Origin of the sequence: Acidovorax sp. sif0632 (genome assembly GCF_019218805.1) — a bacterium.
Taxonomy (GTDB): Bacteria; Pseudomonadota; Gammaproteobacteria; order Burkholderiales; family Burkholderiaceae_C; genus Acidovorax; species Acidovorax facilis.
Genome location: NZ_JAHUWW010000003.1, coordinates 569,906 through 796,699 on the forward strand (window position 1 = coordinate 569,906; position 226,794 = coordinate 796,699).

The 226,794-nt window shown below is 64.3% G+C and carries 207 protein-coding genes, 2 tRNA genes, 1 other RNA gene and 1 riboswitch (2 of these 211 only partly in view); of the genes, 84 read left to right on the plus strand and 126 right to left on the minus strand.

Annotated elements, in window-relative coordinates:
* The 12 genes from KW832_RS12615 to KW832_RS12670 form a co-directional block, all read right to left on the minus strand.
* Positions 1–95: the start of an enoyl-CoA hydratase/isomerase family protein gene (locus tag KW832_RS12615; protein WP_218300144.1), read on the minus strand. Its footprint begins 1,000 nt before the window's first position; 95 of the gene's 1,095 nt are visible here — the first part of the coding sequence; it begins with the start codon at positions 93–95; its stop codon lies beyond the left edge, outside the window.
* Positions 92–1,021 (minus strand): DMT family transporter, encoded by a 930-nt coding sequence (locus KW832_RS12620; RefSeq protein ID WP_255577745.1) that lies wholly within the window; start codon positions 1,019–1,021, stop codon positions 92–94. Before KW832_RS12620 ends, KW832_RS12615 begins: the two co-directional genes overlap by 4 nt.
* A 91-nt stretch (positions 1,022–1,112) precedes the next feature.
* Complete coding sequence (typA, locus tag KW832_RS12625; protein WP_055398157.1) at positions 1,113–2,939, minus strand: translational GTPase TypA; 1,827 nt, start codon at positions 2,937–2,939, stop codon at positions 1,113–1,115.
* A complete protein-coding gene (gene truB, locus KW832_RS12630; RefSeq protein WP_218300145.1) occupies positions 2,936–3,928 on the minus strand; it encodes a tRNA pseudouridine(55) synthase TruB in 993 nt (330 codons plus the stop codon). Before truB ends, typA begins: the two co-directional genes overlap by 4 nt.
* Before the next feature lie 3 nt (positions 3,929–3,931).
* Positions 3,932–4,303, minus strand: coding sequence for a 30S ribosome-binding factor RbfA (rbfA, locus tag KW832_RS12635; protein WP_010458038.1), 372 nt, complete (start codon positions 4,301–4,303; stop codon positions 3,932–3,934).
* A gap of 18 nt (positions 4,304–4,321) precedes the next feature.
* Positions 4,322–7,195: a translation initiation factor IF-2 gene (gene infB / locus KW832_RS12640; protein WP_121506026.1), complete on the minus strand. Its 2,874-nt coding sequence runs from the start codon at positions 7,193–7,195 to the stop codon at positions 4,322–4,324.
* Between the two features lie 24 nt (positions 7,196–7,219).
* Positions 7,220–8,704, minus strand: coding sequence for a transcription termination factor NusA (gene nusA, locus KW832_RS12645; protein WP_121420486.1), 1,485 nt, complete (start codon positions 8,702–8,704; stop codon positions 7,220–7,222).
* Positions 8,705–8,783: 79 nt separating this feature from the next.
* A complete protein-coding gene (gene rimP / locus KW832_RS12650; RefSeq protein WP_218300146.1) occupies positions 8,784–9,380 on the minus strand; it encodes a ribosome maturation factor RimP in 597 nt (198 codons plus the stop codon).
* Between the two features lie 276 nt (positions 9,381–9,656).
* A complete protein-coding gene (locus tag KW832_RS12655; RefSeq protein ID WP_218300147.1) occupies positions 9,657–13,028 on the minus strand; it encodes a DEAD/DEAH box helicase in 3,372 nt (1,123 codons plus the stop codon).
* Between the two features lie 160 nt (positions 13,029–13,188).
* Positions 13,189–13,593: a thioredoxin family protein gene (locus KW832_RS12660; protein WP_218300148.1), complete on the minus strand. Its 405-nt coding sequence runs from the start codon at positions 13,591–13,593 to the stop codon at positions 13,189–13,191.
* A gap of 57 nt (positions 13,594–13,650) precedes the next feature.
* The gene (locus KW832_RS12665; protein ID WP_218300149.1) at positions 13,651–14,931 is read right to left on the minus strand and encodes a cytochrome c; all 1,281 of its coding nucleotides are present in this window, start codon (positions 14,929–14,931) and stop codon (positions 13,651–13,653) included.
* A gap of 14 nt (positions 14,932–14,945) precedes the next feature.
* Complete coding sequence (locus tag KW832_RS12670) at positions 14,946–15,740, minus strand: c-type cytochrome (RefSeq protein ID WP_121506020.1); 795 nt, start codon at positions 15,738–15,740, stop codon at positions 14,946–14,948.
* A gap of 166 nt (positions 15,741–15,906) precedes the next feature.
* Here KW832_RS12670 and KW832_RS12675 point away from each other — a divergent pair, with 166 nt between their 5' ends.
* Complete coding sequence (locus KW832_RS12675) at positions 15,907–17,394, plus strand: PLP-dependent aminotransferase family protein (protein ID WP_218300150.1); 1,488 nt, start codon at positions 15,907–15,909, stop codon at positions 17,392–17,394.
* Between the two features lie 189 nt (positions 17,395–17,583).
* Here KW832_RS12675 and KW832_RS12680 read toward each other — a convergent pair whose 3' ends face one another.
* Complete coding sequence (locus KW832_RS12680) at positions 17,584–19,383, minus strand: methyl-accepting chemotaxis protein (RefSeq protein ID WP_218300151.1); 1,800 nt, start codon at positions 19,381–19,383, stop codon at positions 17,584–17,586.
* A gap of 334 nt (positions 19,384–19,717) precedes the next feature.
* Between KW832_RS12680 and KW832_RS12685 the strand changes: the two genes are divergently transcribed.
* Complete coding sequence (locus KW832_RS12685; RefSeq protein WP_218300152.1) at positions 19,718–20,524, plus strand: triacylglycerol lipase; 807 nt, start codon at positions 19,718–19,720, stop codon at positions 20,522–20,524.
* Between the two features lie 187 nt (positions 20,525–20,711).
* On the opposite strand, the gene KW832_RS12690 is transcribed toward KW832_RS12685, so the two are convergent.
* The gene (locus KW832_RS12690; protein WP_218300153.1) at positions 20,712–22,547 is read right to left on the minus strand and encodes a methyl-accepting chemotaxis protein; all 1,836 of its coding nucleotides are present in this window, start codon (positions 22,545–22,547) and stop codon (positions 20,712–20,714) included.
* A 274-nt stretch (positions 22,548–22,821) separates the two neighbouring features.
* Positions 22,822–23,358 carry an inorganic diphosphatase gene (gene ppa, locus KW832_RS12695; protein ID WP_055398170.1) on the minus strand — a complete coding sequence of 179 codons (537 nt, stop codon included), beginning with the start codon at positions 23,356–23,358 and terminating at the stop codon, positions 22,822–22,824.
* 259 nt (positions 23,359–23,617) lie between these two features.
* On the opposite strand from ppa, the gene KW832_RS12700 reads away from it, so the two are divergent.
* Both KW832_RS12700 and KW832_RS12705 read left to right on the plus strand, forming a co-directional pair.
* The gene (locus tag KW832_RS12700) at positions 23,618–25,699 is read left to right on the plus strand and encodes a sodium-translocating pyrophosphatase (protein WP_121420493.1); all 2,082 of its coding nucleotides are present in this window, start codon (positions 23,618–23,620) and stop codon (positions 25,697–25,699) included.
* 105 nt (positions 25,700–25,804) lie between these two features.
* A complete protein-coding gene (locus tag KW832_RS12705; RefSeq protein WP_218300154.1) occupies positions 25,805–28,186 on the plus strand; it encodes a DUF1631 family protein in 2,382 nt (793 codons plus the stop codon).
* A 279-nt stretch (positions 28,187–28,465) separates the two neighbouring features.
* On the opposite strand, the gene KW832_RS12710 is transcribed toward KW832_RS12705, so the two are convergent.
* From KW832_RS12710 to KW832_RS12720, 3 genes are all read right to left on the minus strand, one after another.
* Positions 28,466–29,893, minus strand: coding sequence for a sensor histidine kinase (locus KW832_RS12710; protein WP_218300155.1), 1,428 nt, complete (start codon positions 29,891–29,893; stop codon positions 28,466–28,468).
* Positions 29,890–30,564, minus strand: coding sequence for a response regulator transcription factor (locus KW832_RS12715; protein WP_218300156.1), 675 nt, complete (start codon positions 30,562–30,564; stop codon positions 29,890–29,892). The genes KW832_RS12710 and KW832_RS12715 overlap by 4 nt, the downstream gene beginning before the upstream one ends.
* Positions 30,565–30,689: 125 nt before the next feature.
* On the minus strand, positions 30,690–31,067 hold the full coding sequence (locus KW832_RS12720; RefSeq protein ID WP_218300157.1) for a PepSY domain-containing protein: 378 nt from the start codon (positions 31,065–31,067) through the stop codon (positions 30,690–30,692).
* Between the two features lie 117 nt (positions 31,068–31,184).
* Between KW832_RS12720 and KW832_RS12725 the strand changes: the two genes are divergently transcribed.
* The 6 genes from KW832_RS12725 (at position 31,185) to KW832_RS12750 (ending at position 36,180) form a co-directional block, all read left to right on the plus strand.
* On the plus strand, positions 31,185–31,598 hold the full coding sequence (locus tag KW832_RS12725) for a DUF1924 domain-containing protein (protein ID WP_218300158.1): 414 nt from the start codon (positions 31,185–31,187) through the stop codon (positions 31,596–31,598).
* A gap of 11 nt (positions 31,599–31,609) precedes the next feature.
* The gene (locus KW832_RS12730; protein ID WP_218300159.1) at positions 31,610–32,134 is read left to right on the plus strand and encodes a diheme cytochrome c; all 525 of its coding nucleotides are present in this window, start codon (positions 31,610–31,612) and stop codon (positions 32,132–32,134) included.
* A gap of 40 nt (positions 32,135–32,174) precedes the next feature.
* Complete coding sequence (locus KW832_RS12735; protein ID WP_218300160.1) at positions 32,175–32,939, plus strand: cytochrome b/b6 domain-containing protein; 765 nt, start codon at positions 32,175–32,177, stop codon at positions 32,937–32,939.
* A 31-nt stretch (positions 32,940–32,970) separates the two neighbouring features.
* Positions 32,971–33,135: a rubredoxin gene (locus tag KW832_RS12740; protein WP_055398177.1), complete on the plus strand. Its 165-nt coding sequence runs from the start codon at positions 32,971–32,973 to the stop codon at positions 33,133–33,135.
* A 100-nt stretch (positions 33,136–33,235) separates the two neighbouring features.
* The gene (locus tag KW832_RS12745; RefSeq protein WP_218300162.1) at positions 33,236–35,776 is read left to right on the plus strand and encodes a cation-translocating P-type ATPase; all 2,541 of its coding nucleotides are present in this window, start codon (positions 33,236–33,238) and stop codon (positions 35,774–35,776) included.
* Positions 35,777–35,793: 17 nt separating this feature from the next.
* Complete coding sequence (locus KW832_RS12750; RefSeq protein WP_121420501.1) at positions 35,794–36,180, plus strand: VOC family protein; 387 nt, start codon at positions 35,794–35,796, stop codon at positions 36,178–36,180.
* Between the two features lie 4 nt (positions 36,181–36,184).
* Here KW832_RS12750 and KW832_RS12755 read toward each other — a convergent pair whose 3' ends face one another.
* The gene (locus tag KW832_RS12755; RefSeq protein ID WP_218300163.1) at positions 36,185–36,802 is read right to left on the minus strand and encodes a TetR/AcrR family transcriptional regulator; all 618 of its coding nucleotides are present in this window, start codon (positions 36,800–36,802) and stop codon (positions 36,185–36,187) included.
* 136 nt (positions 36,803–36,938) lie between these two features.
* Between KW832_RS12755 and KW832_RS12760 the strand changes: the two genes are divergently transcribed.
* Positions 36,939–37,760, plus strand: a complete 822-nt coding sequence (locus KW832_RS12760) for a metal-dependent hydrolase (protein WP_218300164.1) — start codon at positions 36,939–36,941, stop codon at positions 37,758–37,760.
* Positions 37,761–37,782: 22 nt separating this feature from the next.
* Here the strand turns inward: KW832_RS12760 and KW832_RS12765 are convergent, their stop codons facing one another.
* Both KW832_RS12765 and KW832_RS12770 read right to left on the minus strand, forming a co-directional pair.
* Positions 37,783–38,664, minus strand: coding sequence for a bile acid:sodium symporter family protein (locus KW832_RS12765; RefSeq protein ID WP_121506008.1), 882 nt, complete (start codon positions 38,662–38,664; stop codon positions 37,783–37,785).
* A gap of 16 nt (positions 38,665–38,680) precedes the next feature.
* A complete protein-coding gene (locus KW832_RS12770) occupies positions 38,681–39,205 on the minus strand; it encodes a DUF962 domain-containing protein (protein WP_121420505.1) in 525 nt (174 codons plus the stop codon).
* 133 nt (positions 39,206–39,338) lie between these two features.
* Here KW832_RS12770 and KW832_RS12775 point away from each other — a divergent pair, with 133 nt between their 5' ends.
* The 7 genes from KW832_RS12775 (at position 39,339) to KW832_RS12800 (ending at position 45,160) form a co-directional block, all read left to right on the plus strand.
* Positions 39,339–40,043: a Crp/Fnr family transcriptional regulator gene (locus KW832_RS12775; protein WP_218300165.1), complete on the plus strand. Its 705-nt coding sequence runs from the start codon at positions 39,339–39,341 to the stop codon at positions 40,041–40,043.
* A gap of 104 nt (positions 40,044–40,147) precedes the next feature.
* On the plus strand, positions 40,148–41,581 hold the full coding sequence (locus KW832_RS12780) for an aldehyde dehydrogenase family protein (RefSeq protein ID WP_218300166.1): 1,434 nt from the start codon (positions 40,148–40,150) through the stop codon (positions 41,579–41,581).
* A 132-nt stretch (positions 41,582–41,713) separates the two neighbouring features.
* Positions 41,714–42,331, plus strand: coding sequence for a DUF2889 domain-containing protein (locus KW832_RS12785; protein WP_218300167.1), 618 nt, complete (start codon positions 41,714–41,716; stop codon positions 42,329–42,331).
* A 56-nt stretch (positions 42,332–42,387) separates the two neighbouring features.
* Positions 42,388–43,149, plus strand: coding sequence for an SDR family oxidoreductase (locus tag KW832_RS12790; protein WP_218300168.1), 762 nt, complete (start codon positions 42,388–42,390; stop codon positions 43,147–43,149).
* Positions 43,150–43,265: 116 nt separating this feature from the next.
* A complete protein-coding gene (locus tag KW832_RS25690) occupies positions 43,266–43,391 on the plus strand; it encodes a hypothetical protein (protein WP_255424236.1) in 126 nt (41 codons plus the stop codon).
* A gap of 117 nt (positions 43,392–43,508) precedes the next feature.
* On the plus strand, positions 43,509–44,483 hold the full coding sequence (locus tag KW832_RS12795) for a hypothetical protein (RefSeq protein WP_218300169.1): 975 nt from the start codon (positions 43,509–43,511) through the stop codon (positions 44,481–44,483).
* On the plus strand, positions 44,480–45,160 hold the full coding sequence (locus KW832_RS12800; RefSeq protein ID WP_255577707.1) for a hypothetical protein: 681 nt from the start codon (positions 44,480–44,482) through the stop codon (positions 45,158–45,160). Before KW832_RS12795 ends, KW832_RS12800 begins: the two co-directional genes overlap by 4 nt.
* Positions 45,161–45,188: 28 nt before the next feature.
* Here the strand turns inward: KW832_RS12800 and KW832_RS12805 are convergent, their stop codons facing one another.
* Complete coding sequence (locus KW832_RS12805) at positions 45,189–46,040, minus strand: type IV pili methyl-accepting chemotaxis transducer N-terminal domain-containing protein (RefSeq protein WP_218300170.1); 852 nt, start codon at positions 46,038–46,040, stop codon at positions 45,189–45,191.
* A 169-nt stretch (positions 46,041–46,209) separates the two neighbouring features.
* Here KW832_RS12805 and moaA point away from each other — a divergent pair, with 169 nt between their 5' ends.
* The 6 genes from moaA (at position 46,210) to KW832_RS12835 (ending at position 50,906) form a co-directional block, all read left to right on the plus strand.
* Positions 46,210–47,346, plus strand: coding sequence for a GTP 3',8-cyclase MoaA (moaA, locus tag KW832_RS12810; RefSeq protein ID WP_218300171.1), 1,137 nt, complete (start codon positions 46,210–46,212; stop codon positions 47,344–47,346).
* A 66-nt stretch (positions 47,347–47,412) separates the two neighbouring features.
* Positions 47,413–47,796, plus strand: a complete 384-nt coding sequence (locus KW832_RS12815; RefSeq protein ID WP_218300172.1) for a DUF6713 family protein — start codon at positions 47,413–47,415, stop codon at positions 47,794–47,796.
* Between the two features lie 30 nt (positions 47,797–47,826).
* Positions 47,827–48,471 (plus strand): molybdenum cofactor guanylyltransferase MobA, encoded by a 645-nt coding sequence (mobA, locus tag KW832_RS12820; protein ID WP_121505999.1) that lies wholly within the window; start codon positions 47,827–47,829, stop codon positions 48,469–48,471.
* 14 nt (positions 48,472–48,485) lie between these two features.
* The gene (locus tag KW832_RS12825; RefSeq protein ID WP_218300173.1) at positions 48,486–49,031 is read left to right on the plus strand and encodes a GNAT family N-acetyltransferase; all 546 of its coding nucleotides are present in this window, start codon (positions 48,486–48,488) and stop codon (positions 49,029–49,031) included.
* A 19-nt stretch (positions 49,032–49,050) separates the two neighbouring features.
* Positions 49,051–50,409 carry a molybdopterin molybdotransferase MoeA gene (locus KW832_RS12830; RefSeq protein WP_218300174.1) on the plus strand — a complete coding sequence of 453 codons (1,359 nt, stop codon included), beginning with the start codon at positions 49,051–49,053 and terminating at the stop codon, positions 50,407–50,409.
* A 164-nt stretch (positions 50,410–50,573) separates the two neighbouring features.
* Complete coding sequence (locus KW832_RS12835) at positions 50,574–50,906, plus strand: thioredoxin family protein (protein WP_218300177.1); 333 nt, start codon at positions 50,574–50,576, stop codon at positions 50,904–50,906.
* 85 nt (positions 50,907–50,991) lie between these two features.
* Here the strand turns inward: KW832_RS12835 and KW832_RS12840 are convergent, their stop codons facing one another.
* The 4 genes from KW832_RS12840 to KW832_RS12855 form a co-directional block, all read right to left on the minus strand.
* Positions 50,992–54,150: an efflux RND transporter permease subunit gene (locus KW832_RS12840; protein WP_218300179.1), complete on the minus strand. Its 3,159-nt coding sequence runs from the start codon at positions 54,148–54,150 to the stop codon at positions 50,992–50,994.
* Positions 54,151–54,172: 22 nt separating this feature from the next.
* Positions 54,173–55,627, minus strand: a complete 1,455-nt coding sequence (locus tag KW832_RS12845) for an efflux RND transporter periplasmic adaptor subunit (protein ID WP_218300181.1) — start codon at positions 55,625–55,627, stop codon at positions 54,173–54,175.
* Between the two features lie 203 nt (positions 55,628–55,830).
* Positions 55,831–56,280 carry a ribonuclease HI gene (gene rnhA / locus KW832_RS12850; protein WP_055398194.1) on the minus strand — a complete coding sequence of 150 codons (450 nt, stop codon included), beginning with the start codon at positions 56,278–56,280 and terminating at the stop codon, positions 55,831–55,833.
* Positions 56,277–57,140: a class I SAM-dependent methyltransferase gene (locus KW832_RS12855; protein ID WP_255577708.1), complete on the minus strand. Its 864-nt coding sequence runs from the start codon at positions 57,138–57,140 to the stop codon at positions 56,277–56,279. The genes rnhA and KW832_RS12855 overlap by 4 nt, the downstream gene beginning before the upstream one ends.
* Positions 57,141–57,303: 163 nt before the next feature.
* Here KW832_RS12855 and KW832_RS12860 point away from each other — a divergent pair, with 163 nt between their 5' ends.
* From KW832_RS12860 to KW832_RS12885, 6 genes are all read left to right on the plus strand, one after another.
* Positions 57,304–58,344 carry a site-specific integrase gene (locus KW832_RS12860; RefSeq protein WP_218300184.1) on the plus strand — a complete coding sequence of 347 codons (1,041 nt, stop codon included), beginning with the start codon at positions 57,304–57,306 and terminating at the stop codon, positions 58,342–58,344.
* A 43-nt stretch (positions 58,345–58,387) separates the two neighbouring features.
* A complete protein-coding gene (locus KW832_RS12865) occupies positions 58,388–58,711 on the plus strand; it encodes a hypothetical protein (RefSeq protein WP_255577709.1) in 324 nt (107 codons plus the stop codon).
* A 6-nt stretch (positions 58,712–58,717) separates the two neighbouring features.
* Complete coding sequence (locus KW832_RS12870; RefSeq protein WP_255577710.1) at positions 58,718–59,200, plus strand: thermonuclease family protein; 483 nt, start codon at positions 58,718–58,720, stop codon at positions 59,198–59,200.
* A 22-nt stretch (positions 59,201–59,222) separates the two neighbouring features.
* Positions 59,223–59,540 (plus strand): DUF4258 domain-containing protein, encoded by a 318-nt coding sequence (locus KW832_RS12875; RefSeq protein ID WP_218300186.1) that lies wholly within the window; start codon positions 59,223–59,225, stop codon positions 59,538–59,540.
* A 10-nt stretch (positions 59,541–59,550) separates the two neighbouring features.
* Complete coding sequence (locus KW832_RS12880) at positions 59,551–60,021, plus strand: transcriptional regulator (RefSeq protein ID WP_218300187.1); 471 nt, start codon at positions 59,551–59,553, stop codon at positions 60,019–60,021.
* Between the two features lie 113 nt (positions 60,022–60,134).
* Positions 60,135–60,434 (plus strand): hypothetical protein, encoded by a 300-nt coding sequence (locus tag KW832_RS12885; protein ID WP_218300188.1) that lies wholly within the window; start codon positions 60,135–60,137, stop codon positions 60,432–60,434.
* A gap of 77 nt (positions 60,435–60,511) precedes the next feature.
* On the opposite strand, the gene KW832_RS12890 is transcribed toward KW832_RS12885, so the two are convergent.
* Entirely contained in the window at positions 60,512–60,766 is a 255-nt protein-coding gene (locus KW832_RS12890) for a DUF4224 domain-containing protein (protein ID WP_218300191.1), read from the minus strand.
* Between the two features lie 24 nt (positions 60,767–60,790).
* Positions 60,791–61,024 carry a hypothetical protein gene (locus KW832_RS12895; RefSeq protein ID WP_218300193.1) on the minus strand — a complete coding sequence of 78 codons (234 nt, stop codon included), beginning with the start codon at positions 61,022–61,024 and terminating at the stop codon, positions 60,791–60,793.
* Between the two features lie 301 nt (positions 61,025–61,325).
* On the opposite strand from KW832_RS12895, the gene KW832_RS12900 reads away from it, so the two are divergent.
* Positions 61,326–62,165, plus strand: a complete 840-nt coding sequence (locus KW832_RS12900) for a hypothetical protein (RefSeq protein ID WP_218300194.1) — start codon at positions 61,326–61,328, stop codon at positions 62,163–62,165.
* 36 nt (positions 62,166–62,201) lie between these two features.
* Here KW832_RS12900 and KW832_RS12905 read toward each other — a convergent pair whose 3' ends face one another.
* Complete coding sequence (locus KW832_RS12905; protein WP_218300195.1) at positions 62,202–68,249, minus strand: PLxRFG domain-containing protein; 6,048 nt, start codon at positions 68,247–68,249, stop codon at positions 62,202–62,204.
* A gap of 101 nt (positions 68,250–68,350) precedes the next feature.
* Between KW832_RS12905 and KW832_RS12910 the strand changes: the two genes are divergently transcribed.
* Positions 68,351–69,130 carry a hypothetical protein gene (locus KW832_RS12910; RefSeq protein ID WP_218300198.1) on the plus strand — a complete coding sequence of 260 codons (780 nt, stop codon included), beginning with the start codon at positions 68,351–68,353 and terminating at the stop codon, positions 69,128–69,130.
* A gap of 82 nt (positions 69,131–69,212) precedes the next feature.
* Here KW832_RS12910 and KW832_RS12915 read toward each other — a convergent pair whose 3' ends face one another.
* Positions 69,213–69,824, minus strand: coding sequence for a DUF4760 domain-containing protein (locus KW832_RS12915; RefSeq protein WP_218300200.1), 612 nt, complete (start codon positions 69,822–69,824; stop codon positions 69,213–69,215).
* A 268-nt stretch (positions 69,825–70,092) separates the two neighbouring features.
* Between KW832_RS12915 and KW832_RS12920 the strand changes: the two genes are divergently transcribed.
* A complete protein-coding gene (locus tag KW832_RS12920; protein ID WP_218300202.1) occupies positions 70,093–70,467 on the plus strand; it encodes a hypothetical protein in 375 nt (124 codons plus the stop codon).
* A 9-nt stretch (positions 70,468–70,476) separates the two neighbouring features.
* On the opposite strand, the gene KW832_RS12925 is transcribed toward KW832_RS12920, so the two are convergent.
* The 9 genes from KW832_RS12925 to KW832_RS12965 all read right to left on the minus strand — a co-directional run bounded on the left by KW832_RS12925 (position 70,477) and on the right by KW832_RS12965 (position 80,959).
* Positions 70,477–72,609 (minus strand): hypothetical protein, encoded by a 2,133-nt coding sequence (locus KW832_RS12925; RefSeq protein WP_218300203.1) that lies wholly within the window; start codon positions 72,607–72,609, stop codon positions 70,477–70,479.
* A 73-nt stretch (positions 72,610–72,682) separates the two neighbouring features.
* Positions 72,683–73,354: a hypothetical protein gene (locus KW832_RS12930; RefSeq protein WP_218300205.1), complete on the minus strand. Its 672-nt coding sequence runs from the start codon at positions 73,352–73,354 to the stop codon at positions 72,683–72,685.
* Positions 73,355–73,357: 3 nt separating this feature from the next.
* Positions 73,358–73,702 (minus strand): hypothetical protein, encoded by a 345-nt coding sequence (locus tag KW832_RS12935; RefSeq protein WP_218300209.1) that lies wholly within the window; start codon positions 73,700–73,702, stop codon positions 73,358–73,360.
* A gap of 80 nt (positions 73,703–73,782) precedes the next feature.
* Positions 73,783–74,184, minus strand: coding sequence for a hypothetical protein (locus tag KW832_RS12940; protein ID WP_218300210.1), 402 nt, complete (start codon positions 74,182–74,184; stop codon positions 73,783–73,785).
* Positions 74,185–74,255: 71 nt separating this feature from the next.
* Positions 74,256–75,359 (minus strand): N4-gp56 family major capsid protein, encoded by a 1,104-nt coding sequence (locus KW832_RS12945; protein ID WP_218300212.1) that lies wholly within the window; start codon positions 75,357–75,359, stop codon positions 74,256–74,258.
* Between the two features lie 167 nt (positions 75,360–75,526).
* A complete protein-coding gene (locus KW832_RS12950) occupies positions 75,527–76,435 on the minus strand; it encodes a hypothetical protein (protein ID WP_218300214.1) in 909 nt (302 codons plus the stop codon).
* 20 nt (positions 76,436–76,455) lie between these two features.
* On the minus strand, positions 76,456–78,543 hold the full coding sequence (locus KW832_RS12955) for a genomic island protein (RefSeq protein ID WP_255577711.1): 2,088 nt from the start codon (positions 78,541–78,543) through the stop codon (positions 76,456–76,458).
* A gap of 2 nt (positions 78,544–78,545) precedes the next feature.
* Positions 78,546–80,117: a terminase gene (locus tag KW832_RS12960; protein WP_218300217.1), complete on the minus strand. Its 1,572-nt coding sequence runs from the start codon at positions 80,115–80,117 to the stop codon at positions 78,546–78,548.
* Positions 80,114–80,959 (minus strand): terminase small subunit, encoded by an 846-nt coding sequence (locus tag KW832_RS12965; protein WP_218300218.1) that lies wholly within the window; start codon positions 80,957–80,959, stop codon positions 80,114–80,116. Before KW832_RS12965 ends, KW832_RS12960 begins: the two co-directional genes overlap by 4 nt.
* A 221-nt stretch (positions 80,960–81,180) precedes the next feature.
* Between KW832_RS12965 and KW832_RS12970 the strand changes: the two genes are divergently transcribed.
* Positions 81,181–81,567: a hypothetical protein gene (locus tag KW832_RS12970; protein WP_218300220.1), complete on the plus strand. Its 387-nt coding sequence runs from the start codon at positions 81,181–81,183 to the stop codon at positions 81,565–81,567.
* Between the two features lie 1,099 nt (positions 81,568–82,666).
* Here KW832_RS12970 and KW832_RS12975 read toward each other — a convergent pair.
* The 7 genes from KW832_RS12975 to KW832_RS13005 form a co-directional block, all read right to left on the minus strand.
* A complete protein-coding gene (locus tag KW832_RS12975; RefSeq protein ID WP_218300221.1) occupies positions 82,667–83,161 on the minus strand; it encodes a hypothetical protein in 495 nt (164 codons plus the stop codon).
* 83 nt (positions 83,162–83,244) lie between these two features.
* Positions 83,245–83,487 carry a hypothetical protein gene (locus KW832_RS12980; RefSeq protein WP_218300222.1) on the minus strand — a complete coding sequence of 81 codons (243 nt, stop codon included), beginning with the start codon at positions 83,485–83,487 and terminating at the stop codon, positions 83,245–83,247.
* A 46-nt stretch (positions 83,488–83,533) separates the two neighbouring features.
* Positions 83,534–84,400, minus strand: coding sequence for an ATP-binding protein (locus KW832_RS12985; RefSeq protein ID WP_218300224.1), 867 nt, complete (start codon positions 84,398–84,400; stop codon positions 83,534–83,536).
* Complete coding sequence (locus KW832_RS12990; protein WP_218300225.1) at positions 84,381–85,388, minus strand: helix-turn-helix domain-containing protein; 1,008 nt, start codon at positions 85,386–85,388, stop codon at positions 84,381–84,383. Before KW832_RS12990 ends, KW832_RS12985 begins: the two co-directional genes overlap by 20 nt.
* Positions 85,385–86,056, minus strand: a complete 672-nt coding sequence (locus KW832_RS12995; protein ID WP_218300226.1) for a hypothetical protein — start codon at positions 86,054–86,056, stop codon at positions 85,385–85,387. The genes KW832_RS12990 and KW832_RS12995 overlap by 4 nt, the downstream gene beginning before the upstream one ends.
* A complete protein-coding gene (locus KW832_RS13000; RefSeq protein WP_218300227.1) occupies positions 86,053–86,346 on the minus strand; it encodes a hypothetical protein in 294 nt (97 codons plus the stop codon). Before KW832_RS13000 ends, KW832_RS12995 begins: the two co-directional genes overlap by 4 nt.
* Positions 86,343–86,732 (minus strand): hypothetical protein, encoded by a 390-nt coding sequence (locus tag KW832_RS13005; RefSeq protein WP_218300229.1) that lies wholly within the window; start codon positions 86,730–86,732, stop codon positions 86,343–86,345. The genes KW832_RS13000 and KW832_RS13005 overlap by 4 nt, the downstream gene beginning before the upstream one ends.
* A gap of 95 nt (positions 86,733–86,827) precedes the next feature.
* Here KW832_RS13005 and KW832_RS13010 point away from each other — a divergent pair, with 95 nt between their 5' ends.
* Together KW832_RS13010 and KW832_RS13015 are read left to right on the plus strand one after the other, a co-directional pair.
* Positions 86,828–87,079 (plus strand): hypothetical protein, encoded by a 252-nt coding sequence (locus KW832_RS13010; RefSeq protein ID WP_218300231.1) that lies wholly within the window; start codon positions 86,828–86,830, stop codon positions 87,077–87,079.
* Positions 87,080–87,151: 72 nt separating this feature from the next.
* Positions 87,152–87,397 carry a hypothetical protein gene (locus KW832_RS13015; RefSeq protein ID WP_218300233.1) on the plus strand — a complete coding sequence of 82 codons (246 nt, stop codon included), beginning with the start codon at positions 87,152–87,154 and terminating at the stop codon, positions 87,395–87,397.
* A 53-nt stretch (positions 87,398–87,450) separates the two neighbouring features.
* Here KW832_RS13015 and KW832_RS13020 read toward each other — a convergent pair whose 3' ends face one another.
* Positions 87,451–87,696 (minus strand): helix-turn-helix transcriptional regulator, encoded by a 246-nt coding sequence (locus KW832_RS13020; RefSeq protein WP_218300234.1) that lies wholly within the window; start codon positions 87,694–87,696, stop codon positions 87,451–87,453.
* An 81-nt stretch (positions 87,697–87,777) separates the two neighbouring features.
* Here KW832_RS13020 and KW832_RS13025 point away from each other — a divergent pair, with 81 nt between their 5' ends.
* From KW832_RS13025 to KW832_RS13050, 6 genes are all read left to right on the plus strand, one after another.
* Entirely contained in the window at positions 87,778–88,212 is a 435-nt protein-coding gene (locus KW832_RS13025; protein ID WP_218300240.1) for a helix-turn-helix transcriptional regulator, read from the plus strand.
* A gap of 98 nt (positions 88,213–88,310) precedes the next feature.
* Entirely contained in the window at positions 88,311–88,718 is a 408-nt protein-coding gene (locus KW832_RS13030; protein ID WP_218300242.1) for a hypothetical protein, read from the plus strand.
* Entirely contained in the window at positions 88,715–88,969 is a 255-nt protein-coding gene (locus KW832_RS13035) for a hypothetical protein (protein ID WP_218300243.1), read from the plus strand. Before KW832_RS13030 ends, KW832_RS13035 begins: the two co-directional genes overlap by 4 nt.
* Complete coding sequence (locus KW832_RS13040) at positions 88,966–90,963, plus strand: hypothetical protein (protein ID WP_218300245.1); 1,998 nt, start codon at positions 88,966–88,968, stop codon at positions 90,961–90,963. Before KW832_RS13035 ends, KW832_RS13040 begins: the two co-directional genes overlap by 4 nt.
* Entirely contained in the window at positions 90,960–91,202 is a 243-nt protein-coding gene (locus KW832_RS13045; protein ID WP_218300246.1) for a hypothetical protein, read from the plus strand. Before KW832_RS13040 ends, KW832_RS13045 begins: the two co-directional genes overlap by 4 nt.
* Positions 91,199–91,516, plus strand: coding sequence for a hypothetical protein (locus KW832_RS13050; RefSeq protein WP_218300247.1), 318 nt, complete (start codon positions 91,199–91,201; stop codon positions 91,514–91,516). Before KW832_RS13045 ends, KW832_RS13050 begins: the two co-directional genes overlap by 4 nt.
* Positions 91,517–91,594: 78 nt before the next feature.
* Here the strand turns inward: KW832_RS13050 and KW832_RS13055 are convergent, their stop codons facing one another.
* Positions 91,595–92,221 carry a toxin-antitoxin system HicB family antitoxin gene (locus KW832_RS13055; RefSeq protein WP_218300249.1) on the minus strand — a complete coding sequence of 209 codons (627 nt, stop codon included), beginning with the start codon at positions 92,219–92,221 and terminating at the stop codon, positions 91,595–91,597.
* Positions 92,222–92,325: 104 nt separating this feature from the next.
* Here KW832_RS13055 and KW832_RS13060 point away from each other — a divergent pair, with 104 nt between their 5' ends.
* From KW832_RS13060 to KW832_RS13095, 8 genes are all read left to right on the plus strand, one after another.
* A complete protein-coding gene (locus KW832_RS13060) occupies positions 92,326–92,499 on the plus strand; it encodes a YlcI/YnfO family protein (RefSeq protein ID WP_218300251.1) in 174 nt (57 codons plus the stop codon).
* 78 nt (positions 92,500–92,577) lie between these two features.
* The gene (locus KW832_RS13065) at positions 92,578–93,348 is read left to right on the plus strand and encodes a hypothetical protein (RefSeq protein ID WP_218300259.1); all 771 of its coding nucleotides are present in this window, start codon (positions 92,578–92,580) and stop codon (positions 93,346–93,348) included.
* Positions 93,345–94,229, plus strand: coding sequence for a hypothetical protein (locus tag KW832_RS13070; RefSeq protein WP_218300261.1), 885 nt, complete (start codon positions 93,345–93,347; stop codon positions 94,227–94,229). The genes KW832_RS13065 and KW832_RS13070 overlap by 4 nt, the downstream gene beginning before the upstream one ends.
* A complete protein-coding gene (locus KW832_RS13075; RefSeq protein ID WP_218300262.1) occupies positions 94,222–94,620 on the plus strand; it encodes a hypothetical protein in 399 nt (132 codons plus the stop codon). The genes KW832_RS13070 and KW832_RS13075 overlap by 8 nt, the downstream gene beginning before the upstream one ends.
* Complete coding sequence (locus KW832_RS13080; protein WP_218300263.1) at positions 94,617–95,045, plus strand: hypothetical protein; 429 nt, start codon at positions 94,617–94,619, stop codon at positions 95,043–95,045. The genes KW832_RS13075 and KW832_RS13080 overlap by 4 nt, the downstream gene beginning before the upstream one ends.
* Positions 95,042–95,290 (plus strand): pyocin activator PrtN family protein, encoded by a 249-nt coding sequence (locus KW832_RS13085; protein ID WP_218300264.1) that lies wholly within the window; start codon positions 95,042–95,044, stop codon positions 95,288–95,290. The genes KW832_RS13080 and KW832_RS13085 overlap by 4 nt, the downstream gene beginning before the upstream one ends.
* An 84-nt stretch (positions 95,291–95,374) precedes the next feature.
* Complete coding sequence (gloB, locus tag KW832_RS13090; RefSeq protein WP_218300265.1) at positions 95,375–96,151, plus strand: hydroxyacylglutathione hydrolase; 777 nt, start codon at positions 95,375–95,377, stop codon at positions 96,149–96,151.
* Complete coding sequence (locus KW832_RS13095; protein WP_218300266.1) at positions 96,148–97,668, plus strand: transglycosylase SLT domain-containing protein; 1,521 nt, start codon at positions 96,148–96,150, stop codon at positions 97,666–97,668. Before gloB ends, KW832_RS13095 begins: the two co-directional genes overlap by 4 nt.
* Before the next feature lie 51 nt (positions 97,669–97,719).
* On the opposite strand, the gene KW832_RS13100 is transcribed toward KW832_RS13095, so the two are convergent.
* From KW832_RS13100 to dnaX, 6 genes are all read right to left on the minus strand, one after another.
* A complete protein-coding gene (locus tag KW832_RS13100) occupies positions 97,720–97,872 on the minus strand; it encodes a DUF3096 domain-containing protein (protein ID WP_082437438.1) in 153 nt (50 codons plus the stop codon).
* Positions 97,873–98,073: 201 nt separating this feature from the next.
* Positions 98,074–99,129, minus strand: a complete 1,056-nt coding sequence (locus KW832_RS13105) for an ABC transporter substrate-binding protein (RefSeq protein ID WP_121505991.1) — start codon at positions 99,127–99,129, stop codon at positions 98,074–98,076.
* Between the two features lie 188 nt (positions 99,130–99,317).
* Positions 99,318–99,743 (minus strand): MAPEG family protein, encoded by a 426-nt coding sequence (locus KW832_RS13110; protein ID WP_121420522.1) that lies wholly within the window; start codon positions 99,741–99,743, stop codon positions 99,318–99,320.
* A gap of 102 nt (positions 99,744–99,845) precedes the next feature.
* Positions 99,846–100,436 carry a recombination mediator RecR gene (gene recR / locus KW832_RS13115; RefSeq protein ID WP_121505989.1) on the minus strand — a complete coding sequence of 197 codons (591 nt, stop codon included), beginning with the start codon at positions 100,434–100,436 and terminating at the stop codon, positions 99,846–99,848.
* A gap of 249 nt (positions 100,437–100,685) precedes the next feature.
* Entirely contained in the window at positions 100,686–101,018 is a 333-nt protein-coding gene (locus tag KW832_RS13120; RefSeq protein ID WP_055398201.1) for a YbaB/EbfC family nucleoid-associated protein, read from the minus strand.
* Between the two features lie 230 nt (positions 101,019–101,248).
* Positions 101,249–103,252, minus strand: a complete 2,004-nt coding sequence (dnaX, locus tag KW832_RS13125; protein WP_218300270.1) for a DNA polymerase III subunit gamma/tau — start codon at positions 103,250–103,252, stop codon at positions 101,249–101,251.
* Positions 103,253–103,350: 98 nt separating this feature from the next.
* Between dnaX and ffs the strand changes: the two genes are divergently transcribed.
* Positions 103,351–103,447, plus strand: an RNA gene (ffs, locus tag KW832_RS13130) — signal recognition particle sRNA small type.
* Between the two features lie 117 nt (positions 103,448–103,564).
* On the opposite strand, the gene KW832_RS13135 is transcribed toward ffs, so the two are convergent.
* From KW832_RS13135 to KW832_RS13145, 3 genes are all read right to left on the minus strand, one after another.
* On the minus strand, positions 103,565–104,890 hold the full coding sequence (locus KW832_RS13135) for a TIGR03862 family flavoprotein (RefSeq protein ID WP_218300395.1): 1,326 nt from the start codon (positions 104,888–104,890) through the stop codon (positions 103,565–103,567).
* Positions 104,891–104,997: 107 nt separating this feature from the next.
* Entirely contained in the window at positions 104,998–108,477 is a 3,480-nt protein-coding gene (locus KW832_RS13140) for an exodeoxyribonuclease V subunit beta (RefSeq protein ID WP_218300272.1), read from the minus strand.
* Positions 108,474–111,080 carry a PD-(D/E)XK nuclease family protein gene (locus tag KW832_RS13145; RefSeq protein ID WP_218300282.1) on the minus strand — a complete coding sequence of 869 codons (2,607 nt, stop codon included), beginning with the start codon at positions 111,078–111,080 and terminating at the stop codon, positions 108,474–108,476. Before KW832_RS13145 ends, KW832_RS13140 begins: the two co-directional genes overlap by 4 nt.
* 109 nt (positions 111,081–111,189) lie before the next feature.
* Here KW832_RS13145 and trxA point away from each other — a divergent pair, with 109 nt between their 5' ends.
* The 5 genes from trxA to KW832_RS13170 all read left to right on the plus strand — a co-directional run bounded on the left by trxA (position 111,190) and on the right by KW832_RS13170 (position 116,770).
* Positions 111,190–111,522, plus strand: a complete 333-nt coding sequence (trxA, locus tag KW832_RS13150; RefSeq protein ID WP_008906761.1) for a thioredoxin TrxA — start codon at positions 111,190–111,192, stop codon at positions 111,520–111,522.
* 261 nt (positions 111,523–111,783) lie between these two features.
* Entirely contained in the window at positions 111,784–113,046 is a 1,263-nt protein-coding gene (gene rho, locus KW832_RS13155; protein ID WP_055398205.1) for a transcription termination factor Rho, read from the plus strand.
* 273 nt (positions 113,047–113,319) lie between these two features.
* A complete protein-coding gene (locus KW832_RS13160; RefSeq protein WP_008906759.1) occupies positions 113,320–113,574 on the plus strand; it encodes a type B 50S ribosomal protein L31 in 255 nt (84 codons plus the stop codon).
* A gap of 106 nt (positions 113,575–113,680) precedes the next feature.
* Positions 113,681–115,381, plus strand: coding sequence for a hypothetical protein (locus KW832_RS13165; protein WP_218300283.1), 1,701 nt, complete (start codon positions 113,681–113,683; stop codon positions 115,379–115,381).
* 21 nt (positions 115,382–115,402) lie between these two features.
* Entirely contained in the window at positions 115,403–116,770 is a 1,368-nt protein-coding gene (locus KW832_RS13170; protein WP_218300284.1) for an MATE family efflux transporter, read from the plus strand.
* Here the strand turns inward: KW832_RS13170 and phoR are convergent.
* The 7 genes from phoR to pstS form a co-directional block, all read right to left on the minus strand.
* A complete protein-coding gene (phoR, locus tag KW832_RS13175; protein WP_218300288.1) occupies positions 116,724–118,067 on the minus strand; it encodes a phosphate regulon sensor histidine kinase PhoR in 1,344 nt (447 codons plus the stop codon). The genes KW832_RS13170 and phoR overlap by 47 nt on opposite strands.
* A 117-nt stretch (positions 118,068–118,184) precedes the next feature.
* Positions 118,185–118,892 carry a phosphate regulon transcriptional regulator PhoB gene (gene phoB / locus KW832_RS13180; protein ID WP_029412769.1) on the minus strand — a complete coding sequence of 236 codons (708 nt, stop codon included), beginning with the start codon at positions 118,890–118,892 and terminating at the stop codon, positions 118,185–118,187.
* A 21-nt stretch (positions 118,893–118,913) separates the two neighbouring features.
* Entirely contained in the window at positions 118,914–119,615 is a 702-nt protein-coding gene (gene phoU / locus KW832_RS13185) for a phosphate signaling complex protein PhoU (protein WP_055398209.1), read from the minus strand.
* Positions 119,616–119,626: 11 nt separating this feature from the next.
* A complete protein-coding gene (gene pstB / locus KW832_RS13190; protein ID WP_055398210.1) occupies positions 119,627–120,409 on the minus strand; it encodes a phosphate ABC transporter ATP-binding protein PstB in 783 nt (260 codons plus the stop codon).
* Between the two features lie 57 nt (positions 120,410–120,466).
* Positions 120,467–121,321: a phosphate ABC transporter permease PstA gene (gene pstA / locus KW832_RS13195; RefSeq protein WP_055398211.1), complete on the minus strand. Its 855-nt coding sequence runs from the start codon at positions 121,319–121,321 to the stop codon at positions 120,467–120,469.
* 42 nt (positions 121,322–121,363) lie between these two features.
* Positions 121,364–122,353, minus strand: a complete 990-nt coding sequence (gene pstC / locus KW832_RS13200; protein WP_228897760.1) for a phosphate ABC transporter permease subunit PstC — start codon at positions 122,351–122,353, stop codon at positions 121,364–121,366.
* Positions 122,354–122,464: 111 nt separating this feature from the next.
* Entirely contained in the window at positions 122,465–123,487 is a 1,023-nt protein-coding gene (pstS, locus tag KW832_RS13205) for a phosphate ABC transporter substrate-binding protein PstS (RefSeq protein WP_055398213.1), read from the minus strand.
* 285 nt (positions 123,488–123,772) lie between these two features.
* On the opposite strand from pstS, the gene KW832_RS13210 reads away from it, so the two are divergent.
* Together KW832_RS13210 and KW832_RS13215 are read left to right on the plus strand one after the other, a co-directional pair.
* Entirely contained in the window at positions 123,773–125,251 is a 1,479-nt protein-coding gene (locus KW832_RS13210) for a Ppx/GppA phosphatase family protein (protein ID WP_218300290.1), read from the plus strand.
* A gap of 58 nt (positions 125,252–125,309) precedes the next feature.
* Positions 125,310–125,843 (plus strand): hypothetical protein, encoded by a 534-nt coding sequence (locus tag KW832_RS13215; RefSeq protein ID WP_218300292.1) that lies wholly within the window; start codon positions 125,310–125,312, stop codon positions 125,841–125,843.
* Between the two features lie 39 nt (positions 125,844–125,882).
* Here the strand turns inward: KW832_RS13215 and KW832_RS13220 are convergent, their stop codons facing one another.
* Genes KW832_RS13220 through KW832_RS13240 form a run of 5 tightly spaced genes read right to left on the minus strand, consistent with a single transcriptional unit; the run spans position 125,883 to position 131,342 of the window.
* The gene (locus tag KW832_RS13220) at positions 125,883–126,347 is read right to left on the minus strand and encodes a histidine phosphatase family protein (RefSeq protein ID WP_055398215.1); all 465 of its coding nucleotides are present in this window, start codon (positions 126,345–126,347) and stop codon (positions 125,883–125,885) included.
* Positions 126,344–128,512, minus strand: coding sequence for a polyphosphate kinase 1 (gene ppk1, locus KW832_RS13225; RefSeq protein WP_255577712.1), 2,169 nt, complete (start codon positions 128,510–128,512; stop codon positions 126,344–126,346). Before ppk1 ends, KW832_RS13220 begins: the two co-directional genes overlap by 4 nt.
* Positions 128,513–128,551: 39 nt before the next feature.
* On the minus strand, positions 128,552–129,640 hold the full coding sequence (locus KW832_RS13230; RefSeq protein WP_218300294.1) for a glycosyltransferase family 1 protein: 1,089 nt from the start codon (positions 129,638–129,640) through the stop codon (positions 128,552–128,554).
* Positions 129,637–130,461, minus strand: coding sequence for a UDP-2,3-diacylglucosamine diphosphatase (locus KW832_RS13235; RefSeq protein ID WP_255577713.1), 825 nt, complete (start codon positions 130,459–130,461; stop codon positions 129,637–129,639). The genes KW832_RS13230 and KW832_RS13235 overlap by 4 nt, the downstream gene beginning before the upstream one ends.
* Before the next feature lie 44 nt (positions 130,462–130,505).
* On the minus strand, positions 130,506–131,342 hold the full coding sequence (locus KW832_RS13240) for a GNAT family N-acetyltransferase (RefSeq protein WP_121420534.1): 837 nt from the start codon (positions 131,340–131,342) through the stop codon (positions 130,506–130,508).
* Between the two features lie 289 nt (positions 131,343–131,631).
* Between KW832_RS13240 and KW832_RS13245 the strand changes: the two genes are divergently transcribed.
* Together KW832_RS13245 and KW832_RS13250 are read left to right on the plus strand one after the other, a co-directional pair.
* The gene (locus KW832_RS13245) at positions 131,632–134,514 is read left to right on the plus strand and encodes an EAL domain-containing protein (protein WP_255577749.1); all 2,883 of its coding nucleotides are present in this window, start codon (positions 131,632–131,634) and stop codon (positions 134,512–134,514) included.
* A gap of 135 nt (positions 134,515–134,649) precedes the next feature.
* The gene (locus KW832_RS13250; protein ID WP_218300299.1) at positions 134,650–136,875 is read left to right on the plus strand and encodes a bifunctional diguanylate cyclase/phosphodiesterase; all 2,226 of its coding nucleotides are present in this window, start codon (positions 134,650–134,652) and stop codon (positions 136,873–136,875) included.
* A 256-nt stretch (positions 136,876–137,131) separates the two neighbouring features.
* On the opposite strand, the gene KW832_RS13255 is transcribed toward KW832_RS13250, so the two are convergent.
* The 6 genes from KW832_RS13255 to KW832_RS13280 all read right to left on the minus strand — a co-directional run bounded on the left by KW832_RS13255 (position 137,132) and on the right by KW832_RS13280 (position 143,982).
* Positions 137,132–138,169, minus strand: a complete 1,038-nt coding sequence (locus tag KW832_RS13255) for an amino acid ABC transporter substrate-binding protein (RefSeq protein ID WP_218300300.1) — start codon at positions 138,167–138,169, stop codon at positions 137,132–137,134.
* Between the two features lie 25 nt (positions 138,170–138,194).
* Positions 138,195–138,737 carry a GNAT family N-acetyltransferase gene (locus tag KW832_RS13260; protein ID WP_218300304.1) on the minus strand — a complete coding sequence of 181 codons (543 nt, stop codon included), beginning with the start codon at positions 138,735–138,737 and terminating at the stop codon, positions 138,195–138,197.
* 107 nt (positions 138,738–138,844) lie between these two features.
* Positions 138,845–140,179 carry a phosphoglucosamine mutase gene (gene glmM / locus KW832_RS13265; protein WP_218300305.1) on the minus strand — a complete coding sequence of 445 codons (1,335 nt, stop codon included), beginning with the start codon at positions 140,177–140,179 and terminating at the stop codon, positions 138,845–138,847.
* Between the two features lie 101 nt (positions 140,180–140,280).
* Positions 140,281–141,108 carry a dihydropteroate synthase gene (gene folP, locus KW832_RS13270; protein WP_218300306.1) on the minus strand — a complete coding sequence of 276 codons (828 nt, stop codon included), beginning with the start codon at positions 141,106–141,108 and terminating at the stop codon, positions 140,281–140,283.
* A gap of 116 nt (positions 141,109–141,224) precedes the next feature.
* Positions 141,225–143,144, minus strand: a complete 1,920-nt coding sequence (ftsH, locus tag KW832_RS13275; RefSeq protein WP_055398225.1) for an ATP-dependent zinc metalloprotease FtsH — start codon at positions 143,142–143,144, stop codon at positions 141,225–141,227.
* 175 nt (positions 143,145–143,319) lie between these two features.
* Entirely contained in the window at positions 143,320–143,982 is a 663-nt protein-coding gene (locus KW832_RS13280) for an RlmE family RNA methyltransferase (protein ID WP_055398226.1), read from the minus strand.
* A 47-nt stretch (positions 143,983–144,029) separates the two neighbouring features.
* Between KW832_RS13280 and KW832_RS13285 the strand changes: the two genes are divergently transcribed.
* Together KW832_RS13285 and KW832_RS13290 are read left to right on the plus strand one after the other, a co-directional pair.
* Positions 144,030–144,503 carry a YhbY family RNA-binding protein gene (locus KW832_RS13285; RefSeq protein ID WP_055398227.1) on the plus strand — a complete coding sequence of 158 codons (474 nt, stop codon included), beginning with the start codon at positions 144,030–144,032 and terminating at the stop codon, positions 144,501–144,503.
* A complete protein-coding gene (locus KW832_RS13290) occupies positions 144,503–145,288 on the plus strand; it encodes a hypothetical protein (protein WP_055398228.1) in 786 nt (261 codons plus the stop codon). Before KW832_RS13285 ends, KW832_RS13290 begins: the two co-directional genes overlap by 1 nt.
* A 39-nt stretch (positions 145,289–145,327) precedes the next feature.
* Here KW832_RS13290 and KW832_RS13295 read toward each other — a convergent pair whose 3' ends face one another.
* The 5 genes from KW832_RS13295 to carA form a co-directional block, all read right to left on the minus strand.
* Positions 145,328–145,786, minus strand: coding sequence for a DUF4149 domain-containing protein (locus KW832_RS13295; RefSeq protein WP_055398229.1), 459 nt, complete (start codon positions 145,784–145,786; stop codon positions 145,328–145,330).
* Between the two features lie 11 nt (positions 145,787–145,797).
* Positions 145,798–146,274, minus strand: a complete 477-nt coding sequence (gene greA, locus KW832_RS13300) for a transcription elongation factor GreA (protein WP_055398230.1) — start codon at positions 146,272–146,274, stop codon at positions 145,798–145,800.
* A gap of 180 nt (positions 146,275–146,454) precedes the next feature.
* On the minus strand, positions 146,455–149,721 hold the full coding sequence (gene carB / locus KW832_RS13305) for a carbamoyl-phosphate synthase large subunit (RefSeq protein WP_121420540.1): 3,267 nt from the start codon (positions 149,719–149,721) through the stop codon (positions 146,455–146,457).
* Between the two features lie 10 nt (positions 149,722–149,731).
* On the minus strand, positions 149,732–150,157 hold the full coding sequence (locus tag KW832_RS13310) for a hypothetical protein (RefSeq protein WP_055398232.1): 426 nt from the start codon (positions 150,155–150,157) through the stop codon (positions 149,732–149,734).
* A 20-nt stretch (positions 150,158–150,177) separates the two neighbouring features.
* On the minus strand, positions 150,178–151,350 hold the full coding sequence (gene carA, locus KW832_RS13315; protein ID WP_218300308.1) for a glutamine-hydrolyzing carbamoyl-phosphate synthase small subunit: 1,173 nt from the start codon (positions 151,348–151,350) through the stop codon (positions 150,178–150,180).
* Positions 151,351–151,638: 288 nt separating this feature from the next.
* Between carA and KW832_RS13320 the strand changes: the two genes are divergently transcribed.
* Positions 151,639–152,454: a hypothetical protein gene (locus KW832_RS13320; protein WP_218300309.1), complete on the plus strand. Its 816-nt coding sequence runs from the start codon at positions 151,639–151,641 to the stop codon at positions 152,452–152,454.
* Between the two features lie 60 nt (positions 152,455–152,514).
* Here the strand turns inward: KW832_RS13320 and KW832_RS13325 are convergent, their stop codons facing one another.
* From KW832_RS13325 to rpsB, 16 genes are all read right to left on the minus strand, one after another.
* Complete coding sequence (locus tag KW832_RS13325) at positions 152,515–153,288, minus strand: RNA methyltransferase (protein WP_218300311.1); 774 nt, start codon at positions 153,286–153,288, stop codon at positions 152,515–152,517.
* A 12-nt stretch (positions 153,289–153,300) separates the two neighbouring features.
* The gene (gene rnhB, locus KW832_RS13330; protein WP_055398236.1) at positions 153,301–153,927 is read right to left on the minus strand and encodes a ribonuclease HII; all 627 of its coding nucleotides are present in this window, start codon (positions 153,925–153,927) and stop codon (positions 153,301–153,303) included.
* Positions 153,893–155,056, minus strand: coding sequence for a lipid-A-disaccharide synthase (gene lpxB, locus KW832_RS13335; RefSeq protein WP_218300312.1), 1,164 nt, complete (start codon positions 155,054–155,056; stop codon positions 153,893–153,895). The genes rnhB and lpxB overlap by 35 nt, the downstream gene beginning before the upstream one ends.
* A 10-nt stretch (positions 155,057–155,066) precedes the next feature.
* The gene (lpxA, locus tag KW832_RS13340) at positions 155,067–155,855 is read right to left on the minus strand and encodes an acyl-ACP--UDP-N-acetylglucosamine O-acyltransferase (protein ID WP_218300313.1); all 789 of its coding nucleotides are present in this window, start codon (positions 155,853–155,855) and stop codon (positions 155,067–155,069) included.
* A gap of 21 nt (positions 155,856–155,876) precedes the next feature.
* Positions 155,877–156,317, minus strand: coding sequence for a 3-hydroxyacyl-ACP dehydratase FabZ (gene fabZ / locus KW832_RS13345; protein ID WP_010457855.1), 441 nt, complete (start codon positions 156,315–156,317; stop codon positions 155,877–155,879).
* Between the two features lie 16 nt (positions 156,318–156,333).
* Positions 156,334–157,317 carry a UDP-3-O-(3-hydroxymyristoyl)glucosamine N-acyltransferase gene (gene lpxD, locus KW832_RS13350; protein WP_218300314.1) on the minus strand — a complete coding sequence of 328 codons (984 nt, stop codon included), beginning with the start codon at positions 157,315–157,317 and terminating at the stop codon, positions 156,334–156,336.
* Between the two features lie 24 nt (positions 157,318–157,341).
* On the minus strand, positions 157,342–157,863 hold the full coding sequence (locus KW832_RS13355; protein WP_121505967.1) for an OmpH family outer membrane protein: 522 nt from the start codon (positions 157,861–157,863) through the stop codon (positions 157,342–157,344).
* The gene (gene bamA / locus KW832_RS13360; protein WP_121420548.1) at positions 157,863–160,160 is read right to left on the minus strand and encodes an outer membrane protein assembly factor BamA; all 2,298 of its coding nucleotides are present in this window, start codon (positions 160,158–160,160) and stop codon (positions 157,863–157,865) included. Before bamA ends, KW832_RS13355 begins: the two co-directional genes overlap by 1 nt.
* Before the next feature lie 45 nt (positions 160,161–160,205).
* Complete coding sequence (gene rseP, locus KW832_RS13365; RefSeq protein ID WP_218300315.1) at positions 160,206–161,570, minus strand: RIP metalloprotease RseP; 1,365 nt, start codon at positions 161,568–161,570, stop codon at positions 160,206–160,208.
* A 26-nt stretch (positions 161,571–161,596) separates the two neighbouring features.
* Entirely contained in the window at positions 161,597–162,778 is a 1,182-nt protein-coding gene (gene ispC / locus KW832_RS13370; RefSeq protein ID WP_218300316.1) for a 1-deoxy-D-xylulose-5-phosphate reductoisomerase, read from the minus strand.
* Complete coding sequence (locus KW832_RS13375) at positions 162,775–163,629, minus strand: phosphatidate cytidylyltransferase (protein ID WP_218300317.1); 855 nt, start codon at positions 163,627–163,629, stop codon at positions 162,775–162,777. The genes ispC and KW832_RS13375 overlap by 4 nt, the downstream gene beginning before the upstream one ends.
* Positions 163,630–163,656: 27 nt before the next feature.
* Positions 163,657–164,388, minus strand: a complete 732-nt coding sequence (gene uppS / locus KW832_RS13380) for a polyprenyl diphosphate synthase (protein ID WP_121420552.1) — start codon at positions 164,386–164,388, stop codon at positions 163,657–163,659.
* A 289-nt stretch (positions 164,389–164,677) separates the two neighbouring features.
* Positions 164,678–165,238 carry a ribosome recycling factor gene (gene frr / locus KW832_RS13385; RefSeq protein ID WP_055398246.1) on the minus strand — a complete coding sequence of 187 codons (561 nt, stop codon included), beginning with the start codon at positions 165,236–165,238 and terminating at the stop codon, positions 164,678–164,680.
* Between the two features lie 51 nt (positions 165,239–165,289).
* Positions 165,290–166,012 carry a UMP kinase gene (gene pyrH, locus KW832_RS13390; RefSeq protein WP_010457839.1) on the minus strand — a complete coding sequence of 241 codons (723 nt, stop codon included), beginning with the start codon at positions 166,010–166,012 and terminating at the stop codon, positions 165,290–165,292.
* Positions 166,013–166,068: 56 nt separating this feature from the next.
* Positions 166,069–166,995 carry a translation elongation factor Ts gene (tsf, locus tag KW832_RS13395; RefSeq protein WP_121505962.1) on the minus strand — a complete coding sequence of 309 codons (927 nt, stop codon included), beginning with the start codon at positions 166,993–166,995 and terminating at the stop codon, positions 166,069–166,071.
* Between the two features lie 115 nt (positions 166,996–167,110).
* Complete coding sequence (rpsB, locus tag KW832_RS13400; protein ID WP_055398248.1) at positions 167,111–167,863, minus strand: 30S ribosomal protein S2; 753 nt, start codon at positions 167,861–167,863, stop codon at positions 167,111–167,113.
* 187 nt (positions 167,864–168,050) lie between these two features.
* Between rpsB and KW832_RS13405 the strand changes: the two genes are divergently transcribed.
* The 3 genes from KW832_RS13405 (at position 168,051) to KW832_RS13415 (ending at position 172,319) form a co-directional block, all read left to right on the plus strand.
* Entirely contained in the window at positions 168,051–169,406 is a 1,356-nt protein-coding gene (locus KW832_RS13405; protein ID WP_218300318.1) for an amidase, read from the plus strand.
* Between the two features lie 52 nt (positions 169,407–169,458).
* Positions 169,459–170,691 carry an FAD-dependent oxidoreductase gene (locus KW832_RS13410; protein WP_218300319.1) on the plus strand — a complete coding sequence of 411 codons (1,233 nt, stop codon included), beginning with the start codon at positions 169,459–169,461 and terminating at the stop codon, positions 170,689–170,691.
* A gap of 86 nt (positions 170,692–170,777) precedes the next feature.
* The gene (locus KW832_RS13415; protein ID WP_218300320.1) at positions 170,778–172,319 is read left to right on the plus strand and encodes an NAD(P)H-hydrate dehydratase; all 1,542 of its coding nucleotides are present in this window, start codon (positions 170,778–170,780) and stop codon (positions 172,317–172,319) included.
* Positions 172,320–172,322: 3 nt separating this feature from the next.
* On the opposite strand, the gene KW832_RS13420 is transcribed toward KW832_RS13415, so the two are convergent.
* Positions 172,323–173,063, minus strand: coding sequence for an AraC family transcriptional regulator (locus KW832_RS13420; protein ID WP_218300322.1), 741 nt, complete (start codon positions 173,061–173,063; stop codon positions 172,323–172,325).
* Positions 173,064–173,193: 130 nt separating this feature from the next.
* Here KW832_RS13420 and KW832_RS13425 point away from each other — a divergent pair, with 130 nt between their 5' ends.
* Entirely contained in the window at positions 173,194–174,186 is a 993-nt protein-coding gene (locus KW832_RS13425) for an alpha/beta fold hydrolase (RefSeq protein WP_218300323.1), read from the plus strand.
* Positions 174,187–174,279: 93 nt separating this feature from the next.
* Here the strand turns inward: KW832_RS13425 and rnr are convergent, their stop codons facing one another.
* Entirely contained in the window at positions 174,280–176,607 is a 2,328-nt protein-coding gene (gene rnr / locus KW832_RS13430; RefSeq protein ID WP_055394778.1) for a ribonuclease R, read from the minus strand.
* A gap of 19 nt (positions 176,608–176,626) precedes the next feature.
* Here rnr and KW832_RS13435 point away from each other — a divergent pair.
* A tRNA-Leu gene (locus tag KW832_RS13435) sits at positions 176,627–176,711 on the plus strand.
* 186 nt (positions 176,712–176,897) lie between these two features.
* Positions 176,898–176,982, plus strand: a tRNA-Leu gene (locus KW832_RS13440).
* A 151-nt stretch (positions 176,983–177,133) separates the two neighbouring features.
* Here the strand turns inward: KW832_RS13440 and KW832_RS13445 are convergent.
* Entirely contained in the window at positions 177,134–179,890 is a 2,757-nt protein-coding gene (locus KW832_RS13445; RefSeq protein ID WP_218300327.1) for a DUF349 domain-containing protein, read from the minus strand.
* 922 nt (positions 179,891–180,812) lie between these two features.
* Between KW832_RS13445 and KW832_RS13450 the strand changes: the two genes are divergently transcribed.
* The 3 genes from KW832_RS13450 to nrdR all read left to right on the plus strand — a co-directional run bounded on the left by KW832_RS13450 (position 180,813) and on the right by nrdR (position 183,647).
* Complete coding sequence (locus tag KW832_RS13450; RefSeq protein ID WP_055394774.1) at positions 180,813–181,652, plus strand: lytic transglycosylase domain-containing protein; 840 nt, start codon at positions 180,813–180,815, stop codon at positions 181,650–181,652.
* A gap of 93 nt (positions 181,653–181,745) precedes the next feature.
* Positions 181,746–181,900, plus strand: a riboswitch (ZMP/ZTP riboswitch).
* A gap of 35 nt (positions 181,901–181,935) precedes the next feature.
* Positions 181,936–183,180, plus strand: a complete 1,245-nt coding sequence (glyA, locus tag KW832_RS13455; protein ID WP_121420559.1) for a serine hydroxymethyltransferase — start codon at positions 181,936–181,938, stop codon at positions 183,178–183,180.
* A 17-nt stretch (positions 183,181–183,197) separates the two neighbouring features.
* Entirely contained in the window at positions 183,198–183,647 is a 450-nt protein-coding gene (gene nrdR, locus KW832_RS13460) for a transcriptional regulator NrdR (protein ID WP_055394770.1), read from the plus strand.
* Positions 183,648–183,718: 71 nt separating this feature from the next.
* On the opposite strand, the gene KW832_RS13465 is transcribed toward nrdR, so the two are convergent.
* Complete coding sequence (locus KW832_RS13465) at positions 183,719–184,687, minus strand: IS1595 family transposase (protein ID WP_218300328.1); 969 nt, start codon at positions 184,685–184,687, stop codon at positions 183,719–183,721.
* 330 nt (positions 184,688–185,017) lie between these two features.
* Here KW832_RS13465 and KW832_RS13470 point away from each other — a divergent pair, with 330 nt between their 5' ends.
* A complete protein-coding gene (locus KW832_RS13470; protein WP_176886414.1) occupies positions 185,018–185,920 on the plus strand; it encodes a DMT family transporter in 903 nt (300 codons plus the stop codon).
* 15 nt (positions 185,921–185,935) lie between these two features.
* Here KW832_RS13470 and KW832_RS13475 read toward each other — a convergent pair whose 3' ends face one another.
* Positions 185,936–187,753, minus strand: a complete 1,818-nt coding sequence (locus KW832_RS13475; RefSeq protein ID WP_255577714.1) for a bifunctional UDP-sugar hydrolase/5'-nucleotidase — start codon at positions 187,751–187,753, stop codon at positions 185,936–185,938.
* A gap of 103 nt (positions 187,754–187,856) precedes the next feature.
* The gene (gene aroC, locus KW832_RS13480) at positions 187,857–188,954 is read right to left on the minus strand and encodes a chorismate synthase (protein WP_218300329.1); all 1,098 of its coding nucleotides are present in this window, start codon (positions 188,952–188,954) and stop codon (positions 187,857–187,859) included.
* Between the two features lie 173 nt (positions 188,955–189,127).
* Here aroC and KW832_RS13485 point away from each other — a divergent pair, with 173 nt between their 5' ends.
* Complete coding sequence (locus tag KW832_RS13485) at positions 189,128–191,362, plus strand: EAL domain-containing protein (protein ID WP_255577715.1); 2,235 nt, start codon at positions 189,128–189,130, stop codon at positions 191,360–191,362.
* A 33-nt stretch (positions 191,363–191,395) separates the two neighbouring features.
* Here KW832_RS13485 and KW832_RS13490 read toward each other — a convergent pair whose 3' ends face one another.
* Positions 191,396–191,848 carry a CBS domain-containing protein gene (locus KW832_RS13490; RefSeq protein WP_055394762.1) on the minus strand — a complete coding sequence of 151 codons (453 nt, stop codon included), beginning with the start codon at positions 191,846–191,848 and terminating at the stop codon, positions 191,396–191,398.
* 147 nt (positions 191,849–191,995) lie between these two features.
* Between KW832_RS13490 and KW832_RS13495 the strand changes: the two genes are divergently transcribed.
* On the plus strand, positions 191,996–193,306 hold the full coding sequence (locus KW832_RS13495; protein ID WP_218300330.1) for an O-acetylhomoserine aminocarboxypropyltransferase: 1,311 nt from the start codon (positions 191,996–191,998) through the stop codon (positions 193,304–193,306).
* A 2-nt stretch (positions 193,307–193,308) separates the two neighbouring features.
* Positions 193,309–194,127, plus strand: a complete 819-nt coding sequence (locus KW832_RS13500) for an alpha/beta fold hydrolase (RefSeq protein WP_218300331.1) — start codon at positions 193,309–193,311, stop codon at positions 194,125–194,127.
* A gap of 30 nt (positions 194,128–194,157) precedes the next feature.
* Here the strand turns inward: KW832_RS13500 and KW832_RS13505 are convergent, their stop codons facing one another.
* Positions 194,158–195,396, minus strand: coding sequence for a DUF418 domain-containing protein (locus KW832_RS13505; RefSeq protein WP_255577716.1), 1,239 nt, complete (start codon positions 195,394–195,396; stop codon positions 194,158–194,160).
* A gap of 131 nt (positions 195,397–195,527) precedes the next feature.
* On the opposite strand from KW832_RS13505, the gene KW832_RS13510 reads away from it, so the two are divergent.
* Positions 195,528–195,866 carry an Mpo1-like protein gene (locus KW832_RS13510; RefSeq protein ID WP_218300333.1) on the plus strand — a complete coding sequence of 113 codons (339 nt, stop codon included), beginning with the start codon at positions 195,528–195,530 and terminating at the stop codon, positions 195,864–195,866.
* 96 nt (positions 195,867–195,962) lie between these two features.
* Here the strand turns inward: KW832_RS13510 and KW832_RS13515 are convergent, their stop codons facing one another.
* Positions 195,963–197,258 (minus strand): YihY family inner membrane protein, encoded by a 1,296-nt coding sequence (locus KW832_RS13515; RefSeq protein ID WP_218300341.1) that lies wholly within the window; start codon positions 197,256–197,258, stop codon positions 195,963–195,965.
* Between the two features lie 21 nt (positions 197,259–197,279).
* Between KW832_RS13515 and KW832_RS13520 the strand changes: the two genes are divergently transcribed.
* Positions 197,280–197,702, plus strand: a complete 423-nt coding sequence (locus tag KW832_RS13520; protein WP_176886420.1) for a DUF2069 domain-containing protein — start codon at positions 197,280–197,282, stop codon at positions 197,700–197,702.
* Between the two features lie 46 nt (positions 197,703–197,748).
* A complete protein-coding gene (locus KW832_RS13525; protein ID WP_218300342.1) occupies positions 197,749–199,167 on the plus strand; it encodes an FAD-binding oxidoreductase in 1,419 nt (472 codons plus the stop codon).
* Here KW832_RS13525 and KW832_RS13530 read toward each other — a convergent pair.
* Positions 199,164–200,258: a hypothetical protein gene (locus tag KW832_RS13530; RefSeq protein WP_218300343.1), complete on the minus strand. Its 1,095-nt coding sequence runs from the start codon at positions 200,256–200,258 to the stop codon at positions 199,164–199,166. The genes KW832_RS13525 and KW832_RS13530 overlap by 4 nt on opposite strands.
* Before the next feature lie 227 nt (positions 200,259–200,485).
* Here KW832_RS13530 and KW832_RS13535 point away from each other — a divergent pair, with 227 nt between their 5' ends.
* Positions 200,486–200,953 (plus strand): GNAT family N-acetyltransferase, encoded by a 468-nt coding sequence (locus KW832_RS13535; RefSeq protein WP_218300344.1) that lies wholly within the window; start codon positions 200,486–200,488, stop codon positions 200,951–200,953.
* A gap of 185 nt (positions 200,954–201,138) precedes the next feature.
* Here KW832_RS13535 and KW832_RS13540 read toward each other — a convergent pair whose 3' ends face one another.
* From KW832_RS13540 to KW832_RS13610, 15 genes are all read right to left on the minus strand, one after another.
* Positions 201,139–201,609 carry a GNAT family N-acetyltransferase gene (locus KW832_RS13540; RefSeq protein WP_233573441.1) on the minus strand — a complete coding sequence of 157 codons (471 nt, stop codon included), beginning with the start codon at positions 201,607–201,609 and terminating at the stop codon, positions 201,139–201,141.
* Between the two features lie 14 nt (positions 201,610–201,623).
* Positions 201,624–201,899 (minus strand): hypothetical protein, encoded by a 276-nt coding sequence (locus tag KW832_RS13545; protein WP_055402739.1) that lies wholly within the window; start codon positions 201,897–201,899, stop codon positions 201,624–201,626.
* Positions 201,900–201,974: 75 nt separating this feature from the next.
* Positions 201,975–203,009, minus strand: coding sequence for a PfkB family carbohydrate kinase (locus tag KW832_RS13550; protein ID WP_218300345.1), 1,035 nt, complete (start codon positions 203,007–203,009; stop codon positions 201,975–201,977).
* A 28-nt stretch (positions 203,010–203,037) separates the two neighbouring features.
* Positions 203,038–204,522, minus strand: a complete 1,485-nt coding sequence (gene xylB, locus KW832_RS13555; RefSeq protein WP_218300348.1) for a xylulokinase — start codon at positions 204,520–204,522, stop codon at positions 203,038–203,040.
* 124 nt (positions 204,523–204,646) lie between these two features.
* Positions 204,647–205,582 (minus strand): AraC family transcriptional regulator, encoded by a 936-nt coding sequence (locus KW832_RS13560; protein ID WP_055402746.1) that lies wholly within the window; start codon positions 205,580–205,582, stop codon positions 204,647–204,649.
* Positions 205,583–205,611: 29 nt separating this feature from the next.
* The gene (gene dalD, locus KW832_RS13565) at positions 205,612–207,015 is read right to left on the minus strand and encodes a D-arabinitol 4-dehydrogenase (RefSeq protein ID WP_218300350.1); all 1,404 of its coding nucleotides are present in this window, start codon (positions 207,013–207,015) and stop codon (positions 205,612–205,614) included.
* A gap of 19 nt (positions 207,016–207,034) precedes the next feature.
* Positions 207,035–207,778, minus strand: coding sequence for an SDR family oxidoreductase (locus KW832_RS13570; RefSeq protein ID WP_218300352.1), 744 nt, complete (start codon positions 207,776–207,778; stop codon positions 207,035–207,037).
* Positions 207,775–208,818, minus strand: coding sequence for an ABC transporter ATP-binding protein (locus tag KW832_RS13575; RefSeq protein WP_218300354.1), 1,044 nt, complete (start codon positions 208,816–208,818; stop codon positions 207,775–207,777). The genes KW832_RS13570 and KW832_RS13575 overlap by 4 nt, the downstream gene beginning before the upstream one ends.
* A gap of 46 nt (positions 208,819–208,864) precedes the next feature.
* On the minus strand, positions 208,865–209,710 hold the full coding sequence (locus KW832_RS13580) for a carbohydrate ABC transporter permease (protein WP_056067136.1): 846 nt from the start codon (positions 209,708–209,710) through the stop codon (positions 208,865–208,867).
* A 15-nt stretch (positions 209,711–209,725) separates the two neighbouring features.
* On the minus strand, positions 209,726–210,589 hold the full coding sequence (locus KW832_RS13585) for a carbohydrate ABC transporter permease (RefSeq protein ID WP_218300355.1): 864 nt from the start codon (positions 210,587–210,589) through the stop codon (positions 209,726–209,728).
* Between the two features lie 146 nt (positions 210,590–210,735).
* Positions 210,736–212,067: a sugar ABC transporter substrate-binding protein gene (locus tag KW832_RS13590; protein ID WP_218300356.1), complete on the minus strand. Its 1,332-nt coding sequence runs from the start codon at positions 212,065–212,067 to the stop codon at positions 210,736–210,738.
* Between the two features lie 389 nt (positions 212,068–212,456).
* Positions 212,457–214,940 (minus strand): TonB-dependent receptor, encoded by a 2,484-nt coding sequence (locus KW832_RS13595; RefSeq protein ID WP_218300357.1) that lies wholly within the window; start codon positions 214,938–214,940, stop codon positions 212,457–212,459.
* A gap of 317 nt (positions 214,941–215,257) precedes the next feature.
* Positions 215,258–216,322: a FecR domain-containing protein gene (locus KW832_RS13600; RefSeq protein WP_218300358.1), complete on the minus strand. Its 1,065-nt coding sequence runs from the start codon at positions 216,320–216,322 to the stop codon at positions 215,258–215,260.
* 17 nt (positions 216,323–216,339) lie between these two features.
* The gene (locus KW832_RS13605) at positions 216,340–216,852 is read right to left on the minus strand and encodes a sigma-70 family RNA polymerase sigma factor (protein WP_121420580.1); all 513 of its coding nucleotides are present in this window, start codon (positions 216,850–216,852) and stop codon (positions 216,340–216,342) included.
* Between the two features lie 96 nt (positions 216,853–216,948).
* Positions 216,949–217,470, minus strand: a complete 522-nt coding sequence (locus tag KW832_RS13610; protein ID WP_218300359.1) for a hypothetical protein — start codon at positions 217,468–217,470, stop codon at positions 216,949–216,951.
* 111 nt (positions 217,471–217,581) lie between these two features.
* On the opposite strand from KW832_RS13610, the gene KW832_RS13615 reads away from it, so the two are divergent.
* The 4 genes from KW832_RS13615 (at position 217,582) to xth (ending at position 220,478) form a co-directional block, all read left to right on the plus strand.
* Positions 217,582–218,421: a thymidylate synthase gene (locus KW832_RS13615; protein WP_055400413.1), complete on the plus strand. Its 840-nt coding sequence runs from the start codon at positions 217,582–217,584 to the stop codon at positions 218,419–218,421.
* 100 nt (positions 218,422–218,521) lie between these two features.
* Positions 218,522–219,121 carry a DUF4337 domain-containing protein gene (locus KW832_RS13620; RefSeq protein WP_218300360.1) on the plus strand — a complete coding sequence of 200 codons (600 nt, stop codon included), beginning with the start codon at positions 218,522–218,524 and terminating at the stop codon, positions 219,119–219,121.
* 17 nt (positions 219,122–219,138) lie between these two features.
* Positions 219,139–219,627 (plus strand): dihydrofolate reductase, encoded by a 489-nt coding sequence (locus tag KW832_RS13625; protein ID WP_055400409.1) that lies wholly within the window; start codon positions 219,139–219,141, stop codon positions 219,625–219,627.
* Between the two features lie 74 nt (positions 219,628–219,701).
* Positions 219,702–220,478, plus strand: a complete 777-nt coding sequence (gene xth / locus KW832_RS13630; RefSeq protein ID WP_218300361.1) for an exodeoxyribonuclease III — start codon at positions 219,702–219,704, stop codon at positions 220,476–220,478.
* A gap of 205 nt (positions 220,479–220,683) precedes the next feature.
* Here xth and KW832_RS13635 read toward each other — a convergent pair whose 3' ends face one another.
* The 5 genes from KW832_RS13635 to glnA form a co-directional block, all read right to left on the minus strand.
* Complete coding sequence (locus KW832_RS13635) at positions 220,684–221,622, minus strand: PA2169 family four-helix-bundle protein (protein ID WP_055397175.1); 939 nt, start codon at positions 221,620–221,622, stop codon at positions 220,684–220,686.
* Positions 221,623–221,815: 193 nt separating this feature from the next.
* Positions 221,816–223,486 (minus strand): nitrogen regulation protein NR(I), encoded by a 1,671-nt coding sequence (gene ntrC, locus KW832_RS13640; RefSeq protein WP_218300362.1) that lies wholly within the window; start codon positions 223,484–223,486, stop codon positions 221,816–221,818.
* 50 nt (positions 223,487–223,536) lie between these two features.
* Positions 223,537–224,559, minus strand: coding sequence for a nitrogen regulation protein NR(II) (gene glnL / locus KW832_RS13645; protein WP_010457747.1), 1,023 nt, complete (start codon positions 224,557–224,559; stop codon positions 223,537–223,539).
* Positions 224,560–224,651: 92 nt separating this feature from the next.
* Positions 224,652–225,170, minus strand: coding sequence for a hypothetical protein (locus KW832_RS13650; RefSeq protein ID WP_218300363.1), 519 nt, complete (start codon positions 225,168–225,170; stop codon positions 224,652–224,654).
* A gap of 212 nt (positions 225,171–225,382) precedes the next feature.
* Positions 225,383–226,794: the 3' portion of a type I glutamate--ammonia ligase gene (glnA, locus tag KW832_RS13655; RefSeq protein WP_121420585.1), read on the minus strand. It continues 4 nt past the right edge of the window; the window shows 1,412 of its 1,416 coding nt (coding positions 5–1,416); the start codon falls outside the window, past its right edge — the gene reads right to left on this strand; it ends in the stop codon at positions 225,383–225,385.

The following is a 226,794-nucleotide window of genomic DNA, read 5'->3' on the forward strand; positions in this document are numbered from 1 at the left end:
GAGAGGGCATTGAGCGCACGCGGGCGGTTCAACGTGATGAAGCCCACCTGGCCTCGCACTTCACTCAACACATCAGACAATACCGTCTCCGTCATTTTTGTTCCTTCCAACCCAACAGTTCATTAAAAACCAGCGCACCGATCACGAGCACGCCTCCCGTCAGCACCGCCGGAGCAGGCTTTTCGCCTGCGCCCAGCCAGGCCAGCAAAATTCCAAAGATGACTTCGAGCAAGCCGAGCAACGCCATCTCTGGCGCCTTGAGCACACGGCCGCAGCGCACGGCCAGCACACAAGGGATGGCCAATTGCACCACGCCCAACAGCGCCAGCAGGGCCAGGTCATGCCCTGAAGCCTGAAAAGGCAGCGCCAGCGGCAACGTAGCCACCACCGAGATCACCGCGCCGACCAGCACCGCAGGCACCAGGTCCACCGCATGGCCGTGGCGCTGCGAATGCTGCACCAGCACCGCAGGCACCAGGTCCACCGCATGGCCGTGGCGCTGCGAATGCTGCACCACCGTCCAGTTGATGGCGGCTGCCACCGGCACACACAGCGCCACCAGCGTACCTGCCAGAGGCAGGCCCGCCATCTGCGAACCATACATCCACCCAATGCCCAGCCCCGCCACGGCAATCGCGGCCCAGGTGCGCGGGGCGATGTGGTGGCCAATGAAAACCCTTGCAAACAGCGCGGTGAGCAGCGGCCCCACAGCCATCGTGACCAGCACGTTGGCCACCGGCATGAGCACCAGCGCCACCATGAATGCCGTGAACATCACGCTCCAGCACACGCCAGAGATCCACAGCGCACGGCCGCTGTGGCGCATGGAGGCGAACACCGCCCTGCCCTGAAGCGCAGGCAGGATGACCAGCAGCGACAGCAGCGTGAAGAAGCTGCGCCAGAAGGTCACCTCAAAGCTCGCCGCATGCTCCAGGTGGCGCGTGACCACACCGGCAATGGACCACATGAGGGTCACGGCCACCATCAGCGCCACGGCACGGGAATGTGTCAATTTCAACAGAGGCTCCAGGATTCAGACGGCAAAAAGGCCACTGCGTCGCAGTGGCCCCTTTTTGAACGTGCTCTGAGCGCTTCTCTGAACGCTCCGCCGATCAGGACCGTGCAGCGCGCTTGCGCTCGTTCTCGGTCAGGTGGCGCTTGCGCAGGCGCACAGACTTGGGCGTGATCTCGACCAGTTCATCGTCCTCAATGAATTCCACGCCGTATTCCAGCGTCAGGTCGATCGGGGGCGTGATCTTGATCGCGTCTTCCTTGCCAGAGACACGGAAGTTGGTCAGCTGCTTGGTGCGCGTGGCGTTCACGATCAGGTCGTTGTCGCGGCTGTGGATGCCCACGATCATGCCTTCGTACACGGGGTCGTTCGCCTTCACGAACATGCGGCCACGGTCGTCCAGCTTGCCCAGGGCGTAGGTGAAGATTTCACCATCGTCCATGGAGATCAGCACACCGTTCTTGCGGCCGCCGATGTCGCCCTTGTGCGGCTCGTAGCTGTCGAAGATGTTGGAGATCAGGCCGGAACCACGTGTCAGGTTCAGGAATTCGTTGGTGAAACCGATCAGGCCACGTGCGGGGATGCGGTATTCGAGGCGTACGCGGCCACGGCCGTCGGACTCCATGTTCACCAGCTCGCCCTTGCGCTCGCCCAGGGCCTGCATCACGCCGCCCTGGTGGCCTTCTTCGATGTCCACCGTCACCAGCTCGATAGGCTCGTGCTTCACGCCGTCGATGTCCTTGAACACCACGCGGGGCTTGGACACGGCCAGCTCGTAGCCTTCACGGCGCATGTTTTCCAAGAGGATGGTCAGGTGCAGTTCACCCCGGCCCATCACTTCGAAGATACCTTCTTCATCGGTCTCAGACACGCGCAGGGCCACGTTGTGCTGCAGCTCCTTTTGCAGACGGTCCCAGATCTGGCGGCTGGTCACGAACTTGCCTTCGCGGCCGGCCAGGGGCGAGGTGTTCACGCAGAAGTTCATGGTCAGCGTGGGCTCGTCCACCTTCAGCATGGGCAGCGGTGACGGGTTGGCGGGGTCGGTCACGGTCACGCCGATGCCGATGTCTTCGATGCCGTTGATCAGCACGATGTCGCCAGGGCCCGCCAGCGGCGTCTGCATGCGATCAAGGCCCTGGAAGGTCAGCACCTGGTTGACACGGCCCTTGACGGACTTGCCATCGGGGCCTTCCATGACGAGCACATCCTGGCCGGGCTTGATGGTGCCCTGGCTGATGCGGCCCACGCCGATGCGGCCCACAAAGGTGGAGAAGTCCAGCGCCGAAATCTGCAGTTGCAGCGGAGCGGCTGGGTCACCCGTATTCGGTGGAACGTGCGAGAGGATCGTGTCGAACAGGGCCGACATGTCGGGACCCCACTGCTCGCCCGGCGCGCCTTCTTCCAGCGACGACCAGCCGTTGATGCCCGAGGCGTACACCACGGGGAAGTCGAGTTGTTCGTCGGTGGCACCGAGCTTGTCGAACAGGTCGAAAGCGGCATTCACCACCTTGTCGGGGTTGGCACCGGGCTTGTCCACCTTGTTCACCACCAGGATGGGGCGCAGGCCCAGAGCCAGGGCCTTCTTGGTCACGAAACGCGTCTGGGGCATGGGGCCTTCTTGCGCGTCGATCAGCAGCACCACGCTGTCCACCATGGACAGCGCACGCTCCACTTCACCGCCGAAGTCCGCGTGGCCGGGGGTGTCCACGATGTTGATGTGCGTGCCCTTCCAGCTCACGGCGCAGTTCTTGGCCAGGATGGTAATGCCACGCTCTTTTTCAATCGCGTTGTTGTCCATCACGGTGTCAACGACCTTTTCGTGGTCGGCGAAGGTGCCGGACTGGCGCAGCAGCTGGTCGACCATGGTGGTTTTGCCGTGGTCAACGTGGGCAATGATCGCGATATTGCGGATTTGTTTCGTCGTCATAGTTTTTCCAATGTGCCGCTGGCTTGAGGGTGCGGCATGCCTTCCAAAATTTGTTGAATTTCCAGCGGACTCAGGAGCCTGTCCGGCACCAGCTCCCCGCCCACGATGTGGCCCACCCCCAGCAGTGCCGGAGGATTCTCGCCGAACACCGCCACGGCACTGGCATCGGGCCAGGTGCCACGGCGACGCACGCCCGACAGGAATCGGGCTGCATTCTCGCCGTCCAGCGTGACACGCACGTGTTGTGCCAGCAGCGACTCGGGCGCCTCCAGGCTGGCCAGGCGCTCCGCCTCCGGCATGGCTTCCAGCTGGGCCAGCGTGACGCAGCGCTCCACACCGATTCCACCCGTGTCGATGCGGCGCAAGAAGGTCAGGTGCGCGCCGCAACCCAGCGCCGCCCCGATGTCTTCACCCAGCGTGCGGATGTAGGTGCCTTTGCTGCAAGTTACTATTATTTTGATAGCTACTTGCGCTTTATCTGTCTGCGTCAGGGTCAGTTTTAATGCATGAATGACGACATCGCGCGCTTCACGCTCTACCGTGACACCTGCTCGCGCGTACTCGTACAGCGCCTTGCCGTCTTTCTTGAGCGCACTGTGCATCGGCGGCACCTGGCGAATAGGGCCGGTGAACTGCTCTTGCACGGCCGCAAGACGCTCAGGGGTCAGCTGTGCCAAGTCCACATCACAGCGTTGCACCACATCGCCTTCGGCGTCGCCAGTGGTGGTGGTGGTGCCCAGCAGTGCAACGGCTTCGTAGGTCTTGGGCGCATCCAGCTGCAGCTGGCTGAACTTGGTGGCCGCGCCAAAACACAGCGGCAACACGCCGGTGGCCAAGGGGTCCAGCGTGCCGGTATGGCCCGCCTTTTCGGCGCGCAAGAGCCATTTCGCCTTTTGCAAGGCATCGTTGCTCGAAAGGCCGAGCGGTTTGTCGAGCAGCAACACCCCATGCACAGGGCGCCGCTGCACCCTGGTGCGAGGCGCGTGCATGGACTACTCCTCTTTTGCGCGGGAAGAAACTGCCTTGGCGATCAAGGCATTCATGTCGGCCGCACGCTCGGAGGTGCGGTCGAACACGAAGTGCAGCGTGGGCACCGTGTGGATGTGCAGGCGCTTGAACAAGCCGTTGCGCAGGAAACCCGCAGCCTGGTTGAGCGCCGCCTGTGTCTCCACAGGGTCGCCCGTCAACAGGCTGAAGAACACCTTGGCATGTGCATAGTCTGGAGTCACCTCCACACCCTGCAGCGTCACCATGCCCACACGCGGATCTTTCAACTCGCGCGCGATCAGCTCCGTCAGATCGCGCTGGATCTGATCGGCGACCTTGAAGGCGCGGTTGGGGGTGGAAGATTTCTTCGCAGCCATGTCGTCGTCACCGATGCCTTACAGCGTCCGCGCGATTTCCTTGATGTCAAAGAATTCGAGGTGATCGCCTTCCTTGATGTCGTTGTAGTTCTTGAGCTTGATACCGCACTCAAAGCCTTCCTTGACATCCTTGACATCGTCCTTGAGGCGCTTGATCGAATCGACTTCGCCGGTGTAGACCACCACGTTGTCGCGCAGCAGGCGGAAGCGTGCGTTGCGATGGACCATGCCGGAAGTGATGTACGAACCGGCAATCGTGCCGATCTTGGTCGCAACGAACACCGTGCGGATCTCGGCGGTACCGATGATCTCTTCGCGCTGCTCGGGGGCCAGCATGCCGGACATCGCCACACGCAGCTCGTCCACAGCGTCGTAAATGATGCTGTAGTAGTGCAGATCGACGCCATTGCCTTCGGCCAGCTTGCGCGCACCGGCATCGGCCCGCACGTTGAAGCCGATCACGATGGCCTTGGAGGCGATCGCCAGGTTGATGTCGGACTCGCTGATGGCGCCCACGGCGGCGTACACCAGCTGCACCTTGACTTCGTCGGTCGAGAGCTTGAGCAGCGACTGCGCCAGCGCTTCCTGCGAACCCTGTACATCGGCCTTGACGATGATGGGCAACATCTTCACTTCGCCCGCCGTCATGTCAGCAAACATGTTTTCCAGCTTGGCGGCCTGTTGCTTGGCCAGCTTGGTGTTGCGGAACTTGCCGGCACGGTAGGTCGCGATTTCGCGGGCACGGCGTTCGTCCGTGAGCACCATGAATTCGTCGCCGGCCTGCGGCACTTCCGTCAGACCCTGGATTTCCACCGGGATCGACGGGCCTGCCGTCTTGGCGACCTTGCCGTTTTCGTCCAGCATGGCGCGCACGCGGCCATAGGTCTGGCCAGCCAGCACAATATCGCCCACCTTGAGCGTGCCGGACTGCACCAGCACCGTGGCCACAGGGCCGCGGCCCTTGTCGAGCTGGGCTTCGATAACCAGACCCTTGGCCAATGAATCGACCGGTGCCTTGAGTTCCAGCACTTCGGCCTGCAGCAGCACTTGCTCCAGCAGCGTGTCGATGCCCATGCCGGTCTTGGAAGACACCGGCACGAAAGGCGAATCGCCACCGTACTCTTCAGGCACCACCTCTTCGACCACCAGCTCCTGCTTGACGCGGTCGGGGTTGGCATCGGGCTTGTCGGCCTTGGTGATCGCCACCACGATAGGAACACCAGCCGCCTTGGCGTGCTTGATGGCTTCCTTGGTCTGGGGCATGACACCGTCGTCGGCCGCCACCACCAGGATCACGATGTCCGTGGCCTGGGCACCACGGGCACGCATGGCCGTGAAGGCCTCGTGGCCCGGGGTGTCAAGGAACGACACCATGCCGCGTGGTGTTTCCACGTGGTAGGCACCGATGTGCTGCGTGATGCCACCGGCTTCACCCGCAGCCACCTTGGCGCGGCGAATGTAATCGAGCAGCGAGGTCTTACCATGGTCCACGTGGCCCATGACGGTCACCACAGGAGCACGTGGCAACAATTCCACGTTCTGCTGGGTCGTATCGTCGTCGGTAAAGGCTTCTGGATCGTCCAGCGCTGCCACCACCGCCTTGTGGCCCAGTTCTTCCACCACGATCATGGCGGTGTCCTGGTCCAGCGGCTGGTTGATGGTGACCATCTGTCCCATCTTCATCAGCGCCTTGATCACTTCAGACGCCTTGATCGACATCTTGTGTGCCAGCTCTGCCACCGTGATGGTTTCGGGCACATGCACTTCAATGATGCGCGCCTCGACCGGTGCAGACTGCTGGTGATCGTCGCGATGGTCGCGGCTGTCGCCACGGCGGCCACGCGGGCCACCACGCCAGTTGTTGCGACCGACACCGCCGCTGCTGTCGCCACGGGTCTTGATTTCTTTTTTCTTGGCGGTGTCGTTGGCCCAGCTGGAGGACAGCTTGGCCGACTTCACTTCCTTGCCAGCGCCTGGCGCACCTGCGCCTGCCCCGGCAGTGGCGGGAGCGCCTGCGCGCGCCACACCGGTGCCAACAGCCGGCTTGTGCAGGGTGCCCTTCTTGGCATCCCCCACAGCAGCGGGCTTGGCCACTGGCTTGGGTTCTTCTGGCTTCTTGGCCACCATGACCGCCTTCTTGGGCGTGGCCATCATGGACCGGATCGCAGCAGCTTCCGCTTCGGCCTTGCGGCGACGGGCGTCCAGGTCAGCAGCGCGCGCTGTTTCCTCGTCGGCGCGTGCCTTGGATTCAGCGGCAGCCTTTTCGCGGGCTTCGGTTTGGGCTGCATTGCGTGCAGCGGCTTCGGCCGCCTGCTCGCGGGTGGCCTCCTGCTTGACAGCAGAGGCTTGTGCCTTCTTCTCGGCTTCCTGGGCGGCATAGGCGGCAGCGCGCTCCTCAGCTTCACGCTCGCGCTTCTCACGCGCTTCACGCTCAGCACGCTTTTCGGCCAGCTCCGTCTCCTGGCGACGGATCAGCTCGGCCTGGCGGCGAGCTTCTTCCTCGCGGCGGGACAGTTCCAGGTCTTCGCTGGAAACAGCGGCCTCTTCCGCAGCGGCGGGCGCGTGGGATTCGGCAGATGCCTCGGCACCTTCGTCGCGCTGGATGAACGTGCGCTTCTTGCGCACTTCCACCTGGATCGTGCGGGCCTTGCCCGTGGCATCCGCCTGCTTGATCTCGCTGGTGGACTTCTTCACCAGCGTGATCTTCTTGCGGTCGGCCGAAGCCGTGCCGTGGCTGGCCTGCAAATAAGCAAGCAGCTTTTGCTTGTCCGACTCGGTCAACGCGTCGGAAGGGGCGGCCTTGCCCACGCCCGCAGCTTTGAGCTGGTCGAGCAGGGTTTCAGGCGATTTTTTGAGTTCGGTTGCAAACTCGGCGACAGTATTACTGGACATATGTGGTTCGTGCCTCCCTGACCTTTACTCTTGCCCCGCGAACCAGTGTTCGCGCGCCTTCATGATCAAGGCTTTGGCATCTTCTTCAGACTGTCCGGTCAGGTCGGTCAGTTCATCAATGGCCAGATCGGCCAGGTCGTCACGTGTGTGCACACCGCCTTCAGCCAACTTGGCAATCAGCTCGGGGGTGAGGCCTTCGAGGTCGCGCAGGTCCTGGGAGACCTCTTCCACGCTTTCCTCACGGGCGATTTCCATCGTGAGCAGCGCATCCTTGGCACGGGCACGCAACTCGTTGACGGTGTCTTCGTCGAAGCTTTCGATCTCCAACATTTCCTGCAGCGGCACATAGGCCACTTCTTCGAGGCTGTTGAAGCCTTCGGAGATCAGGATGTCGGCGATTTCCTCGTCCACATCGAGCTTTTCCATGAACAGCTTGCGGGCCGTGTCGGTCTCGTTGGCCTGCTTTTGCGCGCTTTCGGCGGCGTCCATGATGTTGATCTTCCAACCCGTCAGATCGGACGCCAGACGCACATTCTGACCACCACGACCAATGGCGATGGCGAGATTTTCCTCGTCCACGACCACGTCCATGGCGTGTTTTTCTTCATCGACCACGATGGAGGACACGTTGGCCGGGGCCAGGGCGCCGATCACAAACTGTGCGGGGTCTTCGGACCACAGCACGATATCCACGCGTTCGCCAGCGAGTTCGTTGGTCACCGCATTGACGCGGGTGCCACGCACACCGACGCAGGTGCCAATGGGGTCCACGCGCTTGTCGTGGCTCAGCACGGCGATCTTGGCGCGCGAGCCGGGGTCACGGGCGCAGGACTTGATTTCCAGCAGGCCTTGTTCGATCTCAGGCACTTCGTTGCGGAAGAGTTCGATCATGAACTCGGGGGCCGAGCGCGACAGGATGATGGGAGCGCCGCGCAGCGTCAGGTCCACTTCCATGATCATGGCACGCACACGGTCGCCACTGCGCAGGTTTTCCTTCGGGATCATCTCGCCACGGCGCAGACGTCCTTCCACACGGCCGGATTCGACAATGATGTCGCCCTTGTCCATGCGTTTGACGGTGCCGGTAAAGATTTTCTCGCCGCGCGACATGAAGTCGTTGAGCAGCATTTCACGCTCGGCGTCGCGGATCTTCTGCAGGATGACCTGCTTGGCAGCCATGGCGCCGATGCGGCCGATGGGCACGGACTCGACACCTTCTTCGATGTACTCGCCCACTTCGATGTCCGGAATGCGGTCCTTCGCATCCATCAGCAGCTCTTCGGCCTCGGGGTTTTGCAGGCCGGCATCATCGGGCACCACCAGCCAGCGACGGAAAGTCTCATAGTTGCCGCTGTCGCGATCTACGGACACGCGAATGTCCACCTCGCCCTGGTACAGCTTCTTGGTAGCCTGGGCCAGGGCCGACTCCACGGCGCCCAAGACCACATCACGCTCCACGTTCTTTTCGCGCGAAATGGCCTCAACCAACATCAACAATTCGCGATTCATGCGACGACTCTCCTGTTTCAATCACCCGAAGGCGGAGGCTGCGCGCGGCTGCCACCCACCCCAATTTTTCAGCAGCCACTCAGGCGGGTGCCGCCCCAGCCTTGCCTGCACGCCCCTTGAAATCCACGATGGGCGCCAGGCGCACATCCCGAACCTCGTCCAAGGTAAAGCCCAGCGCCTGCAATGGGGCGGGCACACGTTTCTTGCTGACCCTTTGACCTGGCTTGACCGGCGGCTCGTCACTCCAGACGATCTGCCACCCCCCAGCCTCGGCGCGCTCCAGCGTGCCGCGAAATTTCTTGCGGGTGGCATTCACCTGCCCCGCCGCCGCCGCAACGCCGATGGGCGCCTTCAGGGTGACGTCGATGACCGAACCCTCGAAGCGGACAAAGTCTTGCTCATGGCGCAGGGGGCGATCGATGCCGGGGGACGACACTTCGAGGCGCTTGTACTCGACGCCATCGACCTCCAGCGCAAACTGCAGCTGGCGCGTGACCTTCTCGCAATCCTCAACGGTCACGAACTGCTCAATCACGGGCTGGGGCGCATCAGCGGCCGGCTGCACCCAGGGCAAGTCGATGGTGACGCGCAGCAAACCGCCAGCGGAGCGTTCGATCTCCACCAGGTCATACCCCAGGCCCGTCACAATTTGTTCAACGACTTGCTGCAATGCCACGTGTTCAGTTCAATCCCGGAAAAACAAAAAACCCGATAACCCCCGGAGACTCTTCCCCGACAGCTTCGAGCTCCAAAAGCGTTCGACCAAAAAAAACGGGCGGTTGGTACCCGCCCGTTTGGTCGTGAGAGTCGTATTGTAGCGCGCAAAGTATTGATTTGCAAAGGCGCGGACGGGCAAAACTGTTGTCAACGCGCCTAGGCCAGTGTGCATGCGGCCTGCCGGACGATGTGGTGCCAAAACGGCACCTGGCGCTTATCCAATCGGCGCAAGCAGCTATGACTGTGATAGCGGCTGCAGCAGCTCGGCCAGATCGCCCTCGGTGAACAGCGGCTCCTTGCGTGCAGCGGAGTCGCTGTATAGACTGCCCGCCAGCTGCGCCTTGCGCTCCTGCAGCGCCAAAATTCTCTCTTCAATCGTGCCTTGCGCCACCAGTTTGATCACCCATACGCTCTGTGTCTGTCCAATGCGGTGGGCGCGGTCGGTGGCCTGGTTTTCCACCGCCGGGTTCCACCAGGGGTCGTAGTGAATCACCGTGTCGGCCTGCGGCAAGTTCAGCCCCACCCCGCCCGCCTTCAAGCTGACCAGGAACAGGGGCACCTGCCCGCTGGTGAACTGTTCGATGATCGCGTCGCGCTTCTGGCTCTGCCCCGTGAGCTTGACCCAGGGCAGGTTGCGTTTTTTCAGCTCGGCCTCGATCAGCGTGAGCATGCTGGTGAACTGCGAGAACAGCAAAATGCGCCGCCCCTCGGCCAGCATCTCGGGCAGCAGCGCCATCAGCTGGTCCAGCTTGGCCGATGTCTTGACCTTCTTAGCAGCATCCAGCGGCACGAGTTGCGGGTGGCAGCACACCTGGCGCAGCTTGAGCAGCGCATCAAGGATGGTGATCTGCGACTTGGCCAGCCCCTTGGACTGCAGGGCTTCGCGCACGGTTTTTTCCATACCCAGGCGGATGGTTTCGTACAGATCGGCCTGCGTGCCGGTCAGCTCCACGGGCATCACCGACTCGACCTTGGGCGGCAGCTCGCCCGCCACCAGGGCCTTGGTCCTGCGCAGCATGAAGGGCGTGATGCGCGCGCGCAGCTGTGCCATGCGCGCGCCGTCGCCCAGTTTTTCGATGGGCGTGCGAAACACCTCCTTGAAGCGTGTCTGACTGCCCAGAAAACCTGGCATCAAAAAGTGAAACAGGCTCCAGACCTCGCCCAAATGGTTTTCCATGGGCGTGCCCGACAGGCACAGCCGGTGGCGCGCCTGCAGCTGGCTGACCACCTGCGCGGCATGCGTGCTGGCGTTCTTGATGTTCTGCGCTTCATCCAGCACCACCAGGTGCCACTGGTGCGCCAACCAGCGCACGCGGTCGCGCTGCAGCAGCGAATACGGGGCGATGACCAGGTCATGCTCGGTGACTGTATCTGCCATGCCGTGTCGGCCGGCGCCATGCAGCACCAGACAACGCAGCCCAGGGCAAAAGCGGGCCGCCTCGCGCTGCCAGTTGCCCATGAGGCTCACGGGTGCGATGACCAGCGCAGGTGCGGTCAGCCGCCCCGCGTCTTTTTCGACCTGGATGTGTGCCAGGGTCTGCAGCGTCTTGCCCAGGCCCATGTCGTCGGCCAGCACACCGGCCAGTCCGTGGGCACTCAGAAACTGCAGCCAGTTCAGCCCCTGCTGCTGGTACGGCCGCAAGGTGGCCCGCACGCTGGCGGGCAAAGGCACCTCCGGCAAGGCGCCGACGCCCTGCAACTGGGCCACCATGGCGCGCAAGGCATCGGCGCCCTGCCACACCGCGCCCTCGCCCAACGCGGCGCTGGTGCGCAGCGCGTCCATGCGCGAGAGCTTGAGGCTCTCGCCCTTGAAATCGTGCGCGCGGTCGCCCACCAGGTCCAGCAAGGCGGCCATCCAGGGGCGCAGGGTGTTGGTGGGCAGGCGCACAAAGCCTGGGCCGTTGTGCGATGGCAGGTACACATGCGACGGCAGTTGGGGCAGCCCCGTCGCAGGGTCCAACGGCTGGGCCGCCGCGGCGGCAATCAGCTCGGGCAGCCAGGGCAGGACGTTGTGGCGCACGCCGTTGATTTCCATGCCCAGCGACAGCGCAAACCAGGGGGATGTGGCCTCATCGTCGCCGCTGGGCTGCAGCGCCACGTCCAACGTGTCGGCATGGGTGATCCAGCCGTTCAGCGCGGCATCCCGCGTGAGTTCAAACCCCGCGTCGCGCAGCACCGCAAAGCCGTTGTCGGCCCAGTGCATCCAGTCGTTTTGCGATTGCTCGCCGGGAATGCCGAACAGGCCATCGTCCGTCCCCAGCAGGCCCAGGTCCATCAGGCGCTCGATGGCATCCAGCTCGGCCATCGCATCGCGCTGCAACAGCACCTGGCCGCCGTCAGCGCCCGACACCAGCACGCCCAGCTCCTGCCCGGCCCACCAGCCCACATGGCCCTGGTAGTCAAACCGCAGCTGGGCGGTGATGAGGCCGAGGTAGGGAACATCGGATTCAGGCACGGGCGCCAGGTGCAGGCGCGCCACGGGCTTGACACCCTGCAAACGCGTCAGGGGGCTGAGTACCGGCGGCAGCGGCAGCATGCCGCCCAGGCGGCTGGCCACATCGGCGTGGTGCTTTTGAAGCGCGGCGGTGCCCAGCGGGGGCGCCTGCAGCAGCAGCTGCAGTTGTGCGGCACTCAGGCCCTCGGCCAGCACGGGGCCACACAGGCCCTGGTCGGTGTCCAGGTACAGCGGCGGGTCGTTGGCGCACAGCGTGGCGCTGGGGCTGGGCAGGCGGGCCTGCAAGCGCCAGGCACTGTCGCCGTCGGCCTGGGGGGCCGGGGTTTCGTTCCAGGCCCAGGCGATGGGCAGCGGCTCGCCCCAGCGCAGGGGCGCCCCCACCGTGGCGCCGCCCGCATCGGCAAACAGACGGCCCGTGGCGGCGGCCTGCTGCAGTGCCAGCAGGCCCACCGTGCCTTCGAGCACGCCCGACGGCGCGCCGCTGTAGGCCGAGTAGTAACCCAGGCTGCGCGGCATGGCACGCAGCAGCTGCAGCAGCTGGCGGTCGGCATCGGTGGCGCGGTCGTACACCGCCTGGCCGGGGCCGGGCTGGGTGCGGATGGTCTTGGGCTTGGCCCAGCCGCCGGTCACTTTGGCGTAAGACACCACGGCCTCGATCTGCAGCTGCGGCGCGCCAGAGCGCAGGCGCCCCACGGTGGAGAGCAGATAGAGATAACACTCGGGCCGGTCTGCGCGCGCGCCCGGCGGGGGCGGCACAGCGTTGTCGGCGGCCAGGTCCCAGTCGTGCAGCCAGCGCACCAGGCGCGCCTCGGCCTCGGCGCGGGCCTGGGCGGCCACGCGGTCTTGCATGGCCTGCAGCGCCTGCACAGCCTGGGCCGACAGGGGCGCGGATGAGGGTGCGAGTGCCGGGCCCGAGCGCAGATGCGCCGCCTTCAGCGTCAGCGCCACAGCATGTTTGCAGTCTTCACCGACCGGGCAGCTGCATTCGCCCGACCACGCGCTGACCTGGCCGTTGGGCGCCAATTGCAGTTCTACCGACAGCCCATACGGCTCGGGCTGGGTGCCCTGCACCTCGCCATGGATGGTGAAGGCGCTGTCGCCGCGTTCCTCGATGTCGATGTGGACCACCGCCGCCTGGCGAAAAAGATCCATGCCCCGCGACCAAGCGCCTTTTTCGCACCAGGCCTGAAGCGAGTTGATGGGAAACCAGGGTGCGGAGGAGGAAGACACAAAGTTCAAAGAAAAAACGCCTCTTGCGCGCGACCATCAAGCCCAATTAGCTATCAAAACAGGAGCAAAAACTCGCAGTGCCTCAGCGCCCGCGCGCGGCCCGCACGCGCTCGAACACGCCCTGGGCATCGGCCCCTGCCCCGGCACCGCTGCCGGGGGTGGCCGACTGCAGGCTGGCCAGCAGCCGCGCCAGCACCGGCGCCTGGGGCAGCAAGGGACCCAGGAACAGCGCACGCTCGCCGTCGGCAATCAGCAGCGTGGGGAAGGTTTCCACGTCGAGGTCGCCCGCCAGATCGGATTCGTCCTCGATGTCCACCCATTCAAACCGCACGTCCGGATGCGCGCGGGCCAGTTCGTCGAACAGGGGGCGGTAGATGCCGCAGGTGCCACACCACGCTGCGCACAGGCACACGGCCCACCAACCACCGGGCGTGGCGGCCGCCGGGCTTGGCGGGGAGGACGGGGGCAATGCGGCGGGGCTGGACATCAAACGGGCTCCTGGGGCTGGCGTGGCGGGAGCCCTGTGAAGACAGCAGGCCCCGCGCTACAAACCACGCCGTTCGCGGGCGCGGTAAACCTCGATGGTACCCACACCCGGCGCCTGGTTGCCCCAGCTGTTGCGCACAAAGGTCGTCACCGCCGCCACGTCCTCGTCGGACAGAAACTGCTGGAACGGTGGCATGCCGTGCGGGCGCGGGTTGCCCGCCGTGGCAGGCAGATAGCCGCCCTGCAGCACCACGCGCACCAGGTTGGTGGGGTCGGCCAGCGTGACGGCGCGGTTGCCCGCCAGCGCGGGGAAGGCGCCGGGCTCGCCCTGCCCCTGGTCGCCGTGGCATTGGGCGCAGTGCTGTTCGTACACCTTGGCGCCGCGCGCCAGGGCGCTGGCCGGGGGCGCGGCCCCGGCAGCAGGCGCTTTGTGTTCTTGCTGCGGCAGCACCTGCAGATACACCGCCATGGCACGCGCATCGGTATCGCTCAGATACTGCGTGCTGCGGAACACCACCTCGGCCATGGGCCCCAGCACTGAGCCCTGCGGGGCCACGCCGGTTTTCAGCAAGGCCACCACGTCGTCGGTCGCCCACTCCTTCACGCCCGCCTCATGCGCGGCATTGAGCGCAGGGGCATACCAGTTCTGCACCGGGATCAGCCCGCCGGTAAAGGCCTTGGCGTCGGTGGTGGCGCCCAATGCGTTGCGCGGCGTATGGCAGGCGGTGCAATGGCCCAGGCCGTTGACAAGGTAGGCGCCCCGGTTGTATTCAGCCGACTGCGTGGGTTCGGGTTGAGGAGCCCCGGGCGTGAAGAACAGCGCCCGCCAAACACCCAGCGCCGCCTGCGTGTTGTACGGGAAACGCAGCGCGTGGTCGCGGTTGGACTCAGCGGCGGCGGGCAGGCTGTGCAGGTAGGCAAAGATGGCGTCCGAATCCTCGCGCGTCACCTGTGTGTAGTTGGGGTACGGAAAGGCCGGATACAACAGCCGCCCGTCCTTGCTGCGGCCGTGGTGCATGGCGCGCCAGAACTCGGCCGAGGTCCAGCTGCCGATGCCATGCGCCTTGTCGGGCGTGAGGTTGGAGCTGTGCACCACGCCAAACGGCGTCTCGATGCCGCGCCCGCCCGCAAAAGGCGCGCCGCCCTGCGTGGTATGGCAGGCCATGCAGTTGCCCACGCGGGCCAGGTATTCGCCGCGCTGAATCAATTCAGGTGTGCTCTGCAGCGTCTCGCCAGCGGGCAGAGGCTCTTCGCCGCGCAAGTTCAGGCTGATCAGCAGTGCTGCCGCAATGCCCAACGCGGCCAGAATGGAAGAGATCGTCCAGAGGATGCGTTTCATCGGTGCATCCCTTCTCAACGTGCAGCCGCAGCGGCCACGGGCACTTCGGCCACACCACCGCAGCGCGCGGGCATCGCAGCAGGCAAGGTGCGGGCGGGCTTGCCCCCCGCCGCCACGGGCTGGGCGGCCAACCAGGCCGAGACAGCACTCACATCGTCGGGCGTGAGCTGGCGGGCAATGTCGGCCATGCAGTCGGGCAGATGCGCACGGCGCTGGCCGGTCTTCCAGGCGCCCAGCTGGCTGTTGAGGTAGTCGCGCGGCAGGCCTAGCAGGCCGGGTATGGACGGGGTCACACCCGTCATGGCTGCGCCATGGCAGGCCACGCAGGCGGGGATGTTGCGGGCCACATCGCCCCCTTGCACCAGCTTGCGGCCTTGCTCCAGCACAGCGGCGGGCGCTTGTGGTGCGGGCGGCGGCGGGTAAGGCAAGTCCAGCGCTGCAAAGTGCTCGGCCATCTCGCGCAGGTAGTCGTCGGTCAGGTGTTCAATCAGGTAAGTCATCTGCGGGTAGCTGCGCCGCCCGTCCCGAAAGTTGAGCAGTTGGTTGGCCAGGTAGCCCGCCGGTTTGCCCGCAATGCGCGGAAAGTACCCGTCCGGCGTGGCCCGGCCCTCTTTGCCGTGGCACGCGGTACAGGCCAGCACGCGCGAGGACATGGACGACACGGGCACCGTGGCCGCAGGGGTGGCAGGAGGCGTGCTGGCGGGCACCGTCTGGGCCGCAGCGCCAGCCGTCAACGCCAGCGCCACCAGGGCAGCCGCGCCGGGTGCGGAAAAAACAGGGCGCAGCAAGCCGCGCAGGCAATCGATCATGGGGATTTTTCCGTGGGGAAACGGTCGGCGGGCACCCACAAGCCGTGCGCTCGGGGCATGCACCAACACAAGCCGACACTCTACGCCCAGCGGCAAAAACAGTACAGATTCAGTTTCCTGTTAAAAATACAGATCAGTTTGACAAGCAGCCAGCCCCACCACCACAATGAAACGCTACGAACGCCACGCTGACACCATCGCGCAGCTCATCCACAGCGGCGCGCTGCGGCCTGGCGACCGCGTGCCTTCGGTGCGCGAGGCCAGCCGCACGCGGGGCATCAGCCCGTCCACCGTGTTCGAGGCGTACTACCTGCTGGAGGCCCAGGGCCTCATCCACGCCCGGCCGCGCTCGGGCTACTACGTGAGCGCCCGGCTGCCCAGCACGGCCGAGGCCCGCCCCGCCGAGCCCCTGCCCTCGCAGCCCGCCGCCACTTCCACCGGCGTGGCGATCAGCGACCTGGTGTTCGAGGTGCTGGGCCTGGCCCGTGACCGCGATCTGGTACCGCTGGGCTCGGCCTTCCCGGGGCTGGAGCTGTTTCCGCTGGACCGCCTGGCGCGGTGCCTGGCCAGCGGCATGCGCAAGCTCGACCCCTGGAACATCGTGCAAAGCCTGCCGCCCGGGGACGAGCGCCTGCGCCAGCAGATCGCGCTGCGCTACGGCCTGCACGGCAGCGCGGTGGATGTGGAAGAAATCATCATCACCAACGGCGCGATGGAGGCGCTCAACCTCTGCCTGGAGGCCGTCACCCAGCCGGGCGATGTGGTGGTGGTCGAATCGCCCACCTTCTACGCCGCGCTGCAGGCGCTGGAGCGGCTGAACCTGCAGGCGCTGGAGATCGCCACCCACCCACGCGACGGCATCGACCTGGCTGCGCTGGCCGAGGCGCTGCAGCGCCAGCCGGCCCACCAACCGGTCAAGGCCTGCTGGCTCATGCCCAGCTTTCAAAACCCGCTGGGCAGCCTGATGCCGGAGGACAAAAAACGCGAACTCGTGGCACTGCTCGCCCGCCACCAGATCCCGCTGATCGAGGACGACGTGTATGGCGAACTGCACTTCGGCCCCCAGCGCCCGCCGCCTGCCAAGGCGTTTGATGGCGAGGGACTGGTCATGCACTGCAGCTCGTTCAGCAAAAGCCTGGCGCCCGGCTACCGCGTGGGCTGGGTGGCGGCGGGCCGCTTTGCCACGGCGGTGCAGCGGCTCAAGCTGATGACCACCCTATCAGCCGCCACACCATCGCAGCAGGCGCTTTCCGAATACCTGGCCCAGGGCGGCTACGACCGGCACCTGCGCGCGCTGCGCCGCAGCCTGGAACAGCAGCAGGCGATTGCGCTGGCGGCGGTGGCCCAGCACTTCCCGCGGGGCACGCGCGTGTCGCGGCCCGAGGGGGGTTACTTTTTGTGGGCAGAGCTTCCGCAGGAGGTCGATGCACTGGCGCTGCATCGTCAGGCACTCGCGCAGGGCATCAGCCTGGCGCCCGGGCAGATTTTTTCGGCCGACCGGCGTTTTGCGCACTGCGTGCGCATCAACTACGGGCACCCGGCACACGACCGCCTGCAACCCGCCCTGGAATGCGTGGGCCGTCTGGCAACTGTGCTGGCGGCCGAGGGTGCGCGCACACCCCCTGGTGAGTGCACCAACAGCTCAAATCTATAGAGCGGCCACTGCAGCACAACCTGTCCGGCACAGACACGGGTCTGAGCCAGGGCGAAAACAAAAAAGCACGCTGAGGATGCCCCTCAGCGTGCTTTATTTTTGATAGCTACCTGCGCTTGATGGGCAAGCGCCAGGGCCTGTTTTTATCCATATCCCTCGTCGCTCTCCCTCAGGCGGGGGCATGCCCGCTCAGAAGCTCTCCCATTCGTCGTCGTTGCCGCCCTTGGCTGCGGCTGCAGGCGCTGGCGCGCTGGCAACCGGGGGCCTGGTGCTGGCTGTAGGGGCGGCTGCGCTGGCCTTGGGCGCTGCCAGGCTGGCCTGGGGTTTGGCGGGCTTTGCACTGCCGATCTTGCTGGCGCCTTTGGTCGCGGCTGCACTGCGTTGTGCGTTGAATGCCGGGGCAGCGATGGGCGCTCGGGGTGCCGGTGCTGGCGCGCTGCGCATGGCGTTGGCGTCGAGCTTGAACACGGCAACGGCGTTGACCAGTTCGCCGGCCTGGGCGTTCAGGGCGCTGGCAGCAGCCGCCATTTCTTCCACCAACGCTGCGTTTTGCTGCGTGGCCTGGTCCATCTGCGTGACGGCTTCTCCCACTTGGCCCACTCCTGCGCTTTGTTCGCTGCTGGCGGCGCTGATCTCTCCCATGATGTCCGTCACTCTGCGGATGGAGGCCACCACTTCGGTCATGGTGGCCCCTGCCTTGTCCACGAGGGCCGTGCCTTGTTCCACGCGCTCTACGCTGGCGGTGATGAGGGCTTTGATTTCCTTGGCGGCTTCTGCGCTGCGCCCTGCCAGGCTGCGCACTTCGCCGGCCACCACCGCAAAGCCCCGGCCTTGTTCTCCGGCCCGGGCGGCTTCCACGGCGGCGTTCAGGGCCAGGATGTTGGTCTGAAAGGCGATGCCGTCGATCACGCTGATGATGTCGGCGATCTTTCTGCTGCTGTCGTTGATGCCTTTCATGGTCTCGACCACTTCGGCCACCACGTCGCCGCCTTGCACGGCCACGGTGCTGGCGCTCACCGCCAGCTGGTTGGCGGCCCGGGCGTTGTCGGCGTTCTGGCGTACGGTGGAGCCCAGCTCTTCCATCGAGGCTGCCGTTTCTTCTAGCGCGCTGGCCTGCTGTTCTGTGCGTGCCGACAGGTCGTTGTTGCCCGAGGCAATCTGTGAGCTCGCCGAGGCAACCCCTTCCGCGTTCTGGCGCACCGAGCCCACGGTGTTCACCAGACTTTGCTGCATGCGCTGCAAGGCGCCCAGCAGGTGGCCGGTTTCGTCCTTGGAACTCACGGTGATCTGGCCACTGAGATCGCCGCTGGCCACACGGTCGGCAGCCTCCACGGCCTGCGCCAGGGGGCGGGTGATGGAGCGGATGATGGTGATGGCGAGAAAGACGGCAATCGCAATGGCGAGCACGCCAGCGATCAACACATCCCGTTGCAGCGCAGCGGCGGCAGCTTCGGCCCGCTCACCTGCTTTGACCGTGGTCTGGGCCTGAAACTCAACCTGCTCCTGAATAGCCGCCTGGTAGGCAAGCTGCGCGGGGCGATACTGCTCTTCCAGCAGCTTGGTGGCTTCGTCCTTCTGCCCTTGCTGGATCATGGTGAGGTACTGCACGCCAATCTTTGCAAAGTCTGCGCGCCGCTGTTGCATGCGCGCCAGAATTTCTTTGCCTTTTTCCGAGACGATCAGCGCGTCAAGGGTTTTGTACTGCGCGTCCACTTCCGCCCTCGACGCGGCAATCTGGTCCATGGACGACTTAGTCACGGCCTCGGTCGTGAAAATCGCCAGATTGCGCACCTGGATGGCTTGCACATTCACCCGGTCGGTCAACGTGCCCAGTGCTTTAGTGATGGGGATGCGAACGTCAATCACATCCTTCAGCTCTGCGCGCTGGCTCGCAGACTGGATCAGGCTGACCGCCCCCAGCGCGATGAGCAACAACACCATGACGGCAAACGCTACGGTAAGTCGGGTTGATATCTTCAGCTGATTCATCCTGCTTCTCCTCTGGACTGGTGGTGGTTTGAAGGTGGTTTTTTTGGCTGTCACCACCTTAGCCGTGAGCGATCTTTGTCACCAGTGCTATTTCGCCGCGGCGCAGCAACTCCGACCTGGGCGCCACAGATCACCCTGCACTCGCCCAGGCATTTATTGACAAAACGCCGCATCCGGTCGGTTCAGTGCGTTCCCCACCCCGCCGCGGCCCCGGCCTGCCCGGTTGGGATTGGAGAGCTAGCTCCAGTCCCAGCCCCGGTGCGCAGGCAAAAAAATGCTACCTTCCACAGCGGCCCTACCGCAGGTGCGCCCTCCGCTTTTGACTGACGATCCGATGCCCCTTTTCAGCAACAAAGAAACCGATCCCAACCACATCCCCGCCCCGGGCCTGCCCCTGCTGGCGCTGGAGCTGCGGGCGCCCTGGGAGTTTGGCGCGGTGCTGCCCGCCTGGCCGGTGCTGCAGCGCGCCCCGCTGGGCGACGGCCACACGGTGATCGTGTTCCCGGGCCTCACGGCAGGTGACGCCACCACCGTGCCGCTGCGCCGCTACCTGGATTCGCGCAACTACGACACCCTGGGCTGGGGCCAGGGCCTGAACCTGGGCCCCCGCGATGGCGTGCTGGAAACCGCCAAGCGGCAGCTGCAGGAGGCCGCCCAAGCCAGTGGCGGCAAGGTGAGCCTGGTGGGCTGGAGCCTGGGCGGCGTCTATGCCCGCGAGCTGGCCAAGGAGATGCCCGACCTGGTGCGCTGTGTGATCACACTGGGCACGCCATTCGCAGGGCACCACACCTCGACCAATGCCTGGCGCATCTACCAGTTCGCCAGCGGCCGCAACATCGAGCGCGAAACCGAGAGCTACAACCTGCCCGAAGCGCCCCCCGTGCCCACCACCAGCATCTACTCGCGCACAGATGGTGTGGTGGCCTGGCGCGGCAGCATCCAGGCCCCGGCGGCGCACAACCCGCACACCGAAAACATCGAAGTGGTGGCCAGCCACTTTGGCATCGGCCTGAACCCCAGCGCCTGGTGGGCCGTGGCCGACCGCCTGCGGCAACCGCATGGGCCGGAAGTGGTCTGGCAGCCTTTTCAGCGCCCCCGGGTTCCGGGCTTGCACCTGGTGTATCCAGATCCCCACCGCTAAGCGACTTGCGCGGGGCTGTGCAGCCAGTCCGCCCACAGAAATAGAAAACAGAGAACAAAAAAAGCACGCTGAGGATGCCCCTCAGCGTGCTTTTCTTTTGATAGCTACCCGCGCTTGATGGGCAAGCGCCAGGGCCTGTTTTTATCCATATCCCTCGTCGCTCTCCCTCAGGCGGGGGCATGCCCGCTCAGAAGCTCTCCCATTCGTCGTCGTTGCCGCCCTTGGCTGCGGCTGCAGGCGCTGGCGCGCTGGCAACCGGGGGCCTGGTGCTGGCTGTAGGGGCGGCTGCGCTGGCCTTGGGCGCTGCCAGGCTGGCCTGGGGTTTGGCGGGCTTTGCACTGCCGATCTTGCTGGCGCCTTTGGTCGCGGCTGCACTGCGTTGTGCGTTGAATGCCGGGGCAGCGATGGGCGCTCGGGGTGCCGGTGCTGGCGCGCTGCGCATGGCGTTGGCGTCGAGCTTGAACACGGCAACGGCGTTGACCAGTTCGCCGGCCTGGGCGTTCAGGGCGCTGGCAGCAGCCGCCATTTCTTCCACCAACGCTGCGTTTTGCTGCGTGGCCTGGTCCATCTGCGTGACGGCTTCTCCCACTTGGCCCACTCCTGCGCTTTGTTCGCTGCTGGCGGCGCTGATCTCTCCCATGATGTCCGTCACTCTGCGGATGGAGGCCACCACTTCGGTCATGGTGGCCCCTGCCTTGTCCACGAGGGCCGTGCCTTGTTCCACGCGCTCTACGCTGGCGGTGATGAGGGCTTTGATTTCCTTGGCGGCTTCTGCGCTGCGCCCTGCCAGGCTGCGCACTTCGCCGGCCACCACCGCAAAGCCCCGGCCTTGTTCTCCGGCCCGGGCGGCTTCCACGGCGGCGTTCAGGGCCAGGATGTTGGTCTGAAAGGCGATGCCGTCGATCACGCTGATGATGTCGGCGATCTTTCTGCTGCTGTCGTTGATGCCTTTCATGGTCTCGACCACTTCGGCCACCACGTCGCCGCCTTGCACGGCCACGGTGCTGGCGCTCACCGCCAGCTGGTTGGCGGCCCGGGCGTTGTCGGCGTTCTGGCGTACGGTGGAGCCCAGCTCTTCCATCGAGGCTGCCGTTTCTTCCAGCGCGCTGGCCTGCTGTTCTGTGCGTGCCGACAGGTCGTTGTTGCCCGAGGCAATCTGTGAGCTCGCCGAGGCAACCCCTTCCGCGTTGCTGCGCACGCCGGACACCACGTGCGCCAGGTTGGCACGCATGTCACCGAGCGCGGTGAGCAACTGGCCCATTTCGTCCTTGCCGCCAGGCGGCACCTCGGTGGTGAGGTCGCCCTCGGCAATTGCGCGGGCCGCCCGCACAGCATGGTGGGCCGGCCGGGAGACGGTGCGCGTAATGCCCACACCCAGCAAGGCCGCCAGCACCACACACACCGCCAGGGTGCCCAGCAGCCACAGGCGCGCCGTGGCGAATACTTCACGCCCTTCGGCACTGGCTTGCAACGCGGCCTCGGAATTGATCTTCTGCAGTTCGCCCAGCGTTTCTGCCGCGGCGACAAAAGCGGCTTCCGACTCGCCCGCATAGAGCATGCCCAGGGCGTCGCCGGTGAGTTCCAGCGTCTCGGCGTTGGTGAAGTCCACGCCCGAGGCGATCTCCAGCAATTTGGCCTGGAGCTTGATGTATTCGGCTTTGCGCTGCTTGTAGGCGGTATAGACCTCGCGCTCCTTGTCCATGTCGATGAGGGCCTCGTACGCAACCTCGACCTTGTCCAGATCCTTGTGGCGCAGGGTTACCTGCTCGGAAAACGCCTTGACTTCCGCCACGCTGCGCGAGGTGACCACCCCCGCCTCGGAGCGCCGCATGCGGTTGAGCAACACGCGCAGCTCCCCCGTTTGCGCCACGCTGGGCAGCAAGTTGGTGGCGATCTGGTCCGCCCCCTGGTGGATGCGGGACATCTGCACCAGCGCCATCACGCCCAGCAAGGTGGTGAACAGCACCACCGCCAAAAATCCCGCTCCCAGCTTGACGCCGATGCGCAGATCGGAAACTCTCATGGATCACCCTTCACATTGCGTTTGCCCAAAAGGCACTTCGACGCATGCCAATCTGTATTGCTCAGCACCGCATACTTGTAACCAAATGCAGTCTAGCAGTGCCTGCCGCGCTGCAAAGTGGGCTTTCCCCTTACAGAACAACACCGCGCGGCCAAAAAAAAGCATGCGGGCTTGTGGCGCGCATGCTTTGTCGGGAACGCTGGAAGGCTATTGTATTTGTAGCTAATCCCGCTTTACCAAAAAGCCTTGGAGGCTATTTGATGCCCAATTTTCTTCAGGCGTTCGACTTCTTGAAAGCCTCGATGCCGTCCGTGATTTCCTTCTTGGCGGCGTCAATGCCTTCCCAGCCCAGCACCTTGACCCACTTGCCCTTTTCCAGGTCCTTGTAGTGCTCGAAGAAGTGGGCGATGGCGTTGCGGCGCATGGCATTCACGTCGTCGATGTTCTGCCAGTGGTCGTACATGGGCAACACTTTGGAGGTGGGCACGGCAATGACCTTGCCATCCACACCGGCCTCGTCTTCCATCATCAGGATGCCCAGCGGGCGGCACGGCACGACCACACCGGGGTGCAGCGCGTAGGGGGTGATCACCAGCACATCCACCGGGTCGCCGTCGCCCGACAGCGTCTGTGGCACGTAGCCGTAGTTGGTGGGGTAGTGCATGGCCGTGGTCATGAAACGGTCCACGAAGATCGCGCCCGATTCCTTGTCCACTTCGTACTTGATCGGGTCAGAGTTCATCGGGATCTCGATGACCACGTTGAAGGCTTCGGGGACGTTCTTACCTGGGGGGACGTTGTTGAGGGACATGTCTTTGGAGAGTGGTTTGTTGACGGTAACCCGCGAAGCGGCCGACGCTGACACAGCGCAACGAACCGTCGGGATTAACCCTGATTTTAGGCGCACGCCCCTTTCTGCCCGCTTGCAAACCGGCGTTTGCCTGTAAATTGGGCCTGTTGGCCAATCGACTCCTACCGCACAACGCACGGGGAGCACGAGGAAGCAACGCAGCGGGGATGCCACCGATGCGTTGGTCCCCCTCCGTGCAACACAACCCTAGGAGAATTGAATGGCTGCAAGTTCAGCACTGACATCCCCTCTCATCCTCGCCCTCGTTTGCGGGCTCATCGCGGTGGCCTACGGCATCTGGGCTCGGGGCTGGATTCTTTCCAAAGACCCGGGCAACGCCCGCATGCAGGAGATCGCCGCCGCCATCCAGGCCGGCGCGGCGGCCTACCTCGCCCGCCAGTACAAGACCATCGCCATCGTGGGCGTGGTGCTGGCCATCCTGATAGGCATCTTTCTGGACATGACGACGGCCGTTGGCTTCGTGCTGGGCGCCTTTCTGTCGGGGGCCTGTGGCTTCATCGGCATGAACGTGTCGGTGCGCGCCAACGTGCGCACCGCGCAGGCGGCCACCCACGGCATTGGACCGGCACTGGACGTGGCGTTTCGCGGCGGGGCCATCACCGGCATGCTGGTGGTGGGGCTGGGCCTCTTGGGCGTCACGGGCTTTTACTGGTTCCTGGCGGGCAATGGCAACCTCACGCCCACGGCCAACCTGGCCACGCTGCTCAACCCGCTGATCGGCTTTGCGTTTGGCTCGTCGCTGATCTCGATCTTTGCGCGCCTGGGCGGCGGCATCTTCACCAAGGGCGCCGACGTGGGCGCCGATCTGGTGGGCAAGGTGGAGGCCGGCATTCCTGAAGACGACCCGCGCAACCCCGCCGTGATCGCCGACAACGTGGGCGACAACGTGGGTGACTGCGCCGGCATGGCGGCCGACCTGTTCGAGACCTATGCGGTGACGCTGATCGCCACCATGGTGCTGGGCGCGCTGCTGGTGGCCACCGCGCCCGTCAACGCCGTGGTCTACCCCCTGGCGCTGGGGGCTGTGTCCATCATTGCATCCATCATTGGCTGCTTCTTCGTCAAGGCCTCGCCCGGCATGAAGAATGTGATGCCCGCGCTGTACAAGGGCCTGGCGATTGCGGGTGCGCTCTCGCTCGTCGCCTTCTACTTTGTCACCGTCTGGATCATGCCGGACAACTCCATCACCGCCACCGGCAGCCAGATGAAGCTGTTCGGTGCCTGCGCCACCGGGCTGGTGTTGACGGCTGCTCTGGTGTGGATCACCGAGTTCTACACCGGCACGCAGTATTCGCCCGTGCAGCACATCGCGCAGGCGTCCACCACCGGGCACGGCACCAACATCATCGCGGGCCTGGGCGTGTCGATGCGCTCCACCGCCTGGCCGGTGATCTTTGTGTGCCTGGCCATCCTGTCGGCCTACCAGCTGGCGGGCCTGTACGGCATTGCGGTGGCGGCCATGTCGATGCTCTCCATGGCGGGCATCGTGGTGGCGCTGGACGCCTATGGCCCCATCACCGACAACGCAGGCGGCATTGCCGAAATGGCCGAGCTGCCCAGCAGCGTGCGCGACATCACCGACCCGCTGGACGCCGTGGGCAACACCACCAAGGCCGTGACCAAGGGCTATGCGATTGGCTCGGCGGGCCTGGCCGCGCTGGTGCTGTTTGCCGACTACACGCACAAGCTGGAGAGCTACGGCAAGGCCATCACGTTTGACCTGTCCGACCCGTTGGTCATCATCGGCCTGTTCATCGGCGGGTTGATCCCCTACCTGTTCGGCGCCATGGCGATGGAGGCCGTGGGCCGCGCGGCCGGGGCCGTGGTGGTGGAGGTGCGCCGACAGTTCCGCGATATTCCCGGGATCATGGAGGGCACCGCCAAGCCTGAATACGGCAAGGCGGTGGACATGCTGACCACCGCCGCCATCAAGGAGATGGTGATCCCCAGCCTGCTGCCTGTGGTGGTGCCCATCGTGGTGGGCCTGCTGCTGGGGCCCAAGGCGCTGGGCGGTTTGCTCATGGGCACCATCGTCACCGGCCTCTTCGTTGCCATCAGCATGTGCACGGGCGGCGGCGCATGGGACAACGCCAAGAAGTACATCGAGGACGGCCACCATGGCGGCAAGGGCAGCGAGGCCCACAAGGCCGCAGTGACCGGGGACACTGTGGGCGACCCCTACAAGGACACGGCCGGCCCGGCCATCAACCCGCTGATCAAGATCATCAACATCGTGGCGCTGCTCATCGTGCCGCTGGTGGTCAAGTTTCACGGTGGGTGAAACCACAGCCCCGGTCTGACAAGCCGGGAATCCAGGTAAACAAGGGGCCGCGGGCCCCTTTTTGCCGCGTACCATGGCGGGCACCGGTTCCCGTCCTCCCAGAAGATGGCCTTGAAACACACCACACCGTCGGCCCCTGCCCCCTCCGCCAGCGACACCACGCCCTACCAGCACATCGTGCACGACGTGCTGGCACAGGCCCGGCCCCTGATGGAGCGCGTCGCCGAGGCCACGCGCATGTCCCTGCTCACGCGCCAGGACCAGGCCCGCACACCGGGCGAACACAACGCCATGCACGAAGCGCGGCAGCAGCTGTCGCGGCTCACGTCCGTGATGGGCGAGCGTTACCCCGACGCGCTGCGCAAGGCACTCGACCAGGAGGCGGCACAGAACCAGGAAAAACCCACACGCTCCCTGTTCACCGTCCATTTCGACGACCTTGAACTGATGGACGAGGCGCAGATCAACGACAGCGTGGAGCGCGCCCGCGCCCGGCAGGTGCTGTTCTCGGCCGTGGAAGGGCCGCTGGCCGACCTCGACGCCCTGGTGTGCGCGGCCCTGGGCCTGGCCCGCGTTCAGCCGGAGCACAACCCCCTGCGCCCCGAAGTCTTTCTACAGGCGCTGCAGACCGTGGTGTCGCAGATGCAGGTCACGCCGCAGGTGCGGCACGACTGGATGGGCCCCATGGCCCAGGCGCTGGGCACGGAGCTGCGGGGGCTCTATCTGGCGCAGATTGATCGGCTCAAGCTCAGCGGCGTGCAGCCCGTGGGCTATGCGATGCGCCAGGCCGATGGCCAGGTGGTCTACGTGGCGCCCACCGAAGGCGGCGCATCCCCCGGCTTTGCAGCAGACAACGACCTGTCCACAGCGGAAGGCCACGCCGACTCCCTGCTCACACTCGACCGCCTGCGCCGCCTGCTGCTGGGCGAGTTCAGCGAGAACCCGGCCCCCACGTCGGCGCCGACACACACGCCCTCCCCCCATTCAGACGAGAACTTCGCGGACCAATTCGCACGCGAGTTCGATAACCCCAACCAGCTTCCCCCCATCGACCCACCCGCCACGGACTTCGCAGCCACCGTGCCCGCCGCCTTCGAAGCGCTGCAGGCCATGAACCAGGTCGGCCACATGATGGAGAGACTGGGTGGCCAGCGCCCGCAGCAGGTCGGCAGCAGCACAGAGGGCAACCCTGCAGCCCCGCCGCGCAAACATTCCGGTGGACTGGGAGAGGCCTTGAGCATGGAGGTGGTGGCGCTGATGGTGGACAACATCGCGCGCGATGGTCGGCTGCTGTGGCCGGTGCAACAGTTCATCCGCGCGCTGGAGCCGGCCTTGATACAGCTGGCCGTAGCCGACCCCCGTTTCTTCAGCCACAAGGAGCACCCCGCGCGCCGACTGCTGCAAGACATCACCGACCGCAGCCTGGCCTTCAACAGCCCCGAAGCTCCCGGCTTCCAGAGCTTCATGCGCTCGCTCATGAACATCGCGGGCCCGCTGGCCACCGCCACCATCGACGGGCCCGACGATTTCGAGCATGTGCTCCAGCACTTGCACGCCAAATGGGCAGAAAAGGACCAGCAGCGCAAACAGGAACGCCAGCGCGCCATCGAGGCCTTGCAGCACGCGGAACAGCGCCACCTGCTGGCCGCCCGGATTTCGCGCGACCTCTCGCTGCGGCCTGATTTCGGCAAGGTGCCCGACGAAATTTCCCGTTTTCTGCTCGGCCCCTGGTCCCAAGTCATGGCCCAGGCGCGCCTGACCGACACCACCCGCAGCGCCGACCCAGGCCGCTACGAGGAGCTGGTGGACGCCCTGATCTGGAGCACGCAGCCCACCTTGACCCGCGCGAACACAGGCCAGCTGGCGCGCCTGCTGCCCAAACTGCTGGCCAAGCTGCGCGAGGGCCTGGCGTCCATCGACTACCCGGCCGCCCGAACCGAGGCCGTCTTCGAACTGCTGATGGAACTGCACCAGCAAGCCTTCAAGCCCGGGCCCCGGGTGGCCACCAAGCCCGCCGCCCCGCCGCCCCAACCACCGGCTGTGGCGCAGCCCGCCCCGCTGGAGGATGACGATCCGTGGGTCGCCCCGTCCGAGGCCAAGGAATCCGGCTATGTGGACATCTCACAGTCCCCGGTATCGGAGAGCGCCGAGCTTGTGCCCGAATCCACCAGCACCACCAGCGGCCCGGCCACTTTGCCCCACCTGGCCTCAAGCGCGCCCTTGGCCCCATTGGCTGTTGGGACCTGGGTCAACCTGCAAGTGGCAGGCCAGTGGGAACGCACCCAGCTGTCCTGGATCGGCTCGCAAGGCCAGCTTTTCCTCTTCACCAGCGCATCGGGCCGGACCCAATCGATGACTCTGCGGCTGCTGGAGCGGCTCTTCCACCAGGGCGCCGTGCAGGTGTTGACCGAGCAGACCGTGGTGGACGGCGCCCTGGACGCCGTGGCACAGGCGGCCATGCGCAACAGCGTGGAGAGCAGGCTATGAATTTACTCCTAGAAAAATAGCTTATAACGCTTGATGGATAAGCGCTAGAGCCCATTTTCAATCAAAATTAATATCCCATCTCCTTGGCCATCCGGCCAAGGCCCGCCACCTTCGCGGCACACCCTGGTGTTCCCCGGGTAGTCAAACTCCAACGGGGGTGCTACGCTGGGGGCGTCCAGTCCAAGGCTTTGCGACATTCGAGAGATTGAAGGGATTTGTCAGGGCCTTAGCCCGCTTCGGCGGGCTTTTTTACGCCTCTCTCGCTGACAGGCGGGCTTTTTACGCCGTCTCCCGAGCGGCGGGCAACACAAGCACCACACGCAGGCCGCCCAGGTCGGCAGGCTCCAGATCCAGCCGCCCGCCGTACAGGGCCGCCAGGTCCTGCACGATGGCCAGGCCCAGCCCCGTGCCCGGCACCGTTTCGTCCAGCCGCACGCCACGCTCCACCGCCTGCGCACGCTGCGCCGCACCGATGCCGGGGCCGTCGTCCTCGACACTGACGACCATCTGGGACGGCTGCCCGCCAAGGACCTGCGCCTGCAAGCGCACGGTGGACTGCGCCCATTTGCAGGCGTTGTCCAGCAGGTTACCCAGCATTTCCTGCAGGTCCTGCGCCTCGCCCGCAAAGAACAGCGGGGCATCGGGCAGCGCCACCGTGATGTCCACCCCGCGCCCGGCATGCACCTTGTTCATCACGCGCACCAGTCCGCCCACCACCGACTCCAGCGCCGTGCGCTGGCCCGGCAGGTGTGCCGATGCAGCCACGCGGGATCGCGCCAGGTGCCAGTCGATGTGGCGCCGCGCCACCTGCACCTGCTCGCGCACCAGTGCAGCCAGCGCTGCGCCATCACTGGGTGCTGGCGCGCAGGCCGCGTTCTCCAGCACCGAAAGCGGGGTTTTCAGGGCATGCGCCAGATTGCCTGCCTGGGTACGCGCGCGCTCCACCACTTCTGCATTGCGTTCCAGCACGGCGTTGAAGTCATCCACCAGCGGCTGCATCTCGGCAGGGAATGCGCCCTGCAACCGTGTGGTGCGTGCCTGCTGCACATCCTGCAAGCCCCGCTGCAACGCCTGCAGAGGCCGCAGGCCCACGGCCACCTGGGCCCACGCGGCCGCTGCCAGCAGCACCAGCAAGGCCGCCAGCGACAGCGCCAGCACGCGCGTGAACTGCGCGGTGGCCGCTTGGGTGGCCTGCAGATCGGCCGCCACGATCAGCCGCCAGCGCGCCGCATCCGTGCCCTCGGCACGCACGGTGCGCTCCAGCACCAGCAAGGGCGCGCCCTGCGGGCCTGCCACTTCGTGCACATGCACGGCACCGTCAGCCAGCGCATCCACCTGCAGGGCCAGGCTGGTGTCCCACAAGGAGCGTGAACGCAGCACCCCAGCCCGGCCGCGCCCATCGGGCGCCATGGCGTCCACCTGCCAATACAGGCCCGAATAGGGTTTGAGCCAGCGCGGGTCTGACAAAGCCTGCGCGGCAATCACCGGCTGGCCCTGGGCATCAAACTCCAGCCGCGCCGTGACCTGGTCCAGCTGCTGCACAAGGGCCGCCTCGAACTGGCGCTGCACATGCTCGCGGAACAGCCCACTCAGCACCAGGCCCGCCAGCACCACCGCCACCGTCAGCCCCGCCACGGTCACGGCCAGCAGCCGGAACCGCAGGGAGCGTGACCAGTGCAAACCGCCCCGGTTCGCGCCCCGTTTCATGGCGGCACCAGGCGGTAGCCCATGCCACGCACCGTCTCGATACGGGCCGCGCTGGCCGACGGCGACTGCAGTTTTTTGCGCAGGCGCCCCACAAAGACTTCGATGGTGTTGGAGTCCCGGTCAAAGTCCTGCGCGTAGATGTGTTCGGTCAGCTCGGCACGTGACACCAACACGCCAGGCCGGTGCATGAGGTAGTCGAGCACCTTGTACTCGTGCGCCGTGAGCGCCACGGGCTGGCCCGCGCAGGTCATGCGGCCGCTGCGGGTGTCCAGCGACCAGTCGCCACACTGCAGCACCGCAGACGCCTGCCCGCTGGCGCGGCGGATCAGCGCACGCAGGCGTGCCAGCAACTCTTCGAGGTGAAAGGGCTTGGTCAGATAGTCATCGGCACCCGCATCAATGCCCGCCACCTTCTCGTGCCAGTTGTCCCGCGCGGTGAGGATCAGCACCGGCATGTTGCGCCCCTCGGCCCGCCAGCGCTTGAGCACCGTGAGCCCATCCACCACCGGCAGGCCCAGGTCCAGCACCACGGCATCCACGGCCTCGGTGTCGCCCAGAAACTGCGCGTCGCGCCCGTTGTCGGCCTCGTCCACGGTGTAGCCCGCAGCTTGCAGCGCGGTGCGCAACTGGGTGCGCAGCTGCGTATCGTCTTCTACGAGGAGGATGCGCATGGGCTATAGAACCTGTTCAGTGTCTTTTTAGGGTCGCACAAGTACCTTGCCCGAAGGGTTGGAATGAAATCGGGCGATTGGAAGCCTCGTCTGCTTGCATGGGCACGAGCCCACGCGGGGCAGTCTTAGCGGTGTTCTCGGCCGGTACGTTGATCGTCGCGCGATTTGACGCGCAGCACCTCGGCCGTGCGTGCATCGAGCTTGACCTTGGTCAACTGCCCCGCAGGTGTGAGCACCTTGATCTCGTAAATCCAGCGATCCCGCTCATGCTCCAGCTCCACTTCGAGCACCTGGCCAGGCACTTCGCGCTGCAGGCGCTCCAGCACTGCAGGCAGCGGCAGCACCTGGCCCGCCTGCACGGCCTGGCGGGCGCGGTCGTGGTCGTCTTTGCCGCTGGCCAAGGCGTTTGGCGCGATTACCGCTGCCGCCCACAGCAGACAAGCTGCAGCGCCCCAGCGCATGGCGTGGCGGCGCTCTGAAGCACGGTGGGGGGAAAAAAGCATGGGTGCATTGTCCCGCGCAGTGTCTGAACGGCCGATGAACAGCCCTTTCACGCGCCGTTCAGGCTGGGGTTTCAACAATGGCTGCATAGGACAACCAACACCCACAAGGACACCGCGATGACAACCGTTCGCACTCTGGCCCTGGCTGCACTGTGCCTCTGGGCTGCGGCCAGCCCCAGCCACGCCGCCGACACCACCGCCGCCCAGCAGCTCGCGCACTGGAGCGCACAGGCAGGCAGCCCCGGCAATGCCGACAAGGGCAAGGTGTTCTTCACCACCCGCCACGGTGGCGAGTGGTCTTGCACATCCTGCCACGGCACGCCACCCACCGCCCAGGGCAAACACGCCAGCACCGGCAAGTCGATAGCGCCCCTGGCCCCTGCCTTCAACCCCAAGGCATTCACCGACACCGCCAAGGTGGACAAATGGTTCCGCCGCAACTGCAACGACGTGCTGAGCCGCGAATGCACGGCCATGGAAAAGGCCGATGTGTTGGCCTACGTTAGCGCCTTCAACGCACTCAAGCCTTGAATCTCAACACCATGAAGAAACTTACCCCCATTCGCCCCGCCCCCATGGCCGCAGCACTGTGCATGCTGGCCCTGCAGGCGCTCCCCAGCGCCCATGCCGACAGCGGGCGCGCCATGCCCCGCAACGTGCCCAGTGCTTTCACGCAGGAATGCGCCGCCTGCCACACCGCCTACCCGCCCGGGCTGCTGCCCTCTGCGTCGTGGAACCGCGTGATGACGGGGCTCGACAAGCACTATGGCACCGATGCATCGCTGGACGCGGCCACCGTGCGCCAGCTCAACCAGTGGCTGCAGGCACACGCCGGCACCTACAAGCGCGTGAACGAGGAGCCCCCCGAGGACCGCATCACCCGCTCAGCCTGGTTTGAGCGCAAACACCGAAAGATCGAGCCCGCCGCCTGGAAGCTTGCCGGCGTGAAAAGCGCCGCCAACTGCGCGGCCTGCCACACGGGTGCCGACCAAGGGCAATTTGACGACCACGACCTGCGCATGCCGGCGGGGCTGGATGCCCGATCACGCCGCGCCTGGAACGACTGAGAGCGGTGAATCTGAGATGCATCCCATCAAGGAAAACACTATGAACAACACCCCTTCCCTCCAACCCGCCAGCGCCGCAGCGCAGCCAGCCGCTGCCAAGGGCCCCAGCCGCCGGGTCACCGACGCGCCCACGCGCATGTTCCACTGGCTGTTTGCGCTCTGCTTTGTGGGCGCCTACGCCACCGCCGATGGCGAGCACTGGCGGCTGCTGCACGTCACGTTGGGCTACACCATGGCGGGCCTGCTGGGCTTTCGCGTGCTGTACGGAATCTTTGGCCCGCGCACTTCGGGCCTGGGCTTGCTGTGGCGCAAGCTGGCCGGGGCTCCCGCATGGCTGCGCACCCTGTCCCAAGCACGCTCTGCCAGCCAGGTGAGCCAGGTGAACTGGCGCCAGGGGCAAAACCTGCTGATGGCACTGGCGGTGGTGCTGCTGCTGGTCCTGGTCGTTCCTATCACCTTGAGCGGCTATGCCACCTACAACGATTGGGGCGACGTGTTGGGTGGCGACTGGATCGAAGAAGTGCACGAGTTCTTCGGAGAAGCCATGCTGTTTGTCGTGCTGGCCCACCTCGCATTGATTGCCGGCCTGAGCATGCTGCGGCGCAAGAATCAGGCGCTGCCCATGGTGACCGGGCGCGTGGAAGGCCCCGGGCCCAACCTGGTGCAGAAAAACCGCACCTGGCTGGCGGCCGCGCTGCTGCTGGCAGTGCTGGCCTTTGGCGCATGGGAGTGGCAGCAATCGCCCAATGGTTTGATTGCCAGCGGCACGACGAGCGAGCGCAGCAGACACCACGATGACGACTGAATCCCGTCAAAACAACTTTCAGGATCAACCCATGAAAATCTATATGTGTGTGGTCTGCGGCTGGATCTATGACGAAGCTGCAGGCTTGCCCGATGAGGGCATTGCGCCAGGCACCCTGTGGGCCGATGTGCCCGACGATTGGCGGTGCCCAGAGTGCAATGTGGGCAAGGCAGACTTTGTGCTGTGCGAGGTGTGAGGTGCAAGGAGTGATCTGGGAAACAGCTGCACCAGCACACTGACACTTTCACGCATCAAAGGTATAAGAAAGATCGCCTCAAGACTCCACACGCCCCCAGATGCCCGCACAACCCCCACAGACTGGCCTTGACCCGGCCGTTGCCGCCCAGCGCCTGCGTGAAGAAGGCCCCAACGAACTGGGCATCAGCCAGCGCCGCACGCTGCGCGACATGGCCTGGGACGTGGTGCGCGAGCCCATGTTCTTGCTGCTGCTGGGTGCAGGCGGCATCTACCTGGCGATGGGCGACGCGCACGAGGCCCTGATCCTGCTGGGCTTTGTGGTGATCATCATGACCATCACGGTGCTGCAGGAGCGCCGCACCGACAACACCCTCAACGCCCTGCGCGACCTCTCCAGCCCCCGCGCGCTGGCGCTGCGAGGCGGCACCATGGTGCGCATCGCAGGCCGCGATGTGGTACGCGAAGACCTCTTGATGATTGCCGAGGGCGACCGCATCCCGGCTGACGGCACCCTGCTGCAGGCGCACGAGCTGGCCACCAACGAATCGATGCTGACCGGTGAATCCGAGCCCGTGGCCAAGCAGATTGCCGACAAGGTATTTGCAGGCACGCTGGTGGTCAGCGGCCAGGGCCTGCTGCAGGTGACGGCCGTGGGGCGCCATACCGAGCTGGGCCGCATTGGCCAGTCGCTTGACACCATTGCGCTGCAGGCCTCGCCATTGCGTGAAGAAATGGCACGGCTCACCCACAAGCTCGTGCTGATCGGTCTGTCGCTGTGCGTGCTGCTGGTGGCCCTGTTCTGGGCACTGCGCGGCGACGCGTTGCAAGCCGTGCTGGCAGGCATCACGCTGGCCATGGGCATCCTGCCGCAAGAGCTGCCGGTGATCATGATCGTCTTCCTGGCCCTGGCTGCACGGCGGCTGGCGGCGCAGCAGGTATTGACGCGGCGACTCAACGCCATCGAAACGCTGGGGCAGACCACCGTGCTGTGCGTGGACAAGACCGGCACCCTCACGCAAAACCGCATGGCCGTGGCCGCACTGTGCATTGCGGGCGAGGAGCTGGATGTGCAGAACCTGCCCGAAAAAGCAGCCGAAGCAGGTGGCACGGCGCTGCCAGAGGCCTTTCACGAACTGCTCGAATACGCCGTGCTGGCCAGCGAGATCGAACCGCACGACCCCATGGAGCAGGCCTTTCACCGCATGGCGGGGAATCATCTGGCAGGCACCGAGCACCTGCACCCCGCCTGGTCGCTGGCGCGCGAATATGAGCTCTCGCCCCAGCTGCTGGCCATGAGCCACTTGTGGCGCGACGGCACATCCGCGCACGACACCGTGGCCACCAAGGGTGCGCCCGAAGCCGTGGCCGACCTGTGCCACCTGCCTGACGCCGAGCGCGCCACCGTCAGCGCCCAGGCCGCTCGGCTGGCCGATCAGGGCCTTCGGGTGCTGGGCGTGGCCAAGGCCCGGCACAGCGTGCAAGACGACTGGCCCGGCATTCAGCACGACTTTGACTTTGAATGGCTGGGCCTCGTGGCCCTGGCCGACCCCCTGCGACCCGAGGTGCCACAGGCGATTGCAGAGTGTCACCAGGCGGGTATCCGCGTGGTGATGATCACAGGCGACCACCCCCGCACCGCACGCGCGATTGCAGCCCAGGCGGGCATCGCCCACGACCAGGTCGTCACCGGCGATGAAATGGCCTTGATGTCCCCCGACATGCTCACCGGCAAAGTCCGGCAGGTCAGCGTGTTTGCGCGCATCAAGCCGCACCAGAAGCTGGCGCTGGTCGAAGCCCTCAAGGCCCAGGGCGAGGTGGTGGCCATGACGGGCGATGGTGTGAACGACGCCCCCGCCCTCAAGGCCGCCCACATCGGCATCGCAATGGGCCAGCGCGGCACCGACGTGGCGCGCGAGGCCGCAGCGCTGGTGCTGCTGCACGACGACTTCGCTGCCATTGTTCAGGCCATCCACCGGGGGCGGCAGACCTTTGCCAACCTGCGCCAGGCCATGGTCTACACGCTCGCCGTGCATGTGCCCATCATCGGGCTGGCGCTGCTGCCGGTGCTGTTTGGGCTGCCGCTGGTGCTGGCACCGCTGCACATTGCGTTTCTGGAACTGGTCATCGACCCGGCCTGCTCCATCGTCTTTGAGGCCGAGGAAGGTGCGGCCGACCTTATGCGGCAGCCGCCGCGCCGCGCCGATGAACCCTTGCTTTCAGCCCGCCACATCCTGCTGAGCCTGATGCAGGGCGGCGTGGTGACGGCTGCCGTGGTGGGCCTCTATGCCTGGCTGCTGGGCCAGGCCGCGCATGCTGCCACGGCCAGCACGGCCGCCTTCGTGGTGCTGGTGGCGGCCAACGCAGCGCTCATCCTGCCCAGCCGCAGCAACCAGACCAGCTGGCGCAGCCTGTGGGCGGGCCTCACCCCCGTCAGCCTGTGGGTGCTGGGCGGCACACTGGCGGCGCTGACTGCCATCACCACAGTACCTTGGCTGGCCTCAGCCTTCAAGTTTGCGCCGTTGCCGCCCCTGCATTGGCTCATGGCGATGGTGGCCGGGTTGACATTGACAGGGCTCTTTGCAGCCAACAAACGATGGCTCCGCCCCCCAACGCTGGCGCACAATCATCCGACCGTCTGACCATCCCGCCACACACCATGCCCATTGTTCTGGAATCGCTCGACCACGTTGTACTCACCGTTGCCAGCATTGAAAAAACCATCGCGTTCTATGAGCGTGTGCTTGGCATGACTGCGCGGGAGTTCAAGCCCCGGCGGTATGCGCTGCACTTCGGCGATCAAAAGATCAATCTGCACGAAGTAGGCACGGTGGTGGACCCGAACGTGCGACATGCCACCGCGGGTTCTGCCGACCTGTGTTTTCTCACGCAAACCCCGTTGGAAGAAGTGGTGACACATCTGCAAGCTGAAGGCGTCTCCATCGTGCAAGGCCCGGTGGGTGCTACGGGAGCGTGCCACAAGTTGCTGTCGGTTTACATCTATGACCCGGACGAAAACCTGATCGAGATCGCCAACGAAGTGTGAACGGTCAAAGATCCGTCGAGGTGGCCGCGCGCAGCAGCGATGCAGCGGGCGCCACCAGCTCCTGCAGCTGTCCGGCGCGCCCCTGTTCGATGGACTGGAGCACCATCTCGTTGATACCCCCCACCACCGCCATGGCCATCATGGGCTGCAGCGGGGCCTTGCGCAGGGGCGCCCCCGGGCGGTTGTTCACCACCTCCAGCATCAGGTCTACCAACTGCTGGTTGACGCGCCGCCGCGCGGCCAGGCCGGGCATGCCCAGGCCCAGGATTTCAATGAACAGAGTGCGCAGCAGAACCGGATTGCAGGCCAGCGCACCAAAGTACGCCGACATCGCCTGCTCCACCTGAGCCTGCCAATCGCTTTGGGGGTTGATGGCGCCACGCAGCACTGCCAGTGCGTTGCCGCTGGCCGATTCGTACAGCGCTGTCAGGCATTCGGCCTTGTCGGCAAAGTTCTCGTAGAAAGTACGGCGCGACACGCCAGCCTCGCGCACGATGTCTGCAATCGTGGTATCGGCATAGCCTTTGATCGCCACGGCGCGGGCCATGCCCTGCAGCAGGCGATCCCGATGTTCCCTACCCTCGGTGGCGCCAGGTCGGGGTGCGGCTTGCAGTGCGGTCATGCTGGCAGATTCCCTTGGGGTTAACAGGTACTTGACAGTACCACATGCGCACTCCATGATTCCTCACCGCTGGTACTACAACGTACCAAACCACAAAGACGTTATCTTTTTACCGAGCTCCCGGAGATCCATCCCCATGACCGAACTCGTCGTGCGACGCCTGCTCATTGACCTGGAAACGCCTTTTGACCGCCACTGGTGCGGCGGCGATGCGTTTCGCACGGCGTTCTTCAATGCGCTGTCGATGAGCTTCCCGGTGGGCGAACAGTTCTTCATCGACGCTGTGAAGGGCGGGCACAAAGCCATGCCGCCCGAGCAACACGCGCAATTTGCCGACGAGGTGCGCGGCTTCATCGGACAAGAGGCCACTCACCGCCGCATCCATGCGCTGTTCAATGGGCACCTCGAAAAGCAGGGCCTGGTCAACGAATGGGCGTCCCGCGCGCAGGAGCGCATGAAGCTTTTTGCCGGAGCCGACCCACGCCATCCCCTGGCCGTGACGGCTGCCAACGAGCACTTCACCGCGCTGCTGGCCGAATGGCTGCTGGCCCACCCCGAAACACTGGCGGGCGCCGAACCCCGCCTGGCCACCATGTGGCAATGGCATTGCGCCGAAGAGGCCGAGCACAAGAACACGGCGTTCGACATCTACCAGGCGCTGGGCGGCAACCACGAGTGGCGCGTCACCTGGTTCCGCCGCATCACCCTCGTCTTCTTGGGCGACGCCCTGCGCCAGACGGTGCTGAACCTGCGCCGCGACGGGACGCTGTGGAAATGGACCACCTGGGCCAGTGCGGCGCGCACGCTGTTTGGCAAGGGTGGCTTGGTGCGCGAAACCTGGCGCCCATGGCGCGAATACCTGCGCCGCGACTTTCACCCCAGCCAGCACGGCACGGACCTGTCACAGCAGTGGCTGGCCCAGCACAGCGACGCCTACGTGCCCGTGGGCGCACGCTGAGCCACAACGCCAGAATGCGGTTTCAGGCGCTGACGGCGGCCGCTGGCTGGGCACCACGCCGCAGCACCAGACCACCAAACAGCGTCGCCAGTATGTACATGCTGACCGAGTAGATGGCCGCAGGCAGTGCCAGCTGAAAGTTGCCCAGCACCGACAGCGCGATGAAGATGGCCAGCGTGGAGTTGTGGATGCCGATCTCGAAACTGATGGCCGTGGCCATGGACTTGTCGAGCCCCGCCGCCCGCGACAGGTAGTACCCCGACGCAAGACTGATCGCATTGAACAACAACACGGCCGGACCGATGCCCGCGAAGGACTCGACCAGCGCCGTCCACTCCTTGGCAATCGCAATCAGCGCAAAAGCGGCCAGCACCACGGCGCTGAAAATCTTCATGGGCTTTTCCATGCGGGCGCTGAAGGCCGGCGCGCGCCGGTGCACCGCCATGCCCAGCACCACCGGCACGAGCACGATGATGATCACCTCGACCACCTTGCCAAACTGCAGCGGCACCACCTGGCCCGTGTGCGCAAAGGTGTTGATCGCCCAGTTGGTGATGAGCGGCAGGCTCACGATGGACAACACGGTGTTGATGGCGGTGAGCGAGATGTTCATCGCCACATTGCCACCAAAAAGGTGGCTGAACAGGTTGGCCGACACCCCACCCGGTGAAGCCGCCAGCAGCATCAGCCCCACCGCGTAGAGCGGCGCCACGCCCAGCAGCACGATGAGGGCGTAACAGGCCGATGGCAGCACCAGCACCTGCAGCACCAGGGCCAGCACCACGGCACGCGGATGCTGCAGCAGGCGCTTGAAGTCGCCCACCGTGAGCGAAAGGCCCAGGCCGAACATGACCAGCCCCAGGGCGATGAACAACAAGGTGGGAAGTATGGAAACAAAGCTCATGGGTCACGCGCGGGGCTTATGCAGGTGCCTGGCCGGTGCGCAGTCGCACCGGGCCGCTGCGCTGCTCGATCGCCGCCTGCACTTCCTTGCGCAAACCCAGCGCAAAGGCCCACTCGGCCACCACAAACAGCGGGCCGACGATCAGGCCCACCAAGTCGTCCACAAACGCGGGCTTGCGACCTTCGTAGTAGTGGCCCACGAACTGAATCACCCAGCCCACCGCAAACAAGCCGATGCCCGTGGCCAGCCACACCGCCATGCTCTGCAAAGCTACCCACTGCCCCCCCACCAGCATGGCCGCCAGCAGGGTCGCCATGGCCAGGCCAAAACGCATATCCAGCCGGAAGTAGAAGACGCTGGCCGCCAGCGCAGCGAACAGCGCAGGGCTCAGCGGCAACGCGCCCGCCATCCAGGTCGGGCGAGACAGCAGGATGACCACCGCAAACATGATCATCGGGACGCCCACAAAATGAGTGTGGATGTTGCGCGGGTCGCGGTGGTAGTCGGCGTACTGCGCAAGGTGGTCGATCAGGGTTTTCATGGGTGTCTCCGGCTGTTGTTTTGAGCAGCATCAATACTCCCCCCGGGGCATTGCCAGCGTCTGTCGTGCAGACGACAAAAAGGCACACTCCCACGGCACCGCCCCACCCTGCCTCGCGCCCAATCTGCACTGCATGACCGACCCCGCCACCTATCTGCCCGTCCTCCAGTCCGGCCGCTGGTTTGCCCACCTGCCGCCCGACTTTGCCCAGCCGCTGCTGGCCATGGCACAGGTGCGCCATTTGCAGACGGGCGAAGTGCTGTTTCTGCGTGGCGATTCGCCCTGCGGGCTGTATGCGGTGGTGCGCGGCGCGGTCAGCATCTCGGGCACGGGCGGCCGGGCCGACGAGGCGCGGGCCGCGCTGCTGATCCGCCTGGAGCCGCCGCACTGGTTTGGCGAAATCTCGGTGTTCGACAACTCCGCACGCACGCACGACGCGCAGGCCACCGAGCCCACCACGCTGCTGCACATTCCGCACGAGCGGCTGCAGGCGTGGCTGCAGACCCACCCGCAGCACTGGCATGCCCTCGCGCTGCTGCTCACCGACAAGCTGCGCTCGGCCTTTGTGGCCATGGAAGAGCTGGCCCTGTTGCCTGCGCCACAACGCCTGGCGCGCCGCCTGGTGATGATGGCCGAGGGCTACGGCCAGTGGACGGCCGAGGGGCGGTCGCGCCGCGTGCTGTCCATATCCCAAGAGCAGTTGTCGCTGATGCTGGCCATCTCGCGCCAAACCACTAACCAGATCCTCAAGGACCTGGAATCGCGCCACCTGGTGCGCGTGCAACGCGGCGAGCTGGAGATTCTGGACCTGGCGGCGCTGCGCGCCACCTGCTATTGAATTGCTATTAAATATATAGCTACTAGTGCTTTATCAACAAGCGCCAGAAGCATTTTTTACTTGAATAATAAGCACACATTTCATTTCCGGGCAAAATGACGGCCATGCAACTGAACTACATCGCCAACGCCTCGGTGCCGTCCGCCTCGGGCCGCACGATTGCCATGATCGACCCGTCCGACGGCCAGCCCTTCGACGAGATCCAGCGCAGCAACGCCGACGACATCGACGCGGCGGTGCATGCGGCCCGCCAGTGCTACAACGCGGTGTGGCAGAAGTTGGCCCCGGTGGAGCGCGGCCGACTGCTGCAAAAGCTCTCGGCCAAGATCCTGGAGCATGCGGACGAGCTGACGGCGCTGGAGCAGCGCGACTGCGGCAAGCCCACCAAGCAGGCACGCGCCGACGCGATTGCGCTGGCGCGCTACTTCGAGTTCTACGCTGGGGCGTGCGACAAGTTCCATGGCGAGACCATCCCCTACCCCGACGGCTACAGCGTGCTGACCTGGCGCGAGCCCCACGGCGTCACGGGCCATGTGATCCCCTGGAACTACCCCATGCAGATCTTCGGCCGCAGCGTGGGCGGCGCGCTGGCGGCGGGCAATGTGTGCGTGGTCAAGCCTGCTGAGGACGCCTGCCTGTCTCTGATCCGCGTGGCGCAGCTCGCGGCCGAGGTGGGCTTTCCCTCCGGCGCGCTCAACATCGTCACCGGCTACGGCCATGAGGTGGGCGACGCATTGGCGCGCCACCCCGGCATCGACCACATCAGCTTCACCGGCAGCCCCAAGATCGGCACGCTGATCCAACAGGTGGCCGCCGAGCGCCACTGCCCCGTGACGCTGGAGCTGGGCGGAAAAAGCCCGCAGATCATCTTTGCGGATGCGGACCTCGATGCCGCCATCCCCGTGGTCATCAACGCCATCGTGCAGAACGCCGGGCAGACCTGCTCGGCCGGCTCGCGCGTGCTGATCGACTCGCTGATTTATGAACCCCTGCTGGAGCGCCTGGGCAAGGCGTTTGAAAAGTTGCGCGTCGGCCCCGCCGCCATGGACCTGGACGTGGGCCCGCTGATCCGCCAGACGCAGCAGCAGCGCGTGTGGGACTTTCTGTCGGACGCGCAAGTGGCCGGCATCCCCATGGTGGCCCAGGGCGTGGTGGTGGACGAAGCGCCCGAGACCGGCTACTACCAGGCCCCGACCCTGCTGCGCGATGTACCGGTAGGCCACCGCCTTGCGCAGGAGGAAGTGTTCGGCCCCGTGCTGTCGGCCATGGCCTTCCAGGACGAAGACCATGCGGTGGAGCTGGCCAACGCCACGCAATTCGGCCTGGTGGCCGGCATCTGGACGCGTGACGGCGCGCGCCAGTTCCGCATGGCCAAGCGTGTGCACAGCGGCCAGGTGTTCATCAACAACTACGGCGCGGCCGGCGGTGTGGAGTTGCCGTTTGGCGGCGTCAAATCCAGCGGCTATGGACGCGAAAAGGGCTTTGAGGCGCTGTACGGCTTCACCACCTTGAAGACCGTTGCCATCAAATATGGATAACCCCCTGTGTCGCTGCGCGCCTTCCCCCTTGGGGGGACGCCGCCAGCGCGGCGGGGCGGCCCTTGCGCGGCGGCCCTGGCGTAGGCCGCGCCAGTTCCAGTCTCTCGCTACCTAGTCACCATAAAAAAACGCATGCCCCTGAGTCCCCCCGTCCCCCGCACCCTGAAACATGTCCGCCGGGTGAACTACCAGGGCTTTGAACGCGACGATGGACTGTGGGACATTGAAGGCGAGCTGCACGACAGCAAGGCCTACGACGCCACCTCTTTTCGCGACCCCACCAAACAGCGCCTCGCGGGCGAGGCCATCCACCACATGTGGCTGCGCGTGACCGTGAACCGCCAGCTGGTGGTGCAGGCGATCGATGTGGCGATGGATTCGCACCCGCTCCAGGGCTGCACCGAGGCCCAAACTGCACTGCAGCACATGGTGGGCTGCAGCATGGCGCGCGGCTGGCGCCAGTCCATCCAGAAGCACCTGGGCGGCGTGGCGAGCTGTACCCACCTGCGCGAGCTGTTGTTCAACCTGGCCACCGCGGCGTTCCAGTCGGTGCCCGCCGTGTTTTCGTCCAGCCACCCCGACGAGCCACCGCGCCACCTGGGCCAGTGCACGGGGTGGGACTTCAACGGCCAGGGGGTCAAAGAGTTCTTTCCGCAGTTCTATGGCAGGGAGCCCAAGGCACCCGCCCCGGCAGCCCCTACGGCTCCTGCCACTGAAATTTCAGCCCCATCGGGCGCTAGCGCTAGTTGAATATGCGCTGCTAGCTATCAATTTTGATATATCACCACAACCCATCGGAGACACCCATGCGTGTGCAGAACAAATCCCTCATCGTCACCGGCGCTGGCAACGGCATTGGCGAAGGCATCGCCAAACGCCTGGCCGCAGAGGGCGGCAAGGTCATCGTCAACGACATCAATGAAGCCGGTGGCCAGCGCGTGGTGGCTGAGATCACGGCCGCCGGCGGCACCGCCGCGTTCTTCAAGGCCGACGTGACGAAGTCCGCCGAAGTGAAGGCGATGGTCGACGAAGCCGTGCGCCTGTACGGCCGCCTGGACGTGGTGGTGAACAACGCAGGCTGGACGCACCGCAACCGCCCCATGCTCGAAGTGAGCGAGGACGAGTTCGACAAGGTCTATGCCATCAACATGAAGAGCATCTACCTGTCGGCCATCCACGCCGTGCCTGCATTGCGCCAAGCCGGTGGTGGCAGCATCATCAACATCGCCTCCACCGCCGGGCTGCGTCCGCGCCCAGGCTTGACCTGGTACAACGGCTCCAAGGGCGCCGTCATCATCACCAGCAAGTCCATGGCGGCCGAGCTGGGCCCGGACAACATCCGCGTGAACTGCATCAACCCCGTGTTCAACCCCGACACCGGACTGGCCGCCGAGTTTGCGGGCGGCCCGGTGGACGAGGCGCGCCGTGCCAAGTTTCTGGCCACCATTCCGCTGGGGCGCTTCTCCACCGCACTGGACGTGGCGAATGCGGCGCTGTACCTGGCCAGCGACGAGGCGTCGTTCATCAGCGGCGTGTGCATCGAGGTGGATGGCGGACGCTGCGTGTAAAGGCCCCGAGCGCGCTCGCAAGCCACCATCACTTGCGTTTGCGCGCGCGCCCAATCCGCACCAAGGCAGTGCGGATTGATTTGACGGTCTTGAAACCGCTGCCTATAGTGCCGCCGATGTTTGCGAGCCACTCCACCGCCACGACCGCCAGCGCCACAGCGCCGCTGCGCCGTGCCGCGCGCTCGCAGGCCACGCTCCAGGCCGGTGACCGCCAAGTCTGCACCCTCGCTGCAGATTCCTGAGCCCGGCGACACCCCCTCCCCTCCGCATTCTTTTCGCGCACCTCCTGTCGCCGGGCCCCACGCCCAGCGCCAGCTTGCGCCTTGGCAACCGCTGGGGCGCGGACGTCAGGAGTGTCCATGCCCCCGTTCCCTTCGGGCGAGATTTCGCTCGCCCCATGCGCCCTTGCGCACAGCCTGCCCGCCGATGAGGCCATCGCCAACGCGTCTGCCGCCACCGACATCACCCGCCACTTCATCCGCGCCAAGCGGCCTTGTGCCGATGGTTACCGCTGGTACCTGCGCCGCCAGGAGGGCGCCAGCAACTACCAGGCGCTGCTGGACGACCTGGTGCGCGAAGGCCGCGTGGAAGACGCGTGCTGGATGCTGGACCAGTTCGGCCCCACCAACGACGTGCTGGAGGTGGACCACCTGGTGGCAGACGCGCTGGTGTTTGCGGGCAGCGTGCGCTGCCGGGGCCATGCCGACGTGGAGGGTGTGCTGCGCACCGGCCGCAGCCTGAGCGTGCTGGGCGGCCTGCGGGTGGGCGGCGCGCTGCGCGTGGGCGAAGACCTGCGCGTGGCGGGCGCGGTGCGCTGCGAGGGCAGCGCGCGGCTGCACGGCGATGCGCGCGTGGGCTGGTCGCTGACAGTGGCGCAGCGACTGCAGTGCACAGGCAGCCTGCGTGTGGGCGGCGAGCTGGACTGCGGGGCTGCCGCCCACGTCGGTGGCCACTGCCGGGTGACCCAGGATCTGCGGGTGGTAGGCGACCTGGGTTGCGACGGCGGCATCAAGGTGGGTGGCCACTTGCAAACCGATGCTGCCGTGCAGGCTGCCCGGGGCGTGTGGGTAACGGGCGACGTGGACTGCAAGGGCCACCTGCAAGTGGGCTGGGGTGTGCGGGCCGGTGGGCACATTCACGCCGGAGGGGCCATCCGTGCGGGCGAGAGCCTGTGGGCGGGCGAAACCATTGCGGCGGGTGAGGCCTACGGCGTATACGCAGGCCTGGTGGTGCCGCTGCCCGACTGGCCCCACAGCGCCCAGGTGTGCGCCCGCGAACAGCCTGCACGCCTGCTGAGCGGCTGCTGGACCGATGGCCAGGGGAACACGCCATGATGGCCATCGCCTGCAGCCTGTGCGACCCACGCGACGCCACCGTCATCGCCAACACGTGTCCCGGCCAGGGCTTGCTGGGCCGGTGGGCCGAGCGGCTGACCGAACTGCGCATCGACGTGGATCTGTCGGGCCGCGACATCCAGCGCGAGTTCGAGGCGCTGTACGACCGCATCCGCACCAACCACCGCACGCGCGATGCGATGCAGCCGTTGCCCTTGCATCTGCATGGGCTGGTGTTTCGCCTGCGCGAGGCCGACGGCGAATACTTTGTGTATGCCATCGACCCGCAGCGCAACCGCATCGTGGCCTACACCGTGTTCAACCGGCTGGTCGAGGTGGACCGCCGCACCGACCGCCACCTGCGTGCGCCCCACACCAAGGTGGTGGACGGCTACCGCCGCATGGGCATTGCATCCGCCATCTACCGATGGTGGCTGGACTCAGGGAGGAGCCTGATAACAGGCGCACGCCAGTCGGCCGGCGCCCATGGCCTGTGGATGGCCCTGGCACGCGACTACGAACTGGCAGCGGCGCGCATCGACACCCACAAACGCGTCCAGCAGCTGCCGCTTCCACCTCCCCCAGGGTTTTTCAACGCGCTGGACACCCGGCTGGTGCTGGTGGGGCGCGATTGCCGCCTGGCGGACTTCATGCAGCATGCGGGCTGGGGCGGCTGATCGGGTGACCCCGGCCGCTCCCTGCCTCTCAGCCCAGCACCTCGCGCAGGGCAGCGTCGTACAGGCCGGTGAGCTTGTCCATCACCCCCAGCAGGCGTTCGCTGGTGGTGGCCACGGCGTTCAGCCCCGCGTCATCGGCCGGGCGGCGCAGCGCGGATTCAAAAAACAGCCACTGTGAGTCGGCCAACTCCAGCTCGTTGCGGATGGACGATGTGGACACGGGCGCCGCCTTCAATGTCTGCAAGGCCTGGCGGAAGTCCGCCGCATCGGACGCCAGCTGCGCCTGCACCACCTTGGAATCCACCTTGGCAGCACTCAAAAAGTAGTTCTTGGCCAGGCGCTGCGACAGCATGCGCTGGCGGCCCGCCAGGTTCACCAGGCGGGCACTGGGGGCCTGTGCCATTTTTTCGATGGCCTCGGTCACGGCCTGCGCAATGAGCAGCGTTCGATCGGCCTGTTCCGATGCCGCCGCTACCAGGGCCGTGGTCGTGGCGGGCGCCGAAGTCATCTGGTTGAGCAGGGAAAACTGCTTTTGCACTTCTGCCAGCTGCCGCCCGACTTCTGCAGGCCACTGGCCCGACTGCATGCCTCGGGCCAGTTCGCCGCTGCCCGTCTGCACCATCTTGCGCGCCAAACCCATCACATCCACCGCCGCAGCAGGCAGCACCTGCAGGTACTGCTGGCAATAGGCCTTGGCCATGCGCTGCGACAGTGCACGAAACCAGCCCGCATAGTTGATGGCCCCCGACAACCCCATCTGCGCCTGGGCTCCAGTCGCCCAAGTTGCCCAGGTGGGCAGCAGAACACCCGCCGCCACCCGCTGAAGGGCCACACGGCGCTGGCATGGCGTGGCATCGGCAGAAAATTCGCGCGTCAACATGGGAATCCCCTTGAAATCGAATAGGCAGATTGTTGCAACGCAGCAACCAGAGCGCCCTGCGCCATGTCAAAGGCGGGCCATACCAGCGCCTGGGCAAAACTTGACCGCGATCAACTCCGCGCGCAGGGGCTTGCCCCCTCTGCAGGCCCCCTTGCGGCAAAATCACGCCATGGCCGAACGTGTGATTCCTCTGGTGGACCAACGCATCGCCGCTCTGGCGGCGCGGGTGCCCACACACCCCGTGGCCCCCACAGGCCTGCTCACCGACACCCGGGGCCGCCCGCTGCGTGACCTGCGCATCAGCGTGACGGACCGCTGCAACTTCCGCTGCAACTACTGCATGCCCAAGGAAGTGTTCGACAAGGACTACCCCTACCTGCCGCACGGCGCGCTGCTGAGCTTTGAGGAGATCACGCGGCTGGCAAAGCTCTTCCTGGCGCATGGCGTGCGCAAGATCCGCCTGACCGGTGGCGAGCCCCTGCTGCGCAAGAACCTGGAAGCGCTGGTGGCGCAGCTGGCCCAGCTGCGCACGGTGGACGGGCTGGCGCCCGACCTCACGCTGACCACCAACGGATCGCTGCTGGCGCGCAAGGCCAAAGCGCTGAAAGACGCGGGCCTGAACCGCGTGACCGTGAGCCTCGACGGCCTGGACGACGCCGTGTTTCGCCGCATGAACGATGTGGACTTTCCGGTGGCCGACGTGCTGGCGGGCATCGAAGCGGCACACGCCGCCGGGCTGTCGCACATCAAGGTCAACATGGTGGTCAAGCGCGGCACCAACGACCACGAAATTTTGCCCATGGCCCGCCACTTCCGGGGCACGGGCACCACGCTGCGTTTCATCGAATACATGGACGTGGGCGCCACCAACGGCTGGCGCATGGACGAAGTGCTGCCCTCGGCCGAGCTGATCGAGCGCCTGCGCGCCGAGCTGCCGCTGGTGCAGCTCGACCCGAGCAGCCCCGGCGAAACCGCCGAGCGCTGGGGCTATGCCAATGCCGCAGGCCAATATGACCCCGCCCTGGGCGAGGTGGGCGTGATCAGCAGCGTGACCCAGGCCTTCTGCCACGACTGCAACCGCGCGCGCCTGTCCACCGAAGGCAAGTTGTACCTGTGCCTGTTTGCCTCCGAAGGCTACGACCTGCGCACCCTGCTGCGCGGCGGCGCCAGCGACGAAGCGATCGCCTCGGCCATCGCGCCCATCTGGCAGCAGCGCGCTGACCGCTACTCCGAGCTGCGCAGCACCCTGCCGGCAGACAATACGCCAGGGGTGCGGCGTGTGGAAATGAGCTACATCGGCGGGTAAGCAAAGTGCCGACTTTTTAGGGCACCATCGGTGGCTTCGGTCCTCGCGTTGTCCTTACAGCCACCCATGTCCCTTCAACCCAAACACCGCGCACTGTTTCTGGCCAACGCTGCCGTTCTGGTCACCCACCAGATCGACGCCGCGTACTGGCACGAGTGGGAGCTGTTTCACATCCCCGGCGGCAACCAGGTCAACTTGCTGCTGAACCTGCCCATCATTGCGCTGGTGCTGTACGCGCAGTCGCAAGTGGCCCGTGGCGAGGATTCAGCGGCCCTGATGTTCTACAAACTCATGCCTTGCCTCGGTGCCTTGACCGTGGTGATCCACGGGCTGTTTTTTGCCCTGGGACATGAGGCCTTTGTACAACCTGTGTCCCTGGGCCTGCTGGTCGGCACGGCTGTCCTTTCCTGCCTGCAGTTGACCGCGCTGCGTACCCGGCCGCTGCGGTAGCCCTCTATTTCACGCTCCATCGCGCGCACCATGACCAAGATTGACACCCAAGACATTACCGGCATCGTCCTTGCCGGCGGCCGCGGCTCCCGCATGGGCGGGGTCGACAAAGGCCTGCAGAACTTTCGGGGCCTGCCCCTGGCCCTGCACACCCTGATGCGACTACAGATGCAGACCGGCGCCACCATGGTCAACGCCAATCGCAATCTGGCCGCCTACGAAGCCTTCGGCGCACCGGTGTGGCCCGACGTGCTGAGCGACTATGCCGGGCCGCTAGCAGGTTTTTTGACAGGACTGGAGCGTTGCGAAACGCCCTGGCTGCTGACAGTGCCCTGCGACACCCCGCTGTTCCCCCTGGACCTGGCCCAGCGCCTGGCGGCGGCGGCTGACGCCCAGGACGCCGACATCGCCATGGCCGCAGCGCCCGAGGACGATGGCACGGGCCGCACCACCGTGCGCACCCAGCCGGTGTTCTGCCTGCTGCGCGTGGACCTGCTCGAAAGCCTGGTCGCTTTCACCCAGGCCGGTGGCCGCAAGATTGATGCATGGACGGCACAGCACCGCTGCGCCATCGTGCCGTTTGACCAGCCCGGCGACGACCCCAAGGCCTTTTTCAACGCCAACACGCTGGCTGAGCTGCACGCGCTGGAAAGCGCGAGCGCACCGCAGGCCTGACACGCACCGCTGCGATGAACGCGCATACGCCTGCGGTCGCCCGTGCAGTGTTGATCCGCCCGTTGGTCGCATCGGACGCTGTGGCCTACAAAGCCCTTCGCGACGAGGCGTTGCGCACCGCGCCGGATGCGTTCACGTCCGACTACGAATCCTCGGTGGGCCGCGATGCCAGCGAGTACGTGGCGCGTTTTGGCGCGCCGGAGTCGGGTCAGTTCTTCCTCGGCGCCTTCGATGCCGCAGGCCAGCTGGTCGGCTGCCTGGGCTGTGAGCGCGAGCAACGCACCAAGCAGCGGCACCTCGCCACGCTGGTAGGCATGATGGTTGCGCCACAAGCCCAGCGCCAGGGCATCGGCCAGCAGCTGGTAGCCGCCTGTGTTGAGGCCGCCAGCCGCGTGCCCGGACTGACCCAGCTGGTGCTGACGGTCACGGCCTCCAACACGCATGTCGTGCGCTTGTACGAGCAGGCCGGGTTCCGCGCCTGGGGCCTGCTGCCCCACGCCATCGTGGTGGACGGCGTTGGCTTTGACAAGCTGCACATGGTGCGCGTGCTGTACGACTGATTGAAAGCTACTGAGACCCATGAAAACCATTGCCCAGATTGCCGCCGAACTGCAAGGCTACGACCCGCAGGCCCTGAGCGCTGCCGATGTGAACACGTTCTTGGAACGGCTGGTCGAGCCCGTGAGCGCCACCGAAGACTTGCCCCTCTTCAGCGCCCTGGGCCGTGTGCTGGCGCAGGACGTGATTTCACCCATCAGCGTGCCACCCCACGACAACTCGGCCATGGACGGCTATGCGTTTGCGGGCGACCAACTGGTCGCAGGCCAGCCTCTCACGCTGCGCGTGGTGGGCACGGCGCTGGCGGGCAAAGCCTGGGTGGGCACCGTGGCGGCGGGCGAGTGCGTCAAGATCATGACCGGCGCCATCATGCCCACGGGACTCGATACCGTGGTGCCGCAGGAGTTCACCACGGCCGCCGCAGCTGACGGTCACATCACCATCGCGGCCGATGTGCTCAAGACCGGCGACAACCGCCGCTTCAAGGGCGAAGACCTGATGGAGGGTAGCGTGGCGCTGGCCAAGGGCACGCTGCTGGCGCCTGCTGCGCTGGGCCTGGTCGCCAGCCTGGGCCTGCCAACCGTCACGGTGTACCGCCGCCTGCGCGTGGCGTATTTCTCGACCGGCGACGAGATCCTGAGCCTCGGCGAGCCACCCCGCGAAGGCGCCGTGTACGACAGCAACCGCTACACCGTGTTCGGCCTGCTCACGCGGCTGGGCGTGGAGGTGATCGACCTGGGCGTGGTGCGCGACGAACCCGCACTGCTGGAGGCGGCCTTTCGCGACGCAGCGCAGCGCGCGGACGCCATCATCACCAGCGGCGGCGTGAGCGTGGGCGAGGCCGACCACACACGCACCATGATGAAAAAGCTGGGCGACGTGGCCTTCTGGCGCATTGCCATGCGCCCGGGCCGCCCCATGGCGGTGGGGAGCATTGCCGCCCCAGAAAATCAAGCCAAATTGGCCTCTAGCGCTTATCCATCAAGCGCCAGAAGCTATCAAAATGATAACCAACCACCCCACAGCGGCGCGGTACTGTTCGGCCTGCCCGGCAACCCCGTGGCCGTGATGGTGACCTTTCTCGCCTTTGTGCGCCCCGCCCTGCTGCGCATGATGGGCAGCACACAATCCGCCCCGCCGCTGCTGCGCGCCATCAGCACCGAAGCCATGCGCAAGAAGCCGGGCCGCACCGAATACCAGCGCGGCACCGTGACCACCGCAGCCGACGGCACGCTGCAGGTGCGCACTACGGGCAACCAGGGCTCGGGTGTGCTCCGCTCGATGGTGCAGGCCAACGGACTCATCGTGCTGCACCACGGCCAGGGCAACGTGGCCGTGGGCGACACGGTGGATGTGATGGTGTTTGACGGCGTTATTTGACCCCCTGAGTCGCTTCGCGCCTTCCCCCAGGGGGGCCGACGCCTTCACTGCGGGGCGGCCCTTGCTAAGCATCCCTCACAGGAGCCGCGCCCTTGGCACCCCGCGCGGGCGAAGCACAGCACAATGGCTCTTTTCATTTGCACCCGTTTGGAAATCTTGCGCCTATGCCCTACACCGCCCAGCACCTTGCGCAACCCCCATCCCGTGACGAGGTGGACCGCCTGACAGGCGCCGCCGTTGTGGAATTTGGCACCCCCTGGTGCGGCCACTGCCAGCGCGCGCAGCCACTGATCGAACAAGCGCTGAAGGACCGCGCAGACGTAGCGCACATCAAGGTGGAAGATGGCCCCGGCCAGCGCCTGGGTCGCACCTTCGGCGTCAAGCTGTGGCCCACGCTGGTGTTCTTGAAGGACGGCAAGGAGGTCGCTCGCCTGGTGCGGCCGCAGGGGCAGCAAGACGTTCTGGACGCCGTAAACACCGTCTCGGCACCTGCATGAGGCACGCGTTCGACTCCGAATAGGAAGAAGCCCCATCGGGGCTTCTTATTGGGTCGCAACGCTCCGCCATTGGGGCTCCGCATGGCTACTTGGCCACGTAATCGTGCGGCGGGTGCAGCGGATGCTCAGGCTCCTCGGCAGCCACGGCCGTGTTCGCACCCGGCACTGCCTTGCGCGCAAACAGGGTGTACATGGTGGGCACCACAAAGATCGTGAGCAGCGTGCCCAGCGACATGCCTCCCACAATCACCCAGCCGATCTGCGTGCGCGTCTCGGCGCCCGCGCCTGAAGCCATCGCGAGCGGGATGGCTCCCAGCACCATGGCGCCGGTGGTCATCAGGATGGGGCGCAGGCGCTGGGCCGAGGCCTTGACGAGCGCATCCACCATCTCCATGCCCTGCTCACGCAGCTGGTTGGTGAACTCCACGATCAAGATACCGTGTTTGGTGATGAGCCCCACCAGCGTGATCAGCCCGATCTGCGAATACACGTTGAGCGAGCCGCCGCTCCACTTGAGCGCCAGCAGCGCACCAATCATCGACAGCGGCACCGAGACCATGATGACCAGCGGGTCGATGAAACTCTCGAACTGCGCGGCCAGCACCAGGAAGATAAAGACCAAGGCCAGTACGAAGACGATGCCAAGCGCCCCCTGCGAGCTCTTGAACTCGCGCGAGGTGCCGTTGAGTTCGGTGGTGTAGCCGGGCTTGAGCACTTTCGCCGCCGTGGCGTCCATGAAGCTCAGCGCCTCGCCCAGCGAGTAGTCAGGCGACAGGTTGGCCGTGATGGTGGCCGAGCGGCGTTGACCAAAGTGGTTCAGCTCGCGCGGGCTCACGCTTTCGCGCACGTTGACCAGGCTGGACAGCGGGATCATGGCTTCGTTGCGGCCGCGCACGTAGATGGTGTCGATGTTCTCGGGCGTGGTGCGGCCCCTGGCCTCGGTCTGCACGATCACGTCGTACTGCTCGGCATCGCGCTTGTAGCGCGTCACTGTGCGCCCTCCCAGCATGGTCTCGATGGCCTTGGCCACCACATCCACGCTCACGCCCAGGTCGGCGGCGCGTTCGCGGTTGACTTCGATGCGCAGCTCGGGCTTGTTCAGCCGCAGGTCCACGTCAGGGCCGACGATGCCGGGGTTCTGCGCGATCTCGGCCATGAAGGCGTTGGTGACGGCGTTGAGGTTTTCGTAGCTGTCCGAGGTCTGGATCACGTAGGTGAGCGGACGCGAGCGAAAGCCCTGACCCAGCGACGGCGGCGTGATGAGAAAGGCGTTGACGCCAGGCAAGCCCGACAACTTGGGCTGCAGTTCGCGCGCCAGCTCCAGCGTGGTGCGGTCACGCTTCTCCCAATCCACAGTGCGGTAGATCACGCTGCCCTGGGCCACGGTGGGGTTGCCGATGTTGGCGAAGATGCGGTCGAACTCGGGGTAGTCCTGGCCGATCTTTTCCAGCTCCAGTGCGTAGCGGTTGGTGTAGTCCAGCGTGGCGCCGTCGGGGGCGGTGACGCTGGCCAGGATGGTGCCTCGGTCTTCCAGCGGCGACAGCTCTTGCCGCATGCTGGGGTACACCACCACCAGCGCCGCACCACTCACCGCCATCACCGCCAGCACGATCCAGCGGGCCTGGAAGATGGCGCCGCGCACGCCCCCGCGCTCGCTGCCCTTGGCCGACCAGCGGGCGGTCACCAGCCACCGCAAAAGGCGGCCATAAGCGTCTGACAAGGCCGTGAGCCAGCGCTCCATCGAGCGGTCGAACCAGTTGGGCTTCGGGTTGTGCTTGAGCAGCAGCGAACACATCATGGGTGACAGCGTCAGCGCCACGAAGCCGGACACCACCACCGCGCCCGCCAAGGCCAATGCGAATTCCACAAACAACCGGCCCGTGCGGCCCGGGGTAAAGGCGAGCGGGGCATACACCGCCACCAGCGTGAGCGTCATGGCCACGATGGCAAAGCCGATTTCGCGCGCGCCCTTGATGGCGGCTGAGAACGGGTCCAGCCCTTCCTCGATGTGACGGTAGATGTTCTCCAGCATCACGATGGCATCGTCCACCACCAGGCCGATGGCCAGCACCAGCGCCAGCAGCGTGAGGGTGTTGATCGAAAAACCCGCCAGCGACATCAGCGCAAAACTGCCCACGAGGCTCACCGGGATGGTGATGATGGGAATGATGGACGCGCGGAAGGTGCGCAGGAACACGAAAATCACCAGGGCCACCAGCACCACGGCCTCGGCAATGGTGGTGTAGACGCTTTTGATGGACCGGTCGATGAACAGCGAGTTGTCGTTGGCAATGTCGATGCCGATGTCCGGTGGCAGGTCGGCCTTGAGCGTGGGCAGCATGGCGCGCACGCCCTGCGACAGCTCCAGCGGGTTCGCAGTGGCCTGGCGGATCACGCCCACGGAAATGGCTTCGCGCCCGTTCAGGCGCACACGGCTGCGGTCGCTGGCGGCGCCCTCTTCCACCCGCGCGACGTCGCGGATACGGACCGGGAAGCCGTTCACGGTGCGGATCACCACCTCGGAAAACTGCGACGGCGTGGCCAGGTCGGTCTGTGAGGTGACGCTGAACTCGCGCTGCTGCGACTCGATGCGGCCTGCGGGCAGCTCCAGGTTGTTGCGGCGGATGGCGTCTTCCACGTCCTGCGTGGTCAGGCGGTAGCCCGCCAAACGCTCGGGGTCCAGCCACACGCGCATGGCGTATTTCCGCTCGCCGTAGATGGGCACATCGGCCACACCGGTCACCGTCTGCAGCCGCGGCTTGACGATGCGGTTGATAAGGTCGTTGATCTCCAGCGGCGTGCGTGTCTCGCTGCTGAAAGCCAGCCACATCACGGGCGAGGCATCGGCCTCCACCTTGGCGATCACGGGCTCATCCACAGCATCGGGCAGGCGGTTGCGCACCCGCGCGGTGCGGTCGCGCACCTCGGCGGCGGCGTTGTCGGCGTCTTTTTCGAGGCGAAAGCGCACGCTGATCTGGCTTTGCTCGGCCCGGCTGATGGAGGTGATGACGTCCACCGCGTCAATGCCCGCAATGGAGTCTTCGAGCGGCTTGGTGACCTGGGATTCGATCACCTCGGCCGACGCGCCCGCATAACGCACGCTGACGGTGACCACGGGTTCGTCGATCTTGGGGTATTCGCGCACCGACAGGCGCGTGAAGCTCACGGCGCCGATCAGCAGCACCAGCAGCGAGAGCACGGTCGCAAAGACCGGTCGGCGTATCGATATTTCAGCGAGTTGCATGGCAGTCCTGGAACTTCATCGATCACGCAGGATGGCGTGGGCTGCCTTGTTGTGCGCGGCTGGGCCTGCCCGCAAGCTGGCAAGGGTTGGGGCCGAGCAACGGCGCCACCACGGCATTGGCCGATGCTGCAGTGGCAGCGGCGGCGGTAGCAGCATTGGCAACGGGTGCGGCTGCCATCGGCTGCGCCGCTGCCCGGGGGCTGCTGGCGCTGCCAGCCCCGGTGGGCGCTGGTGCATCGGTTGGTGCCACGGCACCTGCAGCACGGTCTGCACCTGCCGCCCCGGCCGAGGCGGCTGCGCGCGCTGGTGATGGCGCACCGCCATTGCTCTGCTTGCCTGGCTTGCCCAGTTCCACCACACGCACTGGGGTGCCATCCTTTTGGATGCGCTGCTGACCTGCGGTCACCACCACATCTCCCATGGCCAGACCATCCACCACTTCCACAAACCCGGGGGTGCGCGCACCCAGCTTGACGGGTGTGCGCCGCGCCACGCGGCTGCCAGGCTCCTTGCCATCCACAATCTTGAACACATACGGGCTGCTGCCGTCGGGCACGATGGCTTCCTCGGGGATCACCCGGGCATCGCTGCGCTCGGAAAACACGGCCGTCACGCGCGCAAACATGCCGGGGCGCAGCTGCAGACGCCGGTTGTCAATGCAGCCGCGCACCACCACCGAGCGGCCATCGGCGTCAATCTGGGGGTTGATGGCCTGCACCACGGCGCTGTAGCGCACGCCGGGCAAGGCGTCGAACGCCACCTGGGCGGTCTGGCCCGTGCGGACCTTGCTCTGCAAACGCTCGGGCAGGCGGAAGTCCACATACACCACATCCAGGTCTTCGACATTGACGATGTCGGCACCGTCCTTGAGGTAGTCGCCCACGTTCACCCCGCGAATACCGGCGATGCCGTCAAACGGCGCCACGATCTTCAGGCGCGAGGCCGTGGCCTGCGCCAAGGACAATTTGGCCCGCGCCACTTCGAGGTTGGCGGCACTTTCATCCACCGAACGCTGGCTGATGAAGCCCTGGGCCACCAGTTCCTGATTGCGCTTGTGGTTGGCCTGGGCGATGGAGAGCTCGGCCTGGCTCTGCTGCACCTGGGCGCGGGGTAACTGGTCGTCAAACTGCACCAGCACCTGCCCGCGCCGCACGCGCTCGCCGTCGCGAAAGTTGAGCGCCGTGATGCGACCGCTCACCTCGGGGCGCAGCACCACGCTCTGGCGCGACCGCAGACTGCCCACGGCCTCGGCATCGTCGCGCAAGGCCATCTGCCGCACGGCCACGGCCTCTACCGCCACGGGGCGGCCTGCGCCCCCACCCTTGGCCGCCGCACCAGCCGGCGCGGCGCCACCCCTGCCGTCGGCAGGCGCCTCGCTGCGCACGGACTGGGCCGGTTTCTGAAGCCACCAGGCTGCGCCCGACGCGGCAGCGATGCCGATGACAGCGAAAACGATGTATTTGTTCTTGGACGCCATGGATCAATGAAGCGGGTGATGTGGGGAAGGCAGCCAAACAATGTATCAGTGCGTGTCTTGCGCTGCAGCAAACCTTGGCATACCCACAAGGGCAATTGCGGCAGATTTACGCAGGCTTTACATGCTGCAGAGACAAAAAAAGCCCCGGAGGGGGCTTCTGATGCCGTGGTGCACAGACGCTGCGCACCGATAGACGCCCACCGTCACCCACGCCCCAGGGCTTTTTCGACACCCCGGTTGGCCAGTGCATCGGCCCGCTCGTTGCCTGGATCGCCCGAATGCCCTTTCACCCAGCGCCATTCGATACGGTGACCAGCCGTGCTCACCAGCGCGTCCAGCCGCTGCCACAGCTCCACATTCTTGACCGGCTGCTTGGAGGCCGTGCGCCATCCCTTGGCCTTCCAGCCGTGAATCCACTCGGTGATGCCCTTGCGTACATATTCGCTGTCGAGGTACAGCGTCACGGCGCAGGGGCGCTTCAAGGCCGACAGCGCCTCGATCACGGCCATCAGCTCCATGCGGTTGTTGGTGGTGCCCAGCTCACCCCCAAAAAGCTCTTTTTCTGTCGATCCCGAACGCAACCATGCACCCCATCCCCCAGGGCCGGGGTTGCCCTTGCAGGCGCCATCTGTGTATATCTCTACCTGGTTCAAACTGTGTTCCTGTCTCTGTCGTCGCTGTCTGTGAATATGCGCGAGGTGCTACCCGTTGCACCCGCCGGGCCTGCCCGGTTGGCAATGGGCACTGTGGAGGCGGCACGCTGTCGGCTGGACCGCCAGGCGGGCTCCAGCAAACGCATGCCGTGAACCCGCTTGACCGCCACCAGAAAATAAGCCGCGCCAAAAATAGGCCACCACCGCTCGCCCAACGGGTCCATGAAGCCAAAACGCTCCAGCCACTGGGTGCTGCGCACCGCCGGACGATAACAGCCAAACCGGGCCGACTCGACCTCAAAACTCAAAAGCCTGAGCCAGTCGCGCAGGCGCCGGTAGCCAATGAACTCGCCCACATCCGGCAGGTACAAAGTGCCCCCACCCAGACGCTGGATCATGCGGGCACGCCACTGGCGCAGCCCCCACAGGCTGGTCGGGTTCAGCCCGCTGATGACCACCCGGCCCTCGGGCACGAGCACGCGCTCCACTTCACGCAGGGCGGCGTGGGGGTCAATGCTCAACTCCAGGGTATGGGGCAGCACCAGCAGATCGAGGCTCGCCGCCGCAAACGGCAAGGCCACGGGCTCTGTCAGCAGATCCACCGCGCGGCGCTGCAGGGGGGCATCGCCATTACCGGTCTCTAGAAAGGCGATGGAACCCCGCACCGCCTCCTGCCCCAGCGCCAGCCATTGGTGCGGCATGCGGTTGGTGCGAAGGCCATCCAGCAAGGGCATTCCAAGCTGCAGGCTGTGGTAGCCAAAGATATCGGCCACCGCCTCATCGAAGCGCGCCTGCTCCCACGCCAGCAGGTACCGGCCCGGCGGGGAATCGAACCAGTGGTGCAAACCTATAATTTCCATGACAGCGCGGAACCATTCGGCATGTACTAGAACTTTCCGTTATAAATCAACACATTACAACTAGTTTGCGGTGTGACAGCGGGCCTCTAAAAACACCATTTGGCACACCAAAGCACCATCTGGTGTGACAATCAGTGTGCCAAAACCAATCTGTCACACCGCCATGCCAACCATCCGCCTTCGCAACGGCCGCCACCAAGCCCAGGTCCGCATCAAAGAGGGCGGGGTCATTGTCCACCAGGAGAGTGCCACGTTTGATACCCACGCCCAAGCCAAGGCATGGGGGCTGGCACTGGAAAAGCGGATCGCCAAGGATGGCGTGATGGCGCGCAAGCAGGGGCAGATTTCCCTGGCAGACCTGATGGACACGCATGTGAAGATGCTCAAGAAGATCGGGCGCGAGTACGAAGCTGTCGAGCACAGGTTCAAGAACATCCGGGCCTACCCGTTCACCGAAAAGCCTGTGGATACCGTCACATCGGCCGACTTCATCGACTGGGCGGTGCAGCACGCCCCAGGGCGCTCCCCGGCCACCCTGCTGAACCACATGATGGCCGTGCGTGCAGCGTACCGGGCCGCCCCAGTGGCACACGGCGTCCCGCTGGACATGGCAGTGGTCACAAACGCCATGGACCACCTACGGCGCATGCAGGTGGTGGCCCCAAGCCAGCGACGCGACCGCCGCGTGTCCGACAAGGAGCTGGACCAGATCGAGGCGTGGTGGCGCAAGCTGGAAGGCACCATGATCCCGCTCCCAACCATCCTGCGGTTTCTAGTAGCCCTGCCCCGCCGCCGCGAGGAAGTCATGAACGCCATGTGGGAAGACTACAACCCTGAAACCCACACGCTGCTGCTGCGTGACACCAAGCACCCGACCATGCCCCGGGATGAAGTTGTGCCGGTGCCGCCTGCTGCCCAGGCCATCCTGGCAGGTCTGCCGCGCACCAAGGGCCGCATCTTCCCGTACCGGGGCGCCTCGGTCAGTGCGGCTTTCCAGCGGGCAGCCAAGCTGCTGGAGTTGGAAGACATCACACTGCACGACCTTCGGCACGAAGGGATCAGCAGGCTTTTCGAGGCTGGATTGTCCATCCCCGAGGTGTCTTTGATTTCAGGGCACACCAGCTGGGAATCGCTCAAGCGGTACACGCACATTCAGCCAAAGCATGTGCTGGAGAAGCTGGGCGCCGGAAAGGCCAAGAGGTAGCGAAGCCGTCCATTGCGGGCAGTTTCTTAGGCAGAATCCCTGCATGGCAGCCCCGAACACCGTAGACCTCCCGCCCTGCCGCCCAGGCATGGCAGACATCCACCGCCGCGCCACAAACGCATTCCGAGCACACTGGCGCGCCCATGGTGCCGCGCTTCCGAAAAAGCTGGTTCTCACCAAGCAGCAGGCCGACGATTTGCACCTGTGCCGCCTCTATGGCTGCGTGCCAATGGATGGCGCGAAGCCAGAGCAAGGCAAGTTCAACGGCAGCCCGATTGAGGTGTCGGATGCCACGCCGGGTGTGCTGGTGGCGCATGACGGCACCGAAATGCCGCTGGCGGACTTCGACCAACTGGCTCCAGCCTGACCGCAATTGAGTACCGCCGCCCTGCTCTGCTTGGTTGTTGCGATTACCGATGGTGACACCCTGACCGCGCGCTGTGATCAGGATCTGTCCTACGTACGCATCACCGTCCGCATTAGCGCCATCGACGCACCCGAGAAGCGCCAGGCTTTCGGGCAGGTGTCGCGCCAGCACCTGGCGAAGCTCTGTTTCAACACCAAAGCAGTCATCACCCCAAAGACGCTGGACAAGTACGGCCGCACGCTCGGGGAAGTGGAGTGCCAGGGGCAAGACGTGGGCACTGAGCAGGTGCGATCAGGGATGGCGTGGTACTACGTCAAATATGGGAAGGGGTATGAGCACCTGCAGGAGATGGAAGCCGAGGCGCGGGATGCGAGCCGGGGGCTATGGAGCCAGGAGGCCGTGGCGCCGTGGGAGTGGCGGAGAGCGTTGCGTAAACAACAATACAGTAGGGCCTTAGCACTTGTACTACGCCCATCTACTTCGTTGTGATGTACAGTAAGGCATACTTTTTATGGGTTACGAAAAGGCGATCAAGCTCTCTAACGCCCAGTTAGAGAAGCGCATTCGGAGCGTGGCGGAAGATAGCGCGAACGTTGTTATCACGGTCCATGCGAAAGCACGCATGCGCGAACGAAAGGTGAATGTGATAGCGGTCTATGAGGCCCTACGCAAGGGAACTATCAAACACCCGCCAGAGCCAAATCTGGGAAAGCAATCTCTTGAGTGCCGGATGGAACATTACACAGCAGGTAAGAATGTTTGCGTAGTGGTCGCCCTCTCAGATGAGAACCCATTGTTAGTCTGCGTGACTGTTTTTTACTGTGATTAAGGAGAGAAATATGTACCACTACACGGAGTGCGGATTGCTCAACGTGTGGCTGGAAAACGGCTACACCAAGCACGAAACCCAATACGGGTCTGGCGTGAGCATTTGCGATGTTGATGGATTGCATCAAGCACTTGCTTTGGCTATAGCTGACAAGGAAGGAAGCATCACCGGAAAGGAATTGCGGTTTATACGCACCATGCTCGATTTGTCACAATCTGCCCTGGGAAAACTAGTGGGTTCCACAGAGCAGTCGGTAAGCCTTTGGGAGCGCAGAGGACGCGTTCCAAAGGCCGCAGAGATCATCATTAGGATGATGCTTCTTGAGAAATTGAACGGCAATGTGAAAGTGGCCGAAATCATCGCGAAGGCAAGCTTCGTAGATCGCGTGATCAACCAAAGGATTGTCGCGACAGAGAAGCGACATAAATGGGCATCCAAAATCGCCGCTGCAAGCGACGAGCGATTCGCGCTGGCGGCTTAGAACAGCGCTAATCTCGAACAACCGCCCACCGAGGCGGTTTTCTTTTGCCCACTCGCTCAACTAGGGCGTTACCCCTGACGGCCCCGATGTACTGTAAATTTCCACAGTACATCATGTCGCCCATCCACATCTCCAGCCCCATCAAGGCCACGGTCCTGACGCTCTACGTGCGCGGCGGCAGGCACCCGTTTGCCAGCAAGGTGCACGAGTACACCGGGGAGTTGACCGTGGTGCGCCTTGAGGGCCGGTTCGGCACTGTCCCTGCTCTGCACTTGGACTGCTTCAACCCCCAACGCCTGTTTGAGCCACGCATCGTGGACATGGTGTCCGGCGAGCTGGAGATCCACGGCATGGAGCGGACCAAAGAAGGCGACTGGGTGGCCCAGGCCTGGCGGCTTCATCTGGGCGGCTAGTCGGTACAACCGAAGCCTGGACGTTGAGATCGTGCCACTTCCTCTGTGGCAGTCACTGGTTGCCCGGCCTGCTGCTCTCAGCGTACTTCGTTCCCCAGCGCCGGTTCCCAGCCTTTGTGTTGTGGTGGTGGCTGTTGGGCGCCGCCTTCGATAACTGCGCGCGCCACCACCGGACAGTTTCGGGCGTTCACAAAGTGCGGGATTTTCATGCGGTTGAGCTGCTCGGTTTGCAGCTGCTCACGGGTCTTGCCGTGCTTTCCAATGCGAATCCCTGTAAGGTCCGCAATCTCTTTCGCGGTCAGGAACATGCTTTTTTGGGTAGTCACGTCCATGTTCATTATCCTGAGTCCGACGATCTACCGGTCACGCAGCATTTCACGAGTCCACTTCAGAGTTTCCATTGCACCAACGTTTGAAACAGGCATGTCCCCGAGTTGGTCGTACGCTTCACTCAGGTACTTCTCGAAGCGATCCGCGAATTGGGAGTCAGACTCGCTGAAAGTCTTCACAAAGCAAGCCGCCAAAGTTGCAAGAGCGAGTCGGCCTTGATCAACGGGATCGCCCCGTTTGGCAGCGGATGTGTCGGTCATGCGTACCCCAGATGATTGGTGAGGGTTGATGTTAGCTCCTAGGTTCGCCCACACAAAGCGGGAAAACGGCAAATCACCGGTTTTGAAAGGTCGGCCCTCCAACCCCCGAAAGGCCATGCTGGGCCAAAGTCGGAGGGGCTGCCCAGGTCGCCATATTCCACGCAGCCCCCTGGGATCGAAACCCCGCAGGGGGCTGCCAACCTGATGCGTACCTGAAGAGGAGACGAAAATATCGCGTTCAGATACCGACATAAAAACTCCTTCGATCTACTCTCCGAGCATCTCAACACAAGGAGCTCCCGTGCCCCATTCAAACTTGGCCGCCGCTACCGCCGCTTGCGAAGAAGCCATAGATCGAGACCGTCGGTACAACATTGAAAATGGCATCTGGCCCAGCTCGGTGATAGTCGCCGATCGGTTTCTAGCTCGCCGCCTGGAACTCGTGGATGCGTACGCAGAGATTCACGCGAAACTCAGCAGTACCTGGCGTGGGCTGGACGTCTTTTTCGACACCCTGTTCAGCGCAGCGACCGTTTGGCATCCCGACGAAATGCAGCAGGCCCGCTCAGACTGCCAGGAGCTGATCGAGCTCAACAGGCAGATTGAGCGGCAGGCCTCAGCACTGGCGGGGCTCATGGATCGACGCACAGATTTAAGCAACGCATCAGGCTTCGGAAGCGGGACGCACTATCACGTTGTCGATGTGATCGCAAAAGCCGCGACAGACCTTCCCGCGTTCAACGGATGGGTGCAGGAGCCTCTTGATGTAGTTCGCTCAAGGTTTGATCTGAAGTATTGGCCCACCCCTGCCGACTTTGTCCGGGAGTTGGCGCGAGATGCAGGGGGCGCTACGCCACAGCCTACAGACCCGATCACCCAAGCCGCTACGTCTGGCAGAGCTGCAAAATCCGATTTCTTCAAAGGTTTTTTCGAGCTACTGCGCGAGAACAGTGCCAGGAACCATGGCCCATTGCCCCGCGATTTCGAGCTCTCGGACAGAACTTTGGCATCCTTGGGCAACTGCGCGCTTGACCTCGGTCCAGATGACTTGGTTACCGACGCATATGTGAAGGGCATTCGACAACGCAGGCGGGAGGGAGAAAAGCGCGGCAAGATGCCGCCTGACAGCGCGGCGGTCTAAGCTTGCAACGTGCTATCCGGGTCGCAACACGGTTGGTCAATCCAGCACCGCGAACCGCCCCGCCTCCAGCGCATCCCTCCGCTTGCCCGGCAAGTACACCCCCTCCTGCGCTTCTCGGATCCGTTTCTGCCGCATGTTCACGCTCTGCGCCAGCTGCATGGCCTGGATGCGGCGGTTCGGGTTCTTCTCGTTGAACCTGGCGATGGCCTCGCGGGCCTCTGACTTCCCTTCCTCGTCTCCCGCCATGGCTGCCATGGCGAACTGCTCCACCAGGGCACTGCGCCGCGCCATCAGCGAGCGATCCTGCTGAACGATGGCGCTCTTGCCCTCGAACGAATTTCGCACGCTCGACGGCGAGAACCCAGATGCTTGACCCAGCAGCTCGGCCGCGCCCACCTCGTCCTGCACGACGATGCCCGACTTGTCCCGCACGCCCTCGGTGCCGTAGCGGAAGGACTTCAGCGGCCCGCGCAGCACGGCGGGCGCCATTGCCTCCAGCCCACGCAGGTAGCGACCGTCACCCATGTCCTGCAGGCCCTTGAGCACGTTGATGCCGATACCGGCCACGGGCCCCAGCGCGGCAGCCATGGCGGACTCGCCCAGGCGCTGTCCTTCCAGCCCTTCCTGCACATCCGGGAAGATCAGCTTGTCCAAGCCCACCCGGCCCGAGATATCCCAGGGGGTCAGGCGGGACAGCCCGTGCGCCATCACCTCAGCGGGTTTCTGTCCGAAGGTGTCGGCCAGCATGTTCTGCAGCGCCACTTGGGCATCCCAAGGTTCGTCGTCGTCGCCGCCCAGCATCGAGGCAGCGGCCAGCAGTGTCGTCACCATGGGCAGGCCCAGGGCCCCGGCCGCCAGGCCATGCATCACCAGCAGGCCACCCAGCGCCTTGCGCGCCTGTGCCCGATCTTGCGGCGATGCACCCTTCAGCGACTGCTGGGCGTTGCGCACCAGGGTGTAGACCATGTTCTGTCCGTACTGTTTGAACAGCAGCACCACCCGCGCGACGTTCCCTTGCATCGCCCGGGGGCGGTTGTTGGAGCTGTAGTCGAAGTGGCCGTCGTAGGTGGCCTGCACCGCCTGCTCGTAGGCTGCCTTGTCGCCAGCACCGGCTTCGCGCGCCAAGCGGTAGGCGGCCACGAAGGTGATCTGGCGGTTGAACTTCTCAGCGTGGTGGAACATCCAGCTGGCAGCCCGCATCACCGGCCGCAGCTTGTACGACACGTTCTGATCCTCGCCCTGGGCGATACCGGCCAAGTCGTGGGCCATGGTCACGTCGATGACGCCCGAGCGCACAGCCTCATCGAACGCGGCCTTTTCCTCAGCGCTCAGGCTACCCGTGATGTCGTTCTTTCCCCGGGCGGCTTCACCCGAGGCCTTGAGCAGCGCGGCGCTGGCCTTCTTGAATCCCCACTTCGCGCCCATCACCGGATAGGCTACCAGGGCGGTCTGCGTCAGGTTGACCATGGCGGAGGCAGGCGACAGGCCCAGGTGGAAGATAAAGCCCAGACTGGTGAGCGCGGTGGACACTGCATTCGTCTTGGGGTTCATGGCCGCGTCGTGGCGCTTGACCATCTCGTCCACCACCTGCTGCGCCTTCACGGAGTCGAAGCCGCTGTCGGTAGATCCAGCGTCCACCCGGCGCTGCATCTCGCCCAGTTCGTCCTGCAGTCGGTCGCCGTAGCGCAGCTTGGCCAGGTAGCTGGCGCCGTGGAACACGTTTTGTGCGAAGGCCCGGCGGGCGTCTTGGCTGAAACCGGCCGTGCCCTTGCGGTGGATCCCGTGCTTCGCCCATGACAGGTCGGGCAGCGATGAGAGGTACAGCTGGCCCAGGGCATCTTCCAGCTCCGCGCGCTGCTTGGTGTCCATGCCCTGTTTGTCCAGCACGCCGTAAAGCTGCTCCATGAAACCCCGGCCCACGCTGTCGCGCTCAGCCACGAAGTCCTTGGCCTTGAGGACTTTGCCCACGCTGAAGCCCTTGCTGGAAGGGAATGCGCGCTGCAGTTGCCCGCGCGTGGCATCCGCCTCGGCCATGGTCTCGGCCCGGCTCACGTTGGCCACCTTGCCATCGGCGTCTTTGACCACCACCACGTACTGGCCGAAGCGGGCCAGCGGGAAGTACACGCCCTTGATGTGGCCGAAGAACTCGTCGTCCATCCGCTTGAGCATGGCGGCCTTGCGCTCGGAACTGATCTCGGTGCGCTCGATGCGTTCCTTGATCGCGCTGCGCACGTCGCGCATGTGCTGGCGGTAGGTGTCCCGTGCCCGTGCATACACGTCCTTTGCGCCGGGCGTGAGGGTGTTGTAACGCGCCTGCAGCTTGGTCCAGTCGGTCTTGTTGTCCCCCTCAACGAAGTCCTTGGAGGGGTCGATCTGCGCCAGGGTGGAGTCGTGCATCAGCTCTGCCAGCGCGCGCTCGTCGGGTAGCTTGGCCCAGTCCTGCGCCAGCTGATCAGCGCCAGAGCCTGCTTCGTTCTTGTCGGCGTCCATGCGCGCCATCAGATCGCTGTACCGGCGCATCTCGGGCAGCATGTCACCGTACACGTCCACCAGTTGGCGGCGGCCTAGCAGCTGCAGGCCGAGGCCACGGTAATCGGTTGCCTTAAAACCGGCCTGCTTCTTCAGATCGGTGATCGTGACGCCCTTCAGCGTTTCCCCGACCCGACCAGCCAGAGAGTTTTCCCCCTGTGTCCGAAAGCGCGTGATGTCGCCGCCCGTTCCCGCCACAGGCGCGGGTGTGCCGGATTGATCGATGGCCTTCAGGACGAAGCGCTCGGCTTCGGTGTAGGTCATCTTGCGGATGCGCTCGGCAAGGCGTCCCATGCCCATGCGGTCGGCAACGCTGGCCAACCAACTGGCCAGGGCTCGGACCCGAAGTCCAAGGCGGGTGCCCGCTTGCTTCTGGGCACGCAGCTCTTGTGCCACGACAGCCAGGCCTTCCTCGATGGCCAGGGCCTCATAGCGGGCGGTCAGCTCACTACCGGCATGGCCCAGGTCGCGTAGTGCCTGCAACTGCTGGGGTGCGTCCGCGGCCTCCCGTTTCCACCGGTTCGCAAACTCCTGCACGCGGGTGTCACGCTTTGCCAAGTCCAGCATGGCCTGCACATAATCGGGCGCTGGCAACACATTGCGCAAACCCAGGTGAAACATCTCATGGAAAACCGTCTCAGCGACAGCGTCAGCACTCCCGTGAGCGGAGGCAACGATGACGATGCGGCCCTCGCCTGGTATCGCCGCACCCATTACGCCGTCCGGCGCATCGACCCCAAGCTCCTGGCTCCGGGTCACGATGTCGATTGGTGGCGGGTTGGCCAGCCCCGCAAGGGCCTCCTGCACCGCCTGCTGGGCCTCTTCAGGCGATAGCCCGCGCGCCGGGACGACCTGGTCGCTGCTGCTGAAGAGCACACCAAGACCTTCGCCGTCCGATCGCGTGGAACCAACCTCCTCCATCCTGGTGGTGGACCGTGGTGCTGCTGCGCGCGCCGGGCGCGGGCCAGCCGGGGCAGAATCCGCTCCTGATTTCATAGCTTCTGGCGCTTCCTGCACAAGCGTGGGCACCTGATTTCCACCCGTTTCAGGGAGTGGGCCAGACCGTGGGGGGCGATCCTGCAGCTGTCCGCCCATTTTGGGGGCGACCGAAGTGCGGCCAGCGCTTGACTCATCAGCGCCTGCAGCTACAAATTCAGTAGCATTTAAGGTGATGGGAACCGTGGTGCTGGCCGCCCCCGTGCTGCTCATCGTGCTAGCGGTCGGGATGCTGGCCATATTCCCCTTGGCAGCACTGTCGGCGGCGGCTTCGATCTCCGCCACCACCTGAGGCAAGCGCTTGCCCGTGGTCTCGATGCCCAGGCCGCGCGCGATGCGGTTGGCCTGCATGGCGTTGGTGCGCCAGTTGGGCGCGCGTGATGCGGGTCCTTCAAATGTGGGATTTCCCCGCATTTGCTGCGGGACTGGCGCGCTGCCCTTCTCCTTCAGCACGAAGCCCAGCGTTTCGTCGCCCCCCGCTGGAACCACCTCGTGTGTGCCCGCGAGCTGCTGTTGCTGCAGGGCCTGCTGGGCAACTTGCCGCGATTCGAACGGCGCGCCGCTGTCGCTGGCCACGGTCTGAGGTGCACGCGCGGGCTGGTTGGCACGGTTGACCACCTCGGCCCCGAGCTCTGGTCGCACACCGTCGGCCCCCGCCACCATGCGGCCGGTGGGCGCGTTGTCGAAGGTCACCTGGGGCAAGGCAGAGTTTCCTGTTTCGGTCACCGGCACCACCGGGGTGATGTTGCTCATACCCAGGTCGGTGCGGCGCTGGCGTTCGCCTTCAACCTGCTGGAGCTGCGCAGTCGCCTCATTGCTGAGCGCCACGGCCTCGGGCCGAGTCTCGGCGCGCACGCTGCCGTCCTGGCTGGCCAGCATGCGCCCGGATGGGCTCTGGTCGAACGGCAGCATGGCTGCGGCTTCATCCTGGGGCATGGCGGCACGCGCAGCGGGATCAAGGCGCGCGGTGGGCGCCACGTCATAGCCGCGTCCCGATGGGTGAGGGATCACCGATATGGCGATGCCCTCTGCTGCAGCTGCGCGGCGCAGCGCGTGGGCCCTGTTCAACTGCATCGGTTCGCCAGGCGCCAGGTCGGCGGCAAGGGCAAGTTCTGCGACACGCGCTGCGTCTGGGTTCACCTGCCCCTCGGGCGCGGTGGGCGCAGGGAAGTCCAACCCATCGACGGGCGCTTGGTCCTGCTCGGGCGCGAGGGACAGCCTCTCGGGCGGCGCATCATCCGAACGTGCATCGAAGTTCGGCAGCACCCGCCCCCGCTCCATGTCCTGGGGCGTCAGCTCCACGGGGGCCGCCGGTGCACCGCCAACCAGATCCTGCAGGCGCGCATCACGCATCGCGCGAACACCAGCGGGCAACGACTGGTTGTCCAGGTCCGCCAGGTTCAGGCGGGCTTCACGCTGCTGAGCTTCGGGCAGCCGGGAAATTGCAGCCTCCAACGTGGCGCGCTGCTCCTGCGCCGTGGGCTCCGCTGGTGTCGGTGCGAGGCCCAGGTCTCCAGCCAGCGATGCCGCTTTCGACAGTGGGCCTGCATTGGGATCGATGGCAGGTACTGCAGGCTGTGCAGGTGCTGCAGCCGCACCCACAGATGGATCATCTGCATTCACGGTCGCGGCTGCTGGAGCCTGTTGCTGTTGGCCACCCGTGAGCAGCGACACTCCACCACCGGTTGCTGCGCCCAAGGCCGCCCCCATACCGGCTGCAGCAGCAACGCCCTTGCTCGGATCAATGGTCGCGTCAAACGGCATCGCGGCGCGCTGGCCTTCGTACTGTGTGACGCCCTCCTCGATGGCCTCTTGTGCACCTTCCACCGCCCCGGTCTTCAGCGCGCGGGAGGCTGCGTTACCCGCAAAGCCCTTAGCCCCGGCCACAAGGCGCTCAGCACCCACCACGCCGCCGACACCACCGATGACAGCGGGCAGGACGCTGGCCCCGCGCCCGGCGGCCACAGCCTGCTCATCCGTCGCGCCCGCCTTGGTCGACAGCTCGTAGGCCGCGCCAGCAGCATCACCACCCGCCATGGCAGCACCAGCAGCAGCACCGCCAGCCAAGCCACCGCGCGCAGCGTTCAGACCGGCGATGGATGCCAGCGTGCGCCCGCCCTTGACGGCCAGGCCAGGGCCGACGAACGAGCCGACCGCTTGGGCTGCGGAGAGCACTGGGTTGTTCACCACGTAACTGCCCACGGCGCCCAGCTCGTCCATCACGCCGTCGGCGTTGGCCACACCCTGGCGGAAGCGCTGCTTCTCCGCCTTGACGGCATCACTCTGGCTGGCCTCGCCCACTTGAACGATGTTCTTGTCGATCCAGCCGGAGACTGCATTGCCGGGGCGCACAAAGTTGGCCGCTGCGGACACACCGCCGGCCGCTGCGTTCGCGGCCTCGATTACCGTGTCATTGGCAATGGCGGCAAGGGTGCGGCGCTTGGGCGGCGTCGGAGGGAGGCCGAAGGCTTCCTCATAGCTGACGGTTCCAGCGCTGGGTGCAGCTGGAGTGGATGTGAGCCCGAAGGCGTCTTCGTAGGAGATGGTGTCTTTGGCCATCCCTGCAGTCTTCCGACTTCAGGGGCTGGCGTCGAACCCTACTGGGGCTGGCGCACTTCTGACGCTGACTGGCCCTGCTAGAGTGCAGCAAGGAGGAAACCATGAACCCAGCAACTCGAATACTTGCAGTTTTAGAGTCATTCTTACCACTTGCCCATGGCAACCCTCAGGTCGATGGATGGAACACTTGGCTTGAGGGGACGGGGACTGCAGCACGAGATGAGAATGTGATGCGCGCTCTTCAGGCGATTCGTAAGGAAGTTCGGCTCTTGGAACGCAAAATGATCGAGCTCCAGGTCCCAGAGCCCCTTTACGCAGGAGCGATCAAAGGCCTAACCGACACCTTTAGGACAGCTTTCCTGCACGTGCAATGGGGCAAAGTTCACGCAAAAGTAACGGCTGCGGAGGTCCGCGCTAGCCTCGCGTGGATGTCTTGGGTGCTCGGAAAGTTCGATGAGAACGAAGTTGATACAAAGGTGATGGCCACGCTGGTACAGGCGCTTCAGGACCAAGAAACTCTGCTGCAAGGCGCGAACCTGCCGGCAGGCTTGAGAGAACTACTTGAAGGTCAAGTGGAAGAGTTGCGCATTGCGCTGATGCTCTATCGACTGAATGGGGTGCAGCCCATCGTGGACGCGGTGAACAAGCAGTCTGGCGAGATGAGGAATGCACCAGAGGAGTTAGTGGCCGAAGTCGCGAAGGCCGGTCCTGAAGCGCGGAGCGCTGTAGCCAATGGGATGGACCTGATTTCGAAGGCTGCAAAGGTAGCGGAGAGTGGATCGAAGATCGTGAAGTTCGGCAAGGAGATCTACGAACTCAGCGTGAGTGGTTACACGATGCTCGGACAAGCCATCGCCTCATCGTCCACACCCTTGCCGTAAAGAGAGAGCTTCGGATCGTCATGGCTTGTCGCTGGGCCGTAGGAGCTGGGCGTGAAAAAGCCCGCGCGGGGCGGGCTACAAATTACATCAGACGCACATCATCAGGATGCCAGCGACCATGCAACCAAACCACATGAATATATAAATTTGGATTATCTTTTCTTGCCTTTGCAATCCACATTCGCGACATCGAGACATTCTTTTTCAGTATCCCTCGCAAACTATCTCTGAGCATCTCTTCGTCAAATTCGCCTCTTTTAATTCCAATTGCAAGGAATTCAAAATAGTTCAAGATGTAGCGAAGTGCCATCTCATCGATACCATCCGTTGGCTGCTCAGTGATCTCGGGGCTAGCCTTCTTGCGCTTGTCATAGTCCGAGTAGTGCGCACCCACCTTGTCTGCGTAGCCCATGTACGTCGCCGAAAGACGGGACTGTAGCAGCGTAGTGATCGTATGCTGCTTGATGGAATTTCTGAGAGTAAGTAACGACGTGATTAACCAGCCAAAGAAAGCTGTGGCAGCAGGCACCACTACAACCCAGTGCTTAGCTGTTAATCGATATTGCGACTTTGCAGGAAGATAAAACGCTTGCCAGCCCACAGCAAGAACGAAGACGACTGCGAATCCAAACAACAAAAAACCCAGCATAGAGCTGGGTTTTATGCTTGGCTTAATTGCCTTAGGCGTAGCCATCGCCTTCTCGGAATAGTTGCATCATCATTTCCTCCAAAAAGTGCGAGGCCTGCTAACGCCAATATCGGCAACAGGCCCTGCCAGCACACACCTTGTAGTTACCTACAGGTGCCGCTGAGCCCTAAGTGTAGATCACTTTGCGGAACTGCGTCACCCGAGGTCTCGAAGGATTCGCCTCAAGACACGCCGCAAAATCTATGATAGCGACCATCGGCAACGGTTCGCTTCTCATGCGGCCAGGCCACTCGTCCGCACAGGAGACAGCAGCGTGGGAACATTCAGCCCTACACACTGGTCCATCGTCTTGGTCATGATCACGCCCCTCATGGCGCTGCTCGTCGTGCCCATCTGGCGCATCCTGCAGCGTGCTGGCTTCAATGGAGCATGGGCCCTGCTGATGCTGGTGCCTGTCGTGGGCCTGCTGGTGCTCTGGATTGTCTCGTTCCTGAAATGGCCCAGCGACCGGGAGCAGCGGACCAGCACATCCAAAAGCGGGCTGATCGCCGGTCTGGTGCTGCTGCCGCTGGCTGTGGGCGTTCTGGCCTTGCTCGTCTCCACAATGGACGGTGGTGTCAAAGTGAGCAACAGTGCCCCGAAGACCATCACCTACGAAGAGGCATTCGGCCTGCCAGCCAAGCGCTGAGCGCACACATCAGCCGACTCGCTCGAAGCTCGATCCGTTCCAGCGCATCGGGCCGCCCCTGGTTTGGTAGACCTGGCCGCGAACCATGTTGTCCTTGGCCGGAGCCTGTCCGGCACTCCCCTGCCCCTCATCCACCCGCACCGTCTCCCCCGTCGCCTTGTTGAACCGGTAGACGCTGCCCTGGGTCGTGCTGCCGTCCAGGTTCTTGGTGGTGGGTGTTATCTGCACACCCCACTCGTTCTGCGGCGCCCTGCCCGACAGCGCCATCAAGCGTTCACGCGCTGATTTCTGGGCCTCTGGCGTCTTGGCATTCTCCAGCTCTGCTTGTGCCCGGTCGATACGGTCCGCTGACCGGTTCGTGTAGCCTGCGGCGATCTGCTCCAGCGACAGTCGGCCGCGCGCGATCTGATTGGCGGCATCATCCCGGCGGGCATTGATGTTGGTGCGCTCGGTTGCGCCGCTCTGCTGCAGGCCTTCGCGCTGCAACCCCGCGTTTTCACGCATGGCCGCCACGTCTGCCGCAGGCTGGCCAGCTTTCAGCGCGAGGTCATTGGCCAATGCCGCCTGATAGGCCGCAACATCAGGGGACCCACCACCACGCCCACTCTGGAAACGCCCCATCCCCGCCCCACTCCACTCAGGCCGGTTGGTGATGGACTTGGCGGACACCTCCAGATTACGCAGGTCATTGCGCGCTTGCCAAGAGTTGCTTGAGTTCAGGATGGTTGGCGCAGTCACACCTGGGGCAGTGGGTGCTGGCGCAGCACCAGCGGCCAACAAACGAGCACGAGCGCCCTGATCCTGGGTCGCGGCCAGGTTTTCAGCCGCCGCCGCATTCTGGGCAGTGGGAGTGCCGCGCGTGCCATTCAGCCGCTGGTCATACGCTGGGTTGTAGCCCACTTGCCCGCCCACAAGGCCCTGGCTCTGAGCTTGGCCCACAGACATACCCACCGGCGACTGCGGCTGTCCTGTACCTGCAGCAGCGTTGCCCGTGTTCATGTACCCACCATTGGGTGTGCGCCCGTTGACCGTGATGTCGCCAGCCACGTTGGTGCCCGAATAGCTGTTGCCCACGCGGGTGACATCGCTCGTGGTGGCTGGACTGCCGGTAGTGGGCGCCATGGTGGCAGCGGTTGGTGGCGCGACCACGGGTGGCGGTGCCGACGGATTCACTGTGGGAGGGTTCACCATGCCGCGCCCTGCTCCTGCAGGTGATGCCGTTGCGCCCTGTGCAGAGGCGGCACCAGGGATGGCGCTGATTGCCGCAGCACCAGCACCTGCGTTCAGGAGTCGAGTTGCTGCATCGATGCCGCCACTGATCGCGCCCCCGGTCTTTGCCACAGCAGGAATGGCACCGCCCAGCGACCCGGGAAGCGCCGAAGCGATGTTCGACAAGTTGCGCCCAGTCTCAGTGTTCGCCCAGCTGTTCTGCGAGCCATCAGCTGCTGGAGCAGTCTGGCCGCCGGTGGGGATCTGAGATACCCGCTGCGCAAGCGACTGGTTGGCGGACGCACCCGGCGCTGGCACAGCAGGCGCCTGTTTGCGTGCCAATGCGTCCGATTCGGCCTGTGCTTGGTCCGAAGCTGCCTGCGCCTGAGCCTGCGCTGCCTGGGTGTTGGAATTTCGCTGCTGGTCTTGCTGCTGGCTCCAAGCATCCACATCAAACTTTGCAAAGCCGCCGTTCGCGAATTGATTGGGCTTGCCACTACCTTTGACTGGGGTGTGCGTCATGTCCACCAGGTCCTGCAGCCGACGCACGCCAACCTTACGGACCGTGTCAGTGGGCAGCACAAACTCTCCGTCTGACAGCTTGGCATCGATGGAATCGCTGGTGCCAGTGCCTGGCCCACGGACGTGACCTCCGTTGGCCAAGCGCTGCTGTTTGTAGCCCATGGCCTCCATCTGCGGGATCATGGCTTGCAGCTCGGCTGCACGGGGGTCGATGGCAGGTGCTGACGCGGCCCGTGCCGGAGCGGCCTGCTGGTAGCCCATGGCCTGCATCTTGGGGATGAGGTCGCGTAGGCCAGAGAGACCTCGCGCGCCGAAGCCAACGAGGCCGCCATCTGCGAAGTGCTGCACTGGGCCGGATGGCTGGGCGAGTGCCAAAAGGCGACGAGCTGCTGTGGAGTGGGAGGTTTTCATGTCATGCCCTCAGTGTTGGGGGAATTCTTGGGTCTGTGGCTCGCCGCGCCTAACCCCACCAGGGGCATCGACTTCACCAGTTGAGGGCGACGATGGGCGGACGTCGATCACGCTGCTTGCGTTGCACGTTGGCATCGGGCCGCGCGCCGAACGAGCGCTCAAACGATGCTTCAAACTCGATGGCCTTGGACTTGTCGAATGCGTCTGCGTCCTGCTTGAGGTAGGCGCAGCGGTAGACCCAGTCTTTCAGGCGTTCGTGGAACCGCTCGGGGATCTCTGGACGCCCTTGGTCCATGTCGACACTCAGCGGCTTGATGGCGCCACGGTAGACGGTCAGGGCCAGCGTGTCGGCTTGGGTGGGTGTGCGCACCAAGCGGATACTGGCCGGCCGCGCTCCGCTCGCCTGCTCAAAGATGAACAACCGTGGAGAACCTTTCCAGTTCTCCCAGCCAGGGCATTCGTCGTCCAGTTCTTCGACGCTCGTTTCGTCGAGAGGGCGGCCACGCAGCGTGGCGCGTTTGATCTCAAAAACGCTAGGGTGTAGCTGGTACGTGGAAACGTCCGGCTCCAGGGTGACGGTGCACACGGCTGGCGTCTGACGGTCTTCTATCAGCTTGGACCGCTCGCACGCCTCCTGCACCGCGTCGTTGAGGTAGCGGACGATGTCGGCATTGCTCCACAACTCCCCTTCAACACCGTCCCGAAGGTCGGCACGGAAGGCGGCGATGAACTCCGCTACCTTCATGGCTTACACCTTGGCGGTCAGCTCGACGAAGATAGCGTCGGCCTCTTCGCGCGTGACAGCAAAGCCCGTCTTGGCCTTCAGTCGATTCAGGTTGGGTTTGCCCTCGGCTGTGAAGTCGTCTTCATCCTTGCCGTCCAGCATGCCCGTGAGAGCTGCCGCGATAGCCGCCTTGCGATCTTCCGGAGACGGGACGATTGTGGTGTTGTCATCGAAAGCCACAGCGCCGCGTGCGCTTGCTTCTTTGTGAAACATGGGGTCCAGCGGCACACCCTCAGGCGTGACCACCGCAGTGTGGCCAGTGGTCAGTGCAATGTGAATGGGCTGGTCAGATGGGGAGCGGAATTTCATGATGGTGTCCTTGAAAAACGCCCGACGGGTGTGACGCCGCCGGGCAAAGGGGCGCATGGGCCCCACCACTGAGAAACAGATCAGCCCTGGCTGAAGGCTGCGCGACCTTCGACGTAGTAGCTGATGGTGATGCGAGCAGCGCCGGCCGTGGCAGCAGCACCGGTCTGTGCAATCAGCGCTTTGAGCGCCTCGGCCACGGTGTGCTTGTAGCCCGTGAGGGTCAGCGCCGTGCGGCCCGCAGTCTTCAGGTCGATTGCAGATGCGGTGTACCGGTCGTCATCGGTCGCATCGCCGAGTTTCAGCGTCGCCGTGGTGGCGCTGTTCCAGGCCGTTTTGACCACGACATCGCCACCGAACAGGATTGCATTGCCGGGCAGGTCGAACGCTTCTTCAGCGGTGCCGTAGGTTGCGGGATCGGCGTAACCGATGTCGAGATGCGCCACGATGAGTTCTTGGCGCGCTGCGTTTTTCTTGATAGCCACGATGGGCTCCTTTCAACAACAAGGGGAGGATGAAAGGACGGAGCCCGCAGGCCCCGTCCCCGGGGCACTGCTTACTGCAGGTAGTGGTCGATGGTCAGCAGTCCGAAGTCTTCGTCGCTGCCGTCATAGATCGATGGGAAGACTGGCTTCTTGAAGCCGATCATCCGGTCGATGTTCAGACCGATCTTGCTGTCGTACTGGAACAGCTTCTCGACCCAGTGGCCGTCGCCGATGTCAGCGAAAGCCAACGCCTGCGAGCCGCACAGGAGCGTGCGGGTGCCGTTGACCGTGCCGCCAGAACCCCACTTCGAGCCCGATGCAGCGCCCTTGGTGTTGTAGACCAGCGTGTGCTCGTGCAGCACGGCGCCATCAACGGTCACGGTTGCGCCGGTGAACCATGGCGAATCCTGACCGGCTTTAGTGGCCACAGCCACCACCGCGCGCTGGTAAGCCTCGTCCTTCTTCAGAGCAGCCAAGGAGCCAGGCGCCAGGAAGATCACGTAATACGGCTTGCCACCAGCCATCAGGGGCTTGATGCGGTGCTCCTTCGCGTAGGCGATGGCGTCCACGATCATGTTGTACTTGGGCACGTAGCCCGTGGTGATGCTGCCTGTGTTCGACACAGCCAGGCTGGTGCCATCCCACATCAGTGAGCGCTTGGCCGATGGCGCGGTCACGTCAGAAGCAAACGTCAGCTCGGGGAAAACAGAACCGACGCGAAGTGCGCCGTTGTTCTCGAAGGCGTAGCTGATGCCCGACATCGTGAGGAAGGCGAGCTGATCGGCACGGTTGGCCAGCCAGAACGAGAGCTTGTCCTTACCCGTTTGACGGAAGTTGATGATGTTCTTCTGATCATCGAATCGGCCTTTATTCCCAACGCTGTGGCTGATCTGGTCGATCTGGATGATCTGGCTGTGGGCGTCCATCGCCTCTTCGTTGCCCTCGCGCTCATCGTCCCCGCGCACGCCGTCACCGATCAGGTCGGCAACCAGCTGGAACAGGCATTGGGTGCCCTTTTCGGTTTCGGTGAGTTCAGTGACGCGGTGCACGACGCTGTTGCCCGTGTCGCTCATGAAGTTCTTGAGGAACATCTGGTCGCGTGCGGCCTTCCAGACGACGCGGGACCAGTTGACTTTTTGAATCGGCGTCAATTCGCCGAACGCAGTGAATGCCATGTCTATCTCCAATAAGTAGGGTTACTTCTCGGGACATGACGCCGCCCATCTGCGGAAAACATGGCTGTTGTGGCGGCCAAGAGCGCCTGACTTTTTAACGCCCGTCAGAGGCGACAACCCAGGGATGACGCTGGCAAGGTGGGTGAGTCCTTGCCAGCCTTGAGGCGCTATCCGATGCCGAGTGCTTTGTCCAAGTCGGCCTTCGGCAGCCCATCGATTTGATCGTCGCTGAGCTTCGTGGAGCCATCGATCTTGGGCGCCGTGGCACGGTTGCCCATGCCCGCCTGCACCGCTGCTGGCTGCAGCAGGGAATCCGCTGCGCCACGTTTGTTAGCACGCTCCATGCGAGTGTCAGCGGGCGCACCACCGTTGGGCAATACCCTACTGGGGGTGTCGTCTGGAGCGAAACGCGGAGCGATGGTGGCAATGGCGTTCGCAAGGGCGATGTGGTGCGGGACACCATCGGCTACCTTGGCTCGCACTGACGCTTCAATGAGTTCCAGAGCAACAGTGCCATCTTCTTGATCCAGCCATGGATAAGTCTCCATCGCGTTGGCCACCACGACCTCAGACTTGGCGAGCACCTGTTCCTGCTGCGATGACTCTGCAACGCGCTTCATCACCGATGTCTCGATGTGCTGGTTGATCTCACGCCGGATCGCGCTGGCAGCCTTGGCGTCACCGTCGAGCAGCGCCTGCGCGTACTGCTCCTCGGCAGCGTCCACATCGAAGGCGGCTGGAGCCGGAGCGGCGGCCGGGGATGGGGCCGCCGCTGGCTGTTGCCCTGCCTTGATCGCCTGAAGCTCCTGTTGCACGGCAGCCAGTTGCTCTTCCAGCAGGCGCTTGTTTTCGTTCACTTCACGGAAGCGCGCATAGGGCACGTTCTGAGTGCCGCCTGTGCCTTCGCCTGAGCTGGCATCGTTGGCTGGCGCAGGCGTTGCAGCCGGTGCTGGAGCGGGCGCAGGTGCCTCGCTCGTGCCGGTGCTTGGCAGATCATCGTTACCCAGGTCCAGTGCCTCATCCTCGGTGGTGGTGCCAGTAGCCCCTGGCGCTTGTGCTTGGTCTTGTGTCGTCATCTCGTGGTTCTCCTTCAGGGTTACAGGCCATCTGCGGCCAGGGTTTCAATTCCATCGCTCGCGCCCACGGCGGGGCTGGCGGGATTCATGGGATCGGTGCTCTGGGGCATGGCAACGGTGGGCAGCCCGCCCGGCGCCTGGGGCACGATGGGCCCCGCGTCCTGGTCCACATATCCGGCCGACTTCAGCAGGCCATCCGCGAGCGCTGCGGTGGCGGGGATCTGCGCTACCACTTGTGCGGTCTGCACGCCGCTGTACTGGGTCTTCACCTTCACGTCCGTGGCCTGGGCGTCCGTCTTGCGGGTCTGTGCGTTCAGCAATTGCACGCGCGCTTCGGCCAACGGATCGGGAGGCCGTTGGTCGCTAGGCAGGCTTTCCAGAATCTCGGCCTTGTCCGAAAGGTTGGAGTACCGCACCATCGTCGCGTCGTTGATCCGCACACCAGCCTTGCGCATCTCCAGCGCCTGCTGGAACTGCGAGTTCTGGAACGTGACTTGCATGGGCTGCTCGGTGATCACCACGTCATAGGTGCCGATGGTCACATCGTTGATGTAGCCGCCCGTGGCCGGGTCGAACTTGTTGATCTCCAGCAACTCTTCCTTCGGCTTGCCCGTCATAGGGTCAGTCTCAGTGATGCGGAAAATGCGGTGCGTGTCGTAGTAGCGCTGGATCAGCTTCAGGATGCGCTTGGCCAGCAGCTGGCGGGTATAAGCCAGGTTGTCTAGGGGCACAGACAGCTGCTGCTGGCTGGCAAACTGCTTGGCCTGAATAGCAATGCCCGAGGTCTCGGGGCCCTGCTGGCCGCGCATGGCCTCTGGCACCGTCACATCTTTGAGGGCCTTGTCCGCGCGGTCGATGAGGTGCGTGACGCCAGTGGGCACCTGATTGGGCTGGATCTTTTGAGGAGCCTTCGCGCCCTTCTTGTATTCGATCACCAGGCCGTTCATAGCCCCTCGGGTCTCCAGTTCCTTCATCGTCATGTTGATAACGGAGTTCTCCTCCACCACCCAGCCGCTGTTGGCACTGGAATTGACGATGTGCACCACCTGGGACACCGCCTTGTTCAGAACCTCCTGCGGCCCGATGGCGTCATCGACCATCCCGCACGTCTTGCCGCGGCGGAAGTAGGCGAAGTACGGCACCACGGTAAAGTGTTCGTAGGGGCTGTAGTGATCGTGAAGCGTGGCTGTGAACGTGGTGACCGTCCACTTCACACGGCGGCGCATTCGCTTTGCCCGAACCGCACCGTTAGCCAGCGCGTCAGCCACGGAGTCTGCGGCCATGGTGTCTTCCACCTGCACATCCCCCGTGCCCGGCCACACAAGGCAAGGCGTCAGCTCGTAGACGAACCGCTGGCGGTCGATGACACGGTAGCGCTCAAGGCCGTCTTCCTTGGTGGCGCACGCATCGGTGTAGCCCCAGTCCTTGCGTGTGGCGAACTTGTTCCGCTCAACCCCGTCTCCGAGGTCCCCGAAGTCGTGGCCCGCGTCGTTGCTTTGCTCCGCACGCTTCCTGGCCGTCTTGCCGTATATCTGCTCGATCTCGTCCAGTGTCAGCCAGCGGGTGATGATCACGTCGCCCCACTTGTCGGGGTCGTAGCTCTTGGCGTCCGGGTCTGGGATCACGTCCAGCGGGTCCAGGTCGCTGACGGTGATCTCGCCCTTGATGTTCTCGTCGAAGGACATCCGCACGTCGTAGTAGCCGCGTTGCTGGATCAGACCGTCGCTGAACACCTGGGTCTCCAACCAGTGCAGCGCGCAGAGGTCTGCAACCTGCATGGTCACCTTGGAAAGGACCGTGGCCTTGAACAGGTCCGAGTCTCCACCACGCGGCTTGAACGCGATGTCCATGCGGTTGTGGATCTGGTAGCCGATGGCAGCGTTTACGCTGGGCTTGATCTGGTTGAACTCGTAACCTGGCCGCCGGGCAGCGATCAACGCTGCGCGCTGCTCAGGCGTGATCTGGCGTCCACCACCCAGGTACATATCCTCGCAGCGGGCTGCGTGCGGCAGGTAGTCAACATGGCCACGGTCCTTGCCGTAGAGGTAGCGCGCCCAGTTCTCGCGCGCTGCGCCGTCTGCCAGGCTGGTGGGTGATGTGTCGTTCATGGTCATGCAGTCGCTTGGTCCCAGTTGTCGGAGCCAGAAGCTGAGAGGCGGTCGCGCCAGCTCTTGGCCCGGGGCTTGGGCTCGGGTTTGGGTATGTCGGCCGCGAAGGTCATGGCCACGGAGTCGCCTTTATCCGGGCTGCGGCCCAGCACCAAGCGGATGTCGTCCTTGCTGCTGATCAGGATGGCGGCGCTGCGCCCCATGGTCACCACCTTGTATCGGGGGGCCGTGAGGTCGCCCAGCAGTTCCTGGTCGGGCGGCAGTGCAATGGGGTCGGGGTTGGTGGGGTCCAACGCTTCGCGCAACAGCCAGTACATCTCGGCCCGCTTGTTGCGGAAGTGCAGCTGACCAGACTTGTCCATCAAGGTGCTGCCCTCAGAGCCCACCACCGAGTGCACGTGCAGGCCGAGGCCCTTGATGAAGTCCAGAGCCGAGGAACCGATGCCAATGGAGTCGATACACACCACCGCGCCATCACGGATCAGTGGCGCCACAAACCCGGCTGCAGATGGCCCGTCCTTCGTCACAGAGCCCGGGGCGGTCACGATCTTGTCGAACCACTGGCCGTGTCGGCGCGCGACCGACGACTTGTCCTGTCCACCGCGTGACGGGTCGAAGCCCATGGCTGTCATCAGGCCCTTGGTGTCGCGGTCCTTCCAGCGGGCTTGGGCCGCCTTCACCCACTCGGTGGGGATCAACTGCCACACGGGGTCCGTCACGCCCGCATTGAAGTCGCCGCGCAGCATCTGGGAGCGCAGGGGTTCTGGCAGGGCCTGCAGAGTGGCCTTGTAGCCGGTGGTGGTCAGAAACAGGTTGTCATCCACGCTGGACGGGATGAACGTGCGGCTCTTGGGCGTCATCAGCTCGGTGCCCACCATCACAGGCTCAGGCCCGGGGACCTCTTGATCCTCACCACGCTCGTTCGTGACGTACCAGCGCAGCTCTCCGGGCTTGGCTGGGTTCGGGTGCTGCGGATCCAGCCAAGCAGCCCAGAAGCGCTTGACCCACTCGCCCTCTGCCGTGGTCGGGGGATTGCCCGCAGCAACCACGCGCTGGCGCACGTTGGGGTTGTCGGTCCGCATCCATCCGATCAGCGTCCGGAACTGCATCTCGGTGAAGTGAGTGATCTCGTCGAAGCCCTTGAAGTCGTGCGGCCGACCTTGGTACTTCAGCCAGTCCTCTGGACGCTGCACGCTGCCCAGCTCCAGCACCCTCTTGCCTGGCAGGCGCCAGAGGTGGTCTTGACCGTTGTATCCAGCGCGTGAGCCAAGGATCTTGGTCATGCGCTCTTCAATACCGATGAGCTGCACAGCCTCGCGCCGGAAGATGATGCTGTGCTCCTGCTCGGTCAGGCTCAGACCCAGCAGCAATTCAGTTTTTCCCCCACCAGCGCTGCCCCCGTAAAACACGATGTCTGCCTGGCAGTGGTACGCCGCCGACTGCGGACCGGCCTGCGGAACCCAGATGGCAGGATCAGCCACCATGAGGAAGGAGTCCACCGCTGCGCGCATCTCGGGCGTCATGCCTTTGAAGGCCGCCAGGATCTGCTCGGAGGTGGGCACGGCCAGCTTCATGGCTGCGCACCTCCAGCCATCAGGGCGGCCAAAGCGGTGACCAGCGTAGGGTTGGCCTGCAGGATCGCGGACATCCGAACTGCGCGCTCGGCGTCGGTCATGTCGCGAATCACCAGAGGGTTCTCAGCAGTTCCCACATCGGACTTGTTCCAGCCCTGGGCCTTCATGATGCTGTCCAGTGCAGCGCGCTTATCCGCCCACTTCACCTTGCGCACCTGCAGCGGTGGTGCATCCTTGCCCCCGCCATCCATCTCCACGGTCTCATAGCCCGCAATGGCTGCTGCAGTGTCTTCGTCGAGCTCGCGGGGGAGCTTCAGGGCACCGCTGTCGTGGTACGCCTGGCGCATGTCGAAGAAGGCCAGCTTGGTGTACTCAGCCAGGACGCGCTCGCGGGTCAGTTCGAGCTTTGCCGCTGTCTTTGAACGCTCGGCCGCTATCCTTTTCTGCACGTTGACCTTTGCCAACATGCGGGATGCCAAGGTGCGAGCGCTCTTCTCGGTCGTCCCCGGCTCGGCGCGCATGTATGCCTGGGTGCCGTTGAGGTCGATCAGGTACTCCTGAACGAATCGCTCCTGGCGCGGCTCCAGTTCAGCCTTCCCCTTTCTTGGGGTCGGATCTGAAATCTGATCCTTGGAAGGCCGGACCCAGCCTTTGGCGGCGGCGTGCTTGGCCACCATGGTGTGCGAGATGCCGAATGCCTTGCCGATATCGCGTGTGGATTGGCGAGTGCCGCAGTAAGCCTTCTCAACCCCAACCCAGTCGATGACCTTCGCGGGCGCGGCTGTGCGACCCTTCTTGGCGCTAGGTACTGAACTGAAGTTCTCGCGGTTGCCTGTTTCCATTTACACGGGATGGTCCCGTGTGTGCGCGGATTGCGGAAACCCTACTGGGGGGCGCGCGAGAATGTAGCAAGAACTCGAAAGACTCGCGAATGAACGCAAAACCACCACCATCGACTGATACCTTGAGTAGCGAACTGTCGGCCCCTCCACCTGATGCGGCAGATTGCGCTTTAGAGACACAACACTCGGACGTATCCCGGGACGCGCGGCCTCAGCTTTCCATGAGCCTATGGACACCGTCGGGCACGCCCAGCGCCCGCGAACTTAAGAGTTTGCAATTCATGCAGGAAAATGATCAGAAGCGAGCAGCCCAAAGGAGTGCGGATGCAGCGGCCGCGTGGAAGCAAAGCGTTGAAAACGAGATAGCACTCGAAGTGGCCGAACGGATCGACAGGCAGGAACTGAAAGAATATGCGCGCCGCAACGCTGAGGCCTCAGAGGCAGCTCTTGAGGCGGAGCGGCAGCGGACGTCGGCAGCCAAGGAGGAGGCCCGTGTAGCGCAAGAAGAGGCCCGAATCTCCCGCCGCAATATGCGCCTCAGCCTTTGGTTCGCCGCTGCTTCACTCCTGGTGGCCGCATGGCCGTTGGTGCAGTGGCTTCTGGAGTAGCTCACCAGTCACCCGCAGGCTGGCCTGCTCCATCCGCGCTTCCCCGCCTTGTTGTTGATGAAGCGAACGGGCACTCCATATCTTGCGGCGATCTCCGTGGTGGGCGCACTCGTGGTCGTGTATTCGCGCTTGATGTCCTCAAGGTGCGGGTGTGGCAGCGACTTGCTGGCGCCTGATACCCCACATACTCGCCTCATCGCTGTTACAGCCCCTTTGCTGCGCCCCACGCGCTGAGCCACAGCCGCATCCGACATGGTGCCAAGCAATGCCACCTCCTCAGGCGTCCAAGGCTTTTGCGTCTGGAAGCTTGGGATCTTTCGAATGCGCCGCAAGGAGGAAACTGCCGCAGCGGCGCAGCCCCACTCGGCTGCGAGATCACCGTCCGGCATGGTCCCCAACTGCTTTTCCCGCTCCGGTGGCAATCGACGCAACCGACCGAAGGGTTGAATGCCGCGTCGGTTTCGCTCGTCACGAACGGAATGCACCCCGACCCCGAGAGAAAGAGCAACCTGCGCATCAGTGTCCGTCCCGAGCAAAGCAATCCGCTCGGGTGTCCACAACACTGGAGCTTGATAGGCCTTTATCCCAAGGCTGTACCGCATAGATGCCACCGACGAGGCCGCTCTTCCGATTCGCTTTGCGATCTGGCTGTCCGGCGCAGTGCCCAGCAATGCGATCCATTCCGACGGCCAGGTTCTGAATGCCGGAATCCCAGCACTAATTCGCGCATTCCTCACGGTGTCAGCAGATACGCCAAGAATGCCAGCGAGCTGCGTGTCCGGCACTGTGCCAAGTAGGGCGCGGTTCTCTGCTGTCCAGGAACTTGTGGCCCTACACACCACCACTCCACGGCTCCTACGCAGATAGCCCACGCTATCACGCCTGACGCCCCACCGCTTTGCCAGCTGCGCATCTGGCATCGTCCCCAGCAGTGCAAGTTCTTCAGGGCTCCGCCCACCATACCGGGGAATCCCGGAGTGATTGCGCTTGCGCCATACGGTGCTGACATCGCACCCCAAGGTGTGTGCGACCTCTGTGTCGGGCGCCGTCCCCAGTAGGGCAATGGCTTCAGGCGTCCAGTTCACTCGATTCGTCATGGTCAATCTCCCAAGTCCTGCTTCAACTGTCTCAGCTCCCTGCGCACGTCCCGCAGCTGGTCGTTCAATTCAGCGCTCCGCACCAGCGCCTTGTTGCTCATCTCCAAGTCTTCGAACTGGCGCGCGAATCCTGCAAACAGCATGGCGTGGCGCCGGACCTCGGATGGCGTGAACAGTTCTTCAGCGCCGTCTGCCATTTCCCACTTCACCCGTCCATCGGGGAGCGCGGTCAGGCTTTGAGCACGCTCGGCCGGATACTGCGGCACCACCTCGATCAGCCCGCCACCGGCCTTGATCACAGTGCCTTTGTCCTCCAAGCGCTTGACGCACTCGTCGATCTGCTCATAGCTCAGGCCAGTTACCTCCCGAAGGTTCCTGCGGGTAATCAGGCGCCCGTCGTTCTCCAGCTGGAGGATGGTTTCCCAAACGATGGCGCCGATGGGCAGTTTCGGCGGTCGCGCGCCGACGGCATCGGTGGTTGCAAGGGCTTCTGTCATATTGGTGCTCCCGGTACAATTTCGATTGCTCAGGTCAAAATCGACCGGGAAGGCCCACTTCGGTGGGCTTTTCCTTTTTGTGGTCAGACCTTCCAGGGGCTGGCGCCAACGGACACGACTTCTACGGTCACGCCCTGCGTAGAGGTGGCCGATGCGCCGGGCTGCAGTGCAGGAGCAGCCTTCGCGAGTGCAGCCACAGCTGCAGCCATGCCCTCACCGCAATGGGCTGGGTCGGTTCCAGCCGGGATGGTGTACATCATGACAACGCTCTTGCCTCCCTGCGCTGGTGCGGCTGCAGGGACGGGGTTGGTTGTGCTGGTGGTCATGGCTTCTCTTTCTCGGCGTCAGCCGGTGGTGGTGGGTAAAACTCGTTTAGGCCACAGGGGCCCGATTGATTCCTCTGGCGCTGGTCCACGTGCACTGCAGCACCCTCGCGCCCTCGCGCAAACGGTCGTAGCTGCGATCACCCAGCGATTTCTTCATCTCCTGCGCAGGGAGGTTTGAGATCACCACAGTGGGGCGGCAGAGCTTGTAGCGGAGGTCGATGACGTCGAACAGCTGCACCTGCTCCGCCTCTGTGTTGAAGCTGTTCCCAACCTCGTCCAGGACCAAAAGCGCGACGTTGCCCAGGTGCTCAACAATCTCTTCCGTTGTCTGTGGCGCCCAGTCCCAGGAATTGGAGACGACCTTCTTGCCCCAGCTTGCGCGCAGCATGGTGATGATTTCCCGGGCGCTGAGCACACAGGCCCACATGCGGCGCTCGCGGATCACGTGCTGAACCATTGCGCTGCCAAGGTGCGTCTTCCCGGTGCCAGGTGGGCCAATCAACCACAACCCACCACCCGCTTCAGGATTCAGGCTTTCAACAAAGTCACGACATTGGTGCAGCACATCTTGCTGCGCTTTTCCGATGCACTCGAAGCTGCCAAAGGTTGACGCCAGCATCCGCCCCTTCAAACCACTCTGGCCAAGCCTCCGGCGAAGCAGATCGTTCTGCTGTGCTTCTTCGGCTTCAGCTTTGCGCCTCGCCTCCTCCGCAGCGTACTTTTCAGCTGCAACTTTCGCGCAAGCGGGGCACTTGGTCATCGTGCGCGATCCGGGATACACAGGCTTGGAAAGAAATTCCCCGTGCTCCGGGCACTGCTCTTGGCGTCCTACCGCAGCGAGTTCCGCTGGCGCAGGGAGCGAGCCCTGATCGCCATCAGGATCGGGCTGCCAGTCAACCAATGATGTAACCATTTTCGTCAATGCCTTCGCTGTAGTTGAGTTTGTCGAAGCCGGAGTGGGACGATGGCTTGCGCGGCCCTCTCGCCCAGTCCGCTGCAATGTTTCGGTTTCGCTGCTCAAGCGCCTCTTGCTTGTTCATCTGCGGGACCGTCCAGTCGCTCTGGAAGTGCAGGCCAGGCCCGAGAAAGGTGTCGGGCTGTTTGATGAATTGAGGGCTGGTGCCGCATGCCACCACATAGGCTGCGTATTGCTCAATTCCTCGCGTCATCTCCTCTGCAGTAATACCGGCCTTCAACCGTGCAACCCAGGCTTTCCACGCCGATTGCTTCGACTTACCAGGGCGCGACGGATAGATTTGCCAAGCTGCCTCGAAGTTGGGGCTGTACGCCGACTGTGGCTTGTTCAGCTCGGTTGCAGAACTGTCTGGCAACTCGGTTCCCCACAACGAAGACGGGTCGATGGCTGGCGGCTTGTTCGGACAAGATATGGATGTATTAATGGATGTATGTGTGGTGTTTAAGGATGTATCGTGTCCGTCTGGCGGACTGGTTGGTCCGCCACGCGGACTGGTGGTAGTCCGCCACGCGGACTGGTGGTAGTCCGTCTGGCGAACCTGTCCGTCTGGCGGACTAGTCCGCGTGGCGGACAGGTTGGTTCGCGTGGCGGACTGGTCATAGCCCTCCTTCCGACGGTCATCACGACCACTTTCCTCGGTCCGTTGGGTCTGCTGGTGGACCACTTCTGCGATGCGATCAAGGTGCAATTTGCACTGATTGTTGCGTCCGGTTGTCCGAACATTGGTGATCAGTAGGGCGCCTTCCAACCCCTTGAGCGCGTCAATAACGGCAGTTTTGCCAAAGCATGTCCATTCACAGATCCAAGCGATAGAGGGCCATGCAAGGCCCGCGTCGTCTGCCCGGTCTGCCAATGCCATAAGCACGCACTTTTGAGGCGGCGTGAGCTTGAGGGTCCGACAGAGGTTGGTGATTTGGTTGCTCATGCGGTTTCGATGCTTTCTACGCGGCCAAGGGCGACGGACTGCGCCCACTGACGAAGGCGTTCCACGGTTTCGGATGGGGTGTAGACAGGGTCCGCCCAGTCGGGCGCCCCTTCTTGTGGGTTTAGCCAGCCAGTCCAGGCACCTTTAGCGAACGTTGGCAGGAGCAGAGCCTGCAGGTGAGTCCGCCCATAGGCGATATCGCCCTGGGGGGCCTCGCGCACAAAGCGCACCTCGCGCTTCCCAGGTCGCCCAAGGATTTCTATGGCCATCGCCACAATTTCCTTGCCGCCGTCGGTGCCATTCAAGGCGTCAAAACTCCTGCGCGGTGGGGCTGAAGCGCTGAACATGTCGGGCGTCCCGCCTGGGTGCTGCCCCAGTGCGCGCAGGCGCAAAACGTTGAACTGGTAGACAGGCCAGGCAAGAGGATCCCCGCCGTTGGCATTGGCCAGCACTCGCAGCACATCCATCCTCACCAACGCATGCACATGCTTTCTGGCTTGGACCTTGGAGAGTCCTGTCCACGCAGCAATACATGCCATCGATGCGTCGAACTTGCCCCCATTGCTATCCTGGGCCTCGGCCAGAATCAACGCGGTTCGTCGGCACGACTCAGGTCCGATGGCTGCGCACCGCACCAACGGCAGTACCGGGCTGCTGGCTGATGTCATGAGCCAACCTTCACACGCTGGATGAGGTGGAAAGCAGCAATCTCTGATTCCCGCTCTTGGAGCACCTCTTGCGCCGCTATGGCGCGAGCCTCGGAATCTGCGAGGACGTAGGCCACGTCGCCGATTTCGGAAAGCTGGATCGGCACAAGGTGCAGCGCCCCGTCGTCACCCATCACGCAAATAACGACGTTGCCGTAGGTGGTCGGATAGATGGCCAAGCCGCGATCAGGTTGGTCAATCAGCACGCGACCGGCGTCGCGGAGTTCTTGCCATGTAGGCGGCTTGGTCACGCCACGGCCCTCACGCTGACCCGGCCAGCAGCGCGCTCCATACGCTCCGCGATCTTGGCCTGGGCATTCACCGACTCGATGAATGCGCGCTGAAGTTCAGCAATTTCATCCTTTGGCTCAATGGGCTGGGCAGGCGCGCAGCTCAACTCACCCAGCATGAAATCAATACCCACCAAACAGCCCTTATCGCGCGCCAAGCGAAGCAGCATCAGCAAGTGCTCGGGCGATAGGCGCTCTGGCTTATCCTCGTTCAGGCAGGCCAGCAAGTGGCGCTGGGCTGCGTCCACAGCCTTCTCGGGCCACAGCTTGTGCCCCACAACCTTGCTGCCACCGACGACCTTCACGCACTCAATGAGCGCCTGGTTCAAGCTCTCGTACTCACCCATGATTTACTCCCAAAGTTGCGGCGTTCGCGGGCCTTCCCAAAAGTTGGGAACGCCGAGGAATGACAGCGAACGGGCGAAAAAAAACAATAGAGGGCATGAACACATCACGCCCTTCTGAATTCACCGCAGCACCGGACACCCGGCCGTTCCACCACTCCACCCGCACGGCGCTGTCCACAAACATCGACCCCACGACTGGCTTGCGCACTCGTGTCTTGAGCACGTCCACAGTGGAAATGGCCTGGCAAAGCGGTTCGCTGCTGCTGCGTGGGCAGGCGACACAGACCAAGCTGATTGACAGGGGCGATTCGAAGCGCATGCCGCGCTGGCGGCGGGGGGAGCTGTGATGGGAATGGGTGCCCGCCCTCTCCCGGACGTACGATGGAGTTCTCACACAACCATCACCGAGAGGGGCAGACATGCAAAAACTCACGCAGCAAGAGAAGATGCTGGCGACGTTGCAAGGCGAGGTGTCAGCACTCAACGCAACCATCAGCGCGCTCCTCGTAACCATGCCCAAAGAGCAAAGAGCATCTTTTCTAAACGCTCTGGCGCACCTTGAGGAGCACGTACGTTCTCAGCACCTGGGGAACGCTGTTCCCGACGAGACGATTGCGGGCTTCGATGCTGCAATTTCCGCCATGCTTCAGACAGCTGCAAGCTAGACGTCGTGAGGCCGCGCTTTGCCACATCCATACGTTTCTCGGTGTCCGGCGTATCAGCCATGGGCGGGCTCCTGGTTGGCGCCGACCAACTCTGGCAACGGCAGATCACCGTAGATGTGGTCAAAAGTCAGGGGCAACCCACGCGTCGATGCGAATTCAATCAACTTCGCCGCACGGTGATCGGGGATGCGCTGCCCCCGCCGGTAGTGGCTGATATTTGCTTGGCAGCACCCCAACGCATCAGCGAGGGTGGCCTGCGAAGCGTCAAGCCGAAGGCAAAGCAGCTTTAAATCAATCATGGTCGGCATTATTAGTCAGACCAAACAATTTAACAAGTCCGACTACTTGATTATCTGTGGTGTGACTTATAGGCTCTCGACATGCCCGCAAAACCTCTTTCTCCCGACCAACTCGAAGACGCAAAACGCCTCAAAGCCATCTTTCGTGGCTGGCAGGCCAGGCGCAACATAGATCATCTGCCGTGGTCGCAGGAACACTGCGCCGATCTGTTGGGACTGGGACAGAGCGCGATGAATCAGTACCTGAACGGACGTATCCCGCTCAATCCTTCAGCCGCATCACGCTTCGCTCAAGTGTTGGGGGTGGGCGTTGAAGCATTCAGCCCCGACATCGCCCAGAAGTTGGAGTCGATGAGCCTGGGCCTGTCTCAACAACCCAGCGACAAGGAGCATCAGTGGCCCTTTCCCGAGGTTGATCCCAAGAAAGTTGCAGCCCTTGACCAAGCATCAAGACTTCGTCTTGAGGGAGCAATTCTTATGGCCGCTTCCCAGCTTCAACTCGACATTCGCAAATAAATTTAGTCTGACTGATGTTTTTTGTTGACTTGGTAATTTAGTCGGACTGATAATTCACGCCGTCGCGCCGCATTTCGCAGCGCTCGATGGAGTGACAAATGGCACCTACCGACTTGGTCGTCCTGCTGCAGGCGGCCCCCGAAGAGCACAGCCGCCGCTGCGCTCTTGCACATAGCGCCCTCGATTCGCAACGCTGGCCAGCCGCTGCTTGCGGCTTGCGCCACGCGGCCGCACAAGCCCAAGACTGGGCTATCCAGGCCCGCAGCCTGGCTGACTGGTGCGATGCCCAGGCCGAAAGTGGCCGCATCGGATCCGTCGTCCCCCCTTCCCTCGTCGAAATCACGGAGCCCGGCACGCTGCTGGAGCAAACGGGACCGATAACGCTTGAAGCTCTTGAAGCGGGCCTGATGGCCCTGGCCCACCACTTGGGCCGGGAGCACGCTGTACACGCCCGGCGCGCCATGGCCAATGTGTTACGCACCGAGCATGGAGGAGCAGCAACATGAATCCCACCGCACGATTCACCCAGCTGTTCGTCGGCGCAGACGATTTGTGGGCAGCCGTCGACTTCGAAAGCATGCCGCCGCAAACCCGCCGCTTGATCGAGCGGGCACGCTACGCCGACAGGGTGGCCCTGGCGGATGAGGTGGCAAAGTCGGCCGCCCTCGCGGCACAACTGGCCAGGACTACCGCTGTCGCACATGAAGTGCAGCTGCAGCTCGACAGTTGCCAAGCATCGCAAGGAGTCGCTCAATGACTCTTTTCGACCCATACGCGCTCACCCCCACCGGCGACCCGGTGGGCCCAACTCCACCGCCGGAACTGCGCGTCATCGGCGGGCAAGCAACCCCAGCTCAGCGCCAAATGGCACAGCAAGCGTTCGTGCAGTTCTGCACCCGCGCGCGGCTATCGGTTGTACCCAATCCACGTGAGACGGGTCGTCTACCAGACGGATCCCGGTATGAGATCGTGGTGGTTGGCAAAGCCAAGACCATGCTGCTCTGGCCGGTGGGCAGCGGCGGTGGCGCGTTCATTGCCTGGACGGCGTTTTTCAACTCTTCGCACCTGCCCATCTGGGAACGTCCACTGGTTGACTTCCCCTATGACGACCTGCCACCAAAGCCAGAGTCGCCTGGGCCTGAGCCGGAATATCCGCCGCTGGCAGAAACGGGGCTGATACCGGAAACCGAAACTCCCTCAGAGGGTGTCACGATCCAAAGATTCACCGCATTCGCTAGCGTGCCTGGGCTTGGTCGGATTTTTGAATCTACTGTTGAGGGGAGATTCATTGTCACCCCGGCAGAGTGCGGGAGCGTTCGCACCCAGTCTGATGAGTTCCCTTTCCTGGATACATACGCCGTGGGCGGCGATAGTGTCTCAGAGGTCTTCACGTACACCTACGACGTCAAGCCGATTTTCGAAATAGTGTCTGTGACGGGTGGGATCGAGGTGAAGCATCTTGCCGATCACTGCAATAGCGAATCCCCGTTATTGACACTTTTTGTTCCACGGGTCAACACGGGCATTCGCCTTGGCGCAGGCATGGCAGCCTCTAGTTACAACGTGGCCGCCATTGCCGCATGGAATGCCGCCCACGCCGCATGGGAGGCCGCGCAAGGCGCATACCTTGCAGCCCTGGCTGAATGGACAGAGCAGCGTGAAGCCCTGCTGGCACTGCAGCGCCCCTGGTTTCCGGTGCAAGACGCCCGCAACGCTGCCAGGCCCTCACAGGTGGCAGCCGTCAAAGACCACCTGATGGGCGGCATTGGCGACCGGCACCTGACGGCGCGCATCCTGTCCTTCCCCTACAACGTAGCGTACCGCTCCATACCGGCCCCAGGGGCGGGCGGCACTATCACGAATGAAGCGGTTTCTACTTCGACGCTGCTGTCGTTCAGGACGACCCTGACCAACGCGCAGCCTTTCACCACGATTCCGCGCTGGGACGATGGCGACAACGAGATGTACCCCGAGCGCCTGCTGCGTGTGGATTTCATGCCGCCCGAGAACCTGTTTGGCTGGACGGCCAACGGATCGGCTCAGTACGGCTACCGTTTCCACTTGGAGAACCCGCGCACTGAGCACTACGTTCTGATGCCACCCGGGCTCAGCGGCATCACAGCCACTGTGCCGGATGATTACTTTGACAGCACCCGGATAGTTTCAGATAGCTCCCCGGGGCTGGTGGTGTCGTCTGATGCCTTTGTGCCAGTCGGCTCCACTGTGACGGTGGTGCTGTTTGAATACCGCGTGGCAGACCCCTACACGGGCGCCATGTACTGGACTGGGTGCCCCGACTTGATGCTGCACGACAGTATCTGGATCAGGGACGCTGGGGTCTATATCGATGTCCCACGGGTGGTGGACGAGCTTTTCACAGAGCGCGTGCGGATTGCGGGCGTCATCACCCAAAAGCGTACGGCGTGGGGGACGTGGTCCGCGCCCTTAGAAACGCCACGCGCCAAGCTGGTGCAGGGCGGCTGGGACGCGCGCTACGTGGCGGCGGTGGAATACGTGCGCCCGGCCAAGGCCCCGGCCGCCGTGGTGATCGTGGAAAACCTGGCTGCTGGCGCTAACCCGGCCAGCACGCAGGTTGGCACGTTCCACATGAATGCCACGTTCCTCTGGAATGGTGATGCGCAGGCCATCACCAAGGCCAAGGGAGCGCCATGGGTTGCCGACGCGTCCCTGGCCCCGCAAAAGCAGTTCATTGTCCGCGCCCTGATCGCTACAGGAAAGATCAAGCCATGACGACCTTCCATGACCTCATCCAGCGGGCGATAAAACTCCACACTGGCCGCGTGCCAGGCGCCCAGCAACCAGCATCGGACCTGAGCGGACCTGCCACGGCGGGCGGGCAGGAATACATCGTTCTGCGCAACCTCGGCGGCGTCTTGGCTGTCTACCGCGTGCTGCCCATCAGCCGCACGCTGAAGCGACTCAAGCGCTGGCCAGCGGCTCTGAACGATGAACCTGGGCTTACCAAATGAGCGACCGCCTCTTGCTTGAGATTGCCTCCGCCGCCCAGCGCTGGCGGAGCTCTCAGAAAGCCCGCCTCGCGGCTGGCCGCCACCTGCGGCAGTTGAGCAAGGAAGGGAAAGGCCTGGGTGGCGTGCTCTCGCCCTGGCGGCCCGTCATGCGTGATGCCTATGCAGCAGTCACTCGGGCGAAGCAAGTGGAGCGCAAGGCACTGCGCGCGCTGGCGAAGCTGTGTGACCTGCAGGCCACCTCACGGGGCGAGGTAGAAGACGTGCTGACGGTGGACGAAGTGCGCGCGCTACCGCGACTTGATGTGGTGGAGTGATGGGTATGGCGATTCCCACCACAGTAGATGTGCTCATTCCTGAGCGCATCGCGCACCAACGAATGTTTCGTGGCGGGGTCAGGACTTGGGTTTTGTCTTGCGGGGGGCGCGCTTTTTCACTATCGGTTCTGGTTGCTCCGCCCAGAGCTCGGAATCTGGCCCGAACAGCACCTGCACGATGCTCGGTTTCGGTTGGTAGTCAAACGGGGTAAGCGGTGCCGTGGTGGTATCAAAACGAGCGGCCACGCGCTGGGCTCTTTCTTCTCCCACCCAGTTCTCGGTGACCGATCGCATCCGGGCTTTGGCATCAAAGGCGCGCTCATAGCCCACTTCCAGTTGAGCCTTTTCAACGTGTCCAGCTTGTTGGGCCCAGTGCGCTGCTTTCTTGAGGCCAGCCAGTCGAGTTTTGCTGATCTCGGAGCCACGCTCTACAGCGTCCACTGTCTGTTCAAGCAGGATGCCCATGTTCGCCAGGTCGTTTTTTGTGGACAGCAGAGCGAATTCGGTCTCAGCAATCGAGGTTTCGAGTTTGGCCAAGAGAAGCGCGAAGTCGGTCACCTGCATAAGTCTGAAGGTGTCTTCGAGACGCCCAACGATCTCAGCATTCAAAGACTTGCTGGTTCTTTCGGATTCCGCACTGAGCCGATTGTGGAGCTCTTTCGGAATGCGCAGCGTAATGCGGGTGTAGCGGTCTTCATCGTCCATAGCGGTAATTTTCCACCAAAACAGTGTCAGCGCCTATTGACACCGAAACTGTGTCAGCGGCAAAATTACAATCGACACGACAACAGTGTCACGAAAGGAAGCAAATGATCTTGGGAAAACAGCAGCACGCGCGGATCACTCTTCGGATCCCCCAAGTGCTTCAAGACAAGGCGAAGGAAAAAGCCGAAAGCCAGCACATTAGCTTGAACGCCTTCATCGTGAGAGCGGTAGAGAAGGACGTGCAGCAAAAGAAAGCGCTCAAAAGCGGCGCGCAGTAGCCACGAAAGGCGAAGCCCCTGAGCAGGTGAGAGCGCTCAAGGGCTTCTTGATCCAGAACCCATGCAAGGAACCAGAACATGTCGAATGCTACAGCAGTCGCGCCTGAACGCGCAACCAAGGCCACTTCACGCGCCAAGACAAAACTCGCACCTGCCCCCGTGATTGCCCCGGCCGCACCAGCGACCAGAGCCATTACGGAGGACGAGTCCTTGGTCGTCCAGACGATGGCAGAACAGTTGCAGGCCATCTATGACATGCACAACGAGCAGATGAGCATCAACGGATCCGAGCTGCTTCAGGCCGCAGCGGATGACCTGGTGAGCCTGCCAAATTGCGATTCGGCTCTCTACAGAGCAGTCGCGATGGTGTACGGCGCTATCGCAGTTGAACGGGCCGAGCGTCCCGGCAGCCCAGCCATCGCCCCCTTGTTGGTGGTGCATCAATCCTTGCGCACGGCTTCCCACGGATACGGCTTAGAGCAAGATGGGTGCGAAGCTATGGCAGAGGGCATCCGAGCCGGACTTCGCCAATTCCAAGAGCGGCCAACACCGCCTATCCGGCGCGCCGACGGCCCGACCGATGGACAAGGCCCCTACAACCACGCTCAGTTGTGCGCAATCATCACCGGGATCGCGGAAGTGGCGCTCACGCTCGACCGCGTGTTGATGAGCGCGCAAGTAACCGAAGATAGCTGGGACAAAAGTGTGTTGATAGACACGGCCCAACTCTTCGCCCGTCAGCTGGGGGGCATGGCTGACAGCGCCGTTGGCGGTGAGATATATGGCACCCACGACGTGTGGAACTACGGCCCCAACTTCGCGGCGCTGGGCAAGGCAGGTGCAGCATGAACGCCGTAGCTGCGCCAACACTCAGGACGACAGCCAAGACTGCCAAAAAGACCGGTGCGGCTACAAAGCCCAGCACCTCTCTTAGCCTCTTGGAGGCCATTCGGGGCGACCTGCAGGGGGCCCGGGCAACCATCACACAGATTGCCAACTCCATTGGCCCCATGGAGGCGGATGTTGGGCTTCTGCTGGACATGGCGGCAGGTGGGGTGGGTAGATCGGTCGAATACTTGCAGTCCGCACCGCTCACGGGAGCGGCCTGCGAAGACGCACGAGGCGAGACCGCCCAAACATGTGCCCTCCTGCGAGGAGCCGCATCCCTGGCGAAGGGCATGGAGGTAGACATCCATTCCCCAAGCATCATTAGCGTCTGCGAGATAGTTGATGAAAGCGATAACAACCTGGACCGGCTGAGCATTGACTTGTCGCTTTCTCCGAACATCGAGCCTTGCACTTCAGATGCAGCCGCCGGTTCGGGAGTGCCCGACTCCATCCCGGCATGGCGAGCAGTCATCAGCGAGGTCGGCGGGATTCATCAAGCCGCGCAGCACATCCTCGCGGCCCAGATCGACTACATGGACAGCAGTGCAGCCTTTGGAGTGCAGGCTCTGGTGGAACGGCTTTCTCAGCTTGTTGACGGGGCCTATAACGAAGCAGAAGAGAGCCTCTCCGACCACGTCAGCGGCTATTTTCCGAGGCTCTCTGACGAGTACCTGATCGTGGTGGATGTAGCGAGCGCCGTGAACCGTGATGGCCTTGATGACCTGACACTCTGGGCCGTCATCCATTTGCTGAATGGATGCAGGCGGCTCGTGGACGACCACGTTGACAGTTTGATGGAGGCTTTTCAGGCCGGAAAGGCGGGGGGTGCCGACCATGCATGACCGCGTAGAAATTTCTCCCGGCGTGTTCCGCCACATGGACCACGCCCAGGCCGTCTACACCGGCACGCCAGCCGCCATCGTCGCGGCAGGCTTGGCCAGGGCCCAGGACGTGGACGCTCCTGGTATCCGCACCATCAACCCGGATGGATCGCGCGCCGTGCGAGGCCAGAACTACGGCCAAGGCCAGGCCATTGGCAAGAAGGTCATTCAGGTGCGCAATGTAGCCCGCAGCGTGACGGTGCAAGTGCGAGTCTGGCTGAGCCATGAGCGCCCCGAAGCCATCAAGGCCCAGCGCGCACGGGAGGCAGCTTGCTGGCCTTTCCCTCTGGTGGTGGGCAGCCCACCGCGCGGCAATCCATTCGCATCCGTCCAAGGAGGCACAACAGCATGACCTCAGCCTTCGAAAAGCTCGCCCGCCTGTCGCCCTGGAACAAGTCCCCGCAGCCAGGCAGCCTTGTCGCCGCTGCACTGGCCGCATCTGTTGCGCCGCAGCCCATGAGCCCTGCAGTCCACAGGATGAGCACCCTGCCCACCGTGGTGGACACCGCCGCATGGTACGAAGAACACGCACAGCTCTGCTTCGACCTGCAGGTGGCGGCCGTGCGGGCTGCAAGAGACCGAGGCGCCGAAGCCGAGGTGGGGAAAGCGCACTCGGCTCTGCTCGCCCATGCAGCGATCATCAATGGTGGCTCCGGCCCTGTGCTGCTCGCCAAAGACGGCGAGCACCCTATCCCCTATGAGGAGTTGGCACTGGCCCGAGCCAAGGTGCGCGCGCTTGAACGTGAGGTGGCAGAACTCAGGAGAACCACACCATGACAGACTCCAAAAACATCCTTGGGGAAAACATGATCCCCCTGGCTGACATCGCTACTCCCGTGTTCAACATCACGCCCCGGATTGCTCAGCGCAAGGCGGCGACCAACACCCTCCCCATCCCGGCATTCCGCATCAACGGCACCCGCAAGGGGCCGCTCTACGTCCTGCGGGAGGATCTGGAAAAGTGGATCAAGGACCGTGCCGACCGGGCCAAGTCACAGCATCGTAAGATGCAGGCCGTTTGATTTTCTGTCACTCCGGGGTGACAGCTGGTGTGACAGATCACCCTCTCCAGAGGGAGATAGGCCGAACCTATAATTTGATCGCTCATGAACTTGCTGCCGCTGCCCGCCTTTACCGACAACTACATCTGGATGCTGCACGACGGCCGCCAGGCGATCGTTGTGGACCCGGGAGATTCCGCGCCTGTGCTGCAGGCCCTGCAGCACCTTGGCGTGCAGTTGAAGGCCATTCTAGTCACGCACCACCATGCCGATCATGTCGGCGGTGTGGCTGCCGTGCGCAGCGCCACCGGCGCCGTGGTCTACGGCCCCGCACGCGAGAAAATCCCCGAGCCGCTGCACCGCCTGGCGCACGGTGATGCCGTGGAAACCATGGGACTTCGGTTCGAAGTCATGGATGTGCCTGGCCATACCGCTGGCCACATTGCCTACTACTGCCCCGACATCGACGGGGAGCCCCTGCTGTTCTGCGGCGACACGCTTTTTTCGGGCGGCTGTGGCCGGCTGTTTGAAGGCACGCCCGCCCAAATGCTGAACTCCCTGGACCAGCTGGCGGCGTTGCCCGGCAACACCCGCGTATGCTGCACCCATGAGTACACCCTCTCCAACCTGAAATTTGCGCGGGCCGTGGAACCCGGCAATGCGGCCTTGCTCCACTACAGCAGCCAGTGCGAAGCACTGCGGGCCCACCACCAGCCCACACTGCCGTCGCGCATGGCCCTGGAGCAAGACATCAACCCCTTCCTGCGCGTGCGACAGCCTGCAGTGGCCCAGGCGGCCCATGGCTACGACGCAAAGGTGAATCAAGACGATGCCGTGGCGGTACTGGCCGCACTGCGTCAATGGAAAAACGAGTTTCGATGAAAATTTTGCACATCGCCTGCCTGGCGTGCGCGCTCTGGCTCACGGGCTGCGCCACCACCGGGCCTTCGCAGGACAGCGCGGCTGACAGCGCACCCTCCACACCCACCGGTGCACCACCCCGGACCGCACACACCCCCGTCATCCCCAACGGCCCGCTCAGGCCCATCACCGCCGCGCAGGCCTCCAGCGGCGAGGTCGCATCGCTCTCGGCCCCCGCCGACCTGTGGGACCGCATCCGCCGAGGCTTTGCCATGCCAGACCTGCAGCACGAACTGGTGCAGGACCGCGAGCAGTGGTACGCCACGCGACCCGACTACATGCAGCGCATGACCGAGCGCTCCAGCAAGTACCTTTTCCATATCGTTGAAGAGCTGGAGCGACGCGGCATGCCCACCGAGTTGGCACTGCTGCCCTACATCGAAAGCGCGTTCAACCCGCAGGCTGTGTCCAGCGCCAAGGCGGCCGGCATGTGGCAGTTCATGCCCGCCACCGGCAACTATTTCGACCTCAAGCAGAACGCCTTCCGCGACGACCGCCGCGATGTGCTCGCATCCACGCGCGCTGCACTCGACTACCTGCAAAAGCTCTACGGCATGTTTGGCGACTGGCACCTAGCCCTGGCCGCCTACAACTGGGGCGAAGGCAGCGTAGGCCGGGCCATTGCCCGCAACCAGAAGCAGGGACTGGGCACCAGCTACACCGACCTGAACATGCCGGCCGAAACCCGCATGTATGTGCCCAAGCTGCAGGCCGTGAAGAACATCGTAGCCAACCCCGAGGCCTTCCGCACCGAGCTGCCCCTCATCGAAAACCACCCCTATTTCCAGACGGTGGACATCACCCATGACATCGACGTTGCGCTGGTGGCCACGCTGGCAGGCATTCGCGAGGAAGATTTCCGCGCGCTGAACCCGTCGTTCAACAAGCCTGTCATTCTGGCTGCCGGTACACCACAAATCCTGCTGCCCTGGGACAACGCCAAGGTGTTCCAGCGCAACCTTGAAGCGCGCCGCGAGGGCCAGTATGCAAGCTGGACCGTGTGGTCCGTGCCCTCCACCATGACGGTCTCGGAAGCCGCGCAGCGGGCAGGCATGAGCGAGAACGACCTGCGCAGCATCAACAACATTCCTCCCCGCATGCTGATCAAGGCAGGCTCGGCGTTGATGGTCCCGCGTTCATCCGCCATCCGGCAGGACGTCTCCTCGCACCTGGCAGACAACGGCCAGGTCGCTTTCTCGCCAGAGATCGTGACCCGCCGCACCACGGTGCGAGCCCGCAAGGGAGAAACCGTGGCCAGCATTGCCCGGCGCTACAAGCTCAGCGCTGCCAGCGTGGCCGACTGGAACGACGTGCGCGCCAGTGCGGCCTTCAAGCTGGGCGAACAGGTGGTCATATACCTGCCCGTGCGACAGGCCACGCAGGCCCGTGGCACGGTGGCCCGCTCCGGTTCTGATAAGCGCTCGGCTGCTGCGCCTGTACGCCGAGGGGGAACCCCCTCCAAGGTCAAGCGCCGCTAAAACGCCATTGAAACGCCGCGGGCAACGCGCAAGAAGGCGTCACCAGGCGCCTCAGAACTTCAGCGAGTGCATGCCCAGCAGCCCCAGAATGCCCATGATGATGAGGTACAGCGCCACGATGGTGCTGAGCAGACGGGGCATGACGAGGATGAGAATGCCCGCGATCAAAGAGACAAGCGGGCCGATGCTGAGGGTAAAAGACATGGAGCAATCCTGGTGAGGTAGATGACTGGTAGGCTGAGGCTACGGCAAACCGAACGCCGACGAATGTAAGCCATCTTCCCGACCCGGATGCCGATGCATTGCGACAGCGCGCGGCATCCACTGATCAATCTGGGTCCTGCACTGCCAATGCTCCCCTGTGGTCACCCCCAAAGTGACCCAGCGGGTATCCGGTGCGCAAGCTCAGACGTTGAATTTCTGCCGCGCCTTGCGCACGAAATCGTTGGTGTAGGTGCGTGCCAGCTCCACCTTGAAATCCGCCAACTCGGGGTGCACGCGCGAAAGCACGCGCAAGGCCGTGGCTGCGCCATCATCGGGCATCATCCCGTGGGTCGAATAGGTCTCGCGCACCCGGCTGAAGGCCGCCAGGTACAGCCCCCGGTCTCCCATCAGGTAGCCCGGAGGCACCGCCTTGACAAGGTCTGCCGGGGCAGCGGTCTGCAGCCATTTGAGGGCATGCACGATGCCGTTGGCCAGTGCCTGGGCCTGGGCGGCATGTTTTTGCAGGAAGGGCTGCGGCGCATAAAGACAGCTGGCTGGCAGGGCGCCGCCAAACATCTCCTGCGCGGCCTTGAGTGAGCGCATGTCGCCGGCAATGCGTGTGTCTGCCTTTTGCTCCAGCAGCGTCATGATCGGGTCGGCATGGCACAGCGCATGCACCTGTCCGGAACGCAGCGCATTCATCGCGGCCATGCCAGATCCCACGCCCACAAACGCCACGTCACGCGGCCCCATGCCCGCTCGGGCCAGCACCACGCTGGCCGCCAGGTGCGTGGACGACCCCACCGATGACACGCCAATGCGCCGTCCCTGCAGATCCGCCAGATCCTTGTACGCAGGCAGCGAGCGTTGCGAAACCCCCAGCGCCAGTTGAGGCGCACGCCCCATCACCACCAGCGAGCGGTAGGACTGGCCACGCACCTGCTGCCGGATGGTGTGCTCGAAGGCTCCGGCACAGACATCGGCCCCACCCTCCTGCACCGCCTGCAGGGCCAGGGCGCCGGCCGAAAAATCGCGCACCGTCACGTCCAGACCTTCCGCCTTGAAGTAGCCCAGCTGGTCGGCCAGCGCCAGCGGCAGGTGGTAGAGCACGCCCTGTCCGCCCACGGCAATGGTGACGTTGCCCAACGCTGCTGCCCCCTCTGCCTGCGCCCGCACAATGGCAGGCGCAAACACCCCCGCCGCCGACAGGGCGGAGACGGCGCCAAAGGCGCGGCGGGTGAGCAAGGGGCGGGTCATGACAATCCGTGAGAATCAGTGGAAACAGCAATGCTGCATTGCAACAATCGTGCCCCAGAGCCCACAAACCCGCATCAGGGGGAATCCCTGCGGGTTTCTACGTACCAGGGTTAAAAGAAACTGGAGCCCGACAGGCAGCCCCCGAAAGAGTGGCGCCAGCCTTTCTTCAAAGGCCGGGCTGGCAAAGATCAGCGGTAGCCGACGAACAGGATGCCGATATTGACCAAAAACGCTGCGGCCCAGACCACACTGCGCACGGTGGGCATGTCGGACACGTACATCATGATGTAGAAGATGCGCAGCATGACGTACAGCAGCGCCAACATGTCCAGCAACGTCTGCCCCGCCCCGAGCAGGTGCGCGATGATCACGGCACCGATGAAGAACGGCAAGCCTTCGAAACTGTTGGCCTGCGCCGCATTGGCGCGGGCCCGCCAGTCGGTCTGCCGAGCCATCCAGGCGCGGGGGTCACGGTTGTCAAAGCCACCGTCCTTGCGCGACTTGCCGAAGCTGCCACTCTTGGCCAGCCAGGCGCAGCCCATGGGAAGCAGGGCTGCGATCAGCACGCACCAGTAGGCCACTGTGAACCGTGCGACATGCATGGTGGTATTCATTTTTAAGCCTTTTTTGGCTCTAGCGCTTGATACACAAGCGCTAGCAGCTATTAAATTGTGAGTATTCTAGCCGCCGCAGGCACAAGTTTCGCGAACAAACACTTAGCGACGATCCACCAGCGCATGCGCAATCGTGCCCAGGTCCACGTACTCCAGCTCGCTGCCCACGGGCACGCCGCGCGCGAGCCGTGTCACGTGCAGCCCCCGGCTCCTGAGCGCCTCGCTGATCACATGGGCCGTGGCCTCTCCTTCGGCATTGAAGTTGGTCGCCAAAATGACCTCCTGCACGGTGCCGTCGGTGGCCCGGTCCATGAGCTTTTGCAGGCCAATTTCCTTGGGGCCAATGCCATCGAGGGGGCTCAGCCGCCCCATCAGCACAAAGTAAAGCCCCTTGAATGCCCCCGTGCGCTCCAGCGCCGACTGATCGGCCGGTGTCTCGACCACGCACAGCCGCGTCGCATCGCGCTCAGGGTCCAGGCAGGTACTGCACACCTCGGCCTCGGTGAACGTGTGGCAGCGCGCGCAATGGTGCACGGTGCCCACCGCATCGCCGAGCGCCCGCGACAAGGCCAGCGCCCCCTCCCGATCATGCTGCAGCAAATGAAACGCCATGCGCTGCGCAGACTTCACCCCCACCCCCGGCAAGCGGCGCAGCGCCTGGATCAGAACGTCGAGGGAGTTGGTGGTGGACATGGACAGACTAGATGCGATGCGCGTGACGTTGTAGGGAGCGGCGGAGCCAGGCTTCGACAAGCTCAGCCCAAACGGATGTAGGGAAGACAAACAGGTGCTCGCCCTCTGCCTTCACACCCCACCCTCAAGGGCGTAGCGAGCGGGATGAGCTGCTAGGCGGACGGAGCACAGGAACCGGAACGTACTTCCTGTACGTGAGGATTCCGAGCACCGCCCAACGACGCAGATCGCCCGCTCGGTAGCCAACCCTCAGAAAGGGAATTTCATGCCGCCGGGGAGGCCTGGCATGCCTTGGGTGAGCTTGCCCATCTTCTCCGAAGAAGTCTCTTCCGCCTTGCGCACCGCAGCATTGAACGCCGCCGCAACGAGGTCTTCCAGCATGTCCTTGTCTTCGGCCAGCAGGCTCGGGTCGATGGTGATGCGCTTGACGTCGTGCTTGCACGTCATCACCACTTTCACCAGGCCCGCGCCCGATTCACCCTCCACCTCGATGAAGGCCAGCTCGTCCTGCGCCTTCTTGAGGTTGTCCTGCATCGCCTGGGCTTGCTTCATGAGGCCTGCAAGTTGTCCTTTGTTGAACATGGTGTGGTTTCCTTTGCTTTCTTTCTGGTTGATCGATTCCCACGAAGGGAGAGAGATTCGGTATCCGAGATGCACGGTATTGTGCTGTGCAATGTCAGCGGCCCTCGAAACTGGCACACGCCAATCCAGTGCACTCGTGGAGCTGGCTTTGCCAAGCCACCGAGTGCGTCCCCCTCCCGCGAAGCGAGAGAGGGGGAAGGCGCCGCAGGCGACTCAGGGGGCGCTTCATCTCACGCAGGCTTGATGCTGCCCGGCACGATTCTCGCGCCATAGTCGCGCACCAGCGACTGCACATAGGGGTCGTTGTTCACAATCTCCTCAGCACGGCGCTGGCGCTCGGCCGCGGCAGCGGCATTGCGGCGGGCGGGGCTGTCGATGACGTGGCCCACCTCCACACTGATCTGGGTGGCATGGCCCGCAGCCTCCAGCGCGGCGCGCAGGCGCTCGCGTGCAGTAGGCTGGTTCAGCGACTCACGCTCCACACGCAGCAGCCAGTGGCCTCCGTCGCGCGCCACCAGTTGCGACTGCAGGGCCAGTTCGCGCACCAGGGCGGTAATCGATTCTGCCGCCACCATCTGCTGCACGGTGGCATGCCAGACATCGCCCTCCTCGGTGGGCGTGTAGCGCGCAGAGACGGGCGTGGGCGCAGAAAGCGGCAACGGTTGCAGACGCTCCCCTGGTTCGGGCGATTCACGCACCGGGATTGCTACATATTCAGGAGCGCCTTGCGCTTGCTGAGGTTGCGCTGGACGCTGATTTTGCCCAAATCTCTCGGGCGTACGCACCGGCAGTGCCGTGGCGGCGGAGTTTGCAGGTGATGCAGCACCCGGCTCTTCCGAGCCTGGCCAGGGTGGTGGCTCCGAGGAGTCCACGGATTCGGCGGGTTCTGCAGAAATCTCCGGTGGCAATGCGGGCGAGGCACCTGCTGCAGGCGCTGCGGGAGGCACCGCTGGTGGCACCTGGGGAGCAGGCGCGGGCGTCGGCGCCGTTCGCGCCACGGGGGCTGGCACCGCCACGGCAGCCGCTGCGGGAGCGGCAGAAACCGCTGCTGGTGGGCTGGAAGACGCCGCTTCAGCCCGCGTCAGAGTTTTTTTTTCAGCCGATTCGCCAACGCCGCCAACACCGCTTACAGGCTTGAACGCCAGCAAGCGCAGGAGCACCATGGTCAGTGCCGCGTACTCATCGGGCGCCAGACCCAGTTCACCGCGCCCGTGCAGGCACAGGCTGTAGAGCAGCTGGGTTTCGTCAGCAGGCATCAGCGCGGCAAGACGGGCCGTTTCTGCGGCCTCGGGGTCGTCGGCATCCACGGCGCCTGCCAGCTGCGGCACGGCCTGGAACACCGCCATACGCTGCAGCACGGCGCTCATTTCTTCGAGCGTGGAGGCGGCCGACAGGCCATTGAGACGCAGCGTGTCCGAGGTTTCCACCACGGTCTTGCCGTCGCCCTCGGCCAACGCGCCGATGAGGCGGAACACGTAGGAGCGGTCCACCGCGCCCAGCATCTGGCGCACGGCGGCTTCCTGCAACTGGCCGCTGCCAAAAGCGATGGCCTGGTCGGTGAGCGACAGTGCATCGCGCATGGAGCCCCGCGCGGCGCGCGACAGCAGCCGCAGAGCCTGGGGCTCGGACGATACGTTTTCCGACGCCAGCACCTGCGTGAGGTGGCTCAGGACCGTCTCGGGCGCCATGGGCCGCAGGTTGAACTGCAGACAGCGGCTCAGCACCGTCACCGGCACCTTCTGCGGGTCGGTCGTGGCCAGCACGAACTTGAGGTATTCAGGAGGCTCTTCCAGCGTCTTGAGCATGGCGTTGAACGCCGTATTCGTGAGCATGTGCACTTCGTCGATCATGAAGACCTTGAAGCGGCCCTGCACTGGCTTGTAGACCGCCTGCTCCAGCAGGCTCTGCACCTCATCCACACCCCGGTTCGATGCAGCATCCAGCTCGGTGTAATCCGGGAAGCGACCACTGTCGATATCCGTACAGGCCGAGCACACGCCGCAGGGTGTTGCGGTGATGCCGCCCTGACCGTCGGGCCCCTGGCAGTTGAGCGATTTGGCCAGAATGCGCGACACCGTCGTCTTGCCCACACCCCGCGTGCCTGTGAACAGGTAGGCATGGTGCAGGCGCTGTGTGTTGAGCGCATTGGTGAGGGCCTGCACCACATGCTCCTGCCCCACCATTTCGGTGAAATTGCGGGGGCGGTACTTGCGGGCGAGCACGAGGTAGGACATTCGGCAGATTCTACGGGCTGTGCCGAGTGTCCTTCCAGCGCCCACGGCAGCGGGGCTGTTCAGAAAAGTGCATCCGCATCCGTCGTACAATCGACGGCGACGGGCCTCCTCGCATGGTGAAGCGGCCAACCGGGTCAGGTGGGGAACCAAGCAGCCCTAACTGTGGAGTCAGTGCCGGGGGTAAGGCTCGTCAACTTCTTTTTTTGCGCTGTCGCGCAGCCCCCTCCCATAGGCGACATCCTTCGCGATGTCCTCTTGCCTGGCGAGGCCAGGCCCTTCGCCTCAGGCGCAAGCACCTTTCGTTCAGCGTGTTCAAGTTCCGGCAGCTTGGCGCAGCCAGTGCAGCGCGCCCAACCCCGCCACGCGGCCACTGGCCAAGCTGGCCGTGAGCAGATAGCCCCCGGTGGGCGCCTCCCAATCGAGCATTTCGCCCGCGCAGAACACGCCCGGTAAGGCATGGGCCATGAGGTGCGTGTCCAGCGCCTCAAAAGCCACACCACCGGCGGTGCTGATGGCTTCGTCGATGGGCCGTGTGGCCACGACCGTGATGGGCAGTGCCTTGATGGCGTGTGCCAGAGCCACCGGGTCGTTCATGCCGTCCTTGCCCAGGTGTTCATACAGGATGCCCGCCTTGATGCCATCGAGCCCCAGACGGCTCTTGAGGTGGCTGGACAATGAACGTGATCCGCGTGGATGGCGCACTTCCACCAGCACGCGTTCCGGCGTGTGGTCGGGCAGCAAATCCAGATGAAAAGTGGCATGGCCGTGGGCCTCGATCTCATCGCGCAGCAGGTGCGATGCGGCGTAGACCAGGCTGCCCTCGACGCCTGTCGCTGTGGCCACGAATTCACCTCTGCGGCTGAACGTGCGGCCCTGGCTGTCGGTGAAAGCCAGCGCCACCGTCTTGAAGGGCTGGCCGGCAAAACGCTCGACAAAATGGGGCGTCCAGCCCACAGCGGGAACGGGGGTGCGGCCGATCAGCTCCTGCAAGAACGCGCGGCGCGTCTCACCCGCCGGCGCATCGGCGCGCAGCACGTCAAAACCACAGTTGGAGGGCCGCAGCGGCGCCACAGCCACACCGCGCTGCGCCAGCAGCGGCACCCAGGCACCATCCGACCCCAGGCGTGCCCAGCTGCCGCCGCCCAGCGCCAACACCACCGACCTGGCGGCCACAGGCACCTCGCCCGCAGGGGCTGCAAAACGCAGGGCACCATCGTCCGACCAGCCCAGCCAGCGGTGTCGCATTTGGAACACCACGCCCTGCCCGCGCAGGCGCTGCAACCAGGCGCGCAGCAAGGGCGCGGCCTTCATGTCAGCGGGGAACACGCGGCCGGAGGTGCCCACGAAGGTCTCCACACCCAGGCCTTGCGCCCAGGCCCGGACCTCGGGCCCGCCAAATTCCTGCAGCAAAGGTTCGAGCTGAGGCTGGCGCTCTGCATAGCGGCTGACAAACGGAGCATGGGGCTCGGAATGTGTGAGGTTGAGCCCGCCCTTGCCCGCCAGCAGAAACTTGCGCCCCACCGAAGGCATGGCGTCGAACAGATGAACGGCCACCCCCGCCTGGGCCAGCACCTCGGCCGCCATCAGGCCCGCCGGGCCACCGCCGACGATGGCCACATCGCACCGCAAAGTCCCCATAGGCAGGGCTGGTGCGACGGGTGAATCGGAAGGAGAAAGGGTGTGAGACACGGGAGAACCTTGCTAAAAATGGGGGCGTTGCGCGGGTTGGAAGCCCTGGGTGCGGGTCAAAACAAAGAGCCTTGCGCAGAATCTGCAGGCCCCGGCGCGGGGCGTGGACGCTCGGGCTTTGCCGGGGCATCCGGCGCAGCGGGGGCGAGAGTATGCCCGACGGCGGCAAGGGTGGGCCCGCCCCCTGCCCGCACCAAACGCCCATCGCCTGTGAGAAAGGCCGCGTGCACGGCCTCGCCCGGCATCAGGGCCTGTACGGCTTCTTGGTAGCGCTGCAGTTGCGCCACCAGCGCTTGCTGGCGCTGAGGCTGGGCGGCGCTTTTGTAGTCGAGCACCCACCAGCCTGCCACGGCATCATCTGCAGACAGGGCACGGCGTAGCACCAGCCGGTCGATGCGCAGGCTTTGACCCTGGTAATGCAGCGGGGCTTCGTTGATGGCGGTCTGCACCTGCTCCGGGTCCCACGCCCAGGCGCCCTCCCCGGCCAGGATGCCCTGTGCCATGCGGGCTGCCAACTCGGCCGCTGCAGGGGCAATGTCGTGGTCGCTGGCCAGCCGGGCGATGCGCGCAGCAGGCCAGCCGTGGGCGCGCAGGTCGGCCAGCGGAGCACCGGCCACACCGGCCTGCTCCAGCAGCTGGTGCATGGCATCACCCTGGCGTGACAGGGGGGTGGACTCCGCGTCGCCAGGCATGGCAACGGGCGTAGCACTGGTGGGGTCGGCGGCTGCAGCACCCGGTTTGGTACGGGCGCTTTGCAGGGCTTCGGGCAGGGGGTGCAGCGCGGCGATGGTGAAGGTGTCGGGGGTCGCACCGGCTCCAGCGGAAAGCGCAGGGGCCGTGCCCGTGTCCACCTCTGTCACCAGTGGTGCCAGTCGGTTCCACCAACTGCCCGGCGCCGAATTGCTGGGCAACACGGACGACAGCGCCAGGCAATGTTTGGCGCGCGTCATGGCCACGTAGAGCATGTTCAGCTCCTCGCGGCTGCGGGCCTGCTGCTCGGCGGCCAGCGCGCCTTCTGCGCTGGGCGGCGGGTTCGATTCGCTGGCCAGAAAGACGAAGGCCGACGGCACGGCCTGCTCGCCAGGCCAGTCCACCAGCACGCCCATGGTCTCGGCTTTTTGCGGGCGGGTGTCGGTGTCAAGCAGCAGCACGCAGTCGGCCTCCAGCCCCTTGGCGCCGTGCACCGTCAGCAGGCGAACGGCCTGCGCATCGGCCCGGCCGGGGGCGCGCACGCCGCCCTTCTTCATGGCCCGCACAAACGCATAGGGCGTGAGGTAGCGGCCGCCATCGTGCTGCAGCGATGCCGCCAGCAGCGCGCGCAGGTTGGCCTGCACTGCCTGGCGCTGGGTGACCGGGGCGGCGGCGGCAAAGCGGGCCAGCACATCGCCATGTTCGTAGATGGCATGCAGCGCATCGTGCGGCGGCAGGCCACTCACCCAGTCTTGGTATTGAATCAAAACAGGCCCCAGCGCTTTCAAATCAGGCGCAAGCAGCTCACTTTTTAATAGCAAATCAAACCAACTGCAGCCCGCATGTTCCGGCTGGCGGCGCAGCACGGCCAAGGCCACCAGGGCGTCGTCGCCCAGGCTGAAAAGGGGCGACTTGAGCGCGCGGGCCAGCGACAGGTCGTGGGTGGGCGAGACCAGTACATCCAGCAGCGCCACCATGTCCTGCACCTCGGGCGCGTCGAACAGGTCGGCCTTTTCGGGCTGCACACAGGGCAGGTGCAGGGCACGCAGGGCGTCTTGCATGCTGGCCAGGCGATCGCGCTTGCGGGCCAGCACCAGCACCTCTTTGGGTAGCGTGCCGGCGGCAATCTGCGCAGCCACCCAGGCGGCGGCCTGCGTGCACTCGCGCATGCGCTGGGTTTCTTCGGCCTCGTGGCGGGGTTCGGTCAGGCTGTCGCGCCAGGCCAGGGGGTCACGGTCTGCGCCTTGGCTGTCGTCGTCCGCATCGGTGATGGCGGGCAGGCGCAGCAACTGGCCGGGGTGTTTCGATTCGGTGGTGTGGTCGCGGAAGCCAGTGGTCTCGTTCTGCGCCTGGGCCTGGCCCATGACGGCGTTGACCGCGGCAATCACGCCCTGTGCGTTGCGGCGCGTGTGGTCGCAGCTGAGCAGGTCGCCGCGCAGCCCATCACGCATAAAGGCCTGCGCGGCGATGAACACCTGCGGCTCGGCGCGGCGAAAGCGGTAGATGCTCTGCTTGGGGTCGCCCACGATGAATACGCTGGGCGCGGCAGACCCGCCGCCCGAGCCCGCATAGCCTGACAGCCACGCGTGCAGCGCCTGCCACTGCAGCGGGTTGGTGTCCTGGAACTCATCGACCAGCAGGTGGCGAATGCGGGCATCGAGCCGCTCCTGCACCCAGCCGCTGAGCACCGGGTCGGCCAGCATGACCAGGGCGGTGCGCTCCACATCGTTCATGTCCACCCAGCCGTGCTGCTGCTTGACGGCCACAAACTGCGCAATCAGGCAGCGCGCCAGCCGGGCCATGCGCTGCTGGTGCTGCCAGGCCTCGTGCTGGCGGCGAGCTGTGAGCAGGCGCTGCAACTCGGGCTCGGCCTCCTGCGCGGCGGGGAACTTCTCCAGGTTCTTGGAGAGGCGGTCTTCCTTGGCCACAAACATCGCTTTGCGCAGCATGTCCAGGCGCTGGTTCAGGTCGGAGCAGCCCAGCGCGTCGATGATGGCGTCCGCCGCCTTCTGCGGGGTCTTGTTGGCCTCTGCGCCCAGGGCGCTGGCGCGGCTGCGCCAGCGTTGAAGAGCAGCTTCGGTCTGCAAAGCATCGGCCGGCTCTGCCAACGCGGCCAGTTCGGGGTAGGCCTGCTGGAACGGCGGCACCGAGGCATCCACCACACCTGCCGCGTCGGCCAGATCGAACTCCACCCGCTTGGCCAGCGCCGCTGCCAGGGCCTTGTGCGTTTGCGAGCGGCCGTGGCGGGCCACCACGGCTTCGTAGTCGGCGCGCAGGCTGGCGCTGTCGGCAACGGTCTGCAAGAACGGGGGCCACACCTCGCGCACGGCCTCGGCATCGTCTTCCAGCAGCTCAAAGTGTGCGGGCAGGCCCTGTTGCTGCAGCAACGCCAGCGGGGCTGTGCCCAGCAGCGCGGCAAACCAGCTGTGGAAAGTGCGGATTTGCACCGGGCGGCCCGCTTCGAGTAGCTGGCGGTATAGATTTTGTAGCGCCTCGCGCTTGTCCAGTGCGCCCTGGGGGCTGATTCCCCTTGCAATCAGCTCGGCCGTCAGTTCTTCCAGCGGCTTGTGGCTGAACTGCTCCAGCCACTCCTGCAAACGCTGGCGCATCTCCCCGGCCGCCTTCTTGGTGAAGGTGATGGCCAGGATTTCGTGCGGCGCGCAGCCATCGAGCAGCGCCCGCAGCATGCGCGAAACCAGCATCCAGGTCTTGCCCGCACCGGCGCAGGCCTCCACCGCCACGCTGCGTGCGGGGTCGCAGGCAATGGCATAGAAGGCCTCGCGCGAGACGGGGCGGCCGTTGTGTTCGTAGGCGGCCTGGGTGGGTTGTGGAATGCTGACGGTCATGGCGTCTCTTGCGCGGGCAACGCCTGTTCAGCGTCCGCCCAGTAGTCTTTGCGGCACAGTCCGCGGACGGCGCAGAACTCGCACACCGAGCCCTCGCCCAGCGCGGGCAGCGGCGCACCGGCGGCGATGCGGGCCATGTCGTGCTGGATGCCTTCAACCAGCACATCGCGCAGGTGCACCACTTCGTCCTGTTCGTGCATTTGCGTCTCGCCGCGCTCGCCCACGTTGACGTAGGCAGCGCGCAGGGTGTCGTGGCTCAGCAGGGCGGCGTAGAAGGCCAGTTGCGTGTCCTCCGCTCCGCTCTTGATGCGCTGGCGGGTCACGCTGTCGCTTTCGGTTTTGTAGTCAATGACCAGCACCGTGGGCTCGCCGGTGGACGAGATGCCATCGATGCGGTCGAGGGTGCCGACCAGCTCCAGGTCGCCCAGCGGCTGGCGCGCCTTGACCTCGGCCTGGCGGAAGCTGGCGCCCTGCTGCTCATGGCCCGCCAGCCATTGCAGGTAGCCATCGCGCAGCTGCGCCCAGCCGGCGGCAAAGGGCAGGAAGTCGCCGTCTTGCAACCGCTGCTCGCGGGTGACGGCCTCGGCGGCGGCGTCCATGCGGGCGCGGCGCTCCTCCGCGTGGTCGGTCGGGTCGGCCAGCAACGCCTCGTGAAAGTGCTGCAGCACGGCGTGCAGCCAGGTGCCAAAGTCGCGCTTGTCCACCTCGGCGTCCAGTTCGTCGGCCTCGCGCAGGCCCAGCTGGCGCTGTGCAAAGAAGCGGTACGGACAATGGCGCAGGTCGGAATACGCGGTAGAGGACAGGTGCGCCACCGGCAACGCCTGGCCCACGGGCTGGGGACGCAGTGTGGGGGTGGCGGCCACTGCACGGGCCGCACGGTCGTCCGTGCCGGGTGTAGCGGCGCCATCCAGTTGCAGGGCCAGCACCAGGGCGCTAGCCAACAGGGGCTCGCCGCCCTCGTCGCCGGTGCGCCACAGCACGTCCACCACGGGCGTGCGCAGGGCGTGGGCCCAGGCGGCCCGCTGGGCGGCCTCCAGCGACTGGCGTGTGGGCAGGCCCCAGGCCTCGCGCTGAGCCTGCGACCAGTCGCCCGCAGGCTCCGGCGCGGCTTGCAAACGCTTTTCATCGCAGCCCGGCAGCACGGCGGCGGCAAAGGGGCGAGCCAGCAGTTGCGGCAGGGGCACCACCACCACGGGCGCATCGGCGGCCTGCGCGGCCACGTAGCGCCCGGCTTCGAGCACGTCCTTGGACCATCGGGTGAATTCGGCCAGCGCCATGCGGCGGCCTGCGCTGTCGCCCCAGCCGTCCAGCTCGGCCTGCTGGCCGTCTTGCAGGCGCAGGGCGGCCAACACGCGCATGCCAGCCGGGTCAGCCAAGAGGCCCTGCCACTGGCCCGCCTGCTCCAGCACGGCGCGCAGGGCGGGCAGCCACTGCGCCAGCGGGCGCGCGGCGCGCAGGGATTCGCGCCAGGCCTCCACCGTGGCCACGGTGCGGGCCAGGTGGGGCTGCGCGCTCAGGTCGCGGGCTGCGGCGGCGCTCCAATGCTGTACCACACCCTTTCGCAGCCATTGCTCCAGGCGGTTGACCTCACCCGACATCAGCGCGGGAGTGTGTTTGATCCAGTCCAGCACCTCGTTGGACGAGGCATTCCACGCTGCGGCCTGCAGCGCCGCCATGACCCGTGAGGCGGCGCGCGTGGTGGAAAGAATCCAACCGCTTTCATCGCGCACCAGCACCCCGCTGCTGTCCAGATGGGCCAGCACGCGGCGGATCAAGGCCCGGTCAGTCGCAGCCAGCGCCACGGGCACCCGGCCATCGCGGACATGGGCCAACACGCAGGCGGCGGCGCGGTGGGCTTCGTCTTCGGCATCGGTGGCTGCGTGCAGAGCGCGTTTTGGCGGCGCGGGAGCTTCATCGACCAATGCTGGCAGCGCAACACAAGCCCCCTGCTCGCCCCAATGGGCCAGCAGGGCCTGGGGGAGCGCGTCGGACTGAAAGCCTTCGAGCACCACCAGCACATCCACCGCCGCGCGCACACCGGGCTCGAACAGCACATCGGTGGCGTGACGCGAGGCCAGCACCCATTCCAGCGCCAGGCGCGCCACCAGGGCCTCGTAATGCAGGCTGCTGCCCTCGTCGGCGGTGGCCAGCAGTTTGCGGGCCTCGTCGCCCCAGGCGGCGCGCTGCGCGGGGGGCACAGCGGCCACGGCGGGGGCCAGTTGGGCGACGGCTTCCTGCAAGGGCGTGGCCAGCATCTCGCGCTGGGCGCCCTGCCCCACACGATCGAGCAAGGCGCGGGCCGTGAGGGTGTCGCGCGCCACGTCGCCCGCAAAGTCGTCGGCCGAAGGCTCAAACACCTGCAACTGGCGGGCCCAGTTGCGGGTGGTTTCAAAGCGCGGCGCAAAGCCTTGCGGAAACTGCAGCGCCCAGTGGCGCTGGGCCCAGGGCATGAGCTGGGCGTAAGGCACCAGCACCACGGTGCGCGCCAAATGGGCGCCATGGGCCTGGGCATGTGCGGCAACCTGGGCCAGAGCACGTTGCCACAAGGCGGTGCTGGCGACAGCAAACCCACTGGTTTGATCGCTTTTCGCTATGACTGTCATAGCGTCGCAAGGCCCGGCCACACCGGTGAACGTGGGATTGGTTTCTGTCACAATGCCCAGACTTTAAACGTACACCGGTCACAACCCGCTCAAAATCAAGGAATCCGCCATGGCCAGCGAACTCATCAAACATGTCTCTGACGCCAGCTTTGAAGCCGACGTGCTGCAACCCGGCTCCGCCGTGCTGGTGGACTACTGGGCCGAATGGTGCGGCCCCTGCAAAATGATTGCCCCCATCCTGGACGAAGTGGCAGGCACCTACCAGGGCAAGCTGCAGATCGCCAAGATGAATGTGGACGAAAACCGCGAGATCCCCGCCAAGTTCGGCATTCGCGGCATTCCCACACTGATGCTGTTCAAGGACGGCCAGCTGGCCGCCACCAAGGTCGGCGCCATGAGCAAGGCACAACTGACCGCCTTCATCGATCAGCAACTGGCCTGATCCGCACCCACAACCCCGCGCCTGCCCATGCACGCGGGGTTGTTTGTTTTCACGACACCACTTGCAGCGCCAGACACAGACCGAATTCGGATCCCGTGAATCTCCCGCTTTTTTTCCTGTCATAATTCCTTCAGATCACCGGCCTGCACGCATTGGCAGCCGGACCGAGATCCCCGGCGAGCCAGACCTGCAAACAGCAGCCCATCTGGCACCAGCCCTCCTCCCCCAAGATTCATACCAGCTCCGCCAAGGAGTCATTCCATGCACTTAAACGAACTCAAGGCACTGCACGTGTCTGAAGTCCTGAAGCAAGCCGAAGAACTCGAAATCGAAAATACCGGTCGCATGCGCAAGCAGGAGCTGATGTTTGCGATCATCAAGAAGCGGGCCAAGACCGGGGAACAAATCATTGCCGATGGCGTGCTGGAAATTTTGCCCGACGGTTTCGGCTTCCTGCGCAGCCCGGACACGAGCTTTACCGCCAGCACGGACGACATCTACATCAGCCCGAGCCAGGTGCGCCGTTTCAATCTGCACACCGGCGACATGATCGAAGGTGAAGTCCGCACACCCAAAGACGGCGAGCGCTACTTCGCCCTGAACAAGCTCGACTCCGTCAACGGCGGCCCGCCGGAGCAGAACAAGCACAAGGTGATGTTCGAGAACCTGACGCCCCTGTTCCCCAAGGAACAGATGAAGCTGGAGCGCGACTTCAAGGGCGAAGAAAACATCACAGGCCGCATCATCGACATCATTGCGCCCATCGGCCGTGGCCAGCGCGCGCTGATCGTCGCCCCGCCCAAGAGCGGCAAGACGGTGATGATGCAGCACATCGCCCACGCCATCACGGCCAACAACCCCGACGTGCACCTGATGGTGCTGCTGGTGGACGAGCGCCCTGAAGAAGTGACCGAAATGCAGCGCACGGTGAAGGGCGAGATCATCGCCTCCACCTTCGACGAGCCCGCCGCCCGCCACGTGCACGTGGCCGAGATGGTGATCGAGCGCGCCAAGCGCCTGGTCGAGCTGAAGAAGGACGTGGTCATCCTGCTGGACTCCATCACCCGCCTGGCGCGCGCCTACAACAACGTCGTGCCCTCCAGCGGCAAGGTGCTTTCGGGCGGTGTGGACGCCGCCGCACTGCAGCGCCCCAAGCGCTTCTTCGGCGCCGCCCGCAAGGTCGAAGAAGGTGGCTCGCTTACCATCATCGCCACCGCGCTGGTCGATACCGGCAGCCGCATGGACGAAGTGATCTTTGAAGAGTTCAAGGGCACCGGCAACTGCGAAATCCACCTGAACCGCCGCCTGTACGAAAAGCGCGTGTTCCCCGCCATCGAACTCAACAAGAGCGGCACCCGCCGCGAAGAACTGCTGCTGGCGCCCGAGATCCTGCAAAAGACCCGCATCCTGCGCCAGTTCATGTACAACATGGACGAGATCGAATCGATGGAGCTTATGATCAAGAACATGAAGGCCACCAAGACCAATGTGGACTTCTTTGACATGATGCGAAGAGGAGGGTGACAGCCCCCTGAGGCGCTTTCGCGCCTTCCCCCCTTCTCTCGAATTGCTACGCAATTTGGGAAGGGGGCCGCCGCCAGCGCGGCGGGGCGGCCCTTGCGCGGCGGTTCTGGCCAGGGCCTTGCCAGTTTCAGCCGTTACGGGCCGTCGCGAAAATGCCATCAAACCGCCTGTGCAATAATAGAGGGCTTTTTCTGCGGAAAGTACGTTGGATGTTCCACGGCGCAAAGGTTGCTCCGGGTTCAGCGCGGCTCCCGCACTTGACAAGGATTGATCATGAAAGAAGGCATTCACCCCAACTACCGCGAAGTCCTGTTCTCGGACCTGTCCAACGGCTTCAAGTTCGTGACCCGTTCCTGCGTGAACACGAAGGAAATGGAAACCTTCGAAGGCAAGGAATACCCGCTGTTCAAGCTGGATACGTCTTCTGAATCGCACCCCTTCTACACCGGTACGCAAAAGTCGGTGGACAACATGGGTGGCCGCGTGGAGCGCTTCCGCAACCGTTTCGGCAAGACCGCAGCGAAGTAATTCGCGCTTGCGTTCCCGCCAAAAAGGCAGCCCGGGCAACCGGGCTGCCTTTTTCCGTTGGTTTTGCCCTTATTCTCGGTGGCTTCGCTTTGCCGCCCTCTGACGCGTGAATCCACCGACCCCCGCCATCGTTACCCAGAACGCTGTCAGTCCCCTGCCACGCTGGGCACTGGTACTGCTGTGTATTGCCTATGTCGTGCCCGGCTTCGTGGGGCGCGACCCGTGGAAAAGTGCGGATGTCACGGCGTTTGGCTACATGCTGGAGCTGGCCCACGGGCACACGCCCTGGCTGAGCCCCCTGCTGGGCGGCATGCCCCCTGAAACCGAGGGACTGCTGCCGTACTGGCTGGGCGCTTGGGCAATTCAGCTGGCGCCCCAGTGGGTTTCTGCCGAGATGGCGGTGCGCCTACCCTTCGCACTCCTGCTGGTCATCACCCTCATTGCCACGTGGTACGCCGTCTACTACCTTGCCCGAAGCCCCGGCGCCCAGCCTGTGGCCTTTGCCTTTGGGGGCGAAGCCAATCCACCCGACTACGCCCGCGCCATTGCCGATGGCGGGTTGCTGGCCTTGATTGCCTGCCTGGGCCTCGCGCAGCTCTCGCATGAGGTCACCAGCTATCTGGTGCAGCTCAGTTGCACGGCGCTGATCTTCTTTGCGGTTGCAGCCATGCCCCACCGCACCGTAGCCCCTGCCGTGGCGCTGGCCGCAGGCATGGTGGGGCTCACGCTGGCAGGCGCTCCGGCGCTTGCAGCATTGCTGGGACTGGGCAGCATGGTGGTGGTGGTGTATGCGCCAGGCAGCCAGACAGACCATCGCCTGCGCTGGGCCCTGGCCCTCGGGGCAATCACGTTGGCAGCGGCGCTGATCGCCTGGGGGCTCGATCTCTGGCGCTGGCGAATTGTGGATTCCGGCTCAGGCGGCAAAGAGTGGCAGAGCCTGGCGCGGCTGCTGCTGTGGTTTGGATGGCCCGCCTGGCCCCTGGCCCTGTGGACGCTATGGCGCTGGCGCAAGCAGATCATCAGCCGCCAGGGGCACAGGCACCTGCTGCTCCCGCTGTGGTTCTCGGCAGTCTCCATTGCCGCCACCATCACCACCCAACCTGCAGACAGGGCCCTCCTGCTCGGTCTGCCGGCCCTGGCGGCCCTGGCAGCGTTTGCACTGCCCACGCTGCGGCGCAGTGTGGGGGCGCTGATCGACTGGTTCACGCTGCTGTTCTTCACCGTTTCTGCGCTGGCGATCTGGGTGATCTGGATTGCCATGCAAACGGGCGTTCCCGCCAAGCCTGCAGCCAATGTGGCCAAGCTGGCCCCTGGTTTTGTGCCGCAGTTTTCCGCACTGGCGCTGGTCGTGGCCCTGGCGGCCACCGTGGGCTGGTGCAGCCTGGTGTGGTGGCGCGCCGCGCGCAACCGGGCGCCCATCTGGAAGAGCCTGGTGCTGCCAGCCAGCGGCGCCGCGCTGGGCTGGCTGCTGCTGATGACTTTGTGGTTACCGCTACTGGACTACGCCCGCAGCTATCGCCCCCAGGTTCGCAGTGTGATGGCCGCACTGGGCCCATCCCCGGGCTGTGTGCAGACGGTAGGGTTGAACCGTGCCCAGGTGGCGGCTCTGCAGTACCACGGTGGCCTCTCGCTTCAGAGGGCGGGCCTGCAGGACGAGTGCGACTGGCTGGTGGCTGACATCGCCTCCTGGCCTCCGTCCGAGCGCATGGTGAATGTGGCGCGCTGGGAAGCCCGGGCCACCATTCCACGCCCCACTGACAAGAACGATCACCTCCTGGTGTTTCACCGTGCGGGGCCTGCACGCTGATGCCCGAATGATGCCGGAGTAATGTCGGAGCTTTCGACCATCTCGCGCCACGCCATCACGGTGCTGGCCGGGCAACTGGCGGTGATGGCGTTTGGCGTGACAGACACCATCGTCGCCGGGCGCCATGGAGAAGCCTCGCTGGCGGCACTCTCGGTGGGCAGCGCCATCTTCATCAGCGTGTATGTGGCGCTGATCGGCGTGCTGCAGGCGCTGCTTCCGGTGTGGGCCGAGTTGCGCGGCGCCCGGCAGACCGACAGCCTGGGCCGGTCTCTGCGGCAGTCGCTGTACCTGTGCTGCGCGGCCTCGCTGGTGGGCATGTCCATACTGCTGTCCCCCGCACCTCTGCTGCGCTGGACCGAGGTGCCGTCAGCCCTGCGCACCGAGGTGGAGAGTTACCTGGCCGTGCTGGCCCTGGCACTGCCGCCTGCCCTGCTTTTTCGCATCTACAGCACCTTGAACCAGGCCCTGGGCCGCCCCAAGCTGGTGACCTGGCTGCAAGTGGGCTCGCTGTTCATCAAGCTGCCACTGTCGATCTGGTTCACCTTTGGCGGCGCAGGGCTGCCTGCGCAAGGCGTGGTGGGATGCGCGTGGGCCACCCTGGTGGTCAACGGCAGCATGCTTGCGCTGGCCATATGGCTGCTGCGCACGCAGGACATCTATGAACCCCTGCGCATCTGGCGCCGTATGGAGCCCCCGCACTGGCCCACCATTGCGGGCTTTGCCCGCCTGGGCATCCCGGCCGGGCTGGCTGTGATGGTGGAGGTGACGTCGTTCACGCTGATGGCGTTGTTCATTGCACGCCAGGGCACCACCGCATCGGCGGCGCACCAGATCGCAGCCAATGTGGCGGCTGTGCTCTACATGGTGCCGCTGTCGCTGGCCATCGCCACCAGTGCCCGCGTCAGCTACTGGCTGGGCGCTGGTGATCCAGCATGCGCGCGCAAGGTGGTTTTTATAGGTTTTAGGCTTTCAGCGCTTATTGGCATTGCGCTAGAAGCTATATTATTGATAGCAAATAATCACATTGGCGGTTTGTATTCCACCAACACCGGCGTGGTGGCCCTGACGGGCGGGGTCATCGTGTGGGTCGCTGCGTACCACGCAGCCGATGCACTGCAGACGCTGTGCGTGTTTGTATTGCGCTGCTACCGCATCACCGTGGCGCCGCTGGTGGTGTATTGCGTGTTGCTGTGGGGTGCGGGTTTGGGGGGCGGCTACCTGCTGGCCTACCGGGGCCTGGGGCCTTGGGCAGCGGAGCCATCGCCCACACCCTTCTGGGCCGCAAGCGCTGCGGCGCTGTGGTTCACTGCGGCGCTGTTCCTGGCCATGCTGTGGCGTGCAGTCAGACCGGCAGCGAAAACCCGCGCAACCGGTTCGCGGGGAAGGTGACCGAGAACACCGAGCCCTTGCCCAGCGTGCTGGCAATGTCCAGCGTGGCGCCGTGCCGCTGCAGCACATGCTTGACGATGGCCAGCCCCAGGCCGGTGCCACCGGTCTCGCGGGAGCGGCTGCGGTCCACGCGGTAAAAGCGCTCTGTCAAACGCGGAATGTGTTCGGGTGCGATTCCCGGGCCTGTATCCTGCACTGAGAAAACTGCGCAGCCATCTTCCATGCGGTGCCACGCCACCGTGATCACCCCACCCGCAGGCGTGTAGCGCACCGCATTGCTGATGAGGTTCGACAATGCGCTTTGCAACTCGGTGGGCACGCCTGCAATGTCGCCCTCGGCATGCAACGCGTCCTTCGACGGAAACACCATGACATGCTGGCGCGGCTGGTTTTGCGAGAGCACGGCCGACAGCGCACGCCCCTCCTCCTCGCACCGCTGCATGAGCGCCTGCACGGGCGTCCACTCCGCCATCCCCGGTGGCGGACTGCCCTCCAGGCGCGACAGGGTCAAAAGGTCTTGCACCACACTTTGCATGCGCAGCGCCTGCTGAGCCATCATGCCCAGGTAGCGCGAGCGCTCGTCGGCACTCAGGGGCAAGGTCTGCAGCGTTTCGACAAAACCGGTCAGCACCGTCAGGGGCGTGCGGATCTCATGGGACACATTCGCCACGAAGTCGCGCCGCATGGCCTCGGCCTGCTCCAGCGCCGTGACATCGCGCGACAGCAGCAGAGTGCGCCCGTCGCCATAGGGGTGCAGATGCACCGAGATGCGCACCGGCCGCGATGGCGTACTGAATCGCCCCTCCAGCACCACGTCGTGGTTGAAATCCTGGGCGGCATAGTAGGCCGTGAACTCGGGGTCGCGCACCAGGTTGCCGATCGACTGCATCACATCGCGCTGGGCGTCAAAGCCGAACTGGCTGGCGGCCATCTGGTTGCACCACTCGATGCGGCCTTGCGCATCCAGCAGCACCACCCCATTGGGCGTGGCCTGCAGCGCGGCCAGGATCTCCTGCAGCCGGTCCTGGCTGTCGCGGATCTGGGTCTCCTGTCTGCGCAAAAGGCGCCGCGCACGGTCTGCCGCCTCACCCCAGATGCCGCGCATGGCCGGGACTTCGGACAGGTCACCCGTGCGCAGCCAGCGCAGCACACGCGCGCCACGCAGCAGATCCCAGACAAACCAGGCCCACGCCGCCAGGGCGGCGCCCAGGGCTGCGCCCCAGGGACCACCCTGCCACCATCCCAGCCCGCCACCCGCTATCTGCCAGAGCAGGAAATACGAAATACGCCACAGCATGCGGTCAGCAACGCCTTCTCAGAAAAACAGGGGCGCATCCTGTGCGCCCCATCGACAACATCAGGCCCGCGCCCTCAGCACCTGTTCACTCTATCGCTGAAGATCATCACCAGCCTCTCAGGCCTGCAACTGCACCTGGGGCTGGGCGGTGAGCCGGTAGCCCGCGCCACGCACGGTTTCCACCATCACGGAGGCGGCGCCCAGGGCTTCGCGCAGCCGCTTGACGTGCACATCCACTGTGCGCTCCTCGATGAAAACATGGTCACCCCACACCTTGTCGAGCAATTGCGAGCGGCTGTGTACACGTTCGGCGTGTTTCATGAGAAAGTGCAGCAGCTTGAACTCGGTGGGGCCCACCTTGAGCGGCTGCCCCTGGAAGGTCACGCGGTAGGTCCCGGCGTCGAGCACCAGCTCGCCAATGGTCACGCTGTCGCTGACCTGCTCGGGAGCACGACGGCGCAGCACGGCACGGATCCGCGCCAGCAGCTCCTGCGTGGAGAACGGCTTGGTGATGTAGTCGTCGGCACCCGCATCGAGCCCAGCGATCTTGTCGGGTTCATCGCCCCGGGCCGTCAACATCAGGATCGGGATCGGCTTGGTGCGGCTGTCCGCACGCCACTTGCGTGCCAGCGACAAGCCGCTTTGCCCCGGCAGCATCCAGTCGAGCAGGATGACATCCGGCAGCACGGCATCCAGCTCGCGCTGGGCCGAGTCACCGTCTTCCGCCCAAAAGGGCTGGAATCCGTTGTGGCGTAGATTGACTGCAATCAACTCGGCAATCGCAGGTTCGTCCTCAACGATGAGGACGCGTGGGAGCTTTCTCATAGTTTTGCCAAAGCTCTTTTTTTACAGAACGGCTGACTCGATCTCATCGAGGGCAGTGTGGCGCACATCCTTGCCCTTGACCAGATAGATGATCAACTCAGCCACGTTCTTGGAATGGTCGCCGATGCGCTCAATCGCCTTGGCCAGGAACAGCAGGTCCAGGCTGGGGGAGATGGTGCGCGGGTCTTCCATCATGTAGGTGATGAGCTTGCGCACGAATCCATCGAATTCCTTGTCGATCAGGTCGTCTTCCTTGAGGATGGCCACCGCCGCCTTGACGTCCAGGCGCGCAAAAGCATCCAGCGTCTTGCGCAGCAGGCCCGACGCCAGCTCGGCTGCCGTGCGCAGGTCGCTCGACGGCAGCGAGCGAGGTGCACCACTCTCGATGATGGAGCGCACCATACGGGCCATCTTGTTGGCCTCATCACCCATGCGTTCGAGGTTGGCTGTGGCCTTGGAGAAGGCCAGCAGCAGGCGCAGGTCGCGCGCCGTCGGCTGACGGCGCGCGATGATGGACGACAGCTCCTGGTCGATCTCGACTTCCATCGCATTGATACGGGTTTCCATCGAGGCCACGGTCTCCACGGCCTCCAGGCTGAACTGCGACAGGGCGTACACCGCCTGGCGAATCTGCGATTCCACCAGGCCACCCATCTCCATCACACGGGCGGAGACGCTGTTGAGTTCGCTGTCGAACTGGGACGAGAGGTGTTTATCGGGCATCTGCTGTCTCCTTAGCCGAAACGGCCGGTGATGTAGTCTTCGGTTTCCTTGCGCTCGGGCTTGAAGAAGATCTGCTCGGTGGCACCGAACTCGATCATTTCGCCCAGGTACATGTAGGCCGTGTAGTCGCTGCAGCGGGCAGCCTGCTGCATGTTGTGCGTCACGATGGCAATCGTGTAGTCGTGCTTGAGTTCGTCGATCAGCTCTTCGATCTTGGCAGTGGACAGCGGGTCCAGCGCCGAGGTGGGTTCGTCAAGCAGCAGCACAGAAGGCTTGACCGCCACGCTGCGTGCAATGCAAAGGCGCTGCTGCTGTCCGCCGGAGAGCGACAAACCGCTTTGGTGCAGCTTGTCCTTCACCTCGGTCCACAAGGCGGCCTTGGAGAGCGCCCATTCCACGCGGTCGTCCATCTCGCTTTTGCTCAGGCTTTCGTAGAGCTTCACACCGAAGGCGATGTTGTCGTAGATGGACATGGGAAACGGCGTGGGTTTCTGGAACACCATGCCGATGCGGGCGCGCAGCAGGTTGATGTCCTGCTTGGGGTCCAGGATGTCCTGGCCGTAGAAGTTGATGGTGCCTTCGGCACGCTGGCCCGGGTACAGGCTGTACATGCGATTCAAAGTCCGCAGCAGGGTGGACTTGCCACAGCCCGAGGGGCCAATGAAAGCAGTCACCTTGTGCTCGGCAATGTTGAGGCTGACGTTGCGCAGCCCCTGAAACTTGCCATAGAAGAAGCTGAGGTTGCGAAGTTCCAGCGCATTCTTGCTGGGGGTGACGGTAGCGGTGGCGTTCATTGTCAAATCCTGAAAATGGAGGCTGTCTGGGTGGTGTCTGCGTAATGGGCCGACAGGTCAGGCACGGCTCTTCTCGCGCAGGAAAACCCGCGCCACGATGTTGAGGATCAACACCGACAACGTGATGAGCAAAGCCCCACCCCAGGCCAGGCGCACCCAGTTTTCGTAAGGGCTCAGGGCAAACTGGAAGATCACCACCGGCAGGTTGGCCATGGGGGCATTCATGTTGGTACTGAAGAACTGGTTGTTGAGCGCCGTGAACAACAGCGGCGCAGTCTCGCCGCTGATGCGGGCCACAGCCAGCAGCAGGCCCGTCATCACGCCACTGCGCGCAGCACGCAGGGTGACCATGGTGGACACTTTCCAGCGTGGTGCACCCAGTGCAAAAGCAGCCTCGCGCAGACTGCCGGGCACCAGGCGCAGCATGTTCTCGGTGGTACGGACCACCACCGGTACGGCGATCAGCGACAAGGCCAGGCTACCGGCCCAACCTGAGAAGTTGCCGACCGTCGCCACGGCAATGGCATAGACGAACAGGCCCAGCACGATGGAGGGCGCGGACAGCATGATGTCGGTCACAAAGCGGGTGAGTTCAGCCGTCTTGCTCTGGTCGCCGTATTCCGCTAGGTACACGCCAGCCAGTACACCAATCGGTGTGGATACCAGCACGGTAAAACCCACCATCATGAGGCTACCGACGATGGCATTGGCCAGCCCGCCGCCTTCCGATCCGGGTGCCGGCGTGGACTGGGTGAACATGTTCCAGTCCAGCGCAGCAAAGCCGTTGGACAGCAGCACGCTCAGGATCCAGAGCAGCACGAACAGACCCAGCACCATCGCCCCCAAGGAAAGGGTTAGCCCGATGGCGTTGGAGCGCTGGCGCTTTTTGTAGAGTTGTTGGTTGAATTCCATGGAGCTTGTCTCAAAAGAGGTTCATGGTCAGGGCGTGAGGACTCAAAGGCCCTTGGCCTTTTCAGCACGCAGCATCAGGATCTTGGCGGCCGAAAGCACCACGAAGGTGATCACGAACAGCAGGAAACCCAGCGCGAACAACGTGGAAAGATGGAAGTCAGCCGCCTCGCCGAACTCGTTGGCCAGCGTAGAGGCAATCGAGGTTCCCGGCGAAAAGAGGGATGTCGGCATGCGGTTGGCGTTGCCGATCACAAAGGTCACAGCCATGGTCTCCCCCAGAGCGCGACCCAGGCCCAGCATGATTCCGCCTATAACGCCCTTCTGGGTGTAAGGCAGCACCACGCGGCGCACCACTTCCCAGGTCGTGCAGCCCAGGCCATAGGCAGACTCGCGCAGGATGGGCGGAACAATCTCGAACACGTCGCGCATCACTGCCGCCACAAACGGCAGCACCATGAACGCGAGCACGATACCGGCCGCCAGGATGCCAAAGCCGTTGGTGCTGCCGCCAAACAGAAAGCCCACCAGCGGCATGGAGCCCAGCAGCTTTTGTACCGGCATCTGGAAGTAATCGGCAAACAGCGGGGCAAATACGAACAGACCGAACATGCCGTAGATGATCGAGGGGACGGCCGCCAACAGCTCCACTGCGGTGCCCAGGGGGCGCCGCAGCCAGACCGGGCAAGTTTCCGTCAGAAAAAGGGCAATGCCAAAAGCCAGAGGCACCGCAATCAGCAGCGCAATGCCAGCACTGGCCAGGGTGCCCACGATGGCAATCGCAGCACCGAATTCTTCATTGATGATGTCCCATTCCACGCGCCAGATGAACTGGACACCGAACTTATGGAACGTCGGCCAAGCGTAGATAAACAGAGAGACGATGATCCCCAGCAGCGCCGCCAGCACCAGCAGCGAAAGACTTTGGGTCAACCGATGAAAAAAGATGTCCTGAAGACGCTGCCGCCTGGCAATCGATACCATCGACTCCGTAGGGGCGTCCGTCTTTTTGGCGGACCCGGGTTGCGAACTCATGGTGGTTCCCACGCTCATATTGACTCCCATCTGGCTTCTGGAGATCCCCACAAACCAGCACCCATCGGCCAGCCAAGGCGGCCGATGGGGGGTATTCTGGGGCAGACTGACTTACTTCTTGATCTGCGACCAGACTTTGGAACGGATCTCGGCGGTCAGGCTGTCAGGCAGCGGCACATAGTCCAGCTCCGTGGCCATGCCTTTGCCATTCTTGAACGCCCAATCAAAGAACTTCAGAACTTCAGCCGACTGCGCCTTGTCCGCAGGGTCCTTGTACATCAGGATGAAGGAGGCTGTGCTGACAGGCCAGCTTTCTGCACCCTTGGCATTGACCATCGAGATGCCCATGCCAGGCACGCTGAACCAATCAGCGCTGGCTGCGGCTGCGGCAAAGGTCTTGTCATCAGGGCTTACGTACTTGCCGTCAGCGTTTTGGAGCTGCAGGAAGTTCATGTTGTTCTTCTTGACGTAGGCGTATTCCACATAACCTACAGCGCCCTTCACGCGGGTCACATTGGCGGCCACGCCTTCATTGCCCTTGCCGCCCACCGACGACGCAGCAGGCCACTTCACGGCAGCGCCCTTGCCCACGGAGTCTGCCCATTCCTTGCTGACAGCAGACAGGTAGTCGGTCCAGTTGAACGTGGTGCCCGAACCATCAGCGCGGTGAACCACGGTGATGTTTTGGTCCGGCAAGGTCTTGCCCGGGTTCAGTGCGGCCAGCTTGGCGTCATTCCACTTGGCGATCTTGCCCAGGAAGATTTCTGCCAGTACAGGACCAGTCACGCGCAACTCGCCGGGCTTGAAGCCTTCCAGGTTGACAACGGGCACCGTACCACCAATGATTGCGGGGAACTGCACCATGCCATCTTTGTCAAGGTCAGCACCCGGCAAGGGGGCATCGGTAGCACCAAAGGCCACGGTCTTGGCGCGAATCTGGCGGATGCCCCCGGAAGAACCGATGGACTGATAGTTCAGCCCTGTGCCCGTTTCCTTTTTATAGGCTTCAGCCCACTTGGCGTACATGGGGAACGGGAAGGTTGCGCCCGCACCGGTGATGTCTGCCGCAAAAGCACTGCCTACAGCCATGGAGGCCAGTGCTACAGCGACGGTTTTGAGAAATGTGCGTTTCATTATTCAGTACCTTTTGGCTAGGGTTGACAGGATCAGGCTGAACTCTAGGGCTCCAAGATGACAATTCAGTGACACACCCCTCCCCCATCCCAGCAACTGCAACACAGGCATTCCACCCCCGTCCAACATCAGTAACGTCGTCATTGATTTGTCATACAAGCCGCAGACACTGGCGAAGATCACAGTCTCACGACCAGCCCTCCCGCCGTCCTGGTGGCGATGCGCTTGCGCGGGCGCACCCAACGCTCGCGGTACCATGCCGAACGAAGCTCCAACCAGAAAAACATGCAGAACGGCACACGCCTCGCCGCAGTCGACCTCGGCTCCAACAGTTTTCGCCTTGAAATCGGGCGTTATGAGTTCGGTCATATCCAGAGGGTGGAATACCTCAAGGAGACCGTGCGCCAGGGCAATGGCCTGGACGAAGACCGCAATCTGACCCGCGACGCCATGGAGCGCGGCTGGGCCTGCCTGGCGCGATTTGGAGAGCGCTTGGCTGGATTTCCGCGCTCGCAGGTTCGCGCCGTGGCCACCCAGACCCTGCGCGAAGCACGCAACCGGGAAGAGTTTCTGTCACGCGGGAGCGACGTGCTTGGCTATCCCATCGACGTCGTCTCCGGCCCCGAAGAAGCGAGGCTGATCTACCAGGGCGTCGCCCGCCTGCTCCCGCAGTCCGACGAGCGCCGCCTGGTGGTGGACATCGGGGGGCGGTCCACCGAACTCATTTTGGGCCAGCAATTCACGCCCCACGCCGTGGCCTCGTACCGCGTGGGCAGCGTAGCGTGGTCGCAGCGCTACTTTGCCAATGGCGAGTTCACCACGCAGGCGTTCCTGGCTGCCGAAATTGCAGCCAAGGCCGTGCTGGACGAAGCGCTGGAAACCTTCCAGCCAGATGCCTGGGAGGTGGCCTACGGATCATCCGGCACAGCTGGCGCCGTTGGCGACGTGCTTGCAGCTGCAGGCGGCCCCCAAGGCGTCATCACCCGCGAGGGCCTCAACTGGCTGCAGGAACGCCTGCTGCGCGCCCAATCTGCGGATCGCATCCGCCTGGAAGGCCTCAAGGAAGAGCGGCGCGCCGTCATTGGCGGAGGGATCAGCGTACTGCGCGCCGTGTTTGATCTGCTGGACATCGAGCAGATGCAGGTGGCCCAGGGCGCCTTGCGCCAAGGCGCACTCTACGATCTACTGGACCGCGAACAACCCGGAACCGACCTGCGCACCGCCACCGTGAACGGCCTGATGCAGCGGTTTGGCGTGGACATGGAGCACGCGGAACGGGTTGCGCGCACGGCCTGTACGCTGTTTGACCAGGCTACGCCTTTTGGAAGTGAGCGAGCATCGCGCAAGCTCGACTGGGCGGCCCGGCTTCACGAAATTGGTTGCCTGATATCCCATAGCGATTCCCACCGCCATGGCGCCTACATCCTCGACAACACCGACGCAGCCGGATTTGCAGTCCCTGAACTGCACCGCTTGGGCATCTTGGTTCAAGGTCAGCGCGGCAAGGTCCGCAAGCTGGAAGCGGACCTGCAAGACCCCGTCTTCGTGCTTCAACTGCTGAGCATGCGGCTGGCTGTGGCACTGTGCCACGCCCGCCGCGACCCCGACACCCAGGGCTTGTCACTGCAGACTCAAGGCCACCGTTTCATTCTGAAAGCCCGCGCTGGCTGGGCTACGGCGTTTCCACAATCTGCACACCTGCTGCGCGAAGAAATCCAGGCATGGCAGAAGACCCCTTGGGAACTGGTGGTTGACCTTCCCTGAGCATTGGCAATAAACTATATAAACTGTTTATACCGTTTATTGAAAGCGTTTGTTTGCCATGACCACTTCAAGCCCCGCCCTGCCCGTAGCCCCCTCGCCCAGCCCCGCCCCCACCACTGCGGCAAAGTCGGTCAAGCCGGCTGCGGTGGCCACGAAGGCTCCCGCCAATACGGCTGCTGTCGCCAAGCAGCCCCAAAAAGCAGCCACAAAGCCTGCCTCGGCTTCCAAGAAAAAGGCGTCCACCTCCACGCAAGTGACACCGAAATTGGCCAAGGCCCCCGCCGCGCCAGCCGCCGCCCGGGATACCAAGGCCAAGAAGCCCAAGCTGGTGCGCGACAGTTTCACTATTCCCAAAGATGAATACGCGGTCATAGAAACCCTGAAGCAGCGCTCGGCTGCTCTCGCCCAGCCCGTGAAGAAAAGCGAGCTGTTGCGCGCGGGCTTGAAGGTCCTGGCCGCCATGTCTGACGCCGCCCTGCGCAGCGCGGTACAGGCAGTACCTTCCATCAAGACAGGTCGCCCCAAGGCGGAAGCCGCGCCTGCGGTTCCGGCGCCCGCCACCAAGACGTCGACCAAAGCCTCGCGCAAGTAGCCCCAGCTGTACCGAGGCATACCCTCGGCACAACAGGTCTCAAAGAAACTCGGGGGACTGGACGGTGATCAACAAGGTCTGGCTCTGATCCAGCCGCTGCCGCTGCCTCAACCACCAGACAGCTCCCTTGCGCACAGCGCATTCCGAAGCCTGCAGCCCCATCAGCTGCGCAATGGTCTGGCCCAGCATGGGTTGATGGCCCACAACCAGCACCGTCCCCTTGGCGCGCGGCCACTGCACAAGGTCCAGCAGATCTTGCGGCGTTCCACCAGGTAACAGCTCGGCGCGCATCTTGAACTTGCGCCCCAGGGCGTTGGCCGTTTGCTCGGTGCGCCGGGCCGGACTGGCAAGCACGCGCAAGCCCTCGGGCAATTGCCGGTCCAGCCAGGCCGCCATGCGCGCTGCCTGCTTTTCCCCGCGCGACGTCAAGGCCCTCGCCAGATCATCACCCGCCTCTGCGAGCTCCTCTGCCTCCGCATGGCGCCACAGGATGAGGTCCATCATGCCGCCCCCTGGTCCATGCGCGTCCCCGACGGGGCTGGACCGTAGCGAACCATTAAAGCGTTCTGGGCACCCAACCCATCCTGCGGACGGGGGGCTCGGCTGTAGGAGCCGTCAGCGTTCAGCGTCCATGCATCCCGGTCGTCATGCAAATAGGCGACCAGGCACTCGTCCACAATCTGCTGCCGCAGGCGCGGGTCTGTCACAGGCCAGGCCAACTCCACACGCCGCATCATGTTGCGGTTCATCCAGTCGGCGCTGGAAAGGTACAGATCTTCCTCCCCCCCGCTGCGGAAGTAGAAGACACGTGTGTGCTCCAGGAAGCGGCCGATCACCGACCGTACACGGATGTTGTCGGTCACCCCGGGCACCTGGGCTGCCAGCATGCAAGCTCCCCGCACGATAAGATCAATGCGCGCACCGCGCTGGCCGGCCACGATCAGAGCACGCATCAGGGCCTCGTCGGTCAGGGCATTCATCTTGGCCACGATCCGCGCATCCTCTCCCCGGCTGGCCGCCAGACCCACTTGTTCGATTTTCTCCAGCATTCGCCGGTGCAGATGGAACGGAGCCAGCATCAGCTTGCGCAGCTTGGGCGGGCGGTTCTGGCTCGCAAGGTGATTGAACACCCCGTCCATGTCGGCGGTGGTTTCTTCATCGGCCGTAAGGTAGCTCAGATCGGTATACAGCCGTGCAGTACGTACGTTGTAGTTGCCCGTGGATAGGTGCCCGTAGCGCCGCAGTTTTCGCCCTTCCCTGCGCGTAACCAGCAGCATCTTGGCGTGCGTCTTGAGACCCACTACGCCATAGACCACTTGGGCGCCAATCGACTCCAGGGCCTCGGCCCAGTTGATATTGGCCTCTTCATCAAAGCGCGCCTTGAGTTCCACCACCGCCATGACCTCTTTGCCACGGCGTACGGCCTCGGTGAGCAGGTCCATAAGTTCGGAGTCCGCGCCGGTGCGGTAGATGGTCTGTTTGATGACAAGCACATCAGGGTCATTGACGGCTTCACGCAAAAAGGCAAGGAGCCCGTCAAAACTCTCGAACGGCTGGTGGATCAGCACATCGTGCTTGCGCAGTTGTTCCAGGATGGACACGCCGGATTGCAGCTGCCGGGGCCACGCGGAATTCCAGGGCGGAAAGAGCAGGTCCGGCGCATCCACCAGATCCACCAGTTGCGTCAAACGCACCAGGTTCACTGGGCCATGCACCCGGTACAAAGCAGCAGCCGGCAAAGCAAACTGCGCCAACAGAAAATCCGACAAAAACTGCGAACACCCGGAGGACACCTCCAGCCGTACCGCCTGCCCATAGTGCCGGTGTTGCAAGCCCTGGCGAAGGGCTGTCCGCAGGTTGCGCACATCCTCTTCGTCCAGTGCCAAATCGGAATGGCGCGTCACGCGGAACTGCGAGAATTCCGTGACCTCCCGCCCCGGGAAAAGATCCTCCAGATGCGCGCGAACAATGCTGGAGAGGCTCACGAAAAGAGCCTCCCCAGGCGCCACGCGGGCGGGCATGCGGATCAGCCTTGGCAGCGCACGCGGCACCTTGACGATGGCAATCTCGTTCTCCCTGCCGAAAGCGTCGTGACCCTTCAGGCGAACAATGAAGTTCAGCGATTTGTTGGCCACCTGTGGAAACGGATGGGCCGGATCCAGCCCCACTGGAATCAGCAGTGGCCGGACCTCGTTCACAAAATAGTCGTGGACCCAGCGCTTTTGGGCGGGTGATCGCTCGCCATACCCCACGATGCGAATCCCGTGCGCGGCAAACGCAGGCACCAGGGACTCGTTGTACAGCGCGTATTGCCGCTCCACCAGGCTGTGTATTTTGGCGGCCATGGCTTCGAACGATGCCGTCGAATAGAGCCCTTTGGTCTCACCTTTTTGAGCAGCGGTAATGTGCGGCGCAGCACGGACCTCAAAAAATTCGTCGAGATTGGACGACACGATGCACAGATATCGCAATCGTTCCAGTAGCGGCACATCCGGCCTCACAGCCCAGTCGAAAACACGCTCGTTGAAAGCCAGGATGCTGTGGTCCCTGTCCAGAAACATGTGAGGGGGCGCGCTGGCGGACTGTGAGGATCCTCCGCTCGTGCCACTGTCCGGCGACAGGGAGGCGTTGGCATGCACGAGAGCATCATCGGAAGGCAAAGGCAACATGGGTACGCAAACGCGGCTAGTGCAGGATGGCAGCAGTATTTAACGCCCAGATGACAAAGATGTGACAGATTTTGTGACCGTCACACGAGGCGAGCCCTGCGCTTGGGCTGGAACCAGATACTGCTCGAACAGCCGGGCGGCATGCGCCCAGGTGAAATCGAGTGCCCGTGCGCGCGCTTCGGACCGGGGTATCGCCAGTGCCTGCTGGCTTGCCACGAGCAAATCGTTGTGCAGCACGCCCCCTCTGGGCGGCTGACCTGAATGCGCCCCCAGAACCTCCATCGGGCCGTCCTCAGGGTAGGCGGCCACCGGCGTCCCGCAGGCCATTGCCTCCAGCATGACCAAGCCGAAGGTTTCTGACCGGCTGGGAAACACAAACACATCCGCAGCCGCATATACCTGCGCCAGCGCGGCACGGTCCAGGATGCCCAGCCAACGGACCTGCGGATACTTAGCCTTGAGGCGAGCTTCCAGTGGACCGACCCCGCACACCACCTTGGAGCCTGGTATGTCCAGCAGGAGGAAAGCTTCGATGTTTTTCTCGTACGAAATCCGCCCGACATACAAGGAGACGGGGTGCGCCAAAGCACCCGTGAGCGGGCTCTGGATGGTTGCACCGTGGAACGGAAAAGCCCGTGTGTCCACCCCATGGGTCCATGGGCGCAGATTGCGAAAGCCCCGTCGCTCCAGCATCTGCAAAACGCCTTGCGTAGGCACCATCACCCCCGAAGATGGCTGGTGAAAGTGCCTGAACAGCGCATACCCCCATCGCAGTGGCACGCGCAGCGCTGCATGCAGTATTTCCGGAAATCGCGTGTGGAAAGCGGTAGTGAATGCCAACCCCTTGCGCAGGCAATAGCGGCGCCCTGCCCAGCCCAACGGCCCTTCCGTGGCGAGGTGAATGGCATCGGGTTTCATCGCGTCCAGCATCGTCGTCACCCGCTTCGCCGGGCGCACTGCCAAGTCGATGCCAGGATAGCCGGGGCACGGACGGGTTGCGAACTGGCCGGGGTGCAGCACCTGCACCTCGTGCCCGGCCGCTTCAAGCTCCTGCACCAGTTCCAGCAAGGTGGTAACCACCCCATTGACCTGGGGCAGCCAAGCGTCTGTCAACAAGGCAATTTTCATACAACGGCAGCCGACTCGGCCCGGGAAATATTGGCGACAGGAGAAGCCGGCCACTGCAACAGTTCCAGCCTGCCGTCCATGTGCTCGACCAAGGCGGTGTGGCTTTCCACCCAGTCGCCGTCATTGCAGTAAAGCGTCCCACCGATCTCGCGCATCTCGGCACGGTGGATATGGCCGCACACGACGCCGTCATGCCCCCTGCGGCGTGCTTCAGCCGCAACAGCCACTTCAAAGTCGGTGACGTAGTTCAGGGCCTTTTTGACCTTGCCTTTCAGGTAAGCCGACAAAGACCAGTAGGGCAGGCCCATGCGGGCGCGCAGTGTGTTGAGATACCGGTTGAGCTTGAGCGTGAATTCATAAAGGTTGTCGCCCAGATACGCCAGCCACTTGGCGCACTGGATGACTCCATCAAAATGGTCGCCGTGCGTGACCCAGAGGCTGCGGCCATCCGCCGTGGTGTGCACCGCATCGGCCCGCACCTCGATGCCTCCAAACGAGTGGCCTACGAACGCGCGGGCAAATTCGTCATGGTTGCCCGGCACAAACACCACCCGGCACCCCTTGCGCGCACGGCGCAGCAGCTTTTGCACCACATCGTTGTGGGCCTGTGGCCAGAACCACTTTCGGCGCAGTTGCCAGCCATCGACGATGTCGCCCACAAGGTAGAGGTGATCGCTGGGGTGGTGCTTGAGAAAGTCCAGCAACGCAACCGCCTGGCAACCCGGCGTGCCCAGATGCAGATCAGAAATAAAGACCGCGCGGTACCGACGATGACCAGCAGCGCAGGCATGTGCGTCTTCGGCCGCGTCCTCGTGGCCCATGGATGGCTCCATCCAGGGTCCCAGGGCATCGAATGCGGCGCGCATCAAGCCCCCAGAAAATGCTTGCGATAGCGAGGATGCAGGTCCGCCAGGCGCATCAGCATCGGCAGGTCTGCCGTGTTGAAGTCTGGATCCCAAGCCGGCGCGCCCAGCACGCGGGCCCCGAGCCGCAGGTAGCCTTTGATCAGCGCTGGTGGCTCCACCGTGATGGATCCGTCGAGTTGCTCCACGGGCAAGGGCAAACGGGGAAGCACGTGGTATTCGATGGGGGCAAGGTGTGTCTTTCGCACCTGCTGCCAGATGCTGGCGGCCGCATCGCCGCTGACAACACCGTTGTGAAGCATGGGGATGCTTGCGCAACCGATCATCGTGTCCAACTGGTTGCGCACCATAAAGTCCGCCAGCGCGCTCCACAAAGCCATGATCACTCCGCCGTGGCGGTGGTCGGGGTGCACACAGCTGCGCCCCAATTCCACCATGCGGGGGCGCAGCGAGCGCAGCCGCGTCAGGTCAAACTCGGTATCGCTGTAGGTACCGCCGACGCGCCGGGCCTGGGCCGGAGTGAGCACCCTGTAAGTCCCAATGACTTGCTGGCTCTGGACATCGCGCACCAACAGGTGCTCGCAGTAGTCGTCAAAAAGGTCCACGTCATGGCCCGCAATGGGTGTCGTCAATCGAGCGCCCATTTCCGCCGCAAACACGTCGAACCGCAGCCGCTGCGCCTGGCGCACTTCATCTTCATGGCGCGCCCAGGCCACCTCAATAGCGCCGCGTTCCGGCATCGGATGCGCAGCACCCGTCAAAGCGCCCACCCCTTGAAGCACTCTCGGGGAAGCAACTTCGGCAGACAGCGGTGGTGTCAAGGTGGACAGTTCGTTCATGGTGCAACATCTCCTTGCATGAGGATGGGTTGGGCTGAAGGCACCAACCATGGCCGGGAATCTTTTTTCCCTGCGAGCAAGTGTGGAATTGGGACGTGACGTCGCCATGTCGGAGGCGTGTCAATGCCGTGACAGCCGTTCAGGCAGAAGCACCAACGCTCGCCATCGTACGGACTGCATAATTGATTCAGGAACCCGCACCGTGCATGCCCCCTCCCCCGCTCGCCCCCGGAGCCCTGTTACGGGCCCACTGGTCGTGTTTGTTCTGGCGGCGCTGTGCGCAGGGGTGATGGTGTGGGCGCTGGAGCGCCAGGAGCATGCACAACAGCGCACCCAGGTGGCGGACATGGCGGGCGACCATGTGCAGGCCCTGCAACGCGCCATCGAGCTGGCCCTGTCGGCCAACAACGCCCTGGTGGCCCTCGTGCGCCAGGGAAAAGGCCAGGTAACGCAGTTTGAAGAGATCGGCACCCAGATGCTGCCGTTCTATCCGGGCATCGCCGCCATGGGGCTGTCACCCAACGGGGTGGTCAGGCACGTAGTTCCGCGCCAGGGCAACGAAAACTCCGTCGGCTTCGATCAGCTCAATGACCCACGCCAAGGACCCGAATCCGCCAGGGCACGGGAATCAGGCCGACTGACCCTGGCCGGCCCCATGGAACTGGTGCAAGGTGGCTTGGGAGTGGTGGGGCGCCAGCCTGTTTATCTGGAAGACACACAGGGCCACCGTGCCTTTTGGGGCTTCACCTACGTCACCATCCGATTGCCCGAGGTGCTGGCGGCCGCCCGACTGCCGCAATTGACCCAGCGGGGATACCACTACAGGTTGTGGCGCATCCGGCCCGACACGGGGGAAGAACAGACGATCGCAGCCTCGACCCCACCCGCTGGCCCCGACGCCGTGGGCCGTTCATTGACGCTCCCCAACGGACAATGGACGTTGAGCCTGGTCCCCATCAAAGGCTGGGGAGACCCGGGCGTGCTGGCCATGCGATGCGCGGTGGCCTTGCTGTTTGCGCTGCTGATGACCTACCTCGCCCGGCTGCTTTTCGAGCTGAAGGCGCATGAGCGCGGTCTGGCCTACCAGGTGGCGCAGCGCACCTCGGAGATCCAGGCCACCCAGCAGCAGTTGCGTGCCACCGTCGATGCCATCCCGGACCCGCTTTTCGAGCTTGACCTGGACGGCCTGTACTGCAGCGTGCACAGCCAGCGCGCTGAGTTGCTCATGGCACCCGCAGACATGCTGGTCGGGCACAACGTGACCGAGGTACTGCCTGCGGTGGCCGCACTGTCGGTGATGGACGTGCTGAACGAAGCCCACGCCCAGGGCTGGTCCACCGGACGGCAGATCGTGCTTGATCTGCCCAGTCTGGGCGCCACCTGGTTTGAGTTGTCTGCGGCGCGCAAGGCCACCTCCCCCAGCGCAAAGCCCAGGTTCATTGTGCTGTCGCGAGACATCACCGAACGCAAGCGGTCCCAGGAGCAGTTGCAGCTCACCGCCCAGGTGTTTGACCAGAGCAGTGAAGCCATCGTGATTGCAGACGCGGCGCATACCATCGTGCGCATCAACCGGGCATTCACACGGATCACCGGGTACACGGAAGCCGAAGCGGTAGGACGGTCCGTGCGTCTGCTCACGGTCGCCGGAGCCGACGATGACTTCCACGCCGATACCGTCTACGCACAGTTGCCGCAGGGCGGAAGCTGGGAGGGCGAGGCCTGGGGGCGCCGCAAGGATGCATCCACCTACCCGCAGTGGCTGTCGGTCAGCAGCGTGCGAGACGGCAATGGCGTTGTCACGCATTCCATCACGCTGTTCCGCGACATCACCCAGCAGCGAGAGGCCCAGGACCGCATTCAACGGCTGGCCCACTTCGACCCGCTCACCAACCTTCCCAACCGCGCGCTCCTGGCGGAACGCGCCCACCGCCACATTGCCGACGAGCAGGCGCGCGGCGGTACGCTGGCCATGCTGTTTCTGGACCTGGACCACTTCAAGAATGTCAATGATTCGCTGGGCCACAGAATCGGCGACATCCTGCTCGTGGCTGTCGCACAAAGGCTTCAGTCTCTCCTGAGGCCCCAGGACACGGTTTCGCGCCTGGGTGGGGACGAATTCCTGCTGCTGCTCCCCGCCACTTCCGCCGCTGCCGCCGCCGAAATGGCCACGCAGCTGCTGGCCGCCGTGGCCCAGCCCTTCCAGATTGACCCCTACGAACTCACCACCACCTTGTCGGTCGGCATTGCGATGTACCCGGCCGACGGGGAATCGTTCGACACGCTGTACCAGCGGGCAGACGCCGCCATGTACCGTGCCAAGCAGAACGGACGCAACCGGTACGGATTCTTCACCGCCGATCTTGAAGCCCGCACCGCCCGTGCCCTCCAGATCGAAAATGCGCTGCGCCGTGCGCTGGAGCGCAACCAGTTTGAGCTGCACTACCAGCCGCAGGTCTCGCTCACCACGCGCCAGGTGGTGGGTGCCGAAGCCCTGCTGCGCTGGCGCCATCCCGAACTGGGCCTGGTGTCGCCAGCCGAGTTCATCCCCGTGGCCGAGAGCAGCGGCATGATCGTGGCAATTGGCGAATGGGTCATCCACACAGCGGTGAGGGACACCAAACGCTGGCTGGATCTGCACCTGCCCCTGCGGGCCGTTTCCGTGAACGTTTCCGCCGTGCAATTCAGGCACCCCCAGTTGCCCGAGATGGTGACCCGCTGCCTGGAACAGGCTGGCCTGCCTGCCCGCAGGCTGGAGCTGGAGCTGACGGAGGGTGCCGCCGTGGACGATCCCGCCGCCGCACTGGCGATGATGGACCAGCTGCACGACCGGGGCGTGCGCCTGTCGATGGATGACTTTGGCACTGGGTACTCATCGCTGAGCTACCTCAAGCGTTTTCAGATCTACAAACTCAAGATCGACCAATCGTTTGTACGCGACCTCGAAGAGGATGCCAACGACCGCGCCATCGTGAGCGCCATCATCCGCATGGCGCAGGCGCTGGGTATGCAAACCACGGCAGAGGGGGTGGAGACCGACGGGCAGCTCGAATTTCTGCGTGCGCAGGGCTGCGACGAAGCGCAGGGCTTTTACTTCAGTCGCCCCCTGCCCGCGGATGCCTTCGAGGCCTACTTGCGCCAGCAGCAGGAGCAGCAGTCGTCGTCGTCAGGCTAGGCACTTGCGCGCCGTTGGTTGCGGGCGGCATTGCGGCGGTTACCGAAGGTGCCCACATGGGCTTGTAAGGGAGCGCTGCTACACTTTGGTACAAATTACCCAGGCCGCCAGGCCCTACAGCCCGTACCGGTCTCCATGTTTGCGCCGTACAGCACTCCAGAATCGCAGCGTCCTGGAGTTGCCACCGACACTCCCTTGCAACGCGCGCTGCGCGAACAGCAAACCCTGCTCGACAGTGCGGGCGTAGGCATTGTGTTCCTGCGCCAGCGCAGTGTGGTGCGCTGCAACCAGCGGTATGCAGAAATTTTTGGCCATGCCAGCCCCGAGAGCCTGGTCGGGCTGAACACCGAAACCTTCTACCCTTCGCGCGAGGCGTTTCGCGATCTGGGCCGCACCGCCTACCCGGTCCTAGCCCAGGGCCAGGCGTTCCGCGTCGAGCGCCAGCTGCGCCGGCGCGACGGCAGCCTGTTCTGGGGCAGCCTGACCGGGCGGCTCATCAACACTCACGACACAGCCGAAGGTTCCATCTGGATTCTGGACGACATCGACGAGCAAAAGCGTGCGCAGGCAGCACTGGGCGCAGCGGTGCGTGAAAAGCAGCTGCTCTTTGACAGCGCGATGGTGGGGATCGTGTTCCTGCGCGACCGGCGCCTGACCCGCTGCAACCACCACTTTGAGCAGATGCTGGGCTACGAGCCGGGTGAACTGGTGGGCAGCCCCTCGCGCCGGTGGTACGCCAGCGACGCTGCGTGGGAAGAGGTCGGCCGCCGATGCTATCCGCAGCTGGCCGCCGGCCACTCCTACGAGGGCGAGCTGGAGCTGTGCCGCAAGGATGGGACCCCCGTGATCTGCGAGGTGCGCAGCAAGTCCATCGACCCAGCCGATCCATCGCAGGGTTCCATCTGGATCACGATGGACATCACGGAGCGCAAGCAGGCGCAGGCCGTGCTTGCCAGTGCCCACGAAGACCTGGAAAGGCAGGTGCAGGACCGCACCCGCGAACTGCGCGAGACCGTGGACAACCTGCACCGTGAGATCAACGACCGCAAGGCCGATCAGGAGCGCATCTACTGGCTGGCCCACTACGACGCCCTGACAGGCCTGCCCAACCGCACGCTGCTGGCAGAACGGGCGCAGGAGGCCATCCGCGTCGCCCAGGAGGGCAACACGCCGCTGGCCCTGATCTTCCTGGACCTGGACCACTTCAAGCATGTGAACGACTCGCTGGGCCACCGCGTGGGCGATACCCTGCTCGTGGAGATCGCCAAGCGGCTGCGGGCCGTGGTGCGCGACAAGGACACCGTGTCGCGCCTGGGCGGCGACGAGTTCATTTTGCTGCTGCCGGGCGCCAATGCCCATGGCGCCGCCCGCGTGGCCGGCAAGCTGCAGGAGGCATCGCGCCAGCACTACCAGATTGACCACCACGAACTGACCATGGCGCCGTCCATGGGCATCGCGCTGTTCCCGCAGGATGGCACGGACTTCGACACGCTGACACAGTCGGCCGATGTGGCCATGTACCGCGCCAAGCTCGACGGGCGCAACACCTTCAAGTTCTTTACCCCCGAGATGCAGGCGCAGTCGGTGCGCGCCTTGCAGCTTGAAAACGCCCTGCGGCGTGCGCTGGAGCGCAACCAGTTCCACCTGCACTACCAGCCGCAGATGAGCCTGACCAACGGCTCCGTGCGCAGCGTGGAGGCATTGCTGCGCTGGCAACACCCGCAGCTGGGCGCAGTATCGCCGGCAGAGTTCATTCCCATTGCCGAAGACAGCGGGCAGATCCTGCAGATTGGGGAATGGGTGCTGCGCACGGCGCTGTCACAGCTCAAAACCTGGCGCACGAACGGATTCCCCCACCTGACGATGGCCGTGAACCTGTCAGCCATCCAGTTTCGCCAGCCGCAGCTGCCGGAGCTGGTGAGCCGCATGCTGGCCGAGTTCGGGCTGCCGCCCGACTCCCTGGAGCTGGAGCTGACCGAGGGCGTGGCCGTGGACGACCCCCATGCTGCCGTGGCCACCATGGACCAGTTGCACGCACGCGGCGTGCGCATGTCGATGGACGACTTTGGCACCGGCTACTCATCGCTGAGCCAGCTCAAGCGCTTTCAGATCTTCAAGCTCAAGATCGACCAGTCGTTCGTGCGCGACCTGGGTGATGACGGCAACGACCGCGCCATCGTCAGCGCCATCATCCGCATGGCCCAGGCGCTGGGCATGCGCACCACGGCCGAAGGCGTGGAGACCGAAGGTCAACTGGCCTACCTGCGCGAACAAGGGTGCGACGAGGCGCAGGGCTACCACTTCAGCATGCCGCTGTCCGCGCCCGAGCTGGAAGCCTTCATGCGGCGGCAGTTGCATTGACCGACACTGCCCCATGCTGGTCTAAGGGCTCGTGCAGCGGCCAAGGAATGCACCGGTGGACACAGAAGGGACAGCAGCCCATCGGCTCGAAAATAGCATGAAAACCGGGCCTAGCGCTTGATGGAAAAGCGCAAGCAGCTATAAATTAAGTAGCAAATACACCCAATCTGCAGGACCGAGGCTCCTGGGGCTGTGCGGGCTTTCAGCAGTCAGCACCCCATGCATCGTCGCCCAGGTCGGTCCCTGCAAGCGCAGTTCAGCGGATCGGAAACGCGTACATCAGGCCCTGCTTGCTCCACAGGTTGTTGAGGCCGCGCGGCAGCCCCAGCGCCGACTTCTGGCCGACGTTGCGCTCGAAAATCTCGCCGTAGTTCCCGGTTGTCTTGAGGGCGCGCAGCAACCAGTCCCGGTCCAGCCCCAGGAGCTTTCCAGTGTCTTCCGCAGTACCCACCATGCGCTGCACCACCGGGTGGGCGCTGCTGGCTTTCAGCGAATCCGCATTGGCTTGCGTCACACCATACTCTTCGGCTTCGATCAGGCCGTAGATCACCCACTTGACCACGGCAAACCACTCGTCGTCGCCCCGCCGCACCAAGGGCCCCAGGGGTTCCTTGGAGATGAGTTCCGGCAAGATCGTGTGCATTGCCGCACCTTGCGAAACACCGCTGCGCAAGGCTGCCAGGCCCGATGCATCGGTGGTGAATGCGGTGCACCGCCCCGCCAGATAGGCGGCCGTTGCAGCATCTACCTTCTCAAACATCACGGGTTTGATGTCGAGGCCGTTGGCACGGGAATAGTCGGCCAGGTTTTTTTCGGTGGTAGTGCCCGACTGCACACATACGGTCTGTCCCTTGAGCTGGCGGATGCTCCTGATCTTGCTCTTGGCAGGCACCATGAAACCCTGGCCGTCGTAGTAGGTAACGACCGTCTGGTGCAGACCCATCGATGCATCGCGCGCCAGCGAAAAGGTGGTGTTGCGCGAAAGCACGTCCACCTCGCCGGATTGCAAGGCCGTGAAACGCTGCGGCACGTCCAAAGGCACGTACTTGACTTTCTTGCCGTCGCCCAGCACGGCGGCTGCAATCGCCCTGCAGACATCCACGTCAAGTCCGGACCACTTGCCGCTGGAGTCTGCCATCGCAAACCCGGCCAGCCCGGTATTGACACCACACACCAACTGCCCGCGCGCCCTGATACCGTCGAGAGTCTTGCCCGCATGGGCCACGGGAGCGGCCAGCAACGCGGCCACAACGATGGCGCCCATTGGGGCGATCTGGCCAAACACTGTCTTCATGCGGTCAGGTCTCCGGGAGGGTGATTCACGGTGCCGCCAATGGCGCAGGCCCTGCCCCATCCAGCATCTTCTGCAGAAATTGCGCCTGCCCCATGCTGGGGTCCAGGGTGTAGGCAGCAAAGCCTTCCCGTTCGTACGCGCGCATTGCACTGTGGTTGCCCGAAAGCACTTCGAGCGTGAGCTTGCAGGCACCGCGCTCGCGGGCCAGCGCTTCCACCCGGTGCAGCATGCGCTGGGCGATGCGGTGGCCGCGCCAGCCGGGTGCCACCACCACGTCATGCACGTTGACCAGAGGCCGGCAGGCAAAGGTCGAAAAGCCCTCCAGGCAATTGATCAGCCCCACGGGCACCTCGCCGTGTGGCGCCGACGCGTCCGCCGCCCAGGCCATCACGCTGAAAGCCTGCGGCCGCTGGCGCAGCGCCTCGGGCAAGCCCCGCTGGACCTCGGCGCTCAGTGGAACGCCACCACCCGCCACGTCCCTTGCATAGCCGTCGAGCAGTTCGACCAACGCCCGCGCTTCGCGGGCATTGCCGTAGTCCACGGAACGGACGGTGATGGTGGAAGACATGTCAGTGTTTGAAGGCATCTATGGGGTTCCTGGTCGGCGGCAAAGGCCGCAGCGTAGCGGATCGTGCGGCGCGCCAACGGTGGAAGGAGCTCTCGGCGGGATCACCATCAGCCAGCACGGGCCGCGTCGGCCAACCTTTGCGCGCAGGAACTGGCCATTTGCGCATCACGGGCCTCCACCATCACCCGCAGCAGCGGCTCGGTACCACTCGCGCGGATCAGCACGCGGCCTGACGCACCCAGTTCCTGCTCGACGGCCTGGGTCGTGTCAGCCAGCAAGCGGTTGGCCTTCCAGTCCTGGCCAGGGGCCAGCCGCACATTCAGCAGCACCTGCGGATAGAGCGTGATGTCGGCCAACAGTTGCGCCAAGGTGCGGCCACTGCGCACACAGGCCTGCAGCACCTGCAATGCACTCACCAAGCCGTCGCCGGTGGTGTGGCGGTCCAGCGCCAGCAGATGGCCCGAGCCCTCGCCGCCCAGCACCCACTGGTGCCGCGCCAGCTCTTCAAGCACATAGCGGTCGCCCACCTTGGCCCGCACAAACTTCACGCCCTTTGCCTTCAGCGCCACCTCCACTGCCATGTTGGTCATCAGGGTGCCCACGACACCCGGCACATGCTCATCGCGGCCCATGCGGTCCGAAGCCATCAGGTACAAAAGCTCGTCGCCGTTGTACAGGCGCCCCGTGGCATCGACGATCTGCAGGCGGTCCGCGTCGCCATCGAGCGCAATGCCATAGTCGGCGTGGTTGGCGCGCACGGCCCGCACGAGCGCATCAGGATGGGTGGCTCCCACCTCGTGGTTGATGTTGAGGCCGTCGGGTGAGCAGCCAATCGACAGCACTTCGGCACCCAGCTCGTGGAAGACCTTGGGTGCCACCTGGTAGGCCGCGCCATGCGCGGCATCGACGACGATCTTGAGGCCCTTGAGGGTCAGGTCCTGCGGAAAGGTGCTCTTGCAGAACTCAATGTAGCGGCCCGCCGCGTCATCGAGCCGCCGCGCCTTGCCCAGGCTGGCCGAATCGGCCCACACCGGGGGTTCGCCCAGGGCCGCTTCCACGGCCTGCTCCCACGCGTCGGGCAACTTGGTGCCCTGTGCACTGAAAAACTTGATGCCGTTGTCGGGATAGGCGTTGTGGCTGGCGCTGATGACCACCCCCAGGCTGGCGCGTTGTGCGCGGGTCAGGTAGGCCACGCCCGGGGTGGGCAAAGGACCCAGCAGCACCACATCCACACCCGCGGAGTTGAAGCCTGACTCCAGCGCACTTTCCAGCATGTAGCCCGAAATGCGGGTGTCCTTGCCGATCAGCACCGTGGGGCGCTCCTCGGTCCTGCGCAACACTCGCCCGACGGCATGGGCCAGGCGCAGAACAAAATCCGGGGTGATGGGTGGCTGCCCGACGGTGCCACGAATGCCATCGGTTCCAAAGTATTGGCGCGTCATGTTCTAGCGTCTCCTCGTGTGAATCTCATTGTTTGTTATCCATCGCCAAAGGGTCTGGCATGCGCCCATCCATACAACGCCCCAGCCTCCGGAAGACCCCGTCAGACCGCTTGCATTGCACGCCACACCGCGAGCGCCGCCACGGTTTCGCGGACATCGTGCACGCGCACCACAGAAGCTCCACGCTCCACGGCCAACACCGCCGCCGCCACGCTGGGCACCATGCGCTGCTCTACCGCCAGGCCCGTCACCGCGCCCAGCGAGGACTTGCGGGACCAGCCTGCCAGAAGAGGATAGCCTGCAGCCCGCAGCACCGACTGGTGCGCCAGCAGCGCAAAATTCTGTTCCACCGTTTTGCCAAAACCAATACCCGGGTCCAGCACAATCCGGTTCTTTTCGACCCCTAGCGCTTGCAGGTCAAGCGCAGAGCGCTGCAAAAAGTATAGTACCTGCTGTACCACATCGCCCTCCATCGGGGCCACCTGCATGGTTTGGGGGTCGCGGTGCATGTGCATCAGGCACACCCCACATTGCGGGTGCGATGCCACCACCTCTGCGGCACCCGGCTGGCGCAATGCCCAGATGTCATTGATGATGTCCGCGCCCAGGTCCAGCACCGCGCGCATGACCTCGGGCTTGTAGGTATCGATGGAGATAGGCACCCCCAGGGACACCGCGCCCTGCACCAGAGGCACCACACGCGCCAGCTCTTCGTCCAGCGGCACCGCCGGACTGCCGGGGCGCGTGGACTCCCCACCAATGTCCAGAATGTGTGCCCCGTCGCGGAGCAACTGCTCGCAATGCCGCAGGGCCGCAGCGGTGGAGCCATGCCGCCCGCCGTCGGAGAACGAGTCCGGCGTGACATTGACGATGCCCATCACGCGGGGCTCGGCCAGGTCAATAGAGAAACGGGAGGTCTGCCAGATCATGGGGGGATCGAGAAAAGGTCACAGGCGCCTTCCTGGTGGAGGTCGGGAGACAGCACAACACCAGCCATGAAAAACGGGGCACAAGGCCCCGTGAGAACGGATGGACCGGCCAGCAATCAGGCGGCCGATGGTGCGGTGTCCGTCGTCACCGCAGGCGTGCCGCCGCTGGAGTTGTCGCCGCCCGAGGGAGGTGTACGGGGCGTCCAGTCCTTGGGAGGACGGGGCTCCTTGCCAGCCATGATGTCGTCCAACTGCTCGGTGTCGATGGTCTCCCATTCGAGCAGGGCCTTCGCCATGGCGTGCATCTTGTCGCTGTTCTCTTCGATCAGGCGGCGGGCCAGGTTGTACTGCTCATCGATGATGCGGCGCACTTCCATGTCCACCTTTTCCATGGTCTGCTCGCTCATGGTCGTGGTCTTGGTCACCGAACGGCCCAGGAACACTTCGCCTTCGTTCTCTGCGTAGACCATAGGCCCCAGGGCATCGGTCATGCCGTAGCGGGTGACCATGTCACGGGCAATGTGCGTGGCACGCTCGAAGTCATTGCTGGCCCCAGTGGTCATCTGATTCATGAACACTTCTTCAGCGATGCGGCCACCAAACAGCATGCTGATCTGGTTGAGCATGTATTCGCGATCGTAGCTGTAGCGGTCCTGGGCAGGCAGGCTCATCGTCACGCCCAGGGCCCGGCCACGGGGAATGATGGTGACCTTGTGCACGGGGTCGCACTTGGGCAGCAGCTTGCCAATGAGGGCGTGGCCAGACTCGTGGTAGGCCGTGTTGCGGCGCTCTTCCTCGGGCATGACCATGCTCTTGCGCTCGGGGCCCATGAGGATCTTGTCCTTGGCCTTCTCGAAGTCCTGCATCTCGACGGTACGGGCATTGCGGCGCGCAGCCATCAGGGCAGCTTCATTGCACAGGTTGGCCAGATCGGCACCGCTCATGCCAGGGGTGCCACGGGCAATGATGCCAGGGGCCACGTCCTGACCAATCGGGATCTTGCGCATGTGCACGTTCAGGATCTGCTCGCGGCCACGGATATCGGGCAGCGTCACATAGACCTGACGGTCGAAACGGCCAGGGCGCAGCAGGGCGGCGTCCAGGATGTCGGGGCGGTTGGTGGCAGCCACCACGATCACGCCCAGGTTGGTTTCGAAGCCGTCCATCTCAACCAGCATCTGGTTGAGGGTCTGTTCGCGCTCGTCGTTGCCACCGCCCAGGCCAGCACCACGCTGGCGGCCCACCGCGTCGATTTCATCGATGAAGATGATGCACGGAGCGTTCTTCTTGGCGTTGTCGAACATGTCGCGCACACGGGCCGCGCCCACGCCGACAAACATTTCCACAAAATCGGAGCCCGAGATGCTGAAGAACGGCACCTTGGCTTCGCCTGCGATGGACTTGGCAAGCAGGGTCTTGCCGGTGCCAGGGGGGCCCACCAGCAGCAGGCCGCGTGGGATGCGGCCACCCAGCTTTTGGAATTTCTGCGGATCTTTCAGGAAGTCCACGACTTCCTTGACTTCTTCCTTGGCCTCGTCGCAACCCGCCACGTCCGCGAACGTGACCTGGTTGTTGTTTTCGTCGAGCATGCGCGCCTTGCTCTTGCCGAAGCTGAAGGCACCGCCCTTGCCGCCGCCCTGCATCTGACGCATGAAGTACACCCACACGCCGATCAGCAGCAGCATGGGGCCCCAGCTGACCAGGAGGGTCATGAGCAGGGAGCCTTCTTCACGGGGCTTGACGTCGAACTTGACGTTGTTGTTGATGAGATCGCCCACAAGGCCACGGTCCAGATAGGTGGCGGTCGTGCGGATCTTGCGGTCGTCATTGGTGACGGCCACGATCTCGGTGCCGCCCTGGCCTTCCTGGATGGTCGCGCTCTTGATGCGGTTGCTGCGGACTTCCTCCAGGAACTCCGAGTAGCCGACGTGGCCTGCGCTGGCTCCGGCACGGGTGTCAAACTGTTTGAACACCGTGAACAGCACCATGGCAATAACCAGCCACACGGCAATTTTTGAAAACCACTGATTGTTCAAGCGGGGCTCCAGTTGCGGGAAACAGAAAACGGACACACTGCCGTCATGGCACGCATGTGCGGCCCATTTTAGGTGTTTCAAGCCACCCGGCCATCCCTATTCCCCCTAGCGGCCATGGAAACAGCACGGGCTTTAGGGTCGAAATTCACGGATTCTTGACCTGAGGCAAGCCCGTTCAGGCGGTCTTCTTGAGGCCCATGCCCACCAGAAAGGTCTCGGACGATTTGTCGCGGGAGGCCTTGGGCTTCAACGGCTTGACCACTTTGAAGGTCTGTTTGAACAGCGTGACCAGATCGCTGTAGCCGCTGCCATGGAACAGCTTGACCACCAGGGCCCCATCCGGTTTCAAATGGTTGCAAGCAAACTCCACAGCCAGTTCGACCAGATGGGCAATGCGCGCAGCGTCGGCCGATTCGATACCGGACAGATTGGGAGCCATGTCCGAAACGACAACATCCACCACCCGGCCATCCAGGGCCTGCTCCAGGCGCTCCAGCACCTCCGCCTCACGAAAATCACCGTTGATATAGGTAACGCCCTCGATGGGCTCCATGGGCAGAAGGTCTAGCGCAATGATGGTGCCGTTGAGTTGGCCCGCTGCAGCCCCCCCGGGCGACATGCGCCTGCGCAGGTACTGGCTCCAGGCGCCCGGCGTGGAACCCAGATCCACCACGGTGTAACCGGGTTTGATGAGGCCTAGCTGTTCGTCGATTTCCTTGAGCTTATAGGCGGCGCGTGCCCGGTATCCCTCTTTCTGGGCCAATTTGACATAGGTGTCGTTGACATGGTCGTTCAACCACGCCTTGTTGACCTTCTTGCTTTGGGTTTTGACTTTCATACCGCTCCATTGTCTCTCGACAATCAGCACCGCCGATAATACGGCCCATGCCCCAAATTCAACTGACTCCCGCCGAGCGCCGGGAACAACGCGCCAATGCCCATCACCTGGACCCCGTCGTCCTGGTCGGCGGCGATGGACTCACCCCTGCGGTCAAGAAGGAAATCGACGCCGCCCTGAACGCCCATGGCCTGATCAAGGTGCGCGTTTTCAACGATGACCGCGTGGCGCGCGAGCTGATGTACCAGGAGCTGACCGCCGAACTCAACGCAGCCCCCATCCAGCACATCGGCAAGCTGCTGGTACTGTGGCGCCCCCAACCCGTCAAGGAACGTACGGTCGATGAGGACCGCATGCCAGGCCCACGCGACGTCAAGGTGCTCAAATACAGCAAGCGCGGCGGCCAGCGCCCCGAGATCAAGCAACTGCGCGTGCTGGGCAACCAGCGCCTCACTTCGGGCGGCCAGATCAAACGCGCCAAGCCCAAGCAAAAATCAATCAAGAAGCGCCAGGCAGACTGATGAGCCACGATGCAGGTTCGGCAGTACCTGCAAACTTTGCAGCACCTGCCGGCATGGCGCCCGTCCGCCACATCCTCTGCATGAAGTGGGGCACGAAATACGGCCCCGAATACGTCAACCGGCTGTATGCCATGGTGCGCAGGCACCTGAGCGGGGATTTTCGCTTTGTCTGCCTGACCGATGACAGCACGGGCATCCGCAGCGAAGTGCAGTGCCTGCCCATCCCCGCACTCGATCTGCCACCCGGCATCCCCGAGCGGGGCTGGACCAAGCTGGTCACTTTCAGCAAGGACCTGCACGGACTTCGAGGCACGGCCTTGTTCCTGGATGTGGACGTGGTCATCACCGGCAGCCTGGACGATTTTTTCACCCAGCCGGGTGAATTCCTGATCATCCACGACTACAAGCGCCCCTGGCGCATCACGGGCAACTCCTCGGTCTATCGCTTTGAGCTGGGAGCTCACCCCGACGTGCTGGAGCACTTTCGCGCGCATTTCTCAGAAATTCGTGAGCAGTTTCGCAACGAGCAGGCCTACTTGTCGGACTTCCTGCACCGGCAGGGCAAGTTGCAATACTGGCCTGCGGCGTGGTGCCCGAGTTTCAAATACCACGGGATACCGCCCTGGCCGACCAACTACTGGCGGCCGCCGTTTGTGCCAGCGGGCGCACGCATCGTGATCTTTCATGGGGAATGCAATCCCCCCGATGCTTTGGCCGGGCGGCGCAACCGGCGGTTTCGCTTCATTCGTCCGGCCACCTGGGTGGCGGAGCACTGGCGCGAATAGGCGGTTTGGAGGCAGCGCTGGTTGCGACCAGCGCTCGGTTCAGTCGTCTGCAGTGCCGTCAGGCCCGACCGGCAACAACGGCGGCTTCTGAACCTGGCGCAGTGTTTGCCACAACACGGCCAGTGCGCAGCACCACTGCAGCACATACATCACCGTCCCCACGCTGTGCCACAGGCGCAAATCCTGCCGCGCCACGATACGCGGCGCCACGCCAAACTGCGTGAGCAGCGCCAGCAGCATGCCACCGAGTATAAAAACCATAGCAGCTTGCGCCCATGGATACTGCGCTATCGCCTGTTTTGGCCTTGAAATCAGCAGCAAAACCAGACAGCAGGCGACCGCCACCCAGGTCTGCGCCGCAAACAGCTTGGCCGCCATGTTGCCCGCCACCATGGGCGACGGAAGGTGGGCAAACAGCATGGGAACGACCAGAAACCCGATGGTAGTCAGGCTGCCCCACCAGAGCGCAGCGACCAGGGCAGGAAGGCGGTGGAACATGCCGTTCCCGCTCACTGGTAGCTGACCGCCACCACTTCGTAGCGGCGAATCCCGCCGGGAGCCTGCACTTCGGCGGTATCGCCCTCTTCCTTGCCGATCAAGGCGCGGGCGATAGGGCTCGAGATATTGATGAGCCCTTGCTTCAGATCCGCCTCGTCCTCGCCCACGATCTGGTATTTCACGAGGTCGCCAGACTCTTCGTCTTCCAGTTCGACCGTGGCGCCAAAGACGACCTTGCCGCCGCCATCCACGGCGCTGGGGTCGATCACCTGCGCCACCGACAGCTTGCCCTCGATCTCCTGGATGCGGCCTTCGATGAAGCCCTGGCGGTCCTTGGCGGCGTCATAGTCAGCGTTTTCGCTGAGGTCGCCCTGCGCGCGCGCTTCGGCAATTGCCGTGATCACAGCGGGGCGCTCTACGGTCTTGAGGCGGTGCAGTTCTTCCTTGAGCTTTTCAGCACCGCGCTTGGTAATCGGAATGGTGGCCATCGTGTTGCGTCTCCATAAATCAAAACGGTGAAAGCGCCAGAAGCACTTCCACCGGTCAATCGCCAGGCATGCCCGCGCTGCGCTGGGCGATGCGAATGGCAAGTCTACAAAAGGAAACCGCCGCACGTTGCCGCGCGGCGGTGTCTGTTCAGGCGGCAATTATGCCGCTTTTGCCGATGCTCAGGCAGCCAGTTGGGCGTGCAGCTCCTGCACCGAGTACACGTCGAGTTTGTCCAGGTACTTCATGCCCTCCACCGCCGCCTCGGCGCCAAAGATGGTCGTGAACGTGGTCACGCGGGCCAGCAGCGACGAGGTGCGGATCGCACGCGAATCGGCAATCGCATTGCGGCGCTCTTCCACGGTGTTGATGACCATGACGATCTCGTTGTTCTTGATCATGTCCACGATGTGCGGACGGCCTTCGGTCACCTTGTTGACCACACCCACAGGCACGCCAGCTTCGGCAATCGCAGCTGCAGTGCCCTTGGTCGCCACCAGCTCAAAGCCCAGCGCCACCAGTTGGCGGGCGATGTCCACGGCACGCGGCTTGTCGGCATTCTTCACGGTGAGGAACACCTTGCCCGATGTGGGCAGCTTGGTGCCAGCACCCAGTTGGCTCTTCACAAAGGCTTCGCCGAAGGTTTTGCCCACGCCCATGACTTCGCCGGTGGACTTCATCTCTGGGCCGAGGATGGTGTCCACGCCGGGGAACTTCACGAACGGGAACACGGCCTCCTTCACGCTGAAGTACGGCGGTGTCACTTCCTTGGTGATGCCCTGCGAGGCCAGCGTTTGACCCGCCATGCAACGCGCCGCGACCTTGGCCAGCTGGATGCCCGTGGCCTTGGAAACGAACGGCACCGTGCGCGAGGCGCGGGGGTTCACTTCCAGCACGTAGATCACGTCCTTGCCGTCCATCTCCTGGATGGCAAACTGCACGTTCATCAGGCCTACCACGTTCAGGCCCTGGGCCATGGCGGCGGTCTGGCGCTTGATCTCGTCGATGGTGGGCTGCGACAGGTAGTACGGGGGCAGTGAGCAGGCAGAGTCACCACTGTGCACGCCCGCCTGCTCGATGTGTTCCATGACCCCGCCGATGAAGGTGACGCCCGCAGAATCGCGCACGCAGTCCACGTCGCACTCGATGGCGTTGGAGAGGAAGCGGTCGAGCAGCACGGGCGAGTCGTTGCTTACCTTCACGGCCTCGCGCATGTAGCGCTCCAGGTCGCGCTGCTCGTGCACGATTTCCATTGCGCGGCCGCCCAGCACGTAGCTGGGGCGCACCACCAGGGGGTAGCCCAGAGCGGCGGCCTTTTCCAGGGCTTCGGGTTCGGTGCGTGCCGTAGCGTTGGGCGGCTGGCGCAGGCCGAGCTCACCCAGCAGCTTCTGGAAGCGCTCGCGGTCTTCAGCCGCGTCGATCATGTCGGGGCTGGTGCCGATGATCGGGACGCCAGCGGCCTCCAGACCCAGGGCAAGCTTCAGGGGCGTCTGGCCGCCGTACTGCACGATCACGCCGACTGGCTTTTCCTTGTCCACAATCTCCAGCACGTCTTCGAGCGTCACGGGCTCGAAGTACAGGCGGTCGGAGGTGTCATAGTCTGTGGAGACGGTTTCGGGGTTGCAGTTGACCATGATGGTCTCGTAGCCGTCTTCGCGCATGGCAAGGGCCGCATGCACGCAGCAGTAGTCGAACTCGATGCCCTGGCCGATGCGGTTGGGGCCACCGCCCAGCACCATGATCTTCTTGTTGTTCGTAGGCTCCGACTCGCACTCGGCGACACCACCGTGGGTGGCGACTTCGTAAGTGGAGTACAGGTACGCGGTGTTGGTAGCGAACTCGGCCGCACAGGTGTCCACACGCTTGTACACGGGGCGCACTTTGAGCGCACGGCGTGCTTCGCGCACCGCCTTCTCGGTGGTCTTGAGCAGCTTGGCCAAGCGGCGGTCGGAGAAACCTTTTTGCTTGAGCGTGAGCAGCGTGCCGGCATCCAGCGCCGCCAGGGCACCGTCACCCTTTTCGGCCACCAGCTTGTCGATGTCCAGCTCGATCTTCACGATCTGCTCAATCTGCACCAGGAACCATTTGTCGATCTTGGTCAGCTCGAACACTTCGTCGACCGAAAGACCCATGGCAAACGCATCGCCCACGTACCAGATGCGCTCGGGACCGGGCTCGCCCAGTTCCTTTTCGAGCGTCTCGCGGTCCTGGGTTTTCTCGTTCATGCCGTCCACGCCAACTTCCAGGCCGCGCAGGGCTTTCTGGAAGGACTCCTGGAAGGTGCGGCCCATGGCCATGACCTCGCCCACCGACTTCATCTGCGTAGTCAGGCGGCTGTCGGCTGTGGGGAATTTTTCGAACGCAAAACGTGGGATCTTGGTGACCACGTAGTCGATCGAAGGCTCGAACGATGCAGGCGTCGCACCGCCCGTGATTTCGTTCTTGAGCTCGTCCAGCGTGTAGCCCACGGCCAGCTTGGCGGCAACCTTGGCGATGGGGAAGCCCGTGGCCTTGGAGGCCAGCGCCGACGAACGCGACACGCGCGGGTTCATCTCGATGACGATCATGCGGCCGTCCTTCGGGTTGACCGAGAACTGCACATTGGAGCCACCCGTGTCCACACCAATTTCACGCAGCACTGCCAGCGAGGCGTTGCGCATGATCTGGTATTCCTTGTCGGTCAGCGTCTGCGCGGGGGCCACGGTGATCGAGTCGCCCGTGTGCACACCCATCGGGTCCAGGTTTTCGATGGAGCAGATGATGATGCAGTTGTCCGCCTTGTCGCGGACCACTTCCATCTCGTACTCCTTCCAGCCAAGCAGCGACTCTTCAATCAGCAGCTCGTTGGTGGGCGAGGCTTCCAGGCCGCGCTTGCAGATGGTCTCGAACTCTTCAGGGTTGTAGGCAATGCCGCCGCCGGTCCCGCCCAGCGTGAAGCTGGGGCGGATCACGGTGGGGAAACCCACGGTCTTTTGCACGGCCCAGGCTTCGTCCATGCTGTGGGCGATGCCGGAGCGCGCCGAGCCCAGACCGATCTTGGTCATGGCGTCCTTGAACTTCAAGCGGTCTTCGGCCTTGTCGATGGCTTCGGGGGTGGCACCGATCAACTCGACCTTGTACTTGTCGAGCACGCCGTTGTGCCACAGGTCCAGCGCGCAGTTGAGCGCTGTCTGGCCACCCATGGTGGGCAGGATCGCGTCGGGACGCTCCTTGGCGATGATCTTCTCGACCGTCTGCCAAGTGATGGGCTCGATGTAGGTGACGTCGGCCGTGGCCGGGTCGGTCATGATCGTCGCAGGGTTGCTGTTGATCAGGATGACCTTGTAGCCCTCTTCGCGCAGGGCCTTGCAGGCCTGTACGCCGGAGTAGTCGAACTCGCAGGCCTGGCCGATGATGATGGGGCCAGCGCCGATGATGAGGATGCTTTTGATGTCTGTGCGTTTTGGCATGGTGCGTCGATCAGTCGATCGTGGGTTCGGCTGCCTGGGGGCTGGGGGTTGGGGCAGAGGCTGCTGTTGCATCTGCGGGCAAACGCCGCTGGGTCAACTTGGCAAGCAGCGCCTCGGCGCGTGCGGGAGGAAGGTTCTTCTGCATCAGCTGCAGCAGGCCGTCGCCCTGGATCAGTGGGCGCAAGACTTCTTCTTCCGCGTCATAAAACGTCACTTCCCACTCCTGCAGCAGCTCTGCAAAGGCAGCATCGTCCAGCGTCTTGCCCTTGGCCACGAGCGTGACGAGCGGCATGGCCTTGTTCTCGACGAACGCTTTCTTGTAGGGCTTTTGCGCCCAACGTTCCGTGAACCACTCACGGTGGGGCGAAGGCAGGGTCAGGACACGCTTGTGGATCGCCTTTTCCAGCGATGCAAGGGGGAAGCTGAACAGTTTCATGGTGCTGTTTCCTTCCGCGCTTAACCGGCTTTTGCCGCGCGCATGGCGTCGGTGAAGCGGTCAAAGAGGTATGCGATGTCGTGCGGACCGGGGGATGCCTCAGGATGCCCCTGGAAACAGAAAGCGGGCTTGTCCTTGTGGACCAGCCCTTGCAGCGTGCCGTCAAACAGGCTGACGTGCGTGGCGCGCAGATGGGCGGGCAGCGATTCCATGTCCACCGCAAAACCGTGGTTCTGGCTCGTGATGCTCACGCGGCCCGTATCCAGGTCCTTCACCGGGTGGTTGGCACCATGGTGGCTGTGGGTCATCTTGAAGGTCTTGGCACCAGCAGCCAGGGCCATGATCTGGTGCCCCAGGCAGATGCCGAACGTGGGCATGCCACTGTCCACAATGGTGCGGGTCGCGGCGATGGCGTAGTCGCAAGGCTCGGGGTCGCCAGGGCCGTTGGACAGGAAAACACCATCGGGTTTGAGAGCCAGCACATCAGCGGCCGGCGTCTTTGCTGGCACCACGGTGACCTTGCAGCCACGTTCCGCCAGCATGCGCAGGATGTTCTTCTTGACGCCGAAGTCGTACGCCACTACGTGAAACTGTGGGGCCGACAGTTCGCCGTAGCCAGTACCCAGTTTCCACTCTGTCTGCGTCCACTCATAACGCGCTGCCGTGGTCACCACCTGGGCCAGGTCCAGCCCGGCCATGTTGGGGGCCGCCTTGGCCTTGGCGATGGCTTCGTCGATGAGCGCCTGCGTGATAGCCTGCCCTGCGGCAAGGCCGATGATGGTGCCGTTTTGCGCACCCTTGCTGCGCAGCAGGCGCGTGAGCTTTCGGGTGTCGATGTTGGCGATGGCAACGGTCTTCTCACGCACGAGGTACTGCGAGAGCGTGTCCGTGGAGCGGAAGTTGCTTGCCAGCAGCGGCAGGTCTTTGATGATCAGGCCTGCGGCGTGGACCTTGTCGGCTTCGATGTCCTCCACATTGACGCCATAGTTGCCGATGTGCGGATACGTGAGGGTCACGATCTGCTGGCAGTAGCTCGGGTCGGTGAGGATTTCCTGGTAGCCGGTGATGGCGGTGTTGAACACCACTTCGCCGACAGTGGTGCCGGTGGCACCAATCGAATTGCCGATAAAGACCGTGCCGTCTGCGAGCGCCAGGATGGCGGGCGGGAAGTTTCCCTGTAGAGACAAAAGCACTGGGTTCTCCGGATGGTTACGGTCGCCCGGCGCCTGCAGTCCACTCGTGCACGCAAAGGTACGCAAGTGCTGGTGGCTGCTCTCAGATGGGTTGTTGCTTTGGGTGCGGTCGGGCGACGCTGTTGCGAGAAAAGCTCCCGATTATATCCTTCATGGCAAGCTCACCAACAAATGCGCGTCTTGCATAACCTTGTTACGTAAGCAAGTGTTCCAGGCATTTCAGAGGACAACGGGCACCCTAGACTTCGCCCCGTTTCCCTACCACCCCCACTCCAAAGGCTGATCCCGATGCGCATTTTTCTCCGCCCCCTCGCCCTTTTCCTGGCAGGCCTGTGTGCCGCCATGGCCGCTCAGGCCCTGGAGCTGGCGAAATACCCCCAGGTCTTCGTGGCGCCCCAGGGCGTTGAAGTCGTGCTGGCTCCCACCGCAGACGGCAAGCAGGCCCTGGTGCGAGTGAGTGGCATCAACGACCCCATCGATCAGGTCGTCTTCCTGAGCCAGTTGGAGCAACGGGGCTCGGCGCGCGAGGTATACGCCACCACGCTCGATGGCCGCAGCTACGGTCTGCTGCAAAAGCAGAACCAGGCCTATCGCAATGGCGACCACTATGTGGTGTACCTGCCAGGCAAGCGCGATGGCGTGCCACTGGCCTTCAGTGAAGAAAAGAGCAAGGCCTTCAAGCTGGCGGACCTGCTGGCCAGCTACAAAGGCCAACAAAAGCAGGGCCTGCAGGACAAGCTGGCCCGCTTTGACCGCAACAAGCGCCTGGCCAGCGTGCAGGCCGAACTGGCCAAGGCCGACCAGGACGCCACCGCTGCATGCAGTACGCCAGTGAAGACCAACGTTGACTGGGCCACCATTGACGACGAAAAACTCCAGTCGCTGAGCATCGGCAGCTTCTGCGGCGTGGTGGCATCAGAGCTGGAGTCCATGTGCCGCAACACCCCCGCCTTCAAAAGCACGGCACCCGGCCTGGGCTTGGTGCAATGCAAATTCGCGCCGCAGCTGAAAATCCGGGTGGAGAACCAGCAGGTGCTGTTCAGCACGGAGAAGGACGCCCCCAACCAGGAAGAATTCGTGCGCCAGTTCCTGCGCAATCTCTAAAAAAAGAGTGAGGCGCTCCGCCCCCTGAGATCTGCTGGAAACGATCAAGAAGCGGTGGCTTCAGCGCCCGGCGCCGCTCGCATGCAGGCAGATCGCTGCAGCGGCCGCCACATTGAGCGACTCTTCGCCGCCCGGTTGTGCAATGCGGATGCGCAGAGCGGCACGCTCTTCCAGTGCAGGGGAAACGCCCTGCCCTTCGTGGCCCAACACCCATGCACACGGCCAGGGCAAGGCGGCACGGTGCAACCAGTCTCCGGCGTGCGAGCTGGTAACGAGCATGGGCACCTGCAGCGATTGAAGCTCGCCGTGCTCCACGCCCTCGATCAGGTCCAGCGCGAAATGCGCACCCATGCCTGCACGCAGGACCTTGGGGGACCACAACGCAGCGCTGCCCTTGATAGCCACCACCTGCCGGAACCCGAACGCGGACGCACTGCGCAGGATGGAGCCCACATTACCGGCGTCCTGCACACGGTCCAGCACCACGGTCGCCGCACCCGGATGCACCGCAGCGGGCGCGGGCAAATCCATGATGAAACCCATCCGAGCGGGCGACTCCAGCCCACTGATGTCGGCAAACAGTGCGTCAGCAATTACTATGATTTTCATAGCATTTTGCGCCCACTCTACCTGCGCCAGCGGCCAAAAAGACTCTGAAAACACCGCAATGGATGCGCGCTGGCCACGCTCCAGGGCCGCGCGGCAGAGGTGATCGCCCTCCAGCCAAACCCGGCCTTGCTTGCGGTAGGCCGTGGTGTCCTGCGCAAGACGGCGCAGGTCTTTCACGAACGTGTTGTCCCGCGAATGGATGGTGGTGATCGAAGAGGATGTCATGGGTGGGCAGGTTCAGCCGCGCAGATTCTGCGCCACGGGCGCAAAGGAACGCCGGTGGTGGACGCACGCGCCGTGCTCGCGCAGGGCCGCCATGTGCACCGCCGTGCCATAGCCTTTGTGGCCCGCAAATCCGTATTGGGGAAATTCTTCATGCACCTGCACACACCAGCGGTCACGGTGCACCTTGGCCAGGATGGACGCGGCCGAGATGGCCGGCACCAGCGCATCGCCCTTGACGATGGCCTCAGCCTGGATGTCGAGCGTGGGCAGCCGATTGCCATCGACGAGGACCATGACGGGCTTCAGGCGCAGCCCCATCACGGCCCGCCGCATGGCCAGCATCGTGGCCTGCAGGATGTTGAGCTGATCGATCTCTTCCACGCTGGCCTCGGCAATGCTGCAGCACAGCGCCTTGGCGCGGATTTCGTCGTAGAGCTTTTCGCGCCGGGCGGGCGTGAGCTTCTTGGAGTCTGCCAGGCCTGCGATGGGATGCAGATCGTCCAGGATGACTGCAGCAGCCACCACAGGCCCCGCCAGCGGGCCACGGCCCGCTTCATCCACGCCGGCCACAAGGCCTGGCGGGTGCCAGGGCAGGCAGGCCTGTTCAGGCAGCGGGATGGAGGATTTTCTGGATCGCATCGGCAGCCAGTTGGGGAGTGTTGCGGCGCAGGCTCTCGTGCAGCGCCGTAAAGCGCTGCTCCAGGGCCGTGATTTTTTCGGGATGGTGCTGGCGGGCATCCAGCCATTGGAGTGTTGCCGCACAAAGCGCCTGGGGTGTCGCGGCATCCTGGATCAGCTCGGGCACCACGAAGTCGCCACACAGGATGTTGGGCAAGCCCACCCAGGGCTGCAACTGCTTGCGGCGCATAAGCCACCAGCTCAATGGGTGCATGTGGTAGCCAATGACCATAGGGCGCTTAAACAGGGCCGCCTCCAGCGTGGCGGTGCCACTGGCGATCAGCGTGGTGTCGCAGGCGGCGAGCACGGCGTGGGATTGCCCGGAAACGATCTGCGCCACACCGCCCAGCCCAGCCGCCTGCGCCGCTTGCACGATGCGATCACGCAGCGCCGGAACGGCGGGTACTATCAATTTAATAGCTGGTCGCGCTTTTCTGACAAGCGCTGCAGCCTCAAAGAAGGGTTGAGTGATGTAGGCGATCTCCGAAGAGCGGCTGCCCGGCAGAATGGCGAGCACCTCGTCCGTATCCTGCAGCCCGAGCTGGGCACGGGCCGCAGCGCGGTCCGGCACCATGGGAATCACACCCGCCAGCGGGTGCCCCACGTAGGTGGCGGCGATGCCATGCCGCGCGAGCAGTTCAGGCTCGAACGGAAAGATGCACAACACATGATCAGCGCTGCGGCGAATCTTCTCGACGCGTTCCGCGCGCCAGGCCCAGACGGAGGGGCACACGAAATGCACGGTCTTGATGCCCGCAGCGCGCAGGTCAGCTTCCAGCCCCAGGTTGAAATCAGGGGCATCCACACCGATGAAGACATCCGGGCGGTCCTTGAGCAACCGCTCACGCAGTTGCTTGCGGATGCCCAGCAACTCGCGCAGACGGCGCAGCACTTCCATGCTGTAGCCATGCACGGCCAGCTTCTCGCTGGGCCACCAGGCATCAAAACCCCGGCGTTGCATTTGCGGGCCACCAATGCCGCAGGTCTTCAGGTCTGGCCAATGGGCCTGCATGCCGTCGATCAACAGACCGGCCAGCAGGTCGCCCGATGTCTCGCCCGCCACCATGGCGACACGGGGGGAAGCAGCCATCACCCAGCCCTCAGCGCGCTATGCCGCGCGTGGCGTCGGCCAGGAACCGCTCCATCATCGCGGCATCCTCGCTGGCCTGCGGTGAGGACTGCACCAGCTCAGCAATGGCGGCACGTGCAGCCTCCAGCGTGAGGCCCTGGCGGTAGATCAGCTTGTGCATCTGCTTGACCGCAGCAATGCGCTCGGGCGAGAAGCCGCGGCGGCGCAGCCCCACCACGTTATAGCCCCGCACGGCCAGCGGGTTGCCATCCACCAGCATGAAGGGGGGCACGTCCTGCGACACTGCGCTGGCAAAGCCCACCATGGCATGCGCCCCGACCTTGACGAACTGGTGGATGCCGGTAAGCCCACCCACCGTCACCCAATCGCCCAGGTGGACATGGCCTGCCAGGGTGGTGTTGTTGGCCAGCGTGGTGTGGTTGCCCACATGGCAATCATGGGCGATGTGGGTGTACGCCATGATCCAGTTGTCGTCCCCCACCGTGGTGATGCCACCGGCCTGGGGCACACCGAGGTTCAGGGTGCAGAACTCGCGGATGGTGTTGCGGTCGCCGATGACCAGTTCGGTAGGCTCGCCCGCATACTTCTTGTCCTGCGGGATGGCGCCGATGGAGTTGAACTGAAAGATGCGGTTGTCGGCGCCAATCGTCGTGCGCCCGTCAATGACGCAATGTGCGCCGACCGCCGTGCCCGCACCGATCGATACATGCTCACCAATAACCGCATACGGTCCTACCGTGACCGAAGGGTCCAGGCGTGCGCCGTCCGCAACAATGGCAGTGGGATGAATATTGCTCACGATCCAACAGGCCAGGGTCGGTCAACCCACGCTGCGCATGGTGCACATGAGTTCGGCCTCGCAGGCCACCTCTTCGCCCACGCTGGCCACGCCCTTGAACTTCCAGATGCCACCACGAACGCGATCGATGGTGATGCTCAGGATCAACTGGTCGCCGGGCTCCACCGGGCGCTTGAAACGCGCGCCATCAATGCCCACAAAGTAGTAGATATTGTTCTCATCGGGCACCTTGCCCATGGCATCAAACGCCAGCAAGCCCGCAGCCTGGGCCAGCGCTTCCAGGATCAACACACCCGGCATCACGGGACGTCCGGGGAAATGCCCCATGAAATAGGGCTCATTGAACGTCACGTTCTTGATGGCCTTGATGCGGGTGTTGCTCTCAAGCTCGATCACTTTGTCCACCAGCAGGAACGGGTAGCGGTGGGGCAGTTGCTTGAGAATTGCGTGAATATCCATCATCGAGTTGTTCTTCCGTTCATGCTGCCTTGAGAGCCTGCTCAAGCGCCTTGATGCGCTCCCGCAAGCTGTGCAGTTGTTTGAGTGTTGCAGCGTTTTTTTCCCAACGCGCATTGTCGTCGATGGGAAACATGCCCGTGTATTGCCCAGGCCGCGTGAGCGAGCGTGTGACCACGGTAGCTGCCGAGATATGCACGTTGTCGGCCAGCTCCAGATGGCCCAGCACAATCGCCCCGCCGCCCACAGTGCAGTGCGCGCCAATGGTCGCGCTGCCAGCCACCCCCACACACCCAGCCATGGCCGAGTGCTTGCCGATGCGCACGTTGTGGCCGATCTGAATCAGGTTGTCGAGCTTGACACCATCTTCGATGACCGTGTCCTGCAGCGCGCCCCGGTCGATGCAGGTGTTGGCGCCGATCTCGACGTCGTCTCCGATGCGCACGGCACCGAGCTGTTCGATCTTGACCCACTGCCCTTGCTCGGGCGCAAAGCCAAAACCATCCGCGCCGATCACCACACCGGCGTGCACGATGCAACGCGCGCCGATGGTGCAATCCTCGCCCACGGTCACACGCGACTTGAGGATGGTCCCCGCACCCACCTGCGCTCCACGCTCCACCACACACAGCGGCCCAATGGTCGCAGTGGGGTGCACCTGTGCCGTGGGATCCACCACGGCACTGGCGTGTACCCCCGCGCGCTGCGCTGGCGCATTGCGTTGCCGCCACAACTGGGTGGCACGCGCGAAATACACGTAGGGGTTGTCCGACACGATGCAGGCACCACGTGCCAGAGCGGCATCGCGCATGGCAGGCGCCACAATGACACAGGCCGCCCGGGAGGCGGCCAGTTGCTGTTGGTAGCGGGGGTTGCTCAGGAAACTGAGATCTCCCGGCCCGGCAACCTCCAGGGGCGCGATGCGGGAGATGACGACATCCCGTGTCGCACCTCCTTCCAGCGAGCCACCGAGCGCATCAACTATGTGCCCAAGAAGCAAGCTCACGCGCCACCTGTCCAGGGCTGTGGCTTACTTGCCAGCAGAGGCATTCAGCGCCTTGATCACCTTGTCGGTGATGTCATGCTTGGGGTTGATGTAGACGGCCTCCTGGAGGATCACGTCGTACTTCTCGGCTTCAGCCACTTGCTTGACGACCTTGTTCGCACGTTCGAGCACCTGGGACAGTTCCTCGTTCTTGCGGGCGCTCAGGTCTTCCTGGAACTCGCGGCGCTTGCGCTGGAATTCACGGTCCTGGTCCACCAGCTGGCGCTGGCGGGTCGTGCGCTGGCTTTCAGCCATCGTGGGGGCTTCGCGTTCGAATTTCTCTGTGGCGGTCTTCAGGGTACTGCCCATGTCCACCAGTTCTTTCTCGCGACGGGAGAACTCCTGCTCCAGCTTGGCCTGTGCAGCCTTGGCAGTGCTGGCCTCACGGAAGATGCGGTCTGTATTGACAAAACCGGCTTTGAACGACTCTTGAGCTTGCGCAGGGGCAGCCACGGCCAGGGAGCCAAGCAGCAGAGCCAAAGAGATATGGCGAGAAATGGATTTCATTAGAAAGACGTTCCAATCTGGAATTGCAGTTTCTGGATTCTATCGCCGGCGAACTTGCGCACCGGTTGCGCAAAAGCCAGACGCAAAGGACCGAGCGGGGAAATCCAGCTCAAGCCCAGGCCCACGGAAGAACGCATGTCACTGAAGGTAACTTTTTCGTTTTCTCCGTACACATTACCCACGTCAAAGAAGGTGAATACACGCAGCGTCCGGTCGTTCCCTGCACCCGGGAACGGCGCGATCAGCTCCGCGTTCAGCGTCACCTTCTTTGGCCCCCCCAAAGAGGCCCCCGTCACGTCGCGCGGACCCAGGGTACCCTGGTCAAAGCCACGCACCGAGCCCAACCCGCCCGAATAGAAATTCTTGAACACCGGGAATGGCCGGCCATTCATGCCCTTGCCGATACCCACCTCGCCATTGAAGGCGATGGTGAAACGTTTGTTCAGCGGTACGTACTGCTGGTACTGGTAGTTGGCCCGCACGTAGCGAGCATCCCCAGCCACCGACCATTCTGAATTGAGGCGCTGATAGCGGCCCGAATTCGGTGCCAGAGCGCTGTCGCGGTCGTCCCGCGACCAACCGATCGTCAAAGGAATGGAGGTGCTGCTGTAGCCAAACTGGTCGGCATAGGCCAGGTAGGTGGCGGGAATGTTCGTACCCGCCTTGATCTTGGTCTGCTCCAGCCCACCGCCAAAGAACACGGTATCGGTTTCACTGAACGGAACACCGAATCGCACCGACGTGCCGGTGGTCACCAACTCGTAGTTACCGCCCTGGTCTTCGTAAGGCTTGTCCGTGCGGTAGTACACGTCCAGCGTGCGAGAAATGCCGTCGGGCGTGAAGTACGGATTGGTGGTGCTGAACACGAGCGTGCGGCGGTACTTGCTGGTGTTGACATCAATGCCCAGGTAGTTGCCAGAGCCAAAAATGTTCTCTTGCTTGATACCAAACGACAGCGACACCTTTTCGGCGCTGGAAAAACCCACCCCCATCTGCAGCGATCCGGTGGGTTTTTCTGCCACGTTGATCACCAGGTCCACCTGGTCTGGAGAGCCCGGGACCTCCTGGGTCTCCACATTGACCTCAGTGAAGAAGCCCAGGCGGTCCACGCGATCACGCGACAGGCGGATTTTTTCACCGTCGTACCAGGAGGCTTCGTACTGGCGGAACTCGCGGCGGATCACTTCGTCGCGTGTGCGGTTGTTGCCGCTCACATTGATGCGGCGCACATAGGCACGGCGCGAGGGCTCCGCCTGCAGAACAAAAGCAACGCGGTTGTTTTCGCGGTCAATCTCTGGCACGGCTTCTACCCGCGCGAACGCAAAGCCAAACCGGGAGAAATACTCGGAAAACGCCTTGGTCGTTTCAGTCACCTGGTCCGCGTTGTAGGGTTCGCCAGGGCGAATGGTGACCAGGGACTTGAACTCATCTTCCCGGTCCAGGTAGTTGCCTTCCAGCTTCACGCCAGACACCACATAGCGCTCACCTTCGGTCACATTGACAGTGATGGAAATGTCCTGCTTGTCGGGCGAAATAGCGACCTGGGTGGAATCGACACGGAATTCGAGATAGCCGCGCTGCAGGTAGTAGGAGCGCAGGGTTTCCAGATCGGCGTTGAGCTTGGCACGTGAATAGCGGTCCGACTTGGTGTACCAGCTGAGCCAGCCACCGGTGTCCTGATCAAACAGGCCTTTGAGCGTGGATTCGCTGAAGGCCTTGTTGCCAACAATGCGTACTTCCTTGATGCGGGCGGGATCGCCTTCGACCACGGTGAAAGTCAGGTTGACACGATTGCGCTCGATCGGGGTCACGGTCGTGACGACCTCGGCGCCATAGAGGCTCTTGTTGATGTACTGGCGCTTGAGTTCCTGCTCGGCACGGTCGGTCAGCGCCTTGTCATAGGGACGACCTTCGGTCAGCCCGACATCGCGCATGGCCTTCTTCAGCGCGTCCTTGTCAAACTCGCGGGTGCCGGCGAAATCCACGTCGGCCACAGTGGGGCGCTCCTCCACCACAACCACCAGCACATTGCCAGTCGCCTCCAGGCGCACGTCCTTGAACAGGCCCAGACCGAAAAGTGCGCGAATGGCAGCTGCGCCCTTCTCGTCGTTGTAGTCGTCACCAACCCGCAGTGGCATGGAGGCAAACACGGTGCCGGGCTCGACGCGCTGCAGCCCCTCGACGCGGATGTCCTGCACCTTGAAAGGCTCCAGAGCCCATGCCGCATTGGCGGCAAAAATCATGGCTGCAACGGCCGATGCGGTACGCACGCCCAGGCGATTGATGTGTTTTTTCATGAATGAAGCTGGTGCCGCAGTTGCAGGGCAAGCGCGGCAAAAGTGTTAGCCAAAGAGCCGAGTGATATCGTTGAACAGGGCAATGGACATCATGAGAAGCAAGACCGCAACGCCTCCACGCTGCAGGCGCTCCATCCACGCGTCTGACACCCCCCTGCCCGTGACACCCTCCCAAAGATAATACATCAGGTGCCCTCCGTCCAAGACGGGCAGCGGCAGCAGGTTGAGCACGCCCAGGCTCACGCTGATCAGGGCGAGGAAAACGAGGTACTGCGTCAGGCCCAGGCTGGCAGAACGCCCGGCATAGTCGGCGATGGTCAAGGGCCCGCTGATGTTCTTGAGAGATGCCTCACCAATCACCATGCGGCCCATCATGCGCAGCGTCAATACCGACACATCCCAGGTCTTGACCACACCGGCCCAAGCGCCTTCCAACACGCCATATTCAACGGTCACGAAATCAGGTGGAGCGCCAACGTAGGCCCCAATGCGGCCTATGGTCGCGCCCAGTTCCGGCTTGGCCTCCGGCAAAACATCCAAGGTCAGCACCTGCCCCGCGCGATCCACGCGCCAAGGCTGGGCCAGTGGCTCGCTGCCACGCACGGACTGCCGGATCAACTCGCGCAGCTGCTGGCCATCCACCACATCGATGGCACCAATCTTGAGCACTACATCCCCTTGGCGCAATCCGGCGCGCGCAGCGACTCCGTCAGGCATGACCTCGCCCAGCACCGGACGTGTCCATGGCCCCAGAATGCCTATTTTGCGAAACAGCTGGGCGTCTGCTTCGCGGCTGTCGATCTTCGACATGTCCAGCACAATTTCCCGGTGTGCAGCCCCCGACTGTGGCTGCACATCCAGGCGCACGTTCACCCCCTCCAGGGCACCGCGAGTAAGCAGCCAGCGCAAATCTTCAAACGACCGTACGGGTTCCAGGTCGTCAGAACCCAATGCTGCCTGCGCGACCAGTTCACCGCCACGCAGGCCCGCGCTCTGCGCCACGGAACCAGCCACCGGGCTGGCCAGGACCGCCTTGGGCTCCTCCACCCCGTTCCAGTTGACGATGGAATACAACAGCACGGCCAGCAGCAGATTCGCAACAGGGCCTGCGGCCACGATGGCAGCGCGAGACCGCAGAGGTTGGGTGTTGAAGGCCAGATGCCGCTCTTCGGGGGGCACAGGCGCTTCCCGCTCGTCCAGCATGCGCACGTATCCACCCAGCGGAAACGCCCCCAGGACAAACTCCGTGGGCGAGCCCTTGGGTTGCCAGCGCAGCAGCGGGTTGCCAAAGCCCACCGAGAAGCGCAGCACCTTCACTCCGCACGCCACGGCCACCCGGTAGTGGCCGTATTCGTGTACGGCAATCAGAAGGCCGAGGGCCACGATGAAGGCAACGATGGTGAGGAGCATGTGCGGGTCCGTGTTGCGGTGGAAACTCAGGCCGCCAGGCGGTCTGCAACTTGCTCAGCGGCATTGCGTGCCTGGCTGTCCAGGTCCAGCAACGCTTCGAGCGAATTGGGCTTGGAGGGGGAAACCGCCTCCAAAGTTGCAAGATTCACGGCATGAATATGGTCAAAACGAAGCCGTCCCGACAAGAACGCTCCCACAGCCACCTCATTGGCAGCATTCAATACGGCCGTCGTCCCTTCGGCCGCTTTCAGCGCTTGCCAGGACAGGTGCAAACCCGGGAAGCGGTGGGCGTCAGCATCTTCAAACGCCAGCGCGGACAGGGTCGAAAAGTCCAGTTTGCTCGCGCCACTCGCAATGCGCTCCGGCCAGGCCAGGCCGCAGGCAATGGGCACGCGCATGTCGGGCGTTCCCAATTGAGCCAGGATCGATGCATCCTTGAACTGCACCATGGAATGGATGATCTGCTGCGGATGGATCACCACCTTGATCTGGTCCGGGTGCAGATCGAACAGCCAGCGGGCCTCGATCACTTCGAGCGCCTTGTTCATCATCGTGGCCGAATCCACCGAAATCTTGCGCCCCATCGAGAAATTGGGATGCGCGCAGGCCTGGGCAGGTGTGATCTCAGCCAGCGTGGACGGGTCTCGTTGCCGAAACGGCCCCCCGGAAGCCGTAAGCAAAATGCTGTCCACCCGTTGCGCCCAAGTGGCAGGGTCTTCGGGCAGGCATTGAAAGATGGCGGAGTGTTCGCTATCGATGGGCAACAGCGTCGCCCGCCCCTCGCGCACCGTCTGCATGAACAACCCACCACCAACCACCAGCGCTTCCTTGTTGGCCAGCAGCAACCTCTTGCCCGCGCGCGCAGCCGCCAGACACGGTGCGAGACCCGCAGCGCCCACAATGGCCGCCATCACCGCATCCACCTCTTCGTGTGACGCTATCAATTCAAGAGCATCTTGCGCTTGAAGGACCTGCGTTGGAAGGCTATTGGCCACCAATTTTTCAGCCAGAAGCGCCGCATGGGGCGCGCTCGCCATCACCGCGAAGCGAGGACGGAACTGTGCACACTGCGCCAGAAGAAGATCGACCTGGGTGGCAGCGCTGAGCGCAAACACTTCGAAGCGATCGGGATGGCGGGCCACCACATCCAGCGTGCTGGTGCCAATGGAGCCGGTGGAACCGAGGACGGTGATTTGTTGTTTCTTCATGGAGTCGTCAGGCTCGTGAGCATCATGGCCAGGGGGAGCGTGGGCAGCAGAGCATCCACGCGGTCGAGCACACCACCGTGGCCGGGCAGCAGGCCACTGCTGTCCTTCACACCGGCACTGCGCTTGATGAGGGACTCCACGAGATCTCCCGACACACTCATGGCCACCATGAACAGTGCGGCAAGCACCAGCATCCACCAGCCTTGTAGCGCCATTCGGCTGTAAAAACTGGGCACAGCCGCCTGCCAGTGCGCATCGGCCACGACCCAGACGAAGGCCATGACCACGACCCCAGCCAAACCGCCCCACACGCCCTCCCAGCTTTTGCCAGGACTGATCGAAGGGGCCAGCTTGCCTTTTGTGAAGCGCAGGCCAAAAGCACGGCCAGTGAAATAAGCAAAGATGTCTGCGACCCACACCAAGAGCAGCACCGACAGCAGAAAATTGATACCCACATTGCGCGCCTGCACTACGGCGAGCCAAGCGAGCCACAGCGCCAATACCCCTGCCACCAGGCGCACTCCACCCGGAATCCGGGGCCAACCAGGCACCCCTGCCTTGAGCAGCCAGGCAGCCGCCAAGACCCACAGGCCCCCGCCCACCACCCACAGGGCGGTCAACGGACGATCGACCCAGCCCAGGGCCCACGAACCCGCACACAGTGCGACACAAGCAGCGCCCACGGTCAGAGAGCCGGCCTGGCCAAAACCGCTCAGACGCCCCCACTCCCAGGCACCCGCAGCCATGAGCACCAACACGACCACGGTGAAGGGCACCGTAGATGGGTAAAAAAGCGCCGGCAGCAAAATGGCCAGCAGGACAAGGGCTGTGATAACGCGCTGCTTGAGCATGGGGCCTTTCAGAACCTGTTCAGGTTCTTAGCCCGGCATCGGCTGGGGATGCGCGGACAGGATTTGTTCGGAGGTTTTGCCAAAACGGCGCTCGCGGCCACCGAAGGCAGCAATCGCCTCGTCCAGCGCCGACTCATCGAAATCCGGCCACAACCGGTCGCTGAAGAAAAACTCGGAGTATGCGGCCTGCCACAGCAAAAAGTTGCTGATCCGCATTTCCCCGCCGGTGCGAATCACCAGGTCGGGATCGGGCACATGGGCCATGCCCATTGCACCCTGCAGGCTGGCCTCGGTGATAGGCTCACCGCGTGCCGCCAGCGACGCTGCTGCCTGGGCAATGTCCCAGCGGCCACCGTAGTTGAAACACACGTTGAGCACCAGGCGGGTGTTTTCAGCCGTAGCGGCTTCTGCCTGCGCCAGGCCATCGCGGACCTTCTGCGAAAGACCCGCACGCTCACCCACGAAATACAGGCGCACGCCATCCTTCTTGAGTTGCGGCACTTCGCGCGCCAGCGCCATCGCCAACAATTCCATGAGGCCAGAGACCTCGTCGGCGGGGCGGTTCCAGTTTTCGGAGGAGAACGCAAACACCGTGAGTACAGCCACACCGCGCTGCACGCAGGCGCGTGCACAGCGGCGCAGTGAGTCCACGCCTTGCTTGTGGCCCGCCAAGCGCGGCAAAAAACGGCGCGTGGCCCAGCGGCCGTTGCCATCCATGACGATGGCAATGTGGTGCGGCACCAACGAAGAGTCAGCCATGTGAATGTTCAAGCCCTGGGGCCTAGAGCGTGTGATGCACTTTTAAGTGCCCGCGAAAGTCGGGGAAAGGCCCGGCAACTAGGCGCAGGACGCGCCGCGGTATGAATACCGCCAGCGGCTTGCAACGACGTAGCCGGGCCTTTCCCCGACTTTCCCAAAGGGTTGGCCCCACACGCAGGCACTCGCGGCGCTGCAGCGCTTGCCAAGGCCGGGGCCTTGCCTGCGCACTGCGCCTTGCGATCACCTGCGTGTGGGGCCAACGCGGGTACGTAAAAGCGCATAACACGCTCTAGACCGCCATGATTTCCTGCTCTTTGGCGGCCACCAGCGCATCGATCTCGGCGATATGCTTATCGGTGAACTTCTGCACGTCGGTTTCGGCGCGCTTCTGGTCGTCCTCGGAGGCCAGCTTGTCCTTGACGAGCTTCTTGACGGACTCGTTTGCATCGCGGCGCAGGTTGCGCACGGCAATCTTGGCGCTCTCGCCCTCGTTGCGGGCGAGCTTGGTCATTTCCTTGCGGCGCTCTTCGCTCATAGGCGGCATGGGTACGCGGATCAGGTCGCCCATGGAGGCAGGGTTCAGGCCCAGGTCGCTTTCGCGGATGGCCTTCTCGATCTTGGCGCCCATGCCCTTTTCCCAGGGCTGCACGCTGATGGTGCGCGAATCGATCAGCGCCACGTTGGCCACCTGGCTCAGGGGCACCAAGGAGCCGTAATACTCGACCTGGACGGTATCGAGCAACGCCGGGTTGGCACGGCCGGTGCGGATCTTCTGCAGGTTGTTCTTGAAAGCCGAGATGGACTGGTCCATCTTGGTTTCTGCATTTTTCTTGATGTCGGCAATCGTCATGTTTTCTCCTGGGCGCCCGCCTGCATCGTGGGCAGGCCTCGGCCATTGTCGTCAAGCGTAAACCAGCGTACCTTCGTCTTCACCCATCACCACACGCTTCAGGGCGCCGTGCTTGATGATGGAGAACACCCGCACGGGCAGCTTCTGGTCGCGGCACAGGGCAAACGCGGTCGCATCCATGATGCCCAGATTGCGGGACATGGCCTCGTCAAAGCTGAGCTTCGTATAACGCGTGGCCGTGGGGTCCTTCTGGGGGTCGGCAGTATAAACGCCGTCCACCTTGGTGGCCTTGAGCACCAGTTCAGCACCGATTTCGGCACCGCGCAACGCTGCGGCGGTGTCGGTGGTGAAGAAAGGATTGCCTGTGCCGGCCGCAAACACGACGACCTTGCCCTCTTCAAGATACTGCAGCGCCTTGGGGCGCACATAGGGCTCAACCACCTGCTCGATGGCAATGGCGGACATCACTCGGGCCACCAGGCCCTGCTTGTCCATGGCGTCTGCCAGGGCCAGGGCGTTCATCACGGTGGCCAGCATGCCCATGTAGTCTGCGGTGGCACGGTCCATCCCGACCGAGCCCCCGGCGACACCACGGAAGATGTTGCCCCCACCGATCACCACGGCCACCTGGACACCCAGGCGGGTCACTTCGGCGATCTCCTCGACCATCCGCACGATGGTGGCGCGGTTGATGCCGAAGGCGTCATCCCCCATCAGCGCCTCACCAGACAGCTTGAGCAAAATGCGCTTGTGGGCTGGTGCAGCGTTGGACATGGGAAATTTCTCCGGTAAGTGGTACGAGGCTTTGGTGGGGTGGTTACAGGGAACGATCAGGCAGCAGCCTTGGCAGCAGCCACCTGGGCAGCCACTTCGGCAGCAAAGTCGTCCACCTTCTTCTCAATGCCTTCGCCCACCACGTACAGGGTAAAGCCCTTCACGTTGGTGTTGGCAGCCTTGAGCATCTGGGCCACGGTTTGCTTGCCGTCGGCAGCCTTCACGAAGACCTGGTCGGCCAGCGAGACTTCCTTGAGGTACTTCTGCACCGCGCCGTCGATGCGCTTGGCCGTGATTTCAGCGCTTTGTGCAGGCTTGCCAGCAGCCACGAGTTCCTTGTTGGCTTCGTCGGCCTTGCCTTCGGCGACCGAGCGCTCCTTGGCGATCAGATCTGCAGGCACGTCGGCGCTGGTCAGGGCCACGGGCTTCATGGCGGCCACGTGCATGGCCACGTCCTTGGCTGCTGCAGCGTCGCCTTCGAACTCCACCACCACGCCGATGCGCGAACCGTGCAGGTAGGCGGCCAGGTTGGAGCCGCTGAAGCGCTTGAAGCGGCGGAAGGACATGTTCTCGCCGATCTTGCCGATCAGGCCCTTGCGCACGTCTTCCAGCGTGGGGCCGAAGCTGTCTTGGCTATAGGGCAGCGCGCCCAAGGCTTCGACGGTGGCGGGGTTGTGTTCAGCCACCAGCTTGGCAGCAGCGTTGGCCATGGCGATGAAGCTGTCGTTCTTGGAGACAAAGTCGGTTTCGCTGTTGACTTCCACCAAGGCACCGGTGGTGCCGTCGATGTAGCTGGCGACCACGCCTTCAGCCGTGATACGCGATGCAGCCTTGCCAGCCTTGGTGCCCAGCTTGACGCGCAGCAGCTCTTCAGCCTTGGCCATGTCGCCGTCGGCTTCCGTCAGCGCCTTCTTGCATTCCATCATCGGAGCGTCGGTCTTGCCACGCAGTTCAGCAACCATGCTTGCGGTAATTGCAGCCATCTTTGTTCCTTCAGTGTTCAGTTCAGTCAGTTCAGTCAGTTCAGATTCGGGCTAAAAAAAAGGGGGCTCACCAGGGGCCCCGCTTTTGTTCGCGACGGATCGCGCAGCCGGGCTATCAGGCAGCGGCTTCTTGCACTTCCACGAATTCGTCGGTGCTCTCTGCAGTAGCAGCCTTCACGACTTCATTCACGGCGTTGGCACGGCCTTCGATGATCGCGTCAGCGATGCCACGGGCGTACAGCGTCACAGCCTTGGCCGAGTCGTCGTTGCCAGGGATCACGTAGTCGATGCCTTCAGGCGAGTGGTTGGTATCGACCACACCGATCAGCGGGATGCCCAGCTTCTTGGCTTCGGCAACGGCGATCTTGTGGAAGCCCACATCGATGATGAAGATGGCATCGGGCAGAGCAGCCATGTCCTGAATGCCGCCGATATCCTTTTCGAGCTTCTCGATTTCGCGGGAGAACGTCAGTTGCTCCTTCTTGCTCAGGCTGTCGAGGCCAGCTTCTTGCTGGGCCTTCATGTCCTTGAGGCGCTTGATCGAGGTCTTCACGGTCTTGAAGTTCGTCAGCATGCCGCCCAGCCAGCGCTGGTCCACGAAAGGCACGCCAGCGCGTTGCGCTTCGGTGGCCAGGATTTCACGGGCTTGGCGCTTCGTGCCGACCATCAGGATCGTGCCGCGGTTGGCAGCCAGTTGCTTGGCGAACTTTTGGGCTTCCTGGAACAGTGGCAGCGACTTTTCCAGGTTGATGATGTGAATCTTGTTGCGATGGCCGAAGATGTAGGGGGCCATCTTGGGGTTCCAGAAGCGGGTTTGGTGACCGAAGTGGACACCGGCTTCCAGCATTTCGCGCATGGTAACGGACATAAAAATACTCCAAAGGTTAGGTCTAAAATCAGCCCCAATATTTGCAGTGCCGTGATCTTCACGAACACCGCAACACCTTGACAGGGCTGCTTTGCGATTGGTCTTGCCGCAGCGGCCACGCTGGTTGTGCAAACCTTGCACCACTGCGCTACTGCTCCCAGCAAAACCCAAAGATTCTAGCACACCCATGCTCTCTGACCTGATCGCCACCCGTGAGCAACTGCGGGACGGCGCCACTACCGCGCCCGCCGAGCTGGAACGCTGCATCGACGCTGCCCAGGCCACCTCCAACACCCACAGCTTTGTGCGAACCCTGTTCGACGAGGCTCGCACCACAGCGGTGCAACCGGGCGTAGCCCAGTTGCCTCTGGCCGGGCTGTCGGTGTCGGTGAAGGACCTGTTTGACGTGGCCGGCCAACCCACCCCGGCGGGCTCCACCGCGCTGGCGGGGGCTCCCGCAGCAGCTCAAGACTGCCCGGCCGTGGCCCGACTGCGCGCAGCGGGTGCCAGCCTGATTGGCCGCACCAACATGGTGGAGTTCGCTTTCTCGGGCGTGGGCGTCAACCCCCACTACGGCACGCCTGCTGCCTGGGACGCCCGTTTTGGCGCCGTGCCCGGCGCACCCCGGGTGCCCGGCGGGTCTTCGTCCGGCGCCGGGGTGTCGATCGCCACTGGCGCCGCGTTCATTGGACTGGGATCGGACACCGGCGGCTCCATCCGCATTCCTGCGGCGCTCAACGGCATCGTGGGCTTCAAGAACACAGCCCGGCTGGTGCCTACCGCTGGCGCCGTGCCGCTGTCCACCACCCTGGACACTGCCTGCGCCATGACGCGCACAGTGCGCGACGCCATCGTGGCGCACGAGGTGCTGGCCGCCCGGCGCGTGACGCGCAGCCTGGCGCCGCTGTCGCAGTACCGGCTGGCGGTGCCGTCCACCCTCTTCCTCGACGGGCTGGATGCCACCGTGGCGCGCGCCTTTGAGCGCAGCGTGGAAGCCTTGCGCCAGGCCGGCGCCCAGATCGACACCATCGACCTGCCCGCCGTGCTGGAGCAGCCCGCCTATGGTTTTGCCGCCCCCGAAGCCTACGCCTGGCACCGCGAGCTGCTGCAGCGCGCAGGCGACGGCTACGACCCCCGGGTGCGCATGCGCATTGAAAAAGGCGCCACGCTGATGGCCTGGGAATACATCGACCTGGTGCAGGCGCGCCAGCAATGGATTGCACGCATGCTCTCCGACATGGAGCGCTATGACGCCCTGCTGTCCCCCACCGTTCCCATCGTGGCACCGCTCATTGCCGATGTCGCACCGGCCGATGGACTGGACAAAGTCCAGGATGCCGCCCGCGACGCCGAGTTCTTCCGCGTCAACAACCTGCTGCTGCGCAACACCAGCGTGGTCAATCTGCTGGATGGCTGTGCGCTGTCGCTGCCTTGCCATGTACCAGGGGAACTCCCGGTCGGGCTGATGGTCTGGCACGGAGCGCTCAGGGACGACACGGTGCTCAACGTGAGCCTACAGATCGAACAAATACTACAAAAATAATAGCTACTCGCGCTTTAACAACAAGCGCTAGAAGCCAAAAACACCCATATTCATGAAGATTGCTATCGTGGGCGCCGGCATCATCGGCGTCACCACCGCATACGAGCTGGCCAGCGACGGCCACGAAGTCACGGTGTTCGAACAACGCAGCGCAGCCGCCGAGGAAGCCAGCTTTGCCACTGCAGGACTGCTCGCACCCTACCTGCTGAGCCCCTGGGCAGTGCCGGGCTTTGGCCAGCCGCTGCGACTGATGGGGGCACAGGCCACCCTGCGGATGGCAGGCGGCCTGACCCTCGCCAACTGGGCCTGGTTGCGCCGCTGGCGCAGCATGGCCCGCAGCCACAGCGCCCCGGCTACAGCCGTCGAGCGCCTGGCGCAGTACAGCCAGACGCGCCTGCAATCCATCGCCAGCCAGCACGAGCTGGATTTTGAAGCCAGCGATGGCCGTCTGGTGCTGCTGCGCACTGAGGAAGACCGCACGCGCCTGCAGCCCGCACTGCAGGTGCTGCGCGACAGCGGCGTGACTTTGCGCGAGATCGACGCCGATGTGGCCCGCCAGATAGAGCCCGGCCTGTCGCCCGAGGCGCCGCTGGCAGGCGCCATCCACTTGCCCGACGCGCGCGCGGGCAACTGCCGCCTGTTTGCCCAGCTGCTGCGCCAAGGTATTCAGGGCGGTGGCGTGCAGTTTGTGTTCAACACCCGCGTGGACCGACTGGGCAGCAGCCCCACCGGCGTGGTGCTGCAAGGCGAAGCGGACCTGCGCCGCTTTGATGCCGTGGTGCTGTGCGCGGGCATGGCATCAGCCACGCTGCTGCCTGCGCTGGGCCTGGACCTGCCCATGGCGGCCGTGTATGGCTACTCCGTCAGTGCCCCGCTGCGCGAATCCACCCACGCCCCGCGCGCCAGCGTGGTGGATGCGGGTCAGCAGATATCCATCACCCGCCTGGGCCAGCGTGTGCGCATTGCCGGTGGCGCTGAACTGGCCGGGGCCGATGCCGAGCACCACACCCCCACACTGCAGCGCCTGTACCGCACGCTGAACGACTGGTTCCCCGGCGGCGCGCAGCTGTCATCCAACCTGCAGATCTGGCGCGGCGCCCGCACCATGCTGCCCGACGGAGCACCGGTGGTGGGCGCCAGCGGCGTGCCGGGCTTGTGGCTCAACACCGGCCACGGCGCAAGTGGCTGGGCTCTGGCCTGCGGCAGCGCCCGGGCGCTGGCCGACCTGATCGCGCAGCGCGAGCCCGAGGTGTCGCTGGACGGGCTGGGCATGCGCCGGTTCTAAGCCAGACTGCGCTTTCACGTCACAGGGCGGCGGCGCACAATGGCAGGCACGCTGCCGCTGGCAGCGGCCCTCGCCCCCTGCAGCCCATGCACCGCATCACCGCCCACCAGCCTTATCCCCTGTTCAACACAGCCGCCACGCGCCGCCTGGAAGAAACGGCGGCGGCCGCCCTGCCCCCGCACACCCTCATGCAACGCGCCGGCCTGGCCGTGGCGCAATTGGCCCAGGCGCTGGCACCCCACGCACGCACCGTGTGGATTGCCTGCGGGCCCGGGAACAACGGAGGTGACGGGCTGGAGGCTGCCATGCACCTGCAGCGCAGTGGCCGCAAAGTGGTCGTGACCTGGCTGGGCCAGCCCGATACGGCCCCGACCGATGCCAGGGCCTCGTGGCAGCGGGCGCGGGATGCGGGCGTGGTCTGGGCAGACACCGCACCCGGCGATCTGGGGGCCAACGACCTGTGCATTGATGCGCTGCTGGGCATTGGCGTCTCTTCTTCACCCCACAGCCCCGCACGCCCGCCCGACACAAGGCTCCTGGCCTGTCTGCAAGCCCTGCACCGCAGCCCGGCCCCCGTGCTGGCCGTGGACCTGCCCAGCGGGCTGGACGCAGACACCGGCCAGTTTGCTGCAGGCCTTGCGCCCGACACCCAAACCCACCAGCACTACCACCTGCACCACCAAGCGCCCCCGCCACGCCACACACTGAGTCTGCTCACCCTCAAGCCCGGCCTGTTCACCGCCGCCGGGCGGGACGCAGCAGGCCAGGTCTGGCTGGATGATCTGGGCGTAGAACCCGGGCACGAGCCGCCCAACGCCTGGCTTTCCGGCCCCGCCCTGCCCGCCCCCCGCGCCCATGCCAGCCACAAGGGCAGCTATGGCGACGTGGCTGTGGTGGGCGGCGAAGGACTGGCGGCGCGGGGTATGGGCATGGCGGGCGCCGCACTGCTGGCCGCTTCGGCCGCTCTGCACAGCGGCGCGGGCCGTGTGCTGGTGGCCCTGCTTGACAACGGCCAGCAGCAACTCGACCCACAGCAGCCGGAGTTGATGTTCCGCCGCTTTGACGCGCTGGCACTGGAACAGCTCACCGTGGTCTGCGGCTGTGGCGGCGGGCAGGCCATCGCACGCGTGCTGCCCGAGGTCATCACCCGCGCAGCCCGACTGGTGCTGGATGCCGACGCGCTCAACACCATCGCCACCCAGGCCGCACTGCACGCGCTGGTGGTGGCACGCGGACAGCACGGGCAACCCACGGTGCTCACACCGCACCCGCTGGAGGCTGCGCGCCTGCTGGGCCTGACCACCGCCGAAGTCCAAGCCAACCGGCTTGGGGCCGCGCAGCAGCTGGCCAACCAGTTCAACTGCGTGGCGGTGCTCAAGGGCTCGGGCACCGTGATCGCCGCACCCGACCGCGTCCCTGCCATCAACCCCACGGGCAATGCGTGCCTGGCCACGGCGGGTACGGGCGATGTGCTGGCAGGCATGGTGGGCGCCCACCTGGCCGCCGGCGCCAGCGCCTTGCGCGCTGCGAGTGAAGCGGTGTACCAGCATGGCCAGGCGGCTGATGATTGGCCAGCGCGCCAGGCGCTGACGGCCAGTGTGCTGGCGCGGCGCGTGGGCGGAAGCTGAGCCTCAAGCCAGCAAGGTCACCGTCTTGAGCGGCTTGAGCACGCTCGACGGTGTCATGCCAAAGGTCTGCCGGAACATGCGGCTGAAGTGGGCCGAATCAGAAAACTCGCCATGTAGCGCCGCGTCGGTCAGGCGCGGGCTGAGCGCCAGCCCCGCCATCGCCAGCCGCACCTGGGACCAGACGCGGTAGCTGCGCAAGCTCACGCCCATCTCGGCGCGAAACAGGTGGTTGAAACGCGATGCCGAAAGCTGGACGCCCGAGGCCAGGTCACCCCGTGCCACCCGCCCCGCCTGCGGATGGCGCAGCACGTGCAGGCTGCGGACGACGCGAGGATCGAGCGGCGCCACCTCGCTATCGAGCGGGCAACGCAGCAAGGCGGGCAGGTCGAAGTGATGCAGATAACGCTCCATGGCGCTGCGCGCGCCCACGGAGACTGCGACATCCAGCACCACGCCACCCTCTTGCCGGAACAGACCGCGCAACCCCCGTGCTTCGCCCGAATCGGGCTCCAGGTACACCAGGGCAACCGTCTCGCCGCAAGGGTCGAACAGGTGCTCCACGCCCGCATCCACCAGCGCGCTGTGGCAGGTCTCCACACGCCCTGCCCCCCAGTGCACCGCGAACCGACCCGAGAGCCCCATCAGAAGCACCGGCGACGCATGGCAGTGCCAGCCCGTGGCCGGGATCTCTCCGACGTAGAGCGCCCGGTCAGTGCCCAGGGTCAGTGTGTTGCGTGCTGGCATAGCCCAAACCTACAAGCTTTTTTACCGCGTTCTCCGTAGCCTTGCCTCTCCCGCCAGGGGCCGAGCGTGTGTTGACGCTTGAAGCAGCAGCCCCAAGCATGCACGCAGCCATATCCTTGGAGAACGCTTCTTGAAACGCATCGTTATTTCTGTCGCAACGGCTCTGGTACTGGGCACGGTCGGCCTCTACTACGGGGCACCTTCGCTGTTCAAAGAGCCGCTGCTCAGCGCCAATCGCCATCTGTCCGGCCTGGAAGAAAAAACCGCCGATGCGGCCATGCACACCATCCACTACCTGGACAACGGCACGCCCCCAAACCCCGCGCCGGGCCACGGCAGTGGCACGCCCATCGTTCTGCTGCACGGCATTTTTGCGGAGAAAGATCATTGGGTGGATTTTGCGCGACCGCTCACCGGCCAGTACCGGGTGATTGCCCCAGATATCCCGGGCTTTGGCGAGAGCACGCGGCGGGACGACCAGCCCTACGACTACGCCGCCCACGTCACGCGGCTGGCCGCGTTTCTGGACGCGCTCGGCCTTGCGAAAGTGCATCTGGCGGGCAACTCAATGGGCGGCACCATCGCCGCTCTCTTTGCTTTGCAGCATCCCGAGCGCGTGGCCAGCGTGGCGTTCATCGGCGCACCCCACGGCATTCGCTCGCCCCAGCCCAGCACCATGGACCGCCTCATCGACACCGGACAACGCCCGCTGGTAACCCACGATGCCGCAGCCTTCGGTGCCATGATGGATCTGGTGTTTGAAAAGCGCCCCTTTTTGCCCTACCCCATCCTGCATGCGTCTGAACAAGAAGCGCTGCGCAACGCCACCTCCAACACGCGCCTGTGGGACGCGCAGCTCAAAGACCGCTACCTGCTGGAGCAACGACTGAGCACGTTGCAGCACCACCCCATCCTCGCCCTGTGGGGCGAGAGCGACCGCGTGTTCGACCACTCTGGACTGCAAACTTTGCAGAAGCTGTTGCCCCACGCCCATGCCGAAGCACTGCCCGGCATTGGCCACCTGCCCATGATGGAGGCGCCCAAAGAGACGGCGCAGCGGTACGCCCGCTTCTTGGGCGTTGTGGCCACGACCCCGCGCGAGACCACCCCGAAAATCCAATAAAAATAGCTGCTAGCGCTTATCCATAAAGCGTTAGCAGCTATTAATTAGTGAGCAATAGCTTGAGCGTGATTTTGTACGCCGTCCCCGCTTGTGTCAGCCCCGGCGGGGCTTGCGCGCCTTGCTCTTGCTGGATTTTCCCGCAACCGCCTTCTTGACAGATGCTTTCAGAGACTGGATCGGTGAACGCGCGGCCCGCTCACGCGAAAGGCCCGCTTGCTCCGTGGCAGATGGGGTTGGGCCCTTGTCGGACTTGCGTCCACCGGACCGGCCACCCGCCTTGCGGGCGCCACCAGCGCCTTCTGTGCCCAGGCCCTTGTCTTTCAACGCGCGGCCCAGCAACTCTTCGCCCTCGCGCACCAGGCGGAAGTCGATCTTGCGTCCGTCCAAGTCCACACGGCTGACCTGCACCCGGACCCGCGCGCCGATGGCGTAGCGGATGCCTGTGCGCTCACCACGCAGCTCCTGGCGCGCCTCGTCGAACTTGAAGTATTCGCCGCCCAATTCGGTGATGTGCACCAGCCCCTCGACGTACATCGCGTCCAGCGTCACGAAGATGCCGAAGCTCGTTGCTGCGCTGACCACGCCGCTGTATTCCTCGCCCAGGTGTTCGCGCATGTACTTGCACTTGAGCCAGGCTTCCACATCGCGGCTGGCCTCGTCTGCACGGCGTTCGTTGGCACTGCAGTGCAGGCCTGCGGCCTCCCAGGCCTGGGTGTCGCGGCTTGGCGGTGCTACATCCTTGCGGGGCTTGGTGCCGGGCGCCGCCACGCGGGCCGCCAACCGCTTGGCCAGCTTGGCATGGGCTTCGCCGGGTGTAGGCAAGGACGGCAGCGCGTACTTCGTCTTGCTCAGAATGGCCTTGATGACCCGGTGCACCAGCAGGTCGGGGTAGCGCCGGATCGGGCTGGTGAAATGCGTGTAGGCATCGAACGCCAGGCCAAAGTGACCACTGTTGACGGGCGTGTAGATGGCCTGCTGCATGGAGCGCAGCAGCATGGTGTGGATCTGCTGAGCGTCGGGCCGGTCCTTGGTTGCCGTGGCGATGGCCTGGAAGTCACCGGGTTTCGGGTCGTCGCCGATCGTCATGCCCACAGCCATGGCCTTGAGGTAGTTGCGCAGGATCTCCTGCTTCTCGGGCGTGGGGCCTTCGTGCACCCGGAACAAGCCGGGCTGTCCGCCCTGGGCGATAAAGTCAGCGCTGCACACGTTGGCGGCCAGCATGGCCTCCTCGATGAGCTTGTGCGCATCGTTACGGGTGCGCGGCACGATCTTCTCGATGCGGCCGTTTTCGTCGCAGACGATCTGTGTTTCGGTGGTCTCGAAGTCCACCGCGCCGCGCGCCTGGCGCGCGATGAGCAGCGCGCGGTACACGTCATGCAGGTTGAGCAGGTCCTTCACGCGGTCCTTGCGCTTGCTGGCCTCGGGGCCGCGCGTGTTGGCCAGGATGGCCGCCACTTCGGTGTACGTGAAGCGCGCATGGCTGAACATCACGGCCGGGTAGAACTGGTAGGCATGCACCTCGCCCTTGGCGGTGACCAGCATGTCGCAGACCATGCACAGGCGCTCTACCTCGGGGTTCAGGGAACAGAGCCCATTGCTGAGCTTCTCGGGCAGCATGGGGATCACGCGGCGCGGGAAGTACACGCTGGTGGCGCGGTCGTAGGCATCGATGTCGATGGCACTGCCCGTCTCCACATAGTGGCTCACGTCGGCAATCGCCACCAGCAGGCGCCAGCCCTTGCTGCGGCCGACCTTGGCGGGCTCGCAGTACACGGCATCGTCGAAGTCGCGCGCATCTTCGCCGTCGATGGTGACCAGGGGCACGTCGGTCAGGTCCACGCGGCGCTTCTTGTCCTGCGCGCGTACCTTGTCGGGCAACTCCTTGGCTTGGGCCAGGCACTCTGCCGAGAACTCGTGTGGCACGCCGTACTTGCGCACCGCGATCTCGATCTCCATGCCAGGATCGTCCACTTCACCGAGCACTTCGGTGATGCGTCCCACGGGCTGGCCGAACAGCGCGGGCGGTTCGGTCAGCTCGACCACCACGACCTGCCCGGGCTTCGCGGCGCCCGTGGCGCCTTTGGGGATCAGTACATCCTGACCGTAGCGCTTGTCTTCGGGGGCCACCAGCCACACGCCGCTTTCCTGCAGCAGTCGGCCAATGATGGGCTGGGGCGGACGCTCAATGATTTCAACGACGCGCCCTTCGGGGCGGCCACGGCGGTCCTGGCGCACGATGCGCACGCGCACACGGTCCTTGTGCAAGACTGCGCGCATTTCGTTCGGGGGGATATAGATGTCGCCTTCGCCATCGTCACGGATGACAAAACCGTGTCCATCACGGTGCCCTTGCACGCTGCCTTCAATCTCGTCCGACAAATGCGTGGACTGCGTGCCGGGGGTGGTTTTTTTGATATACAATCTTAGACTTTCCTGAAATGCCCAGGTGGCGGAATTGGTAGACGCACTAGTTTCAGGTACTAGCGAGTAACATCGTGGAGGTTCGAGTCCTCTCCTGGGCACCAAGTTTAACGAGAACCAGCGATGGTTTTCAAAATATCGAAGCCGCTGTACACACAGCGGCTTTTTTATTTGCCGATACGTTTTGCACCTTCTGTTGCGGCCAAAGAATTTTGAACCGACGGTACATTTTTTTGAAAACTCTCCAGAAGCCTGAGTTTCTTGTCCTATAATTCGAGGCTGATCTGAAAGCCCAGGTGGCGGAATTGGTAGACGCACTAGTTTCAGGTACTAGCGAGTAACATCGTGGAGGTTCGAGTCCTCTCCTGGGCACCAAACACATTAAAAGCCGTTGCAGTTGCAACGGCTTTTTTGTTTTCTGGCCGCCAAAGAAAAACGAGACCACCAGCGATCTCGTCTTGCGTGTTGCGGTAAGCGCTGTGGGCACACACACACCGCAGTGCACATGCCCACCCGTCACATCACGTCACTTGCGCAGCAGTGTTTTCAGCACGTTCTGCAAACGGCGTGCGCTGCCTGCATCGCTGGAGCTGGCCAGCACGCGCGCCACATCCTGCCCCCAGGTCTGTGCAGGCGCAGGATCATTGCGGCGCGTCAGCAGCTGCAACTGCAGCATGCGACGGGCAGCGATGTGCTCCGCCGGAGTGGGTGCCTCAGCCGCCATCTCCAGGCGCAGCAGCGCTTCTGCCGCATCACCCTTGGGGGCAGCCGTCAGCGCTTGCGTCCATGCGCTGCGCACCGATGCCGTCACACCCGAACCCAGATCTTGCGTGCCGGGCACCAGCGCTGCATCGCGCTTCTCCCAGGCCGTCAACAACTGGGTCAGCGCCTCGCCGTGGGCCTGAGCCGCCAGCTTCTTCAAGGCCAGCTGGGCATGCTCCATGGCTTCGCGCTGGGCGCGGAACGCGGTGTCACCCAGGCGGGGGCCGCGGTCCTCGAACGCAGGGCGCTCGCCAAAACGGCCGCCACGGTCAGCACGGTCGCCCATGCGGCCATCGCCACGCGGGCCACGGGCGCCATCGCGATCACCCGGACGACCATCGCGGCGGTCGCCTGGACGCGCACCACGGCCAGGGGCCGCAGGCGCATCCTTCTTCATGCCTGGGCGGTCGTCACCGCGCACTGCCACCACAGGCCGGGCAGCAGGCTTAGATGCTGCGGGCGCTGGAGTGGCAACCTCGGCAACTTCACCACCATCGGGGGTTTCGGCAGATTCACCGGCGCCACCCTCGGTAGCAACCGGGAGAGCGCCTGCCTGCGCCTCTGAATGCGCCTGAGCATCCTTTTGCGCCGTGGCCACAGCTTCTGCCGCCTGGGCCTGACCGCGCAGTGCAGCTTCCAGCGCCTGCATGGCCGCGCGAATCTGCTGCGCATCACCGCTGGCATTGGCAGCCTCCAGGGCCTTGGAAGCCTCCAGCACCACGCGATCGCGTGCGCTCAATTCGGTCACCGCGCGCTCGCGGTCTGCCGACTTGCGGTTGAAGGCTTCATCGATGGGTTTGCGAAACGCATCCCACAGCTTCTGCTCGTGCTTGCGGTCCAAGGGCACGGTTTGCGCCTCAGCCTGCCAGCGCTGCTGCAGCGCCTTGACAGCATCGATGCGCAAAGTGGGCGCCGCACCAAGGGCCATGGCCTCATCAATCATTGCATGGCGGCGGGCCAGGCTTTCCTTCTGTGCAGCTTCCAGAGGAGCAGCTGCCATGGAAATCGCCTGCTTCCAAAGGGGTTGCAGTTCCGCAAACAGCTTCTCGCCCACATGGCCGCCTTCGCGCCAGCGATCACCAAACTGGTGGAGGGCACGGTTGATGGCTTTCCAGTCGCCAGAGTTGGCATGTTCCTGCGCCCACGCCTTGACCTCTTCGATCAGCGCCAGGCGCTGGGCCTTGTGCTCAGCGGCTTCGGTGCGGATCTTGTCAAGCCACGCCTCCACCACCTTGTGCGCAGCGTTGCAGGCTTCGTCGAATTTCTTCCACAGGCTGTGGTTGGGAGCCCCGCCCTGGTCTGCCTGTTTCCACTGCTCGCGCAGGTTGCGCAGGGTTTCCTGCATCTTGCGGCCGCCCAGGGCCTGGCCCTCAGGGCGGTTGAGCAAGGCCTCAGCCTTGGCCACCAGGTCTTCGCGCACCTGGTCTGCGCTCCAGCGTTGCCAGCCTTCCAGCTCACCAGCCGCCACCAGGGCCGTATGCACCTGCTGCTCAAGGGCGCTATCGATGTGTTTGCCATGCACCTTGAGCACGGCGCGCAGCGCGGCTGCAGCCCCGGCACTGGCCTTCCCATGACCCTCGGCAGTTTCCTTTTCGAGGACCGCCAAGGCCTCCCGCACACTATGCGCAGCCTTTTCAATCACTTCCGGCGCGACTTTGGGCTTGGCAACACGCGCAGGCTTGGCGGCCGCAGCGGCAGCAGCAGCCTCCGTGGGCAGGCCGCGCGCGGTACGCAGCTCATCCGCCCAGACGGGCACTGGCGGCAGCGGTGCATTGACATCTTCGGCGGCCGCCACAGCCTGGGCCAAAGCGGGCTGGAATGCCTCCCACACCACCAGCAGCTGGGTGCGCGACGCATCGAGCAAGGGGGGGAAACGTGCCTCCACACTGGCCCAGCTGGCATCGCCAGTCAACTCCTGCGCCTGTTCTTGCCAGCGGGCCACATCGGCACGCAACAGCTCCAGCGCCGCCTGAGCGTCACGCCAGGACTTGGTGGAAAGCACTTCGATGCGCTGGGCCAGCAGCACAGCCGCCTCACGCTGCACCTGAACGCGGTGCTGCAGATCCTCGATCACCTTCACGCGATCCGCGACCTGTACCTTGAGCACAGACAAGGGCTCGCGGGACAGCGGTGCGCCCGCCTTGGCGGCATCACGCTGCCATGCCAGGGCATCGGCAATGTTGAGCTTAGGGGCTGCAAGCAGCACCTGCGCTTTTTCAGCCCACTCGGCGGCAATGACCTCCTGGCCCTTGGCGCGGCGGATTTCATCGAGGCGCTCACGCACCGCGCGCGCGGCGCCCTTGTCACGCCCGCTCAACTCTTTGAAAACCTCCTGCAACTGCTCGTGGTCTGGCTGGGTAGCCAGCCAGTCACGAATGCGGGAGGCGCGCTCGCCTGAGGTAGCGGCAGAAAAAGCGCCACCGGTCAGCGCATCAAGCGGATGCGGCTCATGGGTTTTGGCCGGGGCCGGATTCACTTCAGGTGCGTCGGACATTTTGCTGCGGGAAAAAAATGGAAACATGGATCCAATGGATAACAAAGGCGGCCCCGGGCGCACTGCCTGAAGGCCTGCCCCGGCAACTGCGCTGCACGCGCGCCAGGGCAACAAAGCGGCTATTTTCACCGGGTTTGGCAAACAGGCCGCAGCATGGCGGTGTGCCAAGCCCTGGGGGGTGATCTGGCACAAGGCTTTGCCAGACGGGCTGACATGCTGCGGCCCTGCAAGGGTGCCGCCGCTCTAGGGAACAGCCCCCATTATCTATATATAAGGGCCAAGAGCCCAAAAGCACGCCACGCCACAAACAAGAAAGCCCGGCAGACAGGGCCTCAAGGCCTGCCTGCCGGGCTTGACGGCTGACACAACGGTCTTTGCCATCGGTCGCGATGCGGAGATGAAGGTCCACATGGCGAGGAGGCAAGGTATTGCCTCCAGGGGTTTGCCGTAGAAGCCGCATCTGCTGCACCAGGACACTGAATGCCCTCGGAGGGAGACTTGGCTTCGTCTGGCGATGCCTGAAATCTACAGGCAACGCAACCTTACCAAAGGCGCCGCCGCAACTCAAACTGGATTCTCAATGGCGAAAAGACCGGCGATTGAATTTGACATACGCACGTAACAACAGCTCGCAAAGTCCCAAGCGCCAAGTCGGCGCACACCCCCTAAAACCTGTGATTTTTTACATGTTTTTTATGACTTAATGATCTTAAAAATCAAAATGTTAGTATTGACTAAGCATTTAGTGAACTTCTAGAATCCGCCAGCCCCAAAACGGGCTAGTAAAAACCCCAACCTCGCTGCCGAACCCGGCTAAGTCAAAGCAGGCCCCAAGCACACCAAAGACGTGCGGCCTCACTTGATGGCGTACCAATCCAGGCGATCCGCCGAGACGAGACAGTCCCCGACGACTGCCCGGCTCACTGTGGCGCCTCAGAAAGGAAGAGCTATGACAGCGTCAGGAAAAATAGTCTCCGGCGTGCGGACCTTCGTGGCCGACGTGACCGAAGGTTTTCTTGAAATCACCCACAACAGCTTTGCCCTCATCGGTCTTGCTGTCGCCTTCGTCGTGATCACCCTCACGGCCCGCCCGGACTTGCGCCAGGCTGGTGAAGCACAGTTGATGAACTGGCTGCAGGCCCGTCAAGTGGAAGTGCTTGGCATGCCCATCGAACCAGAAGCCAGTGAGCGCGCCACGGCGGGCAACCCCAAGGACCTGCCCAAAGAGCAGGCTGCCGTCGCCTTCTGGCTCAGCAAGAAGTACCGTGTGGCCCCTGAGCCGCTGAGCGTGCTGGTGGCCGAGGCCTATGAAATTGGCGCAAAGTCCAAGATCGACCCGACGCTGATCCTTGCCATCATGGCCATCGAGTCGAGCTTCAACCCATTTGCACAAAGCGCCGTTGGCGCTCAGGGGCTGATGCAGGTGATGACCAATGTGCACACCGACAAGTACCAGAACTTTGGCGGGCACTTTGCTGCCTTTGACCCCGTGAGCAATCTGCGTGTGGGCGTGAAGGTTCTGCAGGAGTGCATTGCGCGCGCCGGTTCGGTGGAGGGCGGGCTGCGCTTTTATGTCGGCGCAGGCAACCTTGCCGACGATGGCGGCTATGCGGCCAAGGTGATGGCCGAGCATTTCCGGCTGCGCCAGGTCGCCGGTGGCCGGGCCATGCCCACCACGCCACCACCCAACCTCTCTACCCAGGCTCCCGCACAGGTGATCCCGGTGGCCGCACCGCCCGCAACGCCTGCCGCCAGCGGTGACAAAGTGGCCCTGCTCTCCGGGCTCTGACAAGGTTCGCGAGCCCCTGGGGGTAGAAACATCCCTCGGACACACCGCCTCCCATTTCCCTGGCACCTTTGCGCGCGTCACGTCAGCTACACTAGCGAGGTACGCGACTGGCGATAGGCGCGGCATCCCACACAGGGTGCTGCCGCTGACGTGGAAACCGACAAGGGCCTGCCTCTTGTGAACCACTGGGAAGCGTGCCGCACGGGGTTTATCCCTTCTGCGTTCAGCCGTTCGCCTGGGCAGCCCTTGTTTCAAGGGACACAAGTTCATAGGACTGCCAATCATGTACGACCGCAATATTCTTGTCGAACAAACCGACCCCGAACTGTTTGCCGCCATCCAGGCTGAAAACGCCCGGCAAGAGCACCACATCGAGCTGATCGCCAGCGAGAACTATGCCTCCCCCGCCGTGATGTGGGCGCAGGGCACGCAGCTGACCAACAAATACGCCGAAGGCTACCCCGGCAAGCGCTACTACGGTGGCTGCGAGCATGTGGACGTGGCCGAGCAACTGGCCATCGACCGCGTCAAGCAGATCTTCGGCGCCGAAGCCGCCAACGTGCAGCCCCACTGCGGCGCCTCTGCCAACGAGGCGGTGTTCCTGGCCTTCCTCAAGCCCGGCGACACCATCATGGGCATGAGCCTGGCCGAAGGCGGCCACCTGACACATGGCATGCCGCTGAACATGTCGGGCAAGTGGTTCAACGTGGTCTCCTACGGCCTGGACGCCAACGAAGCCATCGACTATGAAGCGATGGAAAAGAAGGCCCACGAGACCAAGCCCAAGCTCATCATCGCCGGTGCATCGGCCTACAGCCTGCACATCGACTTTGCGCGCTTTGCCAAGGTGGCCAAGGACGTGGGTGCGATCTTCATGGTGGACATGGCCCACTACGCTGGCTTGATCGCAGCTGGCGTGTACCCCAACCCCGTGCCCCACGCCGACGTGGTCACCTCCACCACCCACAAGAGCCTGCGCGGCCCCCGTGGCGGCATCATCCTGATGAAGGCCCAGCACGAAAAGGCTATCAACAGCGCCATCTTCCCCGGCCTGCAAGGCGGCCCGCTGATGCACGTGATCGCCGCCAAGGCCGTGGCCTTCAAGGAAGCTCTGCAACCCGAGTTCAAGGCCTACCAGGAGCAAGTAGCGAAGAACGCCAAGGTGGTGGCAGAGACGCTGACCGCACGCGGCCTGCGCATCGTGAGCGGCGGCACGCAAAGCCACGTGATGCTGGTGGACCTGCGCGCCAAGGGCATCACCGGCAAGGAAGCCGAGGCCGTGCTGGGCGCCGCCCACATGACCATCAACAAGAACGCGATCCCCAACGACCCTGAAAAGCCGATGGTGACCAGCGGCGTGCGCATTGGCACCCCTGCCATGACCACGCGCGGCTTCAAGGAAGAAGAGGCCCGCATCACGGCCAATCTGATCGCCGACGTGCTGGACAACCCGCGCGACGAAGCCAACATCGCTGCGGTGCGCGCCAAGGTCAATGCCCTGACCGCCCGCTTCCCCGTCTACGGCTAAATCCACAGCCGAAAACCATGAAGTGCCCCTTCTGCAGCCACCTCGAGACGCAAGTCGTTGAAACGCGGGTGTCTGAGGATGGGGTCTTCATCCGCCGCCGCCGCCAGTGCGGCGCGTGCGACAAGCGCTTTACCACCTACGAGCGGCCGGAAGTGAACTTCCCGGCCATCGTCAAGAAGGACGGGCGCCGCATTGAATACGACCGGGGCAAGCTGCTCGCCTCGTTCAACCTGGCTTTGCGCAAGCGCCCCGTGAGCACCGACCAGATCGACAGCGCCATCGAGCGCATCGAGGAAAAGCTGCTCAACCTGGGGCAGCGCGAGGTGATCTCCAGCCGCATTGGTGAGCTGGTGATGCGCGAGCTCAAGAAGCTCGACAAGGTGGCCTACATCCGCTTTGCCAGCGTGTACCGCAGCTTTGAAGACATCGACGACTTCCGCGCCATGGTTGACGAAGTGCGCAAGTAGCAGCCTCCGTATTGCTGTCTGCACCGGTGCTGGCTACAGGGCCGGATGATCTCAGGCACTTTTGGGCTCTTCTAGCGAATGCTAGTGACGTCTTGATTCCCCATGGCCGCCCCCAGCACCAGGGCGGGCTGTGTGCCCATCGGGCCTGATCGGTCCAACAACCTGAACCACCCCAGGTACGAATCAAGGTATTTCGTTGCAACGCCCTTGAAGTGCTGCATCCAGCCGCGCAGCCTGCTGACATAGGCATTGACGTTCTGCACATGCCAGGGGCCGCTCACCCGCTGGCCCCGGCTCACGTTCACTGCCTGGTGCTGCACACCCAAGAGTCGCGCTGCACTGGCCAGAGTGACGCTGCCATCGGTGCACAGGATGGTGTCCGGTGGCAACAAGGGCTTGAGTGCCGCTTGCACACTGACGGCCTTGTTCGTCTCCAGGATGAGGTTGACCGTTGCTCCCGCACGGTCTCGCGCCATCAGTACGGGTGTGTACTCCGAACCCTTGCAGCCAGCCAGCGCTTTACCTCCCCGGCGACGGGCCTTGCGCAGCAACCCTCTTTGGCCTTTGCAGGAGACCAGGAAGTAGGACTCATCGGCTTCGGCAATGCCCACAAGCTGGCGAGCCTGCTGGTTGCTTGGGCAGGCCAGGAAGCGGTGGCGCCAGCGAAAGGCGGTGCTTTGCGCCACGCCCAGGCGCTGGGCCACCTGATTGAGCGAGAGGCCTTCGCCCAGAGCTTGTGCCTGACCCATCCACTTGTCCCGCAGATGCAAACGCGCCAGCGGTGTGCCAGTCAAGGCGTTGAAGGTGCGTGCGCAATGGCGGCACTTGAAACGTTGAAGCCCATTGGCCGAGCCGTTCTTGACGAGCAGGGAGCTGTTGCAATGCGGGCAAGCCCGGGAACCGCCGCTGTGCGCTTCTACAACGGCGATGGCTTGACTGTGATCGAGCAGCGCCTGCAAGGAGCTTGCCAGTTGCTGGCGCTGGTGGTGCGTCAGCTGGGGCAAGCTGTGGATCAAGCGCGTCATCTGTTGCTGTCGCATGGCCTTCTCCTGGGGCAGACGCAAGAGCGTCGTACCTTAAAGATGAGGGCAATGGGGCGCGATTAAAGAGGCATCACTAGCATTCGCTAGAAGAGCCCACTTTTGGCCTCCAGCGCTTATCACACAAGCGCCAGCAGCTATAAATATTATAGCAACCACATCCACGGGCGATACATGTGGACCTGAGCGGGCGATCGCTGTCGCGCGTGCTACACCGCAGCATGCTCCAAAATTAATAGCTGCGCACGCTTTCTGGACAAGCGCTAGACGCCAATTTGGCTTGAAAACTGGCCTAGTGCGAGCCAGCGCGCGACTCGCCTGTACTCCACAATGCGCCCGGTGAAAACCCGCCACTTCCTGCAGCTGGTGCTGCTGTCCGCCCTGTGGGGCGCCTCCTTTCTTTTCATCCGCATTGCCAGCCCCGTGCTCGGGCCCAACGTGATGGCCGCGCTGCGCATTGGGCTGGCCACGCTGACGCTGATGGGCATCATGCGGGTCGCCAACGAACCCTGGCCGTGGCGACATTGGCGCGAGCTGTTCGGGCTGGGCACGCTCACCGTCGCACTGCCTTTTCTGCTGTATGCCTGGGCGGCCTTGCACCTGCCCGCCGGCTACAGCTCGCTGCTCAACACCATGGCCGTGCCCTTTGGTGTGATTGCCGCCGCGTGGATGAAGGAGGACACACTGAGCACGCGCAAGTGGCTGGGTTGCCTCTGCGGCTTTGCGGGGGTGGCGCTGATCGTGCAGCTGGGGCCCGTGGAGCCCACGCCTGCCTTGCTGATGGCCGCCGCGGCCTGCGTTGCAGCGTCTGCCTGCTATGGCATCTCTACGACGTGGATGAAGCGCGCCACGACGCGAATGTCCCCGCTGTCGATCGCCGCAGGCATCCACGCCGCCGCACTGGTGTTGCTGCTGCCGGGCGCTGCGTGGAGCTTGCCCGAGGCCCGTTTCACACCGGGGGCACTGGCTGCGGTGGCCGTGATGGGCATCGTGACCTCGGGCCTGGCCTACTGGCTCAACCTGCGGGTGCTCAAACATGTCTCGCCCGTGGCAGCGATGAGTTCGGCCTTCATGATCCCGCTGTTCGGTGTGGCCTGGGGCCACATCTTTCTGGGCGAGGCCTTGGGCCCCGGGATGGTGTGGGGCGGGGCGCTGGTGCTGGTGGCCACCGGGCTGGTGACAGGATTCAACCCGCTGCGCTGGCTGGCGGCAATGCGCCCGGGGCGCAGCTAAGAACCAGCACGCGCCTCAGCGGGCCCCGCGCGTGATGCGGTCAGTGGCGGGCACCGGCACCGGGCTGTGGGCGCGGAAGTAAGCCTCCAGCGCATCCAGGTCCAGCCCGCCCACCAGGCGGTCGCGGCCTTCGGCCAGCACGGTGAAGTTGTCCCCGCCGCTGTCGAGGTAGCTGCTCATCACCACGCGCACCTGCGCATCGTCGCGCAGCGGGGTACCGTTCAGCACCATGTGGCTAATACGCTCACCCACTGGCTGGGTGAGGTCATAGCGGTACGAAAATCCTGCGGACACCAGCAGCACCCGGGGCCGCTGCACGGTGTTGCTGCCGCTGGCGAACTGCTGCTCCAGCGCCGCCTTGATCTGCGCGCCCGTGAAGGTCTTGACGACCAACTGGTTGCCGAAGGGCTGCACCGCGTAGAGCTGGCCATAGCGCACCAGCCCTTGATCGTCGGGTACGAGATCAGCGCGCAGGCCGCCCGGATTCATCAAAGATAGCTGCGCCCCACCCTGCTCCGGTGCACGCGTGGCGTGGAGCTGGGCATCGGCCACCAGATTGCCCAGCGCGCTTTCGAGCGATGTGGCCGGTGTGCGCCGCAGGGCGCCAGCGGCCTGTCCCACGGGGCGCTGGGCCAGCGGCACGGCAGCCGCGCGGTAGGTGTCGATGACCTTCTGCACCTGCGGATCGGCCGCAAAGGACGGCACGGCCGAGGTCAGGGGCACGTGCCCCTGGCTGCCCGTGAACGCCTCGCCCTGCACGATGACATTGCGCGCAGCTTTGTGCACCACGCGGCGGGTGCGCGTGTCCACCCGCAACTGGATGTCCGTGAGCAGCGTGCCGTACTGGCCCGCGCTGGTCAGCAGAAAGGGCTTGGCCGGGTTCACGCGGCCGTAGTCGCAAACATAGGCCTGGTGCGTGTGGCCCGAGACCACCACGTCCACGGCCGGGTCCAGCCGCTCCAGGATGGGCACGATGTCGCCCGAAAGGCCCGCGCAGCTGGTCTCCTGCACGCCGGCCGTGGTGCCGCCGCCCTCGTGGATGACCACAGCGATCACATCGGCGCCCTGGGCCCGCAGCAGCGGAATCAGCGCGTTGGCCGTGGCCGCTTCGTCCTCAAAGCGCAGGCCCGCCACACCCGAAGGGCTGACCATGGTGGGCGTGGCCTGCAGCGTGAGGCCGATCACGCCCAGGGTGACGGTAACCCCACCCTCGGTAAATCGCTTGATGCCGGTGGCAGGCAGCAGCGTGCGCCCATCCTCGGTGCGCACGGTGTTGGCGGCCAAGAAGCCGAACCGCGCACCGGCAAACGGCTGGCTGATCTGGCAGGGCTGGCGCGCGGTGAACTTCTCGCAGCCGCCGTGCTGCAGGCGCAGCAGTTCGCGCCAGCCCCGGTCGAACTCATGGTTGCCCACGGCATTAAAGTCGATCTGCATGGCGTTGACCGCCTCGATGGTGGGCTCATCCAGGAACAGTGACGACAGCAGGGGCGATGCACCCACCATGTCCCCCGCCGAAACCACGGCGTGGTGCGGCCCCCGGGCCTTGAGCGCCGCCATGGCGCTGGCAAAATAAGCCATGCCCCCGGCAGGCACCGAGACCGGCCCCGCCGCAGTCTGGACGGTATGCGCCATGCGCGGCGGCTCCAGATTGCCGTGCAGGTCGTTGAAGCCAATGAGCGTGATGTCGATGTGCTGAGGGGTTCGCCCATCGCCAGTTGGCAAAGCCGTGCCGCAGCCCGCCAGCAGCGCCCCCAGTGTGGCCACCATCGCGCGTGCGACCTTGCGGCGACCTCGCTGCGATCCCATGAAACCCTGTGCCAACAAGCTGCGCATGGACTACCTCATTCAATCCAAGAAAAAAGGGCGCGCATCGCTGCACGCCCTCTGCGTCACCAGCACCGAAAGCCCGTGCTCCACCCGCAGCGCAGCGCGCCCGTTACAGGAACGATGCCTGGATGGGCGGCACCGGGGGCACCACGTCGCCACACTGCGCGCGATGGCGCAGGGCGTGGTCCATGACGACCAGTGCCAGCAGTGCCTCGGCAATCGGTGCGGCGCGGATGCCCACGCAGGGGTCATGGCGGCCCTTGGTGATGACCTCGGTGCTGTTGCCATGCACATCGATCGATTCACGCGGGCTGATGATGGAACTGGTGGGTTTGATCGCAATGCTCACCTCCAGGTCCTGCCCGGTGCTGATGCCGCCCAGCACACCACCGGCGTTGTTGGTGCGAAAGCCCTGGGGCGTCATCGAATCACCGTGCATGGTGCCCCGATGGGCCACGCTGGCAAACCCAGCGCCGATTTCCACGCCCTTGACAGCATTGAGGCCCATCATGGCGTGAGCAATGTCGGCATCAAGCTTGTCGTACAGCGGCTCACCCAGGCCCACCGGCACGCCGGTGGCCTGCACGCGGATGCGGGCACCGCACGAATCACCGGCCTTGCGCAGGGCATCCATGTAGTCCTCGTACTGCTGCACGTCGGCCACGGGGGCGAAGAAGGGGTTGCTGCGCACATGCTCCCAGCTCTCGAACGGGATGACCAGCTCGCCCAGCTGCGTCATGCAGGCGCGAAACTGCGCACCGTACTGCTGGGCCAGCCACTTCTTGGCCACCGCGCCCGCAGCCACCGTGGGGGCCGTCAGCCGGGCCGATGACCTGCCACCGCCACGCGGGTCGCGGATGCCGTACTTGTGCCAGTAGGTGTAGTCGGCATGGCCGGGGCGAAAGCTCTCGGCGATGTTGCTGTAATCCTTGCTGCGCTGGTCGGTGTTGCGGATCAGCAGGGCGATGGGCGTGCCTGTGGTCTTGCCCTCGTACACGCCGGAGAGGATTTCCACCGCATCGGGCTCGTTGCGCTGCGTGACGTGGCGGCTGGTGCCAGGGCGGCGCCGGTCCAGGTCGGCCTGGATGTCGGCCTCGGACAGCGGCATGCCGGGCGGACAACCGTCAATCACGCAGCCAATGGCCGGGCCGTGGGATTCACCAAAATTGGTGACTGCGAATAGGGTTCCGAAGGTGTTGCCGCTCATGGGGCGGGATTATCCCAGAGCGGCGTGCGCCGCCGTCGCTGGGCCCCACCACAGAGCACGCCCCACCCAAGAATGACAGGCACAACATGGGGTTCAGATGAATACTTGCCACAAACGCGCTTGGCAGTGTGGCGCGCACTTGCTAGCATCCATGGACGATCTTTGGGACATCCATGCCCGTTTCAGCCCCGCACACTTCCGGCACTCCTCCCCACCACGGCATCCTGCCGCCAGCCCCTTTGGCCGATGCCCCGTTGCGCAGGGCACTGGATGCCAGCGACAACGCCATCGTGATGAGCAACAGCACCCGGCACGTGGTGTATGTGAATGAAGGATTCACCCGCCTGTTTGGGTTCAGCCCCGCGGAGGTGCTGGGCAAATACCTCAGCGACGTGCTGCTGGGCCCACACTCCGACCCCGGGCTTCTGAGTGAAATCCGTGATGGCATCGACCAGCAAGGGGGCTTTCATATAGAGACGCTGCTGTACAGCAAGGCTGGCCAGCCACGCTGGGTGTCGATGATGATCAATGCCTCGAACGAGGCCTCCGGCGGACCGGGGGGCAGCATCACGGTGCTGACCGACATCACACTCACCAAGATGCACGAGGTGCTGCAAAAGCGCGTGCTGGAGGGCATGGTCAACGAATTGCCGCTCGCCGACCTGATGGCTCTGGTGTGCCGCGAAGTCGAACGCATCGCCCCCGAAGTCACGGCCTCCATCCTTGCCGTGGACGAGCTAGGCCTGCTGCACCCGCTGTCAGCGCCCGGGCTGCCCCCCGCCATCTGCCAGGCGCTGGACGGGGTTCCCATCGGCCCTTGTGTCGGTTCGTGTGGCACTGCGGCCTTCCGGCGGGCGCCTGTTGTGGTCACCGACATCACCACCGACCCCTTGTGGGCCGACTACCACACACTGTTTGAGCCCAGCGGCATGCGAGCCTGCTGGTCCAGCCCGATCTGTGACCACGCAGGCAAGGTGATTGGCACCTTTGCCTTTTATTTTCGGGAGCCGCGCGCGCCCGACGCGCTGCACCATCGGCTGGTGGAAGTGTGCCTGCACTTGTGTGCGCTGGCCATTGAACGCAACGCCACACGCCAGCGCATTCACCAGCTCGCCTTTTTTGATGAACTCACGGGCCTACCCAACCGCGCCATGTTCCGCAGCAGTGCGGAGCGTGCGCTGGCCAGCCTGCGGCAGGAAGACCACCCTGGTGCGGTGCTTTTCATCGACCTGGACCGCTTCAAGCAGGTCAACGACACCCTGGGCCATGCCGCAGGCGACGCGCTGTTGTGCGAAGTGGCCAAGCGACTCACGCAGTGCCTGCGCGCGCGCGATCTGATCGGCCGGCTGGCGGGTGATGAATTCGTGCTGCTGTTGTCCGAGTGCAGCACTGGGCAAGTCGTGCAGATGGCCCAGAGCATCCTGCAAGAGATGGCCCGCCCCATGGACCTCCACGGGCAAGCCCATGTCTGCCACGCCAGCATTGGCATTGCGATGTTTCCGGACGATGGCGATGCGATCGACACGCTGCTGCGCCACGCTGACCAAGCCATGGTCCAGGCCAAAAGCGACCACAGGCACAGCCTGCAATTGTTCAGCGCCGAAATGAACCGGCGCGCACAGGAGCGTGCCGCCCTGGAACGCGCCTTGCGCCAGGCGCTGGCCGACCGCAGCCTGAGCCTGCACTACCAACCCCAGGTGCTCAGCAGTGCGCCTGGCACCCTGCACGGTGTGGAAGCCCTGGCGCGCTGGCAACATCCCGAATGGGGCATGGTGCCCCCCAGCCGGTTCATCCCAGTGGCCGAAGAGGCCGGCCTCATTCACGAACTGACCTTGTGGCTGCTGGACGAAGCCTGTGCGCAGCTGTCGGCCTGGCGTGCAGCTGGCCACAGCGTGCCCTGCGTGGCCGTGAACCTGTCAGGACGCAGTTTTCACCAGGCAGAGTTTGCGCAGCAGGTCTGCGACGCGCTGGAGCGCCACGGCCTGCGCACCAACGATGTGCTGCTGGAGATCACCGAAAGCGTGATGATGGATGCACGGCCGGTAACGCTGGCCAACATCGAGGCGCTGCACCACAAGGGCTTTAAGCTGTCGCTCGATGACTTTGGCACCGGCTACTCCAGCCTGAGCTACCTGCACCGCCTGCCCATCAGCGAACTCAAGCTGGACATGGCGTTTGTGCAGGACCTCACCACCAGCCCCACCGCACGCGCGCTCACGGTATCGGTGCTCAGCATTGCCCACAGCCTGGGCATGGTGGTGGTGGCCGAAGGGGTGGAAACTACAGGCCAGCAGCAATGGCTACAGGCCCACGGTTGCCCTGTGATGCAGGGCTATCTGTTCGGCAGGCCCATGCCACCAGATGAACTGGAAGCCTGGCTATGCGCGCCTGCGCGGGGCGTGAGTTGAGAACCGCGCGCGGTGTCGCAGACGTCGCAGCGTTCAGCCGCTGCGGGACTCGTCTTCCGGCCAGTCGCGGATGTAGGCCTTGAGCATCTTGTTCTCGAAGTTCTGGCTGTCCACGACGGCCTTGGCCACGTCGTAAAAGCTGATCACGCCCATCAGCATGCGGCGGTCCATCACGGGCATGTAGCGCGCATGGCGGTCCAGCATCATGCGGCGCACTTCGTCCATGTCGGTTTCGAGCGTGCAGGTCAGGGGCGCGTCGTCCATGGCCGAGCGCACCAGCATCGTGCCCACGCTGCCCCCGTTTTTGACCAGGGCCTGGATCACCTCGCGAAAGGTGAGCATGCCCACCAGGTCGCCATGCTCCATCACCACCAGCGAGCCAATGTCGCGCTCGGCCATCAGGCTCACGGCACCCGCCAGCGGCTCGTCCGGCGATGCGGTGTAGAGGGTGTTGCCTTTGACGCGAAGGATGTCGCTGACTTTCATGGTGCAGAGTCTCCGGAGGATCGGGAAGAGTATGTGTGGACCCACAGGCACCCGCACATCCGCTGGGGTTGCCGAGGTGCTGCAGGCCGTTTGTCGGCAAATATAGCCCACAATGCCCGCCTGCATTGACAACATGGGAGACACAAGATGCCCGGTTACTCCGACCCCGGCTTTGACACGCTGGCGCTGCACGCAGGCGCGAGCCCCGACCCCGCCACTGGCGCGCGCGCCACGCCCATCCACCTGACCACGTCGTTCGTCTTCGAGTCGAGCGACCACGCGGCTTCGCTGTTCAACCTGGAGCGCGGCGGCCATGTGTACAGCCGCATCAGCAACCCCACCAACGCGGTGCTGGAACAGCGCGTGGCAGCACTGGAAGGCGGCGTCGGCGCGATTGCCACCGCCAGCGGCCAGGCCGCGCTGCACCTGGCGATTGCCACACTCATGGGCGCGGGCAGCCACATCGTGGCCAGCACGGCGCTGTATGGCGGCTCGCAGAACCTGCTGCACTACACGCTCTCGCGCTTTGGCATTGAGACCACCTTCGTCAAACCCGGCGACATTGACGGCTGGCGCGCCGCTGTGCGCCCCACCACCAAGCTGTTCTTTGGCGAAACCGTGGGCAACCCAGGCCTGGATGTGCTGGACATCCCCACCGTATCCTCCATCGCGCACGAGGCCGGCGTGCCGCTGCTGGTGGACTCCACGCTCACCTCGCCCTGGCTCATCAAGCCCTTCGAGCATGGCGCCGACCTGGTCTACCACTCGGCCACCAAGTTCCTTTCAGGCCATGGCACCGTGGTGGGTGGCATCGTGGTCGACGGCGGCAGCTTCGACTGGGACGGTCCCAAATCGGCCGGCAAGTTTGCCGAGCTGACCCAGCCCTACGACGGCTTTCACAACATGGTGTTCACCGAGGAGAGCACCGTGGGCGCCTTTCTGCTGCGCGCGCGCCGCGAGGGCTTGCGCGACTTTGGCGCCTGCATGAGCCCGCATACGGCCTGGCTCATCCTGCAAGGCGTTGAAACCCTGCCGCTGCGCATGGCGCAGCACATGCGCAACACCGAGAAGGTGGTCGAATTTCTGGCCACACAGCCCTTTGTGTCGCGCGTGGGCCACCCCATGCTGGAGTCGCACGGGAGCCACGCCCTCGCGCAAAAGCTGCTGCCGCGTGGCGCGGGCTCGGTGTTCAGCTTTGACCTCAAGGGCAACCGCGAGCAGGGCAAGAAGTTCATCGAAACCCTCAAGGTCTTCAGCCACCTGGCCAATGTGGGCGACTGCCGCAGCTTGGTGATCCACCCGGCCAGCACCACGCATTTCCGCATGAGCGACGAAGCGCTGGCGGGCGCGGGCATCACGCAAGGCACCATCCGCCTGTCGATCGGGCTCGAAGACGCCGATGACCTGATCGACGACCTCAAGCGCGCGCTGAAAGCCGCCGAGAAAGCAGGGGCCTGACCATGTACCTTCAAGTCAACGGAGCATCCACGTACTGCTACACCGGCGGCAAGGCATTCGATGCCACCAAGCCCACGGTGGTGTTCATTCACGGCGTGCTCAACGATCACAGCGTGTGGGCCCTGCAAAGCCGCTACATGGCCAACCACGGCTGGAACGTGCTGGCCATCGACCTGCCGGGCCACTGCCGCAGCAGTGGTGAGGCGCCCGCCACGGTGGAGCAAGGCGCGGACTTCATCGGTGCGCTACTGGATGCTGCGGGCGCGCAGCGCGCAGCGCTGGTGGGCCACAGCTGGGGTTCACTCATTGCCATGGAGGCGGCCGCGCGCCTGAAGGACCGCATCAGTCACTTGGTGCTGGTGGGCACGGCGTTCCCGATGAAGGTCTCGCCCGCACTCATCGAAGCGTCACAGACCGACCCCGAGAAGGCGATGCGCATGGTCAATGTGTTCTCACGCAGCACCTTGTCTGCGCCCCCGTCGGCCCTGGGCCCTGGCACCTGGGTGTTTGGCGCAGGCATGGCGCTGGGGCGCAAGGTGCTGCGCAGCAATACGGCGGTCAACGTGTTCCACCGGGGGTTTGTGGCCTGCGACAGCTACACCGGCGGCGAAGCCGCCATGGCGCAGCTCACCTGCCCGGTGCTGTTTGCGCTAGGCAGCCAGGACCAGATGACACCGCCCAGAGCCGCGCAGGGCCTGGTGAATGCGGCACGCGCAGCAGGCAAATCCGTGTCGATGGCCAACCTGCCGGTGGGCCACAACCAGATGACCGAGGCGCCGGAAGAAACGCTGTTCGCGCTGCGCGACTTTCTGGCCCGCTGAGCAGCGCTCCACACGCATCCCGGCCTGCAGTCAGGCCGGGACGCGCCGCCATGTGGGCCACTGCCACTGCGTGAAGGCACGCAGCAGCCATTCCACCGGACCATAGGCATGCGTGGCCATCCAGCGGTGGCTCCACGCCAGCTGGGTGGCGTACAGCACCAGCACGCCCAGCACCACCCACCCCGGCGACACCTGGCCCACCAGCGCCAGGCCGTAGGCCGTGAAGACCAGCGCCCCCACCAGCGACTGCAGCAGGTAGTTCGTCAGTGCCATGCGCCCCGCTGGTTGCAGCGCAGCGCCCAGCCGGCGGCCGGCAGGGCCGCGCTGCAGCAACCACAGCAGCAGTGCGACATAGCCGAAAGTGAGAAACGGTGCGGTGGCCAAGTCCACTGCCAGTGCAGCCAGACCCACATGTTCGGGCGAGTGAACACTGCCGCCTCCCTGCGTAGAGGCATAGAACAACGCGCCCGCCACACCGACCGGCAGGCAGCACACCATCCAGCGGCGCAGTCGCGCGGGGTGCTGCGCCACAGTGGCCAGATAGCCGGTGCGGTGCGCCGCCAGCCCCAACAGGAACATGGCCAGCGCACACGGGCCCTGCACGAACACCAGCACAAACCACACGCCCTCGGCCATGTCCCGCCCGCGCTGCGCAATGGCCTCCAGGGCACTGGCGCGATACGCTTGCGCGGCTTGCTGCGCCTTGGCGTGCAGCTCTGCCAGGGGCAAGTCCATCGGCGGCACCTGCGCCACCAGCCAGGCCAACAGGCCCCAGCCAGCGGCAGCGGCACCCAGCAGCACCAGTGACAGCACCACTGCCGTGCCCGGACGCACGTCCCGCCATGCGAGCAGCAGCAGGCCCAGCAGCGCATAGGTGACCAGGATGTCGCCCGCAAACAGCAGCCACGCATGCACCAGCCCCAGCAGCAAGAGCCCCAGCAGGCGCCGCAGAAAACGCGGAACAAAAGCGCTGCCGGTGCGCCGGGCGGCATCCATCTGCAGTGCAAAACTGTAGCCAAACAGCATCGAGAACAGCAGATAGAACTTGGTCTCGAAGAAGAAGCTCACCAGCCAGCGCACGGCGTGGTCCACCGGCCGCGAGAAGGCCGGGTCAGACACCCCCACGCCAAAGTAGGTGGAAGCAAAGCTGCCCGCATTGACCATGAGGATGCCCAGCAGCGCAAAGCCGCGCAGCGCGTCGATGGCGTGTTCGCGGCCCCCTGCGGGGGCAGCGACAGACGGGGAGGTTGTGGATTCCGTGGAAGTCATCCTGGCGATGGTGACAGAACCTGTTCAACGACAGCCCACGGCATCTCATGTCCACAGTGGCACTGCATTTTCAAGGGCTTGGGCGTATAAAGCGTTTGGCATCAGGTAGCCCCACCCCCAAGGAGACAACGATGGACATCAGTGCCCCCCACACCACGACCACCGACCCGCGCACCTTCAAGCGTTTCGCCGACTTCTACCCCTTTTACCTCGGCGAACACAGCAACCGCACTTGCCGCCGCCTGCATTTTGTGGGCTCCACGCTCACCCTGGTCTGCCTGGTCATGCTGGTGGTCACGGGCAAACCGCAGTACCTGCTGTATGGCCTGCTGTGCGGCTACGGCTTTGCCTGGGTGGGTCACTTCGGCTTTGAGAAGAACAAACCCGCCAGCTTCAAGCGGCCGCTCTACAGCTTCATGGGCGACTGGGTGATGTACAAGGACATCTGGACGGGGAAGGTGCCGTTCTGAAGCGGTGATTCGCGACAGCTGTCACGGCGATAAATTCAAGTAAAAATAGGCCCTAGCGCTTATCCAGCAAGCGCCAGCAGCTATATTTTCGATAGCTTACATGGGCGCGGCGCGCTGCGCGCCCAGGCCGGGGTCAGCGCCTGCGCCCACCTGCAGCACATCCTCCAGCAGCAACCCGTCCAGCCGGGCCTGTAACCACAGCGGCTGCAGGCTCTCGGCGCGCTCCAGCAGCAGGCGCTGCACCAGCGGCGCCAGGGGTGTCGCGCCCGGGTTGGTCAGCAGCACATAGCGCGGCTCGGGCACGTCCGCAGCGTCCACCGCCGCATCGTTGACCTGGCCCACCCAGTCCAGCGCGGTCAGCGCCTCGAGCACCGGGGCCAGCTGCAGCACATCCACCCGCAGCAACTGGGCGAGCTGGCCGGGGCGCAGGCCTTTGAGGGGCTGGTGGCGCACGCGGTGCAGTTGCTGCAGCACCTCCACTGCCAGTTGAAACGTCCAGCCCGCCACGGTGCCGCGCCGCGCCACACCTGCCAGCAAGCTGGGCAGGTAGGCCGTAACCACCGCGCCCAGCAGCACGATGACCCAGGCCACATAGATCCACACCAGCAAAATGGGCAGCGTGGCGAATGCACCGTACACCACCGAATACGTTGGCACCTTGCCGAGGTACAGCGCTAGCACCTTCTTGGCCAGCTCGATGCACACGGCCACGAACAGCCCACCCGTCCAGGCGTGCCGCCACTTCACCGGCGTGTTGGGTACATAGTGGTACAGCGACGCCATGCCCCCCGCCAGCACCACAAACTGGATCGAATCGAACAGCAGCTGCACACCATCGGGCAGGCGCTTGACCAGCCCGCCCGAGGCCGACATCACGTACGACGTGAGCGCCAGGCTCGCCCCCATGAGCAGCGGGCCGAGTGTGATGGCGGCCCAGTAGATCAGCACCCGCTGGCCCAGCGGCCGCAGCCGCTGCACGCGCCAGATGTCGTTAAGGGTGCGGTCGATGGTGAGGATCAGCGCCAGCGCCGTCGCCAACAAAATGCTGAAACCCGCCACCCCCAGGCTGCTGGCCTTGGCAGCAAACTGCGTGAGGTAGCCCAGCACCTGTCGCGAGATGCTGTCGGGCACCAGGCTGTTCACCAGCCAGCCCTGCAGGGCATCCTGCAGCTTGCCGAAGATGGGGAAGGCCGTGAACACTGCCAGCGCCACGGTGAAGAAGGGCACCAGCGCCAGGATGGTGGTGAAGGTCAGGCTGCTGGCCGTGAGCCCCAGATGGTCCTCACGAAATCGCTCACGCAGCGTCTGGGCCGTGGTTTTCCAGGGGAAGTGCGACAGCTCGGTCACCAGCGCCTCCGCGCGCTGGGCCACTGCCTGTAAGGACAAGGACATGGCCGATATGATGCCACCCCAATGACCGCATCACCTTCCGCCCCGCCCGCCCTCCCCGTTCCCGCAGACAGCGCTGTGGAATCCACGCGCTGGCTGGCCACCGGCAGCCTGCTGGCGCTGATTGTTCTGTGCCTGGCCTGGGAGCTGGTGCTGGCCCCGTTGCGTCCCGGTGGCTCATGGCTCGCACTCAAGGCGCTTCCGCTGTGCATCCCGCTGGCGGGCATTCTCAAGAACCGCATGTACACCTACCGCTGGGTCAGCCTGGTGATCTGGCTGTATTTCACCGAAGGCGTGGTGCGCGGCTGGAGCGACAAGCCCCCGTCGCAGTGGCTGGCCTGGGCCGAGGTGGCCCTGTGCCTCGTATTGTTCACCGCCTGCACGCTGCATGTGCGACTGCGCCAGCGCAATGCCAAGGCGGCTGCAGCCGCCTCTGCTGCATCCTGATGCTGGCCTCCTCTTTTCATCGCCTTGAAGAAGAAACTCCTTGACCATGACCACTCTGCTTGACACCCTGCGCGCCATCGTCGGCCTCGCCCATGTGATCACCGAAGGCGACCTCTCTGCCTGGGAGCAGGACTGGCGCCGTCGCGTGCGCGGCAAGGCTCTGGCCGTGGTGCGCCCCGCCAACACGCAAGAGGTGGCCGCTGTGGTCAAGGCCTGTGCGGCGGCGGGCACCGCCATCGTGCCCCAGGGCGGCAACACCGGCCTGGCCGTGGGCTCCACGCCCGACGACTCGGGCACGCAGATCGTGCTGAGCCTCACGCGCATGAACGCGGTGCGCAGCGTGGACACCGACAACCTGACCATGACGGTGGAAGCTGGCTGCATCCTGCAGAACCTGCAGGATGTGGCGCAGAACGCGGGCGTGCTGTTCCCCCTGTCACTCGCGGCCGAGGGCAGCTGCACCATTGGCGGCAATCTGGGCACCAACGCAGGCGGTACACAGGTGGTGCGCTATGGCAATGCACGCGACCTGTGTCTGGGCCTCGAAGTGGTCACCGCCCAAGGCGAGGTGTGGGATGGCCTGAAAGGTCTGCGCAAGGACAACACAGGTTACGACCTGCGCGACCTGTTCATCGGCAGCGAGGGCACGCTGGGCATCATCACCGCTGCGACGATGAAGCTCTACCCCCAGCCCGCCGCCAACCTCACGGCCTGGGCCGCCGTGCCGTCGATGGAACACGCCGTGGCCTTGCTGGGCCTGGCGCACAAGCAGCTGGGGGCGGGCCTTACGGGCTTTGAGGTGATGGGCCAGTTTGCGCTGAGCCTGGTGGGCAAGCACATGCCGCAGCTGCGCGTGCCCTTTCTGGGCGACGACAACGCGCCCTGGTGCGTGCTGCTCGAAAACTCCGACAGCGAATCCGAAGAACACGCGCGTGCACGGTTTGAGTCGCTGCTGGAGACCGCGTTTGAAATGGGCTGCGTAACCGACGCCGTGGTGGCCGAGAACCTCACGCAGGCCCACCAGCTCTGGCACATCCGCGAGAGCATTCCGCTCGCCCAGGCCGAAGAGGGACTGAACATCAAGCACGACATCTCGGTGCAGATCTCGCGCATCCCCGCCTTTGTGGCCCACACCGACGCGGTGCTGCAGCGCGAGATCCCCGGCGTGCGCCTGGTCAACTTCGGCCACCTGGGCGACGGCAACCTGCACTACAACGTGCAGGCGCCCGCCGAGGGTGATGCCAAGGCCTTCCTGCGCGAGCACGAAGCCCATGTGAACCACCTCGTCTATGAGGCCGTGGCCGAGTTCGGCGGCTCATTCTCGGCCGAGCACGGCATTGGCGAACTCAAGGCCGACAAGCTGGAGAAGTACCAGTCGCCTGTGGCCATGGGCATGATGCGCGCCATCAAGCAGGCGCTGGACCCGCAGGGAATCATGAACCCGGGGCGGGTGCTGAAGGTCTAACGCCGCACGATGTGTAGCCCGCACACGGCCAGCAGCTCGTGCATCTGGGGCAGCAGCCCCCTGCCAAACGCGTCGGCCTCGTACATTGCATAGCGCTCCAGGGCGCGTTGCTCGAAGTCAGGGGCGTTGACTGCAGCAGCCACCAGCAGATCGGGGTGGTAGTTCAGCAAGCGGTAGTCGCTGCGTTGGCGCAGGCCCACGAAGGGGCATTCCTCATCCGGCACGCGGTTGGCCCATCTGTCCAGATCCTCCAGGCTGTGCAACTGGTCCAGCCAGTCCAGCACGGCCCTGTCGTACAGCGCCGCCAGCTCATCCCGGCGCGTGGCAGCACTGTCAGCGGTGCCCATGGGCAACTCGTAGATCACCCCTCCCGCCTGTTTTTGGAACAGTGCCGGTGGCTCCAGATAAGTAAAGGGCAGCCTGTGCATCTGCGCGAAGTGCTGCAAGGACACCTTGAAGGCCGGCCCGCCATCGCTGTTAAGAGCGGACTGCAGGTGGGAGGGCAATGCAAGGCGTATCCACACGCCGTGGTGCAAGGTGTCTCGCACCATGTCCGAGTACACCAGCGCCTCACCCACAGGCAGCTTTTTCTTGAACCAGTATTCGCCCCGCAGCTTGCGCCAGCCCCGCTGCACAAACAAGGGCTCCAGCGATTGCTGCACCCAGCGGCTGCGCGCCGAAGGCGAAGTATCCAGATCAGGGGGCGCAGGCACATCTGCCACGGCTGCAGCAGATCCCCCAGGGCCCATCACCTGCCCTGAAGGGGTGTGCACCTCGCCGCTCTGCGGATCAAAAAACACCCACCCCAGCTGGCGGGCCACGCACTCGATCACCGGCAGCACCACCTCCAGCTCGGCCACGTCAGGACTCAGGCTTTGCACCAACGCAAACGGGTCTGGCTCCGGGATTTCGGTCCAGTAGTCTTCCGGCGCTCCCTCCGGGGGCAGCGCGGATGCGATGGCCTCCAGCAACTGGCCCGCCGCAGCATCGGGGCTGAAGCTCAGTTGCTGGCGCAGGTCGTGCAGCGTGGCTCGCGCATCCTCGCTGGAAACAGGGACCGGATGGCGCCAAAGGTGCAGGACATAGCTCATGGGCGGGCAGTGGAAGGTTGGAGACGGGATGCCAACGAGCGCACATCGTAGCCACGCCCACGGCACCGCAGCCCAGGCCGTCGCGAGAAACCCACAGGGCCCTGCGTTCGTTGCTGTTGAGTGCCCGTCACGACCCCGGAGCCGTGCCTTGCGGTGCGCTGGCACTGACACCCATCCCTTTCCACCACCTGCACAATCACGGCTCCAGCAACACCGCCAGGCCGACCATGAGTTCCACTTTGACCGTGCGCCCCGTCCAGCCCGAAGACTATGCCGCATGGCGCCCGCTCTGGGACGGCTACAACGCGTTTTATGGCCGCTTTGGCGCCACTGCGCTGCCCGAACACTTCAACGCAACCACCTGGCAGCGCTTGCTGGACCCGGCAGAGCCCGTCTTCTGCCTCGTGGCGCAGGACACTGCGGACGGCAAGATCCTCGGGCTTGCGCATTACCTTTTTCATCGCAGCACGACACGCATCGATCCGATTTGCTACCTGAGCGACCTGTATACCCAGGAAGCCGCACGGGGCCGGGGCGTGGGGCGTGCGCTCATCGACGCCGTGTACAGCGCAGCGCGGGCAGCCAAGGCATCGCGCGTGTATTGGCAAACCTACGAAACCAATACCACCGCGCGACTGCTGTACGACAAGATGGCCAAGCACCATGGGTCCATCGTCTACTCGCAGGAACTCTGATCAACGCCTGCCGGCCACGCCGAGATTTACTATGAAAACAATAGCTGATTGCGCTTACACATCAAGCGCCAGGGCCATTTTTTATTAACATTCTCGCTTCCAACAACTGCCATAACCCTGATGGACAGGGCACTCGGCGAGGTCGTGGCTCTGGGCATCGCGTTCCACGCGGCCCAGAGCCCCCTTCAGAACACCTTGCGCATCGGCTGTGCCTGCAGCCCTGCCCAAGACTGCACTGCACCTGCGGGTTCATAGCCATTGCGGCGGTAAAAAGCCTCCGCCGTTCGCGTGCTCTCCAGCCCCAGTGCCGCTAGCCGCGACTGCCGCGCGTGAGCCTCGGCCTCACGCAGTAGGGCGTGGCCTACGCCCTGGTGCAAGGCCTCTGGCACCACATAGCACAACGCCAACGTGGCCCTCGCCAGCAGCGCAAAGCCCACCATCATTCCGCCCCGGTATGCGCCCCACACCGCAGCGCCCGGCGCGGACATCCACGCAGCAAGGTTCTCGGGCGTCTTGTTGGCCAGCCAGGCCGTCAGGATAGCGGGGTCATTGGCATGGTCGAGCACGCAGCAGTGGGTGATGGACCGACGGATGACCGTGCAGGCGGCTTCTGCCGCCTCGGGGCCCACCGGGATGATCTTTGTGCCCTGAGGCACTGCGCTAACCGCAATCACGCCGAAACCAGCCCTGCAAGCGCGACAGCCAGCACAGCGAGCACCCCATAGAACAACAAGCCTACGAATATCAGGCCATTGGTCGTCACCACACGTTGTCCTTCATGCCGGAACGACAGTGCGCCCGCTGCACTCCAGGTCCGCGCTTCGTTGCTGCCCCAGCGCTCAGAGCGCCAGCGGCCCAGGCCGACCACCCGCACCACCTGCGCACCCGTGAAGACGATCAGCACTTCAACCACTGACCACAGCATCGCAACCAGAAACTCCGTCATCGGCATCCTCCGCAAATCAGCGACGGGAAATGATAGACGGCCTGCCACTCCAGAGACGGTGACCGAACCCCCATGTCAGCGCGGGTCTTGGGCTGCGGGATGCTGCTGGCTCCATGCGCGGGCAGCTTCCCAGCCCGGCGGCACGCAGCCTTGCTCCATCACGCACAAACTGGCGCTGGCCAGCGCATGGCGCAGCGCCTGCTGGCACGCATCGGCCGCCAGCGCTTCGACAAACCGCACAAAGCTCGCACCACCGGCAGCCTGCGATTGCCGCAGCAAATGCGCCAGCAGCCCGGCCAGAAAGCTGTCGCCCGCGCCCACGGTGTCCACCACTGGCAGCGACTGGGCCTCTTTGGCAAAACGCTGCGCGCCGTTACGGTGCAGCAGCCAGGCGCCTTCCGCGCCCAGCGTGAGCGCCAGCAGATAGGCCTGTGGGTTCGCGGCCAGCAGGTGCTGCGCGCGGGCCAGGGCATCCACACCAGGCACAGCCAGATGCTCCAGGTCTTCGTCGCTGGCCTTGATGATGTGGGCATGGGCCAGCGCGGCGTGCACCGTGGTGCGGTACGCCGCCAGGTCGGGCATGACGGAGAGGCGCAGATTGGCATCGACCACCACACAGCGGCCTGCGGCGCGCTGGGCGGCCAGCCACGGCAAGTAGATGGCAGTGTCACGCGCGTCGAGCGCCAGCGCGCCGGTGCACACCAACTGCAGCGCGGGCAAGACGGCGCAGCTATCGTCCAGACCTGCGGCGGACACGGCGCGGTCGGCCACGCCTTCGCGGTAGAAGGCGTAGTCGGGGTGGCCATGTGCGTCGAGGTTCACCACGGCCAGTGATGTGACCTGCTGCACGGGCTCGGGCTGGGCCAGCACCACGCCGTCAGCCACCAGTTGCGCAGCCAGTTCACGCCCAAAACGGTCGCGCGACAGGGGGTTGAGGTACTGGGTGCCCACGCCTTGGCGGGCCAGCGCACGGCACAGGTTGTAGAGCGCGCCGCCCAGGCACGGCAGGTAGCTGCCATCGGGGCGGCGGATCAGGTCGATGAGGGCCTCGCCAGCAATGGCGGCGTGGATGGGCACTGTGCCGTTGGAAATCGTGGATGCGGAAGTCATGGACGTTTGGAAGGAAGCAGACAGTGCGTCAGAACTGCGATTGCAGCGCGGGGTACAGCGCGACAAAGCGGGCATAGCGTTCGGCCAGCTGGGCTTGTTGTGCGGGCTGTGGCATGAAGGTGGCGTCAGCGGGCAGGGGCTGGCACCAGTGGGGTTCGTCACCACCGCAGGCCATGGCCGCCAGGCGCGCGGCCCCCAGGGCGGCTGCGGCGTGCGCGCCCTGCGGGCGCTGCAGCGGGGTGCCCAACGCGCTGGCCAAGAGCTGCGCCCAGGGGTTGCTGCGGGCACCGCCACCGACCAAGGCCAGGGCTGCGTCATCCCGGCGGGCTGCACCACCCTGCCCGGCCCCGGCGGCACGCATGGCATTGAGGCCATCGAGCAGGCCAAAGCCCACGCCTTCCATCACGGCATAGGCCAGGTCCGCCGCTTCGTGCTCGGCCCGCAGGCCCATGAACACGCCGGTGGCAGCCGCGTTGTTGTGCGGTGTGCGCTCGCCACTCAGGTACGGCAAAAACAGCGGCGCCTGCGCCTGGCGGGTGGTGTTGAGGACGCTGACGGCGTCAGACAGTTGCGCCTCGTCGCCGCGCCCCGTGAGCCGGGTGACCCAGCCAAACGCACTCGCTGCACTGAGCATGACCGACATGTGGTGCCAGCGCTGCGGCAGCGCATGGGCAAAGGCATGCACGGCGCGCTCGGTGGCAGGCGCAAAAGCGTCCGTCACGCGAAAGACCACGCCCGAGGTGCCCAGCGACACAAAGCCCTGCCCCGCAGTACGGGCGCCCACGCCCACGGCACTGGCGGCGTTGTCGCCCGCGCCAGCAGCCACGACGATGCTGTCACCGAGCCCCCAGCGGCGTGCCACATCGCTGCGCAGTGTGCCGGTGGGCGTACTGCCCTCGGCCAGCGCCGGCATGTGCGAAACATCGAGCCCACAGGCTTGCAACATGGCCGGGCTCCAGGCGCGCGCCTGCACGTCCAGCCACAGCGTGCCCGATGCGTCGGACATGTCGCTCACTGCATCGCCGGTGAGCTGCAGGCGCAGCCAGTCCTTGGGCAGCAGCACGGTGCGGATCTGGTCAAACACGGCGGGCTCGTGCGTGCGCAGCCACAGCAGCTTGGGCGCGGTGAAGCCGGGCATGGCGAGATTGCCGGTGATCTGGCGCGAGGTGGGCACAGCCGATTCCAGCTGCGCACATTCGGCGCTGGCACGGCCGTCGTTCCACAAGATGGCCGGGCGCAGCACCTGGCCCTGCGCGTCCAGTACCACCGCGCCATGCATGTGGCCCGAGAGGCCGATGCCCCGCACCTGCGCCCACGCTGCGGGAGCCTGCGCGCGCAGTTGCGCCACGGCAGCCTCTAGGGCTGCCCACCAGTCGGCGGGGTGCTGCTCGCTCCAGGTGGGCTGGGGGCGCAGCTGGGGCACGGCGGCATCTGCCGTAGCGACCATAGTGTGCGCATCGTCCAGCAGCAGGAGCTTGACACCCGAGGTGCCTAAATCGATTCCGAGGTACATGGGTGATGGACAGATGTCAGTGATTCACAGTGAAAGCCATGGCCCGGCCTTTGCCTTTGGCGGGCTGCGTGAAGGGGTCACGCAACAAGGGCCTCCCCTCTCAGGGTGCAGATCCGGCCAGGGATCAGGAAGTCTTTCCAAACCTTCCCGCGCCCTGCTTGCGGTACTCGCTGGGCGTCATGCCCTTGATGTCCAGAAAGCGGCGGTTGAAGTTGGCCATGTTGTTGAAGCCCACGTCATAAGCAATGTGCGTGATGTAGCGCTCGGTCTCCATCAGTAGCTGGCACGCGCGGTTCACGCGCACCAGGTTCACAAAGTCGGTGAAGGTATTGCCCGTGGCGCGGCGGAAGAAGCGCGAAAAGCGGCTCTCCGTCATGCCCAGCTCTTGCGCCAGGTCGGCCGCCGACAGCGGGTCGGCCAGGTGGTCGGTGATGCGGCTCACGATGGCGTTGATCTGGTCGAGCTGGGTGTCGTTGTCCTCGCTTTGCAGCTGCGTGCTCGACAGCAGGCGAAAGTCGGTGCAGCGCGCCAGGTCGCTCATGAACTCACAGAAAGCGCCGAACCGGGCTAGCCCCTGGCGCGCCTTGATGCGGTGCCAATGCTCCTGCGCCTGCGCTTCCATGCCAAAGAACTCCACGCCGTGGCGCGCGCGCTCCAGCAGAGGCAGCACCTCCCGCAGCTCGGGGATGGTCTCGCTGCTGGCCACCAGCGGCGCGTGCGAGAACTGGATCACCAGGTCGCGCAGCGGCACGCCGCCTTCGGGCAGGTCCATGCTGATCCAGTTGTGCGGCAGGCGCGGCCCGGTCAGCACCAGGTGGCCGGGCTGGAACTGACCGATCCAGTCCCCCACAAACACCTTGCCAGAGGTGGCCGTGATCAGGTGCAGCTCGTACTCGTCGTGGTAATGCCAGCGCGCCAGCGGCGTGGGAAACCCGTGCGACAAGCAACGGATGAAGCCCGCCGTCTCGGGCGACTCGTAGCCCAGAGCGGGCGAGCGCACATAGTCGTGCTCCAGCTCGGGCTTGGTCTGGCGCGGGGCGATGGGCGTCTTCACGGTCATGGCGATAGTGGACTCAAATTACACCAGCATCAGACGCCTGTCCGCTCCGCCACAAAAGCCAACACGCGGGCATAGGCTTTGCGCAGCGCGTCCAACAATTGGGGGTGGCTGGCCATCTCGCCCCACAGGGTCGTGTCGGCCGCATAGGCCGCCACGGGGTCAGCAGCATCGCAGATGGCATGGGCCACTGCAGGGTCCATGGCCTGGTCCTGGTAGGTGTAGGGGATCTGCCCCGCATGCCAGCGCTGCAGGTAGGCCAGGAACAGCGCTGGCAGCATGGCCACGCTATCGAACGAAGCGTTGCGCGCGAGCTTGTCGCGGATAGTGGGCGCAATCATGCCGGGGATCTTGGAGAACGCATCCATGGCCACGCGCTGGTTGGTGTCGGCAATGGCGGGGTTGCCGAAGCGGTCCAGCACCACGTCGCGGTACTGCTCCAGGTTGATGGGGCATGGTTGCTCGGGCGTGTGGAGCACAGGGATCGCGTCGTCGGTGACGTAGTCGTAGGCCATCTGGCGAATGGCCGCGTCGTGTGTGCCTTCGTGGATGTACTGGTAGCCCGCCAGCGTACCCGCCCAGGCAATGCAGCTGTGGGTGGCGTTGAGCAGGCGGATCTTGGCCTCTTCATGGGCCTGCACCGACTGCACCATCTCGACACCGACCGTTTCCCACGCGGGGCGGCCTGCAATGAAGTCGTCTTCAATGACCCACTGGATAAAGCTTTCACCCATGAGTGCTGCCTTGTCGTCCCAACCCGTTGCAGCCTTCACGCGCTCGGCCACATCGGGCGTGGGGCGCGGCGTGATGCGGTCCACCATGGCGTTGGGACTCGTGGTGTTCTGCTCTACCCACTCTTTGAGTGGCGCATCGCCCAGCGCCTCGATGAACTGCAGCAGCCCGCCGCGCGAGCGGTCGCCGTTGTGGCGCAGGTTGTCGCAGTTCATCAGCGTCACGGCGCCCGCACCGGCTGCCCTGCGCGCGCGCAGGATGCTGACCAGGCCGCCGTAGATAGTGTGGCCTGCCTGGCCCGCCTTCACGGCCGCCAGGTCGGCGCGCAGGTCGGCAAACGTGGGCCAGTCGAGCTGGTTCTGGGCATCCAGGTAGTAGCCCGCTTCGGTCACCGTGAAGCTGATGATGCGCGTGGCAGGGTCGGCACCCATGGCAATCAGCGGGGCCAGGTCATCCTGGTAGGGGATCACCCGCTGGATCGACTCGATGACGGTGTAGTTGCGCTCGCCTTGGGGGGTGACGGTTTCGAGCGTGTAGCGCCCATCCTGCGCTTGCAGCGCCGCGATGGCATCGGCCATGTCGGGGCGCAGGTTGCCTGCGGCAATCGCCCACCGTTGGTCGCCCTGCTGTCGCAGTTCGTGGACATAAACGGCCTGGTGCGCGCGGTGGAACGAGCCCAGGCCCAGGTGCAGGATGAAATTCATGGTGCGTGACTGCGGGTTTCTAGAGATCAAAGTTCGTGGGCATCATCACGACGTCGCGGATGGTCATGCCGCGCGGGCGGGTGAGCATGAAGAGCACCACGTCGGCCACTTCGGAGGCCTCGTTGAGGCTGCCGCTGGCCTTGGCCTCGGCGAGCTTTTCCGCGGGCCAGTCGGCCAGCAGCGAGGTGATGACGGGCCCGGGCGAAATGGAGCCCACGCGGATACCGTGCTTGAAGACCTGGCGGCGCACGGTCTGCACGAAGCAGTTGACGGCCCACTTGGACGATGCGTAGACGGGCTCCCACGGCGTGGGGAAATGCGCGGCCAGCGAGCTGGTGACGATGATGTCGCCCGTGCCGCGCTCGATCATGTGGGGCAGCACGTTGTGCACGTTCTTCATCACCACGTTGACGTTCAGGTTGAGCATGCGGTCGATGGCGTCGGGGTCGGCATCCACCAGGTCGCCGCCCACATACAGCCCGGCGTTGGCGTGGAAGATGTCGAGTTGTCCCGCAATGGCCAGCGTGCGCGCAAGCAGGCTCGCACACTGCTTTGTGTCCAGCAAATCCAGCACCAGCGGCGACGCTTGGGCGCCGATGGCTGCGCAAGTCTTGTCCAGCGCTTTTTCATCGCGGTCGATAAGTACCACGTGCGCTCCAGCGTCGGCCATGGCCTTTGCACTGGCAAACCCGATGCCCGATGCAGCGCCGGTGACGGCGGCCACCTTGCCGTGCAATTCCCGGCCTGTGGTCACGGCGGTCATGCAGCTGCACCCGCGACAACACGGCCCGCAGGGTCGAACCAATGGGCGTGCGACGCGTCGATGTCCAGACTCACCGCATCGCCGGCGCGCAGGCCTGTGCGGTCGTTCTGGCGCGCCACAAACTGCGCGCCGCTGGGCGTGCTCACGTAGATCAGCGTCTCTGCGCCCAATGCTTCCACCAGGTCCACCTGGCCCGGCACCGGCGTCGCGCCGGTGTTGCGCACCGTGATGTTCTCGGGGCGCAGGCCGATGGCACCGCCCTCCGCCCCGGTGGGTGCCTGCTGTTGTACAGGCGATGGCAGCTGCGGCAGGGGCACCACATTCATCTGCGGCGTGCCGATGAACTGGGCCACGAACTGGTTGGCGGGCCGGTCGTACAGCTCCAGCGGCGTACCCACCTGCTCGATGACGCCGTCGCGCAGCACCACCACACGGTCGGCCAGCGTCATGGCCTCGACCTGGTCGTGTGTGACGTAGATGGTGGTGGCGCCCAGGTCGCGGTGCAGCTTGGCGATCTCCACGCGCGTCTGGCCGCGCAGCGCCGCGTCGAGGTTGGACAGTGGCTCGTCAAACAGGAACACCTTGGGCGCGCGCACGATGGCGCGGCCGATGGCCACGCGCTGGCGCTGCCCGCCCGACAGCTCCTTGGGCGTGCGCTGCAGGTACTGCGTGAGGTTGAGGATGCGCGCGGCGTTCTGCACCTTCTCGTCGATCACCTGCTTGTCCACCTTGGCGAGCTTGAGCGCAAAGCTCATGTTCTCGTACACGCTCATGTGCGGGTACAGCGCATAGCTCTGGAACACCATCGCCAAGTCGCGCTTGCTCGAGGGCTGGTCGGTGATGTCGCGGCCGTCCAGCATCAGGGTGCCGCCGTCGATGTTTTCGAGCCCCGCGATCAGCCGCAGCAGCGTGGACTTGCCACAGCCCGAGGGGCCGACGAAGACGATGAACTCGCCTTGCTGGATGGTGAGGTCGATGCCCTTGATGGCGCGGTGCTCACCAAAGAATTTCTCGATGCCGCGCAGTTGAAGGTAGGCCATGGAATCGGGTTCCTGAAATCTTGAAAACTAGGAGGAAAACTACGGCTTACTTGACCGCACCAAACGTCAGGCCCTGCACCAGCTGCTTCTGGCTGAACCAGCCAAAGACCACGATGGGTGCAATGGCCATCAGCGAGGCGGCGGACAACTTGGCCCAGAACAGGCCCTCGGGGCTGGAGTACGACGCGATCAGTGTGGCCAGCGTGCCAGCCTTGGCGGCGCTGAGGTTCAGGCTCCAGAAGGCCTCGTTCCATGACAGCACCAGGCACAAGAGCCCGGTCGATGCCAGGCCGCCCATGCCCAGCGGCAGCAGCACCAGGCGCACCTCCTGCCACAGCGTGGCGCCGTCCATGCGCGCGGCTTCCAGAATCTCGCGCGGGATGTCCTTGAAGTGCGAATACAGCATCCAGACCATGATGGGCAGGTTGGACAGCGCGAACACGATGATGAGCGCAAGCTGCGTATCGAGCAGGTGGCTCTTTTGCGCCAGCACATAAATGGGTACCAGCGCGCCCACGGCGGGCATCATCTTGGTGGAGAGCATCCACATGAGGATGTCCTTGGTGTACTTGCCCTTGAAGAAGGCCATGGCGTAGGCTGCAGGCGCTGCCAGCATGAGCCCCACCAAGGTAGAGACCACGCTGGTGATGACCGAATTCTTGGCGTACAGCAAGTAGTCGCTGCGCTCTTGCACCTCGTGGAAGTTTTCGAGCGTGGGGACAAAGAACAGCTGCGGCGGCACGGCGATGGCCTGCAACTCGGTCTTGAACGCCGTGAGGAACAGCCAACCCAGCGGGAAAAACAGCAGCAGGGCCACGCCCCAGGCAGCGGCAGTGCGCAGGGCCAGCAGGCCCAGCGGGAAGTTGGAGCGGCGTCGTTTTGTCGTTGTCATGAGCGTTGCCCCGTCTTACTTGTCAAGGTTCTTGCCGACCATGCGGATCAGAAACACCGCCGCGATATTGGCCAGCAACACTGCGAACAGCGCCCCGGCCGAGGCCACGCCCGCGTCGAAGTTGAGCAGCGCCTGCTTGAAGATCAGGAAGGTGACGTTGGTGCTCGCATCGCCCGGCCCGCCACCCGTGGTGGTGTAGATCTCGGCAAAGATGCTGAGCAAAAAGATGAGTTCGATCATCACCACCACGGCCACCGAGCGCGCCAGGTGCGGCACGTACAGGTAGCGCAGCTGCTGCAGGTAGTTGGCGCCGTCCATGCGCGATGCTTCCAGCTGTTCGTGGTTCATGCTCTGCAATGCGGTCATGAAGATCAGCGTGGCAAACGGCAGCCATTGCCACGACACCATGACGATCACCGAGAACAACGGGTGGTCCGTGAGCCAGTCCACCGGGGCCGCGCCGAAGAACATCCACACCTGGGCGAGCACGCCGTAGATGGGGTTCATCATCATGTTCTTCCACATCAGCGCGTTCACCGTGGGCATGACAAAGAACGGCGAGATCAGCAGCACCCGCACGATGCCCCGGCCCGCAAACGGCTCGTTGATGAGCAGCGCAATCGCAATGCCGAACACCACCGTGATGAGGATCACACTACCGAGCAGCAGCAGCGTGTTGACCACCGCCGTGCCGAACGAAGGGTCGGTGACGAAGAACTCAAAGTTCTCCAGCCCGGCAAAGCCGGTCTGGTCCGGCTGCATGAGGTTGTAGCGGATGAGCGAGAAGTAGATCGTCATCACCAGCGGCACGATCATCCACAGGAAGAGCGTGGCCATGGCAGGCGTGAGCAGCAGGCGGGGGAGCAGGCGGCGGTTCATGGAAGCCTCAGAAAATAGTCCAGCAAAAATAGGCGTTCAGTCGGCGACGCGAGTGGGCCGAGTCGGGGTCGCTGTACCGGAGCCGTACTCCCGTACGGCGAGGAACACCGGCCCCGGATCGGCCAGCGCAGTAGCCGAATGAATGCCTATTTGTAGTAGCCGGCCTTTTTCATTTCGCGGTCAGCCGACACCTGGCTGGCCTTGAGCGCGGCGTCCACCGTCGTCTTACCCGCCAGTGCTGCGCTCATCTGCTGACCCACCGCGATGCCGATGGCCTGGAACTCAGGAATGGCCGCGAACTGCACGCCCACATACGGGCTCTTGGGCAAGGTCGAATCCGTGGGGTTGGCCGAGTCGATGGCGGTCTTCTCTGCGGCGGCAAAACGCGCGGCCTTCTGGAATTCCGGCGAGGCGTAGGTGCTCTTGCGCGTGCCGGTGGGCACGTTGGCCCAGCCGTTGGTCTTGGCCACCAGCTGGATGTAGTCCTTGCTGGTGGACCAGGTGATGAACTTCTGCGCGGCGTCGACCTTTTTGGAACCAGCCGGGATGGCCAGATTCCACGACCACAGCCAGTTGGCGCCCTTGGGCGTGTTCATGGTGGGCGCCTGGGCAAAGGCCATCTGGTCGGCCACCTTGGATTGCTTGGGGTCGGCCACGAACGATGCCGCAATGGTCGCGTCCACCCACATGCCGCACTTGCCCGAGTTGGTCAGCGCCAGGATCTCGTTGAAGCTGTTGGCTGCAGAGCCGGGCGGGCCGTAGTTCTTGAGCAGGTCCACGTAGAAGTTGATCGCGTCCTTCCAGGGCTTGGACTCGAGCTGCGGCTTCCACTGCATGTCGAACCACTGGCCACCAAAGGTGTTGACCAGCGTGGTCAAGAACGCCATGTTGTCGCCCCAGCCCGGCTTGCCGCGCAGGCAGATGCCGTACACCCCGTTCTTGGGGTCGTGCATCTTGGCGGCCAGGTCCTTGATCTGCGGCCAGGTGGGACGCTCGGGAACCTGCACGCCCGCCTTGTCGGCCAGGTCCTTGCGGTACATGAGCATCGAGCTTTCGCCATAGAACGGCGCAGCGAACAGCTTGCCGTCGATGGACAGGCCGTTTCGCACGGCGGGCAGCAGGTCGTCCACGTCGTACGCAGCGTCGGTTTTCAGCTCCTGCAGCCAGCCCTTCTTGCCCCAGATGGGCGCCTCGTACATGCCGATCGTCATCACGTCGAACTGGCCGCCCTTGGTGGCGATGTCGGTGGTCACGCGCTGGCGCAGCACGCCTTCTTCCAGCGTGACCCACTTGAGCTTGATGTCGGGGTTGGCCTGCTCGAAGTTTTTGCTGAGCTTTTGCATCTCGATCATGTGGCCGTTGTTCACGGTGGCAATGACCAGCTCGGTCTGCGCGCTGGCGGCGCCGCACAGCGACAGGGCCAGTGCAGCGGCCAGGGCCAGGCGCTGGGGAGCAAAAACACGGGGGGAATGTGGCATCGGAATGTCTCCTTCGTAATTGGTATGGGATCGACCGTTCAACGCCAGTGCAGGCATACGGCATTGACGAACTGAACGATACCGATGCTGCAATGCTCGATTGGTACTCCAGATGCCTCCACAAATACTAATTTTCACCAGATACTCAGGATTTATACCTAGAGGTGTCAACAGGGTATCTAACCGACCAGGAAGAGAGGGGCCGGACCCCCAGCACGGTTAGTCGCGAATGCCCCAAATCACTATCAAATCAATAGCTTTTGGCGCTTATCTATCAAGCGGTAGAGGCCAATTTAATCCATATTTCGTGCACCAAGGCCCACCGGGGAAGACACCACTACCCCCTCCTCCATCCATTTGTCCGTCCGCCCACGGCAGCACTGCTCCCGTCAGAAATCCACCGTGGCAGAGAGAGTCACCGTGCGAGGACTTCCCACATACAGCCAGTTGCCGGAGCCGCTGGACCAGTAGTTGCGGTTGAACAGGTTGTCCACGCCCGCGCGCAGCACCAGCGGCCGGCCCCACGCCCGGGTCTTGTAGCGGGCACCGATGTCCCAGCGCGTCCAGCCCGGAATGCGCCGCAGATTGGCGGCGTCCACATGCTGCGCGCTGCTGGAGATCATGCGGGCCGACAGCGTCAGCCCCGGAACGGCAGCCACATCGTGGTCGCTGCCCAGGTTGAGCTGCCAGCGCGACACATTGGGTGCGGCGTTGCCGTTGTAGGTGCCGCCTTCGGTTTGGGTCAGCCGGGCATCGTTGAAGGTCACGCCGCCCAAAAGGCGCGTGCCCCGGGCCACCTCGCCAAAGACATTGAGCTCGACACCGCGGTTGCGCTGCTCTGCACCGACCTGGTAGGTGAACGTGCCATCGCCGTTGGACGCCACCAGCCCGCTCGGCTTCTGGATGTGGAACAGGCTCGCTGTGGTGCTGAAGCGGCCCCAATCGGCCTTCACGCCCACCTCCCGCTGCTTCGTCCGGACCGGCGGGAACACCTGCCCGGCGTTGGTGGTGCCCAGCGGCGCTGAATCGCCCTGAACCAGCCCTTCGATGTAATTGCCGTAGAGCGATACGTGCGGCTGTAGCTTGAACACCGCCGCCAGCGCCGGCGTTACCGCGTGCTCGTCGTACGCGGTGCTGCCTGCCCCGGTGGTGGTGTCGTACTTGACGACCTTCACGCGCTGGTAGCGGGCACCCAGGGTGACGGCCAGGCGGTCTTGCCACAGCGAGACGGTGTCTGACAGCGCCACAGACGGCAACTGTAAGGAATCGGTCTGTGGCGGCCGCGATGAGAAACCGTCGATGGACGGACGCGCGGTGGCCGCGGGCGCATACATGTTCGTGGCGAAGCTGTCGAAGCCGTAGTACTGCGCCGTGAAGCCGCTGTCCTTCTTCAGGTACGACGCATGCAGGTGGATGCGATGCGTGAGTTCGCCGGCACGCACCGTGCCTTGCAGGCCGCCTTGCACGGTGCGGTAGTTCGTCCAGTTGGGCCAGAAGTACGTGGTGGCCTGCGCATCGCCCTGCACCCTGGTCACGAACACGTCGGTGGCGAGGTAGCGAGACCGCGTGTGGCTGCCACCGGCCGCCGCAGAGAGCGTCCAGTCGGGGGTGAGGTCGTACTCGGCTTTGGCCAACAGGTAGTTGCTCTGCGACCTGGCGAACTCCCAGTCCTGCGCGATGCGATGGCTTGCCCGGGGCGGCCTGGGGATGTCGATGGCGTCGTCGATGCCAAAGCCCGCGGCGCCTTGCGGCGCTTCGTTGTTCATCGTCTGGTGGCCGGCATCTACCGAGGCCCGCAACTGGCTGCCCCGGTAGTCCACGGCCAGCGCCGCAGCGCCCAGCTCGACGGACTGGCCCTGGGTGGCGGTCTTCCCGTCACGGTAGACGCCGTTGAAGCGCACACCCCACTGGTGGTCGTCGCCGAACCGGCGGCCAACGTCCAGGTGGCCGCCCAGGTTGCCCTTGGACAGGTAAGTGGTGGTCAGGCGGGTCAGCGGCACATCGCCCGCCCGCTTGGGCACCAGATTGATGGCGCCGCCCACCGCGCCGCCCGCCCCAGGCGCCATGCCGTTGAGCAGCGCGTTGGGGCCCTTGAGCACCTCGACGCGCTCGGCCGCTTCGACCGCCACGGCACGGTTGGTGGCGATGCCGCCGATGCCGTCGAACAGCACCGAGTCCTGCACCGAGAAGCCGCGGATCAGAAAGATGTCGCCCCCCGCAGCAGCATTGGTCAGGCTGTAGGACACCGTGCGCACGGACGGGTCGTTGGCCAGCACATCGGCCACGGTGATCGCCTGCTGGTCCTGCATGAGTTCGGCCGTGTAGCTGGTGATGTGAAACGGCGTGTCCATCAGGCTCTGCTGACCCAGCAGGCCGACCCGGCTGCCCGTGGCGACCTGGCCGCCGGCATAGGCGGGCGGCAAATCGCCGGGCGCTGCCTCGGCGCTGGCCGTCACGGTGACCGCGCCCAGGGTGGCGGCATCGCTGAGCCGGGGTGCCTGCGCTGCAGGGCGCGATGCCTCGCGCAGCGTGAAGACGCCGCCCGTGGCCTGCCGCAGCTCCAGCCCCGAACCCGCCAGCGCGCGGCGCAGTGCCTCGGGTGCATCGAAGCGGCCCCGTACAGGCGCCGCGTTGCGGCCTTCCACCAACTGCGCATCGGCGGTGAGGGCCAGGCCTGCGTCGCGCGCGATGCGGTTCAGGGCAGCCCCCAATGGCCCGGCGGGCAGGTCGTAGTCACGCACCGCCGCAGCGCTGGCCGTGGCCGCGGGGGTCTCTGCCGTGGCTGGCTGTGCAGCCACCGCAGAGGCCGCCAGCGCCATCAGCAGCGCCGCAGCGCAGGGGTTCAGCGGAAAAGGGAGAACAGCAGAGGGCATGGGTCAGGCTCCGAAACGGGTCACGTCAGAAAAGAGGGGCAACCGCGCGGATGCACGGTCTCTGTCTGATTGCCGAACGGGTGCCGAAAAGTGAGAGGGGGCCGGGACAATTTCTTTTTCGGGCCGGCATCGTTGGTGGATGGGGTGCCAGCTGGCAGCGGCGATCTGGGTTGATCTGCTTCGGCGGGTTGATCTGGGTTGATCTGGGTTGAACTGAATGGAAACGTCGATCAGCCGCACCAAGTCGCTCATCTTTTTATAGCTGCCAGCGCCTACCCATCAAGCGGTAGCGGCCGATTTTCTCTATATTTTCATCCTCAGGGCGCAGCACGCGGCTTGAGCATGACCCACCAGCGTGTGGTCCAGACCTCCTCCACCGGCACGGCCGCGGTCAGCGCCAACAGGGCCTGGTCGGTGTCCGCCAGGGGCAGCGTGCCCGTCACGCGCAACCCGGCCACACGGGGGTCGACACCCAGGTGGCCGACCCGGTGCCGCGCCAGCATGGCCACCACCTCGCCCAAGGGTTGGTTGTTCACGACCAGCATGCCGTCCTTCCAGGCGTCGGCATCGGGTGGGGCCACCCACGGGTCCACCCGCCCGCCCTCCAGCCGTGCGCCCTGCCCGGCCGACACGATGCGCTCGGCAGCGCACGGCTCGGACGCTGCTGCCGCACAGCTCGCCGGGCGGGCCGCAACGGCCGACTGGGTGACGGCAACCTCGGTGGCGGGCGCGCCGCTGCCCTGCGCCCCATCGCTGCCAGCAGCTGGCGCCTGTGGCCAGCGGTGCACGGTGAAGCGGGTGCCCAGGGCGCGCAGGCTGCCGTCCTCGGTCAGCACGACGAACGGGCGCCGCTCAGCCGGGTCGGCATGGCTGGTTTCCACGGCCACCTCGCCCGCGCGCAGGTGGATGGCGCGCTGGTCTTGGCTGAACACGACATCCACGGCACTGCGGGTGTTCAGGTGCAGCACGGTCAGGTCGGGCAGCACGATGGTGCGGCGCTCGCCGGTGGCGGTGCGGTGGTCGGCCAGCAGTTGGCCCGCGGGCTGGTAGCGGTCCAGCACCAGCACGCCGCAGGCCACCGCCAATGCCAGGCCCAGCACGGCGCCCGCCACACGGGCAGGACGGCGCCGGCGCGGTGGCAGCAGCAACGCTGCGCGGGCTCCGGGACCTGCGGCGGCGCGGGCCAAGTGATGGTCGATGTCGCCCAGCTGGCGCCAGGCGCGGGCATGGTCGGGGTGTGCGGCCAGCCAGTCGGCCAGGGCTTGGGCGTCCGCCGGCGAGATGGCGCCCTCTCCCTGGCGCAGTTGCCAGCCGATGGCGGCCTCCAGCACGGCAGGCGGCACGGGATGGTCGTCGCCTGTACCACCAGGTGGGCCGCCCATTGTCCAGCCCGCACTGCTCACGCCGCGCCGCCAAAACGCAGGTGGTAGGCGTGGCGCATGGCGTTGGCCAGGTACTGGCGCACGCGGGGCACCGACACCTGCAGCTGCTCGGCAATCTCTGCATGCGTGAGGCCATCGAGCCGGTTCATGAGCCACGCTGCGCGCGTCTTGGGCGTCAGGCCCTGCAGCAATGCATCGACCGCGTGGAGCATCTGCACGGCGGCCAGACGCTCTTCGGGGGATGGCTGCAGCACCTCGGGCTGCAGGGCCAGGTCTGCCAGGTAGGCGCGCTCCAGTTCACCCCGGCGCCAGAAGTCCACCAGCAGCCCGCGTGCCACCGTGGTCAGGTAGGCGCGCGGCTCGCGCATCGCGTCGGGGGCGATGGCGGTCGGCCGTGCGAGCAGGCGCACGAAGGTGTCCTGCGCCAGGTCGGCCGCATCGTCGGCACAGCCGAGCCGCCGGCGCAGCCAGGACTGCAGCCATCCGTGGTGGTGGCTGTAGAGCGCGTGCAGGGGATGAGCGGCAGACATGGCGTGACGGCCTTTTTGAGAATGATTCTCGATTATAGAAACACATTCCCGCCCAGATCCTGGGCACGCCACCACGCGGACAGGTCGGCTGCGAGCTCAGCGCCGCGCGTTTTCCATCATCGTGGCAACGTGGGCCGGCAGGGTCTTCGGGGTCCCCAGGTCCTGCACGTCCCATTCCTCCCCGCCGGTCAGCAGCCATACGCGTACCGTGTCGGTGGCGGCGTGGATCACGATGGCGGCGGCCGCCGTGTCGCCTGCGTCCGGCCGGTTGCCGGTGATGAAGAGCATGGAGCCGTCTTGCCGCAGCGGCCCACTCACCTGCAGGTTGTCCAGCAGCACGTTGTAGTTGGCGAGACCGAGCAGCCCACGCAGCCGCTCGGCCAGCGGGCCGGCACGCAGGAAGTCTGAGCCCCCGACCGGATAGTTGCCTACCTGGGTTTGCAGGTTCCCCCAGGGATTGGCGGGCGCGGCAGGTACGTCGTTGGGCACAGGACGCGCGACCTTGCGCGGCGCAGTGGGCGCGGTGGGTACCGTACCCACGCAACCCGGCAGCAGCACCGCCAACGCAAGAGCGGCCAGCACGGCGCGTGACAAAGGGGCTGGAGAGACAGGGCGCATGATCGGGGGCTTCTTTCTAGAAAGGGCAGCTGGGCGAAAAGGTCTGCGAGCTTAGCCGGTTCCAGCCGGCAGCCGCCCCCCTAAAATCGCGTCTTTCGCCTTCCAACCGCCATGACAGAACACGCCCGCCCCGTCCGCTCACAATACGAAGACTTCATGCGCCACGTGTTCACCCATGGCGTGGACAAGTCGGACCGCACGGGCACCGGCACCAAGAGCGTGTTCGGCCACCAGATGCGGTTTGATTTGAAAGAAGGCTTCCCGCTGGTCACCACGAAGAAGGTGCACCTCAAATCCATCATCCAGGAGTTGCTGTGGTTCCTCACGGGGTCGAGCAACAACAACTGGCTCAAGGAGCGCGGCGTGACCATCTGGGACGAATGGGCGCGAGAGGACGGCGACCTGGGCCCGGTGTACGGCGTGCAATGGCGCAGCTGGCCCACGCCGGACGGCGGCCACATCGACCAGATCAGCGACGTGATCAATACGCTCAAAACGAATCCCGACTCGCGCCGCATCATCGTGAGCGCCTGGAACGTGGCCGAGCTGCACAAGATGGCGCTCATGCCCTGCCATGCGTTCTTCCAGTTCTACGTGGCCCCGGCACAAGAACCCGGCGGGCGCGGCACGCTGAGCTGCCAGCTGTACCAGCGCAGCGCAGACATCTTCCTCGGAGTGCCCTTCAACATCGCCAGCTATGCACTGCTGACCCACATGGTGGCCCAGCAGTGCGACCTGGACGTGGGCGACTTCATCTGGACCGGCGGCGACTGCCACATCTACAGCAACCACCACGAGCAGGTGCAGACCCAGCTGGCGCGCACGCCCTACCCCTACCCGGTCTTGAACATCAAACGCAAGCCCGACAGCATCTTTGACTACGAGTACGAAGACTTTGAAGTGCTGGACTACCAGTGCCACCCCGCCATCAAGGCTCCTGTGGCCGTTTGATCAGCCGACACCCCTCTTTGGTACCCCATACCTCTTGAGTCCCAAGGGCAGAGTCAACAGCGCCTTGCCCGCTTCCACCCAACACCACGAGCTTTTATCCATGTCTTCCGGCGGATTTCACGTACACGGCCCCCACGACCACGCGGTGGAGCATGCCACCCACGGCGACCACGCTGCAACGCATGGCACCGACAGCAACTCGTCGATGAACAAGATCGCCATGTTCACCGCCATCGTGGCCACGGTGGGTGCTATCTTTGCCTACATGGGCGGCGCCACGCAAGCCAATGCCGGCCTGCTCAAGAACGACGCAGCCATCAAGAAGACCGAAGCATCCAACCAGTGGAATTACTTCCAGTCCAAGAGCACCAAGCAATCCCTGGCCGAACTGGCCCGCGACCTGGCGCCCGACGACCGCAAGGCCGGCTACCAGACCAAGGTGGAGCGCTACGAGGCCGAGAAAAACGAGATCAAGGTGGTGGCCGAAAAACTCGAAGCCGACGCCCATGAGTTCGACCGCAAGAGCGAGGCCCAGATGCACCAGCACCACCGCTGGGCACAGGCCACCACGGCGCTGCAGGTGGCGATCGCCCTGGCCGCCATTGCGTTGCTGACCAAGAAAAAATGGCTGGAGTACGGCATGTACGGCGTGGCTGCCGTGGGCCTGGGCGTGGGCGCCCTCGCCGCCTTGCATATCTGAAACAAGGAGGCCCCACCATGCCCCTGCACCTCATCTACGCCCGCGCCGCAAATGGCGTCATTGGCAAGGACAACACCATCCCATGGCACATCCCGGAGGACATGGCGCACTTCAAGCAACTCACGCAGGGCTGTGCCGTCATCATGGGCCGCAAGACCTGGGACTCATTGCCCCCGCGTTTTCGCCCCCTGCCCGGCCGCACCAACATCGTGGTCACGCGCCAGGGCGACTGGCAGGCCGAGGGCGCCGTGCGCGCCACCAGCCTGCAGGATGCGCTGCAGCAGGCACCTGCCGATCAGACGGTGTGGGTGATAGGCGGCGCGCAGATCTACGCCGAGGCCCTGCCCCTGGCCGACCGCCTGGAAGTGACCGAGATCGACCAGGATTTCGATGGGGACGCCTACGCGCCCACGCTGGGTGCGCCGTGGACAGAATCCGCACGCAGCCGCCACGTCAGCACCAAGGGGCTGCCCTTCAGCTTTGTGACCTACGTGCGCGCAGGTTGACACGGCGCCGGAACGCAAAGCTCTTCAATTGATAGCACTTAGCGCTTATCCATCAAGCGCTGGAGGCCAAAAAAATGCAAATCGCCACCTGGAATGTCAATTCCCTCACCGTCCGCCTGCCCCAGGTGCTGGCTTGGCTCGCGGCCAACCCGGTCGATGCGCTGTGCCTGCAAGAGCTCAAGCTCACTGACGACAAGTTTCCGCACGACGCGTTCAAGGAGGCAGGCTATGAGGCCGTGACCTTTGGCCAGAAGACCTACAACGGCGTCGCTATCCTGAGCCGCCACGCCATGCGCGACGTGGTGCGCAACATCCCCGGGCACACGGACGAGCAGGCCCGCGTCATTGCCGCCACGCTGGACACGCCCGACGGGGAACTGCGTCTGGTGAACTGCTACTTCGTGAACGGCCAGGCCCCGGGATCGGAGAAGTTTGCCTACAAGATGCTGTGGCTTGCGGCGCTGCATCGCTGGCTGCGTGAAGAACTGCTGGCCCACCCGCGCCTGGCGCTGCTGGGTGACTTCAACGTAGCGCCCGAAGACCGCGACTCGTTCGACCCGGTGGGGCTCAAAGACACCATCCACCACACGGTGGAAGAGCGTCAGCATTTCCAGGACCTGATTGCCCTGGGCCTGACAGACACCTTCCGCATGTTCGAGCAGCCCGAGAAAAGCTACTCATGGTGGGATTACCGCATGCTCGGGTTTCAGAAGAACCGGGGGCTGCGCATTGACCACATTCTGGTGAGCGATGCACTGCGTGCGAGTGTGACCGCCTGCACGGTAGACCGCGCCCCCCGCAAGAACCCACAACCCAGCGACCACGCGCCCGTGGTGCTCACCATGACGTAACAACCCCTTGACGACGCAGGCCGTGCGGCAACAAGCGGACGCCCGGCATACACAAAAGGCTGCAAGGAAAATCCTTGCAGCCTTTTGTTATTGGGGAATCGGCGCGCAAGAAAGCTGCGCCCAAAAATCCCTATGGCCTATGGCCTATGACTTGCGACGCGCCGGGGGCCCCTGAACGAAACCCCAGCGCGCAAGCTGTGCCCTATCAGCTATTGGCGAACGTGTCGCGCAGGCCACGTACTTCATCGTGGTTGCGCTGCGCGCCCTGCGACTGGCGCTCTACCAGGGCCCGCACATCCAGCGGCAGGGTGGCCTTCAGGGCCTTGCGGTAACGGGCCACGGCAGCGTCCTCGCCGCGTTCGCATTCCTGCAGTACGGCCTTGTCGTCGTGCACCGACAGGGCGGATTTCACCGACACCCAGCCGCGGTGCAGCGCGCCAGCCACGGTGCCGCCTGAAGCAGGCTCGCCCCCCAGGCGACGCACCTCGTGCTCCAGTTCGACAGCGGCGGCCGCACATTCGCGCGCATGGCGCTGGAACACGCTCTTGAGCTGGGCAGAGTCGGCATGCTCGGCGCAGGCGGTGAAGCCGTATTCGCCATCGCGAGACGACTCCAGCAGGTCGTTGAGCACATCCACCACGTCTTCGTTGTCCACGACATCCATGGGGCGGTCGTCGTTCAGGCTGGAGCGCGATACCCGTTCCCAGGCGGCGCGGGCGGCGGGGCGGGCATCCGTCCAGGCCAGGCCGTCCGAATGGCGCGCCCGCCAGTCATCGGCCAGGCGGGGTTCCACCGCCTCAAAATCGCCTTCATAGCGGCCCACCGACGACCAGCCCAGTTCGTAGGCAGGGCGGTATTGTTCGTAGGTGCGACCACCCACGTAATAAGGCTCGCGGTGGAAGCTTTCGCGCCAGTAGGCATCTTCCTCGGTGGGGTTGACAGCCTCGGCGGCGGCCTTGCCCGCCAGGCCGCCGGCTACCGCACCGGCCACGCCACCAATGGCTGCGCCGACCGGGCCGCCAAAAGCGCCCGCAGCGGCACCCGCAGCGGCGCCACCCAGGGCAGCACCGACCCCGGTTCCGACAGGGTGGGAACCCGGTTCATTGGTCAAAGGGTCACGGTTGGCATCGTTGAAATCCGACATAGAAGCTCTCCGGTTGGTTGACAGTGCCTTCATTGTTGAAGTCACTCCCGGAGGGCTGGGTCGGCCCAAGGAGGGCCTGCTTGTAGGACATTGGGAGGTGTGCCTGCCCCGGCATCCACCAAGACAGCCCCACCTCAGACACTACAAAATTTATAGCCGTTAACGCTTTACCATCAAGCGCTAGAGGCTATTTTTATGCCTCATCGGGCGCATCCAGGCCCAGCTCCTGGATCTTGCGTGTGATGGTGTTGCGGCCAATGCCCAGGCGCTGCGCGGCTTCCATGCGGCGCCCATGGGTGGCCGTGAGCGCGGTGCGGATCAGGCGCGATTCGAACCGCCGCGTAAGGGCGTCCCACACTTCGGGCTGGCCGCCCGCAAGCAGCTTCTGCGCCTCGGTCTCCAGCGCCTGCTCCCAGGTCGCCGCAGTGCCAACGGTGGCAGCTATCCCGCCCGAACCCGTCGCCATCTGCGCCTCGGCGGGCCAGTGGGGCGTAGCGCCCAGCGCCGGGGTGGCAGAGGCCGCAATACCGCCCACCAGGGGCTGGGTGGCGCCAGTGGCAGGTTGTGGCAGCCCTCCCACCAACTCCACCGCCGGCGCAGGGGTTGGCATTGGGGCCGCAACGGCGTGCACGGCAGCTACCGTCGCAGACGGATCACTGCCGGGTCGGGGAGCGGGTTGGTAAAGGGGCGCTTCCAGCACTTCGGGCGGCAGATCCTGCAGCGAGATGACCTGGGCGGGCGCCATCACCGTGAGCCAGTGGCAGATGTTCTCCAGCTGGCGCACATTGCCCGGAAAGGCGAACTGCTCCAGCCGTGCGATGGCCGAGTCGGCAATGCGCTTGGGCTCCACACCCAGTTGCCGCGCGCTTTGCTGCAGGAAATGGCGGGTGAGCACAGGCACGTCCTCGTGCCGCTCGCGCAGCGCGGGCAGGCGCAGGCGGATGACGTTGAGGCGGTGGAACAAGTCTTCGCGAAAGCCCCCCTCCTTCACGCGCCGCTCCAGGTCCTGGTGGGTGGCAGCGATCACGCGCACATGGGCCTTCACGGCCGCATGGCCGCCCACACGGTAGAACTGGCCGTCCGACAACACACGCAGCAGGCGCGTCTGCAGATCGAACGGCATGTCGCCGATTTCATCGAGGAATAGCGTGCCGCCCTCGGCCTGCTCGAAGCGGCCCCGCCGCTGCGTCTGCGCGCCGGTGAAGGCGCCGCGCTCATGGCCGAAGAGTTCAGATTCGAGCAGGTCCTTGGGGATGGCCGCCGTGTTGATGGCGACAAAGGGTCCGTCTGCGACCGGCGAGTGCTTGTGCAGCGCGCGCGCCACGAGCTCCTTGCCCGAGCCCGATTCGCCGGTGATGAGCACCGTGACCTGGCTTTGGCTCAAGCGGCCGATGGCGCGGAACACGTCCTGCATGGCGGGCGCCTGGCCGAGCATCTCCGGGGCTTCGGCCTGGCGCTCTTCGGTCACTTCCTCGCGCTGGCTTTCTTCGACCGCGCGGCGGATGAGCTCCACCGCCTTGGGCAGGTCAAACGGCTTGGGCAGGTATTCGAACGCGCCGCGCTGAAAGGCCGACACGGCGCTGTCCAGGTCGGAGTAGGCCGTCATGATGATGACGGGCAGGCCGGGCTGCAGTTCGCGGACTTTCTCCAGCAGTTGCAGGCCGGAGCCGCCAGGCATGCGAATGTCGCTTACCAGGACCTGGGGGCCTTGCCGCGCCGGGTCTCCGGGGGTGATATCGGCCAGCGCGTCCAGCACTTCGCGGGGGTGCGTGAAGCTGCGCGTAGGCAGGTTCTCGCGGGCCAGCGCCTTTTCGAGGACGAAGCGGATCGAGGGGTCGTCATCTACTATCCAGATCGGCTTCATATGTTTTTCTTACCTTCCCTGTGGTTGCGTGTCAGGGACCATCTGCGCTTTTAAGGCAAGGGAATCAGGATGCGGAAATCGGTGCGACCCGGTACGCTGTCGCATTCGATCAACCCATGATGGCGCTGCACGAAGGTTTGTGCCAACGTGAGCCCCAGCCCTGACCCGCCGTCCCGACCCGACACCAGAGGGTAAAAAATCCGCTCCTTGATCGCGTCGGGCACGCCCGGTCCGTTGTCGATGACATGCAATTCCAGTGCCAGCCGATAGCGCTGGCGACCAAACGTTACTTGTCTCGCAACGCGGGTGCGCAGTGTAATCGTCGCCTCACCCTCTGCGATGCGCTCGGTCAGCGCCTGGGCTGCGTTCTGCACGATGTTCAGCAGTGCCTGGATGAGCTGGGCGCGGTCGCCACGGAACTCAGGGATCGAGGTGTCGTAGTCGCGCAGCACCTTGAGGCCCTGGGGGTATTCCACCAGCACCAGAGACCGCACGCGCTCGCACACCTCATGGATATTGACGTCACCCACCAGGTGGGGATGGCGATGGGGTGCCAACAGCCGATCTACCAGGCTTTGCAATCGGTCGGCCTCGTGGATGATGACCTGGGTGTACTCGGTCAGTTCGCGGCTTTCAAGCTCCATCTCCAGCAGTTGCGCAGCACCGCGAATCCCGCCCAGCGGGTTCTTGATCTCGTGGGCCAGGTTGCGGATCAACTCCTTGTTGGCCTGGGCTTGGTCCAGCAGGCGCTCCTCGCGGTCTTGGCGGGCCTGCTGCTCCAGCGGCCACAGCTCCACCAGGATTTCGCCGACCTGCTCGGCATCGGCCACGCTCACATGCACGGGCACCGGGTCCTGGTGCTGGCGCTTGAGGCTGGCTTCATACCGCAGGGCCGCGAAGTCCTTGCCCCGCGCGCCCGCCAATGCGGTCTGTAGCAAAGCGGGGTCGGTGAAGAAGGTGGAGAAGTCCACCCCCTCCAGGGTGCGGCGCGAGAGGCCGAGCGCGTTCTCCAGCGCTGCATTGGCGAATTGCACGGCGCCATCGGCGCGCAGCACCGCCACCAGGGTGGACATCAGGTCCAGCGAATGAAAGCGCCCCGTGTCGGAGGAAGGGGCTTCTGTGAAGAGTGAGGAACTCACACGCGTGCCAAACGAGGGAAAGAGATTCAGTTGGCCGGAAGACGGGCGATTTCGCGCTTGATGCCTGCGATATCGCTTTCGCTGCGGGCGACGCTGGCCTTAAGTTCTGCCGTGCGCTCCATGTAGCGCTGCGGGTTGCGCAGGTCGAGCGCGTTGCGCTCCGGCGCGCCACCGTTGTATTCCTTCACCAGCTCGGCATGGCGCGCCTCGGCCTTGCGCAACTCGGATTCGAGGATGGCACGGGCATCGGCATCGCGGGCCTTCTGGTCGTTGGTGGCGACACGGGGTGCAGACGGGGGAGATGCGGCGGGAGCTGTGCCCGCACCAGCCCCGGTTCCCGTCGCTGGCGCTGCCGTTGCTGCGCCTGCAGGTCGGGTGCCCTGGACCACGGTGACGTTACCTCCCTCAACCAGCTTGCAGCCGCGCTCCTTGGCCTGCTGGGCGTTGTTGGTGTATTCGTTGCCGCAACGGTAGATGCGGTCTTGCGCCCATGCGGCGGGAGCCGTCGCGGCGATCAGTAACAGGGTGATGAGCGTTTTCTTCATTCGGTTTCCTCGCACTGCCATGCAGGGGTTCGGGGAGTATCCCCCAATCACCACACATCGCCAATCCAACACCAGCAGCCCCGCACAGGGCTTTGTACAAGGATGCAACGGCCCAGCCAGTGGTTCCGTTTCAGCGAAACCCGATCCTTGAGTGCAATAAAAAAAGGCGGCCGGGGCCGCCTTTGTGAGGGTAATGGCCTGCAGGCAGGCGATTACAGGGAGTAGTACATGTCGTACTCGACAGGGTGAGGTGCCATGCGGAAACGCGTGACTTCGCCCATCTTGAGTTCGATGTAGGCATCCAGCATGGAATCGGTAAAGACGCCACCCTTGGTAAGGAAACCACGGTCCTTGTCCAGATACTCGAGCGCTTGGTCCAGGCTGTGGCACACGGTGGGCACCAGCTTGTCCTCCTCGGGTGGCAGGTGGTACAGATCCTTCGTGGCGGCTTCGCCGGGATGGATCTTGTTTTCCACACCGTCCAGGCCCGCCATCATCAGTGCCGAGAAGCACAGGTATGGGTTGGCCGATGGATCGGGGAAACGCGCTTCGATGCGGCGGCCCTTGGGGTTAGCCACGTAAGGAATGCGGATCGAGGCCGAGCGGTTGCGGGCCGAGTAGGCCAGCTTCACAGGGGCTTCAAAGCCAGGAACCAGGCGCTTGTACGAATTGGTGCCGGGGTTGGTGATGGCGTTCAGGGCACGTGCGTGCTTGATGATGCCGCCGATGTAGTACAGCGCAAAGTCGCTCAGGCCGGCATAGCCGTCGCCAGCGAACAGGTTCTTGCCGTCCTTCCAGATGGACTGGTGCACGTGCATGCCGGAGCCGTTGTCGCCAGCATAGGGCTTGGGCATGAAGGTTGCGGTCTTGCCGTAGGCGTTGGCCACGTTCCAGACCACGTACTTCAGGACCTGCGTCCAGTCGGCGCGCTCGACCAGCGTGCTGAAACGCGTACCGATTTCGTTCTGTCCAGCGCCCGCCACTTCGTGGTGGAACACTTCGACCGGGATGCCCAGGGATTCGAGGATCAGGGACATCTCAGCGCGCATGTCTTGCGTGCTGTCGACGGGAGGCACTGGGAAGTAGCCACCCTTGACGGTGGGACGGTGACCACGGTTGCCGCCTTCGAGCTTGGCGCCCGAGTTCCAGGGGGCTTCGTACTCTTCGATCTCGAACATGACCTTGCCGGGTTCGTTGGACCAACGCACGCCGTCGAAGATGAAGAATTCTGGCTCTGGGCCGAAGAACGCCGTGTCGCCCAAGCCGGAGGCCTTGAGGTAGGCTTCAGCGCGCTTGGCGATGGAGCGTGGATCGCGGTCGTAGGCCTTGCCGTCACCGGGTTCGATCACATCGCACTGCAGGAACAGTGTGGTTTCTTCAAAGAAGGGGTCGATGTTGGCGGTGCTGGGGTCGGGCATGAGTTGCATGTCCGAGGCTTCAATGCCCTTCCAGCCGGCTACCGAGGAGCCATCAAATGCATGGCCGGACGTGAACTTGTCTTCGTCGAAGTGGGACACAGGCACGGTCACGTGCTGTTCCTTGCCACGGGTATCGGTGAAACGGAAGTCAACGAACTTGACTTCGTTCTCCTTCACCATCTTCATCACGTCTGCAACGGTCTTGG

Excerpts from the sequence above, each read along its gene's own strand:
- KW832_RS12680 (WP_218300151.1), bottom strand. The coding sequence starts at position 19,383 with ATGAATCAGCTGAAGATATCAACCCGACTTACCGTAGCGTTTGCCGTC.
- moaA (WP_218300171.1), top strand. The coding sequence starts at position 46,210 with ATGGCCGAACGTGTGATTCCTCTGGTGGACCAACGCATCGCCGCTCTG.
- KW832_RS12915 (WP_218300200.1), bottom strand. The coding sequence starts at position 69,824 with ATGGCTACGCCTAAGGCAATTAAGCCAAGCATAAAACCCAGCTCTATG.
- KW832_RS13500 (WP_218300331.1), top strand. The coding sequence starts at position 193,309 with ATGTACCTTCAAGTCAACGGAGCATCCACGTACTGCTACACCGGCGGC.
- KW832_RS13285 (WP_055398227.1), top strand. The coding sequence starts at position 144,030 with ATGCCCCAAATTCAACTGACTCCCGCCGAGCGCCGGGAACAACGCGCC.
- xth (WP_218300361.1), top strand. The coding sequence starts at position 219,702 with ATGCAAATCGCCACCTGGAATGTCAATTCCCTCACCGTCCGCCTGCCC.
- KW832_RS13560 (WP_055402746.1), bottom strand. The coding sequence starts at position 205,582 with ATGACCGTGAAGACGCCCATCGCCCCGCGCCAGACCAAGCCCGAGCTG.
- KW832_RS12770 (WP_121420505.1), bottom strand. The coding sequence starts at position 39,205 with ATGAAAACCCTGATCGACCACCTTGCGCAGTACGCCGACTACCACCGC.
- KW832_RS13535 (WP_218300344.1), top strand. The coding sequence starts at position 200,486 with ATGAGTTCCACTTTGACCGTGCGCCCCGTCCAGCCCGAAGACTATGCC.
- xylB (WP_218300348.1), bottom strand. The coding sequence starts at position 204,522 with ATGTACCTCGGAATCGATTTAGGCACCTCGGGTGTCAAGCTCCTGCTG.
- KW832_RS12685 (WP_218300152.1), top strand. The coding sequence starts at position 19,718 with ATGCCCCTTTTCAGCAACAAAGAAACCGATCCCAACCACATCCCCGCC.
- nusA (WP_121420486.1), bottom strand. The coding sequence starts at position 8,704 with ATGAATCGCGAATTGTTGATGTTGGTTGAGGCCATTTCGCGCGAAAAG.
- carB (WP_121420540.1), bottom strand. The coding sequence starts at position 149,721 with ATGCCAAAACGCACAGACATCAAAAGCATCCTCATCATCGGCGCTGGC.
- ntrC (WP_218300362.1), bottom strand. The coding sequence starts at position 223,486 with ATGAAGCCGATCTGGATAGTAGATGACGACCCCTCGATCCGCTTCGTC.
- KW832_RS12840 (WP_218300179.1), bottom strand. The coding sequence starts at position 54,150 with ATGCAACTCGCTGAAATATCGATACGCCGACCGGTCTTTGCGACCGTG.
- KW832_RS12830 (WP_218300174.1), top strand. The coding sequence starts at position 49,051 with ATGAAAACCATTGCCCAGATTGCCGCCGAACTGCAAGGCTACGACCCG.
- KW832_RS12715 (WP_218300156.1), bottom strand. The coding sequence starts at position 30,564 with ATGCGCATCCTCCTCGTAGAAGACGATACGCAGCTGCGCACCCAGTTG.
- KW832_RS13310 (WP_055398232.1), bottom strand. The coding sequence starts at position 150,157 with ATGAAACTGTTCAGCTTCCCCCTTGCATCGCTGGAAAAGGCGATCCAC.
- rseP (WP_218300315.1), bottom strand. The coding sequence starts at position 161,570 with ATGCTCCTCACCATCGTTGCCTTCATCGTGGCCCTCGGCCTTCTGATT.
- aroC (WP_218300329.1), bottom strand. The coding sequence starts at position 188,954 with ATGAGCGGCAACACCTTCGGAACCCTATTCGCAGTCACCAATTTTGGT.
- KW832_RS13445 (WP_218300327.1), bottom strand. The coding sequence starts at position 179,890 with ATGTTTCCATTTTTTTCCCGCAGCAAAATGTCCGACGCACCTGAAGTG.
- KW832_RS13420 (WP_218300322.1), bottom strand. The coding sequence starts at position 173,063 with ATGCCAGCACGCAACACACTGACCCTGGGCACTGACCGGGCGCTCTAC.
- truB (WP_218300145.1), bottom strand. The coding sequence starts at position 3,928 with ATGCACGCGCCTCGCACCAGGGTGCAGCGGCGCCCTGTGCATGGGGTG.
- KW832_RS13495 (WP_218300330.1), top strand. The coding sequence starts at position 191,996 with ATGCCCGGTTACTCCGACCCCGGCTTTGACACGCTGGCGCTGCACGCA.
- KW832_RS13600 (WP_218300358.1), bottom strand. The coding sequence starts at position 216,322 with ATGGGCGGCCCACCTGGTGGTACAGGCGACGACCATCCCGTGCCGCCT.
- KW832_RS12895 (WP_218300193.1), bottom strand. The coding sequence starts at position 61,024 with ATGACCGACACATCCGCTGCCAAACGGGGCGATCCCGTTGATCAAGGC.
- KW832_RS12755 (WP_218300163.1), bottom strand. The coding sequence starts at position 36,802 with ATGACCGCACTGCAAGCCGCACCCCGACCTGGCGCCACCGAGGGTAGG.
- KW832_RS12705 (WP_218300154.1), top strand. The coding sequence starts at position 25,805 with ATGGCCTTGAAACACACCACACCGTCGGCCCCTGCCCCCTCCGCCAGC.
- infB (WP_121506026.1), bottom strand. The coding sequence starts at position 7,195 with ATGTCCAGTAATACTGTCGCCGAGTTTGCAACCGAACTCAAAAAATCG.
- KW832_RS13230 (WP_218300294.1), bottom strand. The coding sequence starts at position 129,640 with ATGAAAATTGCCTTGTTGACAGACGCTTGGCTGCCCCAGGTCAATGGG.
- KW832_RS12670 (WP_121506020.1), bottom strand. The coding sequence starts at position 15,740 with ATGATCGATTGCCTGCGCGGCTTGCTGCGCCCTGTTTTTTCCGCACCC.
- KW832_RS12730 (WP_218300159.1), top strand. The coding sequence starts at position 31,610 with ATGAAGAAACTTACCCCCATTCGCCCCGCCCCCATGGCCGCAGCACTG.
- KW832_RS13160 (WP_008906759.1), top strand. The coding sequence starts at position 113,320 with ATGAAAGAAGGCATTCACCCCAACTACCGCGAAGTCCTGTTCTCGGAC.
- KW832_RS13485 (WP_255577715.1), top strand. The coding sequence starts at position 189,128 with ATGCCCGTTTCAGCCCCGCACACTTCCGGCACTCCTCCCCACCACGGC.
- KW832_RS13550 (WP_218300345.1), bottom strand. The coding sequence starts at position 203,009 with ATGACTTCCGCATCCACGATTTCCAACGGCACAGTGCCCATCCACGCC.
- KW832_RS13295 (WP_055398229.1), bottom strand. The coding sequence starts at position 145,786 with ATGTTCCACCGCCTTCCTGCCCTGGTCGCTGCGCTCTGGTGGGGCAGC.
- KW832_RS13610 (WP_218300359.1), bottom strand. The coding sequence starts at position 217,470 with ATGCGCCCTGTCTCTCCAGCCCCTTTGTCACGCGCCGTGCTGGCCGCT.
- KW832_RS12990 (WP_218300225.1), bottom strand. The coding sequence starts at position 85,388 with ATGAGCAACCAAATCACCAACCTCTGTCGGACCCTCAAGCTCACGCCG.
- KW832_RS12775 (WP_218300165.1), top strand. The coding sequence starts at position 39,339 with ATGACCGACCCCGCCACCTATCTGCCCGTCCTCCAGTCCGGCCGCTGG.
- KW832_RS13575 (WP_218300354.1), bottom strand. The coding sequence starts at position 208,818 with ATGGCCTACCTTCAACTGCGCGGCATCGAGAAATTCTTTGGTGAGCAC.
- KW832_RS12765 (WP_121506008.1), bottom strand. The coding sequence starts at position 38,664 with ATGAGCTTTGTTTCCATACTTCCCACCTTGTTGTTCATCGCCCTGGGG.
- KW832_RS13590 (WP_218300356.1), bottom strand. The coding sequence starts at position 212,067 with ATGCCACATTCCCCCCGTGTTTTTGCTCCCCAGCGCCTGGCCCTGGCC.
- KW832_RS13010 (WP_218300231.1), top strand. The coding sequence starts at position 86,828 with ATGAACACATCACGCCCTTCTGAATTCACCGCAGCACCGGACACCCGG.
- KW832_RS13255 (WP_218300300.1), bottom strand. The coding sequence starts at position 138,169 with ATGAAGACAGTGTTTGGCCAGATCGCCCCAATGGGCGCCATCGTTGTG.
- KW832_RS13145 (WP_218300282.1), bottom strand. The coding sequence starts at position 111,080 with ATGACAGTCATAGCGAAAAGCGATCAAACCAGTGGGTTTGCTGTCGCC.
- KW832_RS13120 (WP_055398201.1), bottom strand. The coding sequence starts at position 101,018 with ATGTTCAACAAAGGACAACTTGCAGGCCTCATGAAGCAAGCCCAGGCG.
- KW832_RS13620 (WP_218300360.1), top strand. The coding sequence starts at position 218,522 with ATGTCTTCCGGCGGATTTCACGTACACGGCCCCCACGACCACGCGGTG.
- glmM (WP_218300305.1), bottom strand. The coding sequence starts at position 140,179 with ATGACGCGCCAATACTTTGGAACCGATGGCATTCGTGGCACCGTCGGG.
- rpsB (WP_055398248.1), bottom strand. The coding sequence starts at position 167,863 with ATGTCCGTTACCATGCGCGAAATGCTGGAAGCCGGTGTCCACTTCGGT.
- KW832_RS13075 (WP_218300262.1), top strand. The coding sequence starts at position 94,222 with ATGCATGACCGCGTAGAAATTTCTCCCGGCGTGTTCCGCCACATGGAC.
- KW832_RS13015 (WP_218300233.1), top strand. The coding sequence starts at position 87,152 with ATGCAAAAACTCACGCAGCAAGAGAAGATGCTGGCGACGTTGCAAGGC.
- mobA (WP_121505999.1), top strand. The coding sequence starts at position 47,827 with ATGACCAAGATTGACACCCAAGACATTACCGGCATCGTCCTTGCCGGC.
- KW832_RS12910 (WP_218300198.1), top strand. The coding sequence starts at position 68,351 with ATGAACCCAGCAACTCGAATACTTGCAGTTTTAGAGTCATTCTTACCA.
- KW832_RS12690 (WP_218300153.1), bottom strand. The coding sequence starts at position 22,547 with ATGAGAGTTTCCGATCTGCGCATCGGCGTCAAGCTGGGAGCGGGATTT.
- KW832_RS13525 (WP_218300342.1), top strand. The coding sequence starts at position 197,749 with ATGACCACTCTGCTTGACACCCTGCGCGCCATCGTCGGCCTCGCCCAT.
- KW832_RS13260 (WP_218300304.1), bottom strand. The coding sequence starts at position 138,737 with ATGTCTTCCACCATCACCGTCCGTTCCGTGGACTACGGCAATGCCCGC.
- KW832_RS13005 (WP_218300229.1), bottom strand. The coding sequence starts at position 86,732 with ATGGGTGAGTACGAGAGCTTGAACCAGGCGCTCATTGAGTGCGTGAAG.
- KW832_RS13465 (WP_218300328.1), bottom strand. The coding sequence starts at position 184,687 with ATGCGACAGCAACAGATGACGCGCTTGATCCACAGCTTGCCCCAGCTG.
- KW832_RS12655 (WP_218300147.1), bottom strand. The coding sequence starts at position 13,028 with ATGGATCTTTTTCGCCAGGCGGCGGTGGTCCACATCGACATCGAGGAA.
- KW832_RS12710 (WP_218300155.1), bottom strand. The coding sequence starts at position 29,893 with ATGAAACGGGGCGCGAACCGGGGCGGTTTGCACTGGTCACGCTCCCTG.
- KW832_RS13095 (WP_218300266.1), top strand. The coding sequence starts at position 96,148 with ATGAAAATTTTGCACATCGCCTGCCTGGCGTGCGCGCTCTGGCTCACG.
- KW832_RS13570 (WP_218300352.1), bottom strand. The coding sequence starts at position 207,778 with ATGACCGCCGTGACCACAGGCCGGGAATTGCACGGCAAGGTGGCCGCC.
- KW832_RS12790 (WP_218300168.1), top strand. The coding sequence starts at position 42,388 with ATGCGTGTGCAGAACAAATCCCTCATCGTCACCGGCGCTGGCAACGGC.
- KW832_RS13635 (WP_055397175.1), bottom strand. The coding sequence starts at position 221,622 with ATGTCGGATTTCAACGATGCCAACCGTGACCCTTTGACCAATGAACCG.
- KW832_RS12725 (WP_218300158.1), top strand. The coding sequence starts at position 31,185 with ATGACAACCGTTCGCACTCTGGCCCTGGCTGCACTGTGCCTCTGGGCT.
- dalD (WP_218300350.1), bottom strand. The coding sequence starts at position 207,015 with ATGAATTTCATCCTGCACCTGGGCCTGGGCTCGTTCCACCGCGCGCAC.
- KW832_RS13105 (WP_121505991.1), bottom strand. The coding sequence starts at position 99,129 with ATGACCCGCCCCTTGCTCACCCGCCGCGCCTTTGGCGCCGTCTCCGCC.
- KW832_RS12780 (WP_218300166.1), top strand. The coding sequence starts at position 40,148 with ATGCAACTGAACTACATCGCCAACGCCTCGGTGCCGTCCGCCTCGGGC.
- KW832_RS13110 (WP_121420522.1), bottom strand. The coding sequence starts at position 99,743 with ATGAATACCACCATGCATGTCGCACGGTTCACAGTGGCCTACTGGTGC.
- KW832_RS13450 (WP_055394774.1), top strand. The coding sequence starts at position 180,813 with ATGACAGCGTCAGGAAAAATAGTCTCCGGCGTGCGGACCTTCGTGGCC.
- fabZ (WP_010457855.1), bottom strand. The coding sequence starts at position 156,317 with ATGATGGATATTCACGCAATTCTCAAGCAACTGCCCCACCGCTACCCG.
- KW832_RS13215 (WP_218300292.1), top strand. The coding sequence starts at position 125,310 with ATGACCACTTCAAGCCCCGCCCTGCCCGTAGCCCCCTCGCCCAGCCCC.
- KW832_RS13210 (WP_218300290.1), top strand. The coding sequence starts at position 123,773 with ATGCAGAACGGCACACGCCTCGCCGCAGTCGACCTCGGCTCCAACAGT.
- greA (WP_055398230.1), bottom strand. The coding sequence starts at position 146,274 with ATGGCCACCATTCCGATTACCAAGCGCGGTGCTGAAAAGCTCAAGGAA.
- KW832_RS13410 (WP_218300319.1), top strand. The coding sequence starts at position 169,459 with ATGAAGATTGCTATCGTGGGCGCCGGCATCATCGGCGTCACCACCGCA.
- gloB (WP_218300265.1), top strand. The coding sequence starts at position 95,375 with ATGAACTTGCTGCCGCTGCCCGCCTTTACCGACAACTACATCTGGATG.
- KW832_RS12665 (WP_218300149.1), bottom strand. The coding sequence starts at position 14,931 with ATGAAACGCATCCTCTGGACGATCTCTTCCATTCTGGCCGCGTTGGGC.
- KW832_RS13085 (WP_218300264.1), top strand. The coding sequence starts at position 95,042 with ATGACAGACTCCAAAAACATCCTTGGGGAAAACATGATCCCCCTGGCT.
- recR (WP_121505989.1), bottom strand. The coding sequence starts at position 100,436 with ATGTCCACCACCAACTCCCTCGACGTTCTGATCCAGGCGCTGCGCCGC.
- KW832_RS13415 (WP_218300320.1), top strand. The coding sequence starts at position 170,778 with ATGCACCGCATCACCGCCCACCAGCCTTATCCCCTGTTCAACACAGCC.
- KW832_RS12880 (WP_218300187.1), top strand. The coding sequence starts at position 59,551 with ATGTACCACTACACGGAGTGCGGATTGCTCAACGTGTGGCTGGAAAAC.
- KW832_RS13250 (WP_218300299.1), top strand. The coding sequence starts at position 134,650 with ATGTTTGCGCCGTACAGCACTCCAGAATCGCAGCGTCCTGGAGTTGCC.
- KW832_RS12860 (WP_218300184.1), top strand. The coding sequence starts at position 57,304 with ATGCCAACCATCCGCCTTCGCAACGGCCGCCACCAAGCCCAGGTCCGC.
- KW832_RS13290 (WP_055398228.1), top strand. The coding sequence starts at position 144,503 with ATGAGCCACGATGCAGGTTCGGCAGTACCTGCAAACTTTGCAGCACCT.
- phoR (WP_218300288.1), bottom strand. The coding sequence starts at position 118,067 with ATGCTGTGGCGTATTTCGTATTTCCTGCTCTGGCAGATAGCGGGTGGC.
- KW832_RS13515 (WP_218300341.1), bottom strand. The coding sequence starts at position 197,258 with ATGTCCTTGTCCTTACAGGCAGTGGCCCAGCGCGCGGAGGCGCTGGTG.
- KW832_RS12660 (WP_218300148.1), bottom strand. The coding sequence starts at position 13,593 with ATGTCCAGCCCCGCCGCATTGCCCCCGTCCTCCCCGCCAAGCCCGGCG.
- KW832_RS12675 (WP_218300150.1), top strand. The coding sequence starts at position 15,907 with ATGAAACGCTACGAACGCCACGCTGACACCATCGCGCAGCTCATCCAC.
- KW832_RS13355 (WP_121505967.1), bottom strand. The coding sequence starts at position 157,863 with ATGAAATCCATTTCTCGCCATATCTCTTTGGCTCTGCTGCTTGGCTCC.
- KW832_RS12995 (WP_218300226.1), bottom strand. The coding sequence starts at position 86,056 with ATGACATCAGCCAGCAGCCCGGTACTGCCGTTGGTGCGGTGCGCAGCC.
- KW832_RS13055 (WP_218300249.1), bottom strand. The coding sequence starts at position 92,221 with ATGGACGATGAAGACCGCTACACCCGCATTACGCTGCGCATTCCGAAA.
- KW832_RS12740 (WP_055398177.1), top strand. The coding sequence starts at position 32,971 with ATGAAAATCTATATGTGTGTGGTCTGCGGCTGGATCTATGACGAAGCT.
- KW832_RS12970 (WP_218300220.1), top strand. The coding sequence starts at position 81,181 with ATGAGCCTATGGACACCGTCGGGCACGCCCAGCGCCCGCGAACTTAAG.
- KW832_RS13650 (WP_218300363.1), bottom strand. The coding sequence starts at position 225,170 with ATGAAGAAAACGCTCATCACCCTGTTACTGATCGCCGCGACGGCTCCC.
- KW832_RS12785 (WP_218300167.1), top strand. The coding sequence starts at position 41,714 with ATGCCCCTGAGTCCCCCCGTCCCCCGCACCCTGAAACATGTCCGCCGG.
- KW832_RS13510 (WP_218300333.1), top strand. The coding sequence starts at position 195,528 with ATGGACATCAGTGCCCCCCACACCACGACCACCGACCCGCGCACCTTC.
- KW832_RS13280 (WP_055398226.1), bottom strand. The coding sequence starts at position 143,982 with ATGAAAGTCAAAACCCAAAGCAAGAAGGTCAACAAGGCGTGGTTGAAC.
- KW832_RS25690 (WP_255424236.1), top strand. The coding sequence starts at position 43,266 with ATGTTTGCGAGCCACTCCACCGCCACGACCGCCAGCGCCACAGCGCCG.
- glnL (WP_010457747.1), bottom strand. The coding sequence starts at position 224,559 with ATGTCCACCCTGGTGGCGGTGCTGCGCGCCGATGGCGCCGTGCAATTC.
- KW832_RS12980 (WP_218300222.1), bottom strand. The coding sequence starts at position 83,487 with ATGACCACCAGCACAACCAACCCCGTCCCTGCAGCCGCACCAGCGCAG.
- KW832_RS13545 (WP_055402739.1), bottom strand. The coding sequence starts at position 201,899 with ATGACGGAGTTTCTGGTTGCGATGCTGTGGTCAGTGGTTGAAGTGCTG.
- KW832_RS13025 (WP_218300240.1), top strand. The coding sequence starts at position 87,778 with ATGCCCGCAAAACCTCTTTCTCCCGACCAACTCGAAGACGCAAAACGC.
- KW832_RS13505 (WP_255577716.1), bottom strand. The coding sequence starts at position 195,396 with ATGACTTCCACGGAATCCACAACCTCCCCGTCTGTCGCTGCCCCCGCA.
- pstC (WP_228897760.1), bottom strand. The coding sequence starts at position 122,353 with ATGAGTTCGCAACCCGGGTCCGCCAAAAAGACGGACGCCCCTACGGAG.
- KW832_RS12905 (WP_218300195.1), bottom strand. The coding sequence starts at position 68,249 with ATGGCCAAAGACACCATCTCCTACGAAGACGCCTTCGGGCTCACATCC.
- lpxB (WP_218300312.1), bottom strand. The coding sequence starts at position 155,056 with ATGGCTGCTTCCCCCCGTGTCGCCATGGTGGCGGGCGAGACATCGGGC.
- KW832_RS13605 (WP_121420580.1), bottom strand. The coding sequence starts at position 216,852 with ATGTCTGCCGCTCATCCCCTGCACGCGCTCTACAGCCACCACCACGGA.
- KW832_RS13135 (WP_218300395.1), bottom strand. The coding sequence starts at position 104,890 with ATGGGGACTTTGCGGTGCGATGTGGCCATCGTCGGCGGTGGCCCGGCG.
- KW832_RS13100 (WP_082437438.1), bottom strand. The coding sequence starts at position 97,872 with ATGTCTTTTACCCTCAGCATCGGCCCGCTTGTCTCTTTGATCGCGGGC.
- KW832_RS12965 (WP_218300218.1), bottom strand. The coding sequence starts at position 80,959 with ATGGAAACAGGCAACCGCGAGAACTTCAGTTCAGTACCTAGCGCCAAG.
- nrdR (WP_055394770.1), top strand. The coding sequence starts at position 183,198 with ATGAAGTGCCCCTTCTGCAGCCACCTCGAGACGCAAGTCGTTGAAACG.
- folP (WP_218300306.1), bottom strand. The coding sequence starts at position 141,108 with ATGATCTGGCAGACCTCCCGTTTCTCTATTGACCTGGCCGAGCCCCGC.
- KW832_RS13595 (WP_218300357.1), bottom strand. The coding sequence starts at position 214,940 with ATGCCCTCTGCTGTTCTCCCTTTTCCGCTGAACCCCTGCGCTGCGGCG.
- KW832_RS12800 (WP_255577707.1), top strand. The coding sequence starts at position 44,480 with ATGATGGCCATCGCCTGCAGCCTGTGCGACCCACGCGACGCCACCGTC.
- KW832_RS13030 (WP_218300242.1), top strand. The coding sequence starts at position 88,311 with ATGGCACCTACCGACTTGGTCGTCCTGCTGCAGGCGGCCCCCGAAGAG.
- KW832_RS13325 (WP_218300311.1), bottom strand. The coding sequence starts at position 153,288 with ATGACATCCTCTTCGATCACCACCATCCATTCGCGGGACAACACGTTC.
- bamA (WP_121420548.1), bottom strand. The coding sequence starts at position 160,160 with ATGAAAAAACACATCAATCGCCTGGGCGTGCGTACCGCATCGGCCGTT.
- KW832_RS13060 (WP_218300251.1), top strand. The coding sequence starts at position 92,326 with ATGATCTTGGGAAAACAGCAGCACGCGCGGATCACTCTTCGGATCCCC.
- KW832_RS13140 (WP_218300272.1), bottom strand. The coding sequence starts at position 108,477 with ATGACCGTCAGCATTCCACAACCCACCCAGGCCGCCTACGAACACAAC.
- pstA (WP_055398211.1), bottom strand. The coding sequence starts at position 121,321 with ATGGAATTCAACCAACAACTCTACAAAAAGCGCCAGCGCTCCAACGCC.
- pstS (WP_055398213.1), bottom strand. The coding sequence starts at position 123,487 with ATGAAACGCACATTTCTCAAAACCGTCGCTGTAGCACTGGCCTCCATG.
- KW832_RS13490 (WP_055394762.1), bottom strand. The coding sequence starts at position 191,848 with ATGAAAGTCAGCGACATCCTTCGCGTCAAAGGCAACACCCTCTACACC.
- KW832_RS12720 (WP_218300157.1), bottom strand. The coding sequence starts at position 31,067 with ATGCTTTTTTCCCCCCACCGTGCTTCAGAGCGCCGCCACGCCATGCGC.
- KW832_RS13245 (WP_255577749.1), top strand. The coding sequence starts at position 131,632 with ATGGTGTGGGCGCTGGAGCGCCAGGAGCATGCACAACAGCGCACCCAG.
- KW832_RS12960 (WP_218300217.1), bottom strand. The coding sequence starts at position 80,117 with ATGAAGCTGGCCGTGCCCACCTCCGAGCAGATCCTGGCGGCCTTCAAA.
- KW832_RS13045 (WP_218300246.1), top strand. The coding sequence starts at position 90,960 with ATGACGACCTTCCATGACCTCATCCAGCGGGCGATAAAACTCCACACT.
- KW832_RS12700 (WP_121420493.1), top strand. The coding sequence starts at position 23,618 with ATGGCTGCAAGTTCAGCACTGACATCCCCTCTCATCCTCGCCCTCGTT.
- KW832_RS13475 (WP_255577714.1), bottom strand. The coding sequence starts at position 187,753 with ATGCGCAGCTTGTTGGCACAGGGTTTCATGGGATCGCAGCGAGGTCGC.
- phoB (WP_029412769.1), bottom strand. The coding sequence starts at position 118,892 with ATGAGAAAGCTCCCACGCGTCCTCATCGTTGAGGACGAACCTGCGATT.
- KW832_RS13585 (WP_218300355.1), bottom strand. The coding sequence starts at position 210,589 with ATGAACCGCCGCCTGCTCCCCCGCCTGCTGCTCACGCCTGCCATGGCC.
- pyrH (WP_010457839.1), bottom strand. The coding sequence starts at position 166,012 with ATGTCCAACGCTGCACCAGCCCACAAGCGCATTTTGCTCAAGCTGTCT.
- KW832_RS12745 (WP_218300162.1), top strand. The coding sequence starts at position 33,236 with ATGCCCGCACAACCCCCACAGACTGGCCTTGACCCGGCCGTTGCCGCC.
- KW832_RS12945 (WP_218300212.1), bottom strand. The coding sequence starts at position 75,359 with ATGGCATTCACTGCGTTCGGCGAATTGACGCCGATTCAAAAAGTCAAC.
- KW832_RS12985 (WP_218300224.1), bottom strand. The coding sequence starts at position 84,400 with ATGGTTACATCATTGGTTGACTGGCAGCCCGATCCTGATGGCGATCAG.
- KW832_RS12825 (WP_218300173.1), top strand. The coding sequence starts at position 48,486 with ATGAACGCGCATACGCCTGCGGTCGCCCGTGCAGTGTTGATCCGCCCG.
- KW832_RS13040 (WP_218300245.1), top strand. The coding sequence starts at position 88,966 with ATGACTCTTTTCGACCCATACGCGCTCACCCCCACCGGCGACCCGGTG.
- KW832_RS13615 (WP_055400413.1), top strand. The coding sequence starts at position 217,582 with ATGACAGAACACGCCCGCCCCGTCCGCTCACAATACGAAGACTTCATG.
- KW832_RS12750 (WP_121420501.1), top strand. The coding sequence starts at position 35,794 with ATGCCCATTGTTCTGGAATCGCTCGACCACGTTGTACTCACCGTTGCC.
- KW832_RS12845 (WP_218300181.1), bottom strand. The coding sequence starts at position 55,627 with ATGGCGTCCAAGAACAAATACATCGTTTTCGCTGTCATCGGCATCGCT.
- KW832_RS12935 (WP_218300209.1), bottom strand. The coding sequence starts at position 73,702 with ATGAAATTCCGCTCCCCATCTGACCAGCCCATTCACATTGCACTGACC.
- KW832_RS12950 (WP_218300214.1), bottom strand. The coding sequence starts at position 76,435 with ATGACGACACAAGACCAAGCACAAGCGCCAGGGGCTACTGGCACCACC.
- KW832_RS13170 (WP_218300284.1), top strand. The coding sequence starts at position 115,403 with ATGTCGGAGCTTTCGACCATCTCGCGCCACGCCATCACGGTGCTGGCC.
- trxA (WP_008906761.1), top strand. The coding sequence starts at position 111,190 with ATGGCCAGCGAACTCATCAAACATGTCTCTGACGCCAGCTTTGAAGCC.
- KW832_RS12855 (WP_255577708.1), bottom strand. The coding sequence starts at position 57,140 with ATGGAAATTATAGGTTTGCACCACTGGTTCGATTCCCCGCCGGGCCGG.
- KW832_RS13235 (WP_255577713.1), bottom strand. The coding sequence starts at position 130,461 with ATGGGCCACGAGGACGCGGCCGAAGACGCACATGCCTGCGCTGCTGGT.
- KW832_RS12875 (WP_218300186.1), top strand. The coding sequence starts at position 59,223 with ATGGGTTACGAAAAGGCGATCAAGCTCTCTAACGCCCAGTTAGAGAAG.
- uppS (WP_121420552.1), bottom strand. The coding sequence starts at position 164,388 with ATGGCTGACTCTTCGTTGGTGCCGCACCACATTGCCATCGTCATGGAT.
- pstB (WP_055398210.1), bottom strand. The coding sequence starts at position 120,409 with ATGAACGCCACCGCTACCGTCACCCCCAGCAAGAATGCGCTGGAACTT.
- KW832_RS13220 (WP_055398215.1), bottom strand. The coding sequence starts at position 126,347 with ATGATGGACCTCATCCTGTGGCGCCATGCGGAGGCAGAGGAGCTCGCA.
- KW832_RS13035 (WP_218300243.1), top strand. The coding sequence starts at position 88,715 with ATGAATCCCACCGCACGATTCACCCAGCTGTTCGTCGGCGCAGACGAT.
- tsf (WP_121505962.1), bottom strand. The coding sequence starts at position 166,995 with ATGGCTGCAATTACCGCAAGCATGGTTGCTGAACTGCGTGGCAAGACC.
- KW832_RS13240 (WP_121420534.1), bottom strand. The coding sequence starts at position 131,342 with ATGAACGAACTGTCCACCTTGACACCACCGCTGTCTGCCGAAGTTGCT.
- KW832_RS12885 (WP_218300188.1), top strand. The coding sequence starts at position 60,135 with ATGTCGCCCATCCACATCTCCAGCCCCATCAAGGCCACGGTCCTGACG.
- KW832_RS12930 (WP_218300205.1), bottom strand. The coding sequence starts at position 73,354 with ATGAAGGTAGCGGAGTTCATCGCCGCCTTCCGTGCCGACCTTCGGGAC.
- ppa (WP_055398170.1), bottom strand. The coding sequence starts at position 23,358 with ATGTCCCTCAACAACGTCCCCCCAGGTAAGAACGTCCCCGAAGCCTTC.
- KW832_RS12955 (WP_255577711.1), bottom strand. The coding sequence starts at position 78,543 with ATGAACGACACATCACCCACCAGCCTGGCAGACGGCGCAGCGCGCGAG.
- KW832_RS13065 (WP_218300259.1), top strand. The coding sequence starts at position 92,578 with ATGTCGAATGCTACAGCAGTCGCGCCTGAACGCGCAACCAAGGCCACT.
- KW832_RS13405 (WP_218300318.1), top strand. The coding sequence starts at position 168,051 with ATGCTCTCTGACCTGATCGCCACCCGTGAGCAACTGCGGGACGGCGCC.
- rnhB (WP_055398236.1), bottom strand. The coding sequence starts at position 153,927 with ATGCGATCCAGAAAATCCTCCATCCCGCTGCCTGAACAGGCCTGCCTG.
- KW832_RS13520 (WP_176886420.1), top strand. The coding sequence starts at position 197,280 with ATGACCGCATCACCTTCCGCCCCGCCCGCCCTCCCCGTTCCCGCAGAC.
- KW832_RS12835 (WP_218300177.1), top strand. The coding sequence starts at position 50,574 with ATGCCCTACACCGCCCAGCACCTTGCGCAACCCCCATCCCGTGACGAG.
- KW832_RS13050 (WP_218300247.1), top strand. The coding sequence starts at position 91,199 with ATGAGCGACCGCCTCTTGCTTGAGATTGCCTCCGCCGCCCAGCGCTGG.
- rbfA (WP_010458038.1), bottom strand. The coding sequence starts at position 4,303 with ATGGCTGCGAAGAAATCTTCCACCCCCAACCGCGCCTTCAAGGTCGCC.
- ppk1 (WP_255577712.1), bottom strand. The coding sequence starts at position 128,512 with ATGTTGCCTTTGCCTTCCGATGATGCTCTCGTGCATGCCAACGCCTCC.
- KW832_RS12805 (WP_218300170.1), bottom strand. The coding sequence starts at position 46,040 with ATGTTGACGCGCGAATTTTCTGCCGATGCCACGCCATGCCAGCGCCGT.
- KW832_RS13320 (WP_218300309.1), top strand. The coding sequence starts at position 151,639 with ATGCGCATTTTTCTCCGCCCCCTCGCCCTTTTCCTGGCAGGCCTGTGT.
- KW832_RS12865 (WP_255577709.1), top strand. The coding sequence starts at position 58,388 with ATGGCAGCCCCGAACACCGTAGACCTCCCGCCCTGCCGCCCAGGCATG.
- KW832_RS13530 (WP_218300343.1), bottom strand. The coding sequence starts at position 200,258 with ATGAGCTATGTCCTGCACCTTTGGCGCCATCCGGTCCCTGTTTCCAGC.
- KW832_RS13625 (WP_055400409.1), top strand. The coding sequence starts at position 219,139 with ATGCCCCTGCACCTCATCTACGCCCGCGCCGCAAATGGCGTCATTGGC.
- KW832_RS12975 (WP_218300221.1), bottom strand. The coding sequence starts at position 83,161 with ATGACAGAAGCCCTTGCAACCACCGATGCCGTCGGCGCGCGACCGCCG.
- KW832_RS12735 (WP_218300160.1), top strand. The coding sequence starts at position 32,175 with ATGAACAACACCCCTTCCCTCCAACCCGCCAGCGCCGCAGCGCAGCCA.
- KW832_RS13070 (WP_218300261.1), top strand. The coding sequence starts at position 93,345 with ATGAACGCCGTAGCTGCGCCAACACTCAGGACGACAGCCAAGACTGCC.
- KW832_RS12815 (WP_218300172.1), top strand. The coding sequence starts at position 47,413 with ATGTCCCTTCAACCCAAACACCGCGCACTGTTTCTGGCCAACGCTGCC.
- KW832_RS13020 (WP_218300234.1), bottom strand. The coding sequence starts at position 87,696 with ATGATTGATTTAAAGCTGCTTTGCCTTCGGCTTGACGCTTCGCAGGCC.
- dnaX (WP_218300270.1), bottom strand. The coding sequence starts at position 103,252 with ATGTCCTACCTCGTGCTCGCCCGCAAGTACCGCCCCCGCAATTTCACC.
- KW832_RS13375 (WP_218300317.1), bottom strand. The coding sequence starts at position 163,629 with ATGCTCAAGCAGCGCGTTATCACAGCCCTTGTCCTGCTGGCCATTTTG.
- KW832_RS12925 (WP_218300203.1), bottom strand. The coding sequence starts at position 72,609 with ATGAAAACCTCCCACTCCACAGCAGCTCGTCGCCTTTTGGCACTCGCC.
- KW832_RS12795 (WP_218300169.1), top strand. The coding sequence starts at position 43,509 with ATGCCCCCGTTCCCTTCGGGCGAGATTTCGCTCGCCCCATGCGCCCTT.
- KW832_RS12890 (WP_218300191.1), bottom strand. The coding sequence starts at position 60,766 with ATGGACGTGACTACCCAAAAAAGCATGTTCCTGACCGCGAAAGAGATT.
- KW832_RS13580 (WP_056067136.1), bottom strand. The coding sequence starts at position 209,710 with ATGACAACGACAAAACGACGCCGCTCCAACTTCCCGCTGGGCCTGCTG.
- typA (WP_055398157.1), bottom strand. The coding sequence starts at position 2,939 with ATGACGACGAAACAAATCCGCAATATCGCGATCATTGCCCACGTTGAC.
- KW832_RS13470 (WP_176886414.1), top strand. The coding sequence starts at position 185,018 with ATGCGCCCGGTGAAAACCCGCCACTTCCTGCAGCTGGTGCTGCTGTCC.
- phoU (WP_055398209.1), bottom strand. The coding sequence starts at position 119,615 with ATGCCCGATAAACACCTCTCGTCCCAGTTCGACAGCGAACTCAACAGC.
- glyA (WP_121420559.1), top strand. The coding sequence starts at position 181,936 with ATGTACGACCGCAATATTCTTGTCGAACAAACCGACCCCGAACTGTTT.
- frr (WP_055398246.1), bottom strand. The coding sequence starts at position 165,238 with ATGACGATTGCCGACATCAAGAAAAATGCAGAAACCAAGATGGACCAG.
- KW832_RS12760 (WP_218300164.1), top strand. The coding sequence starts at position 36,939 with ATGACCGAACTCGTCGTGCGACGCCTGCTCATTGACCTGGAAACGCCT.
- KW832_RS13080 (WP_218300263.1), top strand. The coding sequence starts at position 94,617 with ATGACCTCAGCCTTCGAAAAGCTCGCCCGCCTGTCGCCCTGGAACAAG.
- ispC (WP_218300316.1), bottom strand. The coding sequence starts at position 162,778 with ATGAAGAAACAACAAATCACCGTCCTCGGTTCCACCGGCTCCATTGGC.
- rho (WP_055398205.1), top strand. The coding sequence starts at position 111,784 with ATGCACTTAAACGAACTCAAGGCACTGCACGTGTCTGAAGTCCTGAAG.